The sequence below is a fragment of the Arthrobacter sp. alpha11c genome (genome assembly GCF_054149985.1).
The window spans coordinates 4,454,499-4,684,639 of sequence record NZ_CP196747.1 but is presented as its reverse complement, the minus strand read 5'-3'; the positions used below and the strand labels follow the sequence as shown (position 1 = coordinate 4,684,639).

General features: G+C 62.1%; 202 protein-coding genes, 1 tRNA gene and 12 pseudogenes (1 of these 215 only partly in view). 86 read left to right on the top strand and 129 right to left on the bottom strand.

Translation table 11 applies throughout. The annotated features are described in order from the left end of the window. Positions 1–43: 43 nt before the first annotated feature. The gene (locus ACTAQJ_RS21845; protein ID WP_431116265.1) at positions 44–562 is read left to right on the top strand and encodes a cupin domain-containing protein; all 519 of its coding nucleotides are present in this window, start codon (positions 44–46) and stop codon (positions 560–562) included. Between the two features lie 140 nt (positions 563–702). Here ACTAQJ_RS21845 and ACTAQJ_RS21840 read toward each other — a convergent pair whose 3' ends face one another. From ACTAQJ_RS21840 to ACTAQJ_RS21755, 18 genes are all read right to left on the bottom strand, one after another. Continuing rightward, complete coding sequence (locus ACTAQJ_RS21840) at positions 703–1,797, bottom strand: Rieske 2Fe-2S domain-containing protein (RefSeq protein WP_498699362.1); 1,095 nt, start codon at positions 1,795–1,797, stop codon at positions 703–705. A 3-nt stretch (positions 1,798–1,800) separates the two neighbouring features. Next, positions 1,801–2,019, bottom strand: a complete 219-nt coding sequence (locus ACTAQJ_RS21835) for a recombinase-like helix-turn-helix domain-containing protein (protein WP_011774623.1) — start codon at positions 2,017–2,019, stop codon at positions 1,801–1,803. Then, positions 2,012–2,656: an alpha/beta fold hydrolase gene (locus ACTAQJ_RS21830; protein ID WP_498699360.1), complete on the bottom strand. Its 645-nt coding sequence runs from the start codon at positions 2,654–2,656 to the stop codon at positions 2,012–2,014. Before ACTAQJ_RS21830 ends, ACTAQJ_RS21835 begins: the two co-directional genes overlap by 8 nt. Before the next feature lie 16 nt (positions 2,657–2,672). Then, complete coding sequence (locus ACTAQJ_RS21825) at positions 2,673–4,343, bottom strand: thiamine pyrophosphate-binding protein (protein ID WP_498699358.1); 1,671 nt, start codon at positions 4,341–4,343, stop codon at positions 2,673–2,675. 33 nt (positions 4,344–4,376) lie between these two features. Beyond that, a complete protein-coding gene (locus ACTAQJ_RS21820; protein WP_498699356.1) occupies positions 4,377–5,165 on the bottom strand; it encodes an SDR family oxidoreductase in 789 nt (262 codons plus the stop codon). A gap of 90 nt (positions 5,166–5,255) precedes the next feature. After that, positions 5,256–5,999 (bottom strand): 3-oxoacyl-ACP reductase family protein, encoded by a 744-nt coding sequence (locus ACTAQJ_RS21815; RefSeq protein WP_498699354.1) that lies wholly within the window; start codon positions 5,997–5,999, stop codon positions 5,256–5,258. Next, positions 5,996–6,871 (bottom strand): alpha/beta fold hydrolase, encoded by an 876-nt coding sequence (locus ACTAQJ_RS21810; RefSeq protein ID WP_498699352.1) that lies wholly within the window; start codon positions 6,869–6,871, stop codon positions 5,996–5,998. Before ACTAQJ_RS21810 ends, ACTAQJ_RS21815 begins: the two co-directional genes overlap by 4 nt. Beyond that, the gene (locus ACTAQJ_RS21805) at positions 6,864–7,856 is read right to left on the bottom strand and encodes a VOC family protein (RefSeq protein WP_498699350.1); all 993 of its coding nucleotides are present in this window, start codon (positions 7,854–7,856) and stop codon (positions 6,864–6,866) included. Before ACTAQJ_RS21805 ends, ACTAQJ_RS21810 begins: the two co-directional genes overlap by 8 nt. 32 nt (positions 7,857–7,888) lie before the next feature. Then, on the bottom strand, positions 7,889–8,890 hold the full coding sequence (locus ACTAQJ_RS21800) for a PDR/VanB family oxidoreductase (RefSeq protein ID WP_498699349.1): 1,002 nt from the start codon (positions 8,888–8,890) through the stop codon (positions 7,889–7,891). 6 nt (positions 8,891–8,896) lie between these two features. Further along, complete coding sequence (locus tag ACTAQJ_RS21795; RefSeq protein WP_431116280.1) at positions 8,897–9,241, bottom strand: RidA family protein; 345 nt, start codon at positions 9,239–9,241, stop codon at positions 8,897–8,899. A gap of 42 nt (positions 9,242–9,283) precedes the next feature. Beyond that, complete coding sequence (locus ACTAQJ_RS21790) at positions 9,284–10,825, bottom strand: aldehyde dehydrogenase (RefSeq protein WP_431116281.1); 1,542 nt, start codon at positions 10,823–10,825, stop codon at positions 9,284–9,286. A 157-nt stretch (positions 10,826–10,982) separates the two neighbouring features. Further along, complete coding sequence (locus tag ACTAQJ_RS21785; RefSeq protein ID WP_498699345.1) at positions 10,983–12,194, bottom strand: XdhC family protein; 1,212 nt, start codon at positions 12,192–12,194, stop codon at positions 10,983–10,985. Continuing rightward, positions 12,160–14,499 (bottom strand): xanthine dehydrogenase family protein molybdopterin-binding subunit, encoded by a 2,340-nt coding sequence (locus tag ACTAQJ_RS21780; RefSeq protein ID WP_498699343.1) that lies wholly within the window; start codon positions 14,497–14,499, stop codon positions 12,160–12,162. The genes ACTAQJ_RS21785 and ACTAQJ_RS21780 overlap by 35 nt, the downstream gene beginning before the upstream one ends. Next, the gene (locus ACTAQJ_RS21775; protein WP_498699341.1) at positions 14,496–15,029 is read right to left on the bottom strand and encodes a (2Fe-2S)-binding protein; all 534 of its coding nucleotides are present in this window, start codon (positions 15,027–15,029) and stop codon (positions 14,496–14,498) included. The genes ACTAQJ_RS21780 and ACTAQJ_RS21775 overlap by 4 nt, the downstream gene beginning before the upstream one ends. Before the next feature lie 6 nt (positions 15,030–15,035). Further along, positions 15,036–15,809, bottom strand: coding sequence for an FAD binding domain-containing protein (locus ACTAQJ_RS21770; RefSeq protein ID WP_498699339.1), 774 nt, complete (start codon positions 15,807–15,809; stop codon positions 15,036–15,038). A gap of 222 nt (positions 15,810–16,031) precedes the next feature. Next, positions 16,032–16,886, bottom strand: coding sequence for a TauD/TfdA dioxygenase family protein (locus tag ACTAQJ_RS21765; RefSeq protein WP_498699336.1), 855 nt, complete (start codon positions 16,884–16,886; stop codon positions 16,032–16,034). 94 nt (positions 16,887–16,980) lie between these two features. Next, the gene (locus tag ACTAQJ_RS21760) at positions 16,981–18,336 is read right to left on the bottom strand and encodes an MFS transporter (protein ID WP_498699333.1); all 1,356 of its coding nucleotides are present in this window, start codon (positions 18,334–18,336) and stop codon (positions 16,981–16,983) included. Positions 18,337–18,494: 158 nt separating this feature from the next. Further along, positions 18,495–19,700: a TetR/AcrR family transcriptional regulator gene (locus tag ACTAQJ_RS21755; protein ID WP_498699330.1), complete on the bottom strand. Its 1,206-nt coding sequence runs from the start codon at positions 19,698–19,700 to the stop codon at positions 18,495–18,497. Between the two features lie 303 nt (positions 19,701–20,003). Between ACTAQJ_RS21755 and ACTAQJ_RS21750 the strand changes: the two genes are divergently transcribed. Genes ACTAQJ_RS21750 through ACTAQJ_RS21725 form a run of 6 tightly spaced genes read left to right on the top strand, consistent with a single transcriptional unit; the run spans position 20,004 to position 28,728 of the window. Then, positions 20,004–21,110 (top strand): ABC transporter substrate-binding protein, encoded by a 1,107-nt coding sequence (locus ACTAQJ_RS21750; RefSeq protein WP_498699327.1) that lies wholly within the window; start codon positions 20,004–20,006, stop codon positions 21,108–21,110. Continuing rightward, a complete protein-coding gene (locus tag ACTAQJ_RS21745; protein WP_498699325.1) occupies positions 21,107–22,861 on the top strand; it encodes an ABC transporter permease in 1,755 nt (584 codons plus the stop codon). The genes ACTAQJ_RS21750 and ACTAQJ_RS21745 overlap by 4 nt, the downstream gene beginning before the upstream one ends. Beyond that, positions 22,854–23,957, top strand: a complete 1,104-nt coding sequence (locus ACTAQJ_RS21740; RefSeq protein WP_431116297.1) for an ABC transporter ATP-binding protein — start codon at positions 22,854–22,856, stop codon at positions 23,955–23,957. Before ACTAQJ_RS21745 ends, ACTAQJ_RS21740 begins: the two co-directional genes overlap by 8 nt. Further along, a complete protein-coding gene (locus ACTAQJ_RS21735) occupies positions 23,954–25,048 on the top strand; it encodes a threonine aldolase family protein (RefSeq protein WP_498699322.1) in 1,095 nt (364 codons plus the stop codon). Before ACTAQJ_RS21740 ends, ACTAQJ_RS21735 begins: the two co-directional genes overlap by 4 nt. Beyond that, entirely contained in the window at positions 25,049–26,329 is a 1,281-nt protein-coding gene (locus ACTAQJ_RS21730) for an amidohydrolase family protein (RefSeq protein WP_431116299.1), read from the top strand. 47 nt (positions 26,330–26,376) lie between these two features. After that, positions 26,377–28,728 (top strand): thiamine pyrophosphate-binding protein, encoded by a 2,352-nt coding sequence (locus ACTAQJ_RS21725; RefSeq protein ID WP_498699319.1) that lies wholly within the window; start codon positions 26,377–26,379, stop codon positions 28,726–28,728. Between the two features lie 13 nt (positions 28,729–28,741). On the opposite strand, the gene ACTAQJ_RS21720 is transcribed toward ACTAQJ_RS21725, so the two are convergent. From ACTAQJ_RS21720 to paaA, 6 genes are read right to left on the bottom strand one after another with little or no spacing between them, the layout of a single operon-like run. Beyond that, positions 28,742–29,521 carry an enoyl-CoA hydratase/isomerase family protein gene (locus tag ACTAQJ_RS21720; RefSeq protein ID WP_498699317.1) on the bottom strand — a complete coding sequence of 260 codons (780 nt, stop codon included), beginning with the start codon at positions 29,519–29,521 and terminating at the stop codon, positions 28,742–28,744. An 8-nt stretch (positions 29,522–29,529) separates the two neighbouring features. Beyond that, positions 29,530–30,735 carry a 1,2-phenylacetyl-CoA epoxidase subunit PaaE gene (gene paaE, locus ACTAQJ_RS21715; protein ID WP_498699315.1) on the bottom strand — a complete coding sequence of 402 codons (1,206 nt, stop codon included), beginning with the start codon at positions 30,733–30,735 and terminating at the stop codon, positions 29,530–29,532. Between the two features lie 8 nt (positions 30,736–30,743). After that, positions 30,744–31,304: a 1,2-phenylacetyl-CoA epoxidase subunit PaaD gene (gene paaD / locus ACTAQJ_RS21710; RefSeq protein WP_498699314.1), complete on the bottom strand. Its 561-nt coding sequence runs from the start codon at positions 31,302–31,304 to the stop codon at positions 30,744–30,746. 5 nt (positions 31,305–31,309) lie between these two features. After that, positions 31,310–32,227, bottom strand: a complete 918-nt coding sequence (paaC, locus tag ACTAQJ_RS21705; protein ID WP_498699313.1) for a 1,2-phenylacetyl-CoA epoxidase subunit PaaC — start codon at positions 32,225–32,227, stop codon at positions 31,310–31,312. After that, positions 32,227–32,613 carry a 1,2-phenylacetyl-CoA epoxidase subunit PaaB gene (paaB, locus tag ACTAQJ_RS21700; protein ID WP_431116307.1) on the bottom strand — a complete coding sequence of 129 codons (387 nt, stop codon included), beginning with the start codon at positions 32,611–32,613 and terminating at the stop codon, positions 32,227–32,229. The genes paaC and paaB overlap by 1 nt, the downstream gene beginning before the upstream one ends. Then, on the bottom strand, positions 32,613–33,608 hold the full coding sequence (gene paaA, locus ACTAQJ_RS21695) for a 1,2-phenylacetyl-CoA epoxidase subunit PaaA (RefSeq protein ID WP_431116308.1): 996 nt from the start codon (positions 33,606–33,608) through the stop codon (positions 32,613–32,615). Before paaA ends, paaB begins: the two co-directional genes overlap by 1 nt. Positions 33,609–33,808: 200 nt before the next feature. On the opposite strand from paaA, the gene ACTAQJ_RS21690 reads away from it, so the two are divergent. After that, positions 33,809–34,405 carry an arsenate reductase/protein-tyrosine-phosphatase family protein gene (locus tag ACTAQJ_RS21690; RefSeq protein ID WP_498699309.1) on the top strand — a complete coding sequence of 199 codons (597 nt, stop codon included), beginning with the start codon at positions 33,809–33,811 and terminating at the stop codon, positions 34,403–34,405. A gap of 31 nt (positions 34,406–34,436) precedes the next feature. On the opposite strand, the gene ACTAQJ_RS21685 is transcribed toward ACTAQJ_RS21690, so the two are convergent. After that, the gene (locus ACTAQJ_RS21685) at positions 34,437–35,390 is read right to left on the bottom strand and encodes a LysM peptidoglycan-binding domain-containing protein (protein ID WP_498699306.1); all 954 of its coding nucleotides are present in this window, start codon (positions 35,388–35,390) and stop codon (positions 34,437–34,439) included. Positions 35,391–35,745: 355 nt separating this feature from the next. Between ACTAQJ_RS21685 and ACTAQJ_RS21680 the strand changes: the two genes are divergently transcribed. The 4 genes from ACTAQJ_RS21680 (at position 35,746) to ACTAQJ_RS21665 (ending at position 44,151) form a co-directional block, all read left to right on the top strand. Further along, positions 35,746–37,386 carry an alkaline phosphatase D family protein gene (locus tag ACTAQJ_RS21680; RefSeq protein WP_498699304.1) on the top strand — a complete coding sequence of 547 codons (1,641 nt, stop codon included), beginning with the start codon at positions 35,746–35,748 and terminating at the stop codon, positions 37,384–37,386. A gap of 181 nt (positions 37,387–37,567) precedes the next feature. Further along, complete coding sequence (locus tag ACTAQJ_RS21675; RefSeq protein WP_498699303.1) at positions 37,568–40,936, top strand: hybrid sensor histidine kinase/response regulator; 3,369 nt, start codon at positions 37,568–37,570, stop codon at positions 40,934–40,936. After that, positions 40,933–41,862: a GGDEF domain-containing protein gene (locus tag ACTAQJ_RS21670; protein WP_498699301.1), complete on the top strand. Its 930-nt coding sequence runs from the start codon at positions 40,933–40,935 to the stop codon at positions 41,860–41,862. Before ACTAQJ_RS21675 ends, ACTAQJ_RS21670 begins: the two co-directional genes overlap by 4 nt. A gap of 63 nt (positions 41,863–41,925) precedes the next feature. Continuing rightward, the gene (locus ACTAQJ_RS21665) at positions 41,926–44,151 is read left to right on the top strand and encodes a S9 family peptidase (RefSeq protein ID WP_498699299.1); all 2,226 of its coding nucleotides are present in this window, start codon (positions 41,926–41,928) and stop codon (positions 44,149–44,151) included. A gap of 3 nt (positions 44,152–44,154) precedes the next feature. On the opposite strand, the gene ACTAQJ_RS21660 is transcribed toward ACTAQJ_RS21665, so the two are convergent. Continuing rightward, the gene (locus ACTAQJ_RS21660; RefSeq protein ID WP_498699297.1) at positions 44,155–44,793 is read right to left on the bottom strand and encodes a TetR/AcrR family transcriptional regulator; all 639 of its coding nucleotides are present in this window, start codon (positions 44,791–44,793) and stop codon (positions 44,155–44,157) included. Between the two features lie 51 nt (positions 44,794–44,844). Between ACTAQJ_RS21660 and ACTAQJ_RS21655 the strand changes: the two genes are divergently transcribed. Next, a complete protein-coding gene (locus ACTAQJ_RS21655) occupies positions 44,845–45,717 on the top strand; it encodes a nuclear transport factor 2 family protein (protein WP_498699295.1) in 873 nt (290 codons plus the stop codon). Between the two features lie 72 nt (positions 45,718–45,789). On the opposite strand, the gene ACTAQJ_RS21650 is transcribed toward ACTAQJ_RS21655, so the two are convergent. Next, the gene (locus ACTAQJ_RS21650) at positions 45,790–46,593 is read right to left on the bottom strand and encodes a class I SAM-dependent methyltransferase (RefSeq protein WP_498699293.1); all 804 of its coding nucleotides are present in this window, start codon (positions 46,591–46,593) and stop codon (positions 45,790–45,792) included. A 19-nt stretch (positions 46,594–46,612) separates the two neighbouring features. Next, positions 46,613–46,996: a DUF7793 family protein gene (locus ACTAQJ_RS21645; RefSeq protein ID WP_498699289.1), complete on the bottom strand. Its 384-nt coding sequence runs from the start codon at positions 46,994–46,996 to the stop codon at positions 46,613–46,615. A 238-nt stretch (positions 46,997–47,234) separates the two neighbouring features. Between ACTAQJ_RS21645 and ACTAQJ_RS21640 the strand changes: the two genes are divergently transcribed. Further along, on the top strand, positions 47,235–48,878 hold the full coding sequence (locus ACTAQJ_RS21640) for an ATP-binding protein (protein WP_498699286.1): 1,644 nt from the start codon (positions 47,235–47,237) through the stop codon (positions 48,876–48,878). 224 nt (positions 48,879–49,102) lie between these two features. On the opposite strand, the gene ACTAQJ_RS21635 is transcribed toward ACTAQJ_RS21640, so the two are convergent. Further along, positions 49,103–49,276, bottom strand: coding sequence for a hypothetical protein (locus ACTAQJ_RS21635; protein WP_224088709.1), 174 nt, complete (start codon positions 49,274–49,276; stop codon positions 49,103–49,105). 105 nt (positions 49,277–49,381) lie between these two features. Here ACTAQJ_RS21635 and ACTAQJ_RS21630 point away from each other — a divergent pair, with 105 nt between their 5' ends. Together ACTAQJ_RS21630 and ACTAQJ_RS21625 are read left to right on the top strand one after the other, a co-directional pair. Then, positions 49,382–50,434 carry a hypothetical protein gene (locus ACTAQJ_RS21630; protein WP_498699280.1) on the top strand — a complete coding sequence of 351 codons (1,053 nt, stop codon included), beginning with the start codon at positions 49,382–49,384 and terminating at the stop codon, positions 50,432–50,434. Between the two features lie 2 nt (positions 50,435–50,436). Then, positions 50,437–51,993 (top strand): putative bifunctional diguanylate cyclase/phosphodiesterase, encoded by a 1,557-nt coding sequence (locus ACTAQJ_RS21625; RefSeq protein ID WP_498699276.1) that lies wholly within the window; start codon positions 50,437–50,439, stop codon positions 51,991–51,993. Positions 51,994–52,017: 24 nt separating this feature from the next. Here ACTAQJ_RS21625 and ACTAQJ_RS21620 read toward each other — a convergent pair whose 3' ends face one another. Beyond that, positions 52,018–52,626, bottom strand: a complete 609-nt coding sequence (locus ACTAQJ_RS21620) for a GNAT family N-acetyltransferase (protein ID WP_498699274.1) — start codon at positions 52,624–52,626, stop codon at positions 52,018–52,020. 119 nt (positions 52,627–52,745) lie between these two features. Between ACTAQJ_RS21620 and ACTAQJ_RS21615 the strand changes: the two genes are divergently transcribed. The 4 genes and pseudogenes from ACTAQJ_RS21615 to ACTAQJ_RS21600 all read left to right on the top strand — a co-directional run bounded on the left by ACTAQJ_RS21615 (position 52,746) and on the right by ACTAQJ_RS21600 (position 56,706). Beyond that, the gene (locus ACTAQJ_RS21615) at positions 52,746–53,213 is read left to right on the top strand and encodes a hotdog fold thioesterase (protein WP_224088717.1); all 468 of its coding nucleotides are present in this window, start codon (positions 52,746–52,748) and stop codon (positions 53,211–53,213) included. A 9-nt stretch (positions 53,214–53,222) separates the two neighbouring features. Then, the gene (gene paaK, locus ACTAQJ_RS21610) at positions 53,223–54,572 is read left to right on the top strand and encodes a phenylacetate--CoA ligase PaaK (RefSeq protein ID WP_498699270.1); all 1,350 of its coding nucleotides are present in this window, start codon (positions 53,223–53,225) and stop codon (positions 54,570–54,572) included. 53 nt (positions 54,573–54,625) lie between these two features. Then, positions 54,626–55,228 (top strand): TetR/AcrR family transcriptional regulator, encoded by a 603-nt coding sequence (locus ACTAQJ_RS21605; RefSeq protein WP_498699269.1) that lies wholly within the window; start codon positions 54,626–54,628, stop codon positions 55,226–55,228. A gap of 216 nt (positions 55,229–55,444) precedes the next feature. Next, a pseudogene (locus ACTAQJ_RS21600) lies at positions 55,445–56,706 on the top strand (IS110 family RNA-guided transposase). A 20-nt stretch (positions 56,707–56,726) separates the two neighbouring features. Here the strand turns inward: ACTAQJ_RS21600 and ACTAQJ_RS21595 are convergent. Continuing rightward, positions 56,727–57,740, bottom strand: coding sequence for an SLAC1 family transporter (locus tag ACTAQJ_RS21595; RefSeq protein WP_498699268.1), 1,014 nt, complete (start codon positions 57,738–57,740; stop codon positions 56,727–56,729). A gap of 113 nt (positions 57,741–57,853) precedes the next feature. On the opposite strand from ACTAQJ_RS21595, the gene ACTAQJ_RS21590 reads away from it, so the two are divergent. Next, entirely contained in the window at positions 57,854–58,423 is a 570-nt protein-coding gene (locus tag ACTAQJ_RS21590; RefSeq protein ID WP_498699266.1) for a TetR/AcrR family transcriptional regulator, read from the top strand. 19 nt (positions 58,424–58,442) lie between these two features. On the opposite strand, the gene ACTAQJ_RS21585 is transcribed toward ACTAQJ_RS21590, so the two are convergent. Further along, positions 58,443–58,979, bottom strand: coding sequence for a mismatch-specific DNA-glycosylase (locus ACTAQJ_RS21585; protein ID WP_431116341.1), 537 nt, complete (start codon positions 58,977–58,979; stop codon positions 58,443–58,445). Between the two features lie 133 nt (positions 58,980–59,112). Between ACTAQJ_RS21585 and ACTAQJ_RS21580 the strand changes: the two genes are divergently transcribed. After that, positions 59,113–59,520, top strand: a complete 408-nt coding sequence (locus ACTAQJ_RS21580) for a VOC family protein (RefSeq protein ID WP_431116342.1) — start codon at positions 59,113–59,115, stop codon at positions 59,518–59,520. Between the two features lie 129 nt (positions 59,521–59,649). On the opposite strand, the gene paaZ is transcribed toward ACTAQJ_RS21580, so the two are convergent. Both paaZ and ACTAQJ_RS21570 read right to left on the bottom strand, forming a co-directional pair. Beyond that, positions 59,650–61,749 carry a phenylacetic acid degradation bifunctional protein PaaZ gene (paaZ, locus tag ACTAQJ_RS21575; protein ID WP_498699264.1) on the bottom strand — a complete coding sequence of 700 codons (2,100 nt, stop codon included), beginning with the start codon at positions 61,747–61,749 and terminating at the stop codon, positions 59,650–59,652. A 211-nt stretch (positions 61,750–61,960) separates the two neighbouring features. Then, positions 61,961–62,665, bottom strand: coding sequence for a tyrosine-protein phosphatase (locus ACTAQJ_RS21570; protein ID WP_498699262.1), 705 nt, complete (start codon positions 62,663–62,665; stop codon positions 61,961–61,963). Positions 62,666–62,859: 194 nt separating this feature from the next. Here ACTAQJ_RS21570 and ACTAQJ_RS21565 point away from each other — a divergent pair, with 194 nt between their 5' ends. The 7 genes from ACTAQJ_RS21565 to ACTAQJ_RS21535 all read left to right on the top strand — a co-directional run bounded on the left by ACTAQJ_RS21565 (position 62,860) and on the right by ACTAQJ_RS21535 (position 70,251). After that, positions 62,860–63,882 carry a LacI family DNA-binding transcriptional regulator gene (locus ACTAQJ_RS21565; protein WP_498699260.1) on the top strand — a complete coding sequence of 341 codons (1,023 nt, stop codon included), beginning with the start codon at positions 62,860–62,862 and terminating at the stop codon, positions 63,880–63,882. Positions 63,883–63,978: 96 nt separating this feature from the next. After that, positions 63,979–65,217 carry a sugar ABC transporter substrate-binding protein gene (locus ACTAQJ_RS21560; protein ID WP_498699259.1) on the top strand — a complete coding sequence of 413 codons (1,239 nt, stop codon included), beginning with the start codon at positions 63,979–63,981 and terminating at the stop codon, positions 65,215–65,217. A 10-nt stretch (positions 65,218–65,227) separates the two neighbouring features. Then, complete coding sequence (locus tag ACTAQJ_RS21555; protein ID WP_498699257.1) at positions 65,228–66,253, top strand: carbohydrate ABC transporter permease; 1,026 nt, start codon at positions 65,228–65,230, stop codon at positions 66,251–66,253. Positions 66,254–66,260: 7 nt separating this feature from the next. After that, a complete protein-coding gene (locus tag ACTAQJ_RS21550) occupies positions 66,261–67,124 on the top strand; it encodes a carbohydrate ABC transporter permease (RefSeq protein ID WP_498699255.1) in 864 nt (287 codons plus the stop codon). A gap of 27 nt (positions 67,125–67,151) precedes the next feature. Continuing rightward, a complete protein-coding gene (locus tag ACTAQJ_RS21545; RefSeq protein WP_498699254.1) occupies positions 67,152–67,928 on the top strand; it encodes a ThuA domain-containing protein in 777 nt (258 codons plus the stop codon). Continuing rightward, entirely contained in the window at positions 67,925–69,058 is a 1,134-nt protein-coding gene (locus tag ACTAQJ_RS21540; protein ID WP_498699251.1) for a Gfo/Idh/MocA family protein, read from the top strand. The genes ACTAQJ_RS21545 and ACTAQJ_RS21540 overlap by 4 nt, the downstream gene beginning before the upstream one ends. Before the next feature lie 20 nt (positions 69,059–69,078). Beyond that, entirely contained in the window at positions 69,079–70,251 is a 1,173-nt protein-coding gene (locus tag ACTAQJ_RS21535; protein ID WP_498702239.1) for a Gfo/Idh/MocA family protein, read from the top strand. Positions 70,252–70,339: 88 nt separating this feature from the next. Here the strand turns inward: ACTAQJ_RS21535 and ACTAQJ_RS21530 are convergent, their stop codons facing one another. The 16 genes and pseudogenes from ACTAQJ_RS21530 to ACTAQJ_RS21455 all read right to left on the bottom strand — a co-directional run bounded on the left by ACTAQJ_RS21530 (position 70,340) and on the right by ACTAQJ_RS21455 (position 86,131). Then, on the bottom strand, positions 70,340–71,242 hold the full coding sequence (locus ACTAQJ_RS21530; RefSeq protein WP_498699248.1) for an SGNH/GDSL hydrolase family protein: 903 nt from the start codon (positions 71,240–71,242) through the stop codon (positions 70,340–70,342). A gap of 148 nt (positions 71,243–71,390) precedes the next feature. Beyond that, positions 71,391–71,846, bottom strand: a complete 456-nt coding sequence (locus ACTAQJ_RS21525; protein ID WP_498699246.1) for a DUF3592 domain-containing protein — start codon at positions 71,844–71,846, stop codon at positions 71,391–71,393. A 12-nt stretch (positions 71,847–71,858) separates the two neighbouring features. Next, entirely contained in the window at positions 71,859–72,455 is a 597-nt protein-coding gene (locus ACTAQJ_RS21520; RefSeq protein WP_498699244.1) for a GNAT family N-acetyltransferase, read from the bottom strand. Positions 72,456–72,482: 27 nt separating this feature from the next. Continuing rightward, positions 72,483–73,345, bottom strand: a pseudogene (locus tag ACTAQJ_RS21515) (3-hydroxyacyl-CoA dehydrogenase family protein). Then, positions 73,342–74,145 carry an enoyl-CoA hydratase/isomerase family protein gene (locus tag ACTAQJ_RS21510; protein ID WP_498699243.1) on the bottom strand — a complete coding sequence of 268 codons (804 nt, stop codon included), beginning with the start codon at positions 74,143–74,145 and terminating at the stop codon, positions 73,342–73,344. The pseudogene ACTAQJ_RS21515 and the gene ACTAQJ_RS21510 overlap by 4 nt, the downstream one beginning before the upstream one ends. Next, a complete protein-coding gene (locus ACTAQJ_RS21505; protein ID WP_498699241.1) occupies positions 74,146–75,372 on the bottom strand; it encodes a thiolase family protein in 1,227 nt (408 codons plus the stop codon). Between the two features lie 132 nt (positions 75,373–75,504). Next, the gene (locus tag ACTAQJ_RS21500; RefSeq protein ID WP_477516812.1) at positions 75,505–76,161 is read right to left on the bottom strand and encodes a pentapeptide repeat-containing protein; all 657 of its coding nucleotides are present in this window, start codon (positions 76,159–76,161) and stop codon (positions 75,505–75,507) included. Continuing rightward, on the bottom strand, positions 76,161–76,619 hold the full coding sequence (locus ACTAQJ_RS21495; RefSeq protein ID WP_498699239.1) for an SRPBCC family protein: 459 nt from the start codon (positions 76,617–76,619) through the stop codon (positions 76,161–76,163). Before ACTAQJ_RS21495 ends, ACTAQJ_RS21500 begins: the two co-directional genes overlap by 1 nt. 162 nt (positions 76,620–76,781) lie before the next feature. Further along, positions 76,782–78,245 (bottom strand): amino acid permease, encoded by a 1,464-nt coding sequence (locus ACTAQJ_RS21490; protein WP_442019066.1) that lies wholly within the window; start codon positions 78,243–78,245, stop codon positions 76,782–76,784. A gap of 278 nt (positions 78,246–78,523) precedes the next feature. Then, a complete protein-coding gene (locus tag ACTAQJ_RS21485) occupies positions 78,524–78,832 on the bottom strand; it encodes a Rieske (2Fe-2S) protein (protein WP_498699236.1) in 309 nt (102 codons plus the stop codon). After that, positions 78,829–81,296 (bottom strand): annotated as a pseudogene (gene nirB, locus ACTAQJ_RS21480) (nitrite reductase large subunit NirB). The gene ACTAQJ_RS21485 and the pseudogene nirB overlap by 4 nt, the downstream one beginning before the upstream one ends. Continuing rightward, entirely contained in the window at positions 81,296–81,643 is a 348-nt protein-coding gene (locus tag ACTAQJ_RS21475; protein ID WP_431116373.1) for a molybdopterin oxidoreductase, read from the bottom strand. The pseudogene nirB and the gene ACTAQJ_RS21475 overlap by 1 nt, the downstream one beginning before the upstream one ends. Before the next feature lie 131 nt (positions 81,644–81,774). Further along, positions 81,775–83,424 carry an ABC-F family ATP-binding cassette domain-containing protein gene (locus ACTAQJ_RS21470; RefSeq protein WP_498699231.1) on the bottom strand — a complete coding sequence of 550 codons (1,650 nt, stop codon included), beginning with the start codon at positions 83,422–83,424 and terminating at the stop codon, positions 81,775–81,777. 164 nt (positions 83,425–83,588) lie between these two features. Continuing rightward, on the bottom strand, positions 83,589–84,452 hold the full coding sequence (locus tag ACTAQJ_RS21465; RefSeq protein WP_431116377.1) for a metal ABC transporter permease: 864 nt from the start codon (positions 84,450–84,452) through the stop codon (positions 83,589–83,591). Positions 84,453–84,455: 3 nt separating this feature from the next. Further along, positions 84,456–85,190 (bottom strand): metal ABC transporter ATP-binding protein, encoded by a 735-nt coding sequence (locus tag ACTAQJ_RS21460; RefSeq protein ID WP_431116379.1) that lies wholly within the window; start codon positions 85,188–85,190, stop codon positions 84,456–84,458. Further along, positions 85,187–86,131, bottom strand: a complete 945-nt coding sequence (locus tag ACTAQJ_RS21455; protein WP_498699228.1) for a metal ABC transporter substrate-binding protein — start codon at positions 86,129–86,131, stop codon at positions 85,187–85,189. Before ACTAQJ_RS21455 ends, ACTAQJ_RS21460 begins: the two co-directional genes overlap by 4 nt. A 51-nt stretch (positions 86,132–86,182) precedes the next feature. Here ACTAQJ_RS21455 and ACTAQJ_RS21450 point away from each other — a divergent pair, with 51 nt between their 5' ends. Genes ACTAQJ_RS21450 through ACTAQJ_RS21435 form a run of 4 tightly spaced genes read left to right on the top strand, consistent with a single transcriptional unit; the run spans position 86,183 to position 89,998 of the window. Next, on the top strand, positions 86,183–86,911 hold the full coding sequence (locus ACTAQJ_RS21450; protein WP_498699226.1) for a CPBP family intramembrane glutamic endopeptidase: 729 nt from the start codon (positions 86,183–86,185) through the stop codon (positions 86,909–86,911). Between the two features lie 45 nt (positions 86,912–86,956). After that, positions 86,957–87,907, top strand: coding sequence for a 1,4-dihydroxy-2-naphthoyl-CoA synthase (locus tag ACTAQJ_RS21445; RefSeq protein WP_498699222.1), 951 nt, complete (start codon positions 86,957–86,959; stop codon positions 87,905–87,907). Positions 87,908–87,916: 9 nt separating this feature from the next. Beyond that, positions 87,917–89,056 carry an AMP-binding protein gene (locus ACTAQJ_RS21440; RefSeq protein WP_498699221.1) on the top strand — a complete coding sequence of 380 codons (1,140 nt, stop codon included), beginning with the start codon at positions 87,917–87,919 and terminating at the stop codon, positions 89,054–89,056. A gap of 60 nt (positions 89,057–89,116) precedes the next feature. Continuing rightward, positions 89,117–89,998, top strand: a complete 882-nt coding sequence (locus ACTAQJ_RS21435) for a 1,4-dihydroxy-2-naphthoate polyprenyltransferase (RefSeq protein WP_477516801.1) — start codon at positions 89,117–89,119, stop codon at positions 89,996–89,998. Positions 89,999–90,004: 6 nt separating this feature from the next. On the opposite strand, the gene ACTAQJ_RS21430 is transcribed toward ACTAQJ_RS21435, so the two are convergent. Next, positions 90,005–90,316: a DUF4229 domain-containing protein gene (locus tag ACTAQJ_RS21430; protein WP_498702238.1), complete on the bottom strand. Its 312-nt coding sequence runs from the start codon at positions 90,314–90,316 to the stop codon at positions 90,005–90,007. Between the two features lie 87 nt (positions 90,317–90,403). On the opposite strand from ACTAQJ_RS21430, the gene ACTAQJ_RS21425 reads away from it, so the two are divergent. Further along, positions 90,404–90,847 (top strand): PLD nuclease N-terminal domain-containing protein, encoded by a 444-nt coding sequence (locus tag ACTAQJ_RS21425; protein WP_431116388.1) that lies wholly within the window; start codon positions 90,404–90,406, stop codon positions 90,845–90,847. 5 nt (positions 90,848–90,852) lie between these two features. Beyond that, positions 90,853–91,431, top strand: coding sequence for a hypothetical protein (locus ACTAQJ_RS21420; RefSeq protein ID WP_498699219.1), 579 nt, complete (start codon positions 90,853–90,855; stop codon positions 91,429–91,431). A gap of 55 nt (positions 91,432–91,486) precedes the next feature. Here the strand turns inward: ACTAQJ_RS21420 and ccsB are convergent, their stop codons facing one another. Genes ccsB through ACTAQJ_RS21395 form a run of 5 tightly spaced genes read right to left on the bottom strand, consistent with a single transcriptional unit; the run spans position 91,487 to position 96,308 of the window. Further along, the gene (ccsB, locus tag ACTAQJ_RS21415) at positions 91,487–92,554 is read right to left on the bottom strand and encodes a c-type cytochrome biogenesis protein CcsB (protein ID WP_498699217.1); all 1,068 of its coding nucleotides are present in this window, start codon (positions 92,552–92,554) and stop codon (positions 91,487–91,489) included. Further along, entirely contained in the window at positions 92,554–94,272 is a 1,719-nt protein-coding gene (gene resB, locus ACTAQJ_RS21410) for a cytochrome c biogenesis protein ResB (protein WP_498699215.1), read from the bottom strand. Before resB ends, ccsB begins: the two co-directional genes overlap by 1 nt. Then, positions 94,272–95,027, bottom strand: a complete 756-nt coding sequence (locus tag ACTAQJ_RS21405) for a cytochrome c biogenesis CcdA family protein (protein ID WP_431116395.1) — start codon at positions 95,025–95,027, stop codon at positions 94,272–94,274. The genes resB and ACTAQJ_RS21405 overlap by 1 nt, the downstream gene beginning before the upstream one ends. A gap of 5 nt (positions 95,028–95,032) precedes the next feature. Then, the gene (locus ACTAQJ_RS21400; protein ID WP_498699213.1) at positions 95,033–95,638 is read right to left on the bottom strand and encodes a TlpA family protein disulfide reductase; all 606 of its coding nucleotides are present in this window, start codon (positions 95,636–95,638) and stop codon (positions 95,033–95,035) included. A gap of 4 nt (positions 95,639–95,642) precedes the next feature. Beyond that, positions 95,643–96,308 carry a histidine phosphatase family protein gene (locus ACTAQJ_RS21395; RefSeq protein WP_477516796.1) on the bottom strand — a complete coding sequence of 222 codons (666 nt, stop codon included), beginning with the start codon at positions 96,306–96,308 and terminating at the stop codon, positions 95,643–95,645. 215 nt (positions 96,309–96,523) lie between these two features. Here ACTAQJ_RS21395 and ACTAQJ_RS21390 point away from each other — a divergent pair, with 215 nt between their 5' ends. Continuing rightward, positions 96,524–97,075 carry a YceI family protein gene (locus ACTAQJ_RS21390; RefSeq protein WP_477516828.1) on the top strand — a complete coding sequence of 184 codons (552 nt, stop codon included), beginning with the start codon at positions 96,524–96,526 and terminating at the stop codon, positions 97,073–97,075. A 205-nt stretch (positions 97,076–97,280) separates the two neighbouring features. Further along, entirely contained in the window at positions 97,281–97,988 is a 708-nt protein-coding gene (locus ACTAQJ_RS21385) for a hypothetical protein (RefSeq protein WP_498699211.1), read from the top strand. On the opposite strand, the gene ACTAQJ_RS21380 is transcribed toward ACTAQJ_RS21385, so the two are convergent. Next, positions 97,985–98,254 carry a hypothetical protein gene (locus tag ACTAQJ_RS21380; protein WP_498699209.1) on the bottom strand — a complete coding sequence of 90 codons (270 nt, stop codon included), beginning with the start codon at positions 98,252–98,254 and terminating at the stop codon, positions 97,985–97,987. The two genes, ACTAQJ_RS21385 and ACTAQJ_RS21380, sit on opposite strands and share 4 nt — an antisense overlap. Between ACTAQJ_RS21380 and ACTAQJ_RS21375 the strand changes: the two genes are divergently transcribed. Beyond that, the gene (locus ACTAQJ_RS21375) at positions 98,253–99,149 is read left to right on the top strand and encodes a hypothetical protein (protein ID WP_498702252.1); all 897 of its coding nucleotides are present in this window, start codon (positions 98,253–98,255) and stop codon (positions 99,147–99,149) included. The genes ACTAQJ_RS21380 and ACTAQJ_RS21375 overlap by 2 nt on opposite strands. A gap of 48 nt (positions 99,150–99,197) precedes the next feature. Here the strand turns inward: ACTAQJ_RS21375 and ACTAQJ_RS21370 are convergent, their stop codons facing one another. Continuing rightward, positions 99,198–99,905, bottom strand: a complete 708-nt coding sequence (locus tag ACTAQJ_RS21370; protein ID WP_498699208.1) for a redox-sensing transcriptional repressor Rex — start codon at positions 99,903–99,905, stop codon at positions 99,198–99,200. An 83-nt stretch (positions 99,906–99,988) separates the two neighbouring features. Further along, positions 99,989–100,243 carry a glutaredoxin family protein gene (locus ACTAQJ_RS21365; protein ID WP_498699206.1) on the bottom strand — a complete coding sequence of 85 codons (255 nt, stop codon included), beginning with the start codon at positions 100,241–100,243 and terminating at the stop codon, positions 99,989–99,991. 164 nt (positions 100,244–100,407) lie between these two features. On the opposite strand from ACTAQJ_RS21365, the pseudogene ACTAQJ_RS21360 reads away from it, so the two are divergent. The 4 genes and pseudogenes from ACTAQJ_RS21360 to ACTAQJ_RS21345 all read left to right on the top strand — a co-directional run bounded on the left by ACTAQJ_RS21360 (position 100,408) and on the right by ACTAQJ_RS21345 (position 103,879). Beyond that, a pseudogene (locus ACTAQJ_RS21360) lies at positions 100,408–101,224 on the top strand (HAD family hydrolase). Between the two features lie 151 nt (positions 101,225–101,375). After that, positions 101,376–102,341: a DUF559 domain-containing protein gene (locus ACTAQJ_RS21355; RefSeq protein ID WP_498699205.1), complete on the top strand. Its 966-nt coding sequence runs from the start codon at positions 101,376–101,378 to the stop codon at positions 102,339–102,341. A 312-nt stretch (positions 102,342–102,653) separates the two neighbouring features. Then, positions 102,654–103,028 carry a helix-turn-helix domain-containing protein gene (locus ACTAQJ_RS21350; protein WP_498699203.1) on the top strand — a complete coding sequence of 125 codons (375 nt, stop codon included), beginning with the start codon at positions 102,654–102,656 and terminating at the stop codon, positions 103,026–103,028. Continuing rightward, the gene (locus ACTAQJ_RS21345; protein WP_498699200.1) at positions 103,025–103,879 is read left to right on the top strand and encodes an IS3 family transposase; all 855 of its coding nucleotides are present in this window, start codon (positions 103,025–103,027) and stop codon (positions 103,877–103,879) included. The genes ACTAQJ_RS21350 and ACTAQJ_RS21345 overlap by 4 nt, the downstream gene beginning before the upstream one ends. A 173-nt stretch (positions 103,880–104,052) precedes the next feature. Here the strand turns inward: ACTAQJ_RS21345 and ACTAQJ_RS21340 are convergent, their stop codons facing one another. The 13 genes from ACTAQJ_RS21340 to ACTAQJ_RS21280 form a co-directional block, all read right to left on the bottom strand. Continuing rightward, positions 104,053–104,151 carry a 30S ribosomal protein bS22 gene (locus ACTAQJ_RS21340; RefSeq protein ID WP_003792170.1) on the bottom strand — a complete coding sequence of 33 codons (99 nt, stop codon included), beginning with the start codon at positions 104,149–104,151 and terminating at the stop codon, positions 104,053–104,055. 171 nt (positions 104,152–104,322) lie between these two features. After that, positions 104,323–104,535, bottom strand: a complete 213-nt coding sequence (locus tag ACTAQJ_RS21335; protein WP_017199160.1) for a helix-turn-helix domain-containing protein — start codon at positions 104,533–104,535, stop codon at positions 104,323–104,325. A 151-nt stretch (positions 104,536–104,686) separates the two neighbouring features. Then, the gene (locus ACTAQJ_RS21330; RefSeq protein WP_498699198.1) at positions 104,687–105,844 is read right to left on the bottom strand and encodes a 3-deoxy-7-phosphoheptulonate synthase; all 1,158 of its coding nucleotides are present in this window, start codon (positions 105,842–105,844) and stop codon (positions 104,687–104,689) included. 219 nt (positions 105,845–106,063) lie between these two features. Beyond that, positions 106,064–107,071 (bottom strand): acetylxylan esterase, encoded by a 1,008-nt coding sequence (locus ACTAQJ_RS21325; RefSeq protein WP_498699196.1) that lies wholly within the window; start codon positions 107,069–107,071, stop codon positions 106,064–106,066. Positions 107,072–107,132: 61 nt separating this feature from the next. Next, positions 107,133–107,840: a DUF1961 family protein gene (locus tag ACTAQJ_RS21320; RefSeq protein WP_498699194.1), complete on the bottom strand. Its 708-nt coding sequence runs from the start codon at positions 107,838–107,840 to the stop codon at positions 107,133–107,135. Continuing rightward, on the bottom strand, positions 107,837–108,508 hold the full coding sequence (locus tag ACTAQJ_RS21315) for a rhamnogalacturonan acetylesterase (RefSeq protein ID WP_498699192.1): 672 nt from the start codon (positions 108,506–108,508) through the stop codon (positions 107,837–107,839). The genes ACTAQJ_RS21320 and ACTAQJ_RS21315 overlap by 4 nt, the downstream gene beginning before the upstream one ends. 26 nt (positions 108,509–108,534) lie before the next feature. Further along, positions 108,535–109,407 (bottom strand): carbohydrate ABC transporter permease, encoded by an 873-nt coding sequence (locus ACTAQJ_RS21310; RefSeq protein ID WP_431116418.1) that lies wholly within the window; start codon positions 109,405–109,407, stop codon positions 108,535–108,537. Further along, positions 109,407–110,150: an ABC transporter permease gene (locus ACTAQJ_RS21305; RefSeq protein ID WP_498699189.1), complete on the bottom strand. Its 744-nt coding sequence runs from the start codon at positions 110,148–110,150 to the stop codon at positions 109,407–109,409. Before ACTAQJ_RS21305 ends, ACTAQJ_RS21310 begins: the two co-directional genes overlap by 1 nt. Before the next feature lie 15 nt (positions 110,151–110,165). After that, positions 110,166–110,402, bottom strand: a complete 237-nt coding sequence (locus ACTAQJ_RS21300; protein ID WP_498699187.1) for a hypothetical protein — start codon at positions 110,400–110,402, stop codon at positions 110,166–110,168. A 27-nt stretch (positions 110,403–110,429) separates the two neighbouring features. Continuing rightward, on the bottom strand, positions 110,430–111,911 hold the full coding sequence (locus ACTAQJ_RS21295; protein WP_498699186.1) for an extracellular solute-binding protein: 1,482 nt from the start codon (positions 111,909–111,911) through the stop codon (positions 110,430–110,432). Positions 111,912–111,915: 4 nt separating this feature from the next. After that, complete coding sequence (locus ACTAQJ_RS21290; RefSeq protein ID WP_498699184.1) at positions 111,916–112,158, bottom strand: hypothetical protein; 243 nt, start codon at positions 112,156–112,158, stop codon at positions 111,916–111,918. Beyond that, positions 112,151–112,858, bottom strand: a complete 708-nt coding sequence (locus tag ACTAQJ_RS21285) for a YesL family protein (protein WP_498699182.1) — start codon at positions 112,856–112,858, stop codon at positions 112,151–112,153. The genes ACTAQJ_RS21290 and ACTAQJ_RS21285 overlap by 8 nt, the downstream gene beginning before the upstream one ends. A gap of 225 nt (positions 112,859–113,083) precedes the next feature. Then, a complete protein-coding gene (locus ACTAQJ_RS21280) occupies positions 113,084–113,218 on the bottom strand; it encodes a hypothetical protein (RefSeq protein ID WP_498699181.1) in 135 nt (44 codons plus the stop codon). Here ACTAQJ_RS21280 and ACTAQJ_RS21275 point away from each other — a divergent pair. Together ACTAQJ_RS21275 and ACTAQJ_RS21270 are read left to right on the top strand one after the other, a co-directional pair. Continuing rightward, positions 113,217–115,248: pseudogene (locus ACTAQJ_RS21275) on the top strand (DUF6807 family protein). The gene ACTAQJ_RS21280 and the pseudogene ACTAQJ_RS21275 sit on opposite strands and share 2 nt — an antisense overlap. A 198-nt stretch (positions 115,249–115,446) precedes the next feature. Continuing rightward, positions 115,447–116,993 (top strand): annotated as a pseudogene (locus tag ACTAQJ_RS21270) (HNH endonuclease). A 49-nt stretch (positions 116,994–117,042) separates the two neighbouring features. Here the strand turns inward: ACTAQJ_RS21270 and ACTAQJ_RS21265 are convergent. From ACTAQJ_RS21265 to ACTAQJ_RS21245, 5 genes are all read right to left on the bottom strand, one after another. Further along, positions 117,043–118,269: an MFS transporter gene (locus ACTAQJ_RS21265; protein ID WP_498702237.1), complete on the bottom strand. Its 1,227-nt coding sequence runs from the start codon at positions 118,267–118,269 to the stop codon at positions 117,043–117,045. Positions 118,270–118,351: 82 nt separating this feature from the next. After that, positions 118,352–119,020 (bottom strand): Poxvirus protein I5, encoded by a 669-nt coding sequence (locus tag ACTAQJ_RS21260; RefSeq protein WP_498699179.1) that lies wholly within the window; start codon positions 119,018–119,020, stop codon positions 118,352–118,354. Between the two features lie 25 nt (positions 119,021–119,045). After that, positions 119,046–119,963: a carbohydrate ABC transporter permease gene (locus ACTAQJ_RS21255; protein WP_498699177.1), complete on the bottom strand. Its 918-nt coding sequence runs from the start codon at positions 119,961–119,963 to the stop codon at positions 119,046–119,048. Further along, complete coding sequence (locus ACTAQJ_RS21250) at positions 119,960–120,913, bottom strand: carbohydrate ABC transporter permease (protein WP_431116433.1); 954 nt, start codon at positions 120,911–120,913, stop codon at positions 119,960–119,962. Before ACTAQJ_RS21250 ends, ACTAQJ_RS21255 begins: the two co-directional genes overlap by 4 nt. 48 nt (positions 120,914–120,961) lie before the next feature. Beyond that, positions 120,962–122,248, bottom strand: coding sequence for an ABC transporter substrate-binding protein (locus ACTAQJ_RS21245; protein WP_498699175.1), 1,287 nt, complete (start codon positions 122,246–122,248; stop codon positions 120,962–120,964). Between the two features lie 196 nt (positions 122,249–122,444). Here ACTAQJ_RS21245 and ACTAQJ_RS21240 point away from each other — a divergent pair, with 196 nt between their 5' ends. After that, positions 122,445–124,511 (top strand): beta-galactosidase, encoded by a 2,067-nt coding sequence (locus ACTAQJ_RS21240; RefSeq protein ID WP_498699174.1) that lies wholly within the window; start codon positions 122,445–122,447, stop codon positions 124,509–124,511. Positions 124,512–124,603: 92 nt separating this feature from the next. Here the strand turns inward: ACTAQJ_RS21240 and ACTAQJ_RS21235 are convergent, their stop codons facing one another. From ACTAQJ_RS21235 to ACTAQJ_RS21225, 3 genes are all read right to left on the bottom strand, one after another. Beyond that, positions 124,604–125,989: an ABC transporter substrate-binding protein gene (locus ACTAQJ_RS21235; protein WP_498699173.1), complete on the bottom strand. Its 1,386-nt coding sequence runs from the start codon at positions 125,987–125,989 to the stop codon at positions 124,604–124,606. Between the two features lie 153 nt (positions 125,990–126,142). Further along, positions 126,143–127,075 carry a carbohydrate ABC transporter permease gene (locus tag ACTAQJ_RS21230; protein WP_431116438.1) on the bottom strand — a complete coding sequence of 311 codons (933 nt, stop codon included), beginning with the start codon at positions 127,073–127,075 and terminating at the stop codon, positions 126,143–126,145. Further along, positions 127,068–128,012 carry a carbohydrate ABC transporter permease gene (locus ACTAQJ_RS21225; RefSeq protein WP_216926818.1) on the bottom strand — a complete coding sequence of 315 codons (945 nt, stop codon included), beginning with the start codon at positions 128,010–128,012 and terminating at the stop codon, positions 127,068–127,070. Before ACTAQJ_RS21225 ends, ACTAQJ_RS21230 begins: the two co-directional genes overlap by 8 nt. A 384-nt stretch (positions 128,013–128,396) precedes the next feature. Here ACTAQJ_RS21225 and ACTAQJ_RS21220 point away from each other — a divergent pair, with 384 nt between their 5' ends. From ACTAQJ_RS21220 to ACTAQJ_RS21210, 3 genes are read left to right on the top strand one after another with little or no spacing between them, the layout of a single operon-like run. Then, positions 128,397–129,617 (top strand): acetylxylan esterase, encoded by a 1,221-nt coding sequence (locus ACTAQJ_RS21220; RefSeq protein ID WP_498699170.1) that lies wholly within the window; start codon positions 128,397–128,399, stop codon positions 129,615–129,617. Then, positions 129,614–131,677, top strand: coding sequence for a DUF6807 family protein (locus ACTAQJ_RS21215; RefSeq protein WP_498699168.1), 2,064 nt, complete (start codon positions 129,614–129,616; stop codon positions 131,675–131,677). The genes ACTAQJ_RS21220 and ACTAQJ_RS21215 overlap by 4 nt, the downstream gene beginning before the upstream one ends. Further along, complete coding sequence (locus ACTAQJ_RS21210) at positions 131,674–132,783, top strand: M24 family metallopeptidase (protein ID WP_498699167.1); 1,110 nt, start codon at positions 131,674–131,676, stop codon at positions 132,781–132,783. The genes ACTAQJ_RS21215 and ACTAQJ_RS21210 overlap by 4 nt, the downstream gene beginning before the upstream one ends. A 119-nt stretch (positions 132,784–132,902) precedes the next feature. Here ACTAQJ_RS21210 and ACTAQJ_RS21205 read toward each other — a convergent pair whose 3' ends face one another. From ACTAQJ_RS21205 to ACTAQJ_RS21185, 5 genes and pseudogenes are all read right to left on the bottom strand, one after another. Then, a complete protein-coding gene (locus ACTAQJ_RS21205) occupies positions 132,903–134,354 on the bottom strand; it encodes an aldehyde dehydrogenase (NADP(+)) (RefSeq protein WP_498699165.1) in 1,452 nt (483 codons plus the stop codon). After that, a complete protein-coding gene (locus ACTAQJ_RS21200; RefSeq protein ID WP_498699163.1) occupies positions 134,335–135,480 on the bottom strand; it encodes a mandelate racemase/muconate lactonizing enzyme family protein in 1,146 nt (381 codons plus the stop codon). The genes ACTAQJ_RS21205 and ACTAQJ_RS21200 overlap by 20 nt, the downstream gene beginning before the upstream one ends. Then, a complete protein-coding gene (locus ACTAQJ_RS21195; protein WP_498699160.1) occupies positions 135,480–136,385 on the bottom strand; it encodes a 5-dehydro-4-deoxyglucarate dehydratase in 906 nt (301 codons plus the stop codon). Before ACTAQJ_RS21195 ends, ACTAQJ_RS21200 begins: the two co-directional genes overlap by 1 nt. Continuing rightward, a pseudogene (locus ACTAQJ_RS21190) lies at positions 136,382–137,381 on the bottom strand (NAD-dependent epimerase/dehydratase family protein). Before ACTAQJ_RS21190 ends, ACTAQJ_RS21195 begins: the two are co-directional and overlap by 4 nt. A 28-nt stretch (positions 137,382–137,409) precedes the next feature. Further along, positions 137,410–138,831, bottom strand: coding sequence for a Gfo/Idh/MocA family protein (locus ACTAQJ_RS21185; RefSeq protein WP_498699159.1), 1,422 nt, complete (start codon positions 138,829–138,831; stop codon positions 137,410–137,412). A 179-nt stretch (positions 138,832–139,010) separates the two neighbouring features. Here ACTAQJ_RS21185 and ACTAQJ_RS21180 point away from each other — a divergent pair, with 179 nt between their 5' ends. Then, entirely contained in the window at positions 139,011–140,039 is a 1,029-nt protein-coding gene (locus tag ACTAQJ_RS21180) for a LacI family DNA-binding transcriptional regulator (RefSeq protein ID WP_431116451.1), read from the top strand. 70 nt (positions 140,040–140,109) lie between these two features. On the opposite strand, the gene ACTAQJ_RS21175 is transcribed toward ACTAQJ_RS21180, so the two are convergent. Beyond that, a complete protein-coding gene (locus tag ACTAQJ_RS21175) occupies positions 140,110–140,808 on the bottom strand; it encodes a FadR/GntR family transcriptional regulator (protein WP_442003460.1) in 699 nt (232 codons plus the stop codon). Positions 140,809–140,899: 91 nt separating this feature from the next. On the opposite strand from ACTAQJ_RS21175, the gene ACTAQJ_RS21170 reads away from it, so the two are divergent. Then, the gene (locus ACTAQJ_RS21170; RefSeq protein ID WP_477516424.1) at positions 140,900–142,231 is read left to right on the top strand and encodes an alpha-hydroxy acid oxidase; all 1,332 of its coding nucleotides are present in this window, start codon (positions 140,900–140,902) and stop codon (positions 142,229–142,231) included. An 83-nt stretch (positions 142,232–142,314) separates the two neighbouring features. Here the strand turns inward: ACTAQJ_RS21170 and gdhA are convergent, their stop codons facing one another. The 3 genes and pseudogenes from gdhA to ACTAQJ_RS21155 form a co-directional block, all read right to left on the bottom strand. Next, positions 142,315–143,652, bottom strand: a complete 1,338-nt coding sequence (gene gdhA / locus ACTAQJ_RS21165; RefSeq protein WP_498699157.1) for an NADP-specific glutamate dehydrogenase — start codon at positions 143,650–143,652, stop codon at positions 142,315–142,317. A 218-nt stretch (positions 143,653–143,870) separates the two neighbouring features. After that, entirely contained in the window at positions 143,871–144,434 is a 564-nt protein-coding gene (locus tag ACTAQJ_RS21160) for an ArsR/SmtB family transcription factor (RefSeq protein ID WP_498699155.1), read from the bottom strand. Between the two features lie 67 nt (positions 144,435–144,501). Then, a pseudogene (locus ACTAQJ_RS21155) lies at positions 144,502–145,651 on the bottom strand (acetoin utilization protein AcuC). Between ACTAQJ_RS21155 and ACTAQJ_RS21150 the strand changes: the two are divergent. The 3 genes from ACTAQJ_RS21150 to ACTAQJ_RS21140 are packed head-to-tail and all read left to right on the top strand — an operon-like array spanning position 145,650 to position 147,944. Then, positions 145,650–145,787: a hypothetical protein gene (locus ACTAQJ_RS21150; RefSeq protein ID WP_431116458.1), complete on the top strand. Its 138-nt coding sequence runs from the start codon at positions 145,650–145,652 to the stop codon at positions 145,785–145,787. The pseudogene ACTAQJ_RS21155 and the gene ACTAQJ_RS21150 sit on opposite strands and share 2 nt — an antisense overlap. A gap of 44 nt (positions 145,788–145,831) precedes the next feature. Further along, the gene (locus ACTAQJ_RS21145) at positions 145,832–147,265 is read left to right on the top strand and encodes a TrkH family potassium uptake protein (protein WP_431116460.1); all 1,434 of its coding nucleotides are present in this window, start codon (positions 145,832–145,834) and stop codon (positions 147,263–147,265) included. Positions 147,266–147,305: 40 nt separating this feature from the next. Then, positions 147,306–147,944, top strand: coding sequence for a potassium channel family protein (locus tag ACTAQJ_RS21140; RefSeq protein ID WP_377652913.1), 639 nt, complete (start codon positions 147,306–147,308; stop codon positions 147,942–147,944). A 13-nt stretch (positions 147,945–147,957) separates the two neighbouring features. Here the strand turns inward: ACTAQJ_RS21140 and proC are convergent, their stop codons facing one another. The 7 genes and pseudogenes from proC to ACTAQJ_RS21105 all read right to left on the bottom strand — a co-directional run bounded on the left by proC (position 147,958) and on the right by ACTAQJ_RS21105 (position 156,796). After that, entirely contained in the window at positions 147,958–148,788 is an 831-nt protein-coding gene (proC, locus tag ACTAQJ_RS21135) for a pyrroline-5-carboxylate reductase (protein ID WP_498699153.1), read from the bottom strand. 239 nt (positions 148,789–149,027) lie between these two features. After that, positions 149,028–149,861, bottom strand: a complete 834-nt coding sequence (locus tag ACTAQJ_RS21130) for a sugar phosphate isomerase/epimerase family protein (protein WP_498699152.1) — start codon at positions 149,859–149,861, stop codon at positions 149,028–149,030. A gap of 1 nt (position 149,862) precedes the next feature. Then, entirely contained in the window at positions 149,863–150,999 is a 1,137-nt protein-coding gene (locus tag ACTAQJ_RS21125; protein ID WP_431116464.1) for a Ppx/GppA phosphatase family protein, read from the bottom strand. Between the two features lie 89 nt (positions 151,000–151,088). Continuing rightward, entirely contained in the window at positions 151,089–151,523 is a 435-nt protein-coding gene (locus tag ACTAQJ_RS21120) for an SseB family protein (protein ID WP_224165298.1), read from the bottom strand. 75 nt (positions 151,524–151,598) lie between these two features. Then, positions 151,599–154,326: pseudogene (gene topA / locus ACTAQJ_RS21115) on the bottom strand (type I DNA topoisomerase). Between the two features lie 113 nt (positions 154,327–154,439). Continuing rightward, a complete protein-coding gene (locus ACTAQJ_RS21110) occupies positions 154,440–155,150 on the bottom strand; it encodes a helix-turn-helix domain-containing protein (RefSeq protein WP_498699148.1) in 711 nt (236 codons plus the stop codon). Further along, on the bottom strand, positions 155,147–156,796 hold the full coding sequence (locus ACTAQJ_RS21105) for a DUF7059 domain-containing protein (RefSeq protein WP_498699146.1): 1,650 nt from the start codon (positions 156,794–156,796) through the stop codon (positions 155,147–155,149). Before ACTAQJ_RS21105 ends, ACTAQJ_RS21110 begins: the two co-directional genes overlap by 4 nt. A 92-nt stretch (positions 156,797–156,888) precedes the next feature. Here ACTAQJ_RS21105 and ACTAQJ_RS21100 point away from each other — a divergent pair, with 92 nt between their 5' ends. Both ACTAQJ_RS21100 and ACTAQJ_RS21095 read left to right on the top strand, forming a co-directional pair. Next, a complete protein-coding gene (locus tag ACTAQJ_RS21100; protein ID WP_498699145.1) occupies positions 156,889–157,332 on the top strand; it encodes a DUF6023 family protein in 444 nt (147 codons plus the stop codon). Positions 157,333–157,383: 51 nt separating this feature from the next. Then, positions 157,384–157,917: a DUF6023 family protein gene (locus ACTAQJ_RS21095; RefSeq protein WP_431116473.1), complete on the top strand. Its 534-nt coding sequence runs from the start codon at positions 157,384–157,386 to the stop codon at positions 157,915–157,917. A gap of 12 nt (positions 157,918–157,929) precedes the next feature. On the opposite strand, the gene trhO is transcribed toward ACTAQJ_RS21095, so the two are convergent. Beyond that, a complete protein-coding gene (trhO, locus tag ACTAQJ_RS21090) occupies positions 157,930–158,826 on the bottom strand; it encodes an oxygen-dependent tRNA uridine(34) hydroxylase TrhO (protein WP_442003444.1) in 897 nt (298 codons plus the stop codon). Positions 158,827–158,997: 171 nt separating this feature from the next. Between trhO and ACTAQJ_RS21085 the strand changes: the two genes are divergently transcribed. After that, positions 158,998–159,693: a GNAT family N-acetyltransferase gene (locus tag ACTAQJ_RS21085; RefSeq protein WP_498699142.1), complete on the top strand. Its 696-nt coding sequence runs from the start codon at positions 158,998–159,000 to the stop codon at positions 159,691–159,693. Positions 159,694–159,788: 95 nt separating this feature from the next. Beyond that, positions 159,789–162,131 carry a DEAD/DEAH box helicase gene (locus tag ACTAQJ_RS21080; protein WP_498699139.1) on the top strand — a complete coding sequence of 781 codons (2,343 nt, stop codon included), beginning with the start codon at positions 159,789–159,791 and terminating at the stop codon, positions 162,129–162,131. Positions 162,132–162,173: 42 nt separating this feature from the next. Here ACTAQJ_RS21080 and ACTAQJ_RS21075 read toward each other — a convergent pair whose 3' ends face one another. The 7 genes and pseudogenes from ACTAQJ_RS21075 to ssd form a co-directional block, all read right to left on the bottom strand. Beyond that, on the bottom strand, positions 162,174–162,536 hold the full coding sequence (locus ACTAQJ_RS21075) for an Rv3654c family TadE-like protein (protein ID WP_498699137.1): 363 nt from the start codon (positions 162,534–162,536) through the stop codon (positions 162,174–162,176). Continuing rightward, on the bottom strand, positions 162,533–162,955 hold the full coding sequence (locus ACTAQJ_RS21070) for a TadE family type IV pilus minor pilin (protein ID WP_498699135.1): 423 nt from the start codon (positions 162,953–162,955) through the stop codon (positions 162,533–162,535). The genes ACTAQJ_RS21075 and ACTAQJ_RS21070 overlap by 4 nt, the downstream gene beginning before the upstream one ends. A gap of 8 nt (positions 162,956–162,963) precedes the next feature. Next, positions 162,964–163,122: pseudogene (locus ACTAQJ_RS21065) on the bottom strand (DUF4244 domain-containing protein); the annotation flags it as partial. 705 nt (positions 163,123–163,827) lie between these two features. Further along, positions 163,828–164,418: a type II secretion system F family protein gene (locus ACTAQJ_RS21060; protein ID WP_498699133.1), complete on the bottom strand. Its 591-nt coding sequence runs from the start codon at positions 164,416–164,418 to the stop codon at positions 163,828–163,830. Continuing rightward, positions 164,415–165,230: a type II secretion system F family protein gene (locus ACTAQJ_RS21055; protein WP_498699131.1), complete on the bottom strand. Its 816-nt coding sequence runs from the start codon at positions 165,228–165,230 to the stop codon at positions 164,415–164,417. Before ACTAQJ_RS21055 ends, ACTAQJ_RS21060 begins: the two co-directional genes overlap by 4 nt. Next, on the bottom strand, positions 165,227–166,528 hold the full coding sequence (locus ACTAQJ_RS21050; RefSeq protein WP_498699129.1) for a TadA family conjugal transfer-associated ATPase: 1,302 nt from the start codon (positions 166,526–166,528) through the stop codon (positions 165,227–165,229). The genes ACTAQJ_RS21055 and ACTAQJ_RS21050 overlap by 4 nt, the downstream gene beginning before the upstream one ends. Further along, positions 166,525–167,643: a septum site-determining protein Ssd gene (ssd, locus tag ACTAQJ_RS21045; RefSeq protein WP_498699128.1), complete on the bottom strand. Its 1,119-nt coding sequence runs from the start codon at positions 167,641–167,643 to the stop codon at positions 166,525–166,527. Before ssd ends, ACTAQJ_RS21050 begins: the two co-directional genes overlap by 4 nt. Before the next feature lie 124 nt (positions 167,644–167,767). Here ssd and ACTAQJ_RS21040 point away from each other — a divergent pair. The 3 genes and pseudogenes from ACTAQJ_RS21040 to ACTAQJ_RS21030 all read left to right on the top strand — a co-directional run bounded on the left by ACTAQJ_RS21040 (position 167,768) and on the right by ACTAQJ_RS21030 (position 170,869). Continuing rightward, a pseudogene (locus tag ACTAQJ_RS21040) lies at positions 167,768–169,458 on the top strand (bifunctional 3'-5' exonuclease/DNA polymerase). Positions 169,459–169,501: 43 nt separating this feature from the next. Then, the gene (locus ACTAQJ_RS21035; RefSeq protein WP_498699126.1) at positions 169,502–170,401 is read left to right on the top strand and encodes a CHAD domain-containing protein; all 900 of its coding nucleotides are present in this window, start codon (positions 169,502–169,504) and stop codon (positions 170,399–170,401) included. Between the two features lie 267 nt (positions 170,402–170,668). Beyond that, the gene (locus tag ACTAQJ_RS21030; RefSeq protein ID WP_223934443.1) at positions 170,669–170,869 is read left to right on the top strand and encodes a YegP family protein; all 201 of its coding nucleotides are present in this window, start codon (positions 170,669–170,671) and stop codon (positions 170,867–170,869) included. A gap of 21 nt (positions 170,870–170,890) precedes the next feature. Here the strand turns inward: ACTAQJ_RS21030 and ACTAQJ_RS21025 are convergent, their stop codons facing one another. From ACTAQJ_RS21025 to ACTAQJ_RS21015, 3 genes are read right to left on the bottom strand one after another with little or no spacing between them, the layout of a single operon-like run. Next, entirely contained in the window at positions 170,891–171,568 is a 678-nt protein-coding gene (locus ACTAQJ_RS21025) for an NUDIX hydrolase (protein ID WP_477516401.1), read from the bottom strand. Continuing rightward, positions 171,565–172,359 (bottom strand): endonuclease III, encoded by a 795-nt coding sequence (nth, locus tag ACTAQJ_RS21020; protein ID WP_477516400.1) that lies wholly within the window; start codon positions 172,357–172,359, stop codon positions 171,565–171,567. The genes ACTAQJ_RS21025 and nth overlap by 4 nt, the downstream gene beginning before the upstream one ends. 10 nt (positions 172,360–172,369) lie before the next feature. Then, positions 172,370–173,797, bottom strand: a complete 1,428-nt coding sequence (locus ACTAQJ_RS21015; protein WP_498699120.1) for a hypothetical protein — start codon at positions 173,795–173,797, stop codon at positions 172,370–172,372. 437 nt (positions 173,798–174,234) lie between these two features. On the opposite strand from ACTAQJ_RS21015, the gene acs reads away from it, so the two are divergent. The 4 genes from acs (at position 174,235) to ACTAQJ_RS20995 (ending at position 179,452) form a co-directional block, all read left to right on the top strand. Further along, positions 174,235–176,280 (top strand): acetate--CoA ligase, encoded by a 2,046-nt coding sequence (gene acs / locus ACTAQJ_RS21010; RefSeq protein WP_498702236.1) that lies wholly within the window; start codon positions 174,235–174,237, stop codon positions 176,278–176,280. Between the two features lie 165 nt (positions 176,281–176,445). Next, entirely contained in the window at positions 176,446–177,243 is a 798-nt protein-coding gene (locus ACTAQJ_RS21005; protein ID WP_498702235.1) for a DeoR/GlpR family DNA-binding transcription regulator, read from the top strand. 87 nt (positions 177,244–177,330) lie between these two features. Next, complete coding sequence (locus ACTAQJ_RS21000; protein ID WP_498699118.1) at positions 177,331–178,080, top strand: ABC transporter ATP-binding protein; 750 nt, start codon at positions 177,331–177,333, stop codon at positions 178,078–178,080. Then, complete coding sequence (locus ACTAQJ_RS20995) at positions 178,073–179,452, top strand: FtsX-like permease family protein (RefSeq protein ID WP_498699117.1); 1,380 nt, start codon at positions 178,073–178,075, stop codon at positions 179,450–179,452. Before ACTAQJ_RS21000 ends, ACTAQJ_RS20995 begins: the two co-directional genes overlap by 8 nt. A 116-nt stretch (positions 179,453–179,568) precedes the next feature. On the opposite strand, the gene ACTAQJ_RS20990 is transcribed toward ACTAQJ_RS20995, so the two are convergent. Then, the gene (locus tag ACTAQJ_RS20990) at positions 179,569–180,588 is read right to left on the bottom strand and encodes a LacI family DNA-binding transcriptional regulator (protein ID WP_498699115.1); all 1,020 of its coding nucleotides are present in this window, start codon (positions 180,586–180,588) and stop codon (positions 179,569–179,571) included. Positions 180,589–180,602: 14 nt separating this feature from the next. Continuing rightward, positions 180,603–181,802, bottom strand: a complete 1,200-nt coding sequence (locus tag ACTAQJ_RS20985) for a Gfo/Idh/MocA family protein (RefSeq protein ID WP_498699114.1) — start codon at positions 181,800–181,802, stop codon at positions 180,603–180,605. Positions 181,803–182,004: 202 nt separating this feature from the next. Between ACTAQJ_RS20985 and ACTAQJ_RS20980 the strand changes: the two are divergent. The 4 genes and pseudogenes from ACTAQJ_RS20980 to ACTAQJ_RS20965 all read left to right on the top strand — a co-directional run bounded on the left by ACTAQJ_RS20980 (position 182,005) and on the right by ACTAQJ_RS20965 (position 187,646). Continuing rightward, positions 182,005–182,978 (top strand): annotated as a pseudogene (locus ACTAQJ_RS20980) (carbohydrate ABC transporter permease). Positions 182,979–183,005: 27 nt separating this feature from the next. Beyond that, positions 183,006–183,974, top strand: coding sequence for a carbohydrate ABC transporter permease (locus ACTAQJ_RS20975; protein ID WP_498699112.1), 969 nt, complete (start codon positions 183,006–183,008; stop codon positions 183,972–183,974). Between the two features lie 27 nt (positions 183,975–184,001). Next, positions 184,002–185,342: an ABC transporter substrate-binding protein gene (locus ACTAQJ_RS20970; RefSeq protein WP_498699111.1), complete on the top strand. Its 1,341-nt coding sequence runs from the start codon at positions 184,002–184,004 to the stop codon at positions 185,340–185,342. 102 nt (positions 185,343–185,444) lie between these two features. After that, complete coding sequence (locus ACTAQJ_RS20965; RefSeq protein WP_498699109.1) at positions 185,445–187,646, top strand: alpha-galactosidase; 2,202 nt, start codon at positions 185,445–185,447, stop codon at positions 187,644–187,646. Between the two features lie 149 nt (positions 187,647–187,795). Here the strand turns inward: ACTAQJ_RS20965 and aroQ are convergent, their stop codons facing one another. Then, on the bottom strand, positions 187,796–188,260 hold the full coding sequence (gene aroQ / locus ACTAQJ_RS20960; RefSeq protein ID WP_431116592.1) for a type II 3-dehydroquinate dehydratase: 465 nt from the start codon (positions 188,258–188,260) through the stop codon (positions 187,796–187,798). Positions 188,261–188,311: 51 nt separating this feature from the next. Continuing rightward, a complete protein-coding gene (locus tag ACTAQJ_RS20955; RefSeq protein WP_498699106.1) occupies positions 188,312–189,496 on the bottom strand; it encodes a MarP family serine protease in 1,185 nt (394 codons plus the stop codon). 235 nt (positions 189,497–189,731) lie between these two features. On the opposite strand from ACTAQJ_RS20955, the gene ACTAQJ_RS20950 reads away from it, so the two are divergent. Next, positions 189,732–190,409 (top strand): Crp/Fnr family transcriptional regulator, encoded by a 678-nt coding sequence (locus ACTAQJ_RS20950; RefSeq protein WP_011775987.1) that lies wholly within the window; start codon positions 189,732–189,734, stop codon positions 190,407–190,409. 139 nt (positions 190,410–190,548) lie between these two features. On the opposite strand, the gene ACTAQJ_RS20945 is transcribed toward ACTAQJ_RS20950, so the two are convergent. From ACTAQJ_RS20945 to sp36, 3 genes are read right to left on the bottom strand one after another with little or no spacing between them, the layout of a single operon-like run. After that, on the bottom strand, positions 190,549–191,460 hold the full coding sequence (locus ACTAQJ_RS20945) for an NUDIX hydrolase (protein WP_498699103.1): 912 nt from the start codon (positions 191,458–191,460) through the stop codon (positions 190,549–190,551). Between the two features lie 17 nt (positions 191,461–191,477). After that, entirely contained in the window at positions 191,478–192,014 is a 537-nt protein-coding gene (locus ACTAQJ_RS20940) for a RidA family protein (RefSeq protein WP_498699100.1), read from the bottom strand. Positions 192,015–192,016: 2 nt separating this feature from the next. Then, complete coding sequence (gene sp36, locus ACTAQJ_RS20935) at positions 192,017–192,172, bottom strand: Sp36 family protein (protein WP_011775990.1); 156 nt, start codon at positions 192,170–192,172, stop codon at positions 192,017–192,019. On the opposite strand from sp36, the gene ACTAQJ_RS20930 reads away from it, so the two are divergent. From ACTAQJ_RS20930 to ACTAQJ_RS20910, 5 genes are all read left to right on the top strand, one after another. Beyond that, positions 192,171–194,507 carry a transglycosylase domain-containing protein gene (locus ACTAQJ_RS20930; RefSeq protein ID WP_498699098.1) on the top strand — a complete coding sequence of 779 codons (2,337 nt, stop codon included), beginning with the start codon at positions 192,171–192,173 and terminating at the stop codon, positions 194,505–194,507. The genes sp36 and ACTAQJ_RS20930 overlap by 2 nt on opposite strands. Before the next feature lie 2 nt (positions 194,508–194,509). Beyond that, a complete protein-coding gene (locus tag ACTAQJ_RS20925) occupies positions 194,510–195,457 on the top strand; it encodes a metallophosphoesterase (protein WP_498699095.1) in 948 nt (315 codons plus the stop codon). A 186-nt stretch (positions 195,458–195,643) separates the two neighbouring features. Next, complete coding sequence (locus tag ACTAQJ_RS20920; RefSeq protein ID WP_498699094.1) at positions 195,644–197,443, top strand: ABC transporter ATP-binding protein; 1,800 nt, start codon at positions 195,644–195,646, stop codon at positions 197,441–197,443. Beyond that, on the top strand, positions 197,440–199,272 hold the full coding sequence (locus ACTAQJ_RS20915; protein WP_498699091.1) for an ABC transporter ATP-binding protein: 1,833 nt from the start codon (positions 197,440–197,442) through the stop codon (positions 199,270–199,272). The genes ACTAQJ_RS20920 and ACTAQJ_RS20915 overlap by 4 nt, the downstream gene beginning before the upstream one ends. 75 nt (positions 199,273–199,347) lie before the next feature. Next, positions 199,348–199,424, top strand: a tRNA-Pro gene (locus ACTAQJ_RS20910). Positions 199,425–199,590: 166 nt separating this feature from the next. Here ACTAQJ_RS20910 and ACTAQJ_RS20905 read toward each other — a convergent pair. Beyond that, the gene (locus ACTAQJ_RS20905) at positions 199,591–199,812 is read right to left on the bottom strand and encodes a hypothetical protein (protein ID WP_224165320.1); all 222 of its coding nucleotides are present in this window, start codon (positions 199,810–199,812) and stop codon (positions 199,591–199,593) included. Positions 199,813–199,936: 124 nt separating this feature from the next. Here ACTAQJ_RS20905 and ACTAQJ_RS20900 point away from each other — a divergent pair, with 124 nt between their 5' ends. Then, on the top strand, positions 199,937–201,241 hold the full coding sequence (locus ACTAQJ_RS20900; RefSeq protein WP_431116600.1) for a helix-turn-helix domain-containing protein: 1,305 nt from the start codon (positions 199,937–199,939) through the stop codon (positions 201,239–201,241). 73 nt (positions 201,242–201,314) lie between these two features. On the opposite strand, the gene ACTAQJ_RS20895 is transcribed toward ACTAQJ_RS20900, so the two are convergent. Together ACTAQJ_RS20895 and purD are read right to left on the bottom strand one after the other, a co-directional pair. Beyond that, complete coding sequence (locus ACTAQJ_RS20895; protein ID WP_498699088.1) at positions 201,315–202,253, bottom strand: phosphoribosylaminoimidazolesuccinocarboxamide synthase; 939 nt, start codon at positions 202,251–202,253, stop codon at positions 201,315–201,317. 2 nt (positions 202,254–202,255) lie between these two features. Next, positions 202,256–203,614 carry a phosphoribosylamine--glycine ligase gene (gene purD, locus ACTAQJ_RS20890; RefSeq protein ID WP_498699085.1) on the bottom strand — a complete coding sequence of 453 codons (1,359 nt, stop codon included), beginning with the start codon at positions 203,612–203,614 and terminating at the stop codon, positions 202,256–202,258. A gap of 88 nt (positions 203,615–203,702) precedes the next feature. On the opposite strand from purD, the gene ACTAQJ_RS20885 reads away from it, so the two are divergent. Both ACTAQJ_RS20885 and ACTAQJ_RS20880 read left to right on the top strand, forming a co-directional pair. Further along, entirely contained in the window at positions 203,703–204,719 is a 1,017-nt protein-coding gene (locus ACTAQJ_RS20885) for an asparaginase (RefSeq protein WP_224088869.1), read from the top strand. 43 nt (positions 204,720–204,762) lie between these two features. Then, complete coding sequence (locus tag ACTAQJ_RS20880; RefSeq protein WP_498699081.1) at positions 204,763–205,164, top strand: sterol carrier family protein; 402 nt, start codon at positions 204,763–204,765, stop codon at positions 205,162–205,164. Positions 205,165–205,225: 61 nt separating this feature from the next. Here ACTAQJ_RS20880 and ACTAQJ_RS20875 read toward each other — a convergent pair whose 3' ends face one another. From ACTAQJ_RS20875 to ACTAQJ_RS20860, 4 genes are all read right to left on the bottom strand, one after another. Continuing rightward, a complete protein-coding gene (locus ACTAQJ_RS20875; RefSeq protein WP_431116604.1) occupies positions 205,226–206,713 on the bottom strand; it encodes a cation:dicarboxylate symporter family transporter in 1,488 nt (495 codons plus the stop codon). 266 nt (positions 206,714–206,979) lie between these two features. Beyond that, positions 206,980–207,747, bottom strand: a complete 768-nt coding sequence (locus tag ACTAQJ_RS20870) for an SDR family oxidoreductase (RefSeq protein WP_498699078.1) — start codon at positions 207,745–207,747, stop codon at positions 206,980–206,982. A gap of 43 nt (positions 207,748–207,790) precedes the next feature. Beyond that, positions 207,791–208,567 carry an aspartate/glutamate racemase family protein gene (locus ACTAQJ_RS20865; protein WP_498699075.1) on the bottom strand — a complete coding sequence of 259 codons (777 nt, stop codon included), beginning with the start codon at positions 208,565–208,567 and terminating at the stop codon, positions 207,791–207,793. 13 nt (positions 208,568–208,580) lie between these two features. Beyond that, a complete protein-coding gene (locus ACTAQJ_RS20860; protein WP_498699071.1) occupies positions 208,581–210,146 on the bottom strand; it encodes an NCS1 family nucleobase:cation symporter-1 in 1,566 nt (521 codons plus the stop codon). A 291-nt stretch (positions 210,147–210,437) separates the two neighbouring features. On the opposite strand from ACTAQJ_RS20860, the gene aceE reads away from it, so the two are divergent. Beyond that, the gene (gene aceE / locus ACTAQJ_RS20855) at positions 210,438–213,212 is read left to right on the top strand and encodes a pyruvate dehydrogenase (acetyl-transferring), homodimeric type (RefSeq protein ID WP_498699067.1); all 2,775 of its coding nucleotides are present in this window, start codon (positions 210,438–210,440) and stop codon (positions 213,210–213,212) included. 92 nt (positions 213,213–213,304) lie between these two features. Here the strand turns inward: aceE and ACTAQJ_RS20850 are convergent, their stop codons facing one another. Continuing rightward, a complete protein-coding gene (locus ACTAQJ_RS20850) occupies positions 213,305–213,496 on the bottom strand; it encodes a YegP family protein (protein WP_223934473.1) in 192 nt (63 codons plus the stop codon). Positions 213,497–213,655: 159 nt separating this feature from the next. On the opposite strand from ACTAQJ_RS20850, the gene nboR reads away from it, so the two are divergent. Beyond that, on the top strand, positions 213,656–214,294 hold the full coding sequence (gene nboR / locus ACTAQJ_RS20845) for a nicotine blue oxidoreductase (protein ID WP_431120315.1): 639 nt from the start codon (positions 213,656–213,658) through the stop codon (positions 214,292–214,294). Positions 214,295–214,334: 40 nt separating this feature from the next. Continuing rightward, positions 214,335–214,817, top strand: a complete 483-nt coding sequence (locus ACTAQJ_RS20840) for a GNAT family N-acetyltransferase (RefSeq protein WP_498699064.1) — start codon at positions 214,335–214,337, stop codon at positions 214,815–214,817. An 80-nt stretch (positions 214,818–214,897) separates the two neighbouring features. Here ACTAQJ_RS20840 and ACTAQJ_RS20835 read toward each other — a convergent pair whose 3' ends face one another. From ACTAQJ_RS20835 to ACTAQJ_RS20815, 5 genes are all read right to left on the bottom strand, one after another. Further along, on the bottom strand, positions 214,898–217,762 hold the full coding sequence (locus ACTAQJ_RS20835; protein WP_498699061.1) for a molybdopterin-dependent oxidoreductase: 2,865 nt from the start codon (positions 217,760–217,762) through the stop codon (positions 214,898–214,900). Further along, positions 217,752–218,687 carry an FAD binding domain-containing protein gene (locus ACTAQJ_RS20830; RefSeq protein WP_498699058.1) on the bottom strand — a complete coding sequence of 312 codons (936 nt, stop codon included), beginning with the start codon at positions 218,685–218,687 and terminating at the stop codon, positions 217,752–217,754. Before ACTAQJ_RS20830 ends, ACTAQJ_RS20835 begins: the two co-directional genes overlap by 11 nt. Next, the gene (locus ACTAQJ_RS20825) at positions 218,678–219,979 is read right to left on the bottom strand and encodes an XdhC family protein (protein ID WP_498699056.1); all 1,302 of its coding nucleotides are present in this window, start codon (positions 219,977–219,979) and stop codon (positions 218,678–218,680) included. The genes ACTAQJ_RS20830 and ACTAQJ_RS20825 overlap by 10 nt, the downstream gene beginning before the upstream one ends. Positions 219,980–220,327: 348 nt before the next feature. After that, positions 220,328–221,923, bottom strand: a complete 1,596-nt coding sequence (locus tag ACTAQJ_RS20820) for an NCS2 family permease (RefSeq protein ID WP_498699053.1) — start codon at positions 221,921–221,923, stop codon at positions 220,328–220,330. A gap of 6 nt (positions 221,924–221,929) precedes the next feature. Beyond that, positions 221,930–222,424: a nucleoside deaminase gene (locus ACTAQJ_RS20815; protein WP_498699051.1), complete on the bottom strand. Its 495-nt coding sequence runs from the start codon at positions 222,422–222,424 to the stop codon at positions 221,930–221,932. Positions 222,425–222,823: 399 nt separating this feature from the next. On the opposite strand from ACTAQJ_RS20815, the gene ACTAQJ_RS20810 reads away from it, so the two are divergent. Together ACTAQJ_RS20810 and ACTAQJ_RS20805 are read left to right on the top strand one after the other, a co-directional pair. Further along, positions 222,824–224,167, top strand: a complete 1,344-nt coding sequence (locus tag ACTAQJ_RS20810; RefSeq protein WP_498699049.1) for an 8-oxoguanine deaminase — start codon at positions 222,824–222,826, stop codon at positions 224,165–224,167. A 156-nt stretch (positions 224,168–224,323) separates the two neighbouring features. Next, complete coding sequence (locus ACTAQJ_RS20805; RefSeq protein ID WP_498699047.1) at positions 224,324–225,259, top strand: type IV toxin-antitoxin system AbiEi family antitoxin domain-containing protein; 936 nt, start codon at positions 224,324–224,326, stop codon at positions 225,257–225,259. 157 nt (positions 225,260–225,416) lie between these two features. Here ACTAQJ_RS20805 and ACTAQJ_RS20800 read toward each other — a convergent pair whose 3' ends face one another. Beyond that, positions 225,417–225,593 carry a hypothetical protein gene (locus ACTAQJ_RS20800; RefSeq protein ID WP_216926482.1) on the bottom strand — a complete coding sequence of 59 codons (177 nt, stop codon included), beginning with the start codon at positions 225,591–225,593 and terminating at the stop codon, positions 225,417–225,419. 371 nt (positions 225,594–225,964) lie between these two features. On the opposite strand from ACTAQJ_RS20800, the gene pucL reads away from it, so the two are divergent. The 3 genes from pucL to ACTAQJ_RS20785 all read left to right on the top strand — a co-directional run bounded on the left by pucL (position 225,965) and on the right by ACTAQJ_RS20785 (position 229,177). Continuing rightward, positions 225,965–226,879, top strand: a complete 915-nt coding sequence (pucL, locus tag ACTAQJ_RS20795) for a factor-independent urate hydroxylase (RefSeq protein ID WP_498699043.1) — start codon at positions 225,965–225,967, stop codon at positions 226,877–226,879. Positions 226,880–227,059: 180 nt separating this feature from the next. Beyond that, entirely contained in the window at positions 227,060–228,568 is a 1,509-nt protein-coding gene (locus ACTAQJ_RS20790) for a nucleobase:cation symporter-2 family protein (protein ID WP_498699041.1), read from the top strand. A 141-nt stretch (positions 228,569–228,709) separates the two neighbouring features. Beyond that, entirely contained in the window at positions 228,710–229,177 is a 468-nt protein-coding gene (locus ACTAQJ_RS20785) for a DUF2867 domain-containing protein (RefSeq protein ID WP_498699039.1), read from the top strand. On the opposite strand, the gene ACTAQJ_RS20780 is transcribed toward ACTAQJ_RS20785, so the two are convergent. Continuing rightward, a complete protein-coding gene (locus tag ACTAQJ_RS20780) occupies positions 229,164–229,919 on the bottom strand; it encodes an IclR family transcriptional regulator (RefSeq protein WP_224088895.1) in 756 nt (251 codons plus the stop codon). The genes ACTAQJ_RS20785 and ACTAQJ_RS20780 overlap by 14 nt on opposite strands. Positions 229,920–230,140: 221 nt before the next feature. Here ACTAQJ_RS20780 and ACTAQJ_RS20775 point away from each other — a divergent pair, with 221 nt between their 5' ends. Then, position 230,141: a 1-nt sliver of an NAD-dependent malic enzyme gene (locus ACTAQJ_RS20775; protein WP_498699037.1), read on the top strand. The gene runs 1,400 nt beyond the window's last position; just 1 of its 1,401 coding nucleotides falls inside the window; only part of the start codon is in view: it crosses the right edge, with 1 base visible at position 230,141; the stop codon falls past the right edge of the window.

Here is a 230,141-nt window from a genome sequence, read left to right as displayed (position 1 = left end):
CTCTTGCGAAATCTGGCAATTACCAATCCGAGAGAGGTCCATCATGAGCGACGTTATCGAAAGCAAGTTACCGGAACTTGAGGAGCTGATTGATTCGGCCATCGCCTCCCGTGAGAGCCGGGTTGTTGACTTCAATACCCTGAAATTCCAGACCAAAATGGGTGAAAAATTCCGGCGGGGACAGGTGCGCTACATCGGTTCCGGAGCTACCGGAGACCACTCGGACGATGGCAACATCCTCCAGGCGGAGCATTTCACCTTTTCCAACATGGTGCTGCCCGCCGGATGCGTGGGTCCTGAGCACACGCACCCGGACGTCGAAGAGGTGTTCTTTGTCCTCGAAGGAGAGGTGGAGTTCAGCGTGCACGACGTTGAAGACGGCAACAAGAAGGCAAGCCGCGTGCTGGGCTACCGCGATTTGATCCGCGTCCCGGCAGGTGTTCCCCGGAGTTTGCGCACCGTCAGCGACGTTGATGCAATCATTTGCGTGATCATCGGCGCCAAGAAACCGGAGATCCCGTTCTATCCGCCGACGTCGGAGATGTATGGCGTGACCCGCTAAATCTCCAACAACCCGGGTACCGGCCGATGTGGCCGGTACCCGGGTTTTGTTTTGCTGAATTACTGGGGATGGGAAGAACTCCACCAAGGCAAGGGAAAGAGCCTGCAGCTCGAAGAGTTTCGAGCTGCAGGCCCTTTGGGCTAAGCGATTCCGTCTGAGAGAATGGCGGCCTGTTTCTGCGCATCGGCATCATGCACCCGGCGGATCCTGGCTACTCCAAGATCGTGCTGATACAAGTGCTCGTCCCTATCCGCATCTGCAGCCAGCGCTTCCAACAATTCCCGGTCCTGCTCCAAGACCACCCAGTGCTTTTGTTCAAGAGTTGTCTTGTACATGAATCGCCAGACGTCCCGTTCCCAGTCTGAAACGGTCCGGGTACGCCAGTGGAAAACGGCGGAGGTATGGGCATCGATGGGAGTGGACATTCCTACGATGCCGAAGGAACCCCCGGGGCCTGCCGAATCGGCGTACGGGATCTCCAGGTCCACATAGTCCATGGATTCACGGCAGTACTCCACCCAGTCAAAGTTCTTGCCGCGCTGGTCCGTTTTCTCAAAGAAGAATCCACGATCGGTCTCACGAATACGGAAGCGGGCACTCGTATCACCGCCAAACATTGAATGTGAGTCACGGTGCAGGAACGCGCCGTGCATCGGATCCAGGACGTTGTCCATGTAGAAGCGCCACGGACTATTCCATTCCGCGTAGTTGGAGAACCAGGAAACCTCGGGGTTGTCCAGGCGGTCGGGCAGCTTGAACTCTGTCACCTCAGAGTCCTCGGTCAAGGGCATGAAGGCAAAGATCATGTCAGCGCCCTCCTCCACAGCCAGCGACGCGGTCACCGTCTTGCCCTCAAGCGCGCAGCCCGGCATGCCCGGAACCGAAACGACGGTCCCGCTGCCGTCCACCTGAACGCCGTGGTATTTGCAGGCCACCCTGTCCCCGAGGTGTTGGCCCACGGACAAGGGTGCGCTGCGGTGGGGGCAGCGATCCTCCAGCATCCGGATTTGCCCCCTGGCGTCCCGGAACAGCAGCCAATCCACGCCCAGTCGCCGGACTTTAACCATGTCGCCGGGACCCACGAATCGTGACGGGTAGATGGGATACCATCGGTCCCTTAGTCCCGTCGCGGCCAGTTCTGCGGCGTCGAGTTGGCGGCGCGTGCCGACCACAGTTTTGATCTTGGCCCGGCCGGCCCTGGCTCCGGCTGGAGCGCTTGCAGTTGCAGTTGTCATGTCCTACTCTCCCAGTCGTCGCATTTCGGAACGGAATCGGGTTTCATCCCAGGGTTCACCGTCCGGGGCGTTCAGGCCCAAATTGTTCAGCCCCGAGACGATTGCCGGCAGTTCGTGGCTACCGCTGGCGAAAATCTCGGACAGGGCCCCGGCCAGCTTCAGTTCATAAGGATTGGGCGGACCCACCCGGGACTGGTTGGCTTCAAGATATTGCTCAGGCACTGTGTTCCTCCTGTGTTTCGGTGACAGTGTGCAGACCTTCAGCGATGTTCATGAATGACCTGCTCCACTCGTTGAATGAGTGAGATCGGCTCTGGTGTGCTGGAACGGCGGTGTTGTCGATGATGACAAAAACCCCGTTAGTGATGCCGCCGGCGATGCTTTGCGGTATGGAGATATCGGTATCGAGGTCAGGCGCAGCAGCGATGACCAACGACGGCGCCCGCACCCGCCGGAGCGTGGCCACAAATCCCTCAACAGACGTGTCCACCAGCGGGTCACCGAGGATGAGGCTCTTGACCTGCTGCGGGTGCAGCGCAGCGAGCATGATGGCACCGTATGCGGCTGTTCCGCTGGCCAGAATGTGCGCAGGACCCGACGCTGACTCGTGAAGCGCGGACGAGGCTGCCTCAACCCAGTCATCCATCTGTCCGGGCGGTCCGGTGACATCGAAGGTAACGCCGATTCCGGGTTCCCAGGCACGGGCTCCCAAAGCGTCTAGCTGATGGGCAAACCATTCGCCTGCTCCCCCGCCACCGTGCAAGCACACGACGTCATGCTGTGGCATGACATCGCGGAGTGGCATGATGTCGCCGGGCGCATGGCCAAGGCGCGGATCGACTTCCGTACTTGAATTCATGTGCTCTCCTGCTCCTCTACTGATGTGGGGTTGGAATATGCACCGGCGGCACGAAAGCTCCCGGCACGGGGTCCAATGCGGTGACGTCGATCTCGATCACCGCGGGCCCCCGCACCGCGAGCGCTTCCACCAACGCCCCATCAAAGGTCCCTGGGCCGCGCACCCGCCAGAATGGCAAGTTCAGTGACTGGGCTAGCAGACCAAAGTCCGGTGTGTGCAGGTTGACCCCTGCCTCGGCGAAGCCGTTGGCTTTCTGCATGTTGCGCAGCACCCCATAGCCGCCGTCATTGAACACCAGCACCACGCACCAGACCCCTGAACCGGCAAGGGAGGCGAGTTCACCAAGATGAACGGCCAGGCCGCCGTCGCCGGCAATAACTACCGTGGGAACATCCGGGCGGGCGCAGGCTGCCCCGATGCCCATGGCCAAACCTTGGCCGATGCCGCCTCCCAGCGGAAAGATATTGGTTTCGCGGGAGTACATTTCCAGCAGGCGGTTACCCCACTGGCTGGAGGGTATGGTCACATCACGGGCAACAACGGATTCCCGATCCAGGCGGTCCCTGAGGCTGTGGCAGATTTCCGCATAGCCACCGATGTACTCAGTCAGCCCGGCCCGTACCTCAAGGCGTACATTGTGCACTTGCTGCGACCAGCCGGGGTCCACGGAATGGCTACCCAATTGGCTGACCATCGCCTCCAGAATCGCGCGGGAGTCACCCACCAGACCCACAGTGGCCGGATACACCCGGCCCACGGCTTCAGGGTTGAGATCCAGCTGGATGTGGGTGCCGGGCAGTTTGAGTGAATAGTGCTGCGTCTCGTTGGAACGGAAGTGCGTGCCAATGCTCAGCAACACATCAGACTGTTCGATCAGCCGGACTGCGGCGGGAGTGGTAGCAAAGTTGCCGATGACAAGATGGTCATCTTCCGGAACCACGCCCCGGCCCGAGTTGCTGGTCAACAGTCCCGCGCCGAGACGGTGCAGCAGAACCGCAAGTTCCTTTTCCGCTCCGGCCGCTCCTCCGCCGGCCCAGATCAGCGGGCGCTTGGCACCCGCCAGGAGCCTGACGGCCTCGGCGACAGCATCGGCGTCGTAATCGGGTAAAGGCTTCACTTGCGCATCGATGGGGCGCTGATCCTCCGGGTGGGCAAGGTACTGCAAATCTGTAGGCCATTCGATGCTGGCCGGTGTGTGAGGCGAGGAGAGCAGGTGTGCGATTGCCTCCTCCAGGTCCGCCTCCGCATCCTTGCCATTGAAAATGGTGCGGGCATAGCCAGAGACCGCGTGGAGCATCTGCAACTGGCGCGGGACCTCATGGATCACGCCACGGTTGCTGCCCATGAATTCGCTGTCGATCTGGCCGGTAATGTGCAGCACACGGCTTCCCGCGGTGAGCGCCTCCACCATGGAGCCCGCGGCGTTGCCGGCTCCTGTACCAGTGCTGGTCAGGGCAATCCCGATTTTGCCGGAGGCGCGCGCATAGGCGTCAGCCGCGTTGACTGCCGCGGCCTCATGGCGGACGGCAACAAAGTTCAGCTCCCTGTCCACTGCCTCGACGAGGGGAAGATTGTGGATGCTGATGACCCCAAAAGCCGTGTCGATGCCGTGGCGACGCATGACACGGACCAGGACATCACCGCCTGTTGGCCCTCTTGGGACCGTTGCTTCTTGTGTCACTGACATATCTGGATCTCTTTCCTGATGAAGTTCAGCTGGCTAGACATAGCGCCCCACGCCACCGCCGACGTCGATTGTTGCTCCTGTGGTGTATCCACTGAGGGGCGAGAGCAGGGTGACAATATGGAAAGCCACCTCCTCAGCCGTGCCGAAACGGCCCAGCTTGATGCCGCGGTTGCCGGCGATCTCGGCACTCCAGGCCTCGTAGTCGAGTTCAGAGCCGGCTTCCTCGAAGCGTCGCCGCCACTGGCCGGTGTCCACCAGGCCGAGCAGGACCGAATTCACCCGCGTTCCCTCTGTTGCCAAATCTTCGGCAAGGGAATGCGTGAGGTTCAGCAGTGCGGCGCGGGCAGCAGAGGTGGCAGCCAGGCGTAGCTCAGGCTGCCGGGCGAGGATTGCGTTGACGTTGACCACCGAGCCGTGGGCCGATGCCGTCAGGGCAGACCTGGCGGAACGTACCATGTTCAAAACGCCGAAGATCTTCAGGCTGAACTCATCACGCAGCTGCTGGTCCGTGGTGTCCTGAAGTGTGGCCATCAAGGATCGGCCGGCGTTACAGACCAGACCATCGACGGCGCCAAACCGATCCAAAGTTCCCGCGATAAACCTGTCCGTGGCATCTTGGTCCGTGACGTCGCACGAAGCAAGGTAAATCGAGTCCTTGTCCGCCCAGGAAAACTCCTCGAACGCTTCGGCCAAGCGGCCGGCGTCGCGCGCGCAGGCAGCAACCTGCGCACCTTCGCCCAGCAAATAGCGGGCGGTGGCAAGGCCGACGCCGGAACTCGCCCCGGTGACAACCACCGTGCGGTCCTTCAGTTGCAGGTCCATATGTGGGACTCCTAGTTAGTGGTTTTTGTCCGCTCCAGGGCGGTTCGGCTCTGCGATTTCGGTGACCTGCGATTTCGGTGACCTGTGACTTCAGTGGCCCATGACGAAGCCGCCGTCCACCACGATGGTCTGGCCGGTGATGAAGCCTGCAGCATCGGACAGCAGGAACTGGACGACGCCGGATACGTCCTTGGGTTGTTGGTCCCTGGGCAGCACGCGGTTCTCTTCGTAGAGACGGTAGCGGGAGGCCGGCACTGACTCGGTGGCTTCCACCCGGGTCAGCCCTGGGGCGACGGCATTGACGCGGACTCCGGCTGGTCCCGCGTCGCGGGCCATTGTCCGGGTCATCGCCAGGACGGCCCCTTTTGATCCGACGTAGTGGACCAGCCGTGGAGAGCCGTAGAGCGCTGCGTCTGATGCGATGTTGACAATGGAGCCTGCCTGGCTTTGTGCCAGCTGGGGGTAAAGGTGTTTGCTGACCAGCCAGGTCCCGTAGGCATTGACGGTCATCACCCTTTGGAAGAAGTCTTCTTCCAGTTCCCAAAAGGCGTCGCCGCCTACGCCGTCGGCCAATGCCGCATTGTTGACCAACGCATCCGCGCCACCAAGCTGCTCGACCGCAGCGGCCAAGTCCGCCACCGAGGTTTTGTCAGCGATGTCGGTGATGACCGCCGTCGCGTCAAAGCCCTGTCCGCGGAGTGTTGCGGCAGCATGCTCAGCGAGGTCTGCGTTCTTCTCCGCAATGACTATGCGGTCTCCGCTGCTTGCCAATCGTTCGGCAATGTCGAACCCGAGTCCCCGCCCGGATCCGGTAACTACCACCAGACGCGTCATTGGATGCCCTCCCAAAAAGCGAGGATGGCAGCGGACATCTCCATCGGCTTTTCCTGCACTGCGGCGTGCCCTGCACCGGCAATGATGCCCAGTGCGGCACCGGGAATATTCTCGGCAAGGACCTTGGATTCCGCGACGCCAGTGATCACATCGTCCTGGCCCACCAAGACCAATGCCGGAATCCGGAGCCGAGGCAGCAGCTCCGTGGTGTCGCACTGCGCCATCATGGTGGCGGCCGACGAAAAGCCGGAGAGGCGGACGGCGGCCATGTCCGCCCGTACAGCTTCGGCCACCCAGGCCGGGGCGGACGGGGAGACCAGTCTTGCCGATCGTCGGGCCGCGAGAATTTCGGGACCGACGGCGGCCAGTTCCGGAACGCGGGCCAGCATGCGTTCCGCCGCGGTCCTCGTAATTCCCGAACCCCGGGTGCTGTCCGCCAGCACAATGGACCGCACCGCCTCCGGTGCTTGAGCGGCTATCCGGGTGGCAATCACGCCTCCCCATGACGTGCCGATCAGGTGGGCTGGGCCCACATTCAGTGTGGCCAGGATGTCCAGCACCAAATCAGGATGATCCAAGCCCTCCGGTGGTGCTGCCGATTCGCCATAGCCGGGCGCATCCCAGCAAAACGTCTGGTATCCGTGGGCGCTCAGCAGTTGAGCCAGGGCACCACAGGATGAGGCGGCGCCCCCAATGCCGTGCATGAGGAAGACCGGTGCTCCTTCCCCGCGAATAACAAGGGAGACCCCGTGGACAAATTTCCGGCGTTCGGCAATGGTGCCAGTCAACGCGGTGTCAGTCGGGGCGGTATCACTGGATGCTGTGCCAGTCGACGCGGTTTCCGTGGCGGTCGGCAAGGCGCTGCTACGCATGGGCTTTTACTGCGGCAGGAGCTTCCAGCATGGAGAAGTAATCATCGCGTCCAGGGACCACCAGCGACCTGTACCCGCTATCCGGAACGCCGGCCATGGCGCTTCGGACCGCGGACGTGGGTGGACCAGCGGTTCCCCATTGGTCGGAGAGTTCCGGCGTCCGTTCCCACGTGCGGCACAGCCAACTGTCCTCGTCCACCTGGGCTACTTCGGAGGTATATTCGCAAACCAGGCCTGAGGGGTCTGTGAAATACGAGAACGTATTGTCGCCAGGCCCGTGACGGCCCGGCCCCCACTGAGGAGCGATGTTGTGCCGCTTCAGGTTGCCGATGCCGCGCATGAAGTGATCAATGCTCTGCATCTCGTACGCCACATGATTGACCGAGGTCCAGGGAGCCTGGTTGAACGCGATGGCATGGTGCTCGCTGTTACACCGCAGGAAGGCCATCTGGTGCTCGGACCAATCTGAAATCCGCATCCCCAGCACCTGCGTATAGAACGCCGTGGCGCGATCAATATCCACGGTGTTGAGCACAACGTGGGCGATCTTGCGTGGAAGTGCCCGCCGACCGGCCGGCTCCTGGCTGACTACGGCGTGGACATTGGCGGAGAGTTCCACCAGCCTGCCTTCGGGATCCACCAGCTGAAGACCGTAGCCGCCGGCAGCATCATCCAAAGGACCGGGCTCACGGAAAAGCGGAATCCCCAGGGCGGTGAGCTTAGTAGCTGCACGGTCAACGTCCTGCGGTGTGGCAAGGGCGAAGGAGACCCCGCCCAAGGCATTCTGCTCGCCCCTTTCCAGCCTCAGGATGTGGTGTTCGGAACCGGTTCCGCGGAGCCAAAATTTATCAGTGTCCTCCTCCACGGTGGAAAGGCCCCAGACTTCGTGGTAAAAATCCCTGGCTGGCCGGGTATCGGGCACTTTCAGGGACACAGAACGCAGCGACCGCAGATTGCAGACAGGCTCTGCTGAGAAATAGTTCATGGGAATCAACCTTCAGTCGAGTGGTGTTCGTGCTAGAGATCCAAAATCAGTTCCCGGGACCGGCAACGTGAGACGCAAACAAACATTGATTTGTTCTCTGCCCGCTCGGCCGGGGAGAGCAGGAAATCACGGTGCTCAACGTCCCCGTCGATGACTCCTGTTTCACAGGTTCCGCAGATGCCCTCTGCACATGAGCTGGGAACGTTAATGCCGGCGTCGTTCAGGGCGTCCAGAACGGAAACATCGGGCCCAACGGCGATCCGCTGGCCAGTGCTGTGGCAGATGACATCGAAACTTGTCTGGTCGAGTTCCGGTCCGGGCACGATGTCCGGTGCTTTGAACCGCTCAATCCTCAATCGCGATTCGTCTGCCATGGCGCCGGCCACAGCTTGCATCAAAGACTCAGGGCCGCAGGCATACACCAAGGTTTCAGGCGGGAGCGAGCCGACTGCCTCCGACAGATCCGCGTAGTTGCCGCCGGCTTCGTCGGCAGCGTGGATGCTTATCCGGTGCCGGGGCAGGTCTGAAATCTCTGACAGGAAGGCCATGGTGGAACGCGACCGGCCGGTGTACAGCAGGGACCAATCAGCTCCAACTGATTCCAACCGCCGCACCATGGAAATGATCGGGGTGATGCCAATACCGCCAGCTACCAGCGCATAGCGTTCGGCATGATCAAGCTCAAAGTTGTTGCGCGGGCCCTCAACCTGGATGAGCGTTCCCACCGGGAGCTCATCATGGATGAGCTTGCTGCCACCTCGGGAATCGGGGGTTCGCAGCACGGCCACTGTCCAACTGGTCGAGTCTTCCGGGTCCGAACACAAAGAGTATTCGCGAGTGAGCCCATTGGGCAGGTGCAGGCTCAAGTGGGCACCTGGAAGCCACTGCGGGAGCGCCGCTCCGGCGGGATCAACAAACATAATCCGGATGACGCCGTCGGCTTCCCAGGTTTTCTGCTGCACCCTGAGCGTCAGCACCTTCGGTTCGGGGACATCAGGGGTCACCGCCGCACGGTTCTGGATTTCCACACTCATGGGTATTCACCTCCTCCGATGCGCGATTGCTTCGATTTCCACCGTGGCTCCATAGGGCAGGGCGGCCACCTCCACAAACGAACGTGCCGGGCGCGGCGACTCGAACAGCTGTTCGTAGTGCATGTTGGCTTCGTCCCGCAGCGTCACGTCGGTGACGAAGTAGGTGGTTTTTACGACGTCCGCCAAGGACATACCGACGGATCCCAGTCGCTCGGAGAGCCTCGCGGCCGCGGCTACCAGCGCTTCGGAGCGGCCGGGTACGGCATTACCACTTTCATCCACCGACAATGCGCCGGAGATAAAGCCGAATCCCCCGGCCGCAAAGGCGGGGCTGTAGGGGTGAGCATTCATTGACGTACCTTTCGAACGCAGGATGGTGGTAGACGGTCCGGGCTAGTTGCCGGCCCATGGGATGGATGCGCCCGAGAGGTCGATGTAGATGCTCTTCTGGTGCATATAGGATCGAATGCCGTCCCGGCCCTTTTCAGTGCCCAGACCGCTTTCCTTAAGCCCGCTGAACGGGGTGGAGATACTGAACTGCTTGTAGGTGTTCACCCAGACGGTGCCAGCCGAAACGGCCCGCGCTGTTCTCCAGGCCAGGCGGTAGTCAGCAGTCCAGATGCCGCAGGCCAAACCAAAAACGCTGTCGTTGGCTTGAAGGATGAGATCGGCTTCATCGTCAAACGGCAAGACGACGGCCACCGGCCCAAAAATTTCCTCCTGGCAAATGACGTCCGAGTTACTCACGCCAGCAATGATGGTGGGCTCATAGAATGCACCAGCCTGAAGCCTGGACTCATTGGGGGCAGTGCCGCCGCAGAGGATTTGCGCACCAGCCAGCCTCGCGTCGTCAACCATCCCGGCGACGGCGTCACGATGGGCATGGGCGACCAGTGGCCCTACCTGGGTGCTTGGGTCCGTTCCGGGTCCGATTCGCAGGGCTTCGGCACCCTTGACGAGTCTTTCGACAACGGAGTCGTAGACGGATCGCTGGATAAAAACGCGCGAGCCGGCAATGCAGCTCTGCCCGCTCGAAGAGAAGATGCCATAAAGCACGCCGGCCACAGCCTGGTCCAGGTCGGCATCAGCAAAAATAATGGTGGGCGATTTTCCACCCAGCTCCAAGGTAATGGGCATGATCTTCTCGGCCGCAATATGGCCCAGTTGACGCCCCGTGGAAGTCCCGCCCGTGAAGGAAATCTTGCCTACGTCAGGGTGTCGCGCGAGCGCGTCGCCTACGACGCGGCCGGGGCCGGGAAGGACAGACAGCAGACCTGCAGGTAGGCCGGCCTGCTCACAAATCCGTGCCAACAGCAGCGAAACCCAGGGCGCCCAGACCGGCGGCTTCACCACGACGGCGTTCCCTGCAGCGAGTGCCGGAGCCACCTTTTGTGCGTCGCTGGCAATCGGCGAGTTCCAGGGCGTGATGGCACCCACCACTCCGATCGCTTCATAGGTGGACATGCTGAGGTAGTTCCCGCGAGGGGACGTCAGTGCGTCCTCCATGGTTTCAAGAGCGGACGCGGTGAAGCGGAAGGTGGCTGCCGCGCTCATGGCGAGCGCCTTGGTTTCCACGAGTGTCTTACCTGTGTCCAGCGTCTGCAGTTCGGCAATGCGATCAGCGTTGATCTCGATGGCTGAGCTGATGCGGTGCAGGACAGCAGCGCGCTCGTGAGGGAGCTTCTTTGCCCATCCGGACTCTTCCACGGCTTTCACGCCGGCAGCAACAGCGGCGTCCACATCCGCCGTCGTTGCTCCGTGGAGGGTGGCGAAAACCTCAGAGGTAGCGGGATTGACCGATTCGATCAGCGCACCGCTGCCCCGGGTCCAGACGCCGCCCACGTAGATCTCATCCCGCGTATCAGGAGCGACCACCAGCTGGGCGTCCGCAGGGCTGGGCAGGGAAGTGTTTCCTACAAGGCTGTCCGTACTCATCTTCAGCTTCCGTTCATCTCTCTGTCATCCCCACGACGTGGATTCATGTGAACTACGTCATAGGAAAAGAATATCAGTACTAAGATACTTCCTGTCAAGATATTTAGGTTCAAAGTTAATTTGCTGCTTGCATGCTCCAAGCGTTTGGAGGACTGCTTCAACCGCAGTACGACGGCGGCTGGCCGGCCGGGCGCAGTTGATAACCTGCGCGCTCCAACACACCTTTGTGGATCGGTTCGCTGGTGTGCGCCAGGGGCAGGCCCGAGGTCCGGTTCTTGGCTGCGATGACCTCCGCCATGATGGAAACCGCGGTTTCAGCAGGGGTGGAAGCGGAAAGGTCCAAGCCGATCGGCGAGCGGAGCGGTGCCAGCGATTGGTCGGTGTGGCCCAAACCGATCAGTCTGTCCCGACGGTCACCGGCCGTTCTGCGGGAACCCATCGCGCCTATGTACGCGAAACCATGCCGCAGGGCGACATCGAGGACCGGAACATCGAATTTGGCATCATGCGTCAAGACACAGATAGCGGTATCGGGGGCGAGCCCTCCCAGGGCGATTTCTTTCTGCAGATAGCGCGCTGGTTGATCGACCACGATCTCATGGGCCGAGGGAATTCGCTTGGCCGTCGCGAAAACAGCACGGGCATCACAAACTGTGACGTGAAAACCAAGGAATGCCCCCAGCTGGGCCAGCGAGGCGGAGAAGTCAATCGCCCCGAAAATCAGCAGCCTGCGCGCCGGACGGTAAACATCGATCAGCAAAGACAGTGGCTTTTCAGTACCAGTAGCCGCCGGAAGAGTGACCGACGTCGTGGTTCCGGAGGCTATTGCCTCCTGGACTGCATCCCCGGCAGCGCGGACGGCATCGGGAGCAAGGACGGTACCTTCAAACAGCTCTTTGATTTCCGCATTTTGCAGGACCATTTCGGATCGACCCACAAAGCCCGGAGCGCCGTCGAAGATGGTGACCCTAGCGCAGGGCAGATTCTCGGCCACGGCCCTCTGCAGTGAAGCAAAATGCGGGCAGGAAGCGGGCGCATACGCTTGGATGAAAACATCAACGCTGCCGCCGCAGGTCAGTCCGATGCCGAAACCGTCGTCGTCTGAAATGCCAAAACTGCAAAGCTCCGGGACCCCGCTGGCGAGAACGCCGGCTGCTGCTTCGATCACACTTGCTTCTACGCATCCACCCGAAACTGAGCCCACCGGCGATCCGTCTTCGGTGACAAGCATGGACGTTCCGACTGCCCGCGGCGCGGAACCTTCCGTGCGGACCACCGTAGCCAACGCGACGCGTCGTTCAGCCAGCCACGACTCCTCCAGCCCCTCCATCACCTCACGCATTGCCGTCAGTCCCGCTTTGGCGCGCACGCGCTTCGCGGATGCCGTTGTAGACGCGTTCAGGCGTCATGGGCAACGACGTGAGCTGTGCCCCGGTGGCGTCAGCGATGGCTTGGGCAATCGCTGGCGCAATGGGAAGCATGCCGCCCTCGCCCATCCCCTTGGTCCCAAAAGGTCCGGCCCCATGGCCCTGTTCTTGGGTTATGGAGGAAAAGCGCTGGGGAATGTCCTCAGCCAGCGGCACCCGATAGAGGAGAGCCTCACCATTAAGCAGGTCGCCGTCCTCGTACCGCAGTTCCTCAAAGAGTGCCTGGGCCAATCCGAAGACCGCGGCGCCCTCGTCCTGGCCGCGGCAGCCCAGCTTATTCACCACCTTGCCGGCGTCACCACTGACAACCAGCTGCAAAAGCTCCACCCGGCCGGTTTCCGGATCAACGTCCACTTCGGCGGCTGCCCACCCGATCTCCCAAAACATACATGGCGCTTCCAGGGGTGCACTGCTGGAGGAACGGACCTTAAAGTAGCCGTCCGCAGTGAACTCAAATCCTGTTCCGCCGAATCTGTCCATAATCAACGGCGGGAGCTCATAGGTGGTGCCTTCAGCGTCAACGATGTGCCAGTTGTCCAGACGGATTGATTGGCGGTTCAGGATCAGGTGTTCGGCCGCCATGTCCAACACGGAACACCTCACGCGCTCAGCGGCCTGAAGAACTGCATGACCCATGACTGCGATGCCCGAAGAGGCGTTGGTGCCTTGGTCGAAGGGGGTGTTGTCGGTGTCGATTGCGGCATACTTCACCCGCTTCGGATCGCATGCCAGCGTCTCCGCCACTATTTGGCACAGCGCCGAATGACCGCCTTGGCCCATTTCCACCAGACCACAATTCAGGAAGACATCACCGTTGGTGGTCACCTTGACCCGGGCTTGGGCAGGCTTGTTGACGCCGCCACCATCTTTGATGCCGATGGCAACTCCCATGCCACGGTTACCTGAGCGCCGCCGCTCGCGATATCCGATAGCGTCCGCCACCAGGTTTAGCCCATGCTTAAGATCCGAATCGATGGGAGTCTCTCCTGGAACGAACTCCTCACCCAATTCCTTGGCGTTCTTGAGCCGAAGCTCCAGGGGATCGAAACCCAACCGCTCGGCGATCAGGTCAACCTGGCGCTCGCTGGCCCAGGTGGCCTGGGTTGCGCCGAAACCTCGGTAGGCGCCGGCAGGGACTGTGTTGGTGATCACCGCTTGGCAGATGGAATCTATGCGTTTCCAGCGGTAGGCTCCGGGCATCCGATATCCGGCCTTCTCAGCCACCAGCGGACTGGCATCCGCATAAGCGCCACCGTTGAGCAGCACACGGGACCGGCGCGCCATGAACTCGCCGTCGGCCTTGAGCCCCGATTTGACGGTAAGGATGGCGTCATGCTGGCTCAGCGTCAGGAAGACTTCTTCTGTGCTCATGCAGTAGCGAACCGGTCGCCCAGCGGACAACTGTGAGAGCCGGATGGCGATCGCCTCCGTTTTTGGACCGTTCTTGGCGCCAAAGCCGCCGCCCAGAAGTGGGACGTTGACCCGGATGTCGTTTTCAGGCAGTCCAAAAACCCTGGCCAGTTCTTTGCGCATTGGGAAGGGGCTCTGGGTAGAGGTCCACACTTCGATTTCATTCGCTGTGGCCTCGGCAACTGTGGCAAAGGGCTCCAGGTGCATGTGGTTCATCCGGGAGAAGGTAAAGGTGTCCTCGAAGATGTAGTCGCAATCTGCCCAGACGCTCTCCTCTCCCGTTTCGTAGCGGAATTCGTAGCTCACGTTGTGGGCGGTGTGTGCCGCGCCCGAGGCGCCATCGCCGTACTCGGGATAGGCGGCGAAGGGCTGGTTTGGAAAAATGGCAGGTGCTGACAGATCCATTGCGGCTCTTGAATCAAAGACCGCCGGCAGCGGTTCATACTCAACCCGAATCAAATCCAAGGCCGCAAAAGCGGTACGTTCATCCACGGCAGCCACAGCAGCAACGACGTCGCCAACGTAGCGGACAGCGTCCGTGGCAACAATCGGCTGATCTTTGACATAGGTGCCGTAGGAATGCAGTCCACGGATTTCCTCGCGGGTGACTACGGCAGTGACTCCTGCCAGGGAGCGGGCGGCCGAAGCATCGACGCTGAGAATCCGAGCGTGCGCGTGTGGGCTCCGCAGGACCTTCGCATGAAGCATCCCGGGCTTCTCGATATCCACTGTGTAGACGGCCCGGCCGGTGACTTTGGCCGTGGCGTCAAGGCGTGGGCGGTCGCGTCCGACGATCGGCGAATCGTCCGGCGTGGAAGGAATCACGATCCCGGTCATTCGGAGGCCTGATCCTGCTGCTTGGCCCCAGCCAGTTCCGCGGCACGCTCCACGGATTCCAGGATCATCTCGTAACCCGTGCACCGGCAGGTATTCGAACTTATCCAGTCCCGGATCTCTTCCCGGTTCGGTTGCGGATTTTGCCGCAGCAGCGCTGTGGTCAGCATCAGCATGCCGGAGGTGCAGAAGCCGCATTGGAAGCCCCCGCATTCCCTGAATGCCTGCTGCTGGGCGCTCAAGGTGCCGTCTTGGGCAGCCAAGCCCTCAACCGTTTCAACACGCGCACCGTCAATGTCGAAGGCAAACGTGGAACAGGCAGCTACGGGAAGGTCATCAACCAAAACAGTGCAGGCACCGCAGACACTCCGCTCACACGAAGCACGGACCCCTTGCTTACCGCAGCTGTTGCGCAGCAAATCCAAGACCGTAGTACTCGTAGGGACGCAACGCTGTTCCAGGCTTCCATTCAGCTCAAACTCGACCTTGTGGGTGAATTTTTCCTGGCTTGATTCCGGTGATTCAAGGCTCATGGCTGGCTATCCTTTCCTTTGGTTACCGGTTGCTTGAGCAAGAAGACGGCGGCAGAGAACGCCCACCAGGTGTCGTCGATAGTCGATGGACCCCGCGTAGTCGGCCGCCTCCTCTGGAAGCTGAGCCGCCAGAACCCCGCCCACAATGGCCGGGTCAAGCTCAGTGATGTCAGTTGCCTCGGCAGTATGTGACAGCACAAAAGGCTGACGGTATTCACTGCCACAGACGGCAGAGACGGTAAGGCCAGCCACCGCGTCCTTTCGCACCGCGAGGGACACGGTGCTGAGCGGGCGCATAGATCGCTCGTAACCGAACCACAGCAGGGACGCGGTGTCGACGGTGACGGCGGTGAGAATACCTACGTTCCCAAGGTTCTGATCCCAGAGCGATGAGACGGGCAGGGCTGCAAGGTCTCCACCTTGAAACTGCATCTGCGCACCCAATGCGGACAGAATGACAGGCATTTCGTACCGATATCGACGGGCAAGGAGATTGCCTCCGAGGGTGCCCCGATAGCGGATTCGAACAGTGGCAATTGATCCCCACGCTGCGGCCAGTGCCGGGATGGATGACAGGATTTCCGGGCTTTTGCTGCCTTCAGTGTGGCTGACCAAGGAGCCAATGGTCAGAATCCCGGCATCATTCGATATTTCACGCAATTCCTTGATTCGTTGCACGGAAATCAGAACGTCCGGCTCCAATCCCTCGCGAAATTGCGCCACCAGATCCGAACAGCCCGCCGCAATCACAGCTTCTGGATGTTGCCGGGTAAGTGCCACGGCCTCTCCCAGCGAAGTAGGCCGATGCAAAATAAATGGTGGAAGGGCGGACTGGCTCTGGGCTATCAGCCCCGCCCCTAATTTCTGGCCTCGCATTGGTCAGCCTTCCTTCGCTTTGGCCCGGCTTTTGTCTCGGCACCTTCGCCGTGACAAAACGTGAGTTCCATATCAACCGTGCCGGGCGGCCCACGACAAGGGCGCCCGGCACGGCTCCAACAACCCTTACGCCGGACGATCGCCCTTCAGCGTGACCCGGTGCATCAGCCTGTAGTGCGGGTGGTAGTCCCCCACCGCATAGTGTTGGGTAGATCGGTTGTCCCAGATCACCAGGGAGTTAGGCTCCCAACGGAAACGAACCTGGTATTCCGGGGTTCTGGCGAGGTCGGTGAGCATGTTTCGCAGCGAGTCCCCCAGCTGGGTGGAGATGCCCGTGAGCCGGGTGGTGAACAACGCGTTGACGTAGACGAGCTTGCGGCCGGTTTCCGGATGCTTACGCACTACAGGGTGGGTCATGGGTGGATACTTACGGCGGGTCTCGTCATAGCGCGCCTCACCATCGGGACCCTGGCGGACAACGCTGGTCAGTTCCTTTTCCCAGTCGTGCACTCCCTCAAGCCCGTCAATGACGCTTTTCACGTTCTCCGGCAGCGCGTCATACGCGGCGGTCATACTCGCCCAGAGCGTGTCGCCGCCGCACGGGGGGATTTGCTGGGCGTGGAGGCAGGTAGCCGAATTCGGCGTTGCCTGCCAGGTCAAGTCCGAGTGCCAGACGTCGGTCCCGGCAGCCCGGCCACGTGACTCCAGCACCTCAATGTGCGGATTTTCCGGGAGCGAGGGGAAGAATGCACTTACTTCCTGGGGGTCGCCAAACACCTTGGCGAATTTGATCTGATCATCCGGCGTAATGTGCTGATCCCGGAGAAACAGTACTTGGTACTCCAAGAAAACTTCCCGCAGTTCCTCCCGGCATTCGGGAGTGATCTCTTCTCGCAGATCCAGTCCATGGATATACGCCCCAATAGTGGGTGTTGCTTGTTCCAGCGTAAATGTCTTGAACTGTTGATCGTTGCCGCTCATGGTAGTTCCTTCCTTTGTTGGCGTGTGACACTGCGCCCGTCTCTGTCATCGGTGACAGACCCCGACGAGCTGTTCGTGTTGGGGAATGCTTGTGTCACTCCGAATACGTGGGTGTGGGGACCTCATCAATTCCCGTCGCGTCGCTAGCTCTGCGGGTTCGCAATGCCTTGTTTCGGATGACCCGTCCGAGCAACAGAGCGCAAATGATTGACACGGTTCCGGCGACGAAGACGTAAAGCGATGTTGAAATAGACGCATTTGTCGCAGCAAACAGGGCACCGGCAATTAGAGGTGCAATGGCGCTGCCGAAGAGATTTCCGAGAGTAGTAGCCAAGGAAAGTCCGCTGTAGCGGACCCTTGCGTCAAAGGCGGTGGAGAAGTACGCCGGCGTAAGTGCCCATGGGATGTATACGGCTACCGTTGCGGCAAAGTAGCACACGGCGATGAAGCCGTAGGTGCCCCCATCAAGGGCAAAGTACAGCGGGAACGCAACGATGACGATGAGCGCCAGACCCCACAGGTACACGCGTTGTCCCCCGAATCTATCTGAGAGAGCACCGGCGAGCGGGGTAACCACGAAGCCAATCGCAGAAGTTACGATCACCAGGACCAACATCGACGTCGAATCCAGCTCGCCTGACTTCCCCGCGTAGACAAAGTTGTACACGGTGATCAGGTAGAAGAAGATTCCCGGTGCCAAGCTGGCGCCGGCCACAAGGAACACTTGCTTCGGGTGTGTCCGGAGGACCTCGACTACAGGCAGACGCACAACGCCGTGGTCAGCCTTGACTCGATTAAACTCCGGACTCTCCGCGACCTTCATGCGAATAACCAGGCCAGTGATAACCAGTACCGCACTGAGAAGGAATGGGACCCGCCATCCCCATGCCATGAACAGGTCTTCGGACATCGATTCCAGGGGTATGTACAACGTCATGGCCAGAATCAGCCCAACTGCAACGCCTGCCTGCGGCCAGCTACCGAAATAGCCTCGCCGGCCCTTGGGGGAATGTTCGGTAGCCATCAGCACTGCACCACCCCACTCGCCGCCCAGTGCAAACCCTTGGGTCAGCCGCAGCACCACCAGTAGAACGGGGGCGAACACACCTATCGCGTCATATGTTGGCAACAGTCCGATCGCTACGGTGGCAATGCCCATGATCAGGATGGTGAGGACCATCATCGGCTTTCGGCCTGCCCTGTCACCGAAGTGACCGAAGACAATCGCCCCAATGGGACGGGCGACGAAGCCGGCCGCGAAGGTAGAGAACGCAAGCAGGGTCCCGGTTGTGGGGTCGAAGCCTGGGAAGAAGAGCTGGTTGAAAACGAGCACCGCCGCGGTGCTGTAGATAAAGAAGTCGTACCACTCGATAGTCGTGCCGATGAGGCTCGCGAAGGCGACCTTCCTCGGAGAACTCGCGCCCGATGGTTGTGCGACCACTGCACTCATATTGTGCCTCCAGGTATTTTGCGAAAAGTCGGCCCCGCTGTGCGTGGACCGTGGTGATCAGGGCTGCCTAAGGCACCTGTCTCAGAATGAGCTTTGAAGTGATGCAGATTACTTCAGTGGTCATTATCTTATTACTGAGATGCTTTGTGCGCAAGATCTCATTTTTGAGGGATCGATGACAACCCACCGTGGTCGGTTGTGGGTGCCATCAGGCCCCTTGCAATGTGTTCGAGAATTTCCTGGATGCCTCGGATATCCCGCAGGAATGGAGTGCGGACAACGCTGCTGATCACGTGCAGTGCCGCTTTCACGCGGGTCCTGACCACCTCTTGATCGGCCCCCGGGTAAACGTCCTCCACCAGCGAGGCCAGATCGGTGACGTAGTCGCCCTGCGCCTCCATCAAGTTCTGCAAGTCCCGCTCGGGAAGGTGCGGACGTTCGGACACGGCCAATTGCAGGAATTCCGGGCTGCCCAACGAGAAAGCAATGTACGAGGAAACGGTGCGCTGGAGTGCCTCAGCTGCATCAGCGGCTTCAGAGAGAGCGCGCCACATGTCCATCCACCGCACTTCTTTGGCACGATGCAGTGCTGCGGCAAGCATTTCCGCCTTGCTGTCGAAGTGGCGGTAAATACTGGGACCTGCGACTCCAACTTCGGCGCCGATGTCGTCAAGACTCACGGCGTCAAACCCAAACGCGGCGAACTGCCGGATTGAGGCAGCCAGCAGTGCCTCACGGCGGCTACGTGGCATGGCAATCGACGCGCGCCTGTGATTCCCGGACGCTTCAATCGGGGGCAAGGGCATGACCAGCACTGCCCGGGCGAGCGTGGCCAGCTGGAATTCTTCATCCACCCGCGAGAGCCGGTTAGGGTTCAACAACACACTGATCATCACAGCAAACATGGCCCAAGCCCGCAGGTCGGCCTCGGAAGCGGGCAACGCATAGCTGCCGGACTGCAGTTTGCTGCTGATGGCGAACTTGATGCCGCTGGCAATGTCGAACCGGGTGGCAGGCGGGAGGTGGCGGGATTCACGCTCCCACAGCACGCCGTTTTCCCGGTGTTCCATAACCGCCCGGCCCAGCGCCGTGATCAACTGTTCGAGGTCACCGTCCGGGGTCTGGGTAACGCTATCCAAGACGGGCTGGAGACTGGCCACAACTGTCTCGCGAAGCAGCTCGCCCTTGCTCGGGAAATGTCGGTAAAGGGCGGATGGCTGAACGGCCATCGCTTTGGCCACATCGGTCATGCTGACTTGCGCGTATCCCTTCTGCGCGAAGAGCTCACCCGCAGCAGCAAGTATCAGCGCGCGACGGTTCCGCGGCCTGGTGCCACGCTCCGGGGCGGTGGAGGACTTATTCATGTTCTTAAGATTAGTCAGATTCACTTATTGCGCAATAGCTCCCGACGTGCCAAAGTTTAAGAACAACCTGCGCAACACTGCCCTTCACTTACGGACAAGCCAGTTGCGGCCAGGTAGCAGTGCCTCACCGTAGCGGGAAACGTGAAGGTTCCCCGCAATGCGAGCACCGGCCGGAGCATCCCGGCGGCCGATGCGTATTCACTTACGGGACGCCAACCAGGTGCTATGGCCCAGAGAAACACTTCCCGCAAACCAAAGCACCGCCCTTAACCAATGCACCGTCCTGTGACAAAGGAGTCCACCATGAAACGACGTGCAATAGTCGCTGTTGCTGCACTTTGCGGCTTCGCGGCCCTGACTGGCTGCAGCACCGGGAATGACGCCCCCAATGCCTATGCCGTCAAGACGGACATTCCGACTGCAGCGGCGATGGAGCCGGCAATCCTCGAGGCCGCCGCCAAGGAAGGCTCGCTGCTGGTTTACGGCGAGGCGAATGAGGCGTCGATGAAGCCGGTCGTGACTGCTTTCCAAAACCAGTATCCGGATATCAAAACCAGCTACATCAGCCTGGGTGGAACCGAAAGCTTCCAGAGGTACCTCAACGAGAAGGCCACTGGCGGCAAGACCGCGGACGTCATCATCAGCCTCCAAGGCGCGAACTTCCTGGATCTGGTCAAGCGTGGTGACATCCAGGACTTCACACCACCTGCCGCCGCGCCGTTGCCCGATTTCGCGAAACTCGCCCCAGGGGTCTTCGCAATGGAACTGAACCCGGTCATGGCTCTGATCAACACCACCCTCCTGCCCGAATCCGAGCAACCCGATTCCCTTGCATCACTCGCCAAGATGTCCAGTGACCCGAAACTCACGGGCAGGATCGTCACCTATGACGGCACTACAGAATTTGGCTACACGGTCAATCACGCCTACATCGCCAAGGCGGGAGAGGCCGGATGGAAGATCCTTGAGCAACTCGGACCAAATACCAAGGTCGAAGCCAGCGCAGGCCCCATGTACAACAAGCTCCTCCAGGGCGAGTACACCATGTCCTACTTCCAGTCCGGCGCTACCCGGCCACTCATCACCGGCGCTGCCGCGAAGGTGCTGAACTATAAGTTCTTCGCAGACGGAACACCCTTCATGCCCCGCGGTGCCGGAGCGACCACCGGGGGCAAGTCACCCAATGCGGCCAAAGTGTTTGTGAACTTCCTGATTGACAAGGCCGGCCAGACGGCCGGTTGCGCCGGCGGGTTCGCACCCTACCTCGACGGGGTGGACTGCCCTGTAAACCTCGCGAAGGTAACAGAGCAATTGGGTGCGGAGAACATCAACATTGCCAAGTGGGACCAGGCCCTGGTTACGGATGCACCGGCCTTCAAGAACCGCTGGAAAGAAGCATTCGGGCGATGAGCAGCTCCACGCTCACAGACCCCAAAGCCCCGCCACCGCCGTCGGGCTTTGGCAACATCAAGCGGGCATGGCTGCCGGAGAAAGTCATCCACTACGGCGTCTGGGTCCTCGCTGTCCTGCTGATCCTCGGCCCGATCGTGCCGATCGTCTGGTCGTCGCTCTGGTCCACCCCGCTCTATGAAAGCGGCGGCAACGGCACCCTGGACAACTTCGGCAAACTGGCCACTGATCCCCTCTGGTGGTCAGCCGTCGCCAACAGCCTGCAGTTCGCACTCTTCGCCACGATCGGCTCAGTTGTGGTTGGAACCACCGTGGCCTTGTTGGTAGCCCGCACCAACCTCCCGTTGCGGAGGATCTATTCAGCCCTGATTGTCCTGCCCTTGGTCCTGCCTGGGCTGGTGCTCATCGTCGGGTGGCAGTCGATGTGGTCAAAGAACGGATATGCCACCCATCTGCTGGAAGAGTACACGCCGTTCACTGTTCCCTTTGACCTCTACAGCGTTGCAGGAATGGTGGTCATGGGTACGGTCCTTGGCTCGCCGGTGGTCTATCTTTTTGCCCGGGGGACGCTGTCCTCCGGCGATTCGACACTCGAGGAAGCCGCACGCTGCGCTGGCGCCGGGCCCCTCCGCGCCTTGCTCTCGGTGACTCTGCCGTTGCTCCGCCCGGCACTGCTGAACTCCGGGCTGCTGGTCTTCGCGTTGGCGCTGGAAACGCTGGGGATCCCCCTCATCCTTGGTACGTCAAAGAACATCAACATGATGTCTACCTACCTGTACAGGCAGTGGACCGGAAGCGCCGACGCCGGTGGCGGAGTTCTGCCTGCAGGAGCCGTCATGTTGTTGCTCGCTGTCACTCTGCTGCTGTTGCTGCGCAACCGCCTGGCCGGCGACCTCGCCCGCTTTACTACGACCGGTGGCAAGTCATCCAGACCGGCGAACGTTGTTGGATTGGGCCCCCTCGGCTGGCTGCTGTCCGCTGTCATCGGAATTGTTCTGGGCTGTGCAACCCTGGTGCCGCTCAGCGGGGTGGTTCTCGCCTCTGTCACCGCCCTTCTGACGCCGGCAATCAACCCGTTCAGCGTGCTGACACTGGAGAACTTCTCGGCGATCTTAACCAACCCGCTCTACACCGGAGCTATTGGCAACAGCCTGCTGATTGCGACAGTTGGCGCCGCCATCGCGACCGTCTGCATCGCGGTCATCGCGTTGGTTGCCCACCGTTCCAATTTTCGGTTTCGCGGATCCTTGGAGCACATCGTGCTGTATCCCCGGGCCGTCCCGGGCTTGATCACCGGCATGGCCTTCTTCTGGACGTTTGCCATCCTGGACCACTCCGGAACCTTCAGAGCAACACTTTGGGCGGTGGGAATCGCCTTCGGGGTCCGCGCACTCGCCATGGGCTATGCCGCGTTCTATCCATCGCTTGCCGCGCTGGGTGCGGACCTGGACCGCGCCGCACGCTCGGCCGGAGCGGATTGGTGGACGGCGATGCGCACCATCATTCTCAGCCTGCTGAGGCCAGCCATGGGTATCTCGTTCGTCTTGCTGTTTGTGGCAATGCTCAATGAAGCCGACGCCGCAGTTTTTCTGGTGACACCCGAAACCCAGGTACTGGGACTGGCCATGCTTCAAATTGCAGCAAATGGCCTCGGCGGCACCGTCGCCGCCCTCGGAGTCATCCAACTCGTCATCACCGCAGCTGTCCTGGGCGCAGGACGCATCCTGTTTGGAGTTCGCCCTCATGCCTGATCTTGTCATCACCAATCTCACCAAGAAGTTTGGCCGTTTGACGGTCCTGGACAACGTGTCAGTGACAGCTTCCGACGGGCAGATCCTGACGTTGCTTGGCCCAAGCGGCTGCGGCAAGTCCACAACACTCTGGTCCATCGCAGGACTCCTCAAGCCCGACGGCGGCAGCATTGTTGTGGGCGACCAAACCTTGTTCAACCATGACTCCTCCGCCTTCCTTCCGCCGGAGCGCCGTGATTGCGGGGTTGTTTTCCAGTCATATGCTGTGTGGCCGCACATGAAGGTCCGCGACAACGTCGGCTATCCACTGCGCCTCCGACGCTACAAGTCCGAGGCACTCCGCCGGCGCGTCGATGAAGTGCTTGAGCTGGTTGACCTCTCTGATCAGGCAGACCGCTATCCGCATCAGCTCTCCGGCGGCCAGCAACAACGAGTGGCGCTGGCACGCGCGTTGGCATTCCCTCCGCGCTTGTTGCTCCTGGACGAGCCGTTTTCCAATCTTGATGCCAAGCTGCGCGAACGTACCCGCGATTGGTTGCTTCAGTTACAACGCAAGATCGGCGTCACCACGGTTTTTGTGACCCACGATCAAGACGAAGCCCTGGCCATGAGCGACAAGATTGCGGTCATGTCAGCTGGAACCGTACGCCAAATTGGTACGCCGGAGCAGATCTACAACGATCCCGCCGACCTCTTCGTTGCTGATTTTGTTGGTACCAGCAACCTGCTGGAGGGAACAGTCATTGGCCGCTCAAAGGGAATCCTGACGATCAAGATCGACGGGTTGGACCAAGCGATCCACGTACCATCCACGATTGCTTCCGACGGCGTCGTGGTTGCCGTTCGGCCGGAAGCCCTGGCGTTGTTGCCTGACGATGCGTCGTCTGAAGGCTACGAAATGACTGTTAATGGACCCGTCCTTGAGAGGTCGTATCACGGCCATCATTTCCGGTACACGGTGGGCGTCGGGGAGCAGGCCCTGGTTGTCGAAACCCGCGAGCGCACGGATTCCTCCCATGTTCGCGTGGGCATTCCACGGGACGGCTACAAGTTGTTCCAGCCCCGGACTGCTACGGCGCCCAAGGCCACACATTGATTCCGGTCGGGTCAAGTTACCCCATCAGGATCGATCTGTTCAGCGACACGATTACCCGGCCAACAGAGGCCATGCGGCGGGCCATGGCAAACGCCGAGGTTGGGGATGAACAAAAGGGTGAAGACCCCTCCACCAACGAGCTGGTTGCCCTCGCACGGGAGCTTCTGGGCAAGGAGGAGGCTGTCTTCCTGCCATCAGGGACCATGTGCAACCAGATCGCCTATGCTCTGCACTGCCGCCCCGGCGACGCGATTCTTGTTGACGAGACCGCACATTCGCTGTGCCACGAGGAAACCGGGGCGCCCGCGTTGGCCGGTGCCCTGTACAGGCCGATCAAAGCAGACCGTGGCGTGTTCTCGGTAGCCCAGCTTGAAGCGGCCCTCCGCCCTGAGGGCAGATCATTCGCCCGGAACGCGCTGCTCTCCATAGAGCAGCCGTCCAACCTCGGAGGCGGCACGTGCTGGTCTCAGGAGGACATCACGTCGGTGACGAATGTGGCACGGGCTCACCAGATCAAAACCCACATGGACGGCGCGCGCCTGCTCAATGCGGTGGTGTCAACCGGCGTATCTGCCCAAGATTTTTGTGCCCCGTTCGACTCAGTCTGGCTTGACCTCAGCAAAGGACTGGGCGCCCCAATAGGAGCAGTGCTGGCCGGAGACGCTGAATTCATCAATGAAGCGTGGCGTCTCAAGCAACGCTGGGGCGGTTCCATGCGTCAATCAGGCATCGTGGCAGCAGCGGGTACGTATGCCCTCCGCAACAACGTGGACAGACTCGCAGATGACCATGGGAATGCCCGCCTGCTGGCTGAACTGCTTGCCGTCAACCCGCATATATCGATCGATCCGCTAACTGTCCAGACAAATATTGTCCTCTTTGACCTGGTCGGCTTCCCCGTCACCGCGGCAGTGCTGGTGGATCGCCTGCTGCAGGAGAGCGGGATCCGAATGGGCGCTTTTGGCCCGTCCACAATTCGTGCCGTCACCCATCTGGACGTCGACACGGAAGACGTACGCCTCGCCGCTGACGCGCTCAGGGAATTGCTGGACGAAACCTACTCGATGCACCTAAGCACAAGGAGCAACTAAATGACCATCACCTTCGATGTGACGGACCGTCCCGTACCGTACAGCGTCAGCCGCGCAGCCAGGACAGGCGACGACGTCACAGTGCTGCTCAATGCACGTGTTGTCGATCCCGAGTCGGGTACGTCGGGTTCCCTCAGCGATGTGTGGCTCCAGGCAGGGCAGATCTCCCGTATTGTTCCTGCCGGCAGTGAACCGGGCACGGGCAGCGTCCTGGATCTCAAGGGCAAATTTGTGGCTCCCGGATTGATGGATGCCCATGTTCACCTGGCCTTCGATGGTGGTGATGACCCGAAGGGAACCTATCAGCGCAGCAGCGATGACGAGATCGTTGCGCAGGTTGTTGCGAATGCGCGGATTGCGCTTCGTGCCGGGATAACCACGGTGCGGGACTGCGGGACACCCAGGCACCTGCTTGCTCCCATGAGGGCAGCCCTGGGTATGGTGTCCGACGTCGCCACCGTGGTTCATTGCGGTGCGCCGATCTGCCGCGTGGGCGGGCATGGACACGACATGGGCGGAGAGGTACGCACCCGTCACGACGTCGAGGCGATCATCGCCGAACAGCACGCGGCCGGCGCCACCTGGATCAAGGTCATGGCCAGCGGCGGCGGATTTACTCCCGGAACCAGTCCAAGCGTCTTTGAATTCGACCCCATCCTGCTCCGTGAGGCGGTGGTCATCGCCGCCTCCTACGGCATGAGGACTGCAGCCCATGCCCATGCCAGTTCCTCAATGGCGGCGTGCATCGAGGCACGCGTGCACTCCTTGGAGCACGCCTCCATGCTGGGGCCCGATGAGCAGTGCGCTCCGGATCGCGAGCTGTTGCGCAGGGCGGCCGATGCCGGAATCCACGTTGTGCCCACAGTCATCGCAGCGGACATCGTTTCCCGGCAGTTGCGGGAAGGCCACTCAGTACTATCCAACCCCCAGGACCGCAATGTGGTGGCCCGGTTGGAATCGCGGTTTACCAACGTGACCGAGTTCCTCCAGTCCGGCATGTCGATCGTGGCAGGAACGGACGCAGGCCCTGCCCACGTCACCTTTGATCTCCTTGCCCGCGAGTTGGAACGCTATGTCGACGCCGGACTGGCAGCACAGCATGCGCTGAAGTCTGCCACGTCTGAAGCCGCCGACATGCTCGGGATGGAGACGCAAGTGGGCCGCATTCTGCCCGGGCTATGGGCCGACCTCATCGTCACGGCGGCGGACCCCCGGCAGGACATCAGCACTCTCGGAACACCGCTTGGAGTCCTCAAGCGCGGACTACTGATCGCCCAATAACTTCTCGCGCCTCCCCTACGACCACAACACACCTTTTAAGGCATTCAATGAACCTGACCCCAGTCAACGATGACCTGGCGGCGAAGACCGTCTCGACCCTCGACGACCCCCAGCTGGAAGCACTCGCTGCGATCGAACGCCGCGTTCTGTGGCTTGCCACGTCCATCATCCACCACGCAAACAGAGTGCGGCCCAACACATCCGGCATCAAGGTGGGCGGCCATCAGGCTTCGAGCGCCTCCATTGCCACGATCATGACCTCGCTCTGGTTCGGGCAGCTTCGCGCTGAGGACCGCGTCTCCGTGAAGCCCCACGCCTCGCCGGTGCTCCACAGCATTAACTATCTGCTGGGTAGCTTGGATGAAAAGTACCTCACAACCCTGCGCGAGTTCGGCGGGCTGCAGAGCTACCCCAGCCGTGCAAAGGACCCGGATCCCGTTGACTATTCCACGGGCTCCGTAGGCATCGGGGCCACCGCGCCAATCTGGGGTGCCATTTCGCGGCGATACGTCGAGACCGTGAGCGGAACACCGAACCGTGGGCGCCAGTACTCGCTCGTCGGCGACGCCGAATTGGACGAGGGCGCCATCTGGGAGGCAGTGCTGGACTCGAACGTAGCGGATCTTGGTGAGATCGTCTGGATCGTTGACCTGAACAGGCAGTCCCTTGACCGGGTGGTGCCAAACATTGCCGCAGGCAAGATCGAGCGTCTCTTCGAGGCCGTTGGCTGGCAGGTCATCACCGTGCGCTTTGGCCATCTCTTGGAAAGCCTCATGGCCAGGACAGGAGGCGATGCGCTCCGCAAGCGCATTGTTGAGATGTCCAATCCCGAATACCAACGGCTACTGCGCTGCTCCGCCGAAGAGCTGCGCCGCAGGCTCCCTGGTGAGGGCGCAGGGGGTGCGGCCATCGCGGAACTTATTGCCGGCGTCGAGGACCAGACCCTGACCCGGGCCATCAGGAACCTGGGCGGGCACGATCTTGCCGCGTTGCGCGAGGCCTACTCCCGGATCGATGACACCCGTCCCACGGTCATCATCGCCTACACCATCAAGGGCAACGGACTTCCCACCGAGGGCCATCCACAGAACCACTCCTCGCTGCTGACCCTCGATCAATACCGCCAACTCGCAGACACAATGGGCGAGAACCCGGACGCACCGTGGACGCGATTCGATCCCGCAAGCACCGAGGGTCAGCTGGTACGGAGCACAGCGGAAACCCTCCGGCGCACCACCGAACCGGCGGTCGCCCCGCCTGCTGTACCGGCAGATTTCGGCAGGACGCCCTCGGGCACGGCAACCACACAGGCAGCCCTGGGCCGGACTTTGCTGGACGTCACCCGCGCGGCGCCCGCCGTCGCCCGCCGCTTGGTGACTGTCAGTCCGGACGTGAGTTCCAGCACCAACCTCGCCGGCTGGCTGAACAAGGTGGGCGTGTGGTCAGTGGAAGAGCGACAGAACTGGTTCAGCGACGACACCGAGACCGTGATGCACTGGCGTGAAAAGCCCACCGGGCAGCACATCGAACTCGGCATAGCCGAGGTCAACCTTGTCAGTCTTCTGGGCGAGCTCGGTGCAACCTGGAGCCGCTGGGGCCAGCCGTTGTTCCCGATCGGAGTGCTCTATGACCCGTTCGTCGAGCGAGCCTTGGAACCGTGGTCCTACGGCATCTACGCCGGCGGCCAGTCGATCCTGGTAGGCACGCCGTCGGGCGTCACGCTCGCACCCGAAGGCGGTGCGCACCAGTCCATCAAGACGCCGTCCATCGGCCTGGAACAGCCCGGCTGCACCAGCTACGAACCGGCCTTCGCCATCGACGTCGAGTGGACGCTGCTCGCCTCCATGTCCCAACTCGGACGACCAGACGGCAAATCAGCCTACCTGCGGCTCTCAACAAAACCCGTCGATCAGCAACTGGCCGCGGTCCCGGAAGATCCCGCCGCCCGTGAGCGTCGCCGTCGCCAAGTGGTCGCTGGTGGCTACATGCTGCGCGCGGCGGCGACACCGCGTGCGACGATCGTCGCCATGGGAGCCATGGTCCCGGAAGCGGTTGCGGCCTCCGAGCGACTCGCCGCCCAAGGTACCCCCGTGGACGTCGTCTGCGTCACGAGTCCAGGCCTGCTCTATGAAGCGCTGCAGGGCCGCAATGGACAGAACCCGGACGCAGCGTCTTGGATTCTGGATCAAATCCTGCCGTCCGGGCGTGCCGTCCCCATGGTCACCGTACTCGACGGCCACCCCCACACACTCGCGTTCCTCGCCGGCGTGCATCAAGTCAAAAGCCGCAACCTCGGCGTTGACACCTTCGGCCAGGCGGGCGGCCTCGAGGACGTCTACCGCTATCACGGGATCGACACCGACAGCATCGTCCGCGCTGTCCTGGATTTGGTCCAATGACAGGGGCTCGGGATCACCCCTTGAAAACCGGCGCGCGCTTCTCCTGGAAGGCCCGGAAGCCCTCGGCATAGTCCTCGGTCTTGCAGAGGCGGGCCTGCTCAGTGTTTTCCTCGGCCATGGATGCCCACAGGCCCAGGCGCTGGTCGCGGATGTGGGCCACGAGTTCCTTGGAGGCCTTGAAAGCCTCAGTGGCACCGGTAGCCACGCGCTCGACGATCGCCCGGGTCATGGCAAGCAACGCATCATCCGGCATTGCCCGGCTGAACATTCCCCGCTCCACGGCCTCCGAACCAGAGATCAGATCGGCCGTGTAGATCAGGTCCAGTGTCCGGTGCATGCCCAAGCGCTCGGTAAAGTACCAGTGCCCGCCGGAGTCCAGGGTGGCGCCGAGCTTGGCAAAGGGCGAACCGAACTTGGCATTCTCCGCCACGTACACCACGTCCGTGGCCAGCAAGAGCCCTAAACCAACACCCAGGCAAGCACCATGTGCGGCAGCGAAAGTGGGCGCCGGGAACGCTGCCATCTTCTTCAACAGCGGTTCCACCAGCCCACCGAGATACGCCTGCGCGTCGTCGGTTTCGGGGGTAACGCCAGCAATGTCGCGGCCGGCGCAGAAGGCGCGTCCCTCTCCGCGAAGCAGCAGCGCCCGCACTTCACCGCGCGAGGCGGCGGCAGCAGCGTCGTCGTACGCCTTATCCAGTTCGGCAAGCGCGTCCTCGTTGAGCGAGTTCAGCTTTTCGGGGGCATTGAGGACAATTTCGGCAATGCCATTGGCAATGGAGAGCTCGATCATGGGACTCCTTAGACGTCGAAGTCGACGGTAACTTCTTCGCTGGTGGGATGGGACTGGCAGGTGAGGACGTAGCCCTTGTCCAGCTCGTCCTGCTCAAGGGCGTAGTTCTCATCCATGGAAACCGTACCCGTCACAAGCTTGGCGCGGCAGGTGCCGCAGACCCCGCCTGCGCATGCGAACGGAACATCGGGGCGGACACGCAGGGCAGCGTTGAGGATGGACTCGCGGGCGTGCGTGGGACTCGCGACGTCGCCGGTCAAACCATCCAGCTTGAACGTGATCTTGTAGGTTTCCTTCGACTCGTCCTCCACAACGGGACGGCCGGCATTACCCTCAGGACGGTCCGGACGACCAGTGGTGAACAGTTCGAAGCGCACGTGCTCGGGCTTCACACCACGGGCAGCGAGGGTGTCGCGGCACAGTTGGACCAGCTCGAACGGCCCACAGAGGAACCATTCGTCCACATCCTCGGCATGGATGGCACTGCTCAGCAAGGCCTGCAGCTTCTCCGAATCGATGCGGCCGGTCATCAGCGGGGCGATCCGCTGCTCGCGGGACAAAACATGGTGCAGTGCCAGGCGCGAAGGGTACTTGTCCTTCAGGTCCGCCAGCTCCTCGAGGAACATGACGTCCATGGCGGCTTTGTTGGCATAGATCAGGTCAAAGGTGGTCTCCGGATTGGCGGCCAGCAGCGTCCGGGCAATCGCCATCACGGGCGTGATGCCTGAACCCGCAGCGATCGCAACGAAGTTCCCGGGCTCCCCCGCCAACTCCTCCGGGTGGTTCATGGAGTTCATGACGTTGTGCTGGACCGACGAGCCGTCCTTGCCATGCCGTGAAATGAACGCGCCCTGCGGGCTCATGACGTCCAGGACGTCGCCGGCCTTCAGCTCGGCATTCGCCCACGTGGAGAAGACACCGCCAAGGTCCTTTTTGACGGCCACCCGGATCTCGCTGCTGCCATCCGCGAAAGTGCGCGGCTCTGCGCAGATCGAGTAGCTGCGGCGGATCTCGTGCGGCTCACCATTCTCATCCGGCAGCGTGGTGCGCAGCGCGACGTACTGTCCAGGCAGGTAGTCGTACTGACCGGCCAGCTCGGTGGGAACAGCGAACGTCACCTCGATTGCGTCGTCCGTAAGGCGCCGGACTTCCGAGACGGTCAGGGTATGGAAAGACGCACGACGGCGGCTGGCCGTCTGGGTTTCGGTGGTCATGGAATTCCTTAGAGGACTTTGAAGTAGTCGAACGGTTCCTTGCAGTCCTGGCAGACGAACAACGCCTTGCAGGACGTGGAACCAAAGCGGGTGAGCTCCTTGGTGTTCAGCGAAGAACACTGCGGGCATTTCACAGCCAGGTTCAAACGAACGGGACCGGAGTGGCCTCCGGCGGCAGCACGGCCGCTGGGCGGCGCGATCCCGTATTCCTGCAGCTTGGCCTTGCCGGATTCGGTCATCCAGTCGGTGGTCCAGGCCGGCGAGAGCACCAGGTTGATGTGCACGCTCGCGTAGCCTGCGTTCCGGAACGCCGTCCGCAGGTCGTCACCAATCGCATCCATGGCCGGGCAGCCCGAGTACGTGGGCGTGATGGTGACCTCGACGGCGGTACGTGAGGTGCCGCCGTCGTCCGCCTTGTCCGTGGGCTGCTGCGCGTCCGGCGCATCGAGGACGTGTACGCCGCGGAGAATGCCGAGGTCCTCGATGGTGAGGACCGGAATCTCCGGATCGCAGACCGTGGACGCGATGTCCCAGGCCCGCTGCTCTTGTGTCCGTACCTGTGTTGCCATGGTGGTCACCAGCTCGCGCCGGGGTGTTCGCGGGCCAGGACCTGCATCTCAGCAAGGATGTAACCCAGGAATTCCGAATGCTTGCCGCGACGGCCGCCTCCCAGTGCTTGCGGGACGGCAGGGATGTCCAGTTCGGCTTCGGCCATGATCTCGCCGGTGAGCCGATCAAACTCAGCGCGAAGGCTTGAGGGTTGAACAGTAACGCCGGCCTCGGCCAAGCGGGTGGTGAGCTCGTCGTCTTCGAAGAGTTCGTCCACGTATGGCCATACGAGCTTGAAGCCCTGGATGATGCGCGCGCGGGATTCGTCCGTGCCGCCAGCCAGGCGCAGTACCCACTGCGCGCTATGGTCGCGGTGATAATCCACTTCCTTCACGGCCTTGGCAGAGATGGCAGCGAGGGTGGGATCAGTGGACTCCATGAGTTGCGTGTAGAGCTCGTACTGGTAGTAGCTCACGATGAATTGCCGGGCGATGGTCACCGCGAAGTCCCCGTTGGGCTGCTCGAACAGGTGCGCGGAACGGAACTCGTGCTCACGGCGGAAGTACGCCAGATCGTCCTCGGACTTGTCCCATGCGGCACCGGCATAGGTCAGGAACGAGCGCGCATGGCCCAACTGGTCCAGCGCGATGTTGCCGAGTGCGATGTCTTCCTCAAGCTCAGGAGCACGGGAAATCCAGTGGCCCAGGCGCTGGGCAAGGATCAGTCCGTCGTCGCCGATCCTCAGGGCAAACTCGGCTACGTCCTCACTCGGCTTGACCTGACCACGTCGTACTTCCAGGGCGATGTCCTCCGGGCGGAGGGCGTTGCCCGGCGTGATGCGGGTGGCGCTGGCCGAACCGTCGCCGGAAGCTCCGGCTCCATGGACGCCCACGGAGATGTCTCCGTGGCCTTCAATGGCGAAGTCAGTGTCTTTGTCAGTCATCACAGGTGCTTCACGCCTTCGCTCTTGGTGTAATACGTCGCGTGGCGGTAGTCCTTGCCCTGCGGCGATTCGAAGAAGGCACCCTTGGAATCGGGATCGCTGGAGGAGATCGCCTCAGCCGGGACAACCCAGATGGAGACGCCTTCATTGCGGCGCGTGTAGAGATCGCGGGCGTTCCTAAGTGCCATGGCGGCATCAGGAGCGTGCAGCGATCCGGCGTGCACGTGGGACAGGCCTCGGCTGGAGCGCACGAAGACTTCCCAGAGGGACCACGGGGTCTCGTGGTGCTGCTGTTCCGCCGGCGTAGCGGCCGCAACCTTGGGGGCCTCGCGCTTGATCTCGCTGGCCGAGCTTGCCGGTTCTTCCGGGTTTCCGTGGGGAGCCATTATGCTGCGTGTTCCTTCTGTGCTTGCTTGCGGGCGTAGGCAACGGCGGCTTCGCGAACCCAGGCACCGTTTTCGTGTGCCTCACGGCGGCGTTCGGTGCGCTGCGAGTTGCAGGGGCCGCGGCCGGCCAGGACTTCCTTGAACTCGTTCCAGTCCAGGGGTCCGTGCTCCCACTTCTTGGTTTCTTCGTTGAAACGGATGTCCTTGTCAGGCAGGGTCAGGCCGAGGACCTTGACCTGCTCCACCATCATGCCGACGAACCGGCTGCGCAGTTCATCGTTGCTGAACCGCTTGATGTTCCAGGCCATGGACTGCTTGGAGTTGGGTGAATCGTCATCCGGTGGGCCAAACATCATCAGCGACGGCGCGTACCAGCGGTTCACAGCCTCCTGGGCCATTTGCTTCTGCGCAGGCGTGCCGTTGGAAAGTTCCAGCAGGATCTCGAAACCCTGGCGCTGGTGGAAGGACTCTTCCTTGCAGATGCGCACCATTGCGCGGCCGTAAGGACCGTAGGAGGCACGGCACAAGGGAACCTGGTTGCAAATGGCGGCGCCATCAACAAGCCAACCGATGGCTCCCATGTCCGCCCAGGAAATCGCGGGGTAGTTGAAGATCGACGAGTACCGGGCCTTGCCGGCAATGAGGTCGTCCATCATCTTGTCCCGGGTCTGGCCCAGGGTTTCAGCTGCCGAGTAGAGGTAGAGTCCGTGGCCTGCCTCGTCCTGCACCTTGGCCATAAGTATGGACTTGCGCTTCAGGCTTGGAGCGCGGGTGATCCAGTTGGCTTCCGGCTGCATGCCGATGATTTCCGAGTGCGCGTGCTGCGAGATCTGACGCAGCAAAGTCTTGCGGTAAGCCTCCGGCATCCAGTCGCGCGGTTCGATGCGCGAGTCTTCCGAAATGATGCGATCAAAGTACGCCTTACCGGCTGCCTCCCGCTCCTGCTCTTCCGGGGACAGCTCAGCGGGCACTGATTGCAGATTCTGCGATGCCATGGTTGCTCCTAATAAATTACCGACCGTTCGTTCAGAATATGCGGAGTGGACGTTTTCAGTCAAGCGTTCAGTGAGACATCAAGGGCTGATGACGAGGGCATGGGTGCAGCTGGGCGTTGTGACAAGGTGGTCTTTGCTGCCCGTGTTAACTTGGGATGGGACCTGAGCCGTCCCAAGCCCCCGCAAGAAAAGAGCCTCACGTGGAATCGCCCCAGCCCTTTAGGATCCTCACCGTCTGCACAGGGAACATCTGCCGTTCCCCAGTGGCGGAACGGCTGCTGCAGGCGGGCCTCAACCACGCAAGCCCAGGTTCATTCGAGGTTCGCAGCGCCGGAACACGCGCCATGGTCGGAGAGCCGATTCAGCCCCTGTCGGCCAAGATGATCAGCACCTTCCGTGGCAGCCCCGACAACTTCGCGGCCAGGCAGCTCAACCAGAAGATCCTCCGGGAAACCGACCTTGTGCTAGCCATGACGTCCAGGCACCGGGGCGAAGTCCTCCAGCTGGATGCCTCCTTGTTGAAGCGAACGTTCACCATCCGTGAATTTGCGAGGATGCTTGCCGTCCTGGAGACGCGTGGTGATGTTGTTCCGGAGGGCGGCATCCTGGAATTCTGGCGGGCCCTTCCCGCCCGGGCCGCTTCCGTGCGCCATCTGGCACTGCCGACCGATCCTGCCGACAACGACGTGATAGACCCCTACCGACGAGCGGAAGAGGTCTATCACCAGATGGAGGATGAGCTGGCCCCGGCCATCCTAGGCATCCTCCGCTTTGCACGCCTTACGGCGCCGGCCTAGTTAGCTGTCTTACGAGTTAAGTCCGGTCTAGTTAAGTCCGATCACCAACATTTGGCTCGTGCCAGGGATGCAGGTCTGCAGGACAACTGCAGGGAAGCCGCCGAAGACAGCCGCCACATTGTTGGTGGTTCCGGGGTTGGGCACTTGCCCCCTTCCGGTCACTGTGTACGTGCCGTAGCCCGGGATGTTTACCGTCTGTCCCGACACCGATACCGGAGAAGCGTGCCCAACCTCCACAGAAGTCGTGCTCTGTGATGAACAGTGCGTAGGCGTCCGTGGGAGTGAAATGGATCGGCCCTATGCATGCGTCCACCATGCTCTGGCCTCCCGATCCAGCTACGTAGATCGTCCAACCTGCAGCTACGGGAGCAGCAGCTTGCGCAGGAGCGGCTTGCGCAGGGGCGGCCTGCGCTGGTGCGGCCTGGACTGGCGCGGGGGCCGGCGCCGGCTCAATGAGTGGAACCGCAGGTCCAGTTAGTTTCAGGACTTGGCCGGGCACGATGACCGAGTAGCCGCTCAAGCCATTGGCAGCCAACATCTCATTCATGTTCACACCGAACCGGGCAGCTATGGAGCCCACGGTATCTCCGGAGACAACCGTGTAGAGGTTGGTATCGACTGCAGGCGGCGCGGGTTGGGCCGGTGCAGGTTCTGGAGCCGGCGCCGCGGCCACGGCCGGTTCGGCGGCGGGAACCTTGGCTTCAATCGCGGGTGCCGCTGCTGCTTCACTCGCCGCGGGCGTGGCCGGACTGGAGTCCGATGCTTGCGGGGCCGGCAATTGTTCGCTGGACACATTCTGGCCCACATCAGCAGCGGGGTTGTTTGCCTGTGAAAGAACCCCAAAAATTAATGGAATTAGACCTATAACAACGATGATGGCGATTGCGATCAGCAGGACTTTATTTTTGCGCGACCCAAGCAGCAAGGTACCGCCGGGCGCGCTCTTTGACAGAGTAGTTTGAAGCTCGTCATTGTAAATGTTCATTGGGTATCCCAGAATCCAAGGCGTCGGTCTGAGCACGCAGAAGCCCTATGGGAGGGGCGTATGCGATAGCGCAGAAATGTTGTGGGGAGCGCCACTCGTCACGTGCGAGGGAGCGAACCACCGCTGAGCCGGCGGAACAGAAATTCAGAAACCCTAGGGAACTTAATGCTAGGAATTGGCCACTGGCGCCGCACGAGTAGCAGATACTCGTCTTTTTCTTTGATGTCCTGAATTTGCACCAGGTAGTACGCAATTTTCCGGGATAGGCCACTTGTTTAGGCGGGCGCCGGTACTCGTACCGTTTCCTTCACCTGAGGCTCACCGTGTGTTCACGACGGCCCGAAACAGTGGAACCATGACTGATCTCTCACGCCGCACCCTCGTCAAAACATCCATAACCGGCTTGGCTTTGGCTGGCCTCGCAACCGGTACCGCCGCACCTGCGCCCGCCGCTATCCCGCTGGTCCGCAAACGCCTCACGCTCCCCACGGGAATCGCCACAGGGGATGTCACCACCGATTCCGCTGTCCTCTGGTCGCGCGCCTCGGGCCCGGGCCGATTGAGCGCCCGGCTACAAGCAGTGGATAACGCTGGCGAAATCCTGCGGGGACGCTACGGATTCAGCCGCACCATCCAAGGCCCTCTCGCTACCGAAGCCAGCGACTTCACGGCCAAGATCCACGCCAAAGGACTTCCTGCTGGAACCCGCTTCGCCCTTGAACTTAACTTCGAGGACGAGAACGGCCTCGGCGACGCAGTCAGGGGGACATTCACTACGGCGCCTGATTCAGCTGGGAACGGCGGTTCCGAAGACGAGCGCGGTGCGTCGTGGTCCTCGCAGTCCTTCGTGTGGACCGGCGACACCGCTGGGCAGGGCTGGGGTATCAATGAGGAAATCGGCGGCATGCGTGGCTACAAGGCAATGCACGCAACGCGCCCGGATTTCTTCATCCACTCCGGCGACACCATCTATGCCGACGGTCCCATTGCCGCCACGGTCACGGAGAAGGACGGCCAGGTGTGGCGGAACATCGTCATCGAGGAAGTCTCGAAGGTCGCCGAGACACTCAAGGAATACCGGGGTCGTCACCGATACAACTCGATGGACACGAACATGCGAGCCATGTTCGCCGACGTTCCCGTGATCGCCCAGTGGGATGACCACGAGACTCACAACAACTGGTACCCCGGCCAGATCCTGGACGACGCCCGCTACACCGAACGCAACGTGAACGTCCTGGCCGCCCGCGGCAGGCAGGCCTGGCAGGAGAACATGCCGATCGCGGACTCGGCGGCCTTATGGCGCCTGGGAACGTTCGACGCCGGCCAGTACCAACCTGCGCGCATCTACCGGAAGATTTCGCGCGGCCCGCAACTGGACATCTTCTGCCTGGACATGAGGTCGTTCAAATCCCCCAACACCGATGGCAAAGAGCCGTACGCAACCAACATCCTGGGTCAGGAGCAGGTCGACTGGCTGATCAAGGAAGTCCGCCAATCCAAGGCGACGTGGAAGGTGATCGCGGCGGACCTGCCCCTGGGCATCATCGTGCCGGATGGGCCCGTAAACCAGGAGAGCCTCTCCAACCGGGACAACGGCGCTCCCCTGGGACGGGAACTGGAAATCGCCGGCGTGCTGAGTGCTTTCAAGCGGGACGGCGTCAAGAACACTGTATGGCTGACGGCGGACGTGCACTACTGCGCAGCCCATCACTACTCCCCCGAGCGGGCCTCGTTCACCGATTTCGATCCCTTCTGGGAGTTCGTGGCCGGTCCTATCAACGCGGGCTCGTTCGGTCCGAATGACATGGACGGCACGTTTGGACCGGAAGTAGTGTTCGCCAAAGCTGGCCGCTTCCCGGGCGAATCCCCGCGGGATGGCGAGAACCAATATTTCGGGCACGTGGACCTCGCCCCGGACGGCACCTTTACTGTGAGCCTCCGCAACGCCAACGGAGCTGTGCTGTTCTCGAAGACCCTCACCCCGGAGCGCTAACCCAACTGGACGTCACTATTGTGTGTTGCCGGTCACTTAAGCGCGCTTTCGGCGTATGCTCTCCTCAGCGCAAAGGCAAGATGCGTTGTTCGCTTTTGGTGGGGCCACTTTTGAAGGCAGGGGTTCAGTGGCAGGAGTGAAGCACGAGGTTCTTCCGGTGCGCTCATGGGCGCGGCACGGTATGACGCTTTTTCTTGTAGCAGTCGGAGCGTGCGCGGTCCTTTTGGCGGCAGGACTCGGCAGCGGTATCGGCACACCCACAGCTCAGCTTGCCGGCGACTTTGCGATCCTTACGGCCGCGCTGACTGCCCTGATGACCCACACCAGAGCGGCTTTGCAGGGCGGCGGCAATACAAAGGCCCGATGGTTCGTGGTTGCCGGGTTGGCTCTTTGGTCCTGTGGCCAAGCACTCTGGACCTTCAACGGCATAGTGCTGGACCACGCATACCCCTTCCCATCGGCTTCCGACATTGGATTCGTCGGCTATGCGCTGCCCGTCGCCGTCGGACTTGTCCTGCTTTCAAGGGGTAGCAGCATCCGCATGTCAGTTGTCCGCACTGTCCTGGACGTGGGAACGGTGGCCAGCGCGGTTCTCTTCATCGCGTGGGGCGCAGTCCTGGGGCCGTTGATCGCGGAGGGCAACGTTGACACCCTGGCCTTTCTGACAACGCTGGCCTACCCCTTCGCTGACGTGGTGATGGTCTCGCTGGTGATCGTCCTGACCATGCGCGCCGCCCGTGGCCGGCGCCTTCCGTGGCTGTGCCTGGGCCTGGGCTTCCTGGTGCTCGCGTTGACGGACCTGACCTACGTGCGGCTTACCGCCGAAGGCGTTACAGGTGTGACCGGATCCCCCTTGGCACTCGGCTGGGTAGCAGCTTTCCTGCTCGTCGGGTTCAGCCCTCTGGCTCCGGAGACCAGCAGCAGCAAGAAAGACGGACGAACGTATGCTGCGGCATTGGAACTCCTGCCGTACATTCCCGTTTTTGGCGCAGTTCTTTTCAACCGCAGCCGGGCCATCAACTTAGGAGACCCGATACTGCTGATCACAGGCCTCTCTGTCTTGGTCTTCGTCATCGTGCGGCAGGTGCTGATTGTCGTCGAGAATGTGACGCTTACGCGGGACCTTGAGTCCAAAGTGGCGGCCCGGACGGCCGAGCTTGAGGGCTTGGGTGCGATCGTAAACTCCTCCGGCGACGCCATCATTGGCAAGACACCTGGCGGCGAGATCCTCAGTTGGAACCCTGGGGCGGAGCGGATTTTTGGCTATACCGCAGCGGAGGCCATCGGCAGGAACAGCGATTTCTTTATCCCGGAGGAACTACAACAGGCTGAACACGACGCCCTCCAAGCGACCGCTGAAAGCGGGGCGGTTCAGAACTTTGAGAGCCTGCGCAAGCGCGGAGACGGCTCCACCATTCCCGTCTCCGTGACCCTCTCCCCCGTCCGGAATGAATCGGGCATCTGGGGCGTGGCCACGATTTCCCGTGACATCACCGAGCGTAAAGCGGCTGAAGCCGAACTCCTGGCCGCCCGGGAAGCCGCCTTGGAATCGAGCAGGCTCAAGTCCGAGTTCCTGGCCACCATGAGCCACGAGATCAGGACCCCTCTGAACGCCGTGATCGGTCTGACGTCGCTCATGCTCGACACACGCCTGAACGAGGTCCAACGGCAGTACGCGCAGGGAGTCAAGGGGGCCGGCGAGGTTCTCCTGACGCTGATCAATGACATCCTGGACTTCTCCAAGCTGGAAGCCGGGAAGGTGGACCTGGACATCACAGCATTCGACCCCCGGGTGCTCGTGGAAGAGGTAGCTGGACTGGTTGCCGAACAAGCCCAAAGCAAGAACCTTGAGCTGATCTCCTACTGTCACCCCAACGTGCCGGAACGGCTCATGGGCGACTCCGGGCGGATTCGGCAGATCCTGCTGAACCTGTCATCCAACGCGGTCAAGTTCACCCCATCCGGCGAGGTGGAGATCCAGGTTTCAGTGGTCACCCAGGATTCAAACAAAGCCTCCCTGCGGTTTGAAGTTCGTGACACCGGAATCGGCATCAGCACCGAAGACCACCACCGATTGTTCGACTCCTTCGCCCAGGCAGATGCCTCCACCACCCGCCGGTACGGCGGCACGGGCCTCGGCCTTGCCATCTCCCGGCGGCTGACCGAAGTCATGGGCGGCGAAATCGGACTCGACAGCGAAATGGGTGTGGGCAGCAAATTCTGGTTTGTCCTGGACCTACCTGTCGGCCCTCCAGCCACGGACACTGGAATCCTGCCTGCCTCGCTCGCGGGCCGCAAAGTCCTGGTGGTGGATGACAACGCCACCAACCGTTTGGTGCTGGAGACGCAGCTTACAAGCTGGGGAATGCAGCCGGTGGCAGTCGCAGATGCGCGCAGTGCCATTCACGAATACCGTTTGGCCGTTTCGGAGCGCCACCCCTATGACATCGCCGTGGTGGACATGTGCATGCCGGACGTCGATGGTCTGGAATTGGCCCGCCAAATCAAGGAAGAGAGCAACGGCTCAGGCGGCCCGGGGATCATTCTGCTCACCTCCACCATGCAAGTGGACAAGGCCGATCTCGCCTCCGCAGGAATCCGCGAGTACCTCACCAAGCCCGTGCGGAGCTCCGAGTTCTACAACCGGCTCCTGCGGCTCGTGGCAACGAAAACGATGGGTAAGCCAGCGCCCCTTGGAACCCAGCCCGAGCTGCCGTCCCGGGACCCGGAACTCCTGCTGGGCAAGCTTCTGGTGGCTGAAGACAATGAAGTCAACCAGCTGGTGGCGCGCGGGATGGCGAACCGGCTCGGCTACGAAGTGGACATCGTCGACGACGGCGCGCAAGCCGTTGCTGCAACACTCACCGGAAACTATGCTGCCGTTCTTATGGACTGCCACATGCCTGTCATGGATGGCTTTGAGGCGACAAAAACCATTCGATCCCGTGATTCCAAAACCGTGAGGATCCCCATCATTGCCATGACGGCCGGGGCCCTGAACGAGGACCGCGAGCGCTGTTTCGCGGCCGGCATGGACGACTACATCAGCAAGCCTGTGGATCTGGACAAGCTCCGTGACATCCTGGCCCGGTGGGTGCCGCAGGAGCAGCTCGCGGAAGCACCGCCGTCGAACGTTGCTGTGGACGCTGCCGGGTCCGACGCCGCTGACGTTGCCGCCGCTGACGCCACCGTCCTCGACGAGGACAGGCTGCAGATCCTGCGCGACCTTGGACCGGCCGACGGTTTGGGCCTGTTGCCTGACGCCGTCAGGGCCTTCCGCGAGGAAGCCCAGCGCGCCCAGGAGAAGCTGCGCTCGGCTTTGGAGAGCGGGGAGGCCAACGCAGTCGAGGCGGCCGCGCACAAACTCGCGGGCGCCGCAGCCAACATCGGCGCTATGGGTGCCGCGACCTTGGCCAAAGACTTGGAACGACTGGGCCGTGAGGCGGGCCCGGGTGTTGCATCGCATGGAACGTATGTACTCGATCAACTAAATTCGGAACTCGCACGGGTGGATGGGGCACTCGAGCGCACACTAATGGGAGCCCCATGAAAGTACTCATCGCTGACGACGACCAGATCTCCCGGATGATCACCAAGGCCGCCGTCGAGCAATCCGGCCATGACTGCATCGTGGCAGTGGATGGCGACTCGGCCTGGGACCTTTACCAGGCCCATGCTCCGGCGGCCGTAGTGACGGACCTGATGATGCCGGGCCTGAACGGCTTGGATCTTTGCCGCGCCATCCGCGAGCGCGAGCAGGACACCTACACGTACGTCATCCTGGTGACGTCCCACGGTTCGCGAAAGGACGTCCTGGCGGGCATGGAGGCCGGCGCGGACGATTACGTCACTAAACCGTTGGACCCCTTCAACCTGCACATCCGCCTGCTGGCCGCGCAACGCATCACCTCGCTGCACGCGGACCTCGCAAGGTACAGGACAGCGCTGACAAAACAGGCCCGCACGGACCCCCTGACCAAGCTGCACAACAGGCTCAAGCTGACGGAAGACCTCGGACAGTTGCACAGCAGAAGCGACCGCTACTCGCGCGATTACTGTCTGGCGATGGTGGATGTGGACAACTTCAAGAGCTACAACGACATCTATGGCCACCAGGCGGGAGACGCCGCACTGGTGGCTATCGCTTCGACCCTTGCCGGTGAGGTCCGTCAGTCCGACGGCGTTTACAGGTTTGGCGGCGAGGAGTTCCTGCTGGTTCTTCGCGAGCAGACAGCTGCCGGCGCCGAAGTGGTCATGGAACGGGTTCGGGCAGCTGTTCACGCGCTGCAGATCGAGCACTCCGGCGACCCCGATGGCATACTCACAATCAGCGCCGGAGTCTCGGCCTTCGCTGATGGGCATCGCGCGGGGACCGAGCAACTGCTCCGTGAAGCGGACCTCGCTCTGTACGCGGCAAAGGCATCGGGCCGGAACCGGGTGACGCTGGCCAGCACGCTTTCGCAGGGCGTGGACTGAGCGTCTGGGCGCTCTGAGCGAAATCACTGGTTCCGTGTCAGAGGCCGTCTATAGAGTTGCCATATGAGCCACACTTCCTCCGCGCCTGCCGCTGCCCCTGTCAACGGTTCAGCACCCCAGCCGCCTGTTGCCAAACATGTCCCCAGCCGCCGCGAACACCACGGCGATGTCTTCGTGGACAACTACGAGTGGCTCCGGGACAAGGAATCCGAAGAAGTAGTGGACCATCTCAAGGCAGAGAACGCCTACCAGGAGGCTGTGACCGCCCACCAGGAACCGCTCCGCGAAGCAATCTTCCAGGAGATCAAGGGCCGCACCCAGGAAACCGATCTGTCCGTACCCAGCCGCAAGGATGGCTGGTGGTATTACAGCCGTTCGGTGGAGGGCAAGGAATACAGCATCCACTGCCGCGTGGTGGCCCGGAACACGGGTGACCCCGTAGCCGACTGGACTCCGCCCTCCGTTGAGCCGGGCGTGGAGATCCCGGGTGAGCAGGTGCTCCTGGATGGAAATGTGGAAGCCGAGGGCCAGCCGTTCTTCAGCATCGGTGGCGCTGCCGTGACCATCGACGGCAACCTCTACGCATACGCGGTGGACAACTCCGGCGACGAACGCTTCACCCTGCGCATCAAGGACCTCCGGACGGGTGAGCTCCTGCCGGACGTCATCGAGAACATCTTCTATGGTGTGGCGTTCTCCCCGGACGGCACCCGCATCTTCTACACCGTGGTGGACGATTCCTGGCGCCCCTACCAGGTCAAGGCCCACGTATTGGGCACGCCGGTTGCCGAGGATGAGGTTCTTTACCAGGAGGACGACGTCGCCATGTGGCTGGGCTTCGATCTCGCCTCCGACCGCCGGCACCTTGTGCTCAGCATCGGCTGCTCGGAGTTCAGCGAGACCCGGCTGCTCCGCTTTGACGATTACGACGCCGGTCTTAGCACAGTCATTCCTCGCGGGGAACACATTCTCTACGAGGCCGAGCCCTTCCTCCTGGACGGCAAAGAGACTCTTCTCCTGACCCACAACAAGGACGCCATCAATTCGATGGTGAGCCTGGTTGACCCGTCCGAACTGACCAAGCCCCTGGCAGAGCAGCACTGGCGGACCGTCGTCGAGCATTCCGACGACGTCCGCGTCAACGGCGCTGGCGTCACGTCCACGCACCTGGTGCTGTCCATCAGGAAGGACACCATCGAGCGTGTTCAGGTGCTGCCGCTCACAGGCCTGGGCACGCCGAAGCAGTCCGCGCCCGTGGAGCCGGCCTTCGACGAAGAGCTCTACACGGCAGGCGTTTCCAGTTCCGACTACGAGGCGCCCGTTATTCGCATGGGCTACACCTCCTACTTCACACCATCCCGCGTCTACGACTTCGTTCTGCCCACTGCAGAGCTGCCCTCAGGCCAGCTGCTGCTGCGCAAGGAAAGCCCGGTCCTGGGCGGCTACTCCCGGCAGGATTACGTGGCCACCCGCGAGTGGGCAACCGCCGACGACGGCACGCGGATTCCGCTGTCAGTGCTGCACCACGCTTCGGTACAGCAGGACGGCAAGGCCGCTGGCTTGGTGTACGGCTACGGCTCGTACGAGATGAGCATGGACCCGGCCTTTGGCGTTGCTCGCTTGTCGCTGCTGGACCGCGGGATCGTCATGGTCATTGCCCACATTCGCGGCGGCGGCGAGCTGGGCCGCCACTGGTACGACGACGGGAAGAAGCTCGCCAAGAAGAACACGTTTACGGACTTCATCGCCGCCACCGACTGGCTGGCTGGTTCCGGCTGGGTGGACCCCTCCCGGATTGCTGCGATGGGTGGTTCCGCCGGCGGCCTGCTCATGGGTGCCATTGCCAACATGGCTCCGGAAAAGTACGCGGCCGTGGTGGCGCAGGTGCCGTTCGTGGATCCACTGACCAGCATCCTGGACCCCGAACTTCCCCTGTCGGCCTTGGAATGGGAAGAGTGGGGCAACCCCATCACCGATCCTGAGGTCTACGCCTACATGAAGTCCTACACTCCCTACGAGAACGTGCGGAGCGTGCCCTACCCCAAGATCGCCGCCGTGACGTCCTTCAACGACACCCGCGTACTGTACGTGGAACCGGCCAAGTGGGTGCAGGCACTGCGTTCGGCATCCACCGGCTCGGAACCGATCGTCATGAAGATCGAGATGGACGGCGGCCACGGCGGAGCGTCCGGCCGTTATGTGCAGTGGCGTGAGCGGGCTTGGGACTACGCATTCGTTGCCGACTCCCTGGGCGCCACGGAACTGCTTCCTGGAGCCGGGCTCAAGTAGAGGTTAGTGCCGGACGAGCATGCTGATCCACATCGCGGCGAGCCAGTCCGAGAACCGTTCGTCGCTCCAACCGCGCTGCTCCACGAACCGGGTCCAGAGTGTGCCGTCCATGGTCGCGAACAGCACATCGCGGCATTCCTCTTCCGTGACGCCAAGCTGCCCGGTGGCAGCCGCAGCGTGTGCGTAACGCGTCGCCACATCCAAGCGGCGGTCGGCCCATTCGGTGAGCATGGCGACGGCGTCGGGCTCGCTCGCTGCTGCTCCCGTGAGGGCCTCAAGGAGAGGGGCAATCCGCCGATTGCTCGCGGCCACGAATGCGGCGTGGCGCCGGATCCTGGACGGCAGGTCCGGTTCGGCCAGGATGGCCTGCATCTCCGCCCTGTCGTATAGGGTCACGTCGGCCTCGTCGCCACGGAAATCGACGTACCAAACGTGCCGGAGCAGCGCGGCTTTCGTGCGGAATGCCGCGTATACGGTTTCGACGGCGACACCCGCCCGCTCAGCCACCTGCTTGACGGTGGTCTGCCCGTATCCCTGCGAGATAAACAGCTCGTTCGCCGCCGTGATGATGCTTCGCCGCGTCTCCGCAGCCTGCTGTTGGCGGCGGGTGGAATCGTACGACCTCTTGATTTTTGCGCCCATTGGATGCAGTATAACAGTATTCAAAACAGTCTCACTGTAATGGAGTTGGTCATGTCCACTGAGACCGATGCTTTCCTCACCGAAATAGTTCCCCAACAGCAGGCCGCGGACAGTGCAATCCACGACGGCGACGCCGGTCCCCGCCTCGCGCTGTGGTCGCAGAACGATCCGCTGACGCTCTTCGGTGCGAGCCTCAGCGGCAGCGGCCGGGCAGAGCTTGAGCCCATGTTCCACAACGTCGCCTCGTGGTTTTCGCACTCGGATTCGTTCGATCTTGAAATCATCGCCGCCGGTGTAAGTGGAGACCTCGCCTACACCGTCGGCTACGAGCACAGCACCACCACCGTTGAGGGCACTCCCCGGAAATACAGCTTGCGGGTAACCCACGTCTACCGTCGTGAAGACGGCGCCTGGCGGATCGTGCATCGTCACGCGGATTTTCCGGCGGGAGAGGCCAGCGTTTCGTTGCCCCCTGGCCGGAGTGATCCGATGAGGGGCGAGCGACCAGCGATGGGTAAGGAGACCGAGGCCTTCCTCGCCGAGATCCTGCCGAAGCAGCGGGACATGACGGTGGCCCTGCACAAGGGCGACGTGACAGCACGCATCGCTTTGTGGTCGCACACTGACCCCACCACCCTGTTCGGTGCGCACATCTCCGGAGTGGGCTGGAACGATCTGGAGCCCAAGTTTCGCCAGGAAGCCCGACGATTCGAAGGCGCCACCGGGTTCGAGTTCGAGGTTGTCGCGGCCGGTGCCAGCGAAAGCCTCGCCTACATCGTTGGGTTGGAGCACAGCCTCGCCGTTGTTGATGGCGTCCCGGCCGACTACACGATGCGAACAACGCACGTCTACCGTCGGGAAGACGGCGACTGGCGGATCGTTCACCGGCACTCGGACCTTATCCCAGTTCAACGACCCCGGTGACTACAGCGCCACTCTTTGTTGTGGCGGGCTCGGAGCTCGTGGGCGCGGTGTTAGCGGGCGCGGAACCCAGCGTTAGCGCGCGCGGAGCAAGGCGAAGTATCCGGGAATGAGGTCCGGGTCTGAAGGGTTGCTCAGCGGCCGGGTCTCGATACTCGTGGCGCCTTCCTCCAAAAGGTTCCAGTCCGCCGTCGGGAACGCCTTGGCACGCTGGGCGGCGCCGAAGCGGCCCGGCATCGGCAAGCCCTTGATGGCCCACTCCAAGGGGGCTGGAATGGAGTTGCGGGTGGCGCCGAGGTGGCTGACGTAATCCACCGGGGTGCCGGGAAAGTTGGTTTCGGCCAGGAACACGCTGCCGCGGGATCCGACGACGGGCAGCAGGTTTGCGGCCAGGGCCGCCCTTCCTTTGGAGTCCAGTACGTGCAGTACGCCCCGGATGAACACGTTGGCATCGCCTGAACATCCGGCTGCCCCAAGGGCCGTCCCTACAGTCTGTGCAGCGTCAGGTGCCGTCATATCGCACACGGCGAATGACGCCGTCGTGATGTCCCCTGACTCTTGCCGTGCGCGGTCTATGGCGTTCGCGGAGTAATCGAGCCCCAGCGCGTGCGGGAAATGCTGGGCCAGCAGGCGTGTGAAGCTGCCGTTGCCACACCCCACGTCCACCACGGGCAGGGACCGATCCATGCGGCCGAATTTGGGCAGGTAACCCTCAAGTTCATGGGAGCTGCCGGAATCCCACAACACATCCCCGGCGGCACCGGTGGACCTGACGTTGCCCCAATAACGATCCCACGCTGTGAGCGGGTCCTTGGGCGCATTCGAGGAAAGCCTGATGAGGCGGGGAATCAGCAGGTATTTCCGGAGCGCTGAGAGCATGCTCCAAATATATGTGGCGCTATTGCTCTTTCAGCCAAAGCAGGGCTTCTGTTTCTGAAGTAAAGAACCTCGTGGGGCATGGGGGTTTCATGATGCCAATGAAGAAGTTGGCGATGACCCGGTCCACGGGGGACGAACCCCAGAGGGCGATACTTGAGGCCTGGCAGGGTTTGGCGAATACTGAACGGGCGCCCCGGGTGACGTCTGCCGTGGTGGCCATGTCCACGATCATCGGGTGGCGCGCTTCCCCGCAGATCTCATTGACCCGATCCATTGCCCGCTGGGCGTCCGCCTCCTGGATCCTGGAGCCGCGCGGCCACGTTAGACGCAGGATTCCTGTGTCTTCGAGTTCCAGCTGGAACGTCACCTCTTGGTGGTCTTGCGGTGTTGCTGGCTGGTTCACTGATCTCCTTGGCATTTCCTCGCGGACGGCAGGAGGGCGAAGCCTCCCCCGGGCTTTCACCCTCTAGGCTGTCTAATCGAGCCCCGAATGTAAAGGGTCCCTCCCCGACGCAATGCCTTCCACGACGACGCAAATGAGCATCAAATGCCCCTTGCAGGGCCGAAGCCCGCGGTGGCGCTGATAGTGTGTTGCCAAATCTGGAATTACGGTGAACGAACGTTGTAACGGAGGGGGCTCAGTGGGTAAGAACGGGGCCGATGTGCAGCACGTTTCCCGCTCCGCCTTCGTGGCGGATTCAGACGCTGATCGTTTGGCCTTAACAAAGGCTGCGCTCAACGCCGCAGGGTTCGAAGTTTTCGCCGCTTCAGACACCGCCTCCATTGCCGCGCGGCTGGAAGCCGGTAGTCCCGCTGTAGTGGTGTTGGAGAACTCTCTGGCACATGGTCTTCGCAGCCCCGGCGTTCCTGTGCTGCTGCTCCTCAATGCCGGCGAATCCGTGGACCTCGAAGAAGCCCAAGCGTGGGGCGTCGTGGACTATGTGATCAACCCGGTGCGTGCCGATGAACTTGTCTACCGCGTTGAAACCTTGATCGGCAGGTCCCGGGAGCGTGCACGGTCCCGCGGAGAAGTAGAAGCCCTCCGCGAAAGCCTCCGGAACGTCTCATCGGCTATCCGGCAAACCAACGATCCCCAACTGATTGCCGACCATGTGGTGCGAGGATTCGGCGAAGCCCTCGGCATGGACCACGTCTGGTTTGCGACCTTCCGGGATGAACGCGTTCCCTCGATCCGCGCCCAATGGAACCGCCCGGGCACGCCGATGCTCCCTGCCAGATTGGGCGACAGCGAGAACCTGATCGTCGAGGCAGCCAACAGGCTATGGGCCGAAGCTGACGTTCTTGCTGTGACAGACCACCGAACGCAGCCGGAATCCAGGATTACCCAGGCGCTGAAGGACTGGTCCTGCGAGTTAAATCCGGTCTCTTCCGTGTTACTACCTGTAGGCGAAGGTGGGGCAGCTTTGGGCATCATCCTTCTCACCACGGTGGAGGAACGGCACGACTGGACCCGGCCTGAGATCGCATTGATGCAGCACGTCGCCGGGAATGTGGCGCACGGACTTATCCAGGGCCACCTCATCAGCGCCCAGCAACGCGTACTGCACCAGCTCAGGCAGTTGGACAAGGCCAAGACTGACTTCCTGGCAACGGTGAACCATGAACTCCGGACGCCCCTGACCTCCATCACTGCCTACCTGGACATGATCAGGGACGGTTCGGGCGGCCCTGTTCCTGAAGGCATCAGCAAGATGCTGGACGTGATCGCCAGGAACTCCGACAGGCTCCGCCGGCTCATTGAGGACATGTTGACGGTGTCCATGCAGGACGGAAGCAACCTGGACCTCAAACCTGTGGATATTGCCAAGCTCCTCCAGGTGGTGGTGGCCACCCTGCGGCCTTTGGCAGAGTCCCGGCACGTCGCTGTGTCCTTCACCGAGGGAACCGAGGACGTGGAGGTCACCGCCGATGAAGCCAAGCTGGAACAGGTCTTCACCAACATCGTGGCCAATGCCATCAAGTTCACCCCGGCAGGTGGACGGGTGGGCATCACGAGTTCGATGTTCGCATCGGCAGACGGTGGCCGTGCAGCGTTGGTCAAAGTGGCGGACACCGGCCTGGGTATCCCCGAACACGATCTTCCCCACATCTTCACGCGGTTCTACCGGGCCTCAAATGCCACGGCAGCTGCTGTTCCCGGAAGCGGCCTTGGGCTGGCAATCGCCCAGGACATCATCAGCCGCCATATGGGTCGGATGGTCTTCGACTCAAAGCTGGGCTCAGGGACTACGGTATCCGTTGAATTGCCCGTTGGCGGTCCCTGACTACCAATTGACCATCCCCAAATTATCGGTTGACTGCCCCTTCCTCGGCACTTGACGCCCTCATGGCGCCCTGCACCCGTCCATGACAGGCTGGTCAACGGCTGGCCTGAACCTGACCCACAAAGTCACTAATCTGCGACACAATCCGCAACAAAACTGATGCCCCGAGCAATAGCCCGGAGCATCAGTTTGAGTCATCTGGCCTTGAGAGGCGCTCCCCCAATTTAGTTCGGCCACCAACCTATGGTGGTGGTATTCGTTTTGGTGGTTGTGCTGTTCGGCCACCAGCCGATTGCCGTACTGTTGCTATCCTGCGAAGGCTCGGCGTTAGCCGGAGCAGCCAGCCCCGTTACTGCCAGAACTGCTGCCATGAGCAGTGTTGCCGCAAATTTCTTCATCCGCTGTGCCCTTTCATACTGATGCGAATTACCGGTGTGACTTGAAAAAGGTCACGAGGCAAACTATACGAGCTTTTCTTCACTAAGGACATGGATAATGGGCACATGCAGAGTCCACAATTAACGCCCCATCTTGTAGCCGGACTCAATGCTCGCGCCAAATGGAAAGAACGTAACTTTGACGAGGCCTTTCGCTTAGCCGGGGAAGCCGCACATCTTGCCGCTGATGCCGGGGATGAAGTCTCCTGGTGGAACATGCGTTACTTGCAGGCCGAATGCCTACGGGACCAAGGCCGGATCGATGAATACCTGGCGTTGGCACTGGAACTGAACGAGCACGAGCTCACGGCGTCCTCACCTGAGCTAGGGGCCAAAGCCGGGACCATGGTTGCCGTTGCCCTGCAGGGACTGGGGCGGCTGGCGGAGGCCGCTGCCATGGCCGCTGATGCCGCCAAACTTGCTGCCCGGGACGCGGACCTGGTGTACGTGCAGATCCTGGCGCAGCGCGCACTCATTGCTTCCCTTGCCGAAAGCCGGCTCCTGGACGATGCCTGGCGTGAGTGCTTGGAGCTGGAATCCCTGCTGACCGAAGACATCGACGAAGACACCGCAGGCAAGGGCTATTGGGTGATCGGCAATGTGGCCTTCCTGGCAAACCGGGTTGAAGATGGAAGCCGCTATCATGATCTTGCTTCCGAACGGCTGTCTCCATCCAAGGACGTGGACTTGTGGGCCCGCTTCAATCGCGCCTCGGCGGAAATGCGGCTTCAGGCCCGGCTGAGTGATGCCGCTACTCTCCGCTGTATTGAGAGGGCCGAGCTCGCTACAGACATCGTGGGCGGTTCCGAGCGGGACCATTTGGAAATGTCCCTGGTCCGCGCCCACTGGAACTATCTCAACGGCGACATGCAGGAAGCCCTCACCATCCTTGAGCCCTTGTGTGCGCGGTCTTCGATCCTCGCCACCCAAACCTCCGCGGAGTCCCACTTCCTCTTGGCCAGGACTTTGCTCGCCCTGGACCGCCGGGAAGAAGCCGTGGCGACCTTCAGCGAAACCGCAAGTCTTTTCGATCAGGCAGCGCTGCCTGATCGAAGCTTGGCCGTTCGAGAATACCTCCGGGATATGGTTGATCAGCGAGGCGAACCGCACGGGGGGTGACCATGCCTGAGGCAAACTCGAATGATGCAACAGATCCGCGCTTGGGGTTGCTGCTTGATGGCATCGTCAGGCTTGCTGCGGGAGACCTGAACACCAGGATTGAAATCTCTGATGCCCGCGACGAAATCGACGCCGTCATCATGGGCACCAACCTCCTCGCCGAGGACCTTCAGATCATCTATGAAGAGCTGGAGCAGCGGGTCGCAGCCCGCACCCGGCAATTGCACGAGGCCCACCGCGAAATGCAGCACATGGCCATGACGGATCCCCTCACCGGCCTTCACAACCGCTCCGCCTTCTCCGCCGCATTAGGCCAAGCCCAGGAGCGTGGCCCCAACGGCAGCCAACGGGCAGCCATCCTCCTGATGGACATGAACGGCTTCAAAGGCGTCAATGACTCCCTGGGCCACACCATCGGAGACAAGGTGCTGGAAACGGTGGCCAACCGCATCAGCGCTGCCGTTCGCGAGGAGGACATGGTGGCCCGCATGGGCGGCGACGAATTCGCAATCCTGCTGCAGGACGTTACCCCGGCGAAGGCGGCTTCCATCGGGAACCGGATCCTCGCGGCGCTGGACGGGACCATGGAGATCGAAGGCCAACACGTACGGTGCGGCGCCAGCATGGGCCTCCGCATGGCGGATACCGGCAAGACCGCCGAGGAATTGATGATGGAAGCCGACATCGCCATGTACGAATCCAAGGCTGATGGTCGCGGCAAATTGAAGGTTTTTGACGCCGACATGCTACTTGCCCGGCAACTGCGCAACCAACTCGTCGGTGAGCTCAAAGAAGCGATCGCCGGTTCGCAGCTGGTGCTCTACTACCAGCCCATCATCCGCTTGGACACCCGCGGAATTGAAGGCGTCGAGGCCCTGGTCCGTTGGAACCACCCCACCCGCGGCATGATCATGCCGGATGAATTCATCCCCATCGCCGAGGAAACGGGGATGATTTCCGATCTGGGCGGGTGGGTGCTGCGCACCGCCGTCGAGCAGTTGCAGCGGTGGCGCAGCGACCCCCTCACGGGACGCCACGACTTCAACATGCGCATCAACGTGTCCGCCGCAGACCTCCAGCGACTGGAGTTCGTGGAGGACGTACGCGAAGCCCTGGCCTCGGCCGGGCTGGACCCCTCGCTGCTGGTTCTGGAGCTGACCGAAAGCGCAGTCATTCAAGGCAACGACCTTGACCGCTACACGCTGAACAGCCTCCGGCGGCTCGGCATCGAGATGGAGATCGACGATTTCGGCACCGGCTACTCCTCCATTGACTACCTCCGCCGCTTGCCCGTGCACGCCGTCAAGGTGGACCGAACACTCCTCTCCGCGCTCGGCAGCGACCCCGCGCAGCCCGCCCTCCTCGCGGCAGTCCTGCAACTCATTCGTGCGTGCGGCCTGGGTGCGGTGTGGGAGGGCATCGAAACCGCGGAGCAGGCAGACTTCCTGCTCAGTATTGGGTGCACCAGCGGCCAAGGCTACTACTTCAGCCGGCCGTTGCCGGAGGCACAACTCACCGAACAGCTGAAGCACCACAAGACCTGGCCGATCCGGGATTAAACGCACGACGGCGGTGGGTTGGCTTTATTCTGCGGCGCCCTTTCGGCTGGCTGACGGGCGCCGGCGGCGTCCGGCCCCCTCTTGGCGCGCCCGCCATTCGGAGTCGAGGATCGCATAAATGTTCTCGGTGGCCCACTGGCCTTTGTAGTGCCAGTTGTCCACGAGGGTGGCCTCCAACCGCATACCCAAGCGTTTGCAAATGCCGGCGGAGCCGGTATTGAGCGCATCGAGTTTCGCGTCTATGCGGTGGAAGTTCAACTGGCCGAACGCCAGCTTCATGACAGCCTCCGCCGCCTCCGTGGCGATTCCCTGACCCCTGCCCTCGGGGTGGAGGATCCAGCCAAGCTCAGCCTGGCCTGTTCCCTCCAGCCATTTCAGGACGATCTCGCCCATAAGTCCTGGGCGGTCCTGGCGTTCAATGGCGAGGCAGGCCCAGTCGCCTTCATGCTTGAACTGGGCATTCGCGTAGCGGCCCAGAACCTCCATGGATTGCGTCTTGGTCAGTTCGTTTCGCAGCAGGTACCGGGCAGTTTCCGGCAGCGACTGATACGCGTGGAACCGCTCGAGGTCCTCGGCCTCGAAGCGCCGCAGAATGAGTCGTTCGGTCATGATCGGAAGCTCAATTTCGGGCATGTCTTCGAGGCTACTAGGCGGGTCCAAATTCTCGCCGCGAGCTTGGCCAGTCTTGACAGTTGGCCCGATCTGGGATTACCTAATGAACATTCGGTAAATAAAGCTGGAGGCAATGACGCATGGTTGAAACAACCCTCTCCGGTGCAACGCACCACATCCTGACGAACGACTACGCGTCTGAATGGATGGGCATTGAGGTCCTCAAGATCGACGACGGCCATGCCACCATCCGCATGCACCTCCGCCAGGAAATGCTCAATGGATTCGGAATGGCCCATGGCGGAATGATCTTCGCCTTCGCGGACACGGCCTTCGCACTGGCCTGCAACCCGGCCAACCCCACGCCAAAGCAAGCCGCCAACATCACGGTGGCATCCGGCGTCGACATCAACTTCATCAAGCCGGCGTTCGAAGGCCAGGTGATTACCGCCGTCGCAAACCGTCGCGCGAGTACCGGCCGGAGCGGCCTCTACGACATCCAGATCTACGCGGCTTCACCCGGCGCCGCGGGCGCCACCCCCGATCCAGATCCCGGAGAACTCATTGCAGAGTTCCGGGGCCGCAGCCGCACCATCTCCAAGAAGTAGGAACTCCAGATGACCCAGAACACCGTCGCCGCGCCCGCGTCGCCCTCCTCCAAGGAAGCGGCCCCTATCCTGGACCGCGAAGAGACGATGTCCCGCGACGAGCTCGAAGCACTCCAGCTCAGCCGCCTGCAGCACACGGTGGCGTACGCCTACGATCGCGTGCCGCTGTACAAGCGCAAGTTCGATGAAGCCGGCGTGCACCCCACGGACCTCCGCGAGTTGAGCGATCTCGGCAAGTTCCCGTACACCACCAAGGAAGACCTCCGCCTGGAGTACCCCTTCGGCATGTTCGCGGTCCCGCAGCACGAGGTTGCCCGCATCCACGCGAGCTCCGGCACCACCGGCCGCCCCACCGTGGTGGGCTACACCAAGAACGACCTCGCCAACTGGGCAACCCTGGTGGCCCGTTCCCTGCGCGCCTCCGGCGTCCGCCCCGGAATGAAGGTCCACAACGCTTACGGCTACGGTCTCTTCACCGGCGGCCTCGGCGCCCACGCCGGCGCCGAAGCGCTGGGCTGCACGGTCATCCCGATGTCCGGCGGCCAGACCGAACGCCAGATCCAGCTCATCCAGGACTTCAAGCCGGACGCCATCCTGGCCACCCCCACATACCTGCTCACGATCGCCGATGCCATGGCGCATCAAGGCATCGACCCCACCTCCACGTCACTGAAGTACGCCGTGCTGGGCGCCGAGCCGTGGACCGAAGAGATGCGCCACGAACTCGAAACCACCATGAACATCAAGGCCTGCGACATCTACGGGCTCTCCGAAGTCATGGGCCCGGGCGTCGCTGGCGAGGCTGTTGAAACTCAAGACGGCTGCCACATCTGGGAAGACCATTTCCGGCCCGAAATCATCGATCCGTTCGATCATTCCACGGTCCTCGGGGACGGCGAACCCGGCGAACTGGTTTTCACGTCGCTGACCAAGGAAGCGCTGCCGATCATCCGCTACCGCACCAAGGACCTCACCCGCCTGCTCCCCGGTACCGCCCGCCCGGCACACCGCCGGATGGGCCGCATCACGGGCCGCAGCGACGACATGATCATCCTCCGCGGGGTGAACCTCTTCCCGTCCCAGATCGAAGAAATCGCCCTGCGGATCCCCGAGCTCAGCCCGCACTTCCAGCTCGAAATCACCCGCCCCGAGGGCAAACGCATGGATTCGCTGACCGTGAAAATTGAGCGGCGCGAAAACGTCCCCGCAGAGTCAAGCACGACGGCGGCCCGCACCTTGCGCGAGCAGATCAAGATTCACGTCGGGTCTTCTTGCGTGGTTGACGTTGTGGAGCCTGGTTCTCTTGAGCGTTCCAACGGGAAGCTCCGCCGGATCTACGACCTGCGGCCAAAGGGCTGACATGCGGCGTCGCTGAACGGCAACCCGTCTAGAGATCGTGAGAAAATGCCACCATGCCTACTGAGACAACCACCAAGCGCGGACGGCCCGGTTACGACCAGCAGTCGGTGCTCCGCATCGCCGTCGACGTCTTCAACCGCCACGGGTACGATGCAACGTCCATGGGCATCCTGGCCGAGAACCTCGGGATCTCCAAGTCAGCCATCTACCACCACGTGCCGTCCAAGGGCGATCTGCTGAAGCTCGCCCTGGACCACGCGCTCGGCGGTTTGGAGGCCATCCTCGACGAACCTGCCGCCACCTCCGGTCCGGCCGATGCTCGCCTGGAGTTCGTGCTTCGGCAGACTATCGCAGTGCTGGTGGACAGGTTGCCGTTCGTCACATTGCTGCTGCGCCTGCGGGGAAATACCGAGATCGAACGCGACGCCCTGGAACGCCGGCGCGCCTTCGACCACAAGGTTGCCGCCCTCATCGCCGCGGCCCGGCAAGACGGCTCCCTGCGACAGGACATCGATCCCCGCACGGTCACCCGGCTGCTGTTCGGCACCATCAACTCGATCGTGGAGTGGTACAAGCCAGGCGGCTCCCTCTCCCCCGAGAAACTCGCCGACGACGTCATCACCATGGCCTTCGACGGCCTCCACACCGCCGCCTGACCCTCTCTCACATCCGGACGCGTTTCCGCGGTTCCTCGTTACCTTTTTCGTAGCCCGTTTCCTGGTGCAGGATGTGGGTGTGCTGGCCTGCTGCCCCGGCATGATTGCGTTCCTCTGTCGATCCGATGATCTTGAGAGTGTTGTCACCGGGGTTGGTAGGTGCCGGGAGACCGCTGATAGGGGCAGGACAGTTCGGGAACGTCGTGCGTAACGTGGGTGCCGGGTCCTGACACCGCTGCCGGGCCAGCATGGGAGCTGACTACGACTGGAGGGACCGGATGATCGCGAACCACGATGGTGTCGAAGTGTTTATTGGTCTGGATGTTGGCAAGGGCGTCCATCATGCCGTTGCCGTGGACCGGGCCGGAAAGAAATTGCTGGACCGGGCGCTGCCCAACGATGAAGCCAAAATCCGGGAAATCATCGCCGAACTCGAGGACGCCGGACGAGTGTTGTTGGTCGTTGACCAGCCAGCAACCATCGGCGCGTTGCCGGTAGCGGTGGCCCAGGCCGCCGGTGTTCTTGTCGGGTATCTGCCGGGGCTGGCGATGCGCCGGATCGCGGACCTGCACCCCGGAGAGGCGAAAACCGATGCCCGGGATGCGTTCATCATCGCCGAGGCCGCCAGGACCATGCCGCATACATTGCGCTCGGTTCAGTTGGCCGATGAGCAGCTCGCTGAGCTGAGCATGCTTTGTGGTTTCGATGATGACCTGGCCAAGCAGGCCACGGCGACCTCGAACCGGATCCGCGGGCTGCTCACCCAGATCCACCCTGCTCTGGAAAGGGTGTTGGGACCCTACATGGATCATCCTGCGGTGCTGGACCTGCTGCGGACCTGGCCTACCCCCGAAGAGCTCCGTCACGCAGGCCGGCGCCGGATCGGGAACCGGCTGACCAAACTCGCGCCGCGGATGGGCGAACGCCTTGCCGATGAAATCATCGAGGCCCTGGGCCGGCAAACAGTCACTGTTGTCGGCACGAATGCCGCGACCATCGTGCTGCCCCAGCTCGCGGCCATGCTCTCCGGGCTTCACGAAAACCGCGCCATGGTCCTCACCCAGGTCGAAGCACTCGTGGAGGCCCACCCTCTTCACCCGGTCCTGATGTCTCTGCCGGCCGTGGGCATCAGGACCGCCGCACGAATCCTCACCGAAGTCGCCGGGAAAGACTTCCCCACCGCCGGGCACCTGGCCTCTTACGCCGGGCTGGCCCCAGTCACCTGGCGATCCGGGTCCTCCATCCGCGGCGACCACTCCTCCAGAAAAGGCAACAAAGTCCTCAAACGAACTCTTTTCCTCTCCGCGTTCGCTGCGCTCCACGACCCGCCGTCCCGGGCCTACTACGAACGCAAACGCGCCGAAGGAAAACGCCACAACCAGGCAATCATTGCCCTGGCACGACGCCGCTGTGACACCCTCTACGCAATGCTCCGCGACGGCGCCCTCTACCAACCCCCAACACCCGCCACCACTTGACGAAAAACATAGGGGCACTCTCACATCCGGGCCGGTTTTCCCGGTTCTTCTCTCACCCTTTGTCGCCGGGCCGAGGCGGCGAGGCGGAAAAACACTGTGATCGATTTTGCCGCAACCAGCACAACGACAGTCGTCACCATCGCGACCACGCCAATCGTCATCGCCTCCCAGCCAGCCGGTTTGCCCAGATGCAACCAGGTGATGGCGAGAGCGGCAACGCTCGCCAAAGGAAACGTGAACGACCAGAATCCCAGGGAGAACGGCAAGGCCCGGTAGCGTCGCAACAGGGTTAGCTGGATCAATACCATCAACACCGTTATGGCCGTCAGCCCCTCGAACATGTAGTCGGGTCGACCCCCGGAGATGGCAAGCCACGCGGCCGCCGCCACCGCGGGTGGAGCGATCATGATCGCCAGCGTCGGGGTCAGCGATTCCGGCATCGTAGGTCGAAGTGCGAGTCGCAGGAAGAAAAACACAGAGATCACCAGCCAGAAGAAGAGCCCGACGGCGAAACTTCCGACCGCGAGCCAGTCGAGTCCCGTCTGTCTTGCGGTGAGCGCACCAACGAAACCAGCTGCGCTGGTGGGTAGGAAGTAGCCGCCATGTACAGATTCGAGTGGTAGCTCGCCGCGCATCCAGAAGTTCAAAATCCATGCCGCGAACGCGGCGGCAACGCCAATGGAAACACCGGTCACAATGGTTCCGGCTAGAGGAATAGTGCGATAAAGCCCTGCCCCAAGCAACATTGCTGCAATCGGAAGCAAGGCAGCGAGCGGGCCCTGCGCGAAGTGCTTGAGCTGATTGGAGAGGGATTGGTCCGTGCGCCTGCCGCGATGGACGTGCACCGCGATGGTCCAAAGCCAGGCAATGGCGGCGACCAGCCAGAATGCTTGCGCAAGTTCGATCGGGGCTTGGAAGGACGAGGTCGCCGCCGACCAAACTTGTGCGAGGCCCGCTAAACCAAGCGGTATAGCGAGCGTATTCAGGGGGACTCGGGTTCGACGGGAAGTCGCTAAGGCAACGGTGTTCTCCAAGGGCGGGCGTATGGACAAGGGGATCCCATTTCTCACTGCGTAGTGGGCCGAATATGTGCTCAACAGCGGTTTTTGACCTAGAAGTACAATACCATGAGCGTTACGCTGTTCCCATGGGTAGACCGATGCAATTTGAGGCTGGCGAGGCGGTTAACAGGGCGATGGACTTGTTCTGGCGCCAAGGGTATGCCGGCACAACGCCGCAGGAGTTAGCCAGCGAGTTGGGAATCGGCAAGGGCAGCCTGTACAACACGTTTGAGAGCAAACATGCCTTGTTTCTGCGTGCCCTTCGGCGCTACAGCGAGGCCCGAGTCGAGTACTTAACGGGCATGTTCGTAGCTCCCGGACCAATCCGGCCGCGTCTGGAACAGGCACTCATGGCCCTGGCGGGGGTGGGCGAGCATCAACGTGGCTGCGTCATGGTCAATGCCGCAGCGGAGCTCGGCGCAGCTGACGCCGAGGTGAATCAGGTTGCGAACCAGATGTTCTCTCAGATCGAAGCCGTGTTCCGGCAAGCAATTGTGCAAGGACAAGAGTCTGGAGAATTCCGCGCCGATCAGGTCCCCGACACTGTCGCCAGCCAACTCGTTGCTTCCGTCATCGGACTTAGCGTCTTGGTCAAAACAGGCGGCCCCGCTGAGAGGTTCAGCAACATTATCGACGGACTCATCGGCGGACTGTGAAGGCTAACAGCTGGCCCGGCTACGGTAGCTGTTCCGGACCAGAAAAGGGCTCGATTCCAGCCGCTACAGCGACTTCACGGTAGGCAGCGGCGAGATCAGCAAGACTCGCATGCCTGTTCAAGCCGCTCGGGTTCGGGAGTACCCAGACCGGGGTACTCCCCAGCGAATCCGGCTGTAGTCCCCAGACCGCCCGCGGCCGGGCAAAAGCAGTCCGATAGGCGCTGATTCCCAAAATCGCTACCATTGCTGGGGCGATGTGTTCTACCCGCGCAGATAGCTCTTTGGCTCCGGCAAGAAGTTGCTCGGTGGTGAGTTCATCCGCGCGCGCCGAAGCCTCCGCAACTATTGACGTGATTCCAACGCCCCGCTCCAGCAGATGGTCGAGGTCCTCCGAGCGGAACCCTGCCGAGGCATCGATCCGACGATCGACGATGCCAGCCTGAAATAGCGCTGGATAGAAGCGATTGCTGCCACCACCGAAGTGCGCCTGCACTGCAGCGGCACGCAGACCAGGATTGATGCCGACGAACAGGAGCCGTGTCTGATCCGAGACCAAGTCCGGCAGGGTTCGGCCCCGAAACGCGTCTAGCGCAGACCTGCTAAATCCCATTCGTCTACCCTAGGACATGCATTCGTAAGATCCTTCCGGAGCCCTCGAGCGTAAACTTTTCAGCGTAGGAGGTGGCCAAATGCATCTAGCCCTTAACACAGCCACAACTGTCCTGCCTGTCGATGACCTGAGCCGCGCACGAGAGTTCTACGCGGAAAAGCTCGGTCTTCCGCATCGTGGCAGGACATGGGACGGAAATGATCTATTTGGCAACGACGGCGGCCCCTTGCTGCAGTTGTTGCCGGTCACGGACGGTAAGCACTCCGGTCATACCGCCCTGAGTTTTGAGGTCGAGGACATCGAGCGGACTGTTGCGGAGATGGAAGCTCAAGGCGTCAAGTTCCAGGACTACGACGAGCCTGATCTCAAGACCGATAACCACATTTGCACCACGGATGCCGAGAAGTGCGCTTGGTTCATGGATACAGAGAACAACGTTCTGTGCATCCACGAGACGCTCGGCCAACAGGCCGAATACCAGCTGTAACCGGCCCCTTAAGACGAAGCGCGCCCCCTGCATGGGGACGCGCTTCGTCGTTATGTGAGAGAAGAACCGCCGGAAAACGTCCGGATGTGAGAGAAGAACCGCCGGAAACCGTCCGGATGTGAGAGAAGGTTACTTTTCCACGAGGGTCAGGACGTCGTACGTGGCTACGATTTCGTCGTTCTGGTTGGTGAGCACCGCGTCCCAGGCAACCTCGCCGTATTCGTCAGTCTCACGCGGTGTGATCTTCTTGGCGGTCAACGTGACCCGGATGGAGTCGCCGGCTGCCACGGGCGTGATGAAGCGCAGGTTCTCCAAGCCGTAGTTGGCCAGCACGGGACCCGGCGCGGGCTCCACGAACAACCCGGCAGCCCAGCTCAGGAGCAGGTAGCCATGCGCGACGATGCCCGGGAAGAACGGGTTGGCCTCGGCCGCTTCCTGATTGGTGTGTGCATAGAACGTATCGCCCGTGGAGTTGGCGAAGGCTGTGATGTCCTCAAGGGTCACCTGGCGCAGATCGGAACGAACGGCGTCGCCGATCCTCAGCGTCGAGAGGTGCTTCCGGAAAGGGTGCTCGCCTTCGGTTTCCACCGTGAAGTTGCGGTCAGCGCCCGTGTGCCATTGACCGGTGACGGCGGTGAGCATGTTCGGCGAGCCCTGGATGGCGGTGCGCTGCATGTGGTGCAGGACCGAGCGGATACCGCCCAACTCCTCGCCGCCACCTGCGCGGCCAGGACCACCGTGGACCAGGTGCGGTACGGGTGAGCCGTGTCCGGTGGAGGACCGTGCGTCCTCGCGGTTGAGCATATGGACGCGGCCGTGGTGCGCTGCGATTCCGAGCACCAGTTCCTGCGCCACGGAAGGATCATTGGTGCACACGGACGCCACCAATGAACCCGAGCCGCGGGCTGCGAGGCGGATGGCGTCGGCGAGATCCGAGTATCCGATCACCGAGGAGACGGGGCCGAAAGCTTCAAGGGAGTGGACTTCTTCGGCTTCCGCGTCGGCCCAGTTGAGGAGTACAGGAGACATGAACGCCCCGTCTTCCACCACACCCACCGCGCCGCCAACCGAGGTGACCGACGGCGAATCGAGGGACCCGTACGCAAGCTCACCACCGGCGTCGAGCATTGACTGAACGGCCGCGCGGACGTCTGCGAGCTGCTCCAGCGAAGCCAGGGCGCCCATGGTGACGCCCTCGGCACGAGGATCACCAACCACCACACGCTCATTGATGCGCGCACCGATGGCGGCAGAGACGTCGGAAATCAGCTCCTTCGGGACGATCACGCGGCGGATGGCCGTGCACTTCTGGCCCGCTTTGACGGTCATTTCGGTGACTACGGCCCGGACAAACGCGTCGAATTCCGGAGTGCCGGGAACGGCGTCGGGACCCAGGATCGCGGCGTTCAGGGAATCCGTCTCACACGTGAACCGGACACCGCCCTGAACCACATTGTGGTGGGCCTTGAGCGAATTCGCGGTAGAGGCCGAGCCAGTGAAGGAGACGAGGTCGCGGTAATCCAGCTCGTCCAGTATGGTCCGGGCGGAGCCGGAAATCAGCTGAAGGGATCCCGCGGGCAGGATGCCGGACTCGACGATCGCCTTGACGGCGGCAGCTGCAACGTAGCCCGTGGGGGTGGCCGGCTTGACGATGGTGGGAACACCGGCCAGGAAGGCGGGCGCGAACTTCTCCAGCATGCCCCAGACCGGGAAATTGAAGGCGTTGATCTGCACCGCAACACCGGGGATGCGGGTGTAGATGTGCTCACCGGCGAACGAACCATCCTTTGACAGCACCTCCATCGGCCCATCCACCACAACCTGCGAGTTGGGCAGTTCACGGCGCCCCTTGGACCCAAACGTGAAGAGAACGCCGATGCCGCCGTCGATGTCGATCATGTTGTCGATCTTGGTTGCGCCGGACTGCGACGAGGACTCGTACAGCTCTTCACGCCGGCCGTTGAGGTACATGGCAAGCTCTTTGAGCTTGAGCGCACGCTGGTGGAAGGTCAGCTTTCCAAGTTCCGCTTGGCCGGTGGTGCGGCCGTGATTTACGACGGCGGCAAAGTCCAGTCCGTCGGTGCTGACGTTGGCCAGGACTTCTCCTGTGCTGGCATCACGGACCGGGACGGTCTTGGCGTCAGGAGCCGGCGTCCACCAGGCATCCTGGACGTAGCTGGGGACGGTTGCAACGGCTGTGGTTTCCGGGGCGACTGCGGTAGTGGTCATCGTCGACGGGTCCTTCCAAGGCACGTGAAATCGGCTCGGTCATTGGGTCTGCGGGAGCGCAAACATTACTGACCGGCCGTTCGGTAATATATACAGGGTACATGAATGCCCGGAGGAGTACAGCAGCAATTTTGTCCTTCTCTCACATACCGCCCGATTCCAGCCGATCCTCTCTCACATACCGCCTGATTCGGGCCATCCTTCTCTCACATCACCGCAGCTTGGCGCGGATCGCCGCCACTTCCGCGTCCGTGACACCATTCCGCACCAAGAATGACTCGACGTCCAGCGAACCCAAGAATGTCCGCACGCCCGTAAGCTTCTGCTCCAACCAAGCCTCAAACTCCTCGTCCGAAAGGTAGGGATCGTGCGCGTGGGGTGCGCCGTGGGTGCGGTGCCGCTCATTGATCCCCCGTGCCGCAAGTTCGTACCCGCGCAGGATTTCGTCATCACCAAGACCGGCCAAACGTTGCAACATGAGGGCGATCACCCCGCTGCGGTCCCTGCCCGCCGAGCAGTGAATCACCACCTTGCCAGGCGCGACCGCTATGGCTTTGAAGACGGCCGCAATCTTTCCCGCGAACAGCCTGACATACTCGCCGTACTGCGCCGGGTCCTTCAGGTACGGGCCGAAGAGCTCGCCGAAATCGCTATGGTCGGGGTCCTCCGTGGGGCAATGTACGACGTCGATCCGAGCCTTCACGTCGTCCGGCACCTCGGGATCGGTGTCGCGTTGCCGCCGCTCGCCCGAGGCGCGCAAATCGATGACGGTGCGGATGCCGTCGTCGTACATCTGGTGCCAACCGGCTTCGGTGACCCACTCGTGGCGACCCATCCTGTACACGTCCCCCGCGATCCGCCAGGCGTTCACGGCGCCATCCCAGTGGACACCCAACTGCGGTGCTATCCCGTCCATAGGAGCCAGCTAAGCACATTCGCCTGCAGTGATGTGAGAGAAGATGAGAGAGCAACGGAAGGGGGTATTGCGCGCGGCGAGTGACTCATGTCATACTCATTCTCGATGCGCATCGACGATACGTATCGACGCACGAAACACAGGCACCAACCCACAAGTAAACCGTTCAGCAGAGAGCGCAAGGAGGCCAGGACATGCCCACCAGCAAGGACGTTGCCCAGGCCGCCGGCGTTGCACAGAGCACGGTTTCCTACGTTCTTAGTGGCAAGCGACCCATCTCCGAGAAAACGCGGAAAAAGGTGGAGGACGCCATCCAGCAGTTGACCTACCAGCCAAATGCCGGAGCCCGCGCGCTTGCCAGCCGCAGGACCCGCGTGATCGGCCTCGTCATCCCTTTCATCCCCGAGTTGCACATGGCATCGATCATGGAGTTCGTCTCCGTGATCGCCAACACCGCCCGCCTCTATGACCACGACATCCTGCTGGTCACCGAGGATGAGGGCGCACCGGGGCTGCAGCGTGTGGTCGGCCAGCAGATCTGCGACGGCCTGATCCTGATGCAGGTGGAAGGCGACGACGAACGCCTCCCGGTGGTCCGCAGCCTCCACGTTCCCGTGGTGCTGATCGGCATCCCGCATGATCCTTCGGGTTTGGTTTGCATTGATGCCGACTTTGAAATGGCCGGCGAACAGTGCGTCCAGGACCTGGCAGCTGCTGGCCACACCGTAATCTCCGTCCTGGACTGGCAACCGGAGGTGGTTGACCGCCACGTGAACTACGTGGAACGCTTCATGTCCGGCACCAACAAGGCCGCGGAGACCCTAGGTGTCAAAGTGCTGCATCTGCCCGGGGGAACGGACCGCGAGGCAATCGCGGAATCCGTGGACAAAGCCTTGGCGGAGACCACTGGGGTACCTGCGTTTATCGCTCCGGACGGCACCGTTCAGGATGTTCTTCGACGAGTACTTAACAGCCGCGGCCTGACTCCTGGTACGGATGTCTCCGTCATCGGCAGCGCCTCCCCTACCCTGGCTGAGCTTCAGCCCATCCCGCTTTCCACCATTGACCTCCGCCCGGCCGAAGTATCCCGCCGTGCGGTGAAGATTATTTGCGATCTCCTCGAAACCGAAAACCAGGGACCAACCGAATCCCTGGAATTGGTACCCACGGTCATTACGCACCGTGCCAGCACGCTCCGTCCACCCCACGGCAGCTAAACCCTCTCAAAGCACCCTGCACTCCAGTTTCCGAATTCATCGATACGCATCGTCGATACGCATCGATAACTCACCTCCCAGAAAAAGGAACAGACAATGAAGTCAGCACAAAGGACACTCCGTCGTCCTCTTGCCCTCGCCGTCGCTGCATTGGTCGGCCTTCCCTTGGCCCTCTCAGCCTGCGGGACCTCCCCCGCAGCTTCGTCGTCGGAGGCCATCACTGAGATCTCGGTGATGGACTATTACAACAACGAGCCGGACAAGTCCTTCATCGGCGACGCCCTGACCAAGTGCGGCACCCAGGCAGGTGTCACCATCAAGCGGGAGACCGTACCGGGCAAGTCCCTGATCTCCAAGGTGCTGCAGCAGTCCTCGTCCAAGACGCTTCCGGACGTGCTCATGCTGGACAATCCGGATCTGCAGCAGATTGCCGCCACGGGCGCATTGGCTCCCTTGTCAGACTTCAAGATCAGCACAGACAACTTCGCCGAGGGTGTCCTGAGCGCAGGTACCTACAAGGACAAGGTCTACGGCCTGGCTCCCACCGTGAACACGATTGCCCTGTTCTACAACAAGGACATCCTGGACAAGGCTGGAGTAACCCCGCCCACCACCTGGGATGAGCTGAAGGCAGCCTCCGCCAAACTCACCGCCGGCGACCAGTACGGGCTCGCGTTCAACGCCAACCCCACGTATGAAGGCACCTGGCAGTTCCTCCCGGTCATGTGGTCAAACGGAGGCGACGAGAAGAAGATCGATACCAAGGAAACCGAACAGGCACTGCAGCTCTGGACCGACCTGGTCAAGAGCGGCTCCGTCTCTTCCTCCGCCCTGAACTGGACCCAGGCCGATGTAAAGGACCAGTTCATGGCCGGCAAAGCAGCCATGATGGTCAACGGCCCTTGGCAGATCCCGGCCCTGGATAAGCAACCCACTCTTCAGTACGGCGTGGTAAAGATCCCCGTCCGCGAAGCCGGCCAAACGTCCGTTGCCCCGCTGGGCGGCGAAGTATGGACGGTCCCCCAGACCGGCAACAAGGCACGACAGGCCAAGGCCGCGGAAGTGGTTGCCTGCCTGAACAGCGACGAGAACCAGATGGCCATGGCCAAGGTCCGCAACACCATTCCTTCCAAGACCACGTTGGCGGAAAAGTTCGCCACCGAAAACCCCAAGCTCGCTACGTTCACTGAGCTGATCAAGACTGCCCGTGCCCGCACCGGCGAGCTCGGTACAGAATGGCCGGCACAGGCAACCAAGATCTACACCGCTATCCAGACAGCCCTGACCGGTAACGCCTCCCCGGCCGCTGCCCTCAAGCAAGCGCAAGGCCAGTAAGCAGCGAGCCATGTCATTGACAACAGATTTGTCGCAAACAGCGGCTCCTTCCAGCGGAAAAGCCAACGCAACGGCCGCCGGAAAGGCCGCCCGCAAGCACGGCCGCCCGGCAGGCTCACCTACAGAAGCGCAGACACCACGACGGCGCACCCGCCAACGCCGCGAGCGCATCTTCCAGTGGCTCTTCCTGGTCCCTGCCGTGGTCTACATGGCGCTGTTCTTCGGCTACCCCGTGGTCAAGAACGTCGTCATGAGTTTCCAGGACTACACCACGGCCACGTTCTTCACCGGAGAAGCCCCATGGGTAGGGCTGGCCAACTACGTAACTGTATTGTCGTCGTCGTTGTTTTCCACCTCGCTGCTGAACACCGCACTGTTCACGGTGGGTTCCATCCTGGGTCAGTTCGTGATCGGGCTGGCTTTGGCGATCTTCTTCCAACGCAAGTTCCCGCTCAACGGAATCCTGCGGTCGCTGCTACTGCTGCCTTGGCTTCTGCCGCTGATCGTTTCGAGTGCCGTGTGGCGTTGGATCCTGGACAAGGACAGCGGAGCGCTCAACCGTTTCCTGGGCGATCTGGGCATCATCAACACAGGTGTTCCCTGGTTGACCAGCACCTCCTTGGCGCTGATCGCTGTGGTGGGGGTGAACATCTGGATTGGCATCCCGTTCAATCTGACCATCCTCTACGGCGGCCTGCAGGAGATCCCGGACGAGCTTTACGAGGCCGGGTCCCTGGATGGCGCCACGGGTTGGAAGGCGTTCCGGCATATCACGTGGCCGATGCTCCGTCCGGTGGTGAGCGTGGTGCTGGTGCTCGGCGTCGTCTACACCCTCAAGGTGCTGGACATCATCCTGGGCCTGACCAATGGTGGCCCGGCGAACTCGACCCAGACCATCGCCACCCAGTCCTACGATCTCTCTTTCCACGAATTCAAATTCGGTGAAGGTGCGGCCCTGGGCAACGTGTTGGTGATCATTTCCCTGGTGTTCGCGGTCCTGTACCTGCGGGCAAGCCGACGCGCTGTGGATGAGTGAGGAAACCATGACGACCGTACTGAAAGCACCCACACTCCGGCTCGGCAGAGCAAAAGCACCGGCGAGCAACCGCAAGAACTGGGGCTACACGGCGCTGGCTATCTTCTTCCTGGCCATCATGCTGTTCCCGGTTTACTGGATGATCAACGCCTCCCTGCAGCCAAACGGCACTACCTTGGAAACCTCGTGGCTGCCCTTGAAACCCGACTTCACCGGCTATGCCACAGCCATCAGTGAGCAAGCCGGAAACCTCGGCACGAGCCTGATCATCTCCTTGGGCAGCGTGGCATTGAGCCTGGCAATTGCAGCTCCGGCGGCCTACGCGCTGGCCTATTTCAAGGTTCGCGGCGCAGGCGTCGTCCTCTTCGCCATCCTCATCAGCCAGATGATCCCGGGCATCGTGGTGGCCAACGCACTGTACACGGCGTACAACGACCTCGGGCTGCTCAACTCCATTCCGGGCCTGATCCTCGCGGACTCGGCACACGGAATTCCGTTCGCCATCCTCATCATCCGGGCTTTCATGAACGGCATGCCAGCGTCCGTGATCGAGGCAGCGCGGGTGGACGGGGCGGGACACGTCCGGGCGTTCTGGTCGATCGTGATTCCCCTCAGCCGGAACTCGCTGATCACTGCAGGACTCTTTACGTTCCTGTTCGCCTGGAGCGACTTCCTGTTCGCCCTGACCCTGACCACCACAGAAGCGGTCCGCCCCGTCACCCTGGGCATCTTCCAGTACATCGGCGCCTACGTGAACGACTGGAGTTCAGTGATGGCGACGGCGGTACTCGCCTCCATCCCGGCCATCGTCCTGTTGGTCGCGGCCCAAAAATACATCGCCGCGGGCACCACCGGCGGCGCGGTCAAGTAGACCCCCACTCATCAGAAGGAAAGAATCATGCCTGAAACAAGCAAGCCCATCCGCGTCACCGTCTGGAGCGAAAACCGGCACGAGAAGCGGGACGAACTCGTGGCACGCCTGTACCCGGAAGGAATGCACGGCGCCGTCAAGGCGGGCATCGAGGAGAACCTGGGTTCCGCCGTCGAGGTCCGGACCGCGACCCTGGACGAACCCGAGCATGGCCTCACTGAGGAAGTCCTCGAGAACACCGACGTCCTCACCTGGTGGGGACACATGTCCCACGGCGACGTTGAGGACGAAATCGTGGAGCGCGTCCACCGCCACGTACTCGCTGGCATGGGCCTGATTGTGCTGCACTCCGGGCATTGGTCCAAGATCTTCACCAAGCTCATGGGCACCACCTGCACCCTGCGCTGGCGCTCCGAACACGACCGCGAACTGGTATGGACCGTGGACCCGACCCACCCCATCGCCAAGGGAGTGCCGCACCCCATCGTGATCCCTGAGCAGGAGATGTACGGCGAATTCTTCGATATCCCCACGCCAGAGGAACTCGTGTTCATCAGCTCGTTCAGCGGCGGCGAAGTCTTCCGTTCGGGCTGCACGTTCCGGCGCGGACACGGCAAGATCTTCTTCTTCAGCCCGGGCGACCAGGACTACCCCGTCTATCACCACAAGGACATCCGCCGCGTCATCGCCAACGCCGTGGAATGGGCCGTCACCGACCGTCCCGAGCGCGCCGTCCCAGAACTGCTCCGCTACGAAACCAACGACTTCTTCAACGGCAAGAGCTACCAAGGAGCAAACGCGTGAGCACGCCTTTCGCCACTATCCCCGACGACGGCACTCCCCTTCGCGTCGTAGTGGTAGGTGCCGGGGGCATGGGCCGGGCCTGGCTTCGCACCGTTGAGTCGTCACCATTGGTGGAGCTTGCAGGCATCGTGGATCTGGACCTTGCCACGGCCGCGGAGGCTGCAGCTTCGCTGGGCCGTCCGGACCTTCCGGTAGGTGCCGGCACAGCGGCGCTGGCGTCCGACGTCGGAGCCCAATCGGTCATTAACGTCACCGTTCCTGCCGCGCATCATCCGGTCACTACCGAGGCACTTGCTGCGGGCCTCCCGGTCCTTGGCGAGAAGCCCGTGGCCTCCACGGTGGCGCAAGGGCTTTCTTTGGCAGCGGCCGCTGAGCTTCACGGCCAGCTGTTCATGGTCAGTCAGTCCCGGCGCTACAACCGGCAGCTCTTTGAAGCCAAGCGGCTGTCCGGGTCCCTTGGTGCTGTTGGCATTGTCTCTGCTGAGTTCTTCAAAGCGCCGCACTTTGGCGGATTCCGCGATGCCATGGACCATCCCCTGCTGCTGGACATGGCGATCCATCAATTCGACATGGCCCGGTTCCTGCTCGACGCCGATCCCGTCTCAGTTTTCTGCGAAGAGTACAACCCCTCGTGGAGTTGGTACCGCGGTGATGCCGGGGCTACGGCCGTGTTCGACATGACCGGCGGCGAGCGCTTCGTGTTCAACGGAAGCTGGTGCAGCCCGGGCCAGGAAACCTCATGGAACGCCTCGTGGCGGATCAGCGGCGAGCACGGCACGGTCTTGTGGGACGGGGACAATGAACCTGTGTCCTCTGTTCCTGTTTCCGGCGATGCAGCCAGTTCTGAGGATCCTGGCCAGGAAATCGCTGGCTCCCTGCGGGACTTTGTATCTGCAGTCCGCACGGGAAGCACCCCGATGGGCCAGGTGCACCAAAACATCATGAGCCTGGCCATGGTGGAGGCGGCCATTCTCAGTGCGGCCAACGGCACCCGGGTTTCCGTGGACGCGCTGCTTGAGGACTCATACCAACAGGCACTCCTTGCCGAGCGGGATCCCGCCGTTTTGGAGGTCTTGAAGTCCTGGACCTCGGTTCGCAGTGCGCTTGCGGGGGAAGGCGTTCGGCTGTGACCCGGAAGCTGCGGGTAGGCATGGTGGGCTACTCCTTCATGGGTGCCGTCCACTCGCATGCCTGGCGAACGGCGCCACGCTTCTTCGATCTCCCACTTGCGCCGGAGCTGACAGCGCTGGCTGGCAGAAATGCTGCCGCTGCTCAGGCGGCTGCGGACAAGCTCGGCTGGGATTCCGTGGAGACGGATTGGCGTCGCCTGATCGAGCGCGACGACATTGACCTGATCGATATCTGTTCCCCGGGCAACACGCACGCCGAGATAGCGATTGCAGCCTTGGAAGCCGGCAAACACGTGCTGTGCGAGAAGCCCTTGGCCAATAATGTGGCTGAGGTCGAGAAGATGACCGCTGTGGCATCCTCGGCTGCTGAGCGGGGCGTTTACTCGATGTGCGGTTTCACGTATCGGCGAACACCCGCCCTGGCCCTTGCTAAGCGGATGGTGGACGACGGCCGGTTGGGCGAGCTGCGGCACGTCAGGGCCCAGTACCTCCAGGACTGGTTGTCCGACGCGGACGCTCCGCTAACGTGGCGTCTGGACAAGTCCAAGTCCGGCTCTGGTTCGCTGGGTGATATCGGTGCCCACAGTATCGACGCCGCCCAGTGGGTCACCGGGTCCAACATCACGGGGGTTTCGGCCCTCATGGAGACGTTCGTGAAGGAGCGGCCCATCGGCGGTGATTTCGTTGGGCTCGGTGGGCATGGTGGTGCAGATGGTCCGCGCGGTCCAGTAACTGTGGACGACGCGGCGATCTTCACGGCCCGTTTCGGCGGAAAGACATCCAACAGCGGAAAGACATCCGACGCCGGCCCGATCGGCGTGTTCGAGGCGACACGGTTTGCCCTGGGACGGAAGAACGCCATGCGGCTGGAACTCAATGGCACGCTCGGCTCGTTGGCTTTCGACTTCGAGGACATGAACTCGCTGTCCTTCTACGATGCCTCCGACGAGGACGCAGGTTTCCGGCGGATCATCGTGACGGAACCATCGCACCCCTACGTCGGGAACTGGTGGCCCACCGGACATGGCCTGGGCTACGAGCACGGATTCACGCATCAGGTGGTGGACCTCGTGAACGCCATCGGCGCTGGGGAGCAGCCCTCGCCGTCGTTCTCTGATGCATTGCAGGTACAGAAGGTGCTGACGGCAGTGGAGGCCAGCGCCGAGGCAGAGAGCCGCTGGCAGAAGGTGTGAGCTTGCGTCCGGCCTGCTTGAACGTTGCGAACCCGCTGTTTCGTTGTTGGGCAACAACGAAACAGCGGGTTCGTAACGTCCTAGTGGTCTAACGCTTGGCGAGCTGCGCGGGTTTGGTGGCGGATAGCAGGGCTGCGGCGTACGCCAGATGCCCCGCGGCGTTCGGATGGAAGTTAGCGTCGGGCAGCCGATCAAACGGGGGCACGGGCGCCAGGACCATCACAAGCCACGGATCTGCAGAATTCGCGGCGTGCCCGACGAACTTCTTAGTGACATCGATGAATTTGGCGTTGGTTTGGCTGTCAGCGACCGCCTTGGCAATGGTCGTGTTGAGGGCATCAATGGCCAGATTGACTTGGGCTTGGTTCGCCGGTGGAATCACTGGGAGGCCATTGGCGGGATCAAAAAGCCGCGGATAGCCCAAGACAGCGATGGTCGCCCCCGGAGCCGAGGCTCGGATGGTTTGATAGATGATCTCAAGTCCGGATTCGACCACGGGAAGATTGGCGATGATTCCGTTAACGGTGCCCTCACAAAGCTGTGTATCCGGCGTAGAGCAAGCCTGCAACGCGAGCAAACTGCCAGCATCGACCGCACCAGCCGTAATGCTCACCAACTCGGCATTGTGGAGTGCAGATTGCCCTGCAGTGCTGGTGATCTGTTCAAACACCGACGGCGTCACTCCGTCATAGAAGGGTCCGGCCGGGAACAACACGGCTCCGTGACACGCCAAGTTGTCCAGTAGGGTGACCCGCCCTGTCGCGGCGACATCGTCGACGTAACCTGGATGACTCTGCCAACAAGCTACCGGTGGACGGTACAAGCCCCCCGCACCAGTCCCCGCAGTGTACGAATCGCCGAGCGCCACATACGTGACAGGCGGCGGGGGTGCGGCGGTTGCCGGACTGGCCGTGAATCCTAGAGTGAGTGCCAGTGCGGCGAGTCCGCCTGCAAAAGCCAAGTGCCGGCGTCGCGCTCGATGAGTTGCCATGATGCTTCCCCTTCATGCTGCTCTTTGGGGCTCCGGTGGTCCGCGAAAAAGGATCACTTCGCGGCTCGCCCACCCGTCGGCCGCGTACGGGGCAATGTGTTGGCCAGATTACGCCCGGCAGGCAACGCGGTACAGACCCGTGGCAACCCTATTTTTGCGCTTTCACTTTCCGGCGGTAATTGATGTTAGCCACCAGCGGGATTGTGCCGGCAATGAGCAGTGTCACGCCGACCAACGGCAACAGCGCGACAGCCTTCTTGGATGACCCTTCCAAAGGAATTTCCAGCGTTTCGGGGATGTCATCAGGGTGGTAGGTGACATCGATGGAGTCGCCGATCCCGTACGCGCAGGGCTCGGCGCTGGTGCCCGGAGGAGTGCGGTAGGTGGCACCATCGATCACGACGTCGGCTATAGGCTCGCAGAGGCCTTTTGTACTGATCTTTTGGTCAACCACGATTCCGTGCCCTGCCACTGTGCCCTCGCGCGGCGGTGCGTTATGAAAGAGGAGCAGCCAGAGAATTCCAAGCGCGATCGCAATAATCGCCCCGCGAAGACTGAACCGTGGCTTGCGGGGTATTTCCTGGTTTGCCGGTAAGAGCGTCATCGTGCCGGACAGCTATGCGCCGTACTTGGCCAGCCTGAACTCCAGGCCGGTCCGCACCGCCGGCCATTCGTGCTCGAGGATGGAAAACACCACGGTGTCGCGGAGGGTGCCGTCCTTGCTGCGGGAGTGGTTCCGCAACACACCGTCCTGCTTCGCGCCGAGGCGGGCGATCGCGTCGCGGGACTGGTGGTTGAGCCAGTGCGTCCGGAACTCGACGGCAGGGCAGCCAAGGGTTTCAAAGGCATGCTGAAGAAGCAGCAGCTTGGAGTCGGGGTTGGTGCCTGTGCCGTGCGCGGACGCTGCGTTCCAGGTAGAGCCGATCTCGACGCGCGGTGTGGCGGCGTCGATGTTCATGTACGTCGTCATTCCGATGACCTTGCCCGTGCTGTTGAGCCTGGTTGCGAAGGGCAGCATGGAACCTTGTGTTTGCAGGCCCAGCCTCCGCTCGATCTCGGCAGCCATACCGTCCGGCGTGGGTACGGACGTGTACCAGAGCTTCCAGAGTTCGCCGTCCTTGGCCGCCTCCACAAGGTCGTCGTGGTGTTCCTGGCTCAACGGTTCCAGGGTCACGAATTTGCCGGTCAGGGTGGTGGGTTCAATCGAGGTCACCCGGTTAGCCTAACCGGTACGGGGCGATCAGTCGTTCCAGTCGAAGAAGCCCTTGCCCGTTTTGCGGCCAAGCTCCCCGCGGGCAACTTTGTCCCTCAGGATCTGCGGCGGAGCGAAGCGGTCACCCAGCGTGGAGTGCAGGTACTCCGCGATGCCCAGACGAACATCAAGACCCACGATGTCCGTGGTCTTGAGCGGCCCGGTGGGGTGCTTGTACCCAAGGACCATCGCGGCGTCGATGTCCTCCGCTGATGCCACACCCTCCTCAACCATGCGCATGGCTTCCAAGGCAATAGCCACGCCCAGCCTTGAGGACGCAAAGCCCGGCGCGTCATTAACGACGACGGCGGTCTTGCCGAGTGCCTCGGTCCAGTTCTTCGCCGCTTGGGCAAGTTCGGGCGAGGTCTCTTTGGCCAGCACCACCTCGATGAGAGTGGAGGCGGGCACCGGGTTAAGAAGTGCAGCCCAATGAAGTTGGCTGGCCTGCGGAGTTCATTCGCCAAGCCCGTCACGGACAACGACGACGTGTTCGAGGCAAGGAATGCATCTGCGGAAAGGTGGTCCTCCACCGCTTTCAACGCGGCAACCTTGAGATCGTAATCCTCGGGCACAGCTTCTACTACCAGGCCACAGTGGATGAAGGATTCGTAATCCGTCGACGTGCTGAATCTGGCCATGGCTTCTTCAGGGGTTTCGCCCAAGGTGCCACGGGCAGCGGACTTGGCCACAGCATCTGATACCCGGCCCTGCGCTCCGGCGGCTGCCTCATGATCCCTCTCCACCACGATCACGGTGGCCCCCTTGGTCAGGAACGCATGTGCGATTCCCGCACCCATCCGGCCACCGCCAAGGACTCCAACAACGTGGGGAATCGCGGGAACGCTTGTCATTTTTGGGTCCTGTCGTCGTTGGCAGAAGTGGAAGAGGTGGCGGCCTTTGCCGATTTCTTGTCCAGGAAAGCCTGCATCCTGTCGAATTTGGCCTGGGATTCGAAGAGAATCCCCTGGGCAAGAGTGTCGATCAACGGGTGTGCCTCCGCAGGAGCGTGGAAAACGGACTTGGTAATGCGGACCGCAAGGGGGTCCTGGCGGCCGATACTGTCAGCAAGATTGTGCGCGGCTTCCATGAGCTCAGGGGCCTCGTGAATCTCGGTGATCAGACTGATTCGCAGCGCTTCCTCGGCCCGCAACACGGCGCCGGCGAGGAGGATTTCCTTGGCTTTCGGTTCACCCACAAGTTCCTTGAGCCGCCAACTGGCGCCAGCTGCAGCAAGGATTCCCAGTCCTGTTTCGGGGTTGCCAATCCGGACACTGGGGGTCCCGATCCGGAAGTCTGCCGCATAGGCAAGCTCCGCACCGCCACCCAGGCAATAGCCGTCCAAAGCTGCGATGACGGGCATGGGCAGCTTGGCGATGCGCATGAAGATGGTTGAGTTGATCCCCCGCAGTGCGTCATCCCGCCGGCGTTCCCGGAGCTGTCCAATGTCCGCGCCCGAGGCGAAGACGCCGTCCGTGCCCGCGATGATCAGGACCTTGGGGTTGCGCTCCAGTTCGGCACAGACGAGGTGAAGCTCGTCCACCATGGTTTGGTCGATCGCATTGCGTACTTCGGGACGGTTGAGAAGAACAGTGAGCCTGTCGTCACGTTCCTCGAGGAGGAGGGTGCTGAAGTCTTCCTGGTTCAGTGCCATTTACACGCCTTCCAGCAGCATTGCCGTGCCCTGGCCCACGCCGATGCACATCGTGGCAAGGCCAAGCTTCCGTCCATTGTTGCTGGCAAGCTCCCGCTCCATGCGGCCCAGAAGGGTAATGGCCAGACGTGAGCCGCTGGAACCCAGCGGGTGCCCCAAACTGATGGCACCGCCGTCGTTATTGACGATTCCCGGGTCCAGCCCCAGGCGCCGCATGCTGGCAAGGGATTGGGTGGCAAAAGCTTCGTTGAGTTCCACTGCACCGAGCTGGTCCACGGTAAGGCCAGTGCGGGCAAGAACCTTCTGAGTTGCCGGGACAGGACCGATGCCCATGATTTCCGGCTCACAGCCCGCCGAAGCGCCATCGATGATGCGCGCGCGAGGCGTCAGGCCGAACTTCTTGATGGCTGCCTCGGAGGCGACGATGATCGCAGAGGCGCCGTCATTGAGGCTGGAGGAGTTGCCCGCGGTGACGACGGAGCCACCGGGGACTACTGGCCGAAGCCCTGCCAGGACATCCATGGTGGTGCCTTCGCGAGGACCTTCATCAGTGTCCACCACGGTCTCGGACTTGCGGGTCTTCACTGTGACCGGAACGATCTCGTCCTTGAACCGGCCGCCTGCAATGGCTGCCAACGCGAGCTCGTGCGAGCGGACAGCGAAAGCGTCCGCATCCGCGCGGGAGATGTTGTCCACGCGGCCCACTTCCTCGGCCGTTTCAGGCATGGAGTAGGTCATCTTGCCGTCACGGGAGAGCTCTCCCTTGGTGAAGAGCGGGTTGACGAAGCGCCAACCGATGGACGTATCGAAGATCTGGCCCGGCTTGGCGAAGGCACTGGTGGGCTTCTCCTGGACCCAAGGTGCCCGGCTCATGGATTCGACGCCACCGGCCACCACGATGTCCGCGGCGCCCGACTTGATCATCTGGCTCGCCATGATGATGGCGCTCAGGCCCGAGGCACAAAGCCTGTTAACCGTGATGCCCGGGATGTGGAGGGGAAGTCCCGCGAGGATGGTCGCCATGCGGGCTACGTTGCGGTTCTCCTCACCAGCGCCGTTGGCATTGCCGAGGATTACCTCATCAATGGAGTCAGGATCGACGCCGGCACGCGCCACGGCCTCACGGACCACCAGCGCGGCGAGGTCGTCAGGACGGACGGAGGACAATGCCCCGCCGTAACGACCAACCGGCGTCCGTGCGCCGCCAACAAGAAAAGCCTCGACCATGAGAACATCCTTCGCGAAGTGAAAGGGACCGGTTCGGGAATAATATACCGACCGTTCGTTCTATAAAGATTACACGGTCTGCCATTCGGGTCAACAGATGAAGCCATCTCCCCAGGCGGCCAGGGCAGTGCCTTAGACCACCCGGATGCCCAAATGACCGGCCAACAACGGGGCCATGAGACTCAGCTGGTAATCGTCAATAACGACTCCGGCAAGCCCGGCCAATCCGTTGATACCCCGGAACTCCGAACTCCGCAGGTCCACGTCCTTGAGCTTGGCGCCGGTGACGTCCAGGGTTCCAATAGTGCAGTTCTTCAACGACACCCGGGTGCCGGTGCAGCCGCCTAGATCGAGCTCGTTGATGATGCAGTCGGAAATCTGGACATCCATCAGCTTGGAACCGCGCAGGTTCACGTAGTCCAGCTTGCCGCCGTCGATCCGGACCGACCGCCACGTGCCCTCGTACAGCTCGGCTGATCCCCACCGCGGATTGCTGATCTCCACGTCCTGCCAGGAAGTCCGGGCCGCAGTGAAGACTGGCGCATAAGGCTCCGCAAGGATGCACTCGCGGAACGTGGCACCACGCAACTGGGCCTCGTTGAAGGAGACGCCCGTGAACTCACACTCAATGAAGTCAGCACCGCTCAGCTCCTCCCCATCCGCGGACACGCGGGTAAACCTGATGCCGTCATACCGTTCGCCACGCTGGAAGTCCGGGGCGTCGTCGTCGCGCAGTTCTTCCAACCGAACCGGTGAGATCTTGGGGGCCGCCACCTTTGCCGCCGCCATCAGAGGGATTCCGCCTTTGCAGCGATCTCGGCAAGGTCCTTGCTGAGGGCCTTTCGCGTGATGCTCATGCCTATCTTCCCGAACAAGGCCATGGCGACCTTGCTCACGAGCGTGGGTTTGAGGACCTCGGCGCCGAATGTCAGCGTAAGGTCAGTTCCGCCGTCGCGCCCTGCCAGGTTGAAGCGGGTGGTGTAGTCGGCGCCGCCCTGAAGTGCTTTGACCGTGGTACTGCGGGGCGGGTCCACCTCGTCCACCCACATCTCCACGGTTTCCTGCCTGCCCATCATGGTCCGTGTTTCCTTCCAGCGGGCACCTTCCCCATAAGGACCCTCACTGAGCATCTGGATTGCATTGATGCCCGAAAGGGTGCCGGCCGAGCCCGGAATGTCCGAGAGGACCGCCCAAACTTTCTCCGGGCTGGCGTTGATGTGCTGCGTCAGGGTTGTGGTGTGATCCATACATCGAGCCTAGTCCGGGGCACTGACACTCCCAACTGACGGGCGCTGTGGGGCCTGCTCTGCGGCCCACATGCGCCAAAAACACGACCAACGGGCCCCACAACACGAACGGCGGGCGCCCCGCAAAGGAGGCACCCGCCGTCGAGCGTTACGAGTGAAGCGTTAGCTGAACAGCTCGCTCTTCGGCTCGTTGTTCTTGACCTTCTGCCAGCCAAGCCACAGGACCAGGGCGAAGAACGGGATGGTCGCCAGGGTCCAGAGACCCAGGAGGAAGACCTCGCCGGTTGCCTTATCGGTCATGGTGTCGAAGCCGATCAGGACGGTGATGGCCAGCAACGCAATCAGGCCCAACCAGCTGGTCCACGGCGAACCGGGCATCGGCAGGGTGGAGACGTTGCCGCGTTTCTTCCGCAGGGCAATCTGGCTCGCGAAGATGGAACCCCAGGTGAAGATCACACCGATGGAGGCCGTGTTCAGCGCGAGATCGAAGGCGTGGGAGCCACCCAGCCAGATGTTGAGCAGGATGCCCACCAGGTAGACGCCGCCGATCGCCAGGATGGCCGCGTACGGCACGTGGCGGGAGGACATTTTGGTGAGCCACTGCGGGGCGTGGCCGTTGTTGGCCATAGTCCGGAAGATCCGGCCGATCGAGTACAGGCCCGAGTTGCAGGAGGACAGCGCGGCGGTGATGACGATCATGTTCATGACGTCGCCCATCCAGCCGAGACCCATCTGGCCGAACACAGTCACGAACGGCGAGGTACCCGCTTTGTACTGGTCGGACGGCAACAGCATCGCCAAGAGCATCACGGAACCGACGTAGAAGACAATAATGCGGATCACGACGGCGCGGATCGCCTTGGGAACTTCGCGTTCCGGGTTCTGCATCTCACCAGCGGTAATACCTACGAGTTCGATCGCGTTGTAGGCGAAGATCACCGCGTTGAGGACCAGGATCATGACCAGGCCGCCCTTGGGGAACATGCCACCGTCTTCGTGGAACAGGTTGCCCACCGAGGCGTGGCCGGTGCCCACCTGGGCGTTGGTGACAACCATGAAGGTGCCAACGGCCAGGAAAATCAGGATGGCGGCGACCTTGAGGCAGGAGGCCCAGAATTCGAACTCGCCGAACGCCTTGACGCTGAACAGGTTCACGGCCACCAGCAGCACCAGCGCCGCAATGGCGGACAGTTCAACGGGAACGTTGGGGAAGAAGAACTGGAAGTACAGGCCGATTGCGATGAGCTCGGCAATGCCTGTCATGGCCCAGTTGATGAAGTACATCCAACCTGAAAGGAAGGCGCCCTTCTTGCCGAACATTTCACCGGCGTAGCTCACGAACGAGCCCGACGTCTGGCGGTACATGATGAGTTCACCGAGCGCGCGCATCAGCAGGTAAGCGATGACGCCGGCGATTGCATAGGAGAAAATCAGGGCCGGGCCGGTGGAGGCCAAGCGGCCACCGGCGCCCATGAACAGGCCGACGCCGATCGCGCCACCCATGGCAATCATGGTGACGTGGCGCCGGCTCAGGGTCTTCTGGTATCCCTCAGCGCTGAGGGTTGAATCGACGGCGGTGGGTGTGGCCGTCGGGTTCTGGAGATCTGTGGGGGTACTTTGCGGCACAGCTGTTCCTTGTGGGTTGGGGTATTGCTGTAGGTGTTTACGCCCATGCCGGAACATGGGCACCTTTGCCACACAAAATTCGAGCTTTCCTTGCTGAAGGACCCCGAAGTGTGACAAAGAACGCAGAACGCCGAAGGTTCGCGCAACCCGTCTATCTTACGGGATTAACCGGAATGCCCGTGACGCAGGCAACAGCACCCGTCCCGAACACACCAACGCGGGGTCACTTAGGGCCCATGTTGGCCGCCCAAAGGGGCCATAAGTGACCCCGCGTTGCTTTAAGGAACGACGACGATGTTCATGGCCTCATCTGCGAAAACTTCGTACGTCCGCAGGGGCTTCGCTCCCGTGGTGGAACACCCGGTTTCCAGCTCAAACGAGTGCTGGTGGAGTGGACACATCACCACGCGCTGATCAATGGTTCCGTCCGCGAGGGGGCCTCCTTTGTGAGGGCACACCGCAGAGACAGCCCGCAAGGTCCCATCCCGTAGCCGGAAGACCGCAACCTGCTCGCCGTCGATTCCGAACGCCCTGCCCTCGCCGAACGGAATTTGGTCCACCGGCCCTACGATGTGTGGAATCTTCATCGGACCGGCACCTGCGGGAGCACCGTCAAGGGCAGCGAGGTCCGGAATTGGCCAGGGGTGAGTGGATCATCGCGCTCACTCCACGGATCCACGTAGTTGTCCACGGATTCCTGCATCGCCTCATCCAGCCGGGCAGCGATGCCCTCGGAGTCATCCAGGATGACGCTGCGAAGATGCTCAATCCCTACCCGGGGAACAAACGCGTATGTCCGTTCCAGCCAGTTCGCGTTTTCCCGGTAGTACTGCATGAATCGGCCAGCCAGCAGTGTGACTTCCTCGGGCGTATCCACCGTGACCAGTAGATCGCCTTTACGGATGTGGGCGCCGGCCGCTCCCCAATGTAGATCTCCCAGCGGCCGCCCTCCACCGCCACGACCCCAACGTCCTTCACCAAGGATTCTGCACAGTTTCTGGGACAACCGGAGACCGCGAGTTTCAGTTTCGCCGGCGACTCAATTCCCTGGAAGCGGGACTCAAGGGAAATGCCCAAACCAGTGGAATCACCCGTTCCAAAGCGGCAGTAGTCCTTCCCCACGCAGGTCTTCACAGTGCGGAAACTCTTGCCATAGGCGTAGCCGGACGGCATGTCCAGATCAGCCCAGACTGTGGGGAGGTCTTCCTTGGCAACGCCCAGGAGATCGATCCTCTGGCCACCGGTCAGCTTGATCATGGGAATGTTGTGCTTCTCCGCGACGTCGGCGATCCTCCGGAGCTGCTGCACCGATGTCACACCTCCCTTCATTTGGGGCACCACGGAGAACGTGCCATCGCGTTGGATGTTCGCGTGCACGCGATCGTTGATAAAGCGGGCGTCGCGCTCGTCAATGTACTTCTGTGCCAGCATCATCTTCATGAGCGAGGCCAGGCCCATCTTGGACTTGGCGTCCTCCGCGCTGTCAGGAGCCAAAGCCGCGAAAACCTGTGAAACCGAGCGCAGCCCAAGCTCCCGGATCCGGGACATCAACGCAGCCTTGTCCAAGGGAATGCCAGGGACGTAATAGCTGGCTGCGGGGTCTTCTTCTACGGCCCCGTCAGCCGCCCACTCCACCACCTGCGTGACCAGCAACTTGCACGAACCACACCCCTTGCCGGCCCGGGTGGCGTCCATGGCGGCTGGCACCGAGCGGCACCCACCACGTACGGCCGAAACAAGTGCCCCTTTGGAGACTCCGTTGCAGTTGCAGACTTGCGCGTCATCTGCCAGCTCCGCAATGCCCTCCTCGTCAGCAGGCGAGCCGAGATCGAACATCAGCGAGAGCCGCTCCTCCGGCAAGGGCAGTCCCTGGTCAAAAGCCTGGGTCAAGTAGGCAACCTTGCGGCTGTCACCAAGGAGGGTAGCGCCCACCATCTTGTTGTCCCGGATCACGATCGACTTGAACACGCCCCGGCTCGGTTCCGAGAAAACAATGTGCTCATCCGTGTCCCGTTCCGGGCCCGGCAGGCCCATGGAAGCGACGTCGACGCCGGCCACCTTCAGTTTGGTGGCGGTCCGGGATCCAAGATAGACCGATGAACGATCCACGCCGGTGATCTGGTCTGCCAGAACGGCGGCCTGCTCCCACAAGGGAGCCACCAGCCCATAAACCTCGCCCCGGTGCTGAACGCACTCCCCCACGGCGTAAATGTCCTCTTCGTCCATGACCCGCAGGTGGTCGTCCACCACGATGGCCCGTTCCACAGCCAGTCCACTCACCACGGCGACATCTACGTTGGGCCGGATGCCTGCCGTCACAACCACCATGTCGCAGCCCAGCTCAGTGTCATCGCGAAGTCGCACTCCAGTGATCCGGTCCTTGCCCAGCACGGCGGTGGTCCGGCTTCCTGTATGGACCTCGATGCCCAGCGCCTGGACGCTTCGCCGCAGTATTGCGCCGCCGTCGGGCCCTAATTGCGCATTCATGAGGTGGCCGCCTGAGTGGACCACCGCCACGTCAAGGCCGTAGGCCTGCAACCCGCGGGCCGCCTCCAACCCGAGCAATCCACCGCCAATCACCACAGCCCGCCGGTGATGCTCGTGCTGGGCGAACTGGACCATTTTGCGGGTGTCATCCATGGTCCGGAACGTGAAGACCCCGTGACGCACGGATCCGCTGGGGGTGTACAGGCCATCCATCGGCGGAAGGAATGAGTGGCTTCCGGTGGCGATGATCAGGGCGTCGTAAGGAACCACCCTGCCATCTGCCGCGAAGACGTGTTTGCTGTACTTGTCTATGCGCTCCACCCGAACCCCGGCGTGCAGGGTGATGTTGTTTTCCCGGTACCACGGCAGGGCATTGAGGAAGATGTCCGCATCGCTTTCTTCGCCGGACAGCACGTGGCTGAGCATGATGCGGTTGTAGTTTCCGTACGGCTCATCGCCGAAGATGGTGATGTCGAAAGCGTCTCCGCCGGCGCGGGCCAGGATCTCCTCAACAGTGCGGGCACCGGCCATGCCGTTGCCGATGACCACCAGCCGCCTGGCCATCAGTGCTCCACCATGCCCAGGTCCACCACCACGGAACCGCGGACGCCAGCTGGGGCGGCGATGAACAACTCGATCATCGAGCCGCCCTCGATATCTTCCACGACCCTCAACGGGACGTGCACGTCGCCTTTGGCCCCGATGGGGAAATACCGCATCGGGACGCCGTCGCGCATGAGGACAACTGCGATGAGTTCGGAGCTGGAGTTGCCGCCGCGGAAGTAGAGCGTCTGGTTCACGACGCCGTCCGGGACAAAGTGCGCGAGCTCGCTATGGAGGGGAACCGGCTTTTCCATACCGATGCCGTCAAACGGGAAAATGCCTTGGAGGAAGAGGTTCTTGGAAATCACGGAAAGATCCTTTCGGCCGGCTTCCTTCCATGGTGCTCCACCGTTGTTTCAGGACGCTTGATGCCGTGTTTCCATATGCAGGACACAGCGTAACGATCCCTTTGCGAACAACTCACCCCGGAGGCAACGGCCTAGAGCAACTCGCCATCCTGCATTCCGTACCGGACCCAGCTACCCACCGAACCGGCGCCGGCACACCGATCGAACCACTCCCCCAGGGCACGGTCGTGGCTCACGATGACCAGTGTCCCTGCGAAGTCTGCGAGGGCAGCCTCCAACTGTTCCACGAGCACCGGCGCAAGGTGGTTGGTGGGTTCGTCCACGATCATGGTCTCGTAACTGCCAAGGAGCAGCCTGGCCAGGGCGAGGCGGCGTTGCTGTCCGGCCGAGAGGCTGCCCACGGGAACGTGAAATTCAGCAGGCCGAAACAAGCCCAGGCGCAGCAGTGCCTCGGCGTGTTCGTCGATGTTTCCGCCCAGTCCCGCAACAAACGCCGGAAGCAGCCGGAGGCCTGGACGGGGCGGTACGTCGAGTTCCTGCTGCAGATACCCCACCGTGCCCTGGACAGCCAAGGTCCCGATGGCGGGCTCAAGCGTCCCGGCGAGCACCGAGACCAGGGTTGATTTTCCTGCTCCGTTGGGACCGGTGATGAGGACCTTTTCCCCGGTTTCGACGCGCAGGTCAGTTGGCTTCAGGCGCCCCGGAACGCTGATGCCTCGTGCTTGTATGGCCGGTCCAGTGGTCTCCTCCACCTGAAGGTCAAGCTGTGCGGCGAGCTTGAGCGGCACGGGTGGCCGGTCAACAGGGTTCTCTTCGAGGCGGCGGAGGCGTTCCTGGGCATTGCGCACTTTGCTGGTGGCTGCGCGCTGCCACGTGCCCTTTTTGAAGCCGGTTGCAAATTTGTCGTTGTCGCGCACCCGGCCGTAGCCCATGCTTCCCGAAACCGTGGCGGCTTGGAACCGCTCGGCGGCCATGGCGTCCAGCCATTCCTCGTATTGCTGCACCCAACGGGCTCGCTGGGCGGCTTTCTCGCGCAAGTAACCTTCGTAGCCGTTGCCGTACCGATTGACGGACCGGCGTTCGGCGTCGACTTCGATGACTGTGCTGGCTACCTTCCGCAGCAGGACGCGGTCGTGCGAAACCACCACAACGGTCCCTCGATGCGCAGCCAACCTCGATTCCAGCCAGGCTGTGCCGTTGGTATCCAGGTGGTTGGTGGGCTCGTCAAGGAGCAGGGCCTCGGCAGGATCGGCCAGTAGACACGCGAGGGCCACGCGCTCCTGCTCGCCGCCGGACAAAGATCCAAGCGTTCGACGCCGGTCCAGGCCTCCCAGCCCCAGCCGGTCAAGCGCTGCTTCCACCCGGGATTCGGCGGCATACCCCTCACGGAGTTGGTACTGGGTCTGCAGGCTTCCGTAGAGTTCCAGGGTTTCGGGGTCGGCATCCGCCAGGTCCTGCTCCAGTTCGGTGATGCTGGCCTCGAGCGCCCGCAACGCAGTTAGCGACGCATCGATGGCGTCCCCCACAGTCAGCGAGGCCGGAAGTCCGTGTGTCTGGGCGAGATAACCCACGCGGTAGCCCGCATTGCCTACCAAACCCGCCGTGCCGTCGTCGGGCGTTTCTACGCCGGCCAGCAGGCGGAGAAGGGTGGATTTTCCCGCCCCGTTTTCTCCGACAATGGCTACGTGTTCGCCGTGATCGATGGTGAGGTCAACGCCGTGGAAAAGTTCGCGGTCCCCATAGCCGTGGGAAACGCCGGAAAGGTGAAGGTGGTCAGTCAAGAGGTGTCCTCGCAAAGTCCGCAGTGAATGGCAGGAAACCGCCTGGGGTACTGCCGGAGTGGTCTACTGGGGAAGCAGCCGGATGGAAGGGCTGCGCTCAAGACTTCATCGCTCCAGACTGCCCGGCGAATCCGGGCACGTCAAGTTTCAGGCTGGGCCGAGTTTCAGGCCGCCGCGACCGCCCGCTTCCGCCGGGCCTTTGCCAGGCGCGTACCAATCAGTCCCTGCCGCGGGCTGAACAGATAGACGACGGCGAACACAGCACCCTGGGTGACCACCACCATGGCACCGGATGCCGTGTCCAGGTAATAGCTGAGGTAGATGCCGGTCATGGAGCACACCACCGAGATGACCGGGGCGATCACCAACATCCGGGAGAACCGGTCCGTCAGCAGGTAAGCGGTGGCACCGGGAATGATCAGCATGGCCACCACCAGCACCACGCCCACGGTCTGCAAAGCCACCACGGATGTCAGCGCCAGCAGGCCCAGCAGCAAGGCTCCAAGCCGCCGGGGCGACAGGCCAATGGCGTGGGCATGCGTGGGGTCGAACGCGTAGAGCGTGAGGTCCCGTCGCTTGAGGATCAGGATCGCGAAGGCAACCACGCCAAGGACCACAACCTGGATGAGGTCAGGGACGCTGACGCCCAGCAGGTTGCCGAAGATGATGTGGTTCAGGTCGGTCTGGCTCGGCGTCACGGAGATCAGCACCAAGCCGAGCGCGAAGAGCGAAGTGAACACGATGCCGATGGCCGCATCCTCCTTCACCCGGCTGGTGTTCCGCACAACTCCGATCAACGTCACCGCGATCAGCGCGAACACCAACGCACCAAGCGCGAACGGCGCACCAACAATGTAGGCGAGCACGACGCCGGGAAGCACCGCGTGCGATACGGCGTCGCCCATGAGGGACCACCCGATCAGAACGAGCCAGCAGCTAAGGACAGCACAAACGACGGCGGCAATTGCCGTGGTGGCGAGGGCGCGCACCATGAAGTCGTAGCTCAATGGTTCAAGCAGGAATTCCACGGCTTAGCCCCTGTTCATGACGTCGAGGCCGAATGCCATGGCCAGATTTTCAGGTTGCAGCACCACGTCCGGGCTGCCGTGCATCAGCACCTTACGCATGAGGAGCACGGCTTCGTCGCAGAGCTGCGGGAGCGCGTGGAGGTCGTGGGTGGAGATAAGGATGGTGGCGCCGTCAGCGGCAAGTTCGCGCAACAGACGGGTAATAGTAGCTTCGGACCGCTTGTCCACTCCGGCGAAGGGTTCATCCAACAGCATCATGGTGGCCCCTTGGGCGATGCCCCGGGCTACAAAGGCACGTTTCTTCTGGCCGCCGGACAACTGGCCGATTTGGCGGTCGGCGAACTCGCCAAGCTCCACGCGTTCCAGGGCCTGTTCGACGGCGTCCCGGTCTACTTTCCGGGGCCGGCGGGTGAAACCGAGGTGCCCATAGCGGCCCATCATTACTACGTCCCGGACGGACAAGGGGAAGGCCCAGTCCACATCCTCGCTTTGCGGGACGTAACCGATGCCGGCTTCCTTGCGGGTCTTCATAGGCGGATGACCGTTGATGAGGACCTTGCCGGAATCGGGCTTCACCATCCCCATGATGGTCTTGAACAGGGTGGACTTGCCCGAGCCGTTCATGCCGACCAAACCGCAGATTCTGGAGTGGTCCAGGGTGAGGGATGCGGAGTCCAACGCCAGCACTTCGCCATAGTGGACCGTGACATTCTCGACGACGATCGCGGGGCTGGTCATGACGCTCCTCCTGTCAGTGCTGTGGTGATGGTCTTGGCATCGTGGCGGATAAGGTCCAAATACGTGGGAACAGGACCGTCTGCTTCTGATAGCGAGTCCACGTAGAGGACGCCGCCAAATTTAGCCCCGGTAGCACCGACGACTTGCCGCATGGGAGCGTCGGAGACCGTGGATTCGCAGAACACGGCCGGCACTTGGTTGTCCTTGACGAATTCGATGGCCCGCGCGATCTGCTGGGGCGTGGCCTGCTGCTCAGCGTTCACGGCCCAGATGTAGACCTCTTTGAGTCCGGCATCCCTGGCAAGGTAGGAGAACGCGCCTTCGCAGGTCACCAGCGCCCGGTGTGCTTCCGGCAGAACGGAGAGCTTGGAGACCATCTCATCCTGGACGGTCTGCAGTTTGGCGTTGTAGGCCTTGGCATTGGCTTCAAACTCGGTGGCGTGAGCCGGGTCCAGCTTGGCGAAAGCCTTTGCCATGTTGTTGGCGTAGATCTGGACGTTGCTGGGGGACATCCATGCGTGCGGGTTCGGTTTGCCCTGGTAGGAGTCTTCTGCGATGGGCATGACCTTCACGCCGTCGCTCACCACGGCGTGGGGTACATCGAGCCCTTCCACGAATTGGGAGAACCATGCTTCAAGGTTCAGACCGTTATCCAGGATGAGGTCGGCCTGGGCAGCCTTGCGAATGTCCCCGGGAGTGGGCTCATAGCCGTGGATTTCGGCCCCGGCTTTGGTGATGGATTCCACGCGGAGCTTGTCACCTGCGACGTTTTTGGCGACATCGGCCAACACGGTAAACGTGGTCAGGACAACGGGCTTGTCATCACCTCCGGCAGAGGAATTCCCTCCGCAGGCGGACACCCCCAGTACCAGAACGGATGCGGTCAGTAAGGCAGCGAATCGGCGGACAACTTTGGCGCGCCGAAACGGAAAGTTAGGCATACCGAAAATTGTAGCGAAGCGGGGGCCACCCAGCAAAGATAGTCTGGTCATATGGGCACCATTTCGACGCGGGCGAGGCTTTACCGGTTCAATGCCCTGGACGCCGTGGCCGTCGCCGCCTACCTGGGGTTCACGATCTACTTCACGTTTGCGGGCGAATCCGTCGAGCGAATGATGCTCCAGCTTTTTTCTGACCCTGCCACAGCCTCCTATGCCGTTAACGCGGTCTTTTATGCCGCCGTCGGGGTTTTTGCCTTGGCGTCCGCCTGGCGCATAGTTGGCCGCGACGTCAAGATCCTGGGCACCCGCCCCTGGTTCACTCTTGGTATGGTCCCCCTTGCCGTGGTGGTCATGCTGATCGTCACGGCCCTCCTGGTTGCGGCGCTTGGTACGGCCCAGACTTCCGAAAACCAGTTGGGCATCCAGGGTCTCCTTCAGCGTGTGCCGGCTTGGCTCATGGTGCCGCTGCTGGTGGTCCTGGGGCCGTTCGTAGAGGAGTACTTGTTCCGGCACCTGCTCATCGGCAAGTTGTCGCAGTACGTGAACATCTGGATCTGCTGTGCCATTTCGGTGGGAGTTTTCGCGTCGATCCATGTTGTGGGCAGGGAAGGGCTGGCGTTGTCTGCCCTTGCGCCTTATCTCGGCATGGCCCTTGTGCTGGTGGCGGTCTATGTGTGGACGGGAAAGAACCTGATGTTCTCCTACTTCGTCCATGCGGCCAAGAACCTCCTGGCCGTGGTTCTCATTTATGCGATCCCGCCGGACTTCCTCCCCCACTAGGGCCGCGAGTTCTGCATCCGCCAAGGCCATTACTAGACTCGGACTGTGAACAACCAACTCCCTGCCAAGGTTTCCGACATCTTTGACCCCTCGCGCTGGCGTACCGTTTCCGGCTTCGACGACTTCAAGGACATGACGTACCACCGGCAAGTTGAGCGTTCCACGGACGGCACGGTCAAGGACCTCCCCACTGTCCGCATCGCCTTCAACCGCCCCGAGGTGCGCAACGCGTTCCGTCCGGGCACCGTGGACGAACTGTACCGGGCCATGGATCACGCCCGCATGTCTCCTGACGTCGCCACCGTGCTGCTCACGGGCAACGGACCGTCGGAAAAGGACGGCGGGCACTCGTTCTGTTCGGGCGGCGACCAGCGAATCCGTGGCAGGGACGGCTACCGCTACGCCGAGGGGGACACGCAGGAAACCATCGACCCCGCCCGCGCCGGCCGCCTCCATATCCTGGAAGTCCAGCGCCTGATGCGGACCATGCCCAAGGTTGTCATCGCCGTCGTCAATGGTTGGGCAGCCGGCGGCGGACATTCCCTCCACGTGGTCAGCGACCTCACCATCGCCTCGCGCGAATACGGCAAGTTCAAGCAGACTGACGCCACGGTGGGAAGCTTCGACGCCGGATACGGCTCTGCGCTGCTGGCCCGCCAGATAGGGCAGAAAGCCGCGCGGGAGATCTTCTTCCTGGCCCGCGAATACTCGGCTGAGGACATGGTCCGAATGGGAGCCGTGAACGAGGCCGTGGACCACGCGCGGTTGGAGGAAGTCGCACTGGAGTACGCGGCTGATATCGCCCGCCAGTCCCCCCAGGCCATCCGCATGCTGAAATTCGCCTTCAACCTGGCCGACGACGGCCTTGCCGGTCAGCAGGTCTTCGCCGGTGAAGCCACGCGGCTGGCCTACATGACGGACGAGGCCGTGGAGGGCAAGGAAGCCTTCCTCCAAAAACGCGACCCCGACTGGTCCAACTTCCCCTACTACTTCTAGGACTCCCCTGTGGACATCGATCCCGTACTCAAAGCGCTGGCCGCTGCCCTGCATGGCGAGGGTCCCGCCGTCGAAATTGTGGTTCACGAGGACGGCCAGCCGGAAGCCATTCCGGTAGAGACCGGCGTTGAAGAGGCCGCAGTGGTGGTCCGGACTTCCGGCTCCACTGGGACGCCAAAGGCCACCGTCCTTACTGTGGATGCCCTGGCGGCGTCCTCTGTGGCCACGGCCATGGCAGTGCGCGGCGAAGGCCAATGGCTGCTGGCGCTCCCCCTTCAGTACGTGGCTGGCGTCCAGGTCCTGGTTCGCTCCCTCTATGCAGGGACCCGACCCTGGGTGATGGACCAGTCAAATGGCTTCACGCCTGGGGCATTCACCGCTGCCGCCGAGGAACTGACGGACAAGATCCGCTTCACGTCGCTGGTACCTACCCAGCTGCAGCGGCTCCTGGACTCACCCACGCCGGAAACCCTTGCCGTGCTGCGCCGCTTCAATGCCATCCTGCTGGGCGGCGCACCGGCGTCGGCTGAGCTGCTGGCAAATGCCCACGCGGAAGGGCTCCACGTGGTCACCACCTACGGCTCAGCCGAGACGTGCGGCGGGTGCGTGTACGACGGCGAGCCGCTGGACGGCGTCGAGGTCCGGATCGGCGAGGGCGAGCTGGAAGGCCGCATCCTGCTGGGCGGCGACACCGTGGCGGCGGGCTACCTTGACGCCCCGCGCGCCACAAAAGCGGTGTTCTTCGAGGAAGACGGTGTGCGTTGGTACGTCACCGGCGATCTCGGCGAAATTACCGACGACGGCAAGCTCACCGTCCTGGGCCGAGCCGACGACGTCATCATCACCGGCGGCGTCAAGGCCTCCGCCGGATACATCCAAAGCAAACTGGAAGAGCTCGACGGCGTCACCGCGGCTTTCGTTGCAGGCGTCCCGTCGCGTGAATGGGGCCAGGCCGTGGCAGCCTTCGTGGCCCTGGCCGATCCCTCGCCGGAAGGGCTGAAAGGGTTCACGGCCCGACGCGAAGCAGCGTTGGGGGTTTTGGCTCCCAAGACTGTGGTTGCCGAGAAGGAATTGCTGATGCTGCCCAACGGAAAACCGGACCGGCTGGCCATGATCGAACAGCTTTCCGCCATGCATCAGGGACAATAGACACGTTCTGCCCTCATGACTCCGACCCAAGATCAACGCGAAATACACGAGGTACTACACGTGGCGACAGCTGCACAATGGATTCAAGGAGCCCGGCTCCGCACACTGCCCGCGGCAATCGCGCCCGTACTGATCGGTTCGGCAGCGGCGTACGAGCTCCATGCTTTCCGGCTGCCGAATGCGATCCTGGCGGCGCTCGTGGCGCTTCTTCTCCAAGTGGGCGTCAACTACGCCAATGACTACTCGGACGGCATCCGCGGGACGGACGAGGACCGGGTGGGGCCGCTGCGCCTGGTTGGTTCCGGACTTGCCAAGCCCGAGCAAGTGAAGTGGGCGGCCTTCGGACTGTTCGGCGCCGCCATGGTGTGCGGGTTGATCCTGGTCATCATCACCCAGACCTGGTGGCTGATCTTGGTGGGCCTCGGGTGTGTCCTGGCAGCCTGGGGCTACACGGGCGGCAAGAATCCCTACGGTTACCTTGGCTTGGGCGATGTCTTCGTCTTCGTATTCTTCGGGCTGGTGGCAACGCTCGGCACCACCTACACCCAGGCCGGGCAGGTCAGCCTCGCAGCAGTCATCGGCGCGATCGGCACTGGACTCATCGCCTGCGCCCTGCTCATGGCCAACAACGTCCGGGATATTCCCACGGACACGGCGGCAGGAAAGCGGACCTTGGCCGTGCGCCTTGGAGACAGGCATGCCCGCGAGAGCTACGTCTTGATGCTGGCCGTCGCCATCCTGCTGGTGATCGTGTTGGCACCCACCAAGCCGTGGATGTTGATCGTTCTCCTGCTGATTCCGGCGTGCCTGATGCCTGCCTGGCTCATGGTCAACGGCAAGAAGCGCAAGAGCCTCATTCCCGTGCTCAAGCAGACCGGCCTGATCAACCTCGGCTACAGCCTGCTGTTCTCGCTCGGACTGATCCTGAGCCGCGGCTTCTAGGTTTCGCTATTTGGAACCCGGGCGTTTGTCATTGTTGACGGCGATGTCCGGGTTCTGCTCCACGAGGCTATCCTCTGCCTCGGCGTCCTCAACCTCACCAGCGGTGCGAATGGGCTTGGCGCGGCCGGAAAAGCGTTCCCGCACGGCCGCAGTGGCGGCGTCGCGCTGTTTCTGGAAGAAGAGGTAACTGATGGCGAACGCGATCAGCCCCGCGAAGACCACCGCCAGGATCCAGCCCACCTGCAAAAGGGCGAACAGGACGAACAGCGGCACGAACAGCGCCAAACGGATGAGGGAATACTTCAGGAAAGCCACTATCCAAGTTTAGCCGCCCGGATGGTTGCACTCTGATCACGGCCGGAACAGGGCGTCCAGTGATTGCCTTCCGGCGACTAGACTTGGTGCATGCTCCGGGTTGTTGGCGTCGTCGTCGTCCTTGTTATCTTCGTCTACGCCCTCGTGGACGTGATACGTACCGATGGCAGGTACACACGCGGCATCTCCAAGCCCGCCTGGATCGTGGTCATGGTCCTCCTGCCCCTCCTGGGCGCCGTTCTCTGGTTCATCTTCGGCCGCCCCTACGGCAAGCCTTCGGCGCAGCCCATCCGCCGACACCCCACCGCCCCGGATGACGATCCCGAGTTCCTTCGCAACCTCGAAACCCGCCGCCGGAACACCGCTGAAGAAGAGCGCCTCAAGAAGCTCAAGGCAGAGCTCGAAGCCAAAGAGCGGAAGCTCAAAAGTGCTGATGGCGCGGAGGGCAGCCAGGGTAACAAAGCCCCCGGGTACAAGTCCGGCGATGCCAAACGCGGCGAGCCCGATACGCATGGCACCGACGAACTGAAGTAGGGAACATGGCCCAGCAAGCTGAAGGATCGCGGCAGTCCTCTACTACCGCGTCACCCATCGGTGGGCCACCCACTACTACACAACCGCCCGTTGACGCCGTCCTGCGTCCACCAGGCCCAGCACTGCTGTCCAGATCGTTGTGGGCGGCGAGCTTCGTCGCAGGAATCGCGGTAGTCGTCATAAGTTTCCTTGCCCGCGACTCGCACTTCGATCGTCTGAAGGGCGTTATCGCAGGCAAGCTCCCCGATGGCGACGCCCCGGCAATCGAGGGTGCCACCGGCGTCGTGTTCCTGGGGAGCCTGGCCATGCTTGCGCTGGTGGTCGCGATGGAAGCGGTCCTGCTGGCTGTGGCCTTCAAGCGCCGCAGCTGGGCGCGCTGGCTGCTGGCACCGATGATCCTCTTGCACGCCGTGGTCACCGTGATCACCGCTAATTACGTCGTAGCCCCGGGAAGCGACGGCGTCCTGTCCACAGTGCTGCTTGCCGTGCAGTACGTGTTAGCCGCAGCAGGCTTGATCCTGTTGTTCCTGCCCTCCACCACGGCGTGGCTGATGAGCGGACGCCGGCGCGCGACGGAAATCTAACCGCGCCCACTGCAGCTAAACGCCAGCGAGCCGGTCCACGTCGAAAGAGGTCTGCTCAGAGCCCGGAGTATGAGTGCAGGCCGTTGAAAACGGTGTTCACGAGTGTGAAGTTGATGATCACGCATGCGTAACCAACGATCGACAACCACGCTGCGCGGGTTCCCGTCCAACCACGGGTAGCCCGGGCGTGAAGATAGCCGGCGTAGACCACCCAAATAACGAACGTCCACACTTCCTTGGGGTCCCAGCCCCAGAACCTGCCCCAGGCCTTCTCAGCCCAGATGGCACCGAACATGAGGGTGAACGTCCAGCCGATGAAAGCGATCGCGTTGATGCGGTAGGACAGGTTTTCCAGGCTCAGCGCGTTCGGAACCACCCGCATGAAGCCAAGATTGTCCGCGCGGCCGGCAGCCAGGTTCTTCTGCCGGTACGACTGCACCAACTGCAGCGCGGACATGGCGAATGTCAAAGTAAACAAGGCCGAGGACAGCACGGCGATGGAGACGTGGATGATCAGCCAGTAACTCTGCAGGGCGGGGACCAGGTGGCCCACCGGCGTCCAAAACGATACCGAGGCGGCCACCAGCATGATGATGGCCAGGCCGATGACGAACGTACCCAGGAACCGCAGGTCACGGCGGATCAGCACGATAAGGAAAACTGCCACGGCTACGAAAGCGCCCGTGGTGAGGAACTCGTACATGTTGCCCCACGGCACGCGGCCTGCGCCCAGTGCACGGGTCACAACGCCCGCACCATGAATGAGCACGCCCAGCACTGTGAGTGCCACAGCCACCCGGGCAGGCACGCGGCGTTCGGCGGAGTACTTCATGTCGCCGGCCGCGGTGCCACCTTCAACGGTGAGGCCCGACGTCGGACGCTCGGCCCGGCCAGCCGGCCCACCGGCGTCGGGGCTTCCCAAGCTTCCACTCGCGCGGCCGGCCGCCACGGCCACCTTCTCCGCAGGAGAGCTGGCAGCAGCCTTCGCGTCGATGGCACGCAGCGCCTTGCTGCTCTTGGCCAGGTCCCACGCAAACGCGATGAACGCCACGGTGTACGTGCCGGCGGCCAGCAGCATGAACAGCTCGCTGTACTGGCCCAGGGTTTCGTTGATGACGGGCATTACTGGTCCTTCGAGGTTGGGGAAGAGACTGTGGGGGTTGCTGCCGGGTTACCGGAGTCAGAGGGGATCTGCCATTCCCGGGTAAAGAGTTCGCGGAGGGCTGCTGCTTCGCCAGCGAGTCTGTGGTCTTCGCCTCGGGCCAGCAGGCCGTATTCCACCATGGTGCGGCCGTCCTGGTGGGTTCCGGTGCGGACCCAGACACGGCGGCGGTTGACGTAGAGCGAGGTGACCAGGCCAGCAACGGCGAGCAGGCCGAAGATCAACGCGTACAGCTGGCCAGGGTTGTGGTGGACGTCCATGCCAATGTACTTCTTGACGCCGTCGAAGGTGATGCTGCCTTTGCCGTCCGGCAGTGTTTTCGTCATCCCTGGTGCCAGCGTGATTCCGCCGGCTTCAAGCTTTCGGCCATTGAGCTGTTGGAGGTCCCTGACGTCCAGCTCGAACACGTTCTGGGGCACGCCCTTGTCCAGGCCAAGGTCACCATAGTAGGAGTCCAGGCTCAACTGTGGGTTGAAGAGTTCGGGACTTGCGCTGAAGGAAATGCCGTTCTCGGATTTGAAGGCTGTGGGCAGGAAGAAGCCCTGGAATGCCAACTGGTCCGGTTTGCCGTCCGGCACCTTGATGACCACGGACGAGTAATAGTTGTCGCCCTGGACCTTGGCCGTGACCGGGCCTTGGAAAGCAATGTTGCCGTCGCCGTCGCGGACAGTCACCACGGGGGCGTAGCCGTTTCCGGTGAGGTACAGGCTGGTGCCACCCAGCGTAATGGGATCGTTGACCTTGAGGATTTCCTTCTTCGCCGGCGAATCTGGATTTTCCTTGGTGGTGACCTCGGCGGTGTAGTCGATGGGCTGGCCGATCTTCTTCGGCGATTCGCGATCGAAGGTGGCCTCAAACTTGTCCAACTGAATGGAGTAAGGCTGGAGCCAGCTGCTCTGGAAGTTGGTGCCCGGGGTGAATTGGTCGTAGCCCACCAAAGTATTGACGAACGTCTCACCTTCCACCAGGATCCGCTGGCCGCTGTATCCGAACAGGCCGCCGATAGCCACGGAAACCAACACGCCGATCAGCGAAGTGTGGAAGACCAGGTTGCCGACTTCCTTCAGGAAGCCGCGCTCGGCACCCAAGGACGGGAGGTCGCCGTCGACGTCCCTGACTTCCACGCGGTAGCCGCGCCTTTTGAGCAGTCCAGCCGCATCGTTGATAGCCTTCGACGCCGGGATCCCGGCGTCGGCGGGCAGCGCCAGGGTGCCGTACTCCGGCAGGCGCGAAAGGCGCTTGGGCGTCCGCGGGGGCTGCGACTTCATCGCTTTGTAGTGGGCAATGGCCCGCGGGGTGACGCAGCCGATCAGGGAGATGAACAGCAGGATGTAAATGGCCGAGAACCAGGCCGACGAGTAGACGTCATAGAGCTGCAGGGCGTCAAGTAGCTGGCCGTAGGACGGGTTGTCCTTGATGTACTGGGTGACAACTGCAGGGTTCGCGGGGCGTTGCGGGAACAGGGACCCCGGCACCGCGCCCACAGCCAACAGGAGCAGCAGGAACAACGCCGTACGCATGCTCGTCAACTGGGTCCAAGCCCACCGAAGCATGCCCAGGATGCCCAGGGAGGGCAGCGCGGCCTCGGACTTGGCCTGCTGGAGTTTTCCTTCCGCTGTCTTCGTGTTCGTGCTTTCAGCGGCTGGTGACTTCTTCTTGGCTTTCACGGACTCGCTCATCAGATTGGCAACTTCACATCGGTTTGGAACCAGTACTGCAACTCGGTCACCCAGGTTCCCCACACGCCGGTGGCCATCAGGATGCCGAGCAAAATCAGGATGCCTCCGCCAAACCGCTGGATCGCCAGGCGGTGCGTCCGGAAGAAGGACATGACGCCCATGCCCCGCCGGACGGCAAGGGCGATCAGGAGGAACGGGATACCCAGGCCAAGGCTGTAAACGAAGGCCAAAAGCGCACCCTTTGCCGCCGACGATCCGCCGGACAAGCTCAGCAACTGTACCGCGGAGTATGTGGGCCCGATACATGGAGCCCAACCCAGGCCGAACGTCAGTCCCAGGAGCGGCGCGCCCCACAGGCCGGCCGGAGGCTTGGCATGGATTTTGGCGTCGCGCTGCAGCCAACCAAAGCCACCCATAAAGACGATCCCCATGAGGATGACCAGAATGCCCAGCACTTGGGTGATCCAGGCGTTCTGCGGTCCTGTCAGGAGGGTCCCGAGTTGGCCAAACGCACCGCCCAGGAGGACGAAGATCACCGAGAAGCCCAGCACGAACAGTCCAATACCTGCCAGCATGCGGCCGCGCCGCTGCTTTTGGAGGTCGACGCCGGTCAGTCCCGTGACGTAGCCAAGGTAACCCGGGACGAGCGGCAGCACGCACGGCGACAGGAACGAGACGAGTCCGGCCAGCAGCGCAACGGGCACGGCAAGCAGCAGTGATCCGTTCAGGATCGTCTCGGCGAAGGGACTGTTCATGGGTACTACTCAGCCACTGCGGACGTAATGAGGGCCTTCAAAGTGCTCTTCTCAATTTCGCCGAGGACGCGGGAGGCAACTTTGCCCTCCTTGTCCAGGACCAATGTGGTGGGCACCGCCCCCGGAGGCACGATTCCGGACACAGACAGGAGCACGGCCCCGTCTTTGTCGTTGAAGCTTGGGTAGGTGAGGTTGAAGGTCTTGTCAAAGGCCTCCGCGGTGGCTTTCTCGTCACGCAGGTTTACGCCGAAGAATTGAACGCCTTGGCCCTTGAAGTCCTGGTGCAGGGCTTCAAGCTGGGGAGCTTCGACGCGGCAGGGGGCACAGGCGGCGAACCAGAAGTTCAAGACCGTGACTTTGCCCTTGAGGTCTTCGGGCTTGACCGTACTTCCGTTGAAGAGTGTGCCCTTGAGCGCCACGGGGGCAGCGCGGTCCGCTTTGGCGAACTCGGTGACGGAACCGTCACCGGCCACGTAGTTCTTGTTGTCGCCTTTTCGGGCTTGCTCTGCGAGGGAGTCCTTCTGGGCGCAGGCTGACAGGCCCATGGTAAGTCCTGCCAACAGGACCCCACCGGCTGTGAGCACGCCACGGCGCGAAAGGTTGTTATCCATGCGCCTACGCCCCCGGGGTGCTTGCCGCACCGGGAAGGAGCACCGCCGCAGGTTCGCTGTATTCGACCCGCACGATCTTGCCGTCGTCGTCCAGGACCAGGGATGTCAGGGAGGTCAAGGTGCACTCACGCTTACGGGGGTCGTGCGCCAGCCGGCGCCCCTCGGCGGAGAGTCGGGTGGACCAGATGGGAAGCTGATGGCTGACGAGGATGGCTTCAGCGCCGTCGCCACCCAGTTCGATCGCCTTGAGGCGTGCGTCTTCAACAGCAGCCAGGACGCGGGCGGCTTGCTCTTTATAGGGCTCGCCCCAGGACGGACGCAGGGGGTTCCGGAAATAAAGCCAGTGCTTGGGCTTCAAGAATTCGCTGCGGGTGGGGTGGAGTCCCTCGAAGTGGTTCTCCGCTTCGATGATCCTGGGGTCTGTATGAATCTCGAGATGGAGCGCCTCGGCAGTGGGCATCGCCGTTTCCTGGGCGCGCGTCAGCGGCGAGGCCACCAGGTGGACAATCCTGGCACCCTCGCTTGCGCGGAGGGCAAAGTGCTCGGCCAGCATGCGGGCCATCTCCCGGCCGCGCTCGGAGAGATGGAATTCAGGCAGCCGGCCATAGAGGACGCCATCGGGATTATGGACCTCGCCATGGCGAAGCAGATGGACAGTTGCTTGGGGCATGTTTACCAGTTTCTCAAAGAAGCGGGACGATCCGAAATCTTCTACCGCTAGTAGAACTCAAAGTTTTCTCAAAATGTTCCGTGGAGTTGGAATAAAAGATGCATATGCATGTTTATACTAGACACGAAGCTCGGTTGACGTTTCAAGTAAACGCATCAACCAATCGACCGGGCAAGCAAGCGGTACCTTCCACTACATACAGGAGCAACATCATGATGACCCTTCCCGCCAACGTCACCACCGGCATCTGGACCCTCGACGCTTCCCACAGCGAGATCGGCTTCACCGTCCGCCACGCAGGTATCAGCAAGGTCCGCGGCGTCTTCAAGGACGCCGACGCCACCCTCGAAGTTGGCGAGACGCTGACCGACTCGAAGGTCAATGCCACTATCCGGACGGCCAGCTTTGACTCCGGCGACGTCAACCGCGACGGCCACGTCAAGGGCGAGGACTTCTTCGATGTGGAGAAGTACCCGGAGATCACCTTCGTATCCCGCCACGTCAAGGCAAACGGCGACGGCTTCGATCTTGTGGGCGATCTCACCATCAAGGGAGTCACCAAGGAAGTTTCCATCGAAACCGAATTCAACGGCGTCGCAGTGGATCCCTTCGGCAACACCCGTGCAGGCGTCTCCGGCGAAACCACCATCAGCCGCAAGGACTTCGGCCTGACCTGGAACGCAGTACTTGAGGCCGGTGGCGTCCTGGTCAGCGACAAGGTTGTCATCAACCTGGAACTCGCGTTCATCGCACCGGCAGCTGCCTGACTCCCAGGCAGTTTCCGCAGCAGCTTGCACGGGAGTTTGTTCGACAGTCCCGAGTAAACGGCGCCCCAACACAGTTCCGCTGTGGGGGCGCCGTTTCGCGTACTCAGAAGTCACCCTGCGATTATTCGGCAAACACCCTGTAGTTAGCTGCGAAGTAGCTCCGAATTTCCTATGCATCCTTCAACCTGCGGTCTAAAGTGATGCCATGAGTAACCCAGATGAAGCACCAGAGCCTCCGCAGCCCGGCGCCCAGCCTCCGCAGCCCGGCAACGTTCCTCCTGCTGGTTACCAACCACCGCAGGGTTACCAACCACCCCAGGGCTACCAGCCGCCGTCGCAACCTGGCCAGTATTCGCAACCGGGACCGGGTCAGCCGGGGCAACCAGCCCAGCCGGCGCAACCAGGGCAGCCAGGTGGTTTCCACTTTGAAATGCCCACCGACGGACCCCGCAACTTCAATGACGTCCTTCCGCAAGGCGGATTCTCGGGCCTCTTCAAGACCATGGGCCTGCCCACCGAGCTCAAAGTGTCCTACTTCATTTGGGTCATCTCGGGACTCCTGGGCCTCCTCTTTGGCCTCATCGGGCTTTTCGCCATCATCGCAGCGTTCGCTTTCATGCCGGGAGTTGCCGCACTCCTCCTGGTTCTCCTGATCATCAGCCTGGCTGTTGCAGCCGCCCAGATAGTCCTCGCCATGAAGATGAAGGAAGGCAAGGAATGGGCACGCCTTGCCCTCACTGTCCTCGCCGCGGTTTCGCTGTTGCTCGCCATCTTTGGCTCCATCAACGCCGGCGGACCCGGGGCGGGCCTGGGTGGCAACTGGTTTGGTTTCCTGGTCAGCGCAGTGGCCGTTGTGCTGATGTGGTTGCCGAACTCGCAGCTGTGGTTCAAAGCAGTAAAGGGCGCCGTCTAACCCGACTGAAGTATCGCCGTCGGGCTCTCATCCAAGCCGCCCTGACAGGTGCACGAGGCCGTGGTGGTCCATCGGACCACCACGGCCTTCATCATGAAGGCGTACGCCATCGTGATGATTTCATCGCCAAGCAGGAAATTCCTGCGTGTGATCATCCGCAGCACCGGACCCCGGAGGTACGGTGGAAGCAGAACCAGGCTGGGGGCAGGGTCTTTTTGCTGATCCCGGCAGCCGTACCAGCAGTCGAACAAGCAAAGGAATGCCATGAGCAACCCTCCATACCCGCCGTCCAACGCGGGGGACGCCAATCCGGGCGACGCCAACACCGGCGATGCCAACAAGGGCGACGCCAACAAGCCTGAGCAGCCGGGCCAGCCATCCACGCCCCAGTACGGCCAGCAGACACCGCAGTATGGTCAGCAGACTCCCCAATATGGTCAGCAGCCGAGCGCTCCACAGTACGGTCAGCAGTCCCCGGCTGCACCCCAATATGGTCAGCCCCCGGCTCCCCAGTATGGCCAGCAAACCCCGCAGTACGGTCAGCAGACGCCACAGTATGGTCAGCAGGCTCCCCAATTTGGTCAGCAGTCGCCGTACGGCCAGCAGCCATCTCCCTACGGTCAGCAGGCTCCGCAATATGGCCAGGACACCAACTGGCCCAGCCAGCAGCCAGGTCCCACCACAGTTCCGCAGCTGGTCAACATCTCCTTCTGGATGATCATCGCAGCGGGCATCCTGTCCGCCATCAGCTCGCTGATCCTGGCCACCACCGGTTCGGATGCCTTCATCAACTCGATGATCCAGCAGGCTGCACAGCAGGGCACTGAATTCCCGGAAGGCTCCCTGGAAGGCATGCGTGGCGGTATTGTCGTTGCCGCGATCATTGGGGCCATCGTGTCCCTGGGCCTCTACGCATTGGTTGCATTCCCGGTCCGCAAGGGCAAGAACTGGGCCAGGATCCTGGGCACCGTCTTCGCGGCGATCTCTGTCCTTGGCCTCGCCGGACTGTTCCAGTTCGGTGCCACGTACGGCATCCTGCAGCTCTTGGTGATCCTGCTGGGAGTTGCCGCAATCGTCCTGCTGTACCTGCCGGCGTCGGCTCCGTACTTCCGCAAGCCGCAGCCTTTCGGTAACCCTTACCAGAACCCTTACGGCCGCTAAGCCAACAAGCTTCTTGTAGTAACGTCAGCGGGCGCGGACCCGGTAAGGCTAGACAGCCTGACCCGGTGTTTGCGCCCGTTGTGCGTGGTACGCCAGGATCTGCAGCTCGGTGGCCATGTCCACCTTGCGGAGGTTCACGTGCGGCGGAACCTGCAGGAGAACCGGAGCAAAACTCAGGATGCTCCGGATTCCGGCAGCGATGACGCGATCACAGACTGCCTGCGCCACGGTGGCCGGCAAAGCCAGCACCACCATGTTGGTGTGGGTGCGCTCCAAGACACGTTCAAGTTCTGCTGAATCGCTGACCCGCAACCAACCCACCTCGTTGCCGATCACCATGGGGTCTGCGTCGAAAATAGCCACGACGTCGAAGCCCCGGGACTCGAAGCCGCCGTACCGCGCCAGCGCCTTGCCGAGGTTACCGGCACCGACGATTGCGACCTTCCAGTCGTGCGTCAGGCCAAGGGCTGCGGCAATGTGACGGCTCAAGTATTGGACTTCATATCCCACCCCGCGGGTCCCGTACGAGCCGACGTAGGAGAGGTCCTTGCGAAGCGTGGAGGAACTGACGCCTGAAGCCTCGGCCAACGCGTCCGATGACACACGTTCCACGCCTTCTGCCAGGAGCGAGTTGAGCGCGCGCAAATAGAGAGTCATCCGGGCCACAGCCGCGGGCGGGATCTGCTTGGCGGCAGGTTCGTGGTCCCCGCTTGTTGCCCCCGGGGACGGTTCCAGCGCAGTCACGGTTTTCTCCATTGCGTCGCTTGTTGTTCCACTCTATGGCCCTTGGCCGGACTCAACAAAAGCCGGTACTTCCGGGTAACAAAGTCCCCTGATCCTTAGCCTTCAAGGACTCTTTTCAAAGTACGGGCCAAGCGCTGCTCGTCGATCTTCCAAAAATCGCGCTGGACCCCATCCACCAGCACCACGGGAATTTCCTCCGCGTAACGCTCCTGCAGTTCCGCGTTACCGTCGATTGCCTGCTCGGTCCACTGGACGCCCAGTGCCGAGGTAACGCGTTCGACGGCGGCACGCGCCTCCGTGCACAGGTGGCAGTCAGCTTTGGTGAGGAGAACGACGTCGGGAATAGCCATGACACAACGGTAACCGCCCCACCCCTCTCTCACATCCACCGCACTTTCCCCCCAACGCTCTCTCACATCCTGACCGCTTTCCACCGATGCTCTTGCACATCCCACGGGGCAGCCCCACCGTGCGCCCTCAACGCCGGGCCCCGGCGATTGACTAGACTCAAGGCATGCCCGACGAGAAGAACGCCGCTGTGGTCGCCGACGCCAAGGTGCCGCAGCACACCGGCGAAGCCGCTTTCTTCGACGTCGACAACACTTTGATGAAGGGCGCCAGCCTCTTCCATGTGGCCCGGAAGATGTACGAACGCAAGGCTTTCACTCTGTCCCAGGCGGCAGGCTTCGCGTGGAAGCAGTTCAAGTTTGTGATGCGGGGCGAGAGACATGGACGACGTCCATGCCGTGCGGGACTCGGCCCTGACGTTGGCCGCCGGAATCACCGTGGACGATATCAAAGCCCTGGGCGAAGAAGTTTATGACGAAATGATCGAGTCCCGGATCTGGCCCGGAACCAAGGCGCTCGCCGAGCAACACCTCCGTGTAGGCCGGAGGGTCTGGCTGGTGACCGCTACCCCAATTGAGGTTGCCACTGTCATTTCCACAAGGCTTGGCCTGACGGGCGCGCTGGGAACCGTGGGCGAGGTCCATGACGGAATGTATACCGGCAAGCTTGTGGGTGACATCCTGCACGGGCCGGCTAAGGCCATCGCCGTCCAACTCATAGCTGACCAAGAAGGCTTGGACTTGGACCACTGCTGGGCTTACAGCGACTCCGCCAATGACATCCCGCTGCTCACTATGGTGGGTCACCCCGTGGTGATCAACCCCGACTCCAAGCTGCGCCGGCATGCCCGCGACAACAACTGGCCCGTGTACGATTTCCGATCCGGACGCCGTGCAGCAACCCTGGGGCTGAAGGCGGCAACTGTGGGCGGTGCCATCTACGGGCTGTGGCGTGGATTCTCAAAGTTCCGCGGCCCCCGCTAGCCGTTCCTTTCTCACATCCCCACGCGTTTCCACCGTTCCTCTCCCACATCCCCACGCGTTTCCACCGTTCCTCTCCCACATCCTCTTGCGACCCTGACCTACCTGTGGATAACTTCTGCACGCTTAGCGGCTTCCAAGGAACAATGCGGGTATGCAGAATTCGCTACTCAACCAATCAAGCCCGGTCTTGGAGCCCTTCAGCCTGAACGAGGCCAAAGCTGCCGGCATCGATCCGTCGGTCATTTGGCGCAGCAGCAACATCGTTCCCGTTAGCCGTGGCCTGTACCGGCCAAGTGAGTGGGATTTCGACCTTTCGTCTGCCGCCCGTTCCCTCTCCTCAGCCAGCCCTGGCGCGTGGATCTCCCATACAACTGCCGCCAGGCTCCATGGTTTTGTCTTGCCAGCCTGGCTATCGGATTCAAATGAATTGCACTTGAGCAAACCGCGACGTCTGCCGTCGGTCCGGCGCAAAGGCATCATCGGGCATACCGAAACGCTCTTCGACGGAGAGATTGAGCAAGTCCAAGGGATTTGGATAAGCACTCGAGCCCGAACATGGCTGGATTTGGCGCGTCGTCTCCCACTTCATGACCTCGTGTGCGTGGCAGATCAGTTGATTCGCATTCCACGGCCCGACTTTGAGGGGCGCGACGCACCGTTCGCTACTGCCCAAGAGCTCCGGAGCATGGTCGAACGGCACAAAAACCGCCAAGGCGTAGTCCGGGCACGGGAAGCTCTGGATCTTATGCGCGTCGGGGCCGACTCGGCTCCAGAAACTTTGCTTCGTCTGGCTATGCTTGACGCCAACTTGCCGGAACCTCAGCTCCAGGTGATGCTCCGCGCGAACGATCCCTTCTCGCCTTCAGCGGATTTGGGTTTCAAGAGCCGCCGCCTCGCGATTCAGTACGACGGCGGCCACCACCTTGAGGAGGAGCAGATGCATAGCGATCGTCGCAGGGATAAGGCGTTTAGAGCAGCCGGTTGGACTGTCCTTGTCTTCGGAAGAGATGACCTTGCGGACAACTTTGGCAACGCCGTTCGGCAGATCAAAAGGGCGCTACGGACTGCATGGATGGATCCATCGGTTGCATCCGGGTTTGCCCGGAACACGATGTGAGAGAGCATGCGGCCAGAAGCGCCGCAGGATGTGAGAGAACGTCCGGCCGCACGCCGCACGATGTGAGAGAACGTCCGGCCGCACGCCGCAGTGAACTGCTCCCCTGAAGTTGGACTGTGAATCGCAGTTCCGTTTGAGGGGAGCAGTTTTATGAGTTCGCGTAGTTCATTGTCTGTGGTGCAGCGGGTGTCGGCTGTAGCGTGTTTTGAAAGGGGTCTGGGGTATCGGACGACGGCCCGGTTCCTGGGTGCCCCTGTTGTGGCGGTGAGGTCGTTGTATGGGTTGTGGAGGATCCATGGTCGAGGAGTGCTGGTGAGCAGGGCACCGAAGTCATACTCTTTCGAGGTCAAACTGGCGTTGGTGCAGCGCTTCCTTGCGGGCGAAACCGGGCAGGATCTGGCGGTTGAAGCGGGCCTGTCTTCGCGGCAACAGCTCCAGAAATGGGTCAGGGATTATCGTTTGGAGGGCGAGGACGGGTTGCGGCCCAAACGCAACGGCAGGCCAGTGAAGTCCGGGACCCCGGCTTCCCGGAATGCGGGGGTCGTGCCCTCCGCGAAGTCGGCAGCCGGGCCGCGGGCCGGGGAGGCTTCGGAGCTTGAGCAGTTGCGTCGGGAAAACGAACTGTTGCGGGCACAGGTGGCCTACTTGGGAAAATTGCGTGCCTTGAGGGCTCAGGAACAACGGTGAAGGTTCAAGCCCTCATCGCTCTCAAGGCTGATTACCGGCTCCCGGTTCTGCTGCAGGCCGCGGGTCTGGCCCGCTCGACGTTCTTCTATCACCAGGCCCGGCTCGAGTCCCCGGACCCGAAGGAAACACTCAAGAGCGCCATCACGGAGGTTTTCACGGCCAACCATGGCCGCTACGGCCACCGGCGCATCCATACCGAGCTGATGAAGAAGGGGTGGGTGGTCGCGAAGAAGACCGTGCTGAAGCTGATGCGCGCGTTACACCTGCGCTGCAAGGTCCGGCGGCGGAAACGCTATAACTCTTACCAAGGCGAACAGGGCGTGATTGCACCGAACCTGCTGAACCGGAAGTTTGACGCCGATGCTCCGAACCAGAAGTGGGTCACCGACGTCACCGAGTTCCGCGTCGGGGACCACAAGCTCTACCTTTCACCGGTCATGGATCTTTTTGACCGGCAGATCATCTCTTATTCCGTTGGCAGTTCACCGAAGCTGGAACTTGCCAACAGCTCACTGCGCCAGGCCATCGCCTGCCTGGAACCGGGACAGCACCCGCTGGTGCATTCGGACCAAGGCTTCCAATACCAGCACCACTCCTGGCGGGTCCTGCTCAACGATGCCGGCGCCACCCAGTCAATGTCCCGCAGGGGCAACTGCTACGACAACGCCGTCATGGAAAACTTCTTCGGACACCTCAAGGAAGAACTCTTCCACCACGTCCGGTTCCTCAGCACCGAAGCCCTGGCACCAGCACTGCACGAATACATCACCTGGTACAACAACGAAAGAATCTCCACCAAACTCAAGGGCCTAAGCCCGGTCCAATACCGGGCCCAGACCCTCGCAGCCTAGAATCCCAATTAGCCAGTCCAACAAACGGGGACCAGTTCACAGGACGTGAGAGAACGTCCGGCCGCACCCCGCAGGATGTGAAAGAACATCCGGCAAGAAGCGCCACGATGTGAGAGTGCAAAAATGCCCGCCGCCTTGGAAGGCAACGGGCATTCACGCTTGGTGAAGTATCTCTACTTCTTATTGCGGCGCTGGTGGCGAGTCTTGCGAAGCAGCTTGCGGTGCTTCTTCTTGGCCATACGCTTGCGGCGCTTCTTAATAACTGAACCCACGAAAGTTCCTTACAAACTAGATGAAGGTCCTGTCTGTTGGAACGGATCCGCGGACTAGCAGCAGACAGTACAACTGACAGATTCTTACATTGACGTAAAACGTTCCTTTAACAGAGTACCGCTTCAAAGGGGCACCCCGTGACCACGGTCCGCGGGACAGACCCGGCGCCCTCAGGCGGTCTCCGATTGTCCGTCGACCACAGCACCCTTGAGGTACTGGGCCACGGCTTCTTCGGGCACCCGGAAGGAACGGCCAAACCTGACGGCAGGCATTTCCCCTGAGTGGACCAGGCGATACACAGTCATTTTGGAAACGCGCAGGACATCGGCTACTTCAGCCACAGTCATGAAACGCGCATTCGAGAAGTTAGTCTCCGCGGACATTTCCCATATTCCTTTGCTCTCAGCTGGACAGGACACCCCCAGTAGAACGGTGTGCCGATGCTGAGCCATCAAACAACCATGTGCTAGATACTCTAGAGGCTGAAGTGACCAATGTGAAAGCATTTCCCGTAAGTGGGACTCTACTCCCCGGCTACTCCCCCGAAACCAGCCGGCACTTCCGTGCAGACGAAGCAAGCTGTTCCAGCACCGAAGCGGTGACGTCCCATTCCATGCAGGCATCCGTAACGCTCTGGCCGTAAACGAGTTCCTGCTCCCCCGCGAGCTGCTTGGCCACATCCAGATTCTGCGCCCCTCCCACGAGGAAGCTCTCCAGCATGACGCCGGCGATCGGCGAGGTCTCGCCTGCTTCGAGCTGGGCGCCGATTTCCAAGGCAACTTCAGCCTGGCGGTGATGGCTCTTGCCGCTGTTGGCGTGGCTGGCGTCCACGATCAGGCGTGGGTTCAGTCCCTTGGCGGCGAGCTTGGAGGAGGCAGCGGCAACGTCTTCCTGCGAGTAGTTGGGGCCCTTGCGTCCGCCGCGCAGGATCACGTGGGTGTCCGGGTTGCCTGAAGTGGCCACGAGAGCCGCGCGGCCGTCGTCGTCGATTCCGAGGAAGGCTTGTTCAGCAGCAGAAGCGCCGCAGGCATCGATGGCCACCTGGAGGTCGCCGTCGGTTCCGTTCTTGAAGCCGATGGGCATGGACAGACCGGAGGCGAGCTGGCGGTGGATCTGGCTTTCGGTGGTGCGGGCGCCGATTGCACCCCAGGAGACGAGGTCCGCCATGTACTGGGGGCTGATGGGCTCGAGGAATTCGGTGGCCGTGGGCAGTCCCAGCGCGGTGACCTGCTTGAGGAAGCCGCGGGCTGCCCGCAGTCCGGCAGCAATATCGTGGCTGCCGTCCAGGTGGGGATCGTTGATGAGTCCCTTCCAGCCGACTGTGGTGCGGGGCTTCTCGAAGTACGTACGCATGACGATCAGCAGGTCTTCCTTGTGCTTCTCCGCCTGGCTGACCAGCCGACGCGCGTATTCCAGACCGGCCTTGGGATCGTGGATGGAGCAAGGCCCGACGATTACCAGCAAGCGGTCGTCCACGCCGTCCATGATGGCCCGGACTTCATCTCGGCCACGGTCGACGACGGCAGCTGAGCGGGCATCCAGCGGCAACTCGGCGATGAGGTCCTGAGGGGCCGGAAGCGGTTCGAAGCGGGCCACGCGCAGGTTGGAGGTGGCGGGCTGGGAAGCTTTCCCGGCAGCGGGGAGTGCCTCGTTGTGGAGTGTCTCGGTGGATTCTGCGGCGATGCTGGTCATTTCTGGGTCCTGTTCCGGATGCGGAGCGGGCCCCTTTTCAGAACCCGCCGGATATGGCGAAGGGCAGAGAATGATCTCTGCCCTGCTGGCTCTGAAGGAAAGTTGGATGCGTGTCAGTTAGACGCGGGCCCCTCCAGAGCCAACGAAAAATACGCATACCAACGCTTAGTCATAGCCACACCATAACCGCGGTTCGTCAAACCGGGCAAATTGGGTCCGTCATGATGACAAAAGTTTGCGGAGGAACTGGAGCTGTTTGATCCAGTGGTGCTCCTGGCCGCCCTCGTGGTTGTTGAAGCGGTATACCTCGATGTCCTTGGCGGGCGCCCCTCCCGAAAGACCGTAGCTGTTGAAGCTTGCAAACACCGTTGAGGGCGGGCAAATGTCGTCCATTTGGGCCGCTGAGAAGAGTGTCGGCACTGCGGCTGCCCGGCCGAGATGAACGCCATCAAAGTAGTTCAGCACGGCAAGCATGGGCTCATACTTGTCGCGGTGCCGCCCCAGGAAGCCGGCAATTTCCGGGTAGGGCCCGCGAGGCGCGATGTCGATTGCACGAGGAAAGTCCTGCAGGAACGGGACGTCGGGCAGCGCGGCGATCACGCCGTCGAGCCTTCCGGCCACCAGCCCGGCGGCCGCCACCGTAATGCCACCTCCCTGGCTGATTCCGGCAAGCACCACTTTGGAAGGGTCGACGGCGGGATGGCTCTGCGCCGCTTCTACCGCACGGAAGGCGTCCACGTAGACCCGGCGGAAGTAGTAGTCGTCCTGATGGTAAGCTCCCCGGGTCATCAGGCCTGCATAGTTGATGCCGCCGGCTGATGGATGCGGATCCGGGGTGTCACCGGATACGCCCCCGTAGCCCTGGCCGCGGGTGTCCATGATGAAGTGGGCGTATCCAGCCTGCGCCCACCGGGTGTTCTGGTTGACCAGTCCGCGTCCCCCGGAGTAGCCGATGTACTCAACGACAACGGGAAGTTGCTGCCCTGGTTCAAGGTGAGAAGGAATGTGGAGCCAGCCCTTGATGCGGTCTCCACCGAAGCCGGAGTATGTGACGTCGAACGTGTCGATGACGCTGAGGTAGTTGTCCATGGGCTCGAACACAGCATTCAGCGGCAAGGTCCGCGCCTCGGCGATGGTGCGCTCCCAGAAAGCGTCAAAATCAGCGGGCGGAACTGCGCTGGAGGTGTAGCTACGGAGCTGCTCAAGGGGCAAGTCAAAGAGAGGCATGAGGACATCCTACGTCATAAGGTTGTGTCGTCCGTCACGGGACGTCAGATCTGGAAAAGGGCTACAGCGAAGTGATGGAGAGGTTCCGGTACGCCGCCCGCAAAGGGGCCATCTGACGGATCCCGAAGTAGCCGCCGCCCAGGAGTTCCTGGCTGGTGTCCACCCAGTCAAACAGGGGCAAATCATTAATCGAAAAGACCACGCGGGGACCATCCTTGATGACTTCCATCCGATAAAAGCCGCCCGCGTCTTCGGCTGGAGGAAGTGGGTCTGCTCCCTGGGCTACGAGTTCGAAGCCGGCACTTTTGCGCAGGTTGCACGTCCTGAAGGCCCGCTCCGCGGCGTATTTGTGGCGGAAGTAGGAGATGTGGAGCGCGTCCATATCCCCTGAGTGGTACTGCGGGTAGAAGCCCGTTCGCTGAGCCAAGTCGGGAGAGAACAGATCCTTGCCGTCGTGCCCCCGCGCAGAGAAGAACACCATGGCCAGGCCTGGTTCCTCAAGCGGAAGGAACTCCCACCTGATCCGGACATGGTCCGGGAGTTCCTCGGGGCACCAGAGGGTCCAATGGGCGTGGTCTCCGTGTTCCTCTGGGTCGAGGGAACCGGAAAGGAGAAGTGCTGTGCTTTCTGCGAAAGCCGGCCCCGAACCGGCGGTTCCCTCCGGGGCCAAGGCCGGCCCGCCGTCGTCGTAAATGCCCAACTGAACCGGCCCCTCGGCGACCCAACCAGCGATATCCGAAGGACCCCGCAAAGGGCTGGAATAGATCACGCCTTCGCCCCCACGTTAAGGGTGGCCACCAGTCCGTAGCCGAGGGCCTCGAGTTGCTCCGCGACGAAACCGGCAATCCGCTTGGCTCCTTTCTCGTGGAAGTGTGTGTTGTCCTCCAGGCCGCCGGCCCAGTGCGCATGCTCTGCGGGGGCAAAGTGGAAGAACAACTCCTTGGACCCCTCCTCCCCCAGCTCCTGGTACAGCGCGCGGGTCCATTCATTGAGGTCGATGAGGTCCAAGCCAAGCTCAACCGCCAACTCGCGAACCACCAGAGGATATTCACCCAGGGTGAGGTCCAGACGCCCGGCCGTGAAATGCCGGCGCTCCACTGGCGTGCACAGAAGGGGAATGCCGCCCTTGGAACGGACGTCGGCCACCATTCGCTTTAGATTGTCGGCGTAGCCTGTTCGGGCAGCGAGATGGGCCCGCTTTTGGTCGTTGTGCCCGAATTGGATCAGCACGAGATCGCCCTTAACGGTCTGGCCCAGCAGCTGATACCAGAGGCCTTCATCGCGGAACGACTCCGTGCTGGCACCGCCCTTGGCATAGTTGTGGACCGCAGCCCACCAATAGGTCTCGGGCGCGAGGTGGGCTCCCCAACCGCTCATCGGGTATTCGTAACTGGGGCAGGCCGCCACGGTGGAGTCGCCCGCGAGGAGGATTTTCATGATTTTCCTTTCATCAAGCCGAGCCCTTACCCCTTAACCGAACCGATCAGCATTCCCTTGGCAAAGTGCTTCTGCAGGAAGGGGTAGAAGATGAGGATGGGCAGGGTTGCCACCACGATCACGGCGAACTTGATGCCTTGCTCGGGCGGGATGTACGACGGATCCACATTGCCGGTGCCAAGGAGATCCGAGGCAGCCGTCACCTGGCGCAGGTACATCTGCAGGGTCCACATGTTGTTATCGCTCAGGTAGAGCAAAGGAGACATGAAGTCGTTCCAAATACCAACCGCATAAAACAGTGCAAACGTGGCCAGCACCGGCTTGGACAACGGCAGCAGGATCCGCCAGAGGATTCCGATCTCGGTGGCGCCGTCCATCTTGGCTGATTCCTCGAGCTCGGCCGGGAGTTCCTGGAAGAAGTTTTTGATGATGATCAGGCTGAATGGGTTGATGGCCGCAGGCAGGATGAGCGCCCAGTAGCTGTTCAGCAGGCCCAGGTCCTTCACCAGCAGGAACGTTGGAATCATTCCGCCTGAGAAGACCATGGCAAAAACCACCAGGGACAGGATCAGTTTCCGGCCACGAAGTCCACGTTTCGCCAGCGGGTAAGCCATGGTGACCGTGAGAACCAACTGCACCAGCGTCCCAACCAGTGTGACCAGCACGGTGGTGATCAAGGCCCGGGTAAAGGACGGCGTGGAGAAAATGTACTCATAGGCCCCCAGCGTGAATTGCTCGGGCCAGACGAAGAACGCCCGCCGGGTAATTTCCGCTTCGTTGGCGAAGGATCCTGCCAGGACGTAGACGAAAGGCAACAGCGTGATGATGCCGATCAGCGTCAGGAAGACGTAGTTGGCGGCATCGAAAATCCGCCCGCCCCGCGTGTTGTGAATCTTCATTAGAAAAGTCCGCTCTGGTTGAACCGCTTGGACAGCCAGTTGGTGCCGAAGATCAGTACGATGCCCACCAAAGACTTGAAAAGCCCGACGGCGGTGCTGTAGCTGTAGGCGCCTTGGGTGATGCCTACGAAGTACACATAGGTATCGAAGACGTCGGCCACGCTGCGGTTGAGTGCGTTGGTCATGAGGTAGATCTGCTCAAAGCCGGTGTTGAGCATCTGCCCGATGGCCAGGATGAGCATCACGATGATGGTGGACCGGATGCCGGGCAAGGTGATGTGCCAGACGCGCCGGAACCTGCCGGCGCCGTCGATAATTGCGGCCTCGTACTGGTCCTGGTCCACGGTGGCCAGCGCTGCCAGGAAGATGATGGTTCCCCAACCGGTGTTCTTCCAGATCTCCTGAAGCACGATCAGCGGCCGGAACCAGTTCGGATCGGACAGGATATCCACGTTGGTGCCGAACAGTCCGTTGACGAACTGGAACAAGGGTCCGATGTCCAGGGCGAACAGCAGGAAGCTCAGCGACGCCACGATAGTCCAGGACAGGAAGTGCGGGATGTAGACGAGTGTCTGGACGGTTCGCTTCAGCACTGAAAGCCGGACCTCGTTGAGCAGCAATGCCAGGACGATGGTCAGCGGGAAGGCGATCCCGAGGTTCAGGAACGCCAGGATCAGTGTGTTGCCCAGCAACCTCGGAAAGTCGGGGTTGGCGAAGAAGTCGGTGAAGTTCGTCAGACCCACCCAGAGGATCTGCCGTTAACGCCCAGGAACTGGAACGTAGTCCTTGAAGGCAATCGAAACACCGTACATGGGACCGTACCGGAACACCGCGAAGTACACGACGCCGGGCAGCAGCAGAAGATACAACCATTTGTAATGCGCGAAGTGGACTGCAAAGCTGCGTCGCCGCGCCGGGGCGGGCGGCTTGATGGCCGCCCGCTCCGGGGCTTTGGCTTCGACGACCGGGGCGGTCACTTCTTGGTGTCCTGCCACAGCTTGTTTATTTCTTCTTTGACCTTGTCACCGCCGCTGGTGTTCCACAGCTTGATGGCATCCTTCAGGCCCTGCTCGTCCAGCTGCCCAGCCAGGTACTTCAATGCGGGCGTCGGCAACGATGTTGTCCAGTTGCGCGCCCTTGGCAACATACGTCGGGGAAACGAAGGCCGCGGCCGGGTTGTACACCGCACTCTTGAGGTCGTTTGCCATCACTGCAACGCGGTCGTCAAAGACCTTCTGCTCGTACTCGGAGGCCTGCTTCACTGGGTAGAAGTTGTTCCCTGTGACGTTGGTTCCGAGTTGCGCGTAGCTCTTGATGTCGGTGTTGACTACCTTGCCCTCCGGCGTTTCGGGCTTGATGGTGGCCGCGAGGCCTTCCTCAACCGTGAAGTTGACGCCCTCGATGCCGTTGTTCATCAGGACGGCAACTTCCTTGCTGTTGAGTTTGTCCAGGAATGTCAGGACGTTCTTCAGGTCGGCTTCGGTTTTGACGCTGGACTTGGGGATGGCAAGGAAGCCGGAGTAGCCGTCGGTCGGGTGGGCGTGCAGTTCACCGTCCGGACCCTTCAGGCTGCCTACGAAGCCCACTTTGTTCTGGAAGTCGCTCGGGTTGGCCTGCTTGAAAAGGTTGATCAGCACGCTGACCCGGGAGTCGACGTCGACAATTATGCCGCCCTTGCCGTTGAAGAAGGGCTCATTCCATTTGGTGGGATCGAAGGTGGCGAAGTCGGGGTTGATGAGCTTCTCGTCCACCATCTTCTTGATGAAGCGATCGGCCTCCAGGAATTCCTCGGTTTCGAAGCTCGGCACCAGCTTGCCGTCCCGCTCGGTCCAGCGGTTTCCGGCGCCGAACCAGGTCTCGATCATGTCGTAGGGGCTGTTGGTGCCCAGGGCGCCCCATTTGGGAATGGTGATGCCGTAGGTATCGTTCTGGCCGTTGCCATCCGGATCCTGCTCGGTGAATGCCTTGGCCACCTTGTAAAGGTCTTCTGTGGTCTGCGGCGCCTTCAGGCCCAACTTGTCCAGCCAATCCTGGCGGAACATCACGGCGGCACGGATCGGGTTCCGAGCCCGGAAAACCCCGTAAACCTTGCCGTTGACGCTGGCGTTTTGCTGAACTTCGGGGAACGTGGTCTTGAGGTTCGGGTAGTCCTTGAGTTTATCGGTGAGGTCCCAGAACGCCCCGGCTTCGGCGTTCTTCACGAAGCCCGGCGACTTGCCCTGGACCACCAGGACGTGCGGGATGTCGGAGGAGGCCAGGGTGATGTTCATCTTGTCCTCGTAGGAGGCGTTGGGCGCCCACGAGATGTTGATGTCCTTGCCTGTGAGCTCTTCAAGCTTCTTCTGCACAGCGCCGTCAGGCGTTGGTGGCTGAGCCTCCAGGAAGGGCGCCATGATCTTGACGGATGAGAGGTCCGACGCCGGCGCTTCGCCACCGCAGGCGGTCAGGGCCAAGGCGGCAGAGACGACGACGGCGGCCACCAGCGTTGGTTTTCTACGGAACATTTTCCTACTCCACTTCTTCGGGGTTGTTGTCGATCGACGATTCCGGGGACACACCAGGGAAGCGTTTCAGGCTCCACAGGTGCTGGCCGTTCTCGTCTTGATACGTTTCATTAGTGCTCGCACTGAGAGAATCTGCGCCCGGTTCGGGGCGCCCTTGGACAAGTTCGGCATGCCCTTGGATGTCAAGGGATCGATGGAGGACGCGGCGCGCGCCCTCGGGCGGGCCTTGGCGGCTGGTTTCAGGCAAGGCTGGTCTCCTTGGCGGTGGAAGGGGTGGTCGAGGGAGTCACTGCGCGACTTGCAGCTGCAACTGCAGCACCGGCTTCCTTCCCAACCATGGCGTCGTCGTTGGCAGTAAAGAAGCGATCGCACAACCAGCCGGTGACATAGAGCCAGCCGCCAACACCAAAGAAGGGCACCAGGCCCAGAAGGGAGCGGCAGGCGAATACGGCGGCCGCTGTCACGAACAGGAGTATGACGGTCCCCGCGAGGTGGCGGATAGCGAACCGGGAAGACATTAGAAAGTACTGCGGAATCGTGAGCTCGTACCTGGCAAACATGGGAAAGAGGTAGCACAACGTTCCGGCCGCAAAGAGGACAGCCAAGAGGATCGCGGCCGACGCCACCTGCGAACCCAGATCCCACCCGGTAGAAAAGTAGCCCCAGTTCAGGGCCAGGGCGGCAGCAACTACCAAGACGGGAACACCGAGGGCATTGCCCTTCGCAAAGTTCTTGAAGTACTCCTTGGCATAGCGGCGCCCCAAAGGCACGGCATTTCCCTGCACCTTTTCACGGATCAGGATTTGGGCCGCAGCGGTACTGGGCCCGACCCCCAGCACCACGCCACCCAGCAGTGTGAACACGATCCACAGCATATTCAGGCAGGCGATCCATAGGAGTGTGTCGAAGAACGTGTAGGCCCGAAAGCCAAATCCCCCAGAAGTCATGGCACTCCCTTTCTCCATCGTCTGCAGAACTCGCCCATTTATCTGGCGTCGACGATTACCTTGGAATCTCCCCTGCGGTCATCAATGCCAGCCGGTGCTGACTTGGCCGAGTGGGCCACATCACAAGTAAACGGTTTCACCGAAATCTAGACTGACCACACGTCTCCAGTCAAGACTCAACTTGAATCGTTACATTCACGGAGGGATCGCGCTACACTTGCAGAATCAGCTGCCGGAAAGCGCTTGCCGGGTGTGGCTTGCGAGATATACCCTGAGGCGCTGGGGCCTCTTGAGGAACGCCTTATCGACGACGCCATTCGGGTACTTGCCAGCAGTTGCCAGCCAGCAGAGGAGAATCATGAAAACCACTTCCGCCGGGTCCGCCAAAAGTCCCACCACCCTCAGGACTGCACCTGCAAGGATCGCCCTGGTAGGCGTTCATGGCTTCGGAGCCCATCACCTTCACAACCTGGAAAGGCTCAGGTCCGAGGGCGTGGTGGATCTCGTTGCGGTGGCAGACCCGAATCCCCCGGCCCCAGGCACGTTGCCGCCTTCCACGGCCGTCCACTCTGATCTGGATGAGCTGCTTGCCGGGGGCCATCGGCCGGAGGTGATCATCGTGGCAACTCCGATCCAGACACACGCCCCATTGGCTCTTTCCGTGCTGACTTCCTCCGCAGATCTCTATCTTGAAAAGCCTCCGGTCGCTTCCATGAGGGACTTCATCCAGCTCCAGGAGGCAGCCGCAACAGCTGGCCGGAGCGTGCAGATCGGGTTCCAAAGTTTGGGTTCCCATGCACTCACCGCGCTGGAAAAACTGGCCAGCGGGGAAGCTTCGGCAGAACTCCCCGGCATTGGAACGCTCAAAGGCATTACAGCCACAGGGCGCTGGGTCCGGGACCGCGCATATTACAAACGCTCGCGGTGGGCTGGAAGGCGCAGCCTCGGCGGAGTTGACGTAGTGGACGGCGTCGCCACCAATCCCTTGGCCCATTCAATCGCCACGGCCCTCCGGATAGCCGGAGCGCGGACAGCACAAGACCTGGCAGCCGTGGATACGGATCTCTACCGGGCCAACGACATCGAGGCAGACGATACCTCCGTGATTCGGATGCGGACAGTGGACGGGCTGCCCATCACTTGCGCCCTGACTCTGTGCGCCACCGAGTCAGTGGAACCCTACGTCACGCTGCACGGGACCGAAGGAACGGCCGTGTTCCACTACACCGAAGACCACGTGACGGTCCGCACCGAAGCGGGCGAAACAACGCGCACGTTTGGACGAGACGATCTCACTGAAAACCTGCTCCACCATTTGTCCCACGGCACTGCGCTGCTGAGTCCACTGGATGACAGCGGCGCGTTCATGCGCGTCCTTGAAGCCATCCGCACTGCTGACGCGCCGGCACTCATTCCTCCGCGATACGTGAAATGGGTAGGCGAAGGCGAACAAGCGCATGCCGTGATTCATGGGATAGAAGAAATCCTGGAGCGGGCAACCCGCGCTCATGCCACCTTCTCCGAACTCGGGCTTCCTTGGGCGCGGAAGAACACTGCCGCCGCTGAGCCCCTTTTCGCCACTCATGCTGGCTCTCCCACTGCAATCTTCCGCGCTGGCCACGCCTTGGAGCCGGAGCTCTCGCCGCGGCCGTATCTCCACCCGGTTGCCACGCCGTCAGGGATTGTAGTGACGGAACATCTGCCTGTGGACCACGTGTGGCATCTCGGTGCCGGGTTCGCCCTCCCAGGATGTCAACGGCAGCAACTTCTGGGGTGGCCGCAGCTATCGGCGTGCGGCTGGCAGATATGAAGATCTCAGAAACCACGGCCGGATCGAGGTCCACGGCCTGCGCCGCGAAGAGGACGAAACCACGCTTGACCTCCACTGGCTCGCGGCCGACGGCGGACCCCTCCTCGAAGAGCAACGCAGCTACCGGCGAACGCTTCTGGACCCCGGCACCTGGCGACTCGATATCCAAACGGAAATAACCGCCGTCGTGGACGTCTCACTGGGCAGTCCCGGTTCCCACGGCGCCGCCGGCAGTGGTTACGGCGGCTTCTTCTGGCGCCTCCCCATCAACGATTCCCCACGCGTCTTCTCCGGCGCAGCGGAGGGCGAGGCTGCTGTGCATGGTTCTGTTGCGCCGTGGCTTGCGTGGACCGGAGAGTTCGACGGCGGTCCGGCCACTTTGGTGTTTGCCGCACCTGCCGAATCGGCGGACCCGTGGTTTGTTCGCTGCAGTGAGTACCCTGCCGTGGGTTCTGCCTTGGCTTGGGACACTGCCGTTGAGCTGGCTGCAGGAAACTCGCTGACGCGCACAAACACGGTCTGGATCAGTGACGGAAACCTGAGCGTGGGTGCCATTGAGGAGTTGGTTGCCGGACGTTGAGTGGGCTCGTGGTGTTTGCTTGGCAAACGCGCGTAGCCACTTATTTTTCGGGGCGTTGGTCGTGGGCCTTATATTGTCGTAGCCCTGGGGCAGAGTGGGGGTATGGATCCGATTCGGGCAAGGCGAGCACCCAGGGTGGTTCCGGCTGTGGCTGTGCATGTTACCGCCGGGTCCTGGGATCTAGAGTCGGGGACCGCCATGTCCAGCAGCTCGGCGTCTGGTGGCTTGGACGCCGGGGAGCTGCTTGCCGCGTTGGGCTCTTTCCGGTTGGGCAGTGACGGCGCTGGGCTGATCGATCAGATTCGTGGCCTTGAAGACGTGAAGTCAGCGATCGCTGCTGTGCAGGCAAGGGCATCGGTGGCGTTCGACCTTGCCCAGCGCCGCGAACAAGCCTCTACTGGTGTCTCCTCCGCTGAGCAGGGCCAGGGTGTGGGTGCGCAGATCGCCCTGGCCCGGCGTGAATCACCCAACAAAGGATCCCGGCTCCTCGGGCTCGCCAAAGCCCTGGTCTCCGAAATGCCCCGCACCATGGCCGCCCTGGAAACCGGACACTTGAACGAATGGCGTGCCACACTGCTCGTGAAGGAAACAGCCTGCCTCTCCATCCAGGACAGGGCCGCCGTTGATGAGGAGCTCGCCCCCGACACCGGAACCTTCGACGGCGCCGGAGACAAAACCATCATCGCCGCCGCACGAGCCGCAGCCTACCGACGCGACCCCCGCTCCATCACCCAACGCGCCGCCCATGCCGCATCCGAACGGCACGTCAGCCTCCGCCCCGCGCCGGACACCATGACCATCCTCACCGCGCTGCTCCCTGTCGCCCAGGGTGTCGCCGCCTACGCCGCGCTGACCCGGCACGCCGATTCGGCCCGCTCCGGCGGGGACACCCGGAACCGCGGCCAGGTCATGGCCGACACCCTCGTCGAACGCCTCACCGGAACCCCCGGCGGCATCAGCGGCATTGATGTGCGGCTCGTCATGACCGACCGCACCCTCCTCCAAGGCGACAGCGAACCAGCACGCCTCCAAGGCTACGGAATCGTCCCCGCCCGAGTGGGCAAGGACGCTCATCGCCGGAGGCGGCAACCAGGCCAGCGAAGAATCAGGGAACCGCGAGAGGGACGGAGAGCCGCGCACCGAGTATCAGGCCGGAAGCGGGCGGGCAGACCTGGGCCAGCGGGCGGGCCAGAACCGGAGGTCAGGCCGGGGCCAGCGGGCAAGAGTCCAAGGAAGATAAGGACTTCAAAGTCTTGCTCCGCCGGTTCTACACCGCACCCACCTCCGGTGAATTGTTGGCAATGGACTCCAAAGCCCGGCTCTTCCCACCCGGGATGAGACGCTTCATCGAAACCCGGGACGACACCTGCCGCACACCCTACTGCGACGCGCCCATCCGCCACATCGACCATGTGGTTCCCTGGCACAACGGCGGCACCACGAGCCTTGCCAACGGGGCCGGGCTCTGCGAAGCCTGCAACCACACCAAAGAAAACCCCGGCTGGAACGCAAAAACAGTCCGGGGCGGGCGTCATCAACTGGAAATCAGCACCCCCACCGGACACAGATACCAATCCAAAGCCCCACCACTGCCAGGGCATCCGCGCGCCCCAGCCAGGCCTGTCGCACGGGCAACGAACGTCCCACCGCCGCCTCCCGCAACGTGGTTTCCAGCTTCGACCTCACTTTGGGAGAGCTTCTTACTGCAGCGCCGGCCCAGCACCTTAACGAGCCCAGCACCTTAACGAGCCCAGCACAGGAACGAGCCCAGTACATTAACGGGCTCGGTCGCAACTATCGCTTCCTGCCGAGCAACCAAAGAAGGAAGCCAATCACCACCGCGGAAGCCATACCCAGCGCACCTGTGACCAGCAGTGCGGTACGTACCCCGAAATCTTCCGTGAGCCATCCCGCGAGCAAGCCTCCCAAGGCATGCCCACCCAGCAGAAGTGGAAAGTAGAGGGCCAGGACCCTGCCCCGCACGCTGGCGCCAGCTTCGAGTTGGACGCTGGTGGCCGCACTGGTGAGGAACATGAGAGTCATGAAGCCAACCACCACGAGCATGGCTACGAACAATTCCTGCGTGGGCATTAGCGAGGCAAGGAGCTGCGTGAGCCCGAAGAGTGCTGCGCTACCCACGATCCCCTTGCGACCCAAGTGCTTGATCCGGGCAGCCAGGAGGGCGCCAGCCAAGGCTCCCAAGGCGCTGACCATATTGAAGAGCCCAAATCCGGCAGGACCGCTGTGCCACACACGGTCGGCGAATGCTGCGAGGACCACGGGACCGTTCATGCCGAACGCTCCCAGGAGACCCGCCAACAGCATGATGAGCAGAAGCTGCGGCCTGGCACTCACATACTTGAAGCCTGCCAGGATTTGTCCACGTTTATCCCGCGGCGGGCCGACAGGGTCGTGTGCGTGATGAAGCTCAGATGGCCGAATAATGGCGATCATCACCAAAACGGCCACCCCGATCCCCGCGTTCGTCGCAAACGCGGCGGCCGGGCCAGCTTGGGCAATGACGACGCCGGCAAGGGCGGGACCGAGCATGGCACCCAGTTGGCCTATCGCACTGTTGAGGCCGATAGCCGCCGGTAGTCCGGCATCACCTACTACCTCATTGACGAAGACTTGCCGGGCGGGCCCATCAATAGAGCTGGTAATTCCCAAAGCAATGCAGGAGCCGTAGACGACCCACACGTCCGTGCCGCCCATGGCATTCCACACGACTAGTCCAGCGGCCAGTAGTGCAGCTACAGACTGGCACGCCATGAGGATTCGGCGTTTCGGAAAGAGATCCACCAGCACACCGCTGATGGGACCAACCACCAGCATGGGCAGGAATTGAAGTGCAACAGCCAACCCCACAGCGGCTGGGCTTCCGGTGAGCTGCAGGACAAGCCAGTCCTGGGCGAGTCGTTGCATCCACACTCCGCCGCTGCCGACGAGCGAAAGCGTTACGAAGATCCGGTAATTATGGTGCCGGAGCGGGTAATACCAAGTCTCTCTGGAGCGACTAATGGCTGCTTTGGTGGAAGACCCGGATTTGGGACGCGGTGACACGGGGTGCTCTGCTCGATTCAGCGGGTAGTCGGATGCACACTCAGTTTTTGGCGCGGCTGGCAGCCCTGATCTTGACCGCAGCAGCGGCCAGAATCAGCATGCCGGGAACAATCACGAAGAGCGCCTGCAGCATCCACACAAAAACGACTGCCACGAAAACGGCCGCGAGGAGCAACAGCGAACCGCTCCCATCACGCAACGAATCAGCCTTGGCTTGGGAGCAGGCAAGTCGCCACTGCTGCTGTGGACCGGGAAGATCCACGGACTTCCGGCCGGCGTCGCCCGCCCAAACCACTCCGCCGCTCCAGTTGCCGGCGATCCTGAGCAGGAACACGGCCGCTGCGGCCGCCAGAATCAAGGTCGCAGGCAGAATCAGTGCCCGCCCGGGCAGCTGACCCACCAGTGCGAGCAACAGGTTAAGGACAATCACGACGGCGGCTGCCGCCGTCGTGATTCCAATCTTCCAACTGCCGGGAAGCGCACGGCGGAAGTTGCCCCAAAGGCTCCGAAGGGAATCATCCCTGCCACTGAGGTGCCGCTCAAGATGCGCGACGCCGGCAGCGTAGGCGGCCGGCGCCGTCACCAACGGGACGGACAGGAGGAGCACAACGACTCCGGCGAGGATGGTCTCGGAGAAGAGGGCAAAGCGGTTGACCGAGATGGCCTGCTTGTCCGAAGAGGACTTTCCTGTGGTGTCCATGATGCTCATTCTGTTCCTCAGCCTTCCGTGTCCGTCAGCCCTTGAGGCCCTGTGTTGAAACGCCTTCTACGATGTATCTCTGGAAGACCAGGAAGAAGACCAACACGGGCAGGAGCGCAAGAACAGACATTGCGATCATCGCTCCGTAGTCCGAGCTCTGGGTCTGGTCCACGAAGAGCCGCAAAGCCAGTGGCAGTGGGTACTTTTCAGGGGTGTTCAGGTAGAGCAGCGGGCCGAGGAAGTCGTTCCAGCTCCAGATGAAGGAGAAGATCGACGTCGAGATCAATGCCGGCTTCATGAGCGGGAGCATGATGGAGCCGAAGATCCGCACGTGACCTGCGCCGTCGATGCGGGCTGCTTCGTCCAGTTCTGCCGGAAGGTTGCGCATGAACTGGACCATCAGGAAGACGAAGAACGCGTCGGCGGCCAGGAACTTACCGATCAACAGCGGCACATAGGTGTCTACCAGGCCAAGCTGCTGGAACACGATGTACTGAGGGATGATCACCACGTGGAACGGGAGCAGCAGGGTAGCAATCATCATGCCGAAGAAGATTCCGCGGCCGGGGAAGTTGATGCGGGCAAAAGCGTACGCCGAGACACTCGCTGAAAGGACGGTGCCGACTACTGCGCCAACGGCCAGAATCAGGGAGTTAGTGAAGAACGTCAGCGTGGACACCCCACCGATGCCGTCCATGGCCGTGACGAAGTTATCGAAGCTGAAGTTGTTGGACCAAAGCTGGGTGGTTGAACCACCGATTTCGGAGTTCGGTTTGAAGGACGAGGCCACCATCCACAGAGCCGGGTAGAGGACTATCCCCACAAGCGCCAGCGCAACGATGTGGAAGATGATGCTTTTAATGCGCTTGACCGTGCCTGACTCGGACTTCGGGTTGTACTCCGCGGCCGGGGTGGCGGGCGTGGACTGGGTGGGGGTTGCGATGGTTGTCATTTTGAATCCCCGCTGTAGTGGACCCAGGACTTGGATGTCTTGAAGAAGATCAGCGTGATGATGCCGACCACGATCACCAGGAGCCAGGCCATTGCAGAGGCGTAGCCCATCCGGAAGTCGCTGAAACCGCGCAAGTACAGGTAGAGGGTATAGAAGAGGGTGGAGCCTGCGGGGCCGCCTTCACCATTGGAGATGATGTAGGCCGAGGCGAAGATCTGGAACGCGTGAATGGTTTCCATCAGCAGGTTGAAGAAGATCACCGGGGAAAGCATGGGCCAGGTGATGTTGAAGAACTTACGGACCGGACCTGCGCCATCCATCGAGGCAGCCTCGTAGAGGTCGGCAGGAATCTGCTTGAGCCCGGCCAGGAAAATCACCATCGGGGCGCCGAACTGCCACACCGTCAGGAGGATCATCATGGGCATCGTCATGGATGGATTGCCCACCCAACCGCCGAGGTTGATCCCGAAGAAGGACAGGCTCTCATCCACAGGACCGGAATCGCCAAACATCGCTTTCCAAACGATCGCGATGGAAACACTGGCACCGATCAGGGAGGGAGCGTAGAACGCGGAACGGTAGAACCCCTGCCCCTTTCGCTTGCTGTTCAGCAGCATGGCGATCGCCAGGGCAGCGGCGAGCTTGAGAGGGGTACCGAACACTACATAGCTCAGGGTTACGCCTACCGACTGCAGGAAACGTTCGTCCTGGAAGAGCGTGGCGTAGTTGTCCAGGCCTATCCACTTGGGGGGATCGAAGAGGTTGTAGTTGGTAAAGGAGAGGTACAGCGAAGAAATCATCGGACCCACGGTCAGGGCAATGAATCCGAGCAGCCAAGGAAGCAGGAAGGTGTAGCCGGCGCGGGCGTCCGCCCCTCGTCGCCGCGAGGTGCGCGGCTGGGAGGGAGCGGACGACTGGGAGCGCCTACTCAGGGTTGGGGTTTGAGTCACGAGATCAGTCCGTCGGTCGGAAAGCCTGGATCAGACACAAATGTCTGCTCAGGCATTCTGCTTGATAAGGTCTTCGGCTTCCTTGAACCACGCATCTGCAGCGCCGTCGATGGTGAGTTTGCCGTAGTTGAGATCGGAGCTGACGCGCTTGAAAGAGGATTCAAGCGTGCCGAAACCGACGATGGGCGGCTCCGGAGCATCCTTGAGGTACTTTTCGATGGACTTTTCGTAGTCCACAACCAGCTTGTCTGTACCTTCAAAGGTGGTTCCGTCGCGCTGGGTCTTGGATGCCGGAACACCACGGGAGGTCTTGAAGATCTGGCCTACCTCGGGATCGTTGACCATGAAGTCTATGAAACGGGCAGCAGCATCCTTGTATTTGGTCTTGGCGCTGGCCACCATCAGCATTGAGGGCTTGAGAAAGAGTCCCAGGTTGTCGGAGTTATCGGAAGGAACCGGCACCAGTTTGAGTTCCTTGGCGCCACTATCGCCGAGGTAACCGGCCATGAAGTTGTCCCACGTGACTTCCGTGGCAGTGACGTTTGAGCCGAATGGGGACTTCGGCAGCAGCTGGGTGGTCTTGTCTTCGCCAACGATCGCCGGGGTTCCACGAAGCTGGGCGGTGGTGTTCCACCACTTCTTGAGATCGTCCTTGGAGAACCCGAGCTTGCCTTCATCCGTAAAGGCCTGAATGTTGTTTTGGCGCAGCCAGATGTTGAACATCCACCACACGCCGGTGTAGTCGGTGCCGCCGAACAACGTTCCGTTGCCCTTCTGCCCCACCTCGGCAAGGAAAGAGTTGAACTCCTTGTAGTTCCACGTTCCGTCAGGCTCTGCGATGCCCATGGCCTTGAGCTTGGCGGGATCGTAGTAGACAGCGAACGCATTGGTGCTGGTAGGGATGCCGAAGGTTTTTCCACGGATCTGGCCCGAGGGCAGGAGTGACTTGTCGAAGGCATCCGTGTTGATCTTTACGGTGCCCAGGTCCAGTAGCTGGTTACGCTGGCCGTAGTCGCGCAGGTAGGACAAGTCCCACTGCATAACGTCCGGCAAGCCACCACCGGCAGCTTCAGTGGCGCGCTTCTGCCAGTACCCCGCGAAGTCCGTGAAGTTGCCGTTGACCTTGACATCTGGATTCTTGGACTCAAAAAGCGCAATCGCTTTGCGGGTGCGTTCGGCACGGTCGTCGTTGCCCCACCAGGTGTACGTGATGGTCACGGGGTTCTCTGCAGAGCCCGTCTTGCTGGATGACGAAGACTGGCCGCAGGCGGACAGGAACGCCGCAGATGCAGTGCCAAGGGCCACCGTGGTGAGGAAATTCCTTCTGTTGATCATGAGAGCCTCCTTGCTCAGTTGGTGCAAGCCTCTTCGGTTCCCCGCAAGGAGAGTGACGTCGCTTACACTCGTTCTGAATCGATACAATATCCTCAATCGCGAATCTGGGCAAGCGTTTTCCAAGATCCTCGCCTAACCTGATAGCAGCCAAGCTCCACAGTTATCCCGCACTGCCGAACCTGACCAAGGAGTCCCGTTGTCCTCCCCTGAACTCTCCCGAGGCCCATCCAAAGGCCCATCCAAAGGCCCGTCTATCGGCCCGTCTGTTTGGAACAGCATCAACGGCCTGGCCTACGGCGGCGACTACAACCCTGAGCAATGGCCGGAAGACGTCCGCCGTGAAGACATCGAGCTCATGAAGGAGGCGGGGGTCAATTTCCTGAGCGTCGCCATCTTCTCCTGGGGCCTGCTGGAACCTGTGGAAGGCCAGTACGATTTCGGCTGGCTGGATGACGTCATGGGCAACCTGCACGAAGCGGGCATCAAGGTGGCACTGGCTACGGCTACCGCATCACCGCCAGCCTGGCTGGCCAGGAAACACCCCGAAATCCTGCCCGTGACAGCGGAAGGAACAAGGCTGGAACGCGGCTCGCGGCGCCACTACACGCCGTCGTCCTCGGTGTACCGCAGGTACGCAGCCACCATGACGCGGGTCATCGCCGAACGCTACAAGAACCACCCGGCCCTGGCATTGTGGCATGTGGACAACGAGCTCGGCTGCCATGTTGGCGAGTTCTACGGGGAAGAAGACGCTGCCGCATTCCGGGCCTGGCTTGAACGCCGGTACGGATCCATTGAGGCACTCAACGAGGCTTGGGGAACAGCCTTCTGGTCCCAGCACTACGCCACGTTTGAGGAAATCATCCCGCCCGGAGCCGCCCCCACCACGATTAACCCTGGCCAGCAGCTGGACTTTGCACGCTTCAATTCATGGGCGTTCATCGATTACTACCGCGCCCTGCTGGAGGTCATCCGCGAAGTCACACCGAACGTTCCAGCCACCACCAACTTCATGGTTTCCAGCGCCACCAAAACCCTGGACTACTTCGATTGGTCCAAGGACATGGATGTGATCGCGAACGACCATTATCTGGTGGCTGCCGATCCTGAACGGGAAATCGAACTTGCCTTCAGCGCTGACCTTACGCGCGGTGTGGCCGGCGGCGAACCGTGGATCCTGATGGAACACTCCACATCGGCGGTCAACTGGCAGCCCCACAACCAGCCAAAGATGCCCGGGGAAATGCTCCGCAACTCCCTGACGCATGTGGCCCGCGGCGCCGATGCGGTCATGTTCTTCCAGTGGCGTCAGAGCAAGGCTGGATCTGAAAAATTCCACTCAGCCATGGTTCCGCATGGCGGACGGGACACACAGGTCTGGCGCAACGTGGTGAAACTCGGCGATGCCCTGTCCAAAGTGGAATCCGTGAAGGGTTCCCGCGTGGAATCGCGGGTTGCTTTCGTCTTTGACTATGAAGCATGGTGGGCATCGGAACTGGATTCGCACCCTTCACAATCCGTGAAGTACCTGGAAACCATGCGTGCTTTCCACCGCTCCCTCTACGTGCGTGGTGTCACTGCGGACTTCGTCCACCCCTCCGCCGACCTCTCCGGCTACGATCTCATCCTGGTCTGCACCCTCTACGCGGTGACGGACTCTGCGGCCGCCTCCATCGCTGCCGCAGCAGAGGCCGGCGCAACGGTCCTCATCAGCTACTTCAGTGGCATCGTGGATGAACAGGACCACGTTCGGTTGGGTGGCTACCCGGGCGCTTTCCGCGAATTGCTGGGTATCCGGGCCGAGGAATTCCACCCACTTTTCCCCGGCAGCACAGTCACGCTCAGCGATGGAACAGTTGGTTCCTTGTGGAGCGAGCACGTTCACCTGGCTGACCCTGAGGGCGGGCCAGCCGAGGTTTTGGCTACCTTTACGGACTACCCGCTCGACGGCGTCCCCGCCCTCACGCGCAGATCCACCGGGGCGGGGGCTGCTTGGTACCTTGCCACACTCCCCAACGCCGACGGTATCGATTCACTGACTGCCCGCCTGCTGGACGAGGCTGGGGTGACGGCCGTTGCCGAGGCTTCTGCCGGCGTCGAACTCACCCGGCGGCGATCCGCGGATGGCGGTAGTTTCCTCTTCGCCATCAACCACGGTCGCGAGGATGTGACCGTGAAGGCCGACGGCGACGAACTGCTGAGCGGAGCTCGCTTCAGTGGCGTGGTCCCCGCCGGAGCCGTAGCAGTTATCGCGGAAGACTAACCCAAAAACCGCGCCCCGGGCGGATCACGAATGATTCGCCCGGGACGCGGTTTTCTTGGTTCTGCGGTTCTTTGATGCCTTGCTGCCGGAAGCTAGGCTCCGATCGCGGACTTCATCTCGTCCACGGCCTTCTTACCGGCTTCCTCCGTGGAGAGCCTGTTGAACAGGACTTCCGAGGAGTAGCGCTTGATGATCTCCTGGATAGCACCTGCACCCTTCGGCGGTGCGGCCGGGGCTTCACCGAGCTCGGGCTGGATATCACTGATGAAGTTGACCACCTTGGTGTCCGCAGTAGCCAGCTTGGGAGCGATTGCTTCGCGGACGTCCGAGTTGGGGTAAACGCCGCGGTCAGCCAGCAGAATTTCGCCGGCCTTGACGTTGTTCGTCAGGAAGTCGATGAACTTGGCCGTCTCTTCAGGGTGCTTGGTCCTGGAGGATGCTGACCAGAACTGGGAAGCCTTGTACCAAAGCTTCGTATCAGCGGCCTTGCCCGTCTTGGAGGGGAAACGAAGGATCTGCAGTTCGCCGCCCGCAGCTTTCTCGAGCGCCGGCAACTGGTTGGACCACCAGAACGCCATGCCGTTCTTGCCGGTTGCCAGGCCACTCTGATCCAGTGGTGCAGCTTCGGCCTCAACAATTTCCGATGCCGACGGAACGGCCTTTTTCTCGCTGAGTTCCTTCAGGAAGTCCCAGTAGCCTGCGACGTCCGAGGGTTCGAAGCCGAGCTTGCCGTCCTGCGTGTACAGCGATTTGCCGTTCTGGCGCAGCCACACACCCAGGGACGCCTCATCGGTGCCGTATGCGGCAGCCCCATAGGTTCCCTTCGGGGACTTGCTGGTGACCTCAGCAGCGATGCGTTCGAAGTCTTCCCACGTCCAGGTCTTGTCGTCCGGAAGAGCGACGCCCGCAGCCTTGAAGACCGCCGGGTTGGCCAGGATGGTGGCAGCGTTGATGCCTGCCGCAACACCAGTGAGTCCCTTGGAACCCTTGCCGGCATTCAGCGCGGCTTCGTCCAGCTTGGACGTGTCGATCTTGTACTTGGACAAATCCAGGAGGGCTCCACGAGTGGAGTACTCGGTGATGTACTTTTCGTCCATCTGGATGATGTCCGGAGCATCGTTGGCAGCAACTTGGGTGGCCAGCTTGTCCCAGTAGCCGCTCCAGTCGCCATACTCGGCCTTGATCTTGATGTTGGGGTTCTCAGCCTCAAAAGCTGCAATGGCTTGCTGCGTCAACTGCGCACGCTTGTCGCCGCCCCACCAGGAAAAGCGGAGCTCCACCTTGCCGTCGGCACTCTTTTGTTCCGCCCCGCCGCCACAAGCGCTCAGCGCCAGAACGGCAGCAGCTGTGGCAGCGATGATGGCCGAGGCACGAAGCCGCTTGGACCGCTTGGCCTTGGGTTCCGATGCGCGGGCTTTGGAAGAACCTGCGGAAGCACCTGCAGGGGCGATTCCTTCACCCTTTGGAAATACCGGCACTGTTGTCTCCGATCCTCTTTGATCTTGATGCGAATGAGAAAGCGTTTTCTTGCGTGGATTTTATGCTACAAGTCACAATCTTGTATGACAAGATCTCAGCTTGTATTACTTGTCGGGCTGAAGTCCTGAACTTCCATTCAGTACGTCTGCGCCCTATTTGATGCCGGTAGTTGCGATGCCCTTGATGAGGAACCGCTGGCCGAACAGGAAGACAAGGAACACGGGGAACAGGGACACGATGGACATCGCGAAGAGTGATCCCCAGCTGGTGGCGGACTGCGAGTCAACGAAAGCTCGAAGCGCCACGGGGACAGTAAACATGTCCGGATCCGTGAGGTAGATAAGGGCACCGAAGAAGTCGTTCCACGTCCAGATGAAAGTGAAGATCGTGGTGGTGGCGAGGGCCGGAACCATCAAAGGCAGAATGACACGCAGGAAAATCCTCGGGTGGCCGGCGCCGTCGATGCGGGCAGCCTCATCCAATTCCTTCGGAATGCCGCGGATGAACTGAACCATGAGGAACACAAAGAACGCGTCTGTGGCCAGGAGCTTCGGCACGATGAGCGGCCAGAACGTGTTGACCCAGCCGATCTGCGAAAACAGGATGTACTGCGGAACGATCACAACATGGAACGGCAGCATGATGGTCAGCAGCATGATTCCAAAGAACAGCTTTTTGCCACTGAACTGCAGCCGGGCGAAGGCATAGGCGGCCATGGAGCACGAGATCAGGTTTCCGAGGATCGAGCCGAGTACGACGATCGCGGAGTTGATCATGTAATGCCCGAAGGGGTGGGTCAGGGCAGACCAGCCATCGGTGTAGTTGCTCATCTCCAGGTTGTTCAGCCAAAGGCCGGGTTCGCGGAAGATGAGATCATTTGGCCGGAGCGAGGAGACAACCATCCACAGCAGCGGGTAGATCATGATCCCGCCAACCAGGATCAGGATGGCGTGCTTGATGAGTCCTTTGATGCGGGCGTTCCGGCTGAAGGCCAGGTTTCCCGGCGATTCACGGCGGCGCGGGCTTTTGCTGGTCTTGCTGCTTTGGCCCTCAACGGCGGCCGGGAGGGTCTGGATTTTAGTCATCGTAGAACACCCAATACTTTGAAGCGATGAAGTTGATGGCAGTGAAAGCGCCGATAATGACCAGCAGGAACCAGGCCATCGCCGAGGCGTAGCCCATATCGAACTGGCCGAAGCCCTTCTGGTACAGGTACAGCGTGAAGAACATGGTGGAGTCGGACGGTCCGCCGTTGCCGCCGGAGACGATAAACGCCTGCGTGAACGACTGGAACGAACCAATGATTTGCAGCACCAGGTTGAAGAAGATGATGGGGCTCAGCATCGGCAGCGTGATCCGCCAGAACTTCTGCAAGGTGGTGGCGCCGTCAACTTCGGCGGCTTCGTAGTACATGTTCGGGATCTGGCGCAGGCCAGCCAGGAAGATGATCATCGGGCTGCCGAACGTCCAGACATGGAGCAGGATGATGGAGCCGAGCGCCGTGTTTGGATCCGAGATCCAGCCAGGACCCTGGATGCCGATCATGGCGAGGACCTGGTTCACAAGGCCGGTGGTGCCGAAGATCTGCTTCCAAAGAATGGCAACAGCCACAGATCCGCCCAGCAGCGACGGCAAATAGAAGATGGAGCGGTAGAACGGAAGGCCACGCAGCCCTTTATCCAGGACCAGCGCGATCACCAGGGCCACGGCCAGTTGGAGCGGCACGCCCACCAGCACATATGTGAAGGTAACGCGCAAGGAATTATGCAGGCGGGCATCGCCGAACATACGGACGAAGTTGTCGATTCCCACCCATTGCGGTGGTTGCAGAAGGTTGTAATCCGTGAAGGACAGGTACAACGACATCAGCATCGGACCCACGGTGATGACCACGAGGCCGATCAGCCACGGAAGCAGGAAGACATAAGCGGCCTTGTTGTCACGGCCGTTCGCTTTCTTCTCCTCCTTGGTCATGGGCCCCTTGCGGCGGGTCATTGTGGAGAGTTCGCCGATGGCGCTCATCGCTTCCCTCCTGCCTGACCGCGAACGCCTTTCGGCGTCCCCGTGTGTTCATATGCGGCCATGTGGTCTCCTTTGGTCATCGTGGCCATCCACGGAGTACGAGTGTGGTTGATGCTTGCCTTCCGGGACGCGCCGTTCTCTTGGCGGTACCCCTTGACCCACCGGGATGTCGGTCCTGGTAATCAGCGGCTCCGTACCAAAGTAAACGCTTTCTTGACCCATGTACAGCCTTTTGCTAATTTTTGAGAAAGCGTTTTCTGACGAAGCCGCCCATACCCGTTTACACGCGACCCGTTCACACACACAGAAGTCCGGCGTGCGCTTTCGCACATCATCCGCACCGAAAAGGCAGGACACCATTGTTCCCCAAGTACGGCGACTGCCATGACCACTGCTGACGCGGCACGAATGCCCACTCGTCCCAGCGCTCTTGGCCGCTACGAGGATTGGCCCGCTTACGCCGCCCAGCATCACTTCGCGGCAGCCTCTCCAAGCGCCCAGCAGCTTGCGGACGCGCTTGGGGTCCCTGCCCCTGCGCGGGTTCCTGAATACAGGGTGGACACCGAAACGGAGCACGACGGCGTCATCACCTCCCGCCTGTCCTGGCAGCTTGGATTCGGGCCAAGGACCTCGGCTTGGTTCGTGCGGCCAGGCGGCTCCGTTGGCCCGCTGCCTGGGATACTGGCTCTTCACTGCCATGGCGGAATCAAATCGCATGGCGCGGAGCGGCTGGTCTTACTTCCAAGAGACGAACAGTACGACGCCGGCGCCGACGATGCTGCGGGCTTCGGTCCCGTGCCGGCCCAGTTGCGGGAAAAGCTCTACGGTGGGCGGCCCGTGGCTACGTGGCTTGCCCAGCAGGGTTTCGCCGTCCTGGCACACGACGCCTTCATGTGGGGCAGTCGCGGCTTCGGCCTGGAAACCCAGCCTTGGCGGACGGCACAGGCCGTCAACGGCCAGCAGGCACTGTGGCGGGAGGCCGGCGTCGAACCTTCCACGGCGGATCTTTACAACGCAGCGGCGGCCGATCATGAAGAAACCGTGGCGAAAGCCGCAACGCTCCTTGGCACCAGCATCGCCGGGACGGTGGCGCATGACGACCTCGCGGCGCTTGGCATCCTGGCGTCCCTTCCCGGAGTCGATCCGGAACGCCTGGGATGCACCGGATTTTCAGGCGGAGGCGGCCGGGCCATGGTGCTCGCCGCCCTCAGTCCCCTGATCCGCAGCTATGTAGTCACGTGCATGATGACCACCTTCGCGTCCCTCCTCCCCGCCTACCTCGATGCGCATTCCTGGTTGCTCCACTCCCCTGGTCTGTCAAAGCTGGGGGATTGGCCCGATCTGGTGGTGCGTTCAACTGCCGGCGCTGTCTTGGTGCAGTACGCACTGGCCGATCAGCTGTTTCCGGAAGGAGGAATGCGCGACGCCGATGCCCACCTTTCGCTGCGGATGCCGGCTGCGCGGTACAAAGGCAGCTTTTGGCCAGAGCCCCATGTTTTTTCCACCGCCATGCAGGAAGAGGCGGCAGCTTTCCTCTCCTCCAACCTCCAGGCCAATGAAGCCCATGCTTTCTCCACAACTGATCCCGCTAGGACAGCACTATGACTCTGCCCTCAACTGCCTCCCACACCGTAGTGGCCGGCCACAACCAACTGCCCCGGGTAGCACTCGTTGGCGTGCACGGATTCGGCGAACGACACGTTGAAAACCTCCGTCGGCTCGGTTCTGCCGGAATGCTTGAACTAGTAGCTGTTGCCGATCCACTGCCGCCAGCCCCAGGTCAGTTGCCTCCTGAGGTGGGCGTCTACAGTTCCTTGGAGGAGCTGCTGGCTGCGGGAAGAGCCCCCGACGTCGTCATCATTTCCACTCCCATCCAAACCCACGCCCCGCTGGCCCTCACAGCGCTCGGGGCAGGCGCTGACGTTTACCTCGAAAAGCCTCCGGTGGCTTCCATGGCGCAGTACGAAAGCGTCCTCGCAGCGGCGGCGAGCGCCGGGCGGCTGATTCAAGTCGGTTTCCAGAGCCTTGGTTCGCACGCCCTTCCCGCCATTGAAAAGCTTGTGGCCTCGGGTGAAATCGGCGAGGTCCGCGGCATCAGCGCCACCGGCCAATGGCTCCGGACCAAGGGGTACTTCAAGCGCTCCCGCTGGGCCGGTAAGCGAAGCCTGGACGGTACGGATGTGGTGGACGGCGTCGCGACGAACGCCTTGGCGCACGCGGTGGCTACTGGGCTGCGACTCGCAGGTGCCAGGACCCTTGCCGACGTCGAATTGGTCGAAACCGACCTTTACCGGGCGAATGACACCGAAAGCGATGACACCTCCGTCATTAGGGTCCGGACCGCGACTGGCACAGTGTTGACCTGCGCCCTGACGTTGTGCGCTCCCGTGCAGTCAGCGCCATCGGTGACCATCTACGGCACGCTCGGCCAGATCACGCTTTTCTACACGGAAGACAGTGTGGAGGTCACCACTCCGGGCGGGATCCGGACTGAGACTTTCGGGCGGACGGACCTCCTGGAAAACCTCCTGTCAGCACGGACCGAACAGGATCTACTCAGCCCCTTGAGTGCAGCCGGCGCCTACATGTCCGTGCTGGAAGCGGTCCGAACCTCGGACGCACCCCGGCTCATCCATCCGGACCATGTGACATGGCTGGGAGAAGGCGACGACGCCCATGCCGTGGTGCAGGACATCGAATCGTGGATCCGCCGCGCCACCCTGGGGCAAGCAACCTTCGGGGAACTCGGGGCGCCGTGGGCGGCGAGTACCGCTGGAGCGGCCAACCCAGAGCTGACGGTCAACGGCACAGCCGTCGCCACGGTGCAGGACGGCTCGCGCATCCGGCCAACCTCCTCGCCCCGTCCATACCTCCACCCCGTCCGAACCCTTGCCGGCACGGTCGTAAGTGACCACATCCCGGAGGACCATGTGTGGCACCTTGGAGCTGGCGTCGCCATCCAGGATGTGGACGGTATCAATTTCTGGGGTGGCCGGACCTACACCCGCGACGCCGGAGCTTACGTCTGGCGCAAGGACCACGGCCGCATAGTTCTTGAGTCCGCGGAGCATAAGGACGGACAGCGGCACGAGCTGTTGAGCTGGGTGGGCCCGGACGGTACCCCTGTCCTCCGCGAACAGCGCGAGTGGCGCTGGGCCGCCGTCGGGAATTCTGCCTGGCAACTGACGCTGGACTTCACCCTCGAATCCGCCACGGGACGCCCGGTGCTGCTGGGCAGCCCAGGTTCCAACGGAAGGCCGCAGGGCGGTTACGGTGGCTTCTTCTGGCGCCTGCCGAGGGTCAGTGGCGCGACCATCTGGACACCTGATTCGCGTGGTGAAGATGCCGTCCATGGCAGCGTCGCGCCTTGGCTGGCTTGGTCAGGAACTTTCGACGCCGGAACAGGCGGCGGCCATGGTGCGGGCGATCCGGGCTTGGGCCATCCGGCCACGCTCGTATTCCTGGCATCCCCCCAAGCACCGGACCCCTGGTTCGTTCGGCACTCGGGCTATCCGGGCGTGGGGCTGTCCTTGGCGTGGGAGTCGCCGGTGGCCGCAGAACCTGGCCGCCCTGTGCATCGCACCGTCAGGGTGCTCATCGCTGATGGCTTCCTAGCCACTCAAGACATTGAACAGCTCATTTCAACCCAGGGGGACCCAGCATGACCGCTCCGACTCGATTAACGCCCGCTCAGACTGCCGTCACTGCGCCCGGCAACGTCGCCGACCGGAAGGTAAAGCGCCAGCGGGTGCTGGACATTCTGGACCATTCGGGCCGCGACTCGCTTCTGCTCACCAGCAACACAGCGCTCACCTGGTACCTGGACGGTAGTCGGGTCCATATCAGTCTGGCCGGCGACCCCATAGCCGCCCTCCTGGTGGACCGCTCCGGCGATCACTTAATCACGTTCAACAACGAAGCCGGCCGGATCGAGGCCGAGGAGCTGCCGGAGAGCGTCAACCTGCACAGCGTTCCGTGGCATGGCCAACTGCATGCCTCTGCGGCCGGGCTGGCCGAGGACGGAAACCCGCTGCTGGAAGCCGCTGTCGTGGGGGAACTACGGGCAGCACGACAACAACTCCTGCCTGCAGAAACAGCCCGCTATGCCCAATTGTCCGCAGACGCAGCCTGCGCGATGACCGACGTCCTCACGGCAGCGACGCCGGAAACCACAGAGTTTGAGCTCGTCTCCGAGCTGGCCGCGCGGATTGTGGCAGCGGGCGCCGAGCCGCTTGTCCTGCTGTGCAGCGGGGCTGCCCGGAGCGGCTTCCGCCACCCGCTGGCAACGCATGCCCCCATCGGACGCAGGGCCATGGCCGTGGTTTGCGCCCGCCGTCATGGCTTGGTGGCCAACGTGACCCGTTGGGTAGCGTTCGACGCCGGTACTCCGCAGGAGCTCGACGCCGAAGCCCGCATCGCAGCAGTTGAAGCGGACATTTTCCAGGCCACCGTACCGGGTGCCAAGCTCAACGAGGTCTTCGCTGGTATCCAGGATGCCTATGTGCGACACGGTTTTGGTCCCGAGCAATGGACAATGCATCACCAGGGTGGTCCTGCAGGGTATGCGGGCCGTGATCCGCGGGTCACCGCTGACGTGACGGACACGGTGGTGCTCGACCAGCCGTTCACGTGGAACCCCTCCGGACCGCGCGTGAAAATCGAAGACACCGTGCTGCTCACGGATTCCGGCCTGCGCGTCCTGACCAGTGACCACCGTTGGCCAACCACGGAAGTGGACGGCCGCCGTCGTCCGCTCACCCTGCGGCCGTAGCGCCTTCGTCCAGCTCGAACCAACGCGAAAGGGGCGGAGTCGCCGCGATGGTGACCCCGCCCCTTTCATCTGCCCTTGACACACCAACCTGCATATCAGTTGGGTGCGCTGTAGGTGAGTTAGCTGAGCGTTAGTACGCCGTCCACCCGGCGCGGGATGCCCAACGGGTTCGCCTCGCGAAGGGCCGGGTGCAGGATGTTGTCCGGAGCGTCCTGGTAAGCCACCGGACGCTGGAAGCGACGGACCGCGGTGGCGCCCACCGAGGTGAACAGCGATGTAGTAGCCGGGTACGGCCCTCCATGCTGCTGCGACCAATTCACGGCAACGCCAGTGGGCCAACCATCAAACAGGACCCGGCCGGCGAGCTCACTCAGCTGCTCCACAAGCGCCGAAACGTCCTCGCCTGGCTGCGCATGGACGGTGCCCGTGAGGCTGCCCGGAACCTTGGCAAGTGCCTTGGACAGCTCTTCGTCATTGGCGTACTCAATGAGGAGCGTGGTGGGGCCGAAGCACTCTTCCAGCAACTCATCAGGGCGCTCCAACACGTTGGCGGCGCTCGTGGAGAACACCACCGGAGCTGCGCCGTCGGCCAGGCTGTCCTGATCCACAGTGCCGCTCACCACCGCAACACCTGGCTGCTCCGCGACGCTGCGCAGGCCGTAAGGGTAGGCCTCCGCGATCCGTTCAGTCAGCATGGCCGCGGTCGGTTTGTCCTTGCTCGCCTCTGCCACCTGGGCAGCGAAGTCGGTCCCCGCGGGGATGAAAACGAGTCCGGGCTTGGTGCAGAACTGCCCCGCTCCCTGGGTGAATGAACCAGCCAGGCCAGCAGCAAGGTCCTGGCCGCGATCAGCCAGAGCACTACCAGTGATGACCACCGGGTTCAGGCTGCCGAGTTCGCCATAGAAGGGGATCGGCTCTGGGCGCGACGTTGCGAGGTCGAACAGCGCCCGTCCGCCGGGGATGGAACCGGTGAAGCCCACAGCCTTGATGGCGGGATCCTGCACCAAGGCGGTACCGGCCTCGCGTCCGCTCACGAGGGCGAAGAAGCCGTCCGGAGCTCCGGCCTTGGCCAGGGCTTCTGTCACGATCTCGGCGGTTCGCTCGGACAAGCGGAGGTGGCCGGAATGTGCTTTGACGATCACCGGGCAACCGACAGCGAGCGCCGATGCGGTGTCGCCCCCGGCCACCGAGAACGCGAACGGGAAGTTCGACGCCGAGAACACGGCTACCGGTCCAATCGGACGCAGGATGCGGCGCAAGTCGGGCTTGGGCGGGGCGGAGGCAGGATCCGCGTGATCGATGACGGCCTCCAGGTAAGAGCCCTCGGTGATGACCCTCGCGAACAGCCGGAGTTGGCCGCTGGTTCGGGCCACCTCACCGGTGAGCCGAACCGTGCCAAGGCTGGTTTCGGAGTCAGCTATGGCCACTAGTTCCGTCACGTTGGCGTCCAGGGCGTCGGCGACGGCGGTCAGCCAGGCTGCGCGCTCGGCGTCGGACGCTGCGGCGGTCACCTTGAAGGCTGCGGCGGCAGCGGCGGTCACCGCGGTCAGGTCAAGAGTTGCTGTACTCAATGTGGTTTCCTTTACTCTCAGGGGCGGAGCTGCTCTCAGGGGCGTCACGGTCGGCCGGCTTCGCGGCAAAGTCGAAGCCAAGGCCTGGGCGGCCCACGGAACTGAGCCTGCTGTTGCGGATTCGGATGGGAGAGGGCTCGGCGAGGATACCGAGCTGCTCGAAGGAAGCGTCTTCCACTTCTTCCACGCTCACGGCCTCAGCCAAGGTGAGCGCCAACTGTCCGGAAAGCTCCGGAAGCAGGTGCGGAGCCACCCTGATGCTGTTCGCGCGGGCCAACTCAACGATTCTGCGGAACGGCGTAATACCGCCCACACGGACAATATTGGGTTGGATGATATCCACGGCTTCGGCTTCGATGAAGTCGCGGAAGCGGTAGATGGTGTGGACGTTCTCGCCCAGCGCGATAGGCACCGGAGAATGTTTACGCAGGCGCCGGTAGGCCCACAGATCGTCAGCACGGATTGGTTCTTCGAGCCATTCCAATCCGTACTCCCCCAAAACATCCAAGGCACGGAAGGTGTGCGCCAGGTCCCAGCGTTGGTTGGCATCAATCATGAGCAGGCGGTCCGGGCCAATGACCTGCCGGACCGCGGCAACCCGTTCAGCGTCTTCGCGTAGCTCAGGCTTTCCCACTTTGATCTTCACAGCCTTATGACCAGCGGCAACCCAGCGCTGTGCCTGCTCCACGAGTTGTTCCAAGGAGTAGTGCAGGTTCACGCCCGAGCCATAGACCTCCACAGATTCCTGGCGTTGACCCAGGAGAGCGGTGACTGACGTGCTGGCCCGGCGGGCCTTGAGGTCCCACAGCGCGAGGTCCACACCGGCCATGGCGATAGTTGTCAGGCCTCCCCCACCTGCCTCATGCAGGCGCTTCCAGAGCTGGTCCCACACCGCTTCGGGATTCGGCTCCAGGCCAAGGATGAAGGGTGCGATGTCGTGGTCCAGGAGGGCTTTAACTGCTTGGGGACCAATGGTGGGTGTCCACGAGAAACCGTGGCCCACGCCGCCGTCGTCAGTGGTCAGTTCGGTGACGATCACATGGTTCTCGGGAGCTTCAGCACCCCAGTTGCGCAGCAACGGAACCGTGATCAACCGCGTGGTGAGGCCGGTAATGCGCGCTGTCATCAGCTGAGCGCCAACTCGTGGCCCTTGGCGAGGATCGATTTGAGCTCCAACAGCTGTTCCTCCGTGGGGTCCACCAGCGGCGGGCGGACGGGGCCAACCGGCAAACCGGCCAAGCGCAGGCCCGCCTTGATGAGGGAAACGCCGAAGCCGGGAGTCTGGTCCCGAAGTCTCACGAGGGGAGCATAGAAGCCTTCAAGCAGTGCGTTCCGGCGGTCTTCGTCACCAGAGACGTATGCGTCGTAGTAAGCTTTTGCGATCTCCGGAGCCATGGCAAAGGCGGCCGAGGAGTACAGCGGGATCCCCAGGCCACGGTAAGCACCCTGTGTCAGCTCTGCCGTGAGGAGTCCGTTGAATAGGGCGAAGTCGGTTCGGCCGCTGGCGTTGATGGCGGACACGATTTCCTGCGCCAGGCCGACGTCCCCGATCCCATCTTTGAAGCCGATGACTTTGGGGTTCGCGGTGAGGCGGGTCATGGCTGCGGCAGTGAACTTCGCCGTGCCACGGTGATAAACGATCACGGGCAGGCTACTGGCGGCGGCGATGGCCTCGACGTAAGCAACCACGCCGTCTGTAGGTCCAGTAACGAGGTACGGCGGGAGAACCAGCAAGGCGTCAGCGCCTGCCTCCTCGGCAACCTTGGCGGCTGCAAGCGCGTGGCCCAGCGGGCCGCCGGCGCCAGCGACTACCGGGACAGCTCCGGCAACAGCCTCGACGGCGGCAGTCACCACGGTCCGGATTTCCTCCAGGGAGAGGGCGTGGAATTCACCCGTGCCGCACGCGGGGAACACACCTCCGGGTCCGAAAGGAAGGCGCGATGTGATGTGCTCCTTCAGGAGGGCTACGTCTACCGAGCCGTCTTCGGCAAAGGGTGTGACGGGGAAAAACAGTACGCCGTCGAAGTTCATGGTGTCTCCTTGGTTGCTCCCGCCGGGACCAGGCCGGCGTGGTTCTCGTCGTCGAGTAGTGCTTGGTCTGATGCTGCTGAATCTGCGCCTTCGTAGGGCGGCGTAAGTTCGGTACGCCAGCTGCGCTTGGGCTCCCAGCCAAGTAGCTCACGCGCTTTCCCCACGGAGAACGCCGGGCTGGTGCCCGTCAGGTGTTCGGTAAGGGGGGTGCTGCCGGGCAGGAAACGCGGGAACAGCTCAGCGAGCGCGGAAGTCGCCAGGGCGTCCTCGGCTCCGACGAAGAAGACCTGGCCGTTGGGGATGGTATCCATCTTTTCCAACAGGACGTCCAGGAACTCTGCTACGTCGCGGGCGTCAACGTAGTTGAACAGCGCGGGGGCTGAAAGTGCCGGATCGGCAAGGCGTTCGCGCACAGTGTGTCCCTGCTGAGTGAGCGCGCCCTGCCACTCTTCCGGGGAGATGACAAAGCAGGGCCGGAATGCCGCGTACCGGATCTTGTTGCCTTGCGCCGCGGCAAACATCTGCACTGTTTGTTCGGCGATCAGCTTGGAAAGTGCGTAGGCATTCCAGGGTTTGGGCGGCGTCTGCTCGTCCAAGGGGAACGACGGCGGCAGCCAACCGGCGGGTGAGCCGTAGCCCAGGGCGGTGGGGCTGCTTGCCGTAATAATCTTCGGAATACCCGCATCAGTGGCTGCACTGATCACCGCATAAGCGAGCCGGGTATTGGTACTGAAGATGACTTCCTCAGGCGCGCTGAAAGGTACTGCGATAGCAGCGAGGTGGATGACGGCGTCGGGGTTTGTTTCCCGGAGGAGCCGCTCCGCTTCTCCCGGGGCCGAAAAGGTCCGCCGTGTGCTGCACTGCGCCAGTGGGCAACTGCTCCGCCGGGATGGCGTCGCGATCAACCGAGACCACCTCGTGGCCAGCCTGGGCAAGGCCGGCCACGACGCTGCGGCCGAGCCGGCCGGAACCGCCGGTGACGAAAATCCTGCTCATGGTGTTGTCCTTGTGTGGTGTTGGGCCGTTATGCCTGGCCGCGGCTGAGATCGACGCCGAGGCCAAGTTCGCTGATGCGGACGGGGAGGTCGGTATCCAGGGACTGGTTGCCGGCGATGCCGACTGAGACGGAACGAAGGCCGTCGATGTACCCCGACGGTCGGCCCAGGGGGTCTACGCCCGGTCCATTGAAGAGGTCCGAGAGCAGCAGGTTGTCGCCGCCGCCGTGGCCCCCCTCCCCGTTGACGATCGGCACCTCGTAGGCCGCCTCCCAGTGGCGCTGGACCACCAGACGCTCACCGTTTCGTCGGACGGCGTCTTCTTCCTCGATAGGCGTCGCGCTGGGGTCCACCACAGTCTTCTTGTCCGTGCTGAATTGGACCGCTGCGCGCTCAACAACCTCGAGTTCGGCCCGGCCCTCAGTACCGTTGACGCTGACCCTGTAGCCTTCCCACGGGCTGTGGGCGTTCAGCGAATAACTCAGGGTGGGGCCGCCTTGGTAGTCCACCACGAGGGCCAGGTTGTCTTCGATCGTGATGCCTTCAGTGAAGACGTCCTGGTCGCGCAGGTAGCCGTCGAACTTTTCATTGTCGTAGTACAGGGCCTTCAGGCGTTCGTCCTCCCGCATGTCCAGGCGGAACGGATCACGCGCGAGGCCATCAACGGTGCCGCGTTCCGGGCGGGCACCCAGACCGCGCTCGGCAGCATTCTTGTCGCCGTAGAAGCGGAGCCCCCCGGAGGCGAAAACGCGCTCGGGGACGTCATTGATCCACCAGTTGACGAGGTCAAAGTGGTGCGAGGCCTTGTGGATGAGCAGGCCACCGGAGTTCTTCTTCTCACGGTGCCAGCGGCGGAAGTAGTCAGCGCCGTGCACGGTGTCCAACACCCATGTGAAGTCGATGGACGTGACCTTGCCGATCACGCCGTTCTGGATGATCTCCTTGAGCGCGGTGTTACGCGGCGAGTAACGGTAGTTGAAGGTGACTACGACGTTCCGTCCGGTTTCTGCCACGGCAGTGGTAATGCGGCGGCAGCCCTCAACATCAATGGTCAGGGGCTTTTCAACCACGACGTCGGCACCCGCCTCGAGTGCCTCGACGATGTAGTCCGCGTGGGTGTAGTCCGGCGTCGTGACAATGACGCGTTCGATGCCGTTGGCCTGGATGAACTCCGTCAGTTTGGCTGGTTCGAAGAACGCCACCGGCTCTGTTCCGCCGAGTTCCTTGATGAGTTCCTGGTAGAACTCCACCCGGCCTTGGTTCACGTCCGACAAAGCAACGAGGTCAGCCACGTCGGCGTGCTGTCCATAGATCGCGCGAATGTACATTTCGGAGCGGCCCCCGGTCCCGATAAGGGCAATGCGGGTCCGATGACGGGCAGTGCTTCCGGCGGCGGACTCGGAGGTGTCCGGCGCGGGCGACTGGGTCTCGGCGGTGTCGACGTTGACCATGGGAATGCCCCTTTCAAAAGGCAGGAGTGAACCGCTTGACGGCCCGGCGTGATCTGGGAAGAATCATGAGAAAGCGTTTTCTCAGAGCGTTATAAGCTTTGTATCAAGACTCTGGCGGTTCCGTCAACCATTGCCCCAACGCAGGGGCAGCACGCGGACAGCCAACCGGAAGGGGCAACATGGCACGGAGGAACACCAATCGGCGGATTGGCATTGCCGATGTCGCGGAGAAGGCAGGCGTCTCGCACGCCACAGTGTCCCGCGTCATGAACGGTAACGCCGCCGTGGATCCCGGGATCGCCGCCCGCGTCCGGGCTGCCGCGGCCGAGCTCAAATACCAACCCAACCCCGTGGGACGAAGCCTGGCACTGGGCAAGACTGACACCATCGGCATTGTTGTCCCGGACCTGGCCAACCCCACCTTCCAGGCCATCCTTCGCGGACTCAGCATTGCAGCAGCCCAGGACGGGTATCGCGTCCTGATCGCGGATTCATCCGAAGTAACCAGTGAGGAAGCAATCCTTGCCGGAGAAGCCCGTCGCCGCTGCGATGGAGTGGTGCTCTGCGCACCCCGAATGGGCGATGCCGAACTTGAAGAGCTGGCACCTACGCTGCATCCGCTGGTACTCATCAACCGCACCACGGTGGCCACCAACACTCCAAGCCTCAGCGTGGACTACGGCCAAGGCATCCAGGAACTGGCCCAACACCTGGTGGGCCTGGGTCACCGGCGGCTGGCTTTCCTCTCCGGACCTGAACACAGCGCATCCAACCGCCAGCGCTTGGTGGGCCTGGAAAAATTCCGGAAAGAGCACCCGGAGATTGAACTCCAAATGCTCCACGGCGGGTCCAACTTCGACTCCGGACATGAATCCACTGAGGCCATCATCGCCAGTGGCGCAACGGGCATCCTGGCCTTCAACGACCTCGTCGCCATGGGCTTGCTCAGCGGCCTGCACGAGCACGGAGTGCGGGTTCCGGAGGACATCTCAGTGACGGGGTTCGACGACATCCCGTTCGCCAAGTACACCACTCCCCCGCTGACCACCGCTGCCGTTCCCATCAATGAACTTGGGAGCTTGGCCTGGCGCAGGATGCGGGAGCAGATCCAGCAAGCAGGAGAATCCACCACGCAAGCCCAGGATGAGTTCTCGCCGCGGATGGAAATCCGCAAGAGCACCGCGGCACCGGCCTTGAAGCCCGCCTAGAAATGCAACGCGGGGTCACTTGTGGCCCATCCGGAAGCCCAACATGGGCCATAAGTGACCCCGCGTTGCTCTATTCCCCGGCAGCCTGCGAGCCCACTCCGGCCTCTTTGTAGAAGCCCTGGATGTGGGCAGCCACAAGATCTGCCGCCTGGCCGCCGTCGTTCGCGTTGACGGCTGCCAGAATCGCGTGGTGTTCCGCTCGAAGCCTGTCTGAGGTGGCCTTCCAGTCAGGCAGGTTTCCGGTGAGTTTCCCGGCGTAGTTTTCAATGGCGCCACGCAGTGACGCCATCATGGCACTGACCACGGTATTCCCCGCAGCCTGTGCCAGAGCCACATGGAACCGGGCGTCGAGTGCCAGGAACGTCTCGATGTCCGGGCTGTTGTCCATTTGCTCGAGCAGCGCCGCCGCCTCATCAAGGGCCGGGGCGCCAACCTTGGCCCGCGCAGCCGCCCAGGATTCGAGCAACACCCGCGTCTCTACGATGTCAGCCACGGGAAGGTGGCGGGTTGCCACGTGGAGGCGGAGCGTGGAGCCCAGTGCAGAGCCGGGCTCGGCGATCACTACAGTTCCCGCATCCTTGCCCGAGCCAACTCCCGCGCGCACAACACCCATTGCTTCAAGGATCCGTACAGCCTCCCGCACAGACGTCCTGGATACCTGCAGCTGCTCGGCCATGGCCCGTTCTCCGGGGAGGCGACCGCCGAGGGCGAGGTCGCCGTCGGATAGCTGCTTTTCTATCCACTGCAGGACTAGTTCGTGGGTACGCATACGGGAATACTAGTTGATGTGGTCCAACCACATGGCTTACAGTGTGGTTAGACCACAGTGGTAGGACCACAGAATTTCAAGGGAGAACCGCATGACCGACACCCTCGATCCGAAGCTCACAGCCGCCCCGGCCAATGCCGGCAGCGACGAAACCGTCAGCCGCCCGCCCCAGCCGACGCCCGCCGTCGTGCAACCTCCGGCACTGAAGCGGCGCATACCCAAGGTGTCCGATCTGGCTCCATTGATGCAGTTCAAGAAGCCCGAATTCAGCAAGGCCGCCCGCCTCAAGCGCGCCAGCACTATCTGGGAACTGCGCGACATCGCCAAGCGTCGCACGCCGCAGGCACCCTTCGACTACACAGACGGGGCCGCGGAGGAAGAAATCACCCTGCGCCGGGCTCGCCAGGCGTTCCAGGACATCGAATTCCGCCCGGGGATCCTTCGCGACGTCTCCAAGATTGACCTCCGCACGGACATTTTGGGGAAGGAGTCACGTCTCCCGTTCGGCATCGCCCCCACCGGATTCACCCGAATGATGCAGTCCGAGGGCGAATACGCCGGCTCCCAGGCGGCGGAAGCCGCAGGCATCCCCTACACGCTGTCAACCATGGGCACTGCTTCGATCGAGGACGTTGCTACGGCGGCTCCGAACGGCCGCAACTGGTTCCAGCTGTACCTGTGGACCGATCGCGACCGCTCTCTGGAGTTGATTGAGCGTGCAGCAAAAGCAGGCAACGATACCCTCATGGTGACCGTCGATACCGCTGTAGCCGGGGCTCGGTTGAGGGATGTCCGTAACGGCATGACCATCCCGCCGGCGCTGACGCTCAAGACCGTCCTCGATGCGTCCTACCGACCCGCATGGTGGTTCAACTTCCTGACCCATGAACCGCTGACCTTCGCGTCGCTCTCCCGCTACACCGGCACGGTGGCGGACCTCATCAACTCGATGTTCGACCCCACGCTGACTTATGACGACCTCGACTGGCTGCGTGAAACCTGGAAGGGCAAGCTCGTGGTCAAGGGCATCCAGACCGTTGAAGATGCCCGTAAGGTGGTGGACCACGGCGCTGATGGCATCGTCCTGTCCAACCATGGTGGCCGCCAACTGGACCGCGCACCCATCCCGTTCCACCTGCTTCCCGAGGTCACTTCGGCGCTTAAGGCTGACAACAGCAAGGCCGCCGTCATGCTGGACACGGGCATCATGAGCGGCGCCGACATCGTGGCAGCCTTGGCCTTGGGCGCAGACTTTGCCCTGATTGGCCGGGCCTACCTCTACGGACTCATGGCCGGCGGACGCGAAGGCGTGGACCGCACCATTCAGATCCTCGAGAAGGACATGACCCGCACCATGGCACTGCTGGGCGTCAGCAAGGTGGCGGACTTGAACCCGGACCACGTGCGGTTGCTTCAGCACTAGCGCCCGCCCAAGTAAGTAGCAGATAAGGCCGTTTTGAGCGCTCAGAACGGCCTTATCTGCTACCCAGTTGGGCAAGGACGGCGCTAGATCAGGCCCTGAGCCAGCATCGCGTCGGCCACCTTAACGAAGCCGCCGATGTTGGCGCCCAGCACATAGTTACCAGGCGAACCATACTCGTCCGCGGTTGCTGCACAGCGGTCGTGGATGCCCACCATGATCTCGGTAAGCCGCTGTTCCGTGTGCTCGAATGACCACGAATCACGGCTGGCGTTCTGCTGCATTTCCAGCGCGGACGTAGCAACACCCCCCGCGTTGGCGGCTTTACCCGGGCCGAACAGAATGCCAGCCTCCTGAAACACTGACACCGCCGAACGCGTGGACGGCATGTTGGCTCCCTCGGCCACCGCGATCAGGCCGTTGCTGACCAACTTGGCGGCAGCATCGCCGTCGAGCTCGTTTTGGGTGGCGCAAGGCAGCGCGACCGTGCCGTTAACGTCCCACACCGAGCCGCCCGCTACGTGGCTGGATCCAGGCCGTCGAAGCGCGTATTCCGTCAGCCGGGCGCGTTCCACTTCCTTGATGTCACGCAAAAGCCCGACGTCGATTCCTCCTTCGTCCACGATGTAACCGGCCGAGTCGGAACAGGCCACCACAGTTGCACCGAGCGACTGCGCTTTGGCAATCGCATTGATGGCTACGTTTCCGGAACCGGACACCACAACACGCTGGCCGTCAAAGGAAGTGCCCCGGGACTTGAGCATCTCCTGGGCAAAGATCACCGTGCCATAGCCGGTGGCTTCCGGCCGGACCAACGAACCACCCCAGGAAATCCCTTTGCCGGTGAGCACTCCGGATTCGTAGCGGTTGGTGATGCGCTTGTACTGGCCGAAGAGGAAGCCGATCTCGCGCCCGCCAACGCCTATGTCACCGGCAGGAACATCGGTGTACTCACCGATATGCCGGTACAGCTCGGTCATGAACGACTGGCAGAACCGCATGATCTCGGCATCCGAGCGTCCGCGGGGATCGAAGTCGGAACCGCCCTTGCCACCGCCGATCGGCATGCCTGTGAGGGCATTTTTGAAGATCTGCTCAAAGCCGAGAAACTTGATGATTCCCAGGTAGACGGAGGGGTGGAACCGGAGTCCACCTTTGTAGGGGCCGAGCGCCGAGTTGAACTCCACCCGAAAACCCCTGTTTACGTGGACGCGGCCAGAGTCGTCGGTCCACGGTACGCGGAAGATGATCTGCCGTTCAGGTTCGCAGAGACGCTCCAGCACGGCGCCTTCCAGGAATTCGGGGTGCCGATCGTGAACCGGACCCAGGCTTTCGAAGACTTCGGTGACAGCCTGGTGGAACTCCTTCTCGCCCGGATTCCGCGCCAACACGGTGTTCCTGACAGCTTCGAGCCTCGAATCCATGCGTCTTCCTATCCCTCAGTGCGCCAACCGGCGGCGAGACGATTCAGTCCCGCTCATGGTTGCACCAACGGAGGTAGGATCTCCATCCGATGGGATTGTGACCCTCCACTTGGAGTTAATACAACTGTAGAAAAACCCCGCAAATCCAAGGAAAACGGACCTTAACGAAACCTCACAACGTGTTGGAGATCACGTTGGATTGCTCTGGATATAGCGCTCTAGCGCTTGCGACCGAATTTCGGGAGGTTGGGAAGGTTCGGGAGGTTGGCCAGCAGATCCGCTGCCTTAGTGGCAGCACGGCCAACAGTCCGGCCGATCTGCTGCGGGACGGTATCGTCCGATGCCGGGTCCAGCGAGACGGGCATCGCATCTGAGTGGACTTTTACGGCCTTGCTGACGGCGTCTGCACGAGTTGCAACGAGATCCGGCACCGTGGGTTCCACAACCGAAGCCGCTTCAGCGGAAGCCACCGTTTGAGGGGCTGCTTCCACGGAAGGTCCGACGGCGGGGGCAGCCGAGGGTCCGACGTCGAACGTTTCCAGCCACGTAGCTACGCCGGCCAGCGGTTTCGGGTTCAGCGCGTAGTAGCGCTTCTGTCCCTGGGCGCGCATGCTGACGAGGTCAGCCTCGCGGAGCACCTTCAGATGCTTGGAGATAGTGGGCTGGCTTGCAGCCAGTTCTTCCACCAGTTCGCCTACAGCTTTATCCCCAGAGCGGAGTGAAACCAGGATGTCGCGTCTGGTTGCCTCAGCTATGACGGCAAATACGTCGTCAGTCACCATGCCTCCCACCCTAGCGACATATACGCCAAATGGCATCCCTGTTTCGTGCTGCGACGGCCCCCGTCGATCAGTCGAACCAGGGATCCAGCCCGTACAGAGGGAAGATCTCCTTGCGCGTGGCAATCACCGTCCGGTCCACCTCGTCCGCGGGGTCGTAGCCAACCTCCCAGGAACGCCACCAGACGTCCACGTCATCGCTCATCGACTCCGGAGCCCACACGCCGTAAGCCTCCCTGACATAGTTGCGCCAGGCTTCTGGCACGGGGGTGCTCAACGGTACCGGCCGCTGCGTCACCATCCCGATCAGATGGCTCCAGGCACGCGGCACAACGCCCGTAACGTCGTAGCCGCCCCCGCCCGTGGCAATCCACCGGTTATCGCAGTACCTGGCGGCGAGGCTGGCGACGGCGCTGGCCGCCTCACGCTGCCCGTCCACGCTGAGGTTGAGGTGCGTCAGAGGATCCAGGCGGTGCGAATCACAGCCGTGCTGGCTGACAATCACCTCGGGGTTGAAGGCGCCGACGAGCTGCGGTACCACCGCATGGAAGGCGCGAAGCCACGCGGCATCTCCGGTGAACGCCGGCAGCGCGACGTTGACAACCGTGCCGTGCGCATCCGGGCCGCCGGTTTCATTGGCGAAACCGGTTCCCGGAAAGAGGGTAAGGCCGGAGCTCATGCAGGGAAATGGTCATGACGCGGGGGTCATTCCAAAAAATGCTTTGCGTTCCGTCACCGTGGTGGGCGTCGACGTCGATGCTGACTATGCGCTGCACACCGCCGTCCAGAAGCCGCTGAATGGCAATCGCGACGTCGTTGTAGACGCAAAAGCCGCTGGCACGGTCACGTGCCGCGTGATGCATTCCGCCACTGAAATTTACTGCGCGGATGGCTTTGCCGGACAGGATCGATTCCGCGGCCAACAAAGAACCACCGGCGAGTCGGGCGCTGGCCTCATGCATACCGGCGAACGCAGGATCATCCTCAGTCCCAAGACCGCGGTCTTCCTCCGGCATGCTCGGATCCTCGCTGACCCGGCGCACGGCGTCCACATAGTCGGCGCTGTGGACCGAGCAAAGTTCGACGTCGGTGGCCAACTCCGGCGCCTCCACCACCACATGGCTGTGGCTGAAAAGACCAAGGGATTCCGCGAGCCTCGCTGTTAGCTCCAGCCGCTGCGGGGCCATAGGATGGCTGGGACCAAAGTTGTAAGCAGTCATGGCTGGGTCCCACACCACCGTCGTTGGCAGTGCGGATCGCGTAATGCTGGAAGCAGTTGTTCCAAGCCCGGAGTTCATCCAGAACAGGCTACCTGAGGCCGCGCTGCACTACCGCCCGGTTACGCCGCAGGAATAGTGGTTTACTACTCAGGAAAGCATGTTCAACCGAGGAAGAACCCCATGTCTCAAAGCCAGTCGCGCTCCGTGAGCCCGGCCAACTGGCAACCCGGCCAGCAGGAACGTGAAGGTCTATGGATTTTCACGCGTGCGCGCGACTTCATCGACAACATCGCCAACACGTCCCCGGCCCGTTTGGCCTTGGTCGCATTCGCCTCGGTGATCCTGCTCTTCACAGGCTTGTTGTCGTTGCCGTTCTCCTCGGCTTCGGGCGAGCCTACTCCTCTGCACCAGTCCATGTTCACGGCAGTTTCCAGTGTCTGCGTGACCGGCCTGACGGTGGTTTCCACGGCCACGCACTGGTCCTTCCTCGGCCAGCTCATTATTCTGGTGGGCATCTTTGTGGGCGGCCTCGGCACTTTGACCCTGGCGTCCCTGTTGGCGCTCATGGTCAGCAAGCGCCTTGGTGTCCGCGGCAAACTCATCGCCCAGGAGGCCATGAACAACGCCGGCAGGCTTGGTGAAGTGGGTACGCTGCTCCGCATCGTCATCGTGACCTCGGTGGTGATTGAAGGTGCCCTTGCCCTGGCCCTGATCCCCCGCTTCATGCTCCTCGGGGAGCCCTTCTGGCAGTCGGTTTGGCACGGCGTCTTCTACTCGATTTCGTCCTTCAACAATGCCGGTTTTACGCCCCACTCGGACGGAATCGTCCCTTACGAGACCGACCTCTGGATCCTGGTTCCACTCATGTTGGGCGTGTTCCTTGGCAGCCTTGGCTTCCCGGTAGTGATGGTTCTCCAGCAGAACGGCCTGAACTGGAAGAAGTGGAACCTCCACACCAAGATCACCATCCAGGTGTCCTTCATCCTGCTGCTCGCCGGCACAGTCCTGTGGGCCCTCATGGAATGGGACAACGTGCGGACCATCGCGCACATGGATCTGGGAGACAAGCTCATCCACTCCCTCTTTGCTTCCGTAATGACGCGCTCGGGCGGGTTCAACCTGGTGGATCAGAACCACATGGAGTCCACCACCATGCTCCTCACGGATGCCCTGATGTTTGCCGGTGGAGGCTCGGCGTCCACTGCGGGCGGCATCAAGGTGACCACTATCGCGGTCATGTTCCTCGCCATTGTTGCCGAGGCCCGTGGCGATGCCGACGTGAAGGTCTACGGCCGCACGATTCCCCAAGGCACCATGCGGGTGGCCATCTCCGTGATTGTTGCCGGTGCCACCCTTGTATCGGTCGCGGCATTCCTGCTGCTCTCCATCAGCGGCGCAACACTGGACAGGGTGCTCTTTGAAACCATCTCCGCCTTTGCCACAGTGGGACTGAGCACCAACCTCAGCGCCGAGCTTCCGCCGTCGGGCGTTTACGTCCTGACCGCACTCATGTTCGCAGGCCGTGTGGGCACCGTAACCCTCGCTGCCGGCCTGGCCCTGCGCCAGCGCAGCCAGCTGTACCACTACCCGGAAGAGAGGCCAATCATTGGCTAGTACCACAGGGGCAGCGAACCGCCCCGCCCACAACGCACCAGTGCTGGTCATTGGCCTTGGCCGGTTCGGGTCGGCCACAGCCGAGCAATTGGTCAAGCAAGGCCGGGAAGTCCTGGCGATTGAACGTGACCGCACCCTCGTCCAGAAATGGGCGCCCGTGCTCACCCACGTGGTGGAGGCAGACGCCACCAACATCGATGCCTTGCGCCAGCTGGGGGCCCAGGAGTTCAGCTCCGCCGTCGTGGGCGTGGGCACGTCCATCGAGTCCTCGGTGCTCATCACGGTGAACTTGGTGGACCTGGGCATCCAACACCTCTGGGTCAAGGCGATCACCCCATCCCACGGCAAGATCCTCAGCCGGATCGGCGCAAACCACGTGATCTACCCGGAAGCCGACGCAGGCGTCCGTGCCGCGCACCTGGTGTCAGGGCGCATGCTGGACTTCATCGAATTCGACGACGACTACGCGATCGTCAAGATGTATCCGCCAAAGGAAACCGTGGGCTTCACCCTGGAGGAATCCAAGGTGCGCTCCAAATACGGCGTGACGATCGTCGGCGTGAAGACTCCTGGCGAGGACTTCACGTATGCGCGGCCGGAAACCAAGGTGTCCGGACATGACATGTTGATCGTGTCCGGACACGTCGATCTCCTGGAGCGCTTCGCAGCCCGGCCCTAGGTGGGGTTTGAGGTTAGCCTAGCTGCTTGGTGATCTCCGCCGCCCGCGTAGCAGCCGCACGGGCTCCTTCGGCGATGATCCTGGGGATCCCGCCGTCGTCGAATGCTGCGATGGCCCGCTCGGTGGTGCCGTTGGGACTGGTGACGGCAACGCGAAGGGCGGTGGGGTCCGCACCTGGTTCCGCCAGCATGAAACCGGCGCCCGCCACCGTCTCGCGGGCCAGCATGACGGACAGTTCGGCGTCCAACCCCAACTCGACACCCGCAGCGGCCATGGCCTCAGCCAAATAGAACGCATAGGCGGGGCCGGATCCACTGATCGCGGACAAAGCGTCCACTTGTTCCTCGGGCACCTCCACAACCTTGCCGGCACCTGCCAGCGCTGCCTTCACCTTCTCCAGCTGTTCGGGAGTGCAGTGCGTTCCGGGCGAAACAGATACGACGCCGCGGCCCAGCTTTGCGGGTGTGTTCGGCATGGTGCGGATCACCGGCTGCCCCTCCGGAAGGGCGGCCTCAAGCTGTGCGATGGAAACCGCAGCTGCCACGCTCACAACAACGGTGTTCTTCGCGAGTGCCGGGCTGATCTCCCGTGCAAGGTCTGTAATGCCAACTGGTTTGACGCCAAGGATGACTATGCCGGAACCCTTGGTGGCAAGCTTGTTGTTGTCCGGCTCTTCCTCGCCGGCGATCGCCATGACGCCATACCGCTGCGCAAGCTCTTCGGCACGCTCGGTGCGTCGGACGGTGGCGACGACATCAGATGGGTCAGTGCCGGCGGCAAGGAGACCGGCCAGAATTGCCTCGTTCATGGATCCACAGCCAAGGAATGCGATTCGGTTGCTCATTGCACCATCATGGCAGTTTGCCCATGGAGGGGTCGAACGCTGTCCGGATTCACAGCTTGTTCCCAAGAATATTGCAGGCAGCACCCAACCTTGGTCCGTAACTTAGTAGTTACCTCATTGAGGGTGCGAGTGATGAGGCGGGCATGGGGATGTCCGCCAGCAGCACCGGTGGCCGGGGCGGGTTTTCCCCCATTTCCCGATTCGGCCGCCGGTGCTTTCGCTTTTAATTGCGTTGACTTCTAATTATCGTGTGAGCGCACCAGCGGGATGCTGAGGTGCTGCCGTGCGAAACGAAGTGTCTCCGCCAACATTTCCTCGCGCTCACCAGCCACTTTGGCCTTGCGGGTTGAAATCTCCGCCACCACAACACCACTGAAGCCGTTGGAAGCAAGATGTTGGAGGGCGTCGGCGCACTGCTGCGTCCCCGTGCCCGGCACCAGGTGCTCGTCTTTTCCGGAACCCGAACCATCCGTGAGGTGAACGTGGCGGAGTTTGCTGCCCAGCGCCTGGATTGCTTCCAAACTGTTTGCCCCCGCGGTTGCCGCATGCGAGAAGTCCCAGGTGACGTCGTCGTAATCCTGTCCCAACGGATCCCAGTGCGGCAGGTAGGCAACAGCCTCCCGTCCGCGGACGCGCCACGGGTACATGTTCTCCACTGCGATGTGCACCTGGTACATCGCCGCGATCTCCCGAACACCCGCAGCGAAGTTCTCGGCATAGTTGGACTGCCAGCGGAACGGCGGATGGACCACCACCGTGTCGCAGCCGACTTCCCTGGCCATCTGGCAGGACTTCTCGATCTTGTTCCATGCAGCTCCCCAGACTTGCTGGGTGAGCAGCAGCGTGGGCGCGTGAATAGAGACGATCTGTTGGTGGTAACGATGGCTCAGCTGGATGAGGGCGTCAGGATTCTGGCTCACGGCGTTGTTGGTAACCATGACCTCAACGCCTTCATAACCAAGGTCCTGGGCAACCGCGAAAGCGTCATGGACGCTCAGCGGATAAACCGACGCGCTGGACAGCGCCACCGGGATGTGGCGGTTATTTGCAATGGGCTCGACGTCGGTGCTCATCTCAGGAAGCCAGCCCGCCTGCCGCGGGGGCCGGAATTGGTGCAGGGGCAGGGTTGTTCACCGGCACTGTGTTCAGCGGCACCGGGAACTCCTCAAACGTGTGCTGGGGCTCGTCGTTGTCCGTCTTCTTGTCGCCTTCCTTGACTGCTTTTTTCTTGGACTTGTCCTTCTTGCGCTTTCCGACGTGCGGCGCGGGATCCACGGCATCATCGAAGACCAACTGGTCCAGGCGGCGAAGGATCAGCCCTTCCCGCAGAGCCCACGGGCAGATTTCCATCTTAGGGAATTCAAAGAGCTCCAATGCGGCCTCCGCTACCAAAGCCCCGGCCAGCAACTGGCGGGCGCGCGCATCCGAAACACCCGGGAGGTATAGGCGGTCCTCAACTTTCATCGCGGATATGCGCTGGGCCCATAAACCAAGATCCGCGGCGTGGAGTTCCCGTTTCACATAAGGACCCGCTCCGCTGGGGGCAGCACCGGCGATCCGTGCAAGGGAGCGGAACGTTTTGGAGGTACCCGCCACCAGGTTGGCCCGGCCAAGTTCGTGAAAATTGCGGACAACAGGTTTAAGCGTGGAGCGGATGTACCGCCTCAGCTCCTTGACGCTCTTCGCGCTGGGTGGATCCTCATGGAGCCAATCCCGCGTCAGCCTGCTGGCTCCCAACGGAACGGACGTGGCGAACTCCGGGAGTTCGTCCGTGCCGTAAGCCATTTCGAAGGATCCCCCGCCAATGTCCAGATCCAGAATCGGCCCGGCGCCCCAGCCATACCAACGACGAACGGCAAAGAACGTCATGGACGCTTCTTCGCTGCCAGTGAGCTCCTGGAGAGTCACCGTGGTCTCGTGTTTGACCCTGGCCAGGACCTCGGCGCCGTTGGTTGCCTCACGGATTGCCGAGGTACAAAACGCGAGCAAATCCTCGGCCTTGTGGCGTGCTGCGAATTCCCACGCTTCCAGGACGAACTCAATGAGCTCAGTCTGGCCGGCGTCGTTGATGTTGCCATCGCCGTCCAGGTATTGCACCAGGGAGAGTGGCCGTTTGTGGGAGGCAAAAGCCACTGGGCGGGCACCGGGATGGGCGTCCACGAGCAGCAGGTGGACGGTGTTTGAACCGATATCGAGAACGCCAAGACGCATTCTGCCATTATTCACTGATTCGAAGCCGGGGAAGCAACTTGACGTCCACGTTTCGCTGACAGGCAGAGGTCCTGTGCTCAGGATGCCAGCTATTCCGTTGGCTCCCCTGCTTCGTCTGCCCGTTTGAAGTCGCGACGGATGTTGGCGATCCCCTCAGGATCGATTTCGAAGCCATATTCGCTTCCCGGGTTGATGACCATACCCAGTTCGTCGCCGATGTTACCGAGGATCGCCGAGCCCATGGTGCCCAGAATGTGCGGGGCCGCTTCCAGGAAACGCTCGTCCACGCGGCTCGGGTGGCTGAACACTGCCAGAACGGGCTGTCCATCGGCGTTGGAAAGGACCAATGGCTCTACGGCAGAATCCGGTCCATCCACTGCTTCGGAACTGATGAGGTAGACCTCGTTGTTCAGGAAAGCAAGGATGACGTCTACCGGGTTGGCGTCCGGCTGTTCAGCCAAGGCGAGCTTCGCTTCGAGGTCGTTCAAGGGTCCGTTGTCCGGTGAAGCCGTCTGTTCAGTCATGGTTCTACTCGACCACGATGCCGTCCGGGACGCAATTCGCTTGCTTCCCGGACGGCACCTTGTCTTGTTGCTGCCTTACTTTTTGGCGGCGGCTTTCTTGGCCGGTGCCTTGCGCGTAGTGGTCCGCTTGACGGGGCCCTTGGCCCGCTTCTCGGCAAGAAGTTCGACGGCGCGTTCCCGGGTCAGTTCCTCAAGGGAGGTTGAGCGCGGGACCGTGATGTTCGTGACGCCATCAGTGATGTACGGACCGAAACGGCCCTCCTTCACGACGATGTTCTTCTCCGACACGGGGTCCGGGCCAAACTCGGCCAGTGGAGGCACGGCGGCACGGGCACCACGCTGCTTGGGCTGGGAGTAGATCTCCAAGGCCTGCTTCCAGGGTGATGGTGAAGATTTCTTCTTCGGATCCGATGGAGCGGGAGTCCGTGCCCTTCTTCAGGTAAGGTCCGAACCGGCCGTTCTGGACGGTGATGACATTTCCTTCAGCGTCCTCGCCAAGCACCCGGGGCAAGCTCATAAGCTGCAGGGCCTCATCCAGGGTGACGCTGTCCACGGTCATGGACTTGAACAGCGAACCTGTGCGTGGCTTGGCTTTCACCGGCTTCTTTGGGGGCTTGGGCTTGCCGTTCTTGTAGTACTCAACGGGCTGGTTTGCCAGCTGTTCCTGCGGTCATCTCGGGGATGATCTCGGTGACGTAGGCGCCGTAACGGCCATTCTTGGCAACCACGGTATGGCCGGTGTGTGGATCGCTTCCCAGGACGCGTTCTTCGGGAGCCGCGGTTTCCATGAGCTCGATTGCCTTGGCTGCTGTCAACTCATCCGAGAGCGAGTTCTTCCGGGACGTTGGCCCGTATGGACTCCACCACTTCACCGGTCTTCTCATCAACGGTGGGGATGCTGCTTTCCAGGTACGGGCCGAACTTACCCACACGCAGGGTGATGCCCTCGGCTATGGGCACGGAGTTGATCTCGCGGGCATCAATCTCGCCGAGGTTGTTCACGATGCTCAACAGCCCGGGATCAGCGTCTTCACCATAGTAGAAGTGCTTCAGCCACGCTGCGCCCACGGCCTGGCCGTTGGCGATTTTGTCCAGATCGCCTTCCATGTCGGCGGTGAACTCGTAGTCGACATAATCCGTGAAGTGCTGCTCAAGCAAGCGAATCACCGAGAAGGCGATCCAACTGGGAACCAGGGCAGAACCTTGTTTGCGGACATAACCGCGATCCTGGATGGTGGAAATCGTGGAGGCATAGGTCGACGGGACGCCCGATGCCCTTCTTTTCCAGCTCAGCCGTCAGCGAGGCTTCGGTGTAGCGCGGAGGCGGTGAGGTCTCGTGCCCCACAGCGACGATGTCCGAGGCCGTCAGGGAGTCATCCTTGGCCACGTTGGGCAGGCGGCGAGCTTCATCGGAGTCGTCATCTCCGCGGCTTTCGTCCTTGCCCTCCTCATAAGCGGCGAGGAAGCCGGGGAACGTGATAACGGTGCCCGAGGCCGAGAATTCAGCGTCGCGTCCGTCAGCTGCTACGGCACCCAGCCGGATAGTGGCTGTGGAGCCCTTGGCGTCGGCCATCTGGGATGCGACCGTGCGCTTCCAGATGAGCTCGTACAACCGGAATTCGTCTCCGCTGAGCTGCTTGGCCACCTGGGCGGGCGTGCGGAACGAGTCACCTGCGGGGCGGATGGCCTCGTGGGCCTCTTGCGCATTTGCAGCTTTGTTGGCGTATACGCGTGGGCTTTGGGGCACGTACTCGGGGCCGTAGAGCTCCGCGGCCTGGCGGCGGGCTGCTGTGACAGCTTCATCGCTCAAGGCAGAGGAGTCTGTACGCATATAAGTGATGTAGCCGTTTTCGTACAGGCGCTGGGCGACCTGCATGGTGCTCTTCGAGGAGAACCTGAGCTTACGGCCCGCTTCCTGCTGCAGCGTGGAGGTGGTGAACGGTGCGGCAGGGCGACGGGTGTACGGCTTGGTATCTACAGAGCGAACGCGGAAATCGGCGTTCTGCAGACCTGCGGCCAAGGACGTTGCGAGTTCCTCGTTGAGGTGCACCACGTTGGAGGATGTGAGCTGGCCATTGTCGTTAAAGTCACGACCACTGGCCACCTTGGAACCGTCCACCGCGGCAAGCTTTGCCTTGAAGGATCCCGAGTCGGCTCCGAACTGTCCGGTCAGGTCCCAGTAGGAAGCGGCCCGGAAAGCCATACGTTCGCGTTCGCGGTCAACCACCATGCGGGTAACCACGGACTGCACACGTCCCGCGGAGAGTCCCCTGGCAACCTTGCGCCACAGAACCGGGGAGATTTCGTAGCCGTAGAGCCGGTCCAGGATACGCCGGGTCTCCTGGGCATCAACCAGGGCGGTATCGACGTCCCGCAGGTTATCCATGGCACGGTGAATCGCCTCCTTGGTGATTTCACCGAAAGTCATGCGATACACGGGAACTTTGGGTTTCAGGACCTCAAGCAGGTGCCACGCGATGGCTTCGCCCTCGCGGTCCCCATCGGTTGCGAGATAGAGCGCGTCAGCGTCTTTCAGCTGGGCCTTGAGCTCGGCGACCTTCTTCTTCTTATCCGGCGATACGACGTAGTACGGCTTGAAGTCGTTTTCGATGTCGACGGCGAACTTACCCAGCGAGGTCTTCTTGAGTTCTGCAGGGAGGTCCGATGGCTGCGGGAGATCCCGGATATGGCCGATGGAAGCCTCGACGATGAAGCCCTCGCCAAGATACTTGGCGATGGTCTTGCTCTTGGCCGGAGACTCCACGATCACGAGTTTCTTGCCGGTTTTTGCCTTGCTGGGCACGGTGCTCCTACAGAAAAAATGTGTAATTGGGCTGGTGCCCATATTGGCCTAGTTCACCATAGATTGCAGAATCCTGCGTTCCGGCGTGGAAATCCGAGGGGCTGGCCGGACCCCTAGTGCCCAGGTGCCATGCGGTCATCCGGGATCATTGACCACAGAGTAGCAACACGCTCGGCACCTTGCGGAATCTGGGTAGGGTCTTCCAGTTCGTACTCCCGCAGGACCTCCCGGATCCGTTCAGAAAGCTCTTTGCGCTGCTGGTTGGTCAAGTACAGCAAATTGCTCGCCAGCACCACCGACGCCGGCTCTTCCGCCGCTTCGCCACGTTGCCGGCGTTCTCCCCGGGCCTTGGCAAAAGCCGAGGCCCTGCGCCGGAAGGCGTCCAGCTCAAGATCGACCACCGCGATCTCCGGGCTGGCCACGCTGCCGCCTGAAATCCTGAAGTCAGTTCCAGCAGCCTTCCACCGGCGTTCCCTTGCGTCGCCGGCATTTTCCGCCGGGGCAACGATCCCCCATTTCTGGAGCGCACGGAGGTGGTAGCTCATGGCACTGGGCGTCAGTCCGGTACGCGCCGCGAGCTCAGTAGCCGTGTGGCTTACCTGTGTTGCGTAGAGTTCGGAGATGACCTCGAGACGGGCGGCGTGCGCCAATGCACGGATAGCCTTGGGATCGGTTATCTCAACCGTTTTCTCGGCCCTCTTGCGCCGCGGGGCATCGCCTGACGCCTGGGATGTCTCGTTGTTCGCAATCACTTCATCAGTGTAAGCAGGGTCACTTACTGCGGACTTGCTACCGAGCGGGCGCGGCGGCCGTGCACTGTTCATGCGGACGCCTCCTGCGTATCCGGGAGGAGGAACCCGTCCAGGACGAGATTCCGCACTTCGGCAACAAGCCCTTCACGGAAGGATCCTGAATCGAAGTCGTCTCCGCCTCCCAGGAGTGCTTCCAAGGCTCCGACAATCTGCCGTACGGATAATTGGCCATCACAAGCAGAAACAAAGCCCGCCAGCTCCGTGCTGAGCAGGTTTGTTCGACGAAGGCCGGCCCCCTGCCGGAGGAGGATCACGCCTGGATGCACAGCCCCGGGACGCTGATGGCGCTCTTCCGTGACGTCCTCGGCCACCACAAGGTGTGCTTCCGGCAAACTACTGCCTGAAAGCCAGTCGGAGCGCTCCACGGCCGCGCCGAGATGGGGACCGATAGGTTGCTCAATGGGGTAGGTAATTTCCTCAAACCGGCTTATGCGTACTTCGTTTGAAGTTTGTGGGCGGCGTAGCCAGATCATGCCAAAGCCGATTCCTTCAACATCCCTCGATGCGAAGTCGTCGAGGTACGCGGCGTACGACTCCTGGTAGTGGCTGCGGTCCCGGTTCTCCGAGGCGTCCTGCAGCCAGGTCTCTGCGTACTGCTCCGGGTTCAGCTGCTCACGTTGAATGAACCAAACGTCCAAGCCTGAACCTTCGAGCCACGAGGAAGGCCTGTCATGCCATTGTGTCCCTTTGCGGATCTCCCAGTTGCCGAGCATCTGGGCTGAGCCACCGGGTTCAAGGATGTCTGCCAGCGTCCGTGTCAACGAGGCGACGATCTCGTCACCGGGCAGGCCGCCGTCGCGGTAGGTAAATTGATCAGCCAAGGACTCGCCAGCGCTACGCGGGGTAATGACAAAGGGCGGGTTAGAGACGACCAGGCCGAAACGTTCCCCTGCCACGGGTTCCAGGAGCGAGCCCAGGCGCAGGCTGACGCGGGCTTCCAGGTTGTTCGGATCCAGGCCCAGTTCGGCAGCGTTGAGGAGCAGATTGAAACGGGTGAAGGCGAGCGCCCTCCCGGAAATGTCCGTTGCCGTCACGTGTTCGCAGTGATGCAGCAAGTGGAACGTCTGGATGCCGCAGCCTGTCCCGAGGTCCAGCGCACGGTGCGTGTGCTCCCTAATGGTGGTTTGGACAAGGGTTGTTGACGCCCGTCCTATCCCCAGCACGTGATCGTGCCTCAGAACCCCGGCTTGTTGGTGGGCAGCGAGATCGCTGGCCACCCAAAGCTCCGCTCCCCCGCTGCCGTCAGCATTGGCCTCCCAGCCATACGGACGTAGATCCACCTTGGCCGTGGCAACGCCGGCTTCCAGGGTGATAAGTCCAAGCCGGGCGAGGCCTTGGGCGCCGATGGTGGGGAGCGCAAGGTCAACATCGGACTGGGCCTGTGGGACAGCAAGCAACCACAGCCGCACTATGACGGACAGCGCTCGGGTGGTTTCCACGCCACTCTTGGACGAGCGTTCGCTCACCAACAACGCTGGAATGATCTGGTCCCTGTTCAGTGCGGCATAGGCGGATTCCCCCAGAAGTTCCGCCACGCCGTCGACCGTGTATGAGACGGCGCGAAGGTCAGAGGCGAGCGACACCAGGAGCTCCGGGTGGTCGCTGCGCGGGGCGTCGTCAGTATTGCCATCGGTAAATATTTCGGGGGTTTGAGTCACATTGCAAGTCTATGGGGGCTGCTTCATGGCAGGCGTTCGTGGTTTGGGCTATGTGGACAAAACCTTGCTGTGGGACCCGGTAGCGTGGAAGCATGCTCAACCTCTCCTCCACAAGGCGCCGCGCAGGCCTTGTTGTCATTGCTGCGGTGACGCTACTGGCGGCCACAGCCTGCCAGGGTCCGGTCAGCGTCGAACATGCCGATGTACAGGCGTGGAAGGACAAAGTTCTTCCCACAGCCAGCACCGTGACGTTGGAGGATTCCGGCAAGATCCTGAACCGGGACCCGCTGGTCAAGGAGTCACCGAACGTTCCCGCCGGGAATTACACACTGACGATGGCTTGTGATGGAGGAGGAAAGGTGTTCTTCGCCGTCTCTTCCGGTGGAAAGCAAATTGCCGATGCGGGAGCCGCCTGCAACGGCAGCCTTGAAGTGGCGAAGATCAAAGTCCCTGCCACCGGCGCCCTCGCTATCTCCACGAGTAGCGTGGATGCACCGCTGATTTTTGCTTACCAGCTGGTGCCCGCCGCGAATTAACCCCTTCCGTCAGCACTATGGTGCGCTTCCAGGCCAGCGTAAAGTCAACGTATGGGCGGCAAGGTGGCTGGCTCGGTTGTGTCCAGACGGCTGGCAAGTGCCGCCGTCGGACTCTTGCTCGTGCTGGGTGGCGCGCTGACGGCGTGCGAGTACACCTATGACGACGGTGGGCGAGCGGATTCCAGCCCCACAGACACTACCGGCAGCAATGTCGTGCTTCCTCCCGACCCAGCCTTGGAGCAAACCGTTACAGGTGAGGCCCTGAAAGAGTGGGCCAAAGCGGCTTTGCCGGAATCGCAGGGGCAGTCGTTCTATTCGAGCAGCGGCTTCCTGAATTCCGGTGAGTCCAGAACTGAGCAGACCGTGCAGTTGCCCGGCGGGACGTACGCCGTGACGCTGGCGTGCCGCGGCACTCGCCGTGTTTCATTCGCAGTCAGCGTAGGCGAGACGGCCTTGGTTGACCTGACCTTGGGGTGTGCGAATGCCCGGGTGAGCGTGGTGCAGTTGGAAAAGGACGCCATCCTGGCCATCACTGTGGGTGCCAGATCCGACGCGAACTTCGCCTATCGGGTCAGCAGGCTCTGATTGCGTTGCGCCTCAGGCGGCTTCGCAGCCTCCGGGGCAGCGAAGGGTTTCAGGACTTGAGGCACATTCTGCACAGTAGAGAGTCAGCGTCCTGCAGCTCAGGTTGGAGCAATTCTCGAACTTGTTGGTGGGCGCGGCGCAGCGGACGCACTCTCCAATCGTCTTTGCTTCGTCGCTGAACTCCACGTGCATGCGTTTGTCGAAAACGTAGAGCGAGCCCTCCCAGAGGCCCTTGTCCTTGAAGGTTTCGCCATAGCGAACGATCCCGCCGTCGAGCTGGTAAACCTCTTTGAAACCACGGTTGACCATCAGGCTGGAGAGCACCTCGCAGCGGATGCCGCCCGTGCAGTAGGTGACAATGGGCTTGTCCTTGAGGGCGTCATACTTGCCGGATTCCAGCTCCGTGATGAAGTCATGTGTAGTGGCGACGTCCGGAACGATGGCGTCCTTGAACTTGCCGATCTGCGCCTCGAAGGCATTGCGGCCATCGAAGAACACCACCTCTTCCCCGTCCGCTTTCTTTGCGTCCACCAGGGAATGAAGTTCTTCAGGCTGGAGATGCTTGCCTCCGCCCACCACGCCCTTTTCGTCGACCTTCAGTTCCCCGGGAGCCCCGAAGGAAACTATTTCGTCGCGGACCTTAACGCTGAGGCGGGGGAAATCGGCGGCCCCGCCCTCGGACCACTTGAAGTCGATGTCGTGGAAGCCCTTGTATTCGCGCGTGGTTTTCACGTACTGCTTCATGTTGTTAAGCTCGCCGCCAACCGTGGCGTTAATACCGTCCTTGGAGATCAGGATCCGGCCCGTGAGGCCCAGTTTCTCGCAGAGGGCACGCTGCCACAGACGCACGGCGTCGGGGTCGGCGATCGGCGTAAAGCCATAGAAAAGTACGATTCGGTTTAAAGCCACTATTAAAGGGTACTGGGTGTACTAAAAACCGCTGCGCCTCGCTGACAGCCCCGCTGCAGGCTCAAAGAAAACCGGGCCCGCTCCAGGTGTCGAAGTCACAATTTCATAAGCACGGATTCTTCCGCCGACGGGACTCTGTTGCTTCCCCGGGCGCTGACATAGTCTCTCTACATGAGTCCAGACGCCTTGGTTGAAGACATCGCGCACCTCTTGGAAGTCTGGGTGGCCGGCTGGGCCGGCTGCCGGGGCTATGAGTCACGTCAAGAGGGACGCTTCCCCGCCGCGCTCCGCGCAGACAAGACAGGTGACTGGGAGTATTTTGCCCACGATCCCTCCGATGAAGAGTTCGCCAACCTGGCCGCGAAGACTGCGGAAGCCGAAGCACGGATTCTGACCGTGCTGACCAACGACGTCCAACGCTATAAGTACCTGGCCGAGCAGCATCGGCTGAATGTCACTTCCGCCTCACAGACGATGATGATCGTGGACATGGAGACCCAGGATTCCGAGGACCCATGGCTGCCTGATGATGACCTCGAACTCGCTACCTCCGAAACCAACGGCGTCCATCATGCGGTGGTCCACTCGGGCGAGAACGTGGCCGCCAGCGGCCGGGTATTCGTGGTCAACGGCACCGCGGTTTTCGACAAGATCGTTACTGAGCCTCAATTCCAGCGCCGGGGCCTCGGTAGTTTCATCATGAAGGCCCTCGCCGCCCAAGCGTTCGAGCACGACGTCCAGAACGGGCTTCTCCTGGCATCCTTGGACGGCCAAAAGCTCTACTCCCACCTTGGATGGGACGTGGTGTGCCACGTTCTGATGATGTCCGTCAGCAGCAACCAAGGTTCCGACCTCTCCGTAGCGTGAGAACGCTTGTTTAGCGGCCCTCGTCGACGGCGGTCCCTTCGGGTGCCGCTGTGGGCGTCGCCGTCGACGCAGCCGCAGAGTGACAGAATGATTTGGTGGCTGCACCGAATTCGCTGATCTCTCTGCTGGGCCGGACCCCGGACCCGGAGCAGCTGCGCCATGTCCACACCATCCCTGCCCGCAAGGCCGTGAACGAACCGTGGCCTGAATGGGTGCACCCGGACATCGTCCAGGCCTACGGCTCCCTTGGCATCCACGAACCGTACCGACACCAGGTCCAGGCCGCCAACCTCGCCCAGACAGGCCAGCATGTGGTGATCGCAACGGGCACCGCTTCAGGGAAATCGCTCGCCTACCAATTACCCGCACTGGACGCGATCCACCGCTCGGAGCTGAGGGTACTGTCCGAGCCCGGAAAGATCCACGACGACGGTGCCGTGACACTTTATTTGTCCCCCACAAAGGCGCTGGCGGCGGACCAATTGGCGGCCATCCGTTCGCTGAAGCTCCCTACCGTCCGTGCAGAAACCTACGACGGCGACACCGACGTCGCGTCGCGCCGTTGGATCCGCGATCATGCCAATTTCATCCTGGCAAACCCGGACATGCTGCACTTTGGCATCCTGCCCAACCACACGTGGTGGGCACGGTTCTTCCGCAGGCTGCGCTACGTGATCGTGGATGAGGCTCATAGTTACCGGGGTGTTTTCGGCTCGCACGTAGCCAACCTCATGAGGCGCCTTCGCCGGATCTGCGCCTACTACGGCGCCGGGAGCTCCTTCCCTGAACCCGTATTCATCGCCGCTTCTGCCACTGCTTCCGAGCCCGCCGTCTCCTTCGGACGGCTCATCGGTGCTCCGGTCAGGGAAGTTTCCGAAGACTGTTCTCCACATGGCTCTACAACCGTGGCGTTCTGGGAGCCTGCCTTGACAGACGTCAAGGGCGAAAACGGAGCAAAGCAACGGCGGACTGCCGTGGCCGAAACAGCCGATATCCTGGCGAACCTTGTTTCCTCCCGGGTACGGACCATTGCCTTTATCAGGTCCCGCCGCGGTGCTGAATCGATTTCATCCATCACCAAGCGACTGCTGGACGAGGTGGATCCCAGCTTGCCCAGCCGCGTGGCGGCCTACCGTTCCGGGTACCTTCCCGAAGAGCGGCGTGCCTTGGAGAAAGCGTTGCGGTCCGGACAGCTGCTGGGGGTTTCCAGTACTTCTGCGTTGGAACTCGGCATCGATATCTCCGGGCTTGACGCGGTATTGGTTGCCGGCTGGCCCGGGACCAGGGCCTCGCTTTTCCAGCAGATTGGACGCGCAGGAAGGGCTGGCCAGGACGCCATAGCGGCGTTCGTGGCAAGCGACGACCCCTTGGATACATACCTTGTGAACCATCCGGAAGCCATCTTCGATGTGTCGGTCGAAGCCACAGTATTTGATCCAGGAAACCCGTACGTCCTGGGACCTCACTTGTGCGCGGCAGCAGCGGAGTTGCCAGTGGGCCCGGCTGAACTGGAACTCTTCGGGCCCACAGCGGAAAGCCTCCTTGACCGGCTGGTCCTGCAGGGGTATCTCCGCAAACGCCCGGCCGGCTGGTTCTGGACCCATCCAGAGAGCGCAGCCGGGATGGTGAATTTGCGGGCCGACGGTGGAGGACCTGTGAGCATCGTCGACGCCGGGACCGGTTCCCTTCTGGGGACAATGGACTCGCCGCAGACCCACTATCAGGCCCATACCGGAGCGATCTACGTCCACCAGGGGGACAGCTACCTGGTGGAGGAACTCAACGAGGCCGATCACTGCGTCATGGTGAGGCGCGTGAACCCCGACTTTTACACCACGGCCCGGGATGTAACGCAGATCGAAGTCCTGGAAACCTTGCGCTCGGTCCAGTGGGGCGACATCACTGCGCATTTTGGGGACGTAAAGGTCACGACCCAAGTGGTTTCCTTCCAGCGCAAGGCATTGATATCGAACGAGATCCTGGGCGAGGAGCCGCTCGATCTCGGGGCCAGGGATCTGTTTACCAAGGCGGTGTGGTTCGTTGTGGACAACAGGTCGCTGCATGGCGCCGGTCTGGTGGAAGCGCAGTTCCCCGGTGCTTTGCATGCGGCGGAACACGCGGCGATCGGCCTCCTTCCCCTGGTGGCGTCCAGTGACCGTTGGGACATTGGCGGTGTATCCACCGCCCTGCATGCTGACACTGGGGTACCAACGATCTTCGTCTACGACGGGCACCCCGGCGGCGCCGGATTTGCCGAGCGCGGCTTTGAAAAGGCCAAGGTCTGGCTTACAGCCACCCGGGAGGCCATCAAGGCGTGCGAATGCGAAGCCGGCTGCCCCTCCTGTGTGCAGTCGCCAAAATGCGGCAACAAGAACAACCCACTGGACAAGGCAGCCGCCATCACACTTCTGGATGTCCTCTTGAAAGACGCCGTCTAGGCCCGGGCAGTCCCAACCAACCCCGCGGCCAGGCCCCCTTGGCTAAGGAGGCGGCCCAGCCCGCGCCCTGCCTGTAGCCGTGCCGAAGAGGAACGGCTGTTCCAGCTCGGTGTCGACCTGCACGACTTCGCCACGGACGACGTCGCAGGCAGTCACTGTGGCACCCTGCTGTCCTGCCACGCCGGCCGCCACGGCACAGGGCTCCCCCGAGGCTATTCCACGCGCTGCATCAGCCGCCGCGAGAGCTGCCAGGTCTGCTGCCGACGCAGCCCGCGACGCCATGACCTCCGCTTGGGCAAGAAGCAGCAGCCCGGCAAGCAATGCCAGGACTGCAAACCCCAGTGTTAACGCCAGAACTGTGCCGGATCCTTGCTCAGGGTGTGACGCTGCAGGAGGACCCTTCATGGTGCACCGCCGGGAGTTTCACCGCGGGCCGTGGCCGAAGCTGTAAGAGTCCAAGGGATCAGTGAGCCCAACGAACCTCCTACCGCTGCGGAGGCTGTCACGGTCATCCAATCGCCGTCGCTTGCCACCCCCGCGGTGGCCCCCTCGCCCGCCAAACGCCTGACGATGCCCTGCACCTCGCCAGTGTTCTCGCCCCGCGCAAGGCCTCGAGCACCGGCCCGGGCGGCCTCCTCCAAACGTAGCTGAGTTATCCCCGCTGCACCGGCCGTCAGCAAGAAGGCGAGCAGCAAAATCACCGCTGGCAGGGCGACTGCGAACTCAGCCGTTACGGCACCACGTTGCTTCTGCCTTGCGGGCATTTTGATGGGGAGAGGCAGCGGCTTGATGAGGAGAGGTACCGGCTTGATTGGGAGAGGCACGAGCGAGGTCATGGCAAGGACAACGCCGTGCGAACCAGATTGAGCAAGAATCCTCGAACTTCCTCGCTCCGCAGGATAACCACCAGCAAACCCGCGAGCCCCACGGCCGCGAGCGTTGCTATGGCGTATTCCGCTGTTGCCATGCCGCCTTCGGAGCCCATGAGCGGGGTTCGCCTAAGGGTCGTCTGCCTGGGAGGGGTCCGCCTGAGGGTGGCTTGGCTGAGGGTGGCTTGGCTGAGGGTGGCTTGGCTGAGGGTGGTTTGGGTAAAAGTGCTCTGCGTGGGAGTGGTCTGCTTTGAGCTGGTCTGCTGGCGGATATCGCTGTGTGCACGCCTGCGCAAGTAATTGGACCACTTGCGGGTCCAAGCTGTCCCGGCCCGGTGGTTGTCCAACTGCTGGATTGTGGCCAGGGCGTGCGGTTCTATTGGGTTGAACGGCTCGATCGCCAGCTGCTCCTTCCCATGCTCTTCAATCCCGAACTGCACACCCACGCGGTTGCCACTCTTGTGTTGTTGGGCCTCGTCCTGGCCGCTGCCATGCCCGACGGATGCAAGACCGGCAGTACTTGCTGCGAGCGCACGCGAACCGTTTCGTCGGTCAGCGCGACGGCCGAGGAAGGTGCTGGAGGGAGTTTCCATAGTGTGTGTTCCTTTCAGAAAAGCCGGCAGATCTGCCGGGGGTGAAATCGACTCTTCCCTGACTCCGGCCGACCCTGAAGCCCCTGGTTCATCCAAGTGGATAAACCGCCGCGGGGACTGGTTGTGGAGGAAAAGAGTGGTCTGTGTGGAGGAAGGGTCGGCTGTCGTGGAGGAAGAGTCGGCTGCCATGCATGTGCTGGTGCCCTGTACTTATGCAGCCGGAAGCATGGCGGCTTATCCGGCCGGAAGCATGGCGATGAGGACGGGCACGATTCCCAGGCAAATGAAGGCCGGCAAGGAACAAAGGCCCAGGGGAACCACAAGCTTCACTCCCAGGGCGGCAGCTCGCTTCTCGGCGGCACGGAATTGCTCGCGGCGCTCCCTGGCCGCTTGGGCATAAAGAATGGAAGCCGAGGGCGCACCGGTCAATGCGGCGAAAGCCAGAGCATCCTTCAGGCGCGCTACCTCGGGCTGATGGCGGGTAGGGTTTCGCCAGGCAGCGTCCCAGTCGGCCCCCATGGCCAGCGCAGCCACGACAGGGCGGAGATCCTGGCTGATTTTCGGTGCGGCGCTGCGGGAAATCAGTTCCAGTGCCCGCCCGATTCCAGCACCTGCATCCAACATGGAAGCTACGAGTTCCAGCATCATCGCCGTGTCCCGAAGCCCGTCCCCGGCAGCGGCGGCATCTGGTCGAAGGCTGGGGTCATCCTTGGAGTTACGGTCCTGGGCCCAACTTGCCTGCAGCCGGGCCCGAAGCCCTGCTGGCCTGGCGAATCCCACAAACGCTGCCAGAGCCAGTACCGCCACGAGCGCGAACAACATCATGTGGCCCCCACCGCCGAAGCGACGAGTCGGGAGGACCACACACGCCCTGCCACGGTCAGCAGAAGGCCAATGATCAGAGTGGCCACTCCGAGGATATTACCCAGCAGGATTCCCAACGGGTCCACCCCGAGGGCCATCCCCAGCACCAAGCCAAGGACCGGGAGCCAGGACAGCAGCCTCACAGTGGCTTTGGGTCCAGCGAGGGCAGTTTGACGTGCTGCTTCAGAATCCTCCTCAGCTTCGAGTTGTGCTGCGAACCGGGTGAGGAGCTCTGCGAGTGGACAGCCGCTGGTTTCGGCTACATCCAGGCATGCAGCCAATTCCATCCAGATGCGGCGTTCTGTGCTTCCCCGGCCCGGATATACCTTCGCGGAGGTGTTGCGAATAGCTTCTGCTGGGGAATTTCCAATGGTTGAGGCTGCCCGCGCTGAGGCCAGCACCCTGACTGATTCCACTGAGATTCCTGGAGCCGGTTGGTGGGCTGTGGTCCCCGGATTGGCCTCCAGCCCCGGTCCGGGGCTGTGGACGAGCCATAACTCTTCCCAAAGCTGCGATTGTCCGCGTCCTCCTCGCAGGAGTGCAGCGAGCTGCTGCACCAACACCACGAGGGATAAGGGTTCTATCTTTGCCCGCCACAGCCGGCGCCACGGCCTTTTGCCCGCTCCCGGTGTTGCGTGCTCTTTCCGAACACCGGTCCCACTCAGGGATGAGGGCTTGGTGAGTCTTGCCCGCATTCGCAGACTGCCGGCTTGGGGCGGCTTGAGCTGGAGCCATGCCGCCAGCACCAAGGCTAGAACCAGGGTGGGGATCACGAGTCCAAGCCCATCACTGTGCGTACATCCGAGCCTACGGATAGGCCCTGCAAATGTCCGCCCGCCTCCCCGGATAATCCAGGAGAAAGCCGTAAATTCAGCTCCGCCCACGCTGGTCCATGCACCAGTCCTTCGGGGCTACATCGCAGTGCGGTCACCACTCGTTGGCCATCCAAGGAGTCAGTCAGGACGCCGATCGAGCCTACTTTCCGCCCCAAAGGCGTCCGTTCAACATGAATCACAACGTCCAATGCACTTGAGACCTGCAACCGCACGGCCTCGGCGTTCAACCCTGCGAGCGCGCCGAGGGCTGTCAGCCGTGCCGGAACTGCTTCCGCCGTGTTGGCGTGGATCGTTCCTCCACCGCCTGTATGACCGGTATTGAGCGCGGTGAGCAACTCGCGGACTTCGGCACCGCGGCACTCCCCCACAATGAGCCGGTCCGGACGCATACGCAGGGCTTGACGGACCAACTCGCCAAGATCCAGCGCTCCACCTCCCTCAAGGTTTCCATGGCGGGATTCAAGCGTGACGACATGCGGGTGGATCGGGTTGAGTTCAGCGGCATCTTCGATCAATACCAAACGTTCGGACGGGTGGCACAGCCCGAGCATGGTGGACAGGAGCGTTGTCTTCCCGGATCCGGTGGCACCGCTGATCAGGAAGCTCAGGCGCCGCTCCACAATCGCGCGGAGAAGAACGTCGATGTGCTGATCGAACATGCCACCTTCGCGCAATTCAGCCATTGTGAAGGTTTCTTCGCGTCGAATTCGAATCGATAGCAGAGTCCCCGCAGTTGATATCGGCGCCAGAACTGCGTGCACGCGATAGCCGCCTTTGAGCCTGACATCTACGCAGGGAGAGCCATCGTCCAACCGGCGACCACCTGCAGAGACCAGCCTTGCGGCCAGCGCCCTGACTTGCTGTTCAGAATCGAAATGCACGGGGGACCGTTCCAGGCCCCGTCCCCGGTCGAGCCAGACGGACTCGGGGCCATTGACAAAAATGTCTGTGACCGAGGGATCGTGCGCAAGCTGCTGCAGGGGCCCCAGACCATTCAGTTCCGCATTGATGGATTCCGCCGCTTCCAGTGCTCCCGCGGTACCCAACAGTTTGCCGGTGGCCTGCACGGCGGCCGCAACAGTGGAGGGTGTTACTGGCCCGTTTCCCGAGAGGACCGACTCCCGGACGGTTTCAAGAAGGACGGCGTCCAACCGACGGCTCTGACTCCGGCGCCCTGCGGTGAATGGTGTTCCCGTCCGAGGCCAGCCTTGCGCGCTTCTGTCCTGACGGCTCATTCAATCGTGCCGTTCAATTCCAGCACGCCCCGGGCGAACCGATTCACGGACTTGCGACGGCCCAGCTCAAGGAGCCGACCGAGTTCTGTCCCTGCGGCCGCTCCTCGAATCTCCGGAAGAATCCCCAAGAGCGGCAGTCCCAACGACTCGGCAATGAGTTGCGCATCAACGGCCGAAGGGCCACCACGCCGGACCACCAATCCCGTATCCAGGGGTGGCAGCTCGTTGAGGATGCGTGCCGCGGCGACAGCCGGTTTCAGGTGGGCTGTGGTCATCAACAGGATCTTCTCGCAGTCCCAGGCAAAGGTTCGCAGGCATTCCTCACTGCGCCCGATGTCCACCACAACGAGTTCGAAACTTCGTCGCGCGGCATCCATGACAGCGGCCACAGAACCGGTATCCGGTGTTGTGAACGCTTCACGTGTACCCGGCCATGACAGGAACGCGAAGCCACCGGCCACTGGCAGGGAGTCCCTGAATTGGACGGGATCAATGCTTCCCCGCGTTTCGGCGAAGTCCGGCCAGCGCAAGCCAGCCAGCTCTTGAACAGTAATTGCCAGTTCCAGGCCCCCACCCCGGGGATCTCCGTCCATCAGCATGGTGCTGATGCCGTCACCCGCCGCTGCCTGGGCAAGCCAAATTGCTGTGGTGGAGGCTCCAGCCCCGCCGCAACCTCCCACGATCCCGATAACGAACCCGCCCGGTTCCGGCGAACCGGACACACTCAAGTACTCGGCCAACCAGTTTGCGGCCTCGGGAAGGACAGCTACGCGCTCTGCGCCCAGGGCAGCAGCCAGCCGCCACAACCCATCGCCCTCAGCAGACCTGCCCAGTAAGACAGCGGGCGCCTGCCTTCGAGGCGGCAGCTCGCGGATGTCGCTGCCCACCAGGACAACGTCGGCGCCATCCCAGCCATGCATTGCCGCTCCTACGTCGGCGGCCAACTCGAGGCTGCCACCCGCGGCAGCGACGATTCTTCGCGCCTCTTCCTGAAGGTAGGCGTCGCCGGTGACGAGGAGGATATCGGCAGCTTCCCCCGGCATCCAGGAATCGTCCGCAGCCTGCCCCACGAGTTCGTTTCTGGACCGTCTGTGCCCAAGATGTCGCTTGCTCATGAAGCCACTTTCCCGGCATCGAGGCCTGGAACATAAGCTCTCAAACGCCCCATGTGGACAACCCGGCCCAGACAAGGGGTGTGGAGGAACAGTTGATGTACTCCCACAGGGCAGAATGGAAACCATGTATTTGCTGCTCGCCGCCCATCCGGACGGCGCAGCCATACAAAGAGTCTCTCCGGCGGGGAAGGCCACCACCGACCCTCTCGTCGTCGCGCGAGGTGAGTTACCCGGCGTCGTCCGTGAACTGGAAAGCCAGCGGCCCCGCTGGGTGTGGCATCGCGCGCAGGACTGCTACCCGGAACTCCTGAGGAACGGCGTGAAACTGGAGCGCTGCCACGACCTCGCTCTCTGCGGAGCTATCTTGGCGCACTCCTCTTTCACGGCGCACACAGACTACGCAAAGAACGCTGAAAAGCTCACGCAGGACGACGATTCAACGCCGCCCCGCGCACTGCAGCCACCACCCCCGCCCGCCGATCAGGGCGCACTCTTCGAGGACTTCACCCCGACGTCCAAAAGTCCGGGGCTGGCTGAACTGCGGGATGAGTTTGCTGCGCAACAGCACGCGATCGCCCAGGTCCCTGCAGACGACCAACGGAAGCAACGCTTGCAATTGCTGCTCGCGGCCGAGTCCGCCTGTGCAATCGTTGCGGTGGAAATGCAACACGCCGGAGTTCCCTGGCGGGAAGAGGTACACGAACAGATCCTTGCCGACGTACTCGGGCCCCGTCCGCCACTTGGCCACAGGCCCCGGGCACTTGAGATGCTGTGCAACGAGCTGCGGGAGATCCTCACATCACCAAGCCTGAACCCGGACTCCCCCAGGACCTTATGCGGGCCCTTCATCGGAACGGAATCGAAGTCAAAAGCACCCGGCAATGGGAGCTCCAGGAGTCCAAACACCCTGCGATCCAGCCCCTGCTTGCGTACAAGAAGCTCTCCCGCCTGCACACCGCGAATGGTTGGGCATGGCTGGATGCCTGGGTCCAGGATGGCCGGTTCCACCCCGAGTATGTGGTGGGAGGCGTGGTGTCCGGAAGGTGGGCCTCCCGCGGCGGAGGTGCTTTGCAGATTCCCCGGAATATCCGTGCTGCGGTTCGCGCAGACCCTGGCCACAAGCTCATCGTCGCCGATGCCTCCCAACTGGAACCTCGCGTCCTTGTAGCGCTCGCCCAGGACACAAAGATGGCCGAGGCCGCGCGGGACAAGGACCTTTACGCCGGTATAGCAGCCCAAGGCTTCGGCGGGGATCGGTCCAAGGCGAAGGTTGCGCTGCTCGGCGCCATTTACGGCGCCACCACCGGTGAATCGGGCAGGCTCATGCCGCAGTTGGCCCGGACATATCCGCGAGCGGTGGGCTTTGTTGAGCAAGCAGCGAGGGAAGGCGAGGCAGGCCGGACCGTCACCACCCGTTTGGGACGAAGCAGCCCACCGCCGTCCCACGGCTGGCTGCGAAGCCAACAGTCCACCACCGCCGAGGAGCAGCGGCGAGCCGACAACCTGGCGCGCTCCCGTGGCCGCTTCACGCGAAACTTCGTGGTTCAGGGTTCGGCCGCGGAATGGGCCTCCTGCTGGTTGGCGGAATTACGACGGCGGCTGCGCGCCTTGGATGCCGAAGGCTCACCCTCAGGGGAACTCGTCTTCTTCCTCCACGACGAAGTAATGGTCCATGCCCGGGATGAAGCCATAGACGCCTGCATCCAGGCGATCGAGGAGTCCGCAAACGCAGCGAAAGAGCTTATGTTCGGCCGGATTCCGGTCGAATTCCCGGTGAGTGTCGCCGTCGTCGATTCTTACGACAAAGCGAAGTAGGCACCTGCTTGTCCCCCGGGAGCGTCCGGGGGAAACTGGCCACGTGGGTTCGGACGTGCGTGATTCCGTGGATTCGTACATCGCTTTCCAACTTGCAGAGCTGGAGGGCTGCTTGCCGCTGGTTGGCGCGGCCGAGCAGGACGCCGTCCACGGCGCCCGGCTGGCGCTTCGGCGGCTTCGTTCTGTCCTTTCATGCTACAAATCCGTTCTCCCTGACATCCCGGAGGCTACGGGCCGAGATGTCCGGTGGCTGGCGCGCTCCCTCGGCGAAGCCCGCGACGCATACGTTCTGTCCCAGCGTTTGACGCTATGGCTGGACGCATCAGAGGCCTGGTTGTCGCCGGAAGCACTCCATGAAGCCGTGAACCAGCTCCTGGCCAGCAGTAATGCAATGGCTACCCGGGTCGGGACCGGAAGGCGATGGCAGGGAATCGTCAGGGCAACCCGTCAAGCCCTCCTTCCTGCAACTGCCCACATGGCGGCACAGGAAATTGACCACCATCCCAGCCTCCTGGAGGTGGCAGAACTCCTGCAGCCGCGTTGGGAGACGGTGCAGAAAAGCTTGGAAGCTGCGCAACGAAGCCTGGAAACGGATAGCCCGCATGCTGATGAAGCGGAACGCAACGAAGTGCTCCATGGCGCGCGAAAGGACATCAAAGTATTGCGGTACTCCGTGGAGGCTGTGGCCCATGTCCTGGGTGCAGGCGCCACGGCGATCATCCAAACATCGATGATCCTGCAGCGTCTCCTCGGGGAACAACACGACAGCGTGGTTGGCCAGGCATGGATAAAAAGCCTTGCAGAAATGCCTGGTGCAGAGCCCGTGGACGTCGAGGCCCTTCAAAGCATGGAACAGCGTCGGCTCGCCGAGACCGAGGCCAGCCTTCGGGCAGCGTTGCTCAGCTCCCCTATCCCTGAGCCTCGCCGGATGCTGCTGGCTTGATCATTCATCCCGTTCGCCGTCGGGCTAGCGCGACGGAGTAGCCAGCAGGACGGATCAGCCGGCACGACGGAGTAGCCGGCGCCCCAGATTAGCTGCCACCCTCAGAACAAGCCAGTCACATCTCGCAGTGTGATGGTGCATGACAACTCCATGACCGGTACCCCAAAGTAACTTTCTTTCCTGCCTCCTTCTGGATACGTTCTCTAAGTGGGACCGGCACACCGGCCCACGACTGTTGCAAGGAAGCATCAAGGGGGACAGCACAAAATGGCTGGCAGGTTCGAAATTCTCAAAGACAGCGACGGCTCGTACCGGTTTCGCCTTACAGCGGCGGACGGAACGGTCGTAGCGGAGTCACCAACGTTCAAACATCTCAAGGGCGTGGTGGACGGCATTAATGCAGTGCGTGAAAACGCCGCAACAGGGCTGATCGTGGACCGCTCGACGGCGAACCGACGTGCCGCCTGAACGGCGCCCGCGGCGGAGCTGCTAGAGCTCGATCTCGTACAGCTTGTCCTGGTCCCAAGGGACCGTCCATCCGAGTTCGTCGAACAAACCGCTGAGTACCATCCCGGTAAAGCCCCAGACCACCACGCCGTTGACCCTAAAACCCGGACTCCTGAAAGTCCGGCCGAAGCGGGAAATAGTGGCGGTCACCCGGTTGACGGGATCCAGGAGATCCCGAACCGGTACCCGGAACACCTGGGCGGACTCAGCGTAATCGACGACGCGAACGGGTGATGGCGAGTCCCACCAGGCAAGTACGGGTGTCACCCGGAAATTACTGCGGATCAGCCCGAGCTCGGGGATGACGCCCAACACCTTCACGCCACTGACGTCCAGCCCGGTCTCTTCCACTGCCTCACGCAAGGCGGCGGACACCACGGAGTCATCCTCCGGATCCACGCTCCCGCCTGGAAATGCTACCTGGCCGGGATGGTCGTCCAGGGTGTGAGCCCGTTCAAGCAGGAGGACATCGAGGTCCGCCGGCGCAAAGGGGCGTCCGGATTCGGCCGGGACATCGTCCAGCACACCAAAGAGCATGAGCACGGCGGCGGCGCGATTGGTTTCCGGCGTGACGGGCAACTGCGCCCAGTGCGAAGAATGCTGCTGCTCGCCCGCCTCAAAACGGGCCACTAACTTGGCAAGGTCCTCAAACGCGGTCACCCGGGCCTCCTCTGTGATTCCATCCGGATCTCCGCCGCCCTGTGCGTCTCGGCCAGCAACTTCTCCAACAGTGCCTCGTTGCCGGGCGCGAGCTCGTACTTCAACAACTTTGCAGCCTTGACCGGGTCCGTCTCGCCGTCGCCATAGCTGGGACAGAGGCTGGCAACCGGGCACGCTCCACAGGCGGGTTTCTTAGCGTGGCATATCCTGCGGCCGTGGAAGACCACGCGATGCGAAAGCATGGTCCAGTCGCGTGGTTCAAAGAGCTCAGCGACGTCGAATTCGATCTTCACGGGATCATCGGATACCGTCCACCCGAAACGGCGTGCCAGTCTCCCGAAGTGCGTATCAACAGTAATTCCGGGGATACCAAAAGCGTTCCCGAGGACCACGTTGGCTGTTTTCCGCCCGACGCCCGGAAGCGTCACGAGATCCTCGAGGCGCCCTGGGACCTCGCCGTCGTACTCGTCCACCAAGCGGGTGCTAAGAGCCAGGACGTTCCTGGCCTTTGCCCTGAAGAAACCAGTGGGCTGCAGGATCGATTCCAGCTCAGCAGGGTCCGCTTCCGCCAAGGCACGGGCGTCCGGGTAGCGTGCAAACAGGATCTTGGTGACCTGGTTGACCAGTACATCGGTGGTCTGGGCTGAGAGGACCGTGGCCACCACAAGCTCAAACGGGTTCCGGAAATCCAGCTCGGCGTGAGCATAAGGGTATTTGTCAGCGAGGATCCTGTTGATCTTGCGTGCCCGACGTTTCAAGGCGAGCAGGGAACCAGCTTCAGCGATGGTCACAGCGTCCTGCTCAGCCGCGTTCGATATTGCTGAGCTCCCGCAGGACCCCAACTTTGCCATCGGTGTCCTGAACCAGGAATTCGTCGCCACGGTCCTCGAGCGCCAGAACCCAACCGCCCGGCTCAATGGTGAAAGCCGGAGCACCTGTCCGCTCGTCATAGGCAGTTCGGGGCTGGGCTACGGCAAACCAGAAGGCTTCATAAGCGGGAGAATCATCAGACCGGCTGGACGGATCCACAGTTGCACCAATGGAGTCGCTCACGGAACGGGTATCGGCGGACACGATGGGCGTGGCCATGGTGGCGGCCCATCCGCGCTCATCGGCGGGCTGCTGGGCTGCGGGCTGTGCGGCTGGTTGCTGGGCTGCGGGCTGTGCGGCGGCGGGCTGTTGGGCGGCCGGCTGCTGGGCATGCTGGGTAGTAGCCGGTGCCTGCGTCGGCGACTGCGGTTCTCCCGGGTTGTCAAAGACAACGTCAGGCTCGGCCGGTGAAGGCTCTGCTGGCGAAGGCTCTGCCGGCGAAGCCTGAGCGGGCGATCCGGACGCAGCCGAGGCCGCGGTGGTTGGAGCCGCAGCGGCGGGCGAGGGGGCCGCGGAGGGGGCGGCAGCTTGAGATTCCGCAGGAGGCGTGGAATCAGCCGAATGCACGACGGCGGGCCCAGCAGTTGGGGCCGGAGCAACGGGGCCGGACGTGGCTGGCGGAGCGTAGGGGCTCGCGCCGGCTGGCGGAGCATATGGATGGGCACCGGCCGAACCTGCACTCTGTGCCTGATACCCCGTTGCTTGGAAGCCCGGCGTCGAGGGTCCGCTGGCTGGCTTCGGCGTTTTGGGTTCCTTGGGAGGCTTCGGGGCAGCAGGTTTACGGGTGGGAACCGCGGCCTGGCGGGCAACAATGTGGGCCGGCGTTTCAGCGCGGCCCTTGAAATCGGCCGACAGGAAGGGCAGATGCGGGGCCAGAACGGTGGCCGCCAGCAAGCCCAAGGAACCCACCAGGCCCAACAGGACACTGCCGTTGAAGGAATCGGCGATCGTCAGGAAGAACAGCGGTACCGCAAATGCAGCGGTCACGGAAGCGAACTGGTCAATCGACAGCGAGCCGACGCGGACAATGGTCCCGGGCTGCAGCCGGCGGGCGACGAAAAGCGCCACAACCACCACCGGCAGGATGATTCCCAAGAGAAGGAAGAAAAGGTTGTCCACGTTCCAAAGGTTGTAAAGGCCACGGAACATGGGCAGCAGCGACGCGATGAACATCAGGAGTACAGAACCGAAAACCGTGAGGTCACGAATGGTGAAAGGGCCGGCAACTGCCTCGTATTTGGTGGGTTCGCCTGAGGCCGACTTCGCAGCTGTGGCGGTACCGGCGTCGTTCGCCTTTCCAGCCGCGGTGTCCGGTCCCGTCGGGTGTGAGTCGTGCGGGCCTGGGCTCAGCTGGTTCATCTGTTTCTCCTTCGTACGGCGGCGTCTTGGACAGTCCGGACCGGTATTTTCCGCAGGTTTCCGCGGAAAACCGGACACACCTGACGATGCGTCCCAAGACTTATTCAGCCTATGCCACCCCACTGACACTCTTCTAGCTGAAATCGGCTACGCTGCTCCGTCCACAGGAAACTCCAAGGTTCCTTACAGTCAAGCACTGCCAACTGTCGTCATGTAAACGCTTCCTGACAACGTAAACAGCCATTCGTCGCCGAATCCGTACCGCTCGCTGACCCATTTGTGACCACGCACACGTAGGACCTCCCAAGGCGATAATGTTGGAGGCGGACAACACTCTGCGGATCCTCCGCGGGACGCACTACAACGGCTCACGGCTGGAGTGCGGACTCGGCGGGCGGCGTCCGCGCAGCAAAGATCGATGAATGATGAGGTTCACCATGTCCCAGGACACCACCGGATCCACGACCACCGCTGCAGCGTCGACGCCGCAGAACGGTCCGGCACCGCACGTCGAGGCTCTCGAGAATTTGCTCCACGAGAACCGTAAGTTCCCGCCATCACCTGAGTTTGCTGCGAATGCCGTGGCTACCGCCGATGAGTATAAAGAGGCCGAAGCGGACCGTCCCGCGTTTTGGGCCAAGCAGGCCCGCGAGTTGTTGAGCTGGGACAAAGACTTCACGCAAGCCCTGGATTGGTCAGACCCGCCGTTCGCCAAGTGGTTCGTTGGCGGCGAAGTCAACGCCGCGTACAACGCGCTGGACCGCCATGTGGAGAACGGCCTGGGAGACCGGGTGGCCATCTACTTCGAAGGCGAGCCCGGCGACACCCGCACATACACCTACGCGCAGCTGACCGAGGAGGTCAAGAAGGCCGCGAACGCATTCGAAGCCCTGGGCGTTGCCAAGGGCGACCGCGTGGCCGTCTATTTGCCGATGATCCCCGAAGCCGTCATCACGCTCCTCGCCTGCGCTCGGATCGGGGCTGTGCACTCCGTGGTGTTCGGCGGCTTCTCCGCCGACGCGCTCCGTTCCCGCATCGAGGACGCCGAAGCAAAGCTCGTGGTCACCGCGGACGGCACCTACCGCCGGGGCAAGCCCAGCGCCCTGAAGCCCGCCGTGGATGAAGCCCTCAGCAAAGAAGGCCACACCGTACAGAACGTCGTCGTGGTCAAGCGCAACGGCGAGGACGTCAACTGGGTAGAAGGACGCGACCTCTGGTGGTCCGACACCGTAGATAAGGCCTCAACCGAGCACACCGCCGTCGGGCATGATTCCGAGCATCCGCTGTTCATCCTGTACACCTCCGGGACCACGGGCAAGCCCAAGGGCATCCTGCACACCACCGGCGGGTACCTCGCGCAGACCGCGTACACGCACAAGGTGGTCTTTGACCTTCACCCGGAAACGGACGTCTACTGGTGCACCGCCGACGTCGGATGGGTCACCGGCCACTCCTACGTCGCCTACGCCCCGCTGATCAACGGCGCCAGCCAGGTCATGTATGAGGGCACCCCGGATTCCCCGCACCAGGGCCGCTGGTGGGAACTGGTGGAAAAGTACAAGGTCTCCATCCTCTACACCGCCCCCACGGCGATCCGCACCTTCATGAAATGGGGACGGGAAATCCCGGGCAAATACGATCTGTCCTCCATCCGCGTCCTGGGCTCCGTGGGCGAACCCATCAACCCCGAAGCGTGGATGTGGTACCGCGAAGTCATCGGCGGTAACGCCGGCAAGAACGGCGAACGCAAGGAACACCCCGCCCCGATCGTGGACACCTGGTGGCAGACCGAAACGGGCGCGCAGATGATCGCACCCCTGCCCGGCGTGACCGCCACCAAACCAGGCTCGGCGCAGGTACCGCTGCCGGGCATCGCCGTGGACGTCGTGGACGAGAACGGCCAGTCCGTCGCCAACGGCGAAGGCGGCTACCTCGTGGTCCGCGAACCCTGGCCCTCCATGCTGCGCGGTATCTGGGGAGACCCGGAACGGTTCAAGGACACCTACTGGTCCCGCTTCGAATCCATGTACTTCGCCGGGGACGGCGCCAAAAAAGACGAAGACGGCGACGTCTGGCTCCTGGGCCGCGTGGACGACGTCATGAACGTCTCCGGCCACCGCCTTTCCACCACCGAAATCGAATCCGCCCTCGTCTCCCACCCCTCCGTGGCCGAAGCGGCCGTGGTTGGCGCCGCTGACGAGACCACCGGACAGGCCGTGGTCGCGTTCGTCATCCTCCGCGGTGACGCCGTGAACAACGGCGACGAAACCATCTTGGAACTCCGCAACCACGTGGGCAAGGAAATCGGCCCGATCGCCAAGCCCAAGCAACTGCTCATCGTTCCGGAACTGCCCAAGACGCGCTCCGGCAAAATCGTCCGCCGCCTCCTCAAAGACATTGCAGAAGGCCGCGACACCGGTGACGCCACCACCCTCGCCGACCCCGCCATCATGCAACAAATCGCCGAATCCCTCAGGAAATAGCATTCACGACGGCGCCGCTCCCCTCCCAAGGTGAGCGGCGCCGTCGTGCGTTCAAAAGGATCGTGACGAAGCCGCGACTCCATTTGCCACCCGGCAGCAGCGCCGCGTCCTAGACTGGAGCCAGAATCAGCCTCATGTTTGATGAGGCTCTCCAGAAAGGCCTTGATGCTTCAGGCAGCACGCCACTCCGCCATCATCGATGCCGTCCAGCGCGAGCGCGTTGTACGGGTATCGGACCTCGCCCAGTTGCTGGGCGTCTCCCCCATGACCGTCCGGCGCGATATCGAAGCCCTGGAAGAAACCGGCCGGGTGGAACGCATCCACGGTGGGGCCAAACTTCCCGGCGATGCCAGCACCCACGAGCCCGGCTTTGAACTCAAATCCACACAGCTGACCGTGGAAAAGCATGCCATTGCGGTCGAGGCGGCCTCGCTTGTCCACGAAGGCATGGCGATCGGGCTCAGCGCAGGAACCACCACGTGGGCGCTGGCACAGGAGCTCGTCCACGGTCCCCGAATCACCGTGGTGACCAACTCCGTGCGGATTGCCGACCTCTTCCATCACGGGTCTTCGTCAGGGCCGGCCCGGTTCGGCTCCACCGTGATCCTGATTGGTGGCGAGCGCACACCGTCGGACGCGCTGGTGGGGCCGATTGCGACATCCTCGCTCAAGCAGCTTCATCTGGATGTCCTGTTCCTGGGTGTCCACGGCATGGACGCACAGGCAGGTTTCACCACTCCCAACCTGCTCGAGGCCGAAACGGACCGGGCGTTCATGGCCTCGGCCCGCAGCACTGTGGTTCTGGCCGACTACAGCAAATGGGGTGTAGTGGGCATAGCCTCCATTGCCCAGTTGGAAGAAGCCGACGAGCTCATCACCGATTCGAACCTGGGCGAGGATGCGCGCCGCGTGCTCGCCGAGAATGTTGCGAAGCTGAGAATCGCGGACGTCCAGCCCAAGTAGGCTCTCATACCGCGGGTGGAGGCCGGTCCGCGGAGTTCAGTCGCCGGACTGACGCCTCGGCATGGGTCCGGGAGTGAAGCTGGATCCATGAACGCCATCCTCCATGCCCAGCAACTCACCAAGCACTACCCCGGCAGCGTCGCGCTGGATCACGTGGACTTCGCCGCAAATCCGGGCGAATCCATTGCCATCATCGGGCCATCGGGTTCCGGTAAGACCACCCTGCTGCACTGCCTCGCCGGGATTTTGAGGCCCGACGCCGGTACGGTCACCTTGAGCTCGGCGGCCGGTCCGATCCGGTTGGATTCCCTCGGAGATGGGGCGCTTTCCCGTCTCCGCCGGGAGGAATTCGGCTTCGTCTTCCAGCAGGGCATGCTGCTGCCGGAACTGACTGCCCTTGAGAACGTGGCCTTGGCGCTGTTGCTGAACGGCACCGATCGGACCACCTCCGAGGCCCGTGCCGCCGAGTGGTTGGCGGCCCTTGGCCTGGCTGGCATGGAACAGCGCAAGCTCGGTGAATTGTCGGGCGGGCAGGTCCAGCGGGTGGCCATCGCCCGGGCCCAGGTCACCGGGGCGCGCATCGTCTTTGCCGACGAACCCACAGGTGCCCTGGACTCCGCTACCTCAAATGAAGTCCTGGACGTGTTGCTTCACTCCGTCGCAGCTAATGGTCGAACACTGCTGGTGGTCACGCACGATCCCAACGTGGCGGCACGCTGCCAACGCGTCGTGGAGCTGCGTGACGGCCGAATCGTGGCGGACACTGGCCGCGCAGTTCCCTCTCCCAGCCAGCCGGCTCCTGCAGCCACTGACTTCAAGGGTGCATTCAATGTCTAGCCTTGCCCTTGCACTTCGCCTCACCCCGTACCTCTCCCGAAGCAGCAGCCTTCGCCAAACCGGGTTGCAGCAAACCAAACTGCGCGACGCCGGGTTGCCGATTCTCGCGTTCGGCACGGTCACAGCACTCCTGTTGACGGTTGCTGGCGGCTCACAAGTCTTTTGGTCCTGGTCTGATGACATCGCAGGCACCTACCAGGCGCTGGCCGTCGTCGCCATGGTTTTGCTCGTTATTCCCTTGTTGACGCTCGGTGCCTCGGCAGCGCGACTTGCCGCCCGCCGTCGTGATGACCGCTTGGCGTCCCTTCGCCTCTTGGGTGCCAGTAGTGCCACGGTCGTGTGGATGACGGTCATAGAGTCAACACTCCTGGCGGCAATCGGGGCGGTAGCCGGTGCCGGCCTGTATGCCTGCGCGGCGCCTTTTCTGGGATTGATCCAGTTCCGGGGACAGGCGATAAGCGGCCATGCCTGGTTGTCCGTGCCGTCAATTCTCGGATGCATCCTCGTTGTCTGCGTCCTTGCCGCAGCGAGTGCTGCGCTTGGCCTCCGCAAGGTGGTAGTGACGCCGCTGGGCGTGCGGACCAGGCAAACCGCCGACGGCGCCCACTGGGTTCGCGGTCTCATTGCGGCTGTGGTGGTGGTCTTCGGAGTGGTGGCCATGGGCATGCTCAGCAGCTTCGGCGCGTTTATGGTGATTATCGCCGTGATGGGCGGCTGCTTCGGACTGGCGCTGCTTGCACTGAACCTGATGGGGCCGTGGGTCCTGCGGCTTCAGGCGTCATCGCAGCTCAAGAGGGCAAAGCGGCCCGAGCAACTGCTCGCCGCGCGGACAGTCCTGGAAAGTCCCAAGGAATCGTGGCGACAAGTTGGGGGCGTCGCGATGACCAGTTTTGTGGGAGTGTTCGTGGGCGTCGGCATGGCGGTGGCGGACACGATGGGCGGCAGCGCGTCGGATGAAACCACGCTGCTGGTGCGCGATATCAACACCGGCGTGATGATCACCCTGCTGGGCTCGTTCCTGATGGTGGCTTGTTCCGCCGGCGTCAACCAAGCCGCTGCCGTGCTCGACCGTGCTTCGACCCTGGTGGCACTGGACCGGGTAGGGATGCCGCAGAAACTTATGGTGGCTGCGCGGGTCAAGGCAGTGATGTCGCCGTTGCTCCTGGTGGCAGGCATCTCTGCGGCCGCTGCAGCAGCGTTGGTTCTGCCGCTGGTGGGGCCCGCCTTGTTAACCCGGCCCGTGGTGTTCCTGACCGTCGGGGGAGTTTTTGCTGCCGGTTTCCTGTTGGTCCGGCTCGCCCTGGCGGCGGGCACGGCCCAGATCAGCCAGGTACTCGCCCGGCCCGAGCGTTACGCCAGCATGGACTCGTAGCCCCCGGACGCTCTCTCACATCGGCGCCCTTTTTGCAGGATCTTCTCTCACATCGATGGAGGATGTGAGAGAACGTCGGCACCAAAGCGGCAGGACGTGAGAGAACGTTGGAAAGGTCACTTGCAGCCGCACGACTGGCGCACGATCAACTCCGTGGGCAGGATTCTGTGCTGCAGTGCCTCGCCCCGGCCCTCCCCCACGAGTGCCCGAACAGCCGCTTCAGCCATCTCCTCCACAGGTTGCGCCACGGTGGTCAATGCCGGCCAACTGTATTCGGAATCGAGGGAACCGTCGAAGGACACCACGGCCATGTCGTCGGGAACGTTCAGCCCCGCCTCGTGGAGGGCGCGGAGGATTCCGATAGCCTGCATGTCGTTGCTGGCGAAGATTGCAGTGGGGCGGCTGGCCATGGCGAGGAAACGCTTGCCTACCTCGTAACCTCCCGGCCTGCTGAACTCGCCATGAAGCATCGGGCCATCCGGCAGTCCTGCTTCGCGCAACGTTCGAAGCCAACCCACTTCACGTCCATCGAGCTGGTTACCTGTATTGGTTCCTATGGCGAGGCCAATGTTTGTGTGGCCATGGCCTATGAGGTGCTCGACGGCGGCCCGGGCGCCTGCTTCAAGGTCCACACCTACGCTGGTGAACCCTGGCGGCGAGCCGGCATTGTTCAGCAACACCGACGGGATTTCCGAGGCTTCAAGGTCGGTCAGATCGGGATCGAACACACAGCTGGCCAGGAACACTCCGTCCACTTGCCGTGCGGCAAGGTTGCGGATGTTTTGCCGCTCTTTGGCCAAGCTGCCGCCCGAGTTGGTGAGGACCATGCCGTAGCCCAGTTCTGCCGCAGCATCTTCAACAGCGTGGGCGAGCTGCGAGAAAAAGGGATTGGTATTGTCCGGAACAATCACGCCCACGGTTTCGCTTGAGCCGAGCTTCAGGGCCCGGGCCGCAGCGTTGGGACGGTAGCCGAGGATGCGGATGGCGTCGCGCACTTTGGCTTCCGTCGCCGGGGCCACGTTCTTGGGCCCGCCGTTCACAACATAACTCACGACGGCGGTACTCGCCCCGGCGTACCGGGCCACGTCCTTGCGTGTAACCGGTCCGCGCGGGGTTTGTACTGCCGAAGTTGTCATGACGTAAATGCTAGCTACAAGGAGGGAGCGTCGCCGAAGTCCCGGATGGGAAGGCGTTCGCCACCGCGGAGGGCAGATTCGTGGGCTACGATTCCTGGCAAGGTGAAGCGGGCTGCAACCCAGGCATTGACGGGCGGCAGGGTTCGGTTGTTGACCGCAGTGACAAAGTCATCCACAAGGAATTGGTGGCTGCCTTCGTGTCCGTTGGGCGCTCCGAGGAATTCCTCGGGAAGCCGTGATTGATCGTGGACCGGCGCCAGCCCGGAAATGAAGGCATCCCGGAGCTCCGGCGCCACGTCAGCCAAAGACGGGTCGTCGGCTGACATCGTCGGCTTCGTCTCCACTTGTTCCGAGACGTCCTCCACCTTAGTTTTGTCCTGCCACACGGTGGTGGTTGCCAGCTGCTCGAAACTGGCTTCTGTGCCAAAGAAGCGGAAGCGGGATTCGCGCAGATGCGAGGGATAGCCCACGCGGCGCATCTCATTGGTGCGCATCGCACCGCCGTCGTTCATTTCGAACAAGGCCGTAGCATTCGAGAAATCATTGGCGAACATACTGACGTCTTTATCGAAGACGCCATCTCCGCGATCGTCCTTGACGCCAATGCAACTGACGCTGACTGCGTGGGCAGGCACTGCGCCGAGGACGCCACCGATAGCGTGGGTGGGATACAGCATGGGCGGATAGCTGGCAGTTTCCTTCCACCGTTCGCCACCGCTGTACTGGTAGGCCTCGTAGAAGCCCAGGTCCATGTCGTGGACGTAATCGCCTTCGGTGTAGAAGATCCGGCCGAACTTCCCGGCCGCATGCTGTTGCCGGGCGAAGACTGTTGCGGGGTTGTAGTAGCTGGTCTCCCCCATGGCGTAAACAAGCTTGGTTTCGCGCACGGCCTGGATGATCCCTTCGATTTCCGCTTCGGAGATCGCCATCGGAACGGCTGAATACACGTGCTTGCCCGCACGAAGCGCCCGCTCGACGAGGGGTCCGTGAGTCCACCGTTGCGTGAAGATGGCGACAGCATCGACGTCGGACTCCAGGAGTTCCTCAAAACTTCCCAGCACACCATCAAGACCCCAACGTTCCTGGGCCGCTGCGGCCCGCTCGGGTAGCTCATCCACCACGTAGACGGCACTGACACCGGGGTGGAGCTTGAAGAGGTGCGCGAACTGGCTGCCGAACTGCCCGACACCTAGAACACCGATCGAAAACGTCATCGTTTGCCTTCCCTGAAGCTGGCTCGGCAGCAGTTGTAGTGGCCCCTCAGTGGGCTCGCTTGAGTCTTTCACTACGATCTACACGAGTCAACAAATTGGACAGAAACGAACAAATATTCCCAAAAAGCTTGCATCGTTGAGATCTACTCGTGTAGATTCTAGTCCAGTTGTTACCCATATCACAGTCAGGAAAGGGTCGACGATGACCACGCTAACCAAGCAACCGGGCAACGCCTCACGGCGGTCTGCCAGGAACCTCCTAGGCCGGCAACCCCGCAAGCTGCAACCTGCCAAACGCAGCATGACTAGCCGCCTCGGTGACCTGAGGATCGCACTCTTCTTCATCTTTCCCCCGTTATCGGCTTCGTGGCGTTCTTTCTGATCCCCACAATTCGCGGCATCTACCTCAGCTTCACTGAGTACAGCATCCTCGGCGAACCCACCTGGATTGGGCTGGGGAACTACACGGCAATATTCGGCGATGAACTGTTCTGGAACGCCATGGGAGTGACAATCCAGTACGTTGTCCTGAACATCGGCTTCCAGACCGTGATCGCGCTGGGACTCGCACTCCTGATGCACCGGGTGGCCAAATCCACGTTCATCCGAGGCGCACTCCTGCTGCCCTTCCTGGTGGCCAATGTCATCGTCGCCCTATTGTGGTTCTGGATGCTGGACTACCAGCTGGGCATCGTCAACGAAGTCATGAGCTGGGTGGGCCTCCCCCGCGTCGCCTTCTTCGGCAGTGAGCAATGGGCGATTCCCACCATCGCTTTCGTGAACGTGTGGCGCCACATGGGCTACACGGCCCTCCTGATCTTCGCCGGCCTCCAGTCCATCCCGAACCACCTGTATGAGGTAGCAAACCTCGACGGCGCCTCCCCGGCCCGGACGTTCTGGAGCGTCACCATGCCGCTGCTCCGCCCAGTGCTGGTACTCGTGCTGGTGGTCACCGTGATCGGTTCCTTCCAGGTCTTTGACACCGTTGCGGTCACAACGAACGGTGGACCCGTCAACGCCTCGCGCGTGATCCAGATGTACATCTACCAAAAAGCATTCGGCGAATCCGATTTCGGCTACGCCTCCGCATTGTCCGTGATCCTGTTCGTCATTCTCGCCCTGGTGGCCTTCGTGCAAATGAAGTTCCTCAAGGGCAACGAATCGGACCTGGACTAAGCCGGATTTGGAATAAGGAGAGCCGCCATGACTACTTCAACCCTGCCTGACAAAGACCTGCCCGGCAAAGACCTGCCCCGCAAGAATGCCTCCGGCCAGAACACCGCCTCGTCCCCAAAGAAGCCCATCAATTGGCGCCGGGTTGGCGCCTGGGTGCTGGTCGCCGTCGCCGTCGCCGTGACTATTGCCCCGTTCCTCTGGATGCTGCGGACGGCGCTTTCCAGCAACAGCGCGTTGGCTTCCAACGCCGGAAACCTCTTGCCGGCCGACTTCAGCTGGGGCGCCTTCAAGCGCGTCCTCGGGCTGCAGACCACCGAAGAAGCCATCGCCGACGGCGGCTCCGGTGCCGCCATCAACTTCTGGCTCTACCTGCGAAACTCCATCATCTTCGCCACGGTCACAACAGCTGGCCAGGTGTTCTTCAGCGCCATGGCCGCTTACGCCTTCGCCCGATTGCGCTGGCCTGGCCGGAACAAAGTGTTCGCCGTGTTCCTGACCACCATGATGGTCCCGCCGATCTTCACGGCGCTGCCCAACTTCCTCATGATCAAGAACCTCGGCCTGCTCAACACCATGGCCGGGATGTCCCTGCCGTTCCTGTTCATGACCCCGTTCGCCATCTTCTTCCTGCGCCAGTTCTTCCTCAGCATGTCCCGCGAGGTTGAGGAAGCGGCAATGCTCGACGGCGCCAAGCACCTGCGCATCTTCTTCCAGATTGTGCTTCCCAACGCCGCCGCCCCCATCGCCACTCTGGCGCTGCTGACCTTCATCGGCCAGTGGAACGAATACTTCTGGCCGCTGCTGGTGGGCCAGGACGAGAACGTCCGGGTACTCACTGTAGGGCTCAGTGTCTTCAAGTCGCAGTCCCCGCAAGGCGCCCTCGACTGGTCCGGGCTCATGGCCGGAACTCTCGTGGCAGCGCTGCCCATCTTCCTTCTGTTCATCGCCTTCGGCAAGAAGGTCGTCAACTCCATCGGATTCTCCGGAATCAAGTAACCCGCACTCCCCAACGAAAGGTTCGTCATGAAGAAAACCCTCGGCGTCGCCGCTGCTGCCGCCGCCATCGCCCTGACAATGTCCGCCTGTGGTGGCTCCGCCCCTGCTTCCACCGAGGCCAAGGGAGAAATCAACTACTGGCTCTGGGACGCCAACCAGCTCCCCGCCTACCAACAGTGCGCTGACGATTTCACCAAGGCCAACCCGGATATCAAGGTCAAGATCACCCAGCGCGGTTGGGACGACTACTGGACCACGCTGACCAACGGTTTCGTCGCAGGAACAGCACCGGACGTTTTCACGGATCACCTCTCCAAGTACCCGGAGTACGCCGCAAAGAAGCAGCTTCTGCCGCTCGATGACGCTGTGGCAAAAGACGGAATCAAGCTGGATGCCTACACCAAGGGCCTCCCGGAGCTTTGGGTGGGCCAGGACGGCAAGCGCTATGGCCTGCCGAAGGACTGGGACACCGTAGGCCTCTTCTACAACAAGGCAATGACTGACGCCGCGGGGATCAGCGCGGAGCAGATGGCCAACCTTGACTGGAACCCCAAGGATGGCGGCAGCTACGAAAAGACGATCGCGCACCTGACCGTGGACAAGAACGGCAAGCGCGGGGATGAAGCCGGTTTCGACAAGAACAATGTAGCCACCTACGGATTGGGCTTGACCGGCAGCGGCGCGGGCCAAGGCCAGACGGAGTGGAGCTTCCTCACGGCGACCACCGGCTGGACTTCCACGGACAAGAACCCTTGGGGCAGCAAGTTCAACTACGACGATCCCCGCTTCCAGGAAACCATCGCCTGGTGGGCCGGCCTGGTGGACAAGGGCTACATGCCCAAGCTTGAGACCACTGTTGGAGCCAGCATGCCGGACAGCTTCGGTGCAGGAAAGGCCGCGATCAACACCAACGGTGACTGGTTGATCGGCCAGTACAAGACGTATAAGGGTATCGAGACCGCCTTTGCGCCGACGCCCAAGGGCCCCAGCGGTCAGCGTGCCAGCATGTTCAATGGTTTGGCTGACTCCATTTGGGCGGGCACCAAGAACCCTGCCGCCAGCGTGAAGTGGGTGGAGTACCTCGGCTCTACTGCTTGCCAGGACGTCGTGGCCAGCAAGGCCGTAGTCTTCCCGGCCATCAGCAGCTCGTCTGATATAGCCGCCAAGGCCTTCGCAGACAAGGGCACCGACGTTTCCGCCTTCACAACGCACGTGAAGGAAGGCACCACGTTCCTGTTCCCGATCGCGGACAAAGCCGCAAAGGTGGACGGCATCATGAAGCCGGCCATGGATGCCGTGCTCTCCGGCAAGAAGCCTGCGTCGTCATTGACTGAAACCAACAACCAGGTCAACGCCCTCTTCAAGTAAAACCTCCCGTTGTGGGGCCTGCTCTGCGCGTCATTTCCTTCGCGAACGCCGCAGAGCAGGCCTCACAAGTCCACACACCATCTTTGAAAGCGACTCATACCCATGCAACCGCTCCATCTCCGTTCCGCCAGTACCAGCCTGGTGATCAGCACTCACCGAGGAGAGGCCGAAATATCCCACTGGGGAGCAGACCTGGGCGAAGCCCTTCCGGACCTTTCCATCCTCAATGAGCCCATCCCGCCTTCCTCGATCGATGCCAACGTACCGGCTGGGCTCCTCCCTCAGGCCTCCTCCTCGTGGCAGGGCCGGACGGGGTTGCGCGGACACCGGTTCACGGATGGCATTCCCGGGCATGACTTCTCTGTACGCCTGCGGGTAGTGAGCGCGACCACGGACGGCAGCAGCGCCGTCGGGTCCTCAGCGGTGATCGTTCAATCAGATCCCGACGCCGGCATCACGGTCACGAGCAACCTCACCTTGCACCCGGCTGGGCTTTTGGAACTGCGGCACACAGTCACCAACGACGGCACGTCGCCTTTCCAGGTGGACGAATTGGCGACGATACTCCCGGTGGCGCCGGACGCCGTCGAGCTTTTGGACCTTACTGGCCGTTGGTGCCGCGAACGGCACCCGCAACGCAGGGCCATCCAGCAAGGAACCTGGGTCCGCACTGGCCGCCACGGCCGTACTGGACACGATTCCTCGTTGCTGCTTGCAGCCGGAACCGCAGGCTTCGGAAACCGGCACGGCAAAGTCTGGGCCACACACTTGGCGTGGAGTGGAAACCACGAGCTATTTGCTGACAACGTGGCCGATGGCCGCACAATGATCGGCGGTTCGGAACTGCTGGGCCCCTCCGAGGTAGTGCTGCAATCCGGCGAAAGCTACACCACACCGGCGTTGTATGGCGCCTACTCCGACCAAGGTTTGGACGGTATCAGCGAAGCCTTTTACGGCTGGTTCCGGTCCCGCCCACACCACGTGGATGTCGCTGGGAAACCACGGCCAGTTGTCCTCAACACCTGGGAAGCGGTGTACTTCGATCACAACCTGGAGACCTTGATTGAGCTGGCCGAGTCCGCCGCGGACCTTGGCGTTGAGCGGTTTGTGCTCGACGACGGCTGGTTCCGCGGACGCCGGGACGACCACGCCGGGCTGGGTGACTGGTACGTCGATGAAACCATCTGGCCTTCAGGCCTGACGCCCCTGATTGATGCAGTGACTTCACGCGGGATGGAGTTTGGCCTCTGGGTAGAACCGGAGATGGTGAACCTTGATTCGGACATCGCCCGTGCCCACCCTGAGTGGATCGTCGGACCATCTGCCCTGTCCTTCAAGGACGGTGGCCGGCTGCCGCTCGAATGGCGGCACCAGCACATCATTGACCTCGTGAACCCCGAGGCGTGGCAGTACATTTTTGACCGTATTGACGGCCTGCTGCGGGAAAACAACATCAGCTACCTCAAGTGGGACCAAAACCGGGACCTCGTGGAGCACGGCCATGCGGGCCGTTCGTCCGTGCATGAACAAACCCTTGCCGCTTACCGACTCTTCGATGCCCTCCGTGCAGCGCACCCGGGTGTCGAGATCGAGAGTTGCTCCTCCGGCGGCGCCCGAGTGGACCTTGGGATCCTGGAACGCACGGACCGGATCTGGGCCTCGGACTGCAATGACGCCCTGGAACGACAAACCATCCAGCGCTGGACCGGCATGGTGGTTCCCCCTGAGCTGGTGGGCGGGCACATCGGGCCCACCACCTCGCACACCACGGCGCGGACGCATGACTTGTCGTTCCGAGCCATCACGGCACTCTTTGGACATTTCGGCATGGAATGGGACATCCGCGAAGTCCAAGGGGCCGAGCGCGAGGAACTGAAGCGCTTCATCACCCTGTACAAGGAACACCGCGGGTTGATCCACACCGGGCGGATGGTGCGCGCAGATCTGGCGGACGAGTCGCTGATGCTGCACGGTGTTGTTGCTGACCATGCCATGCACGACGACGGCACTGCCGTGGGTGCCACGGCGGCCCTGTTCGCGGTGGTCAAGACGCGGACTGGCTTCGCCGAGCAACCCGGACGCGTAGCCATTCCGGGGTTGGAAGCCTCCCGTTCCTATCGTGTGGAAGCGATCTTCCCCACACCGGCGGACGCCGACTACGCGCACACGTTCATCGAGGCTCAGCCGGTCGCTTGGCTGGCCGATGGTGCTGTGGCAACGGGACGCTTCCTGGGCGAGGTGGGGCTTCCCATGCCCGTGTTGAACCCCGAGCACGCGCTTTTGCTGCGGTTCACTGCCCTGTAGCCCTGTCTCACATCCTGACGGCTTCCCGGGAACCCTCTCTCACATCCTGACGGCTTCCCGGGAACCCTCTCTCACATCCCGACGGCTTCCCGGGATCCTTCTCTCACATCCTGAGGGCTTCCGGGGATCCTTCTCTCAGGTCCGCCGCACTACGCCGTTTCAGCCAGGTAATCGATGGCCAGCTTGTACCCAAGCACGCCCGCGCCGACGATGATCGCGTTGCACACACCGGACAAGTAGGAGTGGTGCCGGAACTCTTCGCGCTGATGAACGTTGGTGATATGTACTTCTACCGACGGCAGCTGAACTGCGGCCAGAGCATCACGAAGTGCCACTGACGTGTGGGTGAAGGCCCCGGCATTGATGACAATTCCCGCCGCGGTTCCGCGCGCCGCATGGATAGCGTCGAGGAGGTCCCCTTCGTGGTTGGACTGAACGCAGTCCACCGTGAAGCCATGGGCGGCCGCCGCCGACATAGCCAACTGCTCGACGTCGGCGAGGGTGGAAGTGCCGTACTTCTCGGGCTCCCTGGTGCCCAAAAGGTTAAGGTTCGGTCCGTTGATCACAAGAATGGTGCCGCGACCAGCTTCGGTGGCGGGGGTGGCTTCAGTCATGGCTCCCAATCTATTAGGCGGCGGGAGAATGTCCGGGAATTGCCGTCAAAGTTACTTGCGTGTGCATTGCCCGGGCGAAACCGGAGTGCTAAGGCCTGGAGCTTGTGCGGCCACCGGCTGGATGTCCTCCATCGTGAGTGCAAACCCAAGTGCCGCATCAGTGGTGGTCTTGGCAAAGATCAAGCCGGCTACCTGCCCCTGCATGGTGAGCAGCGGTCCTCCAGAGTTACCGGGTTGGACGTCACCCGCAAGCTTGTAGACCGACTCCGGTGAAGGATTGCTGCCATAAATGTCAGGCACCAGGATGGTGGAAACACCCTGGACAGTTGCTGGTTTGGACTGGAAAGGACCGCCGTGCGGGTAGCCCGCAAAAGCTGCGGGACTGCCGGCTGCCAGGTCTGGACTCAGCTGAAGTGGATCCGATGAAAGTCCGTCCACGGCCAACACCGCGATGTCCCGCTGGGAGTCGAAATAGACCACCCGACCCGGCAACGCGCCGCCGTCGGGAATCTCCACCACCGGCTGCGACACGCCCGCCACAACGTGCGCATTGGTCACGACGCGCCCGGGCGACACCACAAATCCGGAACCAGTTTGGTTCTGGCCGCATTCAAAGGCCGTGCCCGCAATCTTCAGGACGGACTCGGCGGCGCGGTTCAGGGCAGGGGTGTCAGTGGACTCGTTGGGAACCGGAACCGGCGTGGCTGGGCCGAAGCCCTCAATCAGCGTGGGAATACCGTCGCCGATCACCGTTGATCGCAGTTGGGCCATTGTGGTTTTGACGGGCGTCGGCGTCAAGGAATCGATGTACCGAATGACCCGCGATTCAGCCAACTGCTGCGAGACAAAGGGCACGCCCAGCGAACTGATGCTGAACGCCAACATGGACATCACCAGCGCCGCGACCACCACACTGACCACGCCGCCAATCAACCGGTCAGCTGCGTGCAACGGCTTAATCCGCACCGCATGGCGGACTTTTCGTCCGATCATGGTCCCCAGCCCATGGCCAAGTGCAATAAGCACGACGGCGGCACCCGCCGTTGCGGTCAGCCTCCAACCGCTATCGCTCACCCAGCCGCTCACAAGAGGAACAGCCATAAATGCAGCAATCGCGCCAACCACAAAACCGGCAATTCCGCCGAGTGTCACCAGGAAGCCATTGCGCAGGCCATAGATCAGGTAGGACAGCAGCATCAAGATCAATGCCAAATCCAAAATCGTCAAGCCAAACACCAATGCTCCTTGTGACCGGGTAGCGCCAATTGTAGTTGGGCACCCTGACAAGAAACCGTTAGTCCCATCACGATACGGGACCGCCCCGAGCGTCTAACGGCACCTCAAACTAGGTCCGATAGGGGCAAAAACCGCGCCGTTTCAGCGTTTCGCCTGCCAAGTACGTCACAGAAGCTTAAAAATTCTGAAACAATGGCTGGAGCGCCACGACCGAAACTTATATTCAGGAGATTTCATGGACATCGAGGTATTGCGCCGCGCACCCCTCTTCGCCACCCTTGACGACGACGCATTCCGCTTGCTGACGGACGAACTCACCGAGGTGGACCTCTCACGCGGGGCATCGGTTTTCCGCGAAGGCGACCAGGGTGACCAGCTGTACTTCATCGTTTCCGGCAAGGTAAAGCTCGGCCGCACGTCCCCCGATGGCCGCGAGTCCCTGTTGGCCATCCTCGGCCCGGGAGAACTCTTCGGCGAAATGGCGTTGTTCGATCCCAGCCCCCGCACCGCGACGGCCACCGCCGTCTCCGAAACGCGCCTGGCAGGACTGAAGAACGAAAGCCTCAACGCGCTGCTCCGTACGCGTCCCGAGGTTTCCGCGCAGCTGTTGCAGGCCCTCGCCCGCCGGCTTCGCCGCACCAACGATTCTTTGTCCGACCTCGTCTTCTCGGACGTCCCGGGCCGCGTCGCCAAGGCACTTCTGGATCTGGCTGACCGCTTCGGCCGTCCCGCCACCGACGGCGTACTCGTTGCCCACGAACTCACGCAGGAAGAACTGGCCCAGCTGGTGGGCGCTTCCCGCGAAACAGTCAACAAGGCACTGGCCGAGTTCGTCCAGCGCGGTTGGCTGCGTCTGGAAGCGCGCGCCGTCGTCATTCTGGACATGCAGCGGCTCCGCCAGCGTTCGCGCTAATTTGTCCTCGCAAAAAGCCGCCCTGGTGATGAACCGGGGCGGCTTTTTTCGTCGGGATGTGAGAGAGCGTCCGTCAAAACCCGTCGGGATGTGAGAGAGGATCCGTCAAAACCCGTCGGGATGTGAGAGAGGGACAGATTCAGCGCTCCCGCTGGGGCTCTCCGGCTACGGTCCTGGCGGCTTCGACCTCGAGCATCAGCACTCCACCCTCGTCCACCAGTTTGGGTTGGTACACGTGGGCCTTGCGCTTGTAGCTCAGGTAGGCGATACAGCCGTTGGCGTGGGCCATTTTTTCGAGCATGATTTCGGACCCGGGGACCAGGAGCTGACCGAGGGTGAGTCCGGCCGTGTTTTCCTGGGCTATTTCGTCGCCGAGGGCTGTGGTCTCCCGGAGGGCGATGGCTTCGGCGGCGCACACCCAGCGGCCCCAGACTCCCTTGCTGCCCAGGATGCTCGGCTGCTGGTTCACGGGGACTGTAGCGGCGAAATAGCGGGTGTTGAAACGGGTGTGCGCGAAGTCGGGGCTGAGCCAGTTGACCAGGGGCTTCAGCAGGTCCGTGCGCAATGAAAGGCCGCGCTTGGCGAGCACTTCGCTGAAGGACTTTTCCTGGCTGGACACAGCTTCCCGGGCTTTCATCCATTCCACCGTGGAGTTGGCCTCCACCGTGGAGGAAGCGTCGGGGCCGGCAAGGAGGACGCCGGTTTCCTCGAAGAGTTCGCGGATGGCGCCCACCACGTGGCGGCGGGCGAGTCCGACGTCGTCCATTCCCATGTGCTCAGCCCAATACTGCGGTGAGGGACCCAACCAACCGACGGGGTCGTCGTCGGACGGGTCCAGGGACCCACCTGGGAACGCGACGACACCCAGCGGTGAGGAGCCTGGCCTGTAACCAAGCCAGGTCTCCAGACCGGTGGGCGAGTCCCGCAAGAGGACAACGGATGATGCGTAGCGGGCGGCCCTGGGGGTCCGCTCGCCGAGCTCAAGCCAGTTTCGTGCCGCCCCTTCGAGTGCCGGGGGGAGTGCGAACAGGCGGCGGGCAAGCTGCGGCAATTGGGTGAACCGGTTCCTTAGCTGAATTCAGCGATGAGCTCGACTTCGACAGGAGAGTCGAGCGGCAGGACGGAAACGCCGACGGCGGAGCGTGCGTGCTTGCCGGCGTCGCCCAGCACCTGGCCGAGAAGTTCGGAGGCGCCGTTGATCACGCCGGGCTGGCCCGTGAAGGTGGGCTCGGACGCAACGAAGCCGACAACCTTAACCATGCGGGTGATGCGGTCGAGGTCGCCAATGACGCTCTTAACGGCAGCGAGGGCGTTGATCGCACACACAGCGGCGTAACGCTTGGCATCCTCGGGATCGACGGTGGGCTCGTCGGAGGCACCCAACTCGCCGAGGGAGACCTTGCCCGTAGCTTCGAGTTTGCCCTTAATAAAGGGCAGCTGGCCGGACGTGTAAACGTAGTTGCCGGAGACGATCGCCGGTACGTAGTCGGCAACAGGTGCGGCGACCTCGGGAAGGGTCAAGCCGAGCTCGGCGAGACGCTGCTCAACGGCCGACGTCGGAGCGCCGGATTCCGCGGCAGACGTGGTTTCTGCGGGGGTTGTCATGGTTACTGCTTCTCCCTCTTCAGGTATGCGACAAGGCCTTTGCCATCGGGTCCACCGACGACCTGGACGAGCTCCCAACCGTCCTCGCCCCACTGGTCCAGGATCTGCTTCGTGGCGTGGATAATGAGCGGAATCGTGGCGTACTCCCATTTGGTCATGACAGAAAGCCTAGCCCTTGCCGGTAAAGTGGAAAACATGGTGACTCGCAAGAACCCCATATTCGACACTGCCACCACCCTCGGAAAGATTTTAGGTTTCCTTGGCGTGAGCGCGATTTGTGGCGTCCTGGTGGCGGGCCTTTTGGTCCCCGCAGCCGCCGTTTCGGGCAGTGCCGCAAGTGGTTCAATCCAGTTCTTTGACACTCTGCCGGCAGAGCTGCAGGTGGACCCGCCGAGCCAGAACACAACGATTCTGGCGAAGGACGGTACACCGATTGCATCGATCTACGCCGAGAACCGGACCAAGGTTCCGCTGGATCAAATGAGCCCGTTCATCAAGGACGCTGTCATCGCTATCGAGGACAGCCGTTTTTATGAGCACGGCGGCATCGACACCACCGGCATCATGCGAGCCATCGTGAGCACCGCCCGCGGTAACAAGCAGGGCGCGTCCACCATTACGCAGCAATACGTTAACAACGTCATCAACGAATCGCTGGTGGCATCCGGCAAGGACGAAGACGTCAAGCTGAACGGCCTGAACAAGGGCGTCGGCGATAAGCTCCGCGAGATGAAGCTGGCTATTGCCCTTGAGAAGAAGTTCAACAAGGAGCAGATCCTTGAGGGCTACCTCAACATCGTCTTCTTCAACCGTGACGCGTACGGCATTGAAGCTGCCTCCAAGTTCTTCTTCAGCACTTCCGCCAAGGATCTGACGCTTCCGCAGGCAGCCTTGCTGGCTGGTTTGGTGAACAGCCCGTCCGCCTTCGATCCGATCACCAACCCGGATAACTCCAAGAAGCGCCGCGACCTCGTGCTGGCTGCCATGGTGAACCAGGGCAAGATCAGCCAGGCAGAGTACGACGAAGCTGTTGCCACCCCTGTCACCACCAAGGTCACTCCCGCACGCCAGGGTTGCGCGTACGCCACCATGGCTCCGTATTTCTGCGACTACGTGCTGCACCTGCTCTTGAACAACCCTGCGTACGGCGAGACTTCGGACGAGCGCGAGAAGCGCGTCATGCGTGGTGGCCTTACCATCCGAACCACCCTCGATCCCACGGCACAGACCGTTGCCCAGCAGCAGGTTGATGCGACGGCGGGCGCTAACCCGGACAAGTGGGGTGCTTCGATCACCTCCGTCCAGCCGGGCACCGGGCAGATCGTGAGCATGGCCCAGAACACTGTTTGGCTCCCTCAAGAGGGCAAGTTCGATCAGACGCAGAACTTCAATGTGGACGTCCTCGATGCCGAGGGCAACGACCTCAACGGCATTGGTGGCTTCCAGCCCGGTTCTACGATGAAGCCCTTTACGTTCGCTGAATGGCTGAACGAGGGCAAGTCAATGAATACGACGATCAACGCTTCGGTCCGCAGGTACCCCCAGAACTTCCGGTGGAGAAACACCTGTCCTGCGCCCACTGTTGGCTGGTATGACGCTACGAACGGCACTTTCGACCTGCAGAACTCCGACGAGGGTTACTACAGAAACATGACGGTCCTCTACGGCCTCATGAACTCCATCAACACAGCCACCTTTGCTTCGGCTTCCCAGCTGGACCTGTGTGGCATCCAGGGCATTGTTGATGCGACGGGCATCCATGGCGGATTGCCCGCACGGGATGATACCGGCAAGATCACGGATCCCAATCCGAAGGTGCCCATGACCACTCTGGGTAACCTCATTGGTTCCACCCAGACTGCGCCTCTCACCATGGCCAGCGCCTTCGCCACGTTTGCGGCCGACGGCAAGTACTGCCAGCCAATCGCGATTACCTCGGTGAAAGACCAGTCCGGTGCCGATCTCCCGGCCCAATCCTCCAACTGCAAGGATGCCGTCAAACCTGAGGTTGCCCGAGGAGTGGCGTATGCCATGCAGGAAGTCTTGAACGCCGGTTCGGGTTCGCTGATCCGGCCTGCTCTTTCCACTCGAAACAACTTCCCGGTAGCCGCCAAGACTGGTACCAACGACACCAACGGTTCCACCTGGGTCGTCGGCTACACCACCGGGTTGGCAACGGCTTCCTGGTTCGGTGACCCCTTGGGTGACCAGAAGCGTCCGGGACGTAACCTGACCGTCAACGGCAAGTTCTACCCGTCCATTGACGGTTACATGATTGCTGGTCCGCAGTTCACCAACTACATGCTGTCCGTTGCCCCTGCATACGGAACCAACCCGTTCCAGGCGCCGCCGTCCAACCTCCTCGGAGGCCCTGCTCCACAGCGCAGTACGGCGCCAGCACCCACGCAGAACAATCCCGCCCCGTCTACGGCCCCCACGGGCAACGGTGGCAATGGCGGGAATGGCAACGGCAACGGCCCTGGCAAGGACTAAGCGTGCAGTTCCCTGATTCCCTGGCAAACCGCGTCCGCACTATCGGGCGCGGTTTCGCCGTCACTGCTGCCCTCGGTGCCACTGCGGGCGCGGCAGCTGCTGCCTACGGTTGGTGGGAAAAGGACCAGTTCGGAGTCCGTCATGAGACTCTCCCCATCCTCCCGGAAGGTTCGGATCCCTTCCGCGTACTGCACTTGAGCGATATCCATTTCGTTCCGGGACAGGACAAGAAAACCCAGTGGCTGCAGTCTTTGGTGGATTTGAAGCCCGATCTTGTAGTCAACACCGGGGACAACCTCAGCCACGAACAGGCCGTCGATCCGCTGATTACCGCCCTGCGGCCCCTCATGGAATTTCCCGGAGTCTTCGTCCCGGGCTCCAACGACTACTACGCACCCAGGATCAAGAACCCTGCCGGCTACTTCCGCGGACCGTCGAAACTCAGGACCGATCCGATCAAGCTCGACTGGCCCAGGTTGCGGTCTGCGTTCGGCATGGGAGGCTGGATCGACCTCACAAACCGAGCCCAGTCGGTGGTGCTGAATGGCCTGCGTTTCGATTTTTCGGGCGTCGATGATCCGCACTTGAAGCGCGAACGTTATGCCGGTTGGCCGCGCGGCACCGTGAACCAGGATGCCCGTCCGCACCTGAAGGTCGCCGTCATCCATGCGCCGTACCAGCGGGTGCTGGATCATTTCACGGAAGCCGAGGCGGATCTGATCCTCGCCGGACATACCCACGGCGGCCAGATTTGCATCCCCGGTTACGGCGCTCTCGTCTCCAACTGCGACCTCCCGACATGGCGCGCCAAGGGCCTCCACGATTGGGAAAGCGACGGATTCACGACGCCGGTCAACGTCTCGGGCGGCATCGGCACCTCGCGCTACGCCCCGGTCCGGATCGCATGCCGCCCCGAAGCGGTCCTGCTGACGCTCACGGCCCGCAGCTGACGCTCACCGTCTTCAACAAAACGCGACGGCAAGCTAAACGCACGGACCATTACGAATCTCAATAACTGGGGAACTTTCCACATAGCAAAGTGTGGTCCTGTGAAACGAATCACGGCATGGCATAGGGTAGTTGCTACGGGAAACTACCTCTGCACCATCTGAAGATCCAGCTGTTGAGAAGCGGGCATGTCCAAACAAACGTCATTCTTCACATCCGTCGGCCGCCTGTACCCTCATGTGCGGCCCATCCTCCCCCGGCTTTTCATGGGCCTCCTCTGCGCCCTGCTCGCCAGCATCGTCGCACTGACCATTCCTCAGGTGTTGCGTGTATTGGTCAACACCTCGCTTCAACCGGGCGGTGACGCAGGCGCTGTCTGGATTGCCGCCGTCGTGATTCTTGCGCTTGGTGTGGCTGAAGCCGGACTGGTGGCCTTGCGGCGGCAGTTCGTGATCAACCCGGCCACGACGGTTGAGACGAGGATGCGCGTATCGCTGTATGGTCACCTCCAGCAACTCACAGTGTCTTTCCATGACCGCTGGGGTTCCGGGCAGTTGCTGTCCCGCGCCATGACGGACTTGAGTTTTCTGCGCCGCTGGATGGCGTTCGGCGCGATCATGCTGGTGGTCACCACGTTGACAGTGATCATCGGCGTCGGAGTCATGTTCTCCATGAGTTGGCAACTGGCGTTGATTTTCCTCGGCGCGGCTGTGCCGATCATGGTCAATTCGTTCCGCTTCCGCCGTCGCTTCAGCCTGGTCACGCGCCTCAGCCAGGACCAGGCCGGTGATCTTGCCACCACTGTGGAAGAGTCCGTCCACGGCATCCGCGTCCTGAAGGCTTTCGGCCGCAGCCGCGAAGCGCTGGAGAATTTCAACGGCCAGGCAGAAGAGCTACGGCAGACAGAGATTGCCAAGGCGAAGCAGCAAGCCGGCTTCACGCTGGTGGTCACGTTGCTGCCTGAGCTGGCGCTGGGCGTCGGCCTGGTGGTGGGCATCATGCTCGCGGCAAGCGGGCAGCTGAGTATCGGATCGCTGGTTGCATTCTTCGCGACCGCCGCCGTGGTGGCCACTCCCGTGGAATTTTCCGGCATGCTCCTGGCCATGGCGCTGACTGCCAAGACTGCACTGGACCGCCACTTCGAAGTCATGGACACCGAGAACACCATCACCTCGCCGGATCATGCTGAGCTGCCGGCAACGGTGAAGGGCGCCCTGCGCTTTGAGCATGCGGGCTTCGGATTCGACGACGGCGGAACGCTCCTGCACGACATCACCCTGGACATTCGTCCCGGCGAAACCATGGCACTGGTGGGCATCACCGGCAGCGGCAAGAGCGCCCTGCTCCAACTGGTCCCCCGTCTTTACGACGTCACAGAAGGCTCCGTGACGATTGACGGCGTGGACGTCCGCGACTACGACATCGAGGAACTCCGGCGGATCGTTGCGGTGGCTTTCGAGGACACCACCCTGTTCTCCAGCTCTGTGCGGGACAACGTCCTGCTCGGCTCCCCTGAACCCAGCGACGCAGCCCTGGATGAAGCCTTGGATGTCGCCCAAGCCCACTTCGCATACTCTTTGCCGGAAGGTGTGGACACGCTGATTGGTGAGGAAGGGTTGAGCCTTTCAGGTGGCCAGCGGCAGCGCATAGCCCTTGCCCGGGCCATCGCAGCGAAGCCGAAAGTCTTGGTCCTGGATGATCCCCTCTCGGCCTTGGATGTCAACACCGAGGAACGCGTGGAAGCCCGCCTCCGCGAAGTACTGCACGAGACGACCACGCTGATCGTCGCGCACCGCCCTTCGACCGTGGCTCTGGCGGACCGCGTGGCCTTGCTTGAGAACGGAACCATCACCGCCGTCGGAACCCACACGGAACTGTTGGCTGAAAACGCCCACTACCGCTACGTCATCGCAAGCCTGGATACCGGTCCGAGGGACCTGGACAGCGAACTGGACGAGCTCGAAGACGCCGAGGAGGCCCGCCGGTGAGCGCCACAACCTTTGGAACCGCCAACGAGGACAACACGCTCCTGACCAAAGCCGACAGCAAAGCAGTACGACGCCGGTCGCTCGCCTTGCTGGGCTCGCTGATCCGCCCCGTGCGCTTGCGTTTCTGGATGACGATCGTAATGGTGGTGGTTTCGCAGCTCACCCGGGTGGCGGGGCCAGCTCTGATTGCGTTTGGCATCGACACCGCTTTGCCCGCACTGCAAGCCGGCGACAATGGCCCCCTGGTACTCGCCGGTGCGTTGTACTTGGCCGCAGCCATCGCTACCGCTGCAATGACCGCACTCTATGTAACGTCCACAGCCCAATTGAGCCAGGCCATGCTATTGGACCTCCGGGTCCGCGTGTTCAGGCACACCCAGCGGTTGAGCCTTGAGTTCCATGAGAAGTACACGTCCGGTCGCATTATCGCCCGTCAAACCTCGGACCTCGAGGCGCTGAGGGAATTGCTGGACTCGGGCGTGAGTTCGCTGGCCTCGGGCATGCTGTTTATGCTCTTCACAGCATTCACGGTGTTTGCCTTGGACTGGCGCAGTGGATTGATCATGCTTGCGGCGGGTGTGCCCATGTTCTTACTCGCGCGCTGGTACCAAAAGCATTCACAGATCGCGTTCCGGGAATCCCGGGTGGTTTCGGCGCGGCTGATCGTGCACTTCGTGGAAACCATGACCGGAATCCGTGCAGTGAAGGCCTTCCGCAAGGAGCGCGAGAACGCCGACCGCTATGGTGCGTTGGCTGAGGACTACCGCAAGAACACTGTCCGTTCCATCAACCTGAACGGCATCTTCCAGCCGGGGCTGGTACTGATCGGCAACGTGTGTGTGGCGGCGGTCCTGTTGTTCGGCGGGTTCAGGGTGCTCAGCGGTGACCTCGCCGTGGGCGTCCTCCTGGCCCTCATCTTGTCCACGAAGCGCTTCTTCCAACCGGTGGACCAGATGGCTATGTTCTACAACTCCTTCCAGAGCGCACAGGCGGCGCTGGAGAAAGTATCAGGACTCCTCGAAGAGGTGCCCACCGTCCGGCCGCCAAAGAACCCCGTGTCGCTGAAGAGTTCACGCGGCGAGATCGACTTCAAAGGCGTGCAGTTCGGGTACAGCGATGGCAAGGTGGTTGTGCCCAAGCTGGACCTGCACATTCCCGCTGGCCAAACCGTTGCCTTGGTAGGACAGACAGGCGCCGGCAAATCCACTCTTGCCAAACTCGTTGCGCGCTTCTACGACGTCACGTCAGGCGCCATCACTTTGGACGGCATTGACCTTCGCGATCTGGCTACCACCGACCTTCGCCGCGCAGTGGTCATGGTGACCCAGGAAGCCTTCCTGTTCAGCGGCTCTGTGGCGGAGAACATCGCCCTGGGCCGGCCGGAAGCTTCGCGTGCTGAAGTGGAGGCCGCGGCCAAAGCAGTGGGCGCCCATGAGTTCATCATGAGTTTGCCCGATGGATACGACACGGATGTCAATAAGCGCGGTGGCCGCGTCTCGTCGGGCCAGCGCCAACTCATCGGATTCGCCAGGGCCTTCCTCGCCGCGCCTGCCGTTCTGATCCTGGACGAAGCCACGTCCTCGCTGGATATTCCTTCCGAGCGGATGGTGCAGGCAGGACTCGCCCACCTTCTGGAGGGTGTTGCAGGCCAGAACGCTGCCCGCACCGCCATCATCATTGCCCATCGCCTTTCCACGGTGGAGACAGCGGACAGGGTGCTGGTGGTCCACGACGGCCGGATTGTTGAGGACGGAACACCGGCCGAGTTGATCACTGGTGGTGGCCAGTTTGCCCGGCTCCACGGAGCATGGCGGGACTCGCTCGTGTGAGGAGCGACACCCCCTCCTCGATTTCGCATCCCGCAGCGATTCAGCTATCCTTGAACAGTTGCTTTCGCAGCGGATCGGGATGTAGCGCAGCTTGGTAGCGCGCTTCGTTCGGGACGAAGAGGTCGCAGGTTCAAATCCTGTCATCCCGACCAAACACGAAAATGGCGTCGAGAAATCGGCGCCATTTTTGTTTATCCGGATCTACTCAGTATGGGTGTCGCCACCCGCAGTCTGTAAACCCACGCACCTGTCCCGGGGCAAAAGAAAACCCCGGAGCATCGCTCGTCACGCTCCGGGGTTTCTTCAGTAACTACTGATTTACATAGGATCCGGCCAGTTGCCGATGGACGACGTCGTGTACGTCGTGTCACCTGACTTGGTAGGTACCGTGGTGGTGGACCTCATAGGATCGGGCCAGTTACCAATAGCACTTACCGAGCCGGAGTCTGCCGCTGCAGCAGCAGAGACGACTGCGGGAGCCGCAACCGTAAAAGCGAGAGCGCCTGCCAGGGCCACCGAAGCGGCCATTTTCTTGAACATAATGTTCCCCAATGCGAGTCGGATTCGTTACGGAAATTGCACGGTCCCTGTTGACATACATTGTAAAATGTTTTCCACAGAGACTGTCAAGGTTTTGGTGAAAAGACACCTGTAGGAGGGCCCCGTGGGAAACGGATTCGGCGAGAAGCTACGTGCCGAACGGCTCGAACGCGGGTTAACGCAGGCAGAACTGGGCAAAAACCTGTATTCCCCGAGCTACATTTCGCTGCTTGAAACAGGCCGACGCGAGCCTACTGCCGAGGTCATCGAAGAGCTGGCACGCAGGCTGGAGCTGGCGCCCAAGGCGTTGGAGGCCTGGAGCCAACCTGTATCGGTGAGCGACGCGGAGTACGTGCTGGCTGGCTTGTATGCCCGGCAAGCGTGGGACCTGCGCGACTACCAACTCGCAGCAAGCCACGCAGCAACTGCCGCACAGATCGCCCTGGAAGCGAAAAACAACAGCGCCTGGTGGAATATGACCTATATGCAGGCCGAGTGTGTGATGAAGCAAGGCCAGCTCAAGGAATGCCAGCAAATTGTCGAACATTTGCTGGAACACCCCATGGCGACGGAATCTGCAGGCCTGGGCGTGCGGGCATGGCAGATGCTTGCCGCGGTCTGTCACGGACAGGGTCAGCTGGCCACCGCCGTCGAGCATGCAAAGAAAGCAGTGCAACTGTCCGAACAGCTGCCCAAGGGATCCACGCTGATCATCGGCGCGCACCGAGCGCTGATCGGCGCCCTCGCGGAGAGCGGCAAGCTCGACGAAGCGTGGCAGTACTGCCTGACCATGATCGAGCACATGGACGAGCACTCCATGTCCCAGCTGGCCGGCGAAGTCGCGTGGGTGGTGGGAAACGTTGCTTTCATGCGCCACGACTACGTGGAGGGCATCAAGCACCACGAGCGCGCGGCCAAGCTGCTCTCCCCCGCCAACGACATCGAACTGTGGGCCCGTTTCAACAAGGCATCGGCCGCAGTCAGGTTGTCGTCCGGCATAGTTGAGCCCGAAACCCTGTCCGCTATTGAACGTGCCGAGCTCGCGCTATCCATCGTCGGCGGAAACAAGACGGACCAGCTTGAAGTGGCCTTCATCCGCGCCCGCTGGCTATACCTGACGGGCGATATTCCGGCAGCCGTGGACAAGCTTCGCGAGATCTATAAGGACCGCAAGGTCTTGGCCCGCCACACGGCTGGCGAAGTTTCGCTGCTGCTGGGGAAGTCCTTGAAGGCAGCTGGTGAAACCACGGAAGCCCTGCACTACCTGGAAGAGGCCCAGCACGATTTCAGTGCCGCCGGCGCCTCGGACCGGGTCCAGCAAGCCATGGATGCTGTCCTGGAGATCCGACTGGCGGAACGCCGCGCTGCTGCATCACATCCGGAAGCGCACTCCGAAACGCATCCCGAAGCCCACTCCGAGGCAAGCTAAACCCAAGTAAGTCGCAGTTGAGCGCGTTTTGAGGGGGGTCAAAACGCGCTTAACTGCGACTCAGTTGGATTACCTAGGCGAAGGTTCGGCCCGTCAGTTTCTCGTAAGCTTCCACATAGCGGGCACGGGTCCGCTCCACGACTTCAGCGGGCAAGGCCGGCGGAGGCGTATCCGAGGACTTGTCCCAGCCGGACTCGGCCGAGGTCAGCCAGTCGCGCACGTACTGCTTGTCATACGAGGGCTGCGACTTGCCCGGCGCATAAGTGGACGCGTCCCAGAAACGGGAGGAGTCCGGGGTGAGGACTTCATCACCCAGCGTGATGATGCCCGTGTACGTGTCCAGGCCGAACTCCACCTTGGTATCGGCAAGGATGATTCCCCGCTCGCGGGCGATCTCCTCAGCACGGGTGTAGATCTTCAGCGTGAGTTCGCTGAGGCGGGCGGCGATGTCGTCACCGAGCATGGCTACGACGTCGTCATAGGTGATGTTGACGTCGTGCTCGCCGACGTCGGCCTTGGCAGATGGGGTAAACAGTGCCTTCTCCAAGCGGGAACCGTCAACAAGCCCCTCGGGAAGCGGGATGTCGCAGACCGTGCGGGAGTGCTTGTACTCCTCCAGGCCGGAACCGGTGAGGTAGCCACGGGCGATGCATTCCACCGGGAACATCTCCAGCTTCTTGCAGATCATGGCACGGCCCTCGACAGCAGCGGGAACGCCACCCTCAACAGTGGACGCCAGCACGTGGTGCTCAACATCCAACTGATCGAACCACCACAGGCTGAGCTGCGTCAGTATGCGGCCCTTGTCGGGGATTTCGCTGCTCAGGACATGGTCGTAGGCGCTGATGCGGTCGCTGGCAACCACCAGTACGCATTCCTGGCCGACCTTTTCCGTGATGGATTCATCGGTTGGGACGTAGAGGTCGCGAACCTTGCCCGAATAGACGTGCGTCCAGCCCGGAAGCTGCAGGGTCCCGGTTTTGAAACCGCCTGTGGGGAGCGAATCAGTCATGCTCAGGCCTGTACTTTCGGGATGGTTCCGGTTGCTGCGTAGGGCACTCGGATTTCGCCGCGGGCGGCCTTGCCTCCGATATCGGTACGGAACTGTGAGCCTTCAAGCTGAACCAGCTCAACGCCGTCGTACGCTTTTTCGCGGGCCTCCACCAGGTCGGAACCGAGCGCGACCACGGCAAGGACGCGGCCGCCGGCGGAAACCACTTTGCCTTCCTCGTCCAGCTTGGTACCGGCGTGGACAACATGGACGCCTTCGAGCTCGTCCACCTTCTTCAGGCCGCGGATGCGATCGCCCGTGCGGGGAGCGTCCGGATAGTTTTCGGCGGCCACGACGACGGCGACTGCCGTGTCCTTGGACCAGCGCAGCTCCTCTGCGGTGTCCAGTTCGCCCTTGGCAGCTGCCAGAAGCAGCGCACCGAGCGGAGTCTTGAGCCGGGCGAGGACTGCCTGCGTCTCGGGGTCACCGAAGCGCACATTGAACTCGATGACGCGCGTGCCCCGCGATGTGAGTGCGAGGCCGCAGTACAACACACCGATGAAGGGTGTGCCGCGGCGGGCCATCTCATCCACGGTGGGCTGGGCGACGCGGTCGATAACTTCCTGGACCAGCCCTTCGGGAGCCCACTCGAGCGGAGTGTAGGCACCCATGCCACCGGTGTTGGGGCCTTCGTCATTATCGAAGATGCGCTTGAAGTCCTGCGCCGGAGACAAGGGAACGGTAGTGCGGCCGTCGCAGAGGACGAACAGGGAAACTTCGGGGCCATCCAGGAACTCTTCGATGACAACTGTTCCACCGGCGTCGAAGCACGCCTGCGCGTGCGCGAGGGCTTCCTCGCGGTCGTTTGTGACCACAACGCCCTTGCCTGCGGCGAGGCCGTCGTCCTTAACAACGTGCGGAGCGCCGAACGTAGCCAGGGCGTCAGCGGCTTCCTCAGCGTTGGTGGCAACGCGGGCCATGGCCGTGGGAACGCCGGCTTCAGCCATGATCTGCTTGGCGAAGGCCTTGGATGCTTCGAGCTGGGCTGCTTCCTTGCTGGGTCCGAAGACCGGAATCCCGGCGGCACGGACGGCGTCGGACACACCGGCGGCCAGGGGAGCCTCCGGACCGACGACAACCAGGTCCACTGCCAACTTGGTGGCGAGCGCGGACACGGCTTCCGGGTTGTTCCCGTCAATTGCGTGCGTGGGAACGAGTTTGCTGATGCCCGCGTTGCCCGGAGCCGCGTGGACCTCGGAAACGTTGGGATCTTCAAGCAGAGAGCGGACAATGGCGTGTTCGCGGCCGCCTGGGCCAATGACGAGTACCTTCACAGTCTTCAAGGGTACTTTGTGTAGGGCGCGGGGCCTAAGCTGTGTCATTCCCCGGCAACGGATGACTGGATCCGGGACCGCGCCCGGACCTCGCATGTGACCAGGGAACACAGCCGTCGCGCCCTAGACTGGCCTCATGCCCATGAGTTCGCATGAAACGTTCAACGTTGAGTCCGCCGTCGAACTGGCAGTCATCGAACGCAGTGGCTTTATCGAGTCCCGGCACATCGGTGCTGCCGTCGTCCTTGCCGGTGACGGAAGCGTGGTCACCCGGCTTGGTGACATCGATGCTCCCATCCTGGCCCGCTCCACCCTGAAACCATTCCAGGCCCTCGCTGCCATGCAGTCCGGCGTTCCGCTTCGGGGCGCGCAGGTGGCTGTCGCCTGCGGAAGCCACACCGGTTCACTGGATCACATGGACGTGGTGGAGGGAATGCTCAAAGCGGCAGGTGTCCGCGAGGACCAGCTTCAGTGCCCCACCGCGTGGCCGCAGGACGAAACCGCGCGCAATTGGCTGGTCCGCTCCGAGCGCGGCCAAACCAGGCTCGCCTTCAATTGTTCCGGGAAGCACGCGGCTTTCCTCTGGGCCTGCACGGAAAACGGCTGGGACCTTCGCAGTTACCTTGAGCCGAATCATCCGCTGCAGCAGCGCGTGCGGTCCGTGATTGAGGAATACAGCGGCGAAACGATCTCGCATTTGGGCATTGATGGCTGCGGAGCCCCCGTTGCGGCGATCTCGCTGACTGGACTGGCCCGGGCGTATTCGCGGTTGGCGAAGTCACCGGGCGATTCCTCCTCGAACGCACGCGCCGCGACTATCGCCACCTCCATGTTGGACTACCCGTGGGCGGTCCAGGGCAAGGGCGAGTCAAACACGATCGTCATGGAAGAGCTGGACATCCTTGCCAAGATTGGCGCCGAGGGCATCCTGGTCCTTGCCACGTCCACCGGTGCCACCGTCGCGGTCAAGATGCTGGACGGGAATCTTCGCGCTACGTCCTTGGTGGGGTTGACCCTTCTTGCGGTCAGTGGCGCGGTGGACATTCCCGCGGTTTCCAACGTCCTGGAACGCGTCGTGGAACCCGTACTGGGCGGCGGACGGCCCGTGGGCAAGATCCGCCTGGGCCACGCCGTATCCGCGATGCTCGACTAAGCCGGCCCGTTACTGAGTCACCTAGTTATAAAGGAAAGAAACCATGGCAGTTGCACGACGCCGCATTGACGTCGAGGAGGGCCGCGCTGCGCTGGCAGCCTGGCAATCCGCCGTCGGGCCCTCGGGTGAAGGCGCCTCCGGCGAAACGGCCGCCGCCCCGCCGTCGCGCTCTTTGATTGCGACGGCGGTGCGCTACTCGCTCGAGGAAGTCACCGCCCGTGCGCCGGGAAATTCGGTGGAGGTCCGCGTGCCCCCGTTCGGCGTCACGCAGTGCGTGGAGGGACCCCGCCACACCCGCGGCACTCCCCCGAACGTCATAGAGTGCGACGCCGCCACGTGGCTTGAGTTGGTTACCGGCCGGATCTCGTGGGGAGACGCCGTTTCGGCTGGCCGCGTTGCCGCGTCCGGACTGCGCGCGGACCTCTCGGAACTGCTTCCCTTCTAAACACAGTTGATGCCCTCAAGACCGAAGTCGTAAGGGCATCAGCTGTACACAAACCATGAAATTAGTCGGGGCAGATCGGGGTGGTTGGCTGCCCGGGCTTGCTCATCTCGAATTGCGGGATTTCGTCCGCTGTGGGACCACCACGGAATTTAGGTGAGGGGTGGTGGCCTTCGCTGAGGCGTTCGAGTTCCTGTTCCTCGAACACTTCCTCCTGGCCCAGCATGATGGCCGAATCCTCGTTGGTAATCTCGCCGTTGAAAGCACGGACCATGACGCTGCGGTCGAACTGGCCTTCCCACTTGGCCACAACGAAGGTGGCTACGCAGTTGCCCAGCAGGTTCACGACGACGCGCATGGAGTCCATGAGGCGATCGGCTCCGAGGAGGAGTGCTACGCCGGCAACCGGGAAGATGCCAAGGGCGGCAGCCGTGGCCGAGAGGGCCAGGAACGATGAGCCCGGGACGCCCGCCATGCCTTTGGAGGTCAGGAGCAGCACACCCAGTGCGGCCAACTGCTGGCCGAGGTCCAAGTGGTGGCCGAACGCCTGGGCCAGGAACAGCAGGGAGATGGAGAGGTAGATCGCTGCGCCGTCAAGGTTGAACGAGTAGCCGGTGGGAACCACCAGGCCGGTGGTTGCCCGGGAGCAGCCGGCGTTGGTCAACTTGGTCATGATGCGCGGCATGACCGCTTCCGTGGAAGCAGTGCCAAGCGCGAGCAGGAATTCCTCGCGGGTGTATTTCAGGAAGTGCCACAGCGGAACGCGGGCGAAGCCCCAGGCCACCAGGAACAGCAGGCCGATAAAGACGACAGCGGCTCCGTAGCAGGATGCGATGAGAAGCGCATACGTGCCGAGCGTGCCTAGCCCGTATTGGCCGATGATGAAGGCCATTGCGCCGAAAGCACCGATGGGAGCAACCTTCATGATCCAGGACATGATCTTGAAGATCAGCTCCAGAACAGTCTCCATGAGGCTGATCACCGGCAGGCAGCGCTGGCGACCGATGACCACGATCGCGGCACCGAAGAAGACGGAGAAGAAAAGCACCTGCAGCAGGCTGTTGTTGGCGAAGGCGCCGATCACACTGGTGGGGATGACGTCCAGCAGGAAGGCCGCCGCGTCCTTGGGAACCGCGTGGCCGGTCTTTGCGTCCACGGCTTCCTGGGAAAGCGTGGAGGGATCGATGTTCAGGCCGGCACCGGGCTGGACGATGTTGCCCACGATGAGTCCGAAGACCAGGGCGAAGAGGGTGGCGCAGGTGAAGTAGAGGAGTGCTTTGACCCCGACCCTTCCGACCGCCTTGACGTCGCCGACTGCCGAGATGCCCGTGACGATCACGAGGAAAATCAGCGGGGCGATGATCATCTTGATGAGTTGAATGAATCCATCACCCAGCGGCCGGAGGGTGGACCCGAGGTTCGGCCAAAAATGACCGATGAGCACACCTGCGACGACGGCGATCAGGATTTGAAAAAAGAGCGACTTATACAGTGGCTTCTTCTTCAGCGGGGCCGAACTCGCCTTCAGCGCCGCAGAGTCTGGGATCTTCATTGATCTGAACCAATCAGTTGGGAACAGCCCCACATTTGGGGGTTGTTTTCAAATGTAAGCCCGCTCACATCATTCCGCAAGGGGAAATTGAATTTCCATATTGCGGAAAGTCACATTCGGTTTGGAGCTTGGATGTTGGTGCGTCCCCCACCTTCTTTGACGCAGAAATGCCCGTGACACACCCTCCTGCAGGCGTGTCACGGGCATTCGAAAAGCAAAGTGGGTGGTGGCGGCACGGGCCCACGGTTTGGGGCGGTGCTTTGATGCTAGCCGCGGCCTATGAACGGCATGCCCGCGGCTGTCACCACCAGGGAACCAACGTTGGCCGATGCCGGCATGTTGGCCATCATCAGCACAGCACGGGCAGCATCCTCCACGGGGAACATCGGCTCCACCTTGCGGCTCCCATCGGCCTGCAAGGCACCCGAGCCGACTCCGATGGTGTCCATGATCTCGGTGCGGGTATTCCCGATATCGATCTGGCCACAGGTGATGCCAAAACCACGGCCGTCGAGCTCGATGCTCTTTGTCAGTCCGGTCATCGCATGCTTGGTCACCGTGTAAGCCACGGACCTGGGCCTTGGGGAATGCGCCGAAATGGAGCCGTTGTTGATAATTCGGCCACCCTGAGGTTCCTGGGCCTTCATGGTCCTCACGGCCTCTGCGGCACACAGCATGGAGCCCGTGACATTCACGCGCAGCGTGGCCTCCCACTCATCGACGTCGATCTCGCCAACGTCCCCGGCTGGTCCGAAGATGCCTGCGTTGTTGAACAGCACATCAACCCGGCCCCAGCGCTGGCGAACGGCAGCGAAAAGGCGCGCGACGTCGTCGGGCTCTGTCACATCGCATGGCACCGCCAGGGCGTCCGGATGGTTGTCCGCGGTCTCCAGCAACTGCGCTTCGCGACGCCCTGCCAACGCCACACGGTAACCATCGGCGAGCATGAGCCGGGCTACGGCCCGCCCAATGCCGGAACCTGCACCGGTCACGACGGCGACCCTCGGGTCTGCGGGCGGGCGTGGGTCAGTCATGTGGTGCCTTTCAGGGAATCGCCTTCAACTACTCAGCGGAGCGTCAGAGCATGGCCTCTGCGGACGGCTCAGCGGTGGGCTGGGCAGCTGTCGGTTGGGCTGCTGTTATCGGCCAGCCTATGACAGTCTTCGGACGCGGCGTTGCATAGGTGCGGACTTTGGACGTGGTGAGGCCGAGCCGGACCAAGGATTCAGCGATGGTGACGGCCGCAGCCACACCATCAACAACGGGCACGCCGGTGCGCTGCCGGACCTGCTCGTCGAGGCCAGCCATGCCACCGCAGCCGAGCACGATCACCTCGGCCTTGTCCCGCAGGACAGCTTGCTCGGCCTGGCCCACGATCGCTTCAACGGCGCGGTCCGGATGTTCCTCAAGTTCCAGTACGGCCATCCCGCTGGCGCGGACCGAGGCGCAGCGCGCGTCCAGCCCGGCAAGCTTGAGGCGGTCCTCAATCAAGGGGACGGCACGGTCCAAAGTAGTAACCACGGAGTACTTATGGCCAAGGAACATCGCGGTGCTGGCAGCAGCCTCGGTGATATCGACGACTGGGACATCGAGGAGTTCCTGCAACCCCTCGCGGCCGTGTTCGCCATAGCCTGCCTGGATAACGGCGTCGAAGGGTTCTGGATAGTTGACCACCGCATCCATGACGGCGATGGCGGCAAGGTAGCTCTCGAAGTTGCCCTCGCAGGAATCGGCGCCAAAGCGTGGAGTGATGCCAATGATCTCCGTGCCGGGGGCGGCAACAGCCCTGGCCTGGGCTGCGATGGAATCGGTCATGGACTGGGTAGTGTTCACGTTTGCGACAAGGATGCGCATGGTTTCCTCTGTATCAGTGGGTGCTGGCGACCGCGATGGGTTCGCCGGAGACGTCCTCGTGGGCCTGCTTTTTGTCAGCAACAGCGAAGTACGTGAGTGCGGCGACGCCGGCTCCGATGAACCACGCGAAGGGTGCCGCGGGAGCCAGGCCTGGAATAAAGGCGATGGCAATGGCCAAGGCAGCTGCGGGGAGCATGGCAACGATGGCCTTGGGGTTCACGCCCCGCTTGTAGAAGTACGCGCCCTTGGGATCATCGGTGTAAAGCTCTGGGACGTTGACCTTGCCTCGACGGACCAGCCAGTAATCGGCCATGACCACTCCGAACAGCGGGCCGAGCAGGGCCCCCAGGCCACCGAGGAAGTACACGATCACGATCGGGTTGTTGTAGAGGTTCCACGGCAGGATGATCAAACCGATAGTGCCGCTGACCCACGCCGCTTTACGGAAGTTCAGGTGCCGCGGGAAGAGGTTGGTCAGTGCGTAGACGGGTGCTACGAAGTTGGCCATCAGGTTCACGGCGATGGTCAGGATCAGCAGGGCAAGGCAAGCCAGGACAAGCAACAGAGTATTAGGGATGCTCTGGACGATGTCCGACGGGCTTTCGATGACTGTCCCGTTGATCTTGTACTGCCCACCCGCCATGACCACCACGATTGCGCCGAATACCAGCATGTTGATGGGGATGCCCCAGAAGTTGCCCTTGACGATGGACTTCTTGGAGACGGAGGACCTGGTGAAGTCGCAGAAGTTCAGGACGAACGTTCCGTAGATGGAAACCCACAATGCCCCACCGGCGAAGATGGTGAGCCACATGTCCGCACCCTCGAGTCCCTTGATGCCGCTCCACTGGATGGCTCCGCCGGCCTCGATGAAGACCCACACGGCAATCGCGGCCATGGTCACCAGGATGATGGGACCTGCGAAGGCCTCATATTTACGGATCATTTCCATGCCGAAGCTGACGATGACCAGCTGAACTATCCAGAGCGCCACGAAGGAGAGCCAGCCCAGCGTTGAAAGGCCCAGGATCGAGTTGCTGTCCAGATCCTTCAGGCCCGGGGCCATGGCAACGAGCATGACGCGAAGCACTACAGATGCCAGGTATGTCTGGATCCCGAACCAGGCGACAGCCACGGCGCCACGGACGAGGCTGGCGATCTGGGCACCGCGGATGCCGAAGCTGATGCGGCTCATGACGGGGAAGGGAACGCCGGTCTTCTGGCCCATGAATCCGGAGAAGTTCAAGAGGGCGAAGAGCAGGGTGGCCCCAATTCCCAGTGCCACCAGGATCTGCCAGCCGCCTAGCCCGAGCGAGAACAAACCAATGGCAAAGGCATAGTTACCCAGGCTGTGGACGTCATTGGCCCAGAGGGTAAAGATGCTGTAGCTGGTCCACTTACGGCCTGCGGCCTTGGTGGGTGCGAGGTCAATGTTGTAAAGACTGGGGCTGATGGTACGGCCTGCGGCTTCGGAAGCAATAGCGCAAAGGTCCGTGTTACCCACGGCCGGGTGGTTGGGCCCACCTGCTGTTGTGTCTCCCGGAGTCTCAGTGACGCCGACTGATGAAGTCGTCTGCATCGTGGATCTCCACTTCGTACTGTTTCCACAGAGCGGAAACAAGTTATTGAATAGTGAAATTACTCTATGACGCAGGTCACGTCACGTCAAGGCGTCACAAGTGTATGGAGGGTCACATTCGGTTGATTGGCCACCTGTTTCCCAGTTGACTGTTGCGGTTACGTAATCCGTGTTGACGCTGCCTATCGGCAGACGTAATCTCGAATTGCAGAATTTTATTCTCACAATACGAAATTCCATGAGCGCCCCCACAGAGCAAGCGCCCAGACATTCAATGAAGAGAGGTTGGACGTGGCTGCAGGAGAAGAGACCTCACACATCCTCAGCGGGTTGACTGCCCAGCTGCCTGATCGTGATCCGGAAGAGACCGCGGAGTGGATTGAGTCCCTTGATGCGTTGATCGCGGAGCAGGGCACGGAGCGTGCCCAGTACATTATGCGTTCGTTGTTGCAGCGTGCCGGTGCCCGGTCGGTGGGTGTGCCGATGGTGACGACCACCGATTATGTGAACACGATCCCGGTGGACCAGGAAGCAGAATTCCCGGGGAACGAGGAGTTCGAGCGCCGGTACCGTGCGTACATGCGCTGGAACGCCGCGGTCATGGTCCACCGTGCGCAGCGGGCCGATATCGGGGTAGGCGGGCATATTTCCACCTATGCCGGCGCGGCGACCCTGTACGAGGTCGGGTTCAACCATTTCTTCCGCGGCAAGGACCACCCCTCCGGCGGGGACCAGGTGTTCTTCCAGGGCCACGCGTCCCCGGGCATGTACGCCCGGGCGTTCATGGAAGGCCGGCTCTCCGAGGAGGACCTGGACGGGTTCCGTCAGGAAAAGTCCAAACAAGGCCACGCCCTGTCCTCCTACCCGCACCCAAGGTTGATGCCGGACTTCTGGGAATTCCCCACCGTGTCGATGGGCATCGGTCCGATGAACGCGATCTACCAGGCCCAGTCCAACCGGTACCTGCACAACCGCGGCATCAAGGACACTTCCGAGCAGCAGGTCTGGGCGTTTTTGGGCGACGGGGAAATGGACGAGCCCGAGTCCCGTGGCCTGCTGCAACTGGCAGCGAATGAGAACCTGGACAACCTGAACTTCGTGATCAACTGCAACCTCCAGCGCCTGGACGGGCCGGTGCGCGGCAACGGCAAGATCATGCAGGAGCTCGAGGCGTTCTTCCGCGGTGCGGGCTGGAACGTGATCAAGGTCGTCTGGGGCCGGGAATGGGACACCCTCCTGGAAAACGACACCGACGGGGCGTTGGTGAAAATCATGAACGAAACCCCCGATGGTGACTACCAGACCTACAAGGCCGAGTCCGGCGGGTTCGTCAGGGACCACTTCTTCGGCAAGTCCCCGCAGACCAAGGACATGGTCGCTGACCTGACCGACGAACAGATCTGGGGCCTCAAACGCGGCGGGCACGATTACCGCAAGGTCTACGCCGCGTACAAGGCAGCGGTCGAGTTCAAGGGCAAACCCACCGTGATCCTGGCCAAAACCGTCAAGGGCTACGGCCTGGGCCCGCACTTCGAAGGCCGCAACGCGACCCACCAGATGAAAAAGCTGACCATGGAAGACCTCAAAGCCTTCCGTGACCACCTGCGCATCCCCATCAGCGATGACCAGCTCGACGCGGACCTCTACCGGCCCCCGTACTACCACCCCGGCATGGACGCCCCAGAAATCAAATACCTGATGGAACGCCGGGCAGAACTTGGCGGGTTCGTGCCCGAACGCCGCCGCACCCACACCGAGATCACCCTGCCCGAAGCCAAATCCTACGAGGTCGCCAAACGCGGCTCCGGCAAACAACAAGCCGCGACCACCATGGCGTTCGTCCGGTTGTTGAAGGACCTGATGCGGGATAAGAACTTCGGGGCCCGGTTCGTGCCGGTCGTCCCGGACGAATCCCGGACCTTCGGCATGGACGCGTTCTTCCCGACCGCGAAAATCTACAACCCCAAGGGCCAGAACTACCTCTCCGTGGACCGGGACCTCGTCCTGGCCTACAAGGAATCCCCCGCCGGGCAACTGATCCACCCCGGCATCAACGAAGCCGGCGCCGTCGCAGCGTTCACCGCCGCCGGAACCGCGTACGCCACCCACGGCGAACCCCTGGTCCCGATCTACGTGTTCTACTCCATGTTCGGCTTCCAACGCACCGGAGATTCCTTCTGGGCCGCCGCGGACCAAATGACCCGCGGCTTCATCATCGGCGCCACCGCAGGACGCACCACCCTCACCGGCGAAGGACTCCAACACGCCGACGGGCACTCCCCCATCCTGGCCTCCACCAACCCCGCCGTGAAAACCTACGACCCCGCCTACGGCTACGAAATCGGCCACATCATCCGCCACGGCCTCGAAGAAATGTACGGACCCGACAACGACGGCACCGGCACCGCATCCGATAAAAACGTGATGTACTACCTCACCGTCTACAACGAACCCATCACCCAACCCGCCGAACCCGGGAACCTGGACATCAACGGGCTCCTCAAAGGCATCTACCGCCTCGCCCCCGCCCCGGAAAACACCACCGGGGACACCAGGCCCACCGCGAACATCCTCGCCTCCGGCGTGTCCGTGCCCTGGGCCATCGAAGCAGCCCGGATCCTCGCCGAAGACTGGGGAGTCGCCGCCGAAGTCTGGTCCGTGACGTCCTGGAACGAACTCCGCCGCGACGGACTCGCCGCCGAAGAACACGCCTTCCTCAACCCCGGCCAACCCGCCCGCACCCCGTTCATCACCGAACAACTCGCCGGCACCACCGGACCCGTCATCGCCGTGTCCGACTACATGAAAGCCGTCCCCGACCAAATCCGCCAATTCATCCCCAACGACTTCGCCTCCCTCGGAGCAGACGGCTTCGGCTTCTCCGACACCCGCCAAGCCGCCCGCCGCTACTTCAAAAACGACACCCACTCCATCGTCGCCAAAACCCTCCAGTTACTGGCGGCAAGGGGCGAAGTCGAGGAGGGCGCGCCGTCGTACGCTATTGACCGCTACAAGCTGCACGATGTGAACGCCGGCACCACTGGCGGAGCAGGCGGCGACGCCTGACAACCCAGGGATAACGGGGCAGAAATACAGTTGGCGGCAGTGTTCGTGAAGAACACTGCCGCCAACTGTATTTGCGGTATTACCGGGAAGGCTCAGGTGCCCAGATTCCTCCGGTCTACGACGAATCCGGTTGCCGCGTTTTCGCGGACTGCGTTGATACCGGCCACGACGGCCTTCAAATTGGGAAACTGTGGCGACACTGCCACAACTGTGCCGTCATCGGCTGTGAGTCGGAACCTGAACGTGTTCGTCCCGGCCTTGAGTATTTCGAAACTGCCCGCCATCTTCCCCTTTTCCTCCACGCATCATTGCATTAGAGCTGATTTGAACAATTCCCTACCGACAATAATGGCCGCCGGAACCTACCAACAGACCTACTGAGGAGTAGTTTGCAACCGATTTTGGTAGATGTCCCGGAAAGCTCTGAGGGAGCTACAGACCGCGTGCATGCCCGCGCGTATCGTGAGGATATGACTGAATCCGGCGTGGCGCCCACTACGGGCGTCCTGCTTGCCGCAGGGGCTGGTACGCGCTTGGGCCGCGGACCGAAAGCGCTGCTCCCCTACCGCGGCCGCACGCTGGTAGAAGTGCTGGCCGACACGCTGTTCGACGGCGGCTGCCGCGAGGTGGTGGTTGTTGTTGGGGCCGAGGCGGACCGCGTTCGAAGCACCACGGATCTACGGACGTACACCGTGGTCGAGAACGAAAACTGGGCCAAGGGCATGGCCGGTTCTTTCCGCGCAGGAATCGAGGCGGCCTCGCCGGGACACAGCATCATGGTGGCTCTGGTGGATCAGCCCGGACTAACCCCGACGGCGGTCAGCAGGTTGCTGGGAAGCCACCGTCCAGGCCGGGTTACGGCAGCCGCATACCCTGACGAATCAGGCCGCCTTAAGCGTCGGCACCCGGTGATTATCGACGTCGGGCTCCGATCCCAAGCGGCGGAAGCCGCGAATGGTGACACGGGTGCGCGGTCTTTCCTCAAGGCGCATCCGGGTTTGGTGGACCTGGTGGATTGCAGTGACCTCTGCTCCGGCGAAGACCTGGATACGAAGGATCAGTTGCACCTGCTGGAGGACTGACTGCGGAGCCGACCACTCCAGGGCCGGTAAATTTGAATCCATGATCCAGATTGCCCTTGACGATCCCACGCGCCCGGATGTCCATCAGCTCCTCAGCGAACATCTGGCGGACATGTTTGCGACGTCGCCTGCAGAGAGCGTGCACGCATTGGACCAGTCGGCGTTGTCGCATGAAGCCATCACGTTCTGGACGGCCCGCGAAAACGGCGTGTTGCTGGGATGCGGGGCGCTGAAGGAACTGGCCACTTCTGATGGAGACGGCCGGTCCGGCGAGATCAAGTCGATGCGCACCACCGCCGCTGCCCGTGGGCGCGGAGTGGCCACCCTGATGCTCAAGCACATCGTGGCCGAAGCCGGCCGCCGCGGCTACGAGCGGGTGAACTTGGAAACCGGGACCGAAGAGTACTTTGCCCCTGCACGTCGTTTGTATGCCAGGCACGGATTCACCGAATGCCCGCCCTTCGCGGACTACACCCTGGACCCGAACAGCGTGTTCATGGAGCTCGCCATTTCGCCCAAGTAGCCGTCCCACCCAAGTAAGTCGCAGTTAAGCGCGTTCTGACGTCTCAAAACGCGCTCAACTGCGACTCAGTTGCGGTGGGGTTAGACGGGCGCAGTGGTGCGGTCCCGAAGGGCCAGGTAGATCTTGTCCCGGGCGATGGGCACTTCGCCGAAGCGGATTCCGGTGGCGTTGCGGATGGCGTTGGCCAGCGCAGGTGCCACGGGGTTGAACGGGCTCTCGCTCATGGACTTGGCGCCGAGGGGCCCGGTGGTGTCGTTCGTTGTTGCGAAATAGACCTCGCTCCGCGGCACGTCCGCGAATGACGGAATGTGGTACTGCCGCAGGATATCCGTGGTGACGTGTCCGGCGTCGTCCACTTTCACTTCCTCATAGAGCACCGCACCAAGCGCCTGCGCGATGCCGCCTTCGATCTGCCCACGGCACTGCCGCGGGTTCACCACAACGCCGGCATCTGCCGCCTGCACGCTCTGCAGGATCCGCAGCTCACCCGTACCCGTATTAACGGCAACCCGGAAACCGTGCACGTTGAATGCCACCGAGCGTGGCGTTCCTCCCCAGTTCCCATCGGTGGCGAGGCGAACGCCTTGGAGACGGGCGGCGTCGTAGATTTCATTGAGCGGAACCACGCGGTCGCCGCACTCCACAGCTCCATCCACCAAGCGGCAATCCGTCAATGCAGCCCCAGTCAGCGACGCCGCAACGGTCTGTATCCTGGTTGCGAGCTCAAGGGCCGCGCCGAGCGTCGCCTTACCGGCCACGACCGTCCCGGAAGAACCGAACGCGCCGGTGTCGTGCTCCACAAGGTCCGTATCGGACTGACGGACGGTAATTTTGGAGGCTGCTGTTGCCAGCGCAGTCGCAGCCAGTTGCGCATGAACGGTTGTGGTGCCGTTCCCGAACTCTGCAGTACCGACGTCGACGGCGAACCTTCCGTCCGCTTCAAGGCTCACCCTGGTGTGGGCAAAGTGGCCTCGCGGCGGGACGGTATCGATCATGGAAAGAGCCGAGCCCTCCCCCACGACCCAATCCGGGCCGGGATCCTCCAGCCCAGCGGCCCGGTAACGCTCCTTGCCCCGGTCCAGGGCATCCCGGACCAAGGCCACGCACTGGTCCAAGCCGTAGCTACCGTAGTGGACGTCCTCCTCAGGCTCGGGTGTAGTAGACAACATGTGATCCCCGGGCCGGACCATGTTCTTGAGCCGGAACTCCAAGGGGTCCATCCCGATACCGATCGCAAGTTCGTCGATGGCGGACTCAATCGCGAAGATCATCTGGCTCAACCCATAGCCTCGGAAAGCACCGGCGGGAACCGTGTTGGTGTAGACGGCCTGGGCGTCCACTTTCTTGTTGACGCATTTGTAGACGGCCAACGATTCGCCGCAACCGTGGAACATCACGCCGGGCGCATGGTTTCCGTAGGCGCCAGTGTTGGTGATGACATCCAGTTGAAGGGCGGTCAGGTATCCATCCCGGCTGGCTCCCGCCTTGAGATTGATGGTGAAGGGGTGGCGCGTTGTGGTGGACGTGAACTGTTCGGTCCGGGTGAACTCCACCTGGACCGGCCTACGCAAAGCCAGTGCCGCGAGGGCCACAAGATCCTCGGTGAGGACCTCCTGCTTGCTGCCGAAACCACCCCCGACGCGGCCAGCCACCACGCGAACAGTTTCCTCCGGCAGATTGAACAACCGCATCAGGGTGCGCTTTACCAGGAAAGGAACCTGCGTGGAGGAACGGACAACCAGTCTGCCGTCCTCGTCCAGCCAGGCAATGGACGCGTGCGTTTCCATCGCGACGTGCTGAACCCTTTGCGTCTTGTACGTGTGCTCATGGATGAAGTCGGCTGCCGCGAAGCCGTCGGCCACGCTGCCAAGCTCGGCGTGGACCTCTGCCACCACGTTCTCCAGGGGCCGGGAGATTCTGGAGTAGACGCCATCCTTGTCGCCATGGATTGCGGGGGCGCCGGGAAGAATGGCCTCCTGGGGCGTGAACACCGGTTCCAAGAGCTCGTACTCCACAGCAAGCGCCCGTGTTCCAGCCTCGGCAGCGCCCACGGACTCCGCCACGACAGCGGCAACACGCTGCCCGATGAACCGCACCACATTGTCCAGCACGCGGGTGTCATCGGGGTCGTCCGTGAAGTGTTCGTGCTGGGCAGTGGAGAACAACTGCGCAGGTGCGTCTTCGTGCGTGAAAACAGCGACGACGCCAGGAACTGCCAATGCCGCGGTCTTGTCAATGGATACGATCCGCGCGTGTGGATGCGGCGACCTCACGAGCTTGAGATGCAGCAGTCCGGGCAGTTGCTCAGCCGGGACATCCAGGGTGTACCGGGCAGTTCCGGTAACCACGGCTTGACCGGCGGGTGCGGGCACGTTGTCCCCGAGCTGGCCGGGCGTGGCTTCCACAGCCACGGGCTGTCCGGCGGCAGACTGTCCGGCGGCAGACTGTCCAGCGGCAGGCGATTGTGCCCCGGAAACGTCAGCTCCGGCGTCGTGCTTGTGCCCGCCGCCGTGACCATCAGCATGACCACACACGGCGTCGGCGATGGAGCGGTAACCGGTGCAGCGGCACAGATTTCCCTTGAGGTTGCGGGGCAGGTTGGCACGTTGTTCGTCGTCAAAAGTGGCTGCGGTCATGACCATGCCGGCGGTGCAGAACCCGCATTGGAAACCCTGGGCTTCGAGGAGCTGCTCCTGCACAGGGTGGAGGGCTTCGCCCGTGGAGAGACCTTCGATCGTGGTGACCGCTTTGCCCTCTGCCCGGACAGCCGGATAGATGCAGCTGTGGACGGGAGTGCCGTTGACGTGCACAGTGCAGGCGCCGCAGTCTCCGCCGTCGCAGCCCTTCTTGACGCCGAAGTTTCCCTCTTCCCGGAGGAAAGTGCGCAGGCATTGGCCGGGGCGGGGTGTGGCCTGAGAGGCAGCGCCGTTGATCTCAATTGCCATGGGAGGCCTCCTTCTGCGGGTTGTTCTGTGCGGGTTGCGTGGATGGTTGCGGCGAGGTGGCGTGCGGCGGCCAGAAGTCGCCTGACACCACCATCGACTCGCCCAGCAGCTCGGCCCGGATTTCCTCGGCCAGTTTGAACGTCATATCGCGGCGCCACGCGGGGAGGCCATGGATGTCATCGTGGTACAGCGGCCAGGGAATGGAATCCCCGACGGCGTCAGCCAGCATCCCGGCGTCGGGAACCTGCCCGGCCGGGAACCGTAGCTGTACGGGCCTTTTGGTGGAGGCGGTGACGGTGATGATCAAAATGCCATCGGCGTCGAGGCGTCCGATGAGCAGCACGCCGGATCGTCCAAGGTTACTCAGCGACAGACGACGGAAGGCGACCCGGGCGGCGAGTGCCGCGGCCGGAAGGTGGATGCTCCGGAGCAACTCCCCCGGGGCCAGGACATTCTCCATGTCCCCGGTCACGAAATCGGCCACGGGCACGCTGCGGCTGCTGCCGTCCGGGCTCTGGATGGATGCTGTGGCATCGAGCCCGGCACACAGCGAAATCATTGGACCGGCCGGCAAGGATGTGCAGAGATTGCCTCCCACCGTGGACATGTTCCAGATCTTGAAGGACGCCACAAACGAGTCGCAGCAAGGACGGATCAATGCCAGGCCGGGCCACTCGCGGTTGGCTGTTTCCGCGGACGCCGGCAATGCGTAGAGCTCGGCAACGGTGCAGGTTGCCGCGAGCTCAATGCCGTCATCGGTTACGGTAATGGCCGGCCAATCCGCTTGACCCAAATCGAGGAGCCGCTTGAGGACGGTGCTTCCATAGGAGAAGAGGACAGTCCCTCCGGCAAGCCAGGCATCGCCGTCGCGCCATTGCGAAGGATCGGTGGTGGGAACCACGGCCTCGATGGTGTTCATGTCCATGGGTCCTCCTGAGTGAGGTGTTGCGGTGCCGTGTGAATCGGTGCCGCGTGAATCGGGCCGCTGCTGTCCTTCAGCGAGGGGAAGCCTGCGGCTGTGTAGCCGGGGGCCTTGTGGCGGGTGACTTCGTGGCCCGTGACTTTGCCGCTGTGGGCCCCTCGCTCGGCGATGATTTCTGCCGTGATGGAGACTGCGACTTCGGCTGGTGTCACTGCACCAAGGTCTAATCCGATCGGGGAATGCAGGCGTTCGAGCGCTTCGGAGGGCGTGCCCGCCTCGAGCAGGGCGTCAACTCGTTGCCGGTGGCTGCGACGCGAGCCCATTGCGCCGACGTAAGCCAGGTTTAGGCGAAGCGCTGTTTCGAGCAAGGGAATGTCGAACTTTGGGTCGTGGGTCAGGACGCACACCACCGTCCGGGCGTCGACTCGCCCGGCCGCTGCTTCGGCTTCCAGATAGCGGTGCGGCCAGTCGGTGACCACTTGGTCCGCTCCGGCGAAACGGCCCTGCCGGGCAAACGCAGGGCGGGCATCACACAGGGTGACGTTGTAGCCAAGCAACTGTCCGGCGGGGAGCAACGCGGCACCGAAGTCGTTGGCGCCGAAAATGAGCATCCGCGCGGCCGGCAAGCGGCTTTCCACGAACAAGGTGATGGGCTCGGGCTGCGTTATTTCTTCCGGGCCGGCCGACGCCCATCTGTCCACTGTCACCCAGCCATCGATGCAGCCCTCGGGTGCTGCCAGCCGGACCAACCCCGTGCGTCCGCCTTGGAGCAGCGGCTCAACCTGGGCCGCCGCAGCCATCAGGGTGGCGGGATGATCGCCCACCAACCGGGCCAGTTGCGTTGATTCCATGGTGCGGAACCGAACAGGATCATCAACGACCACCGCTCCCCCTCCTCCACCGAGCCTGCGGATGAGGGCCAAGGCCGTGGGTTCGTTTGATACAGCGATGTCCAACAAGGCCATTTCGCCGGAATCGCTACCCAGTGGCTGGATATGGACTTCCAGCTCTCCTCCACAGGTGAGTCCGACGGCGAACGCGTCCTCGGCACTGTAGCCAAAAGACTCGAGGCGTGGGCCGCCGTCGCGCATTGCTTCCAAGGCCGCCTCCACGACGGCCCCTTCGACGCAACCGCCGGAGAGGCTGCCCAGGATTTCGCCATGTTCGGAGACCATCATGGAAGTCCCCATGGGGCGCGGCACTGAGCCGCCGGTCCCTACGATCGTGGCCACAGCGCATCGTTGGCCAGAGACCGCAGTCCGCCAGCTGCCCAGTGAAGGCATCAGATCCAGCATGGCAACACGTCCTTTTTCCAGGTGTCCCGGCCGGGTGGCCCGGCCGGAGCAGTGCGCGATCTTGCCCTCATAATCTCATTTCCAGAAGGTGTTGAGGGGTAGTCGCGGTTATTGAGTAAGAGTTCATAGGAACGGGGGCAAGGGCTTCATCTCCCTGCCCCCGTTCCCTGACGGAGCATCAGCACCCGTTCCTGAATCAACAGGGCCGCCGCCCGCCGTCGCGCCTCTTCCGATGGTGCTGTTCGGTCAGGGACCACGACGACGGACGCCTATTCGTGCGGTGGGTGCGGATGGACCGCCGTTTGAAGTGCCGGATGTGGACCCGCCGGCGCGGGGTGCGGCTCCGGGCTAGACGCCCATCAAGGCGTTGATCGGGCCACGGGCGAAATAGATAATGAAGCCCGCCGTGACCACCCACATGAGCGGATGGACTTTCTTGGCCTTGCCCGATGCCGCGCTGATCACCGCGAAGGAGATGAACCCAACGCCGATGCCGTTGGCAATGGAGTAGGTCAGCGGCATGGTCACGATGGTGAGGAACGCCGGCAACGCGATGGCGAACTTGGTGAACTTGATCTCGCGGATCTGAGCCATCATCATCGCGCCCACCACCACAAGTGCTGAGGCAGCCACTTCCAGCGGGACAACCGAAGTGAGCGGTGTGAAGAACATCGAACCCAGGAACAGCAGGCCAGTGACAACCGACGCCAGGCCTGTGCGGGCGCCCTCGCCGATTCCTGCTGCGGAGTCGATGTAGACGGTGTTGGATGAACCGGAGGTCCCGCCACCCACCACTGCACCCATGCCTTCAACGATGAAGGCCGACTTCAGCTTGGGGAACGTACCGTCCTTATGTGCCACGCCTGCGCTCTTGGCCAGGCCCGTCATGGTGCCCATGGCGTCGAAGAAGTTCGTGAACACCAGGGTGAAGACCAGCATGGTCGCAGCCAGTCCGCCAATCCTGGCGAACGAACCAAAGAGATCGAACTGGCCTACCAGGCTAAGATCCGGGACGGACATCAACTGGCTGGACAGGATCGGCACGTTGAGGTGCCAGCCGCCGGGGTTATCGGCGGTGCCCGGACCAATGTGGAACACGGCCTCGGCTATAGCGGCGAGGACTGTTGTGGCGACGATGCCAATCAACAGGCCGCCTTGGATCTTGCGTGCCACGAGGATACCCATGACCAGCAAACCGATGATGAAGACGAGAGTTGGGATGGAGGTGATGGAACCATCCGTGCCGAGCTGGACCGGCGGCCCGCCCTTGGTGGGGCGGACAAAGCCGGAGTCGACGAAGCCGATGAAGGCGATGAACAGGCCGATGCCAACGGTGATGGCGGCCTTGAGTTCCTTGGGGACTGCCTTGAAGATCGCGGTCCGGGCACCGGTGGCGCCGAAGAGGACGATCAGGATGCCGTTGATGACCACCAGGCCCATGGCTTCTGGCCATGTGACTTCCTGGATGACCGCGACGGCGAGGAAGGAGTTGATGCCCAAGCCGGCTGCGAGGCCGAAGGGAAGGTTGGCCACAAGTCCGAAGACGATGGTCATCACGCCGGCGGTCAGGCCAGTAACTGCGCCCACCTGTGCTGCCGAAAGCCAGCCGCCGGCCACATCCACCGGGGCGTTGTCTGCCGAGAAGCCGCCCAGGATGAGCGGGTTGAGGATGACGATGTACGCCATGGTGAAGAACGTGACCAAGCCGCCGCGGAATTCGCGGGCCAGCGTAGAACCACGCTTGGTGATCTGGAAGAACTTATCCAGGAAGGAGTTCGACACCGGCGGCTTGCTGTTACTGCCTTGTCCGGCGAGCCGGGTGGCTGTGTGCTTTGCGTTTGCCGCTGTGGGCTCTGCGCTCTTGCCTCCATTGGGGAGGAGCGCAGCCTGCTTTTCAGCTGCGGTCTGCATTTCTGCGGGATCCAGGATTGTCATGTCAGCCACCGGGCCCTAGTAGTCGATCCTGGAATCAAGCGTGCTCCATGTGGTGAACGGCTGGAGGGCCGCCGGAGCCTGGGGGTCGCCCAGTTCCAGCTTGGCTACCGGCATCAGCGCGTCCCGGTTGTCGTTCTCGAAGAACTCGTAGAAAACGGCGTCGTCAAAGCCAACGGATGCGGCGTCGTGACGGTCTGCGGCAAAGAACACGCGGTCAACGCGTGCCCAGAGTGCGGAGGCCAAGCACATGGGGCATGGCTCGCAACTGGTGTAGAGGGTTGCTCCGCTCAAATCGAAGGTTCCCAGTTCGCGGCAGGCGTTACGGATGGCCGTGACTTCTGCGTGTGCGGTGGGATCATTCGTGGCGGTAACGCGGTTGACGCCTTGGAAGGCTTGTCCGTCCGCGGTAACAATGACGGCGCCGAAGGGGCCACCGCTGTTGAGGACATTGGCTGTTGCCAGCTCAATGGTTGTGGCCAGGAATTGCTCGGCCGTGACGGTTGTACTCATGTTGCGACTTCCTTAGTGCTGAGGAAGCCAGGTGACCTGTTGGGGGCGCTACGGAGCGGAGCTCCAGTTAGCTTGGTTACCAGGCTTCAGCATGTGCGATGAAGGTTAAGTTGCGCCTGGTAGATAGCTTCCCGAAGTCCGGGTGCCCGCCTTTGGCAGTTAGAGCGTAGCACCAGGTTTGTGAGCCGCGCCATAGTTTTTTGAAAATTTAATTTCGCCATACGAAATTGAGGTTGCTGGCCAGATGTGACCGTGAGACGCCTGCGAACGTTGACTGCCGCCGTCGTGCATCTTACGCTTTTCGGACCGGACGCACTTGGTGGCATCCGGCTCCTGGATCAGCAGACAGGGCCTAACTGAGCTGGAACGCGTACACGCCGACCAGACAAGGAACCTGTCATGACCCCTCTTTGGATCAAGAACCCGCTGGGTATCTTCACCGCAAACGACCTCGACGCCGGTGGCGGCCTGGTGGTCTCCAACGGGAAGATCTTGGAGCTCGTGCTTACGGGTGGGCAGCCTTCGTTGCCTTGTTCCGTCTTTGATGCCTCCGCCCACGTGGTTCTGCCTGGGCTCATCAACACCCACCACCACTTCTACCAAACCCTCACCCGCGCCTGGGGTCCGGTGGCCAACGCTCCATTGTTCCCGTGGCTGCAGAATTTGTACCCGGTGTGGGCACGGTTGACACCTCGGAGCCTTGAGCTTGCGGTGCAGGTTGCACTCGCCGAGCTTTTGTTGTCCGGCTGCACCACCGCCGCCGACCACCACTACCTCTTCTCCGACGGCATGGAAGACGCCATTGATATCGAAGTAGGCGCGGTGCGCACCATGGGCATGCGGGCCACGCTGACCCGCGGATCCATGACGTTGGGAGAGGACGACGGCGGACTGCCGCCCCGGACCACGGTCCAGTCACCCGAGACGATCCTTGCGGACAGCGAACGGCTGATTCGTCAGTACCACGAGACCGGCGACGGGGCCGTTGTGCAGATAGCCCTCGCCCCTTGCTCGCCGTTCTCCGTCACCAAGGAGATCATGGCCGAGAGCGCAGCCATGGCCGAACGCTTCGATGTCCGGCTGCACACGCACCTTGCAGAGACCATCGACGAGGAAGACTTCTGCCGCTCGATGTTTGGGCTGCGGACCGTGGATTACCTGGAGTCAGTTGGCTGGTTGGGATCCCGCACGTGGCTTGGACACGGAATCCACTTCAACGACGACGAGATCGCCAGGCTGGGAGCCGCTGGCACCGCCGTCGCGCATTGCCCAACCTCCAACATGCGCCTGGCATCCGGGACAGCGCGAGTGCTGGAACTTGAAGCCGCGGGCGTTCCTGTGGGCCTGGGAGTGGATGGCTCTGCGTCGAACGATGCTTCCAACATGATCCTTGAGGCCCGCCAAGCCCTGTATTTGCAACGACTCCGGTACGGGGCTTCCGTTCCTGTGGAGAGGGCACTTGGCTGGGCGACACGTGGATCCGCCGCCGTTTTGGGCCGCTCGGACATCGGGCAGTTGGCTCCGGGCCTTCAGGCAGACCTTGCCCTGTTCAAGCTGGACTCGCTGCGGTTCTCCGGGAGCCACGACCCCGTCGCCGCCTTGCTGCTCTGCGCGGCGGACCGGGCAGACCGCGTCATGGTGGGAGGCCAGTGGCGGGTGGTGGACGGGGCGATCCCGGGGCTGGACATTTCCGGGCTCATCGCTGAGCACTCGGCTGCGGCGCGGAAGCTGGTGGCGGGGTAGGTTCTGGCTTCGCTGGGGGGTGGCGCCCGTTTCGGGGGTTCCCTGCGCTTGATGCCGTTCGCACGGCACTGTCCGCAGCGGGTCATCGAAACGGGCTTCTCCACATAGTCAAACTCACCCCTGTCTTCGCCCGTCGGCTCATTGAAGTCTTGATCCATGACACCGAGCAACAGCAACGAGCTTCCCGTGGGGATGGATTTGTGGCGGACCAGAGAGCTCCACGAGTTGGGGTTCAACCACCGGAGAATTGCCGCGCTGGTTCGCGCCGGCGCCTTAGTACGACTGCGCCGTGGTTGCTATATCCGAGGCCGCACTTGGGTAGCCCAAAAGCCCTGGGTTCAAAGTCTGCAGCTAGTCGCCGCGCACGCACACGGCACACTTTCGACGTCGGGCGGCGGCTTGGTCTACAGCCATACCTCAGCGGCACGCCTCCACGGATTGTTCCTGTGGGACGTGGATGACCGAGTGCACATCACCACGGAAACAACGGCGTCAACCACTTCCCATGGCAGGGACGTTGTGCCGCACACCCGCCCGCTGGCGATGATGGGGGCTGTTTTCGTCAAGGGAATGCCATGCACCACGTTGGAACAGACGGTTGTGGACTGCTGCCTCATGCTCAACTACAAACAAGCCCTGGTGCTAATGGATCACGCCCTCCGAAAGGGTGCCGACGCCTCGAAACTGCAAGAGATGTGCGCATCGCTGGCCGGACGCAACGGAGTTCTCACTCTTCGACGGGCTTTGGAGAATGCCGACGCCAGATCCGAGTCACCCGGCGAAACCCTGACCCGCGAGCTGCTGCAAAGGTTGCGGATCGAGCTGCCCGAACTACAGGTGAAGGTGGCGTCAGCTGAAGGCCACCATCGTTTGGACTTTGCATGGAAGGAAAAGAAGGTGGCCCTGGAGTTCGATGGAAAGGTCAAGTACTTCGACTACGCACCCACCGCCGAGGTGATCTACCAGGAACGGCAGCGAGAAAAGGCCCTCACCGAGCTCGGCTGGAAGTTCATCCGTATCAAGTGGCAGAACCTATTCAGCGAACAGGAGTTCAAGATGCGCGTGCAGCAGGTTCTGCGGGGAGCAAGCTAGAGCCCGTTTCGGGGGTGCGCTGCGCATTCGACGGTGCGCACGGCACGCTGCGCTGGGAACCCCCGAAACGGGCGGGCGCGGGCGCGGGCGGGCGGGCGCGGGCGGGCGGGGCCGGGCGGGCCCGGGCGGGCGCGGGCGGGCCCGGGGATGCAGTGGGCTAGGGGCGCTGGCGGCCGAACACCGGGAGCGCGCGGAGCCAACGGGAGAATCCGCCGGCATTGCGGTCGCAGTCGGCCGGGATGTAGAAGTCCGGGTCTGTTGCACCGAAGGGCAGGTACAGCTCCTGACCCGGTGCCGGGAATTCCACGACGTTGTTCGTATCCTTCGAGTCCATCTGTTCCTCCTCTTTTCAGTGCTCACAGTTTCCGCATTTCGGAAAATGTTTATTGCTATGTGAAAAGGATAGGCAGGCCGCAGAGCAGCCGTCAAGACCTGTCCAAGAGGGAAGAAGAGTTGCTCCGGTCACATTTGGCTGCTTCATAACGATCTCCGGAAACCCATATACACAGGCCGAAATCATGCGCTACTCTCGAATGAGTTCGTGGCGTACGTCACGTAACCTGAGAGCAGCAGGCAGGGTCGTAATGAGCTGGCATCAATGGATGTCGGCTCTTTTTTGTTGGGTCGGCTCCACCAGAAACGCGGTGGAAACACGCGCTTAATTTCATTGATGGAACGTAGGTTCCACCTCACAGAAGTTGGGATATGACCATGAGCAACAACATCGTCCTCGGCGAAAACCAGTACGGCAAAGCGGAAGTCCGCGTCGTCAAGGTCACTCGGGATACTGACCGCCACCACATCGAAGATCTGAATGTCACCTCGCAGCTGCGCGGCGATTTCCAGGCTGCGCACCTCGAAGGCGACAACGGTCACGTCGTTGCCACCGATACCCAGAAGAACACCGTCTACGCTTTTGCCCGTGACGGCATCGGCTCACCGGAGTCCTTCCTGCTGCGTCTCGCGGACCACTTCACCAGCGAGTTCGAATGGGTAACCGGTGGCCGCTGGGAAGCCGAGGCCTACAGCTGGGATCGCATCCAGGCACACGGCGCGGGACACGATCACAGCTTCGTCCGCAACGGACAAGAGGTGCGTACCGCCGTCGTCGTCCGTGATGGCGCAACCACGCACGTGATTTCCGGCCTCAAGGACCTGACCGTCCTCAAGACCACGCAGTCAGGGTTCGTCGGCTACCCGCGCGACAAGTACACCACCCTGCCGGAAACCACGGACCGCATCCTTGCCACTGATGTTTCCGCCCGCTGGCGCTACAACACCAACGTGGACTTGGCAGGCACGGACTTCAACAAGAGCTACGAGGACATCAAGGCCCTCCTGCTGGAAGGCTTCACCGAGAACTACTCGCACGCGCTTCAGCAGACGCTGTTCGACATGGGCAAGAAGGTCCTGGAAGCACACAGCGAAGTGGATGAAATCAAGTTCTCCATGCCCAACAAGCACCACTTCCTGGTTGACCTGAGCCCGTTCGGTTTGGACAACCCCAACGAGGTCTTCTTCGCCGCGGACCGCCCGTACGGCCTCATCGAAGCAACCGTCCAGCGCGAGAACACCACGGCCGCGCCCGTTGCATGGAGCGGCATCGCCGGCTTCTGCTAAACACCACCCCTAACAAGGCACCACTAACAACGCACCATCCAGGAGTTTGTGTGCAGGTCCCCCAACGGCGCCCCGCCAAGGCCGGACCTGCACACAAACCCCACCCCAAAACCCAAGATTTTGTTAGCCAGACACAGTTAGCCAGACGAAGACGTCTGCCATGAACCCAGAAAGTCTGCCATGAACATCAAGAAGAAATCCCGCCCTGCGAATACCGCCCCTTCCCAGTCGCACAAGCCGGAACGTCCCGAGGACAAGCGCCTCTCCATCGGAAGCACGTTCGCGTACGGCTTCCAGCACGTCCTCACCATGTACGGCGGAATCATTGCCCCTCCGCTGATCATCGGCGCGGCCGCCGGCATGTCCTCGCAGGACATCGGCCTCCTCATCGCCGCTTGTTTGTTCGTTGGCGGCCTGGCCACCATCCTGCAGACCGTCGGCATTCCGTTCTTCGGCTCGCAGTTGCCATTGGTACAAGGCGTTTCCTTCGCCGGTGTTTCCACCATGGTGGCGATCGTCCAAGGCGGCGGCGGGATCCAGGCGGTGTTCGGCTCGGTCATTGTGGCCTCGCTAATTGGCCTGGCGATCACTCCCCTTTTCTCCAAGATCATCAAGTTCTTCCCGCCAGTGGTTACTGGAACCGTGATCACCACTATCGGCCTCACACTGATGCCGGTGGCAGCAAACTGGGCCATGGGCGGCAACGCCAAGGCGGACAATTACGGCAGCATGGCAAACATCGGCCTCGCCGCAGCAACCATGGGCGTCGTCCTGCTCCTGAGCAAGGTGGGCAACGCCGCCATTTCCCGGCTCTCCATCCTGCTGGCCATGGTCATCGGCACCATCATCGCGTTCGTTGCAGGAATGGCAGACTTCTCCAAGGTTGGCCAGGGCGACATCGTCGCTTTCCCCACGCCGTTCGCTTTCGGTGCTCCGACCTTCGAAATCGCAGCAATCATTTCCATGCTCATCGTCATCCTGGTAACACTGACCGAGACCTCCGCAGACATCATTGCAGTGGGCGAGATCGTCGATACCAAGGTTGACTCCCGCCGCATCGGCGACGGCCTCCGCGCGGACATGCTCTCCAGCGCCATCTCACCGCTGTTCAACTCCTTCACGCAGAGCGCCTTCGCCCAGAACGTTGGGCTCGTGGCCATCACCGGCATCAAGAGCCGTTTCGTGGTGAGCGCTGGTGGCCTCATCCTGGTGGTCCTCGGCCTCCTGCCGGTCCTGGGCCGAGTGGTCGCAGCGGTTCCGACGCCCGTCCTGGGTGGTGCCGGCGTCGTGCTTTTCGGCACGGTGGCGGCCAGCGGTATTCGGACCCTGGCCAAGGTTGAGTACAAGAACAACATGAACCTGATCATCGTGGCCGCTTCGATCGGTTTCGGCATGATCCCCATCGCCGCTCCGAAGTTCTACGACCAGTTCCCGTCCTGGTTCTCCACGATCTTCCACTCCGGCATCAGCTCCGCCGCAGTCATGGCGATCCTGCTGAACATCCTCTTCAACCACTTCAAGGCCGGCAATTCGGACAACCAGTCAGTGTTCGTCGCCGGGACGGACCGGATCGTCAGCGAAGAGGACATCAAGTGCCTCAGCGAAGGCGACCGCTTCGAGAACGGCAAGCTGATCGACGTCGACGGCAAGGAAGTCCCGCTCAAGACCTCCAGCGCCTCGGAGCACTAGCTCCCGTCCAAAATGGCAGATGACGGCAGCGTTTCCTTGGGGGACGCTGCCGTCATTTGTCGCCTTGCTTGGAAGCCACCTCGCTCAGAATGTACGACGACGGCGCTCACCACCGGGCAACACTCACCGTAGGATCAGCCCATGACCGAACAGCTCCCCTGCTTCCGTTCCCTCGCCCTCGGCAAGATACCGGAGCCGGACTACGCGGACGTTTGCCTGGCCACCCTCCCTGAGGGCGCCGGCCCGGATCCCAGGGAATGGGCGGAGCGAGTGTTCTCCATCGAGTCAATGCCGCGCTGGGTTGCTGGAGCCTTGCGGTTACGGCAGGCGCTGGTGCCCCTGATCGGCATCCCGAAGGCGCCGCCGAACACCTTCACGGTGAGCGAACAGTCGGGCGAGGAAGCCCTGATCTTCGTCCGGGACAGGCACTTGGATTTCGCGGTGGCGGTTGGAGTTGATCCCGTGACCCGACTGATCAGGGTGACTACCGCCGTCGAGCTTAAGGGGTGGCGCGGAAAGCTGTACTTCGGCGTCGTTCGGCCGGTTCACCCGCTGGTGGTGGACTCGATGCTGCGGAAGGCCACCCGCAAGAAGGCTAGTTCTGGTTGAGCTCCGCGGAGATCGCCAAGGCTGCCTCGCGCAACATCGGCACAGCACGGTCGGCAAAGCTCTGGTCCACACGGGTGATGGGCCCGGAAACGGAGATTGCCGTGGGAGTGGGTGCATTCGGCACGGCCATCGCGAAGCAACGGACGCCGAGCTCCTGCTCTTCCTCGTCAATGGAGTAGCCGCGTTCGCGGATCAGCTTCAGGTCCGCGAGCAGGGAGTCGATATCGCCGATGCTCTTGGCTGTGGGCGTAGGCATGCCGGTTCGGGCAACAATGCCACGGACCTGTTCGTCGTCGAGCTGCGCCAGGATCGCTTTGCCAACACCGGTGTCATGAGTGTGGGCCCGACGGCCAACCTCGGTGAACATTCGCATGGAGTGCATGGACGGGACCTGGGCCACGTAGATGACCATGTCCGAATCCAGGACCGCCATGTTGGAAGTTTCGCCAAGCCGTTCCACGAGGGTCTTCAGTTGCGGACGCGCCACGGCGCCGAGTTGCTTGCTGGCACCTTCGCCCAGGCGTATGAGCCGCGGGCCCAGGGCGTAGCGGCGGTTGGGCAGCTGGCGGATGTAGCCGAGGGACACCAGGGTGCGCAGCAGGCGGTGGATGGTGGGCAAGGGCAGGTCAGTGGACGAAGACAGCTCGCTCAGGGTGACGTCGCCACCCGCATCCGTGATCAGTTCCAGCAGTTCAAAGACGCGCTCAACGGACTGCACGCCTCCGGAGGCTTTTTCAGCCATTCCCTTGTCTCCAATGACTCAGATTCCGACAACTCTTATCCGCATCGTGAAAAGAATTGCTTAGAACACCCAAGATACAGCACAGCGGGCAAGTGCGCGACGAGACGCAAGATGACCGAGTAGGGGGTTGTGTTTCCACTTGGTAGATAATAATATCCATAATACGAAAACATTTAGTTTGGAACGGCGGCCCGGGAACGGGCCTAACAGGAGGAATTTCAA

Bases quoted from the DNA above. Each gene is read 5' to 3' on its own strand.
- ACTAQJ_RS21845 (WP_431116265.1), top strand. From the start codon at position 44: ATGAGCGACGTTATCGAAAGCAAGTTACCGGAACTTGAGGAGCTGATT.
- ACTAQJ_RS21840 (WP_498699362.1), bottom strand. From the start codon at position 1,797: ATGACAACTGCAACTGCAAGCGCTCCAGCCGGAGCCAGGGCCGGCCGG.
- ACTAQJ_RS21830 (WP_498699360.1), bottom strand. From the start codon at position 2,656: ATGAATTCAAGTACGGAAGTCGATCCGCGCCTTGGCCATGCGCCCGGC.
- ACTAQJ_RS21825 (WP_498699358.1), bottom strand. From the start codon at position 4,343: ATGTCAGTGACACAAGAAGCAACGGTCCCAAGAGGGCCAACAGGCGGT.
- ACTAQJ_RS21820 (WP_498699356.1), bottom strand. From the start codon at position 5,165: ATGGACCTGCAACTGAAGGACCGCACGGTGGTTGTCACCGGGGCGAGT.
- ACTAQJ_RS21815 (WP_498699354.1), bottom strand. From the start codon at position 5,999: ATGACGCGTCTGGTGGTAGTTACCGGATCCGGGCGGGGACTCGGGTTC.
- ACTAQJ_RS21810 (WP_498699352.1), bottom strand. From the start codon at position 6,871: ATGCGTAGCAGCGCCTTGCCGACCGCCACGGAAACCGCGTCGACTGGC.
- ACTAQJ_RS21805 (WP_498699350.1), bottom strand. From the start codon at position 7,856: ATGAACTATTTCTCAGCAGAGCCTGTCTGCAATCTGCGGTCGCTGCGT.
- ACTAQJ_RS21800 (WP_498699349.1), bottom strand. From the start codon at position 8,890: ATGAGTGTGGAAATCCAGAACCGTGCGGCGGTGACCCCTGATGTCCCC.
- ACTAQJ_RS21795 (WP_431116280.1), bottom strand. From the start codon at position 9,241: ATGAATGCTCACCCCTACAGCCCCGCCTTTGCGGCCGGGGGATTCGGC.
- ACTAQJ_RS21790 (WP_431116281.1), bottom strand. From the start codon at position 10,825: ATGAGTACGGACAGCCTTGTAGGAAACACTTCCCTGCCCAGCCCTGCG.
- ACTAQJ_RS21780 (WP_498699343.1), bottom strand. From the start codon at position 14,499: ATGACCGGGATCGTGATTCCTTCCACGCCGGACGATTCGCCGATCGTC.
- ACTAQJ_RS21775 (WP_498699341.1), bottom strand. From the start codon at position 15,029: ATGAGCCTTGAATCACCGGAATCAAGCCAGGAAAAATTCACCCACAAG.
- ACTAQJ_RS21765 (WP_498699336.1), bottom strand. From the start codon at position 16,886: ATGAGCGGCAACGATCAACAGTTCAAGACATTTACGCTGGAACAAGCA.
- ACTAQJ_RS21760 (WP_498699333.1), bottom strand. From the start codon at position 18,336: ATGAGTGCAGTGGTCGCACAACCATCGGGCGCGAGTTCTCCGAGGAAG.
- ACTAQJ_RS21755 (WP_498699330.1), bottom strand. From the start codon at position 19,700: ATGAATAAGTCCTCCACCGCCCCGGAGCGTGGCACCAGGCCGCGGAAC.
- ACTAQJ_RS21750 (WP_498699327.1), top strand. From the start codon at position 20,004: ATGAAACGACGTGCAATAGTCGCTGTTGCTGCACTTTGCGGCTTCGCG.
- ACTAQJ_RS21745 (WP_498699325.1), top strand. From the start codon at position 21,107: ATGAGCAGCTCCACGCTCACAGACCCCAAAGCCCCGCCACCGCCGTCG.
- ACTAQJ_RS21740 (WP_431116297.1), top strand. From the start codon at position 22,854: ATGCCTGATCTTGTCATCACCAATCTCACCAAGAAGTTTGGCCGTTTG.
- ACTAQJ_RS21730 (WP_431116299.1), top strand. From the start codon at position 25,049: ATGACCATCACCTTCGATGTGACGGACCGTCCCGTACCGTACAGCGTC.
- ACTAQJ_RS21725 (WP_498699319.1), top strand. From the start codon at position 26,377: ATGAACCTGACCCCAGTCAACGATGACCTGGCGGCGAAGACCGTCTCG.
- ACTAQJ_RS21720 (WP_498699317.1), bottom strand. From the start codon at position 29,521: ATGATCGAGCTCTCCATTGCCAATGGCATTGCCGAAATTGTCCTCAAT.
- paaE (WP_498699315.1), bottom strand. From the start codon at position 30,735: ATGACCACCGAAACCCAGACGGCCAGCCGCCGTCGTGCGTCTTTCCAT.
- paaD (WP_498699314.1), bottom strand. From the start codon at position 31,304: ATGGCAACACAGGTACGGACACAAGAGCAGCGGGCCTGGGACATCGCG.
- paaC (WP_498699313.1), bottom strand. From the start codon at position 32,227: ATGACTGACAAAGACACTGACTTCGCCATTGAAGGCCACGGAGACATC.
- paaB (WP_431116307.1), bottom strand. From the start codon at position 32,613: ATGGCTCCCCACGGAAACCCGGAAGAACCGGCAAGCTCGGCCAGCGAG.
- paaA (WP_431116308.1), bottom strand. From the start codon at position 33,608: ATGGCATCGCAGAATCTGCAATCAGTGCCCGCTGAGCTGTCCCCGGAA.
- ACTAQJ_RS21685 (WP_498699306.1), bottom strand. From the start codon at position 35,390: ATGAACATTTACAATGACGAGCTTCAAACTACTCTGTCAAAGAGCGCG.
- ACTAQJ_RS21680 (WP_498699304.1), top strand. From the start codon at position 35,746: ATGACTGATCTCTCACGCCGCACCCTCGTCAAAACATCCATAACCGGC.
- ACTAQJ_RS21675 (WP_498699303.1), top strand. From the start codon at position 37,568: ATGACGCTTTTTCTTGTAGCAGTCGGAGCGTGCGCGGTCCTTTTGGCG.
- ACTAQJ_RS21670 (WP_498699301.1), top strand. From the start codon at position 40,933: ATGAAAGTACTCATCGCTGACGACGACCAGATCTCCCGGATGATCACC.
- ACTAQJ_RS21665 (WP_498699299.1), top strand. From the start codon at position 41,926: ATGAGCCACACTTCCTCCGCGCCTGCCGCTGCCCCTGTCAACGGTTCA.
- ACTAQJ_RS21660 (WP_498699297.1), bottom strand. From the start codon at position 44,793: ATGGGCGCAAAAATCAAGAGGTCGTACGATTCCACCCGCCGCCAACAG.
- ACTAQJ_RS21655 (WP_498699295.1), top strand. From the start codon at position 44,845: ATGTCCACTGAGACCGATGCTTTCCTCACCGAAATAGTTCCCCAACAG.
- ACTAQJ_RS21650 (WP_498699293.1), bottom strand. From the start codon at position 46,593: ATGCTCTCAGCGCTCCGGAAATACCTGCTGATTCCCCGCCTCATCAGG.
- ACTAQJ_RS21635 (WP_224088709.1), bottom strand. From the start codon at position 49,276: ATGAAGAAATTTGCGGCAACACTGCTCATGGCAGCAGTTCTGGCAGTA.
- ACTAQJ_RS21630 (WP_498699280.1), top strand. From the start codon at position 49,382: ATGCAGAGTCCACAATTAACGCCCCATCTTGTAGCCGGACTCAATGCT.
- ACTAQJ_RS21625 (WP_498699276.1), top strand. From the start codon at position 50,437: ATGCCTGAGGCAAACTCGAATGATGCAACAGATCCGCGCTTGGGGTTG.
- ACTAQJ_RS21620 (WP_498699274.1), bottom strand. From the start codon at position 52,626: ATGCCCGAAATTGAGCTTCCGATCATGACCGAACGACTCATTCTGCGG.
- ACTAQJ_RS21615 (WP_224088717.1), top strand. From the start codon at position 52,746: ATGGTTGAAACAACCCTCTCCGGTGCAACGCACCACATCCTGACGAAC.
- paaK (WP_498699270.1), top strand. From the start codon at position 53,223: ATGACCCAGAACACCGTCGCCGCGCCCGCGTCGCCCTCCTCCAAGGAA.
- ACTAQJ_RS21605 (WP_498699269.1), top strand. From the start codon at position 54,626: ATGCCTACTGAGACAACCACCAAGCGCGGACGGCCCGGTTACGACCAG.
- ACTAQJ_RS21590 (WP_498699266.1), top strand. From the start codon at position 57,854: ATGGGTAGACCGATGCAATTTGAGGCTGGCGAGGCGGTTAACAGGGCG.
- ACTAQJ_RS21580 (WP_431116342.1), top strand. From the start codon at position 59,113: ATGCATCTAGCCCTTAACACAGCCACAACTGTCCTGCCTGTCGATGAC.
- paaZ (WP_498699264.1), bottom strand. From the start codon at position 61,749: ATGACCACTACCGCAGTCGCCCCGGAAACCACAGCCGTTGCAACCGTC.
- ACTAQJ_RS21570 (WP_498699262.1), bottom strand. From the start codon at position 62,665: ATGGACGGGATAGCACCGCAGTTGGGTGTCCACTGGGATGGCGCCGTG.
- ACTAQJ_RS21565 (WP_498699260.1), top strand. From the start codon at position 62,860: ATGCCCACCAGCAAGGACGTTGCCCAGGCCGCCGGCGTTGCACAGAGC.
- ACTAQJ_RS21560 (WP_498699259.1), top strand. From the start codon at position 63,979: ATGAAGTCAGCACAAAGGACACTCCGTCGTCCTCTTGCCCTCGCCGTC.
- ACTAQJ_RS21555 (WP_498699257.1), top strand. From the start codon at position 65,228: ATGTCATTGACAACAGATTTGTCGCAAACAGCGGCTCCTTCCAGCGGA.
- ACTAQJ_RS21550 (WP_498699255.1), top strand. From the start codon at position 66,261: ATGACGACCGTACTGAAAGCACCCACACTCCGGCTCGGCAGAGCAAAA.
- ACTAQJ_RS21545 (WP_498699254.1), top strand. From the start codon at position 67,152: ATGCCTGAAACAAGCAAGCCCATCCGCGTCACCGTCTGGAGCGAAAAC.
- ACTAQJ_RS21535 (WP_498702239.1), top strand. From the start codon at position 69,079: ATGGTGGGCTACTCCTTCATGGGTGCCGTCCACTCGCATGCCTGGCGA.
- ACTAQJ_RS21530 (WP_498699248.1), bottom strand. From the start codon at position 71,242: ATGGCAACTCATCGAGCGCGACGCCGGCACTTGGCTTTTGCAGGCGGA.
- ACTAQJ_RS21525 (WP_498699246.1), bottom strand. From the start codon at position 71,846: ATGACGCTCTTACCGGCAAACCAGGAAATACCCCGCAAGCCACGGTTC.
- ACTAQJ_RS21510 (WP_498699243.1), bottom strand. From the start codon at position 74,145: ATGGCACTGAACCAGGAAGACTTCAGCACCCTCCTCCTCGAGGAACGT.
- ACTAQJ_RS21505 (WP_498699241.1), bottom strand. From the start codon at position 75,372: ATGGTCGAGGCTTTTCTTGTTGGCGGCGCACGGACGCCGGTTGGTCGT.
- ACTAQJ_RS21500 (WP_477516812.1), bottom strand. From the start codon at position 76,161: ATGGCGGCGGCAAAGGTGGCGGCCCCCAAGATCTCACCGGTTCGGTTG.
- ACTAQJ_RS21495 (WP_498699239.1), bottom strand. From the start codon at position 76,619: ATGGATCACACCACAACCCTGACGCAGCACATCAACGCCAGCCCGGAG.
- ACTAQJ_RS21485 (WP_498699236.1), bottom strand. From the start codon at position 78,832: ATGAAGATTCCACACATCGTAGGGCCGGTGGACCAAATTCCGTTCGGC.
- ACTAQJ_RS21460 (WP_431116379.1), bottom strand. From the start codon at position 85,190: ATGACCAGCCCCGCGATCGTCGTCGAGAATGTCACGGTCCACTATGGC.
- ACTAQJ_RS21455 (WP_498699228.1), bottom strand. From the start codon at position 86,131: ATGCCTAACTTTCCGTTTCGGCGCGCCAAAGTTGTCCGCCGATTCGCT.
- ACTAQJ_RS21450 (WP_498699226.1), top strand. From the start codon at position 86,183: ATGGGCACCATTTCGACGCGGGCGAGGCTTTACCGGTTCAATGCCCTG.
- ACTAQJ_RS21425 (WP_431116388.1), top strand. From the start codon at position 90,404: ATGCTCCGGGTTGTTGGCGTCGTCGTCGTCCTTGTTATCTTCGTCTAC.
- ACTAQJ_RS21420 (WP_498699219.1), top strand. From the start codon at position 90,853: ATGGCCCAGCAAGCTGAAGGATCGCGGCAGTCCTCTACTACCGCGTCA.
- ccsB (WP_498699217.1), bottom strand. From the start codon at position 92,554: ATGCCCGTCATCAACGAAACCCTGGGCCAGTACAGCGAGCTGTTCATG.
- resB (WP_498699215.1), bottom strand. From the start codon at position 94,272: ATGAGCGAGTCCGTGAAAGCCAAGAAGAAGTCACCAGCCGCTGAAAGC.
- ACTAQJ_RS21405 (WP_431116395.1), bottom strand. From the start codon at position 95,027: ATGAACAGTCCCTTCGCCGAGACGATCCTGAACGGATCACTGCTGCTT.
- ACTAQJ_RS21400 (WP_498699213.1), bottom strand. From the start codon at position 95,638: ATGGATAACAACCTTTCGCGCCGTGGCGTGCTCACAGCCGGTGGGGTC.
- ACTAQJ_RS21395 (WP_477516796.1), bottom strand. From the start codon at position 96,308: ATGCCCCAAGCAACTGTCCATCTGCTTCGCCATGGCGAGGTCCATAAT.
- ACTAQJ_RS21390 (WP_477516828.1), top strand. From the start codon at position 96,524: ATGACCCTTCCCGCCAACGTCACCACCGGCATCTGGACCCTCGACGCT.
- ACTAQJ_RS21385 (WP_498699211.1), top strand. From the start codon at position 97,281: ATGAGTAACCCAGATGAAGCACCAGAGCCTCCGCAGCCCGGCGCCCAG.
- ACTAQJ_RS21375 (WP_498702252.1), top strand. From the start codon at position 98,253: ATGAGCAACCCTCCATACCCGCCGTCCAACGCGGGGGACGCCAATCCG.
- ACTAQJ_RS21380 (WP_498699209.1), bottom strand. From the start codon at position 98,254: ATGGCATTCCTTTGCTTGTTCGACTGCTGGTACGGCTGCCGGGATCAG.
- ACTAQJ_RS21370 (WP_498699208.1), bottom strand. From the start codon at position 99,905: ATGGAGAAAACCGTGACTGCGCTGGAACCGTCCCCGGGGGCAACAAGC.
- ACTAQJ_RS21365 (WP_498699206.1), bottom strand. From the start codon at position 100,243: ATGGCTATTCCCGACGTCGTTCTCCTCACCAAAGCTGACTGCCACCTG.
- ACTAQJ_RS21355 (WP_498699205.1), top strand. From the start codon at position 101,376: ATGCAGAATTCGCTACTCAACCAATCAAGCCCGGTCTTGGAGCCCTTC.
- ACTAQJ_RS21335 (WP_017199160.1), bottom strand. From the start codon at position 104,535: ATGTCCGCGGAGACTAACTTCTCGAATGCGCGTTTCATGACTGTGGCT.
- ACTAQJ_RS21330 (WP_498699198.1), bottom strand. From the start codon at position 105,844: ATGACCAGCATCGCCGCAGAATCCACCGAGACACTCCACAACGAGGCA.
- ACTAQJ_RS21325 (WP_498699196.1), bottom strand. From the start codon at position 107,071: ATGCCTCTCTTTGACTTGCCCCTTGAGCAGCTCCGTAGCTACACCTCC.
- ACTAQJ_RS21315 (WP_498699192.1), bottom strand. From the start codon at position 108,508: ATGAAAATCCTCCTCGCGGGCGACTCCACCGTGGCGGCCTGCCCCAGT.
- ACTAQJ_RS21310 (WP_431116418.1), bottom strand. From the start codon at position 109,407: ATGAAGATTCACAACACGCGGGGCGGGCGGATTTTCGATGCCGCCAAC.
- ACTAQJ_RS21295 (WP_498699186.1), bottom strand. From the start codon at position 111,911: ATGTTCCGTAGAAAACCAACGCTGGTGGCCGCCGTCGTCGTCTCTGCC.
- ACTAQJ_RS21285 (WP_498699182.1), bottom strand. From the start codon at position 112,858: ATGACTTCTGGGGGATTTGGCTTTCGGGCCTACACGTTCTTCGACACA.
- ACTAQJ_RS21280 (WP_498699181.1), bottom strand. From the start codon at position 113,218: ATGATTCTCCTCTGCTGGCTGGCAACTGCTGGCAAGTACCCGAATGGC.
- ACTAQJ_RS21260 (WP_498699179.1), bottom strand. From the start codon at position 119,020: ATGAGCATCATGGACACCACAGGAAAGTCCTCTTCGGACAAGCAGGCC.
- ACTAQJ_RS21255 (WP_498699177.1), bottom strand. From the start codon at position 119,963: ATGACAACCATCGCAACCCCCACCCAGTCCACGCCCGCCACCCCGGCC.
- ACTAQJ_RS21245 (WP_498699175.1), bottom strand. From the start codon at position 122,248: ATGATCAACAGAAGGAATTTCCTCACCACGGTGGCCCTTGGCACTGCA.
- ACTAQJ_RS21230 (WP_431116438.1), bottom strand. From the start codon at position 127,075: ATGACTAAAATCCAGACCCTCCCGGCCGCCGTTGAGGGCCAAAGCAGC.
- ACTAQJ_RS21225 (WP_216926818.1), bottom strand. From the start codon at position 128,012: ATGAGCGCCATCGGCGAACTCTCCACAATGACCCGCCGCAAGGGGCCC.
- ACTAQJ_RS21220 (WP_498699170.1), top strand. From the start codon at position 128,397: ATGACCACTGCTGACGCGGCACGAATGCCCACTCGTCCCAGCGCTCTT.
- ACTAQJ_RS21215 (WP_498699168.1), top strand. From the start codon at position 129,614: ATGACTCTGCCCTCAACTGCCTCCCACACCGTAGTGGCCGGCCACAAC.
- ACTAQJ_RS21210 (WP_498699167.1), top strand. From the start codon at position 131,674: ATGACCGCTCCGACTCGATTAACGCCCGCTCAGACTGCCGTCACTGCG.
- ACTAQJ_RS21200 (WP_498699163.1), bottom strand. From the start codon at position 135,480: ATGACAGCGCGCATTACCGGCCTCACCACGCGGTTGATCACGGTTCCG.
- ACTAQJ_RS21195 (WP_498699160.1), bottom strand. From the start codon at position 136,385: ATGAACTTCGACGGCGTACTGTTTTTCCCCGTCACACCCTTTGCCGAA.
- ACTAQJ_RS21185 (WP_498699159.1), bottom strand. From the start codon at position 138,831: ATGGTCAACGTCGACACCGCCGAGACCCAGTCGCCCGCGCCGGACACC.
- ACTAQJ_RS21180 (WP_431116451.1), top strand. From the start codon at position 139,011: ATGGCACGGAGGAACACCAATCGGCGGATTGGCATTGCCGATGTCGCG.
- ACTAQJ_RS21175 (WP_442003460.1), bottom strand. From the start codon at position 140,808: ATGCGTACCCACGAACTAGTCCTGCAGTGGATAGAAAAGCAGCTATCC.
- ACTAQJ_RS21170 (WP_477516424.1), top strand. From the start codon at position 140,900: ATGACCGACACCCTCGATCCGAAGCTCACAGCCGCCCCGGCCAATGCC.
- gdhA (WP_498699157.1), bottom strand. From the start codon at position 143,652: ATGGATTCGAGGCTCGAAGCTGTCAGGAACACCGTGTTGGCGCGGAAT.
- ACTAQJ_RS21160 (WP_498699155.1), bottom strand. From the start codon at position 144,434: ATGGTGACTGACGACGTATTTGCCGTCATAGCTGAGGCAACCAGACGC.
- ACTAQJ_RS21150 (WP_431116458.1), top strand. From the start codon at position 145,650: ATGGCTGGGTCCCACACCACCGTCGTTGGCAGTGCGGATCGCGTAATG.
- ACTAQJ_RS21145 (WP_431116460.1), top strand. From the start codon at position 145,832: ATGTCTCAAAGCCAGTCGCGCTCCGTGAGCCCGGCCAACTGGCAACCC.
- proC (WP_498699153.1), bottom strand. From the start codon at position 148,788: ATGAGCAACCGAATCGCATTCCTTGGCTGTGGATCCATGAACGAGGCA.
- ACTAQJ_RS21130 (WP_498699152.1), bottom strand. From the start codon at position 149,861: ATGAGCACCGACGTCGAGCCCATTGCAAATAACCGCCACATCCCGGTG.
- ACTAQJ_RS21125 (WP_431116464.1), bottom strand. From the start codon at position 150,999: ATGCGTCTTGGCGTTCTCGATATCGGTTCAAACACCGTCCACCTGCTG.
- ACTAQJ_RS21120 (WP_224165298.1), bottom strand. From the start codon at position 151,523: ATGACTGAACAGACGGCTTCACCGGACAACGGACCCTTGAACGACCTC.
- ACTAQJ_RS21110 (WP_498699148.1), bottom strand. From the start codon at position 155,150: ATGAACAGTGCACGGCCGCCGCGCCCGCTCGGTAGCAAGTCCGCAGTA.
- ACTAQJ_RS21100 (WP_498699145.1), top strand. From the start codon at position 156,889: ATGCTCAACCTCTCCTCCACAAGGCGCCGCGCAGGCCTTGTTGTCATT.
- ACTAQJ_RS21095 (WP_431116473.1), top strand. From the start codon at position 157,384: ATGGGCGGCAAGGTGGCTGGCTCGGTTGTGTCCAGACGGCTGGCAAGT.
- ACTAQJ_RS21085 (WP_498699142.1), top strand. From the start codon at position 158,998: ATGAGTCCAGACGCCTTGGTTGAAGACATCGCGCACCTCTTGGAAGTC.
- ACTAQJ_RS21075 (WP_498699137.1), bottom strand. From the start codon at position 162,536: ATGAAGGGTCCTCCTGCAGCGTCACACCCTGAGCAAGGATCCGGCACA.
- ACTAQJ_RS21060 (WP_498699133.1), bottom strand. From the start codon at position 164,418: ATGATGTTGTTCGCGCTCGTGGCGGTACTGGCTCTGGCAGCGTTTGTG.
- ACTAQJ_RS21050 (WP_498699129.1), bottom strand. From the start codon at position 166,528: ATGAGCCGTCAGGACAGAAGCGCGCAAGGCTGGCCTCGGACGGGAACA.
- ssd (WP_498699128.1), bottom strand. From the start codon at position 167,643: ATGAGCAAGCGACATCTTGGGCACAGACGGTCCAGAAACGAACTCGTG.
- ACTAQJ_RS21030 (WP_223934443.1), top strand. From the start codon at position 170,669: ATGGCTGGCAGGTTCGAAATTCTCAAAGACAGCGACGGCTCGTACCGG.
- ACTAQJ_RS21015 (WP_498699120.1), bottom strand. From the start codon at position 173,797: ATGAACCAGCTGAGCCCAGGCCCGCACGACTCACACCCGACGGGACCG.
- acs (WP_498702236.1), top strand. From the start codon at position 174,235: ATGTCCCAGGACACCACCGGATCCACGACCACCGCTGCAGCGTCGACG.
- ACTAQJ_RS21005 (WP_498702235.1), top strand. From the start codon at position 176,446: ATGCTTCAGGCAGCACGCCACTCCGCCATCATCGATGCCGTCCAGCGC.
- ACTAQJ_RS21000 (WP_498699118.1), top strand. From the start codon at position 177,331: ATGAACGCCATCCTCCATGCCCAGCAACTCACCAAGCACTACCCCGGC.
- ACTAQJ_RS20995 (WP_498699117.1), top strand. From the start codon at position 178,073: ATGTCTAGCCTTGCCCTTGCACTTCGCCTCACCCCGTACCTCTCCCGA.
- ACTAQJ_RS20990 (WP_498699115.1), bottom strand. From the start codon at position 180,588: ATGACAACTTCGGCAGTACAAACCCCGCGCGGACCGGTTACACGCAAG.
- ACTAQJ_RS20985 (WP_498699114.1), bottom strand. From the start codon at position 181,802: ATGACGTTTTCGATCGGTGTTCTAGGTGTCGGGCAGTTCGGCAGCCAG.
- ACTAQJ_RS20975 (WP_498699112.1), top strand. From the start codon at position 183,006: ATGACTACTTCAACCCTGCCTGACAAAGACCTGCCCGGCAAAGACCTG.
- ACTAQJ_RS20970 (WP_498699111.1), top strand. From the start codon at position 184,002: ATGAAGAAAACCCTCGGCGTCGCCGCTGCTGCCGCCGCCATCGCCCTG.
- ACTAQJ_RS20965 (WP_498699109.1), top strand. From the start codon at position 185,445: ATGCAACCGCTCCATCTCCGTTCCGCCAGTACCAGCCTGGTGATCAGC.
- aroQ (WP_431116592.1), bottom strand. From the start codon at position 188,260: ATGACTGAAGCCACCCCCGCCACCGAAGCTGGTCGCGGCACCATTCTT.
- ACTAQJ_RS20950 (WP_011775987.1), top strand. From the start codon at position 189,732: ATGGACATCGAGGTATTGCGCCGCGCACCCCTCTTCGCCACCCTTGAC.
- ACTAQJ_RS20940 (WP_498699100.1), bottom strand. From the start codon at position 192,014: ATGACAACCCCCGCAGAAACCACGTCTGCCGCGGAATCCGGCGCTCCG.
- ACTAQJ_RS20930 (WP_498699098.1), top strand. From the start codon at position 192,171: ATGACAGAAAGCCTAGCCCTTGCCGGTAAAGTGGAAAACATGGTGACT.
- sp36 (WP_011775990.1), bottom strand. From the start codon at position 192,172: ATGACCAAATGGGAGTACGCCACGATTCCGCTCATTATCCACGCCACG.
- ACTAQJ_RS20920 (WP_498699094.1), top strand. From the start codon at position 195,644: ATGTCCAAACAAACGTCATTCTTCACATCCGTCGGCCGCCTGTACCCT.
- ACTAQJ_RS20905 (WP_224165320.1), bottom strand. From the start codon at position 199,812: ATGTTCAAGAAAATGGCCGCTTCGGTGGCCCTGGCAGGCGCTCTCGCT.
- ACTAQJ_RS20895 (WP_498699088.1), bottom strand. From the start codon at position 202,253: ATGACTGATTCGCTCCCCACAGGCGGTTTCAAAACCGGGACCCTGCAG.
- purD (WP_498699085.1), bottom strand. From the start codon at position 203,614: ATGACACAGCTTAGGCCCCGCGCCCTACACAAAGTACCCTTGAAGACT.
- ACTAQJ_RS20885 (WP_224088869.1), top strand. From the start codon at position 203,703: ATGCCCATGAGTTCGCATGAAACGTTCAACGTTGAGTCCGCCGTCGAA.
- ACTAQJ_RS20880 (WP_498699081.1), top strand. From the start codon at position 204,763: ATGGCAGTTGCACGACGCCGCATTGACGTCGAGGAGGGCCGCGCTGCG.
- ACTAQJ_RS20875 (WP_431116604.1), bottom strand. From the start codon at position 206,713: ATGAAGATCCCAGACTCTGCGGCGCTGAAGGCGAGTTCGGCCCCGCTG.
- ACTAQJ_RS20870 (WP_498699078.1), bottom strand. From the start codon at position 207,747: ATGACTGACCCACGCCCGCCCGCAGACCCGAGGGTCGCCGTCGTGACC.
- ACTAQJ_RS20865 (WP_498699075.1), bottom strand. From the start codon at position 208,567: ATGCGCATCCTTGTCGCAAACGTGAACACTACCCAGTCCATGACCGAT.
- ACTAQJ_RS20860 (WP_498699071.1), bottom strand. From the start codon at position 210,146: ATGCAGACGACTTCATCAGTCGGCGTCACTGAGACTCCGGGAGACACA.
- ACTAQJ_RS20850 (WP_223934473.1), bottom strand. From the start codon at position 213,496: ATGGCGGGCAGTTTCGAAATACTCAAGGCCGGGACGAACACGTTCAGG.
- ACTAQJ_RS20840 (WP_498699064.1), top strand. From the start codon at position 214,335: ATGATCCAGATTGCCCTTGACGATCCCACGCGCCCGGATGTCCATCAG.
- ACTAQJ_RS20835 (WP_498699061.1), bottom strand. From the start codon at position 217,762: ATGGCAATTGAGATCAACGGCGCTGCCTCTCAGGCCACACCCCGCCCC.
- ACTAQJ_RS20830 (WP_498699058.1), bottom strand. From the start codon at position 218,687: ATGGACATGAACACCATCGAGGCCGTGGTTCCCACCACCGATCCTTCG.
- ACTAQJ_RS20825 (WP_498699056.1), bottom strand. From the start codon at position 219,979: ATGCTGGATCTGATGCCTTCACTGGGCAGCTGGCGGACTGCGGTCTCT.
- ACTAQJ_RS20815 (WP_498699051.1), bottom strand. From the start codon at position 222,424: ATGAGTACAACCGTCACGGCCGAGCAATTCCTGGCCACAACCATTGAG.
- ACTAQJ_RS20810 (WP_498699049.1), top strand. From the start codon at position 222,824: ATGACCCCTCTTTGGATCAAGAACCCGCTGGGTATCTTCACCGCAAAC.
- ACTAQJ_RS20805 (WP_498699047.1), top strand. From the start codon at position 224,324: ATGACACCGAGCAACAGCAACGAGCTTCCCGTGGGGATGGATTTGTGG.
- ACTAQJ_RS20800 (WP_216926482.1), bottom strand. From the start codon at position 225,593: ATGGACTCGAAGGATACGAACAACGTCGTGGAATTCCCGGCACCGGGT.
- pucL (WP_498699043.1), top strand. From the start codon at position 225,965: ATGACCATGAGCAACAACATCGTCCTCGGCGAAAACCAGTACGGCAAA.
- ACTAQJ_RS20790 (WP_498699041.1), top strand. From the start codon at position 227,060: ATGAACATCAAGAAGAAATCCCGCCCTGCGAATACCGCCCCTTCCCAG.
- ACTAQJ_RS20785 (WP_498699039.1), top strand. From the start codon at position 228,710: ATGACCGAACAGCTCCCCTGCTTCCGTTCCCTCGCCCTCGGCAAGATA.
- ACTAQJ_RS20780 (WP_224088895.1), bottom strand. From the start codon at position 229,919: ATGGCTGAAAAAGCCTCCGGAGGCGTGCAGTCCGTTGAGCGCGTCTTT.